197 protein-coding genes, 1 tRNA gene, 4 pseudogenes and 1 riboswitch (1 of these 203 running past the window's edge) are annotated in these 227,867 nt (G+C 61.0%); of the genes and pseudogenes, 117 read left to right on the top strand and 85 right to left on the bottom strand.

The features are described 5' to 3' along the window. Both AB5Y91_RS07205 and AB5Y91_RS07200 read left to right on the top strand, forming a co-directional pair. Window positions 1–889, top strand: partial view of a hypothetical protein gene (locus tag AB5Y91_RS07205; RefSeq protein ID WP_368169410.1) — the 3' portion only. Its footprint begins 758 nt before the window's first position; the window shows 889 of its 1,647 coding nt (coding positions 759–1,647); the start codon falls outside the window, past its left edge; it ends in the stop codon at window positions 887–889. Between the two features lie 116 nt (window positions 890–1,005). Then, window positions 1,006–2,208 (top strand): Bcr/CflA family multidrug efflux MFS transporter, encoded by a 1,203-nt coding sequence (locus AB5Y91_RS07200; RefSeq protein WP_368169409.1) that lies wholly within the window; start codon window positions 1,006–1,008, stop codon window positions 2,206–2,208. 81 nt (window positions 2,209–2,289) lie between these two features. Here AB5Y91_RS07200 and AB5Y91_RS07195 read toward each other — a convergent pair whose 3' ends face one another. The 4 genes and pseudogenes from AB5Y91_RS07195 to AB5Y91_RS07180 form a co-directional block, all read right to left on the bottom strand. After that, complete coding sequence (locus tag AB5Y91_RS07195; RefSeq protein ID WP_163137306.1) at window positions 2,290–2,856, bottom strand: pyridoxamine 5'-phosphate oxidase family protein; 567 nt, start codon at window positions 2,854–2,856, stop codon at window positions 2,290–2,292. 29 nt (window positions 2,857–2,885) lie between these two features. Next, window positions 2,886–4,313: a sodium:proton antiporter NhaD gene (nhaD, locus tag AB5Y91_RS07190; RefSeq protein ID WP_368169408.1), complete on the bottom strand. Its 1,428-nt coding sequence runs from the start codon at window positions 4,311–4,313 to the stop codon at window positions 2,886–2,888. A 129-nt stretch (window positions 4,314–4,442) separates the two neighbouring features. Further along, window positions 4,443–4,532, bottom strand: a pseudogene (locus tag AB5Y91_RS07185) (DUF4357 domain-containing protein); the annotation flags it as partial. A gap of 44 nt (window positions 4,533–4,576) precedes the next feature. Then, window positions 4,577–5,050: a DUF4357 domain-containing protein gene (locus tag AB5Y91_RS07180; RefSeq protein WP_025326602.1), complete on the bottom strand. Its 474-nt coding sequence runs from the start codon at window positions 5,048–5,050 to the stop codon at window positions 4,577–4,579. Window positions 5,051–5,202: 152 nt separating this feature from the next. Between AB5Y91_RS07180 and AB5Y91_RS07175 the strand changes: the two genes are divergently transcribed. From AB5Y91_RS07175 to AB5Y91_RS07150, 6 genes and pseudogenes are all read left to right on the top strand, one after another. Then, window positions 5,203–5,877 (top strand): ABC transporter ATP-binding protein, encoded by a 675-nt coding sequence (locus AB5Y91_RS07175; RefSeq protein WP_234677434.1) that lies wholly within the window; start codon window positions 5,203–5,205, stop codon window positions 5,875–5,877. 21 nt (window positions 5,878–5,898) lie between these two features. Then, on the top strand, window positions 5,899–8,322 hold the full coding sequence (locus AB5Y91_RS07170) for an FtsX-like permease family protein (RefSeq protein ID WP_368169407.1): 2,424 nt from the start codon (window positions 5,899–5,901) through the stop codon (window positions 8,320–8,322). A 23-nt stretch (window positions 8,323–8,345) separates the two neighbouring features. After that, entirely contained in the window at window positions 8,346–9,386 is a 1,041-nt protein-coding gene (locus AB5Y91_RS07165) for a lipocalin-like domain-containing protein (RefSeq protein ID WP_368169423.1), read from the top strand. Between the two features lie 495 nt (window positions 9,387–9,881). Then, window positions 9,882–10,583: a cold shock domain-containing protein gene (locus AB5Y91_RS07160; protein ID WP_368169406.1), complete on the top strand. Its 702-nt coding sequence runs from the start codon at window positions 9,882–9,884 to the stop codon at window positions 10,581–10,583. Between the two features lie 92 nt (window positions 10,584–10,675). Beyond that, window positions 10,676–11,220: pseudogene (locus AB5Y91_RS07155) on the top strand (lipocalin family protein); the annotation flags it as partial. Window positions 11,221–11,429: 209 nt separating this feature from the next. Next, window positions 11,430–12,248, top strand: a complete 819-nt coding sequence (locus AB5Y91_RS07150) for a DUF5677 domain-containing protein (RefSeq protein WP_368169405.1) — start codon at window positions 11,430–11,432, stop codon at window positions 12,246–12,248. A 135-nt stretch (window positions 12,249–12,383) separates the two neighbouring features. Here AB5Y91_RS07150 and AB5Y91_RS07145 read toward each other — a convergent pair whose 3' ends face one another. Continuing rightward, the gene (locus AB5Y91_RS07145; protein WP_368169404.1) at window positions 12,384–13,172 is read right to left on the bottom strand and encodes an alpha/beta fold hydrolase; all 789 of its coding nucleotides are present in this window, start codon (window positions 13,170–13,172) and stop codon (window positions 12,384–12,386) included. Window positions 13,173–13,281: 109 nt separating this feature from the next. Here AB5Y91_RS07145 and AB5Y91_RS07140 point away from each other — a divergent pair, with 109 nt between their 5' ends. Genes AB5Y91_RS07140 through AB5Y91_RS07130 form a run of 3 tightly spaced genes read left to right on the top strand, consistent with a single transcriptional unit; the run spans window position 13,282 to window position 14,542 of the window. Further along, a complete protein-coding gene (locus AB5Y91_RS07140) occupies window positions 13,282–13,653 on the top strand; it encodes an MmcQ/YjbR family DNA-binding protein (RefSeq protein ID WP_368169403.1) in 372 nt (123 codons plus the stop codon). Between the two features lie 5 nt (window positions 13,654–13,658). After that, entirely contained in the window at window positions 13,659–14,195 is a 537-nt protein-coding gene (locus AB5Y91_RS07135; protein WP_368169402.1) for a GNAT family N-acetyltransferase, read from the top strand. Between the two features lie 11 nt (window positions 14,196–14,206). Then, a complete protein-coding gene (locus AB5Y91_RS07130; RefSeq protein WP_139744343.1) occupies window positions 14,207–14,542 on the top strand; it encodes a DUF3802 family protein in 336 nt (111 codons plus the stop codon). 277 nt (window positions 14,543–14,819) lie between these two features. On the opposite strand, the gene msrA is transcribed toward AB5Y91_RS07130, so the two are convergent. Then, entirely contained in the window at window positions 14,820–15,452 is a 633-nt protein-coding gene (msrA, locus tag AB5Y91_RS07125) for a peptide-methionine (S)-S-oxide reductase MsrA (protein ID WP_025326594.1), read from the bottom strand. 252 nt (window positions 15,453–15,704) lie between these two features. Here msrA and argA point away from each other — a divergent pair, with 252 nt between their 5' ends. Both argA and lysC read left to right on the top strand, forming a co-directional pair. Next, window positions 15,705–17,033 carry an amino-acid N-acetyltransferase gene (gene argA / locus AB5Y91_RS07120; RefSeq protein ID WP_025326593.1) on the top strand — a complete coding sequence of 443 codons (1,329 nt, stop codon included), beginning with the start codon at window positions 15,705–15,707 and terminating at the stop codon, window positions 17,031–17,033. Between the two features lie 108 nt (window positions 17,034–17,141). Then, a riboswitch (Lysine riboswitch) is annotated at window positions 17,142–17,363 on the top strand. Window positions 17,364–17,449: 86 nt separating this feature from the next. Continuing rightward, entirely contained in the window at window positions 17,450–18,802 is a 1,353-nt protein-coding gene (gene lysC, locus AB5Y91_RS07115; protein ID WP_163137313.1) for a lysine-sensitive aspartokinase 3, read from the top strand. Window positions 18,803–18,938: 136 nt separating this feature from the next. Here lysC and AB5Y91_RS07110 read toward each other — a convergent pair whose 3' ends face one another. Continuing rightward, on the bottom strand, window positions 18,939–20,033 hold the full coding sequence (locus AB5Y91_RS07110) for a hypothetical protein (protein ID WP_368169401.1): 1,095 nt from the start codon (window positions 20,031–20,033) through the stop codon (window positions 18,939–18,941). 249 nt (window positions 20,034–20,282) lie between these two features. Between AB5Y91_RS07110 and AB5Y91_RS07105 the strand changes: the two genes are divergently transcribed. Next, the gene (locus AB5Y91_RS07105) at window positions 20,283–22,544 is read left to right on the top strand and encodes an LTA synthase family protein (RefSeq protein WP_368169400.1); all 2,262 of its coding nucleotides are present in this window, start codon (window positions 20,283–20,285) and stop codon (window positions 22,542–22,544) included. A gap of 61 nt (window positions 22,545–22,605) precedes the next feature. On the opposite strand, the gene AB5Y91_RS07100 is transcribed toward AB5Y91_RS07105, so the two are convergent. Together AB5Y91_RS07100 and AB5Y91_RS07095 are read right to left on the bottom strand one after the other, a co-directional pair. After that, a complete protein-coding gene (locus AB5Y91_RS07100; protein WP_368169399.1) occupies window positions 22,606–23,616 on the bottom strand; it encodes a S66 peptidase family protein in 1,011 nt (336 codons plus the stop codon). A gap of 324 nt (window positions 23,617–23,940) precedes the next feature. Then, entirely contained in the window at window positions 23,941–24,258 is a 318-nt protein-coding gene (locus tag AB5Y91_RS07095; protein WP_025326589.1) for a heavy metal-binding domain-containing protein, read from the bottom strand. A gap of 253 nt (window positions 24,259–24,511) precedes the next feature. On the opposite strand from AB5Y91_RS07095, the gene AB5Y91_RS07090 reads away from it, so the two are divergent. After that, entirely contained in the window at window positions 24,512–25,702 is a 1,191-nt protein-coding gene (locus AB5Y91_RS07090; protein ID WP_368169422.1) for an OmpP1/FadL family transporter, read from the top strand. 84 nt (window positions 25,703–25,786) lie between these two features. Here the strand turns inward: AB5Y91_RS07090 and AB5Y91_RS07085 are convergent, their stop codons facing one another. The 6 genes from AB5Y91_RS07085 to AB5Y91_RS07060 all read right to left on the bottom strand — a co-directional run bounded on the left by AB5Y91_RS07085 (window position 25,787) and on the right by AB5Y91_RS07060 (window position 32,822). Further along, complete coding sequence (locus AB5Y91_RS07085) at window positions 25,787–27,079, bottom strand: NAD(P)/FAD-dependent oxidoreductase (protein ID WP_025326588.1); 1,293 nt, start codon at window positions 27,077–27,079, stop codon at window positions 25,787–25,789. Window positions 27,080–27,153: 74 nt separating this feature from the next. Further along, the gene (ycfP, locus tag AB5Y91_RS07080) at window positions 27,154–27,693 is read right to left on the bottom strand and encodes an alpha/beta hydrolase YcfP (RefSeq protein ID WP_005331594.1); all 540 of its coding nucleotides are present in this window, start codon (window positions 27,691–27,693) and stop codon (window positions 27,154–27,156) included. A 188-nt stretch (window positions 27,694–27,881) separates the two neighbouring features. Beyond that, window positions 27,882–29,702, bottom strand: coding sequence for a M3 family oligoendopeptidase (locus AB5Y91_RS07075; protein ID WP_368169398.1), 1,821 nt, complete (start codon window positions 29,700–29,702; stop codon window positions 27,882–27,884). 114 nt (window positions 29,703–29,816) lie between these two features. Then, complete coding sequence (locus tag AB5Y91_RS07070; protein ID WP_106887110.1) at window positions 29,817–31,595, bottom strand: M3 family oligoendopeptidase; 1,779 nt, start codon at window positions 31,593–31,595, stop codon at window positions 29,817–29,819. Window positions 31,596–31,765: 170 nt separating this feature from the next. Further along, window positions 31,766–32,680 carry a DUF808 domain-containing protein gene (locus tag AB5Y91_RS07065; RefSeq protein ID WP_234567640.1) on the bottom strand — a complete coding sequence of 305 codons (915 nt, stop codon included), beginning with the start codon at window positions 32,678–32,680 and terminating at the stop codon, window positions 31,766–31,768. Window position 32,681: 1 nt separating this feature from the next. Further along, a complete protein-coding gene (locus AB5Y91_RS07060) occupies window positions 32,682–32,822 on the bottom strand; it encodes a hypothetical protein (protein ID WP_368169397.1) in 141 nt (46 codons plus the stop codon). 127 nt (window positions 32,823–32,949) lie between these two features. Here AB5Y91_RS07060 and AB5Y91_RS07055 point away from each other — a divergent pair, with 127 nt between their 5' ends. Beyond that, window positions 32,950–33,552 (top strand): DUF924 family protein, encoded by a 603-nt coding sequence (locus AB5Y91_RS07055; RefSeq protein WP_368169396.1) that lies wholly within the window; start codon window positions 32,950–32,952, stop codon window positions 33,550–33,552. 73 nt (window positions 33,553–33,625) lie between these two features. Here AB5Y91_RS07055 and secF read toward each other — a convergent pair whose 3' ends face one another. The 9 genes from secF to hinT all read right to left on the bottom strand — a co-directional run bounded on the left by secF (window position 33,626) and on the right by hinT (window position 41,763). Then, window positions 33,626–34,540, bottom strand: a complete 915-nt coding sequence (gene secF / locus AB5Y91_RS07050; RefSeq protein WP_290028601.1) for a protein translocase subunit SecF — start codon at window positions 34,538–34,540, stop codon at window positions 33,626–33,628. Window positions 34,541–34,649: 109 nt separating this feature from the next. Further along, window positions 34,650–36,452 carry a protein translocase subunit SecD gene (secD, locus tag AB5Y91_RS07045; protein WP_168234815.1) on the bottom strand — a complete coding sequence of 601 codons (1,803 nt, stop codon included), beginning with the start codon at window positions 36,450–36,452 and terminating at the stop codon, window positions 34,650–34,652. Window positions 36,453–36,598: 146 nt separating this feature from the next. Next, window positions 36,599–37,096, bottom strand: a complete 498-nt coding sequence (locus tag AB5Y91_RS07040) for a hypothetical protein (RefSeq protein WP_368169395.1) — start codon at window positions 37,094–37,096, stop codon at window positions 36,599–36,601. A 68-nt stretch (window positions 37,097–37,164) separates the two neighbouring features. Continuing rightward, window positions 37,165–38,025 carry a DUF6279 family lipoprotein gene (locus AB5Y91_RS07035; RefSeq protein WP_106887116.1) on the bottom strand — a complete coding sequence of 287 codons (861 nt, stop codon included), beginning with the start codon at window positions 38,023–38,025 and terminating at the stop codon, window positions 37,165–37,167. 51 nt (window positions 38,026–38,076) lie between these two features. Next, window positions 38,077–38,940, bottom strand: coding sequence for a phosphotransferase (locus AB5Y91_RS07030; RefSeq protein ID WP_205599402.1), 864 nt, complete (start codon window positions 38,938–38,940; stop codon window positions 38,077–38,079). Continuing rightward, window positions 38,930–39,526: a penicillin-binding protein activator LpoB gene (lpoB, locus tag AB5Y91_RS07025; RefSeq protein ID WP_139744338.1), complete on the bottom strand. Its 597-nt coding sequence runs from the start codon at window positions 39,524–39,526 to the stop codon at window positions 38,930–38,932. The genes AB5Y91_RS07030 and lpoB overlap by 11 nt, the downstream gene beginning before the upstream one ends. Further along, window positions 39,526–39,924, bottom strand: a complete 399-nt coding sequence (locus AB5Y91_RS07020; RefSeq protein ID WP_139744339.1) for a YcfL family protein — start codon at window positions 39,922–39,924, stop codon at window positions 39,526–39,528. Before AB5Y91_RS07020 ends, lpoB begins: the two co-directional genes overlap by 1 nt. Window positions 39,925–39,991: 67 nt before the next feature. Beyond that, window positions 39,992–41,413, bottom strand: a complete 1,422-nt coding sequence (locus AB5Y91_RS07015; RefSeq protein WP_289975265.1) for a COG3014 family protein — start codon at window positions 41,411–41,413, stop codon at window positions 39,992–39,994. Beyond that, a complete protein-coding gene (hinT, locus tag AB5Y91_RS07010; protein ID WP_025326574.1) occupies window positions 41,413–41,763 on the bottom strand; it encodes a purine nucleoside phosphoramidase in 351 nt (116 codons plus the stop codon). The genes AB5Y91_RS07015 and hinT overlap by 1 nt, the downstream gene beginning before the upstream one ends. Before the next feature lie 258 nt (window positions 41,764–42,021). Here hinT and AB5Y91_RS07005 point away from each other — a divergent pair, with 258 nt between their 5' ends. Next, window positions 42,022–44,034, top strand: a complete 2,013-nt coding sequence (locus tag AB5Y91_RS07005) for a methyl-accepting chemotaxis protein (RefSeq protein ID WP_368169394.1) — start codon at window positions 42,022–42,024, stop codon at window positions 44,032–44,034. Window positions 44,035–44,118: 84 nt separating this feature from the next. On the opposite strand, the gene AB5Y91_RS07000 is transcribed toward AB5Y91_RS07005, so the two are convergent. After that, a complete protein-coding gene (locus AB5Y91_RS07000) occupies window positions 44,119–44,994 on the bottom strand; it encodes a 6-pyruvoyl tetrahydropterin synthase family protein (RefSeq protein ID WP_368169393.1) in 876 nt (291 codons plus the stop codon). A 79-nt stretch (window positions 44,995–45,073) separates the two neighbouring features. On the opposite strand from AB5Y91_RS07000, the gene AB5Y91_RS06995 reads away from it, so the two are divergent. The 4 genes from AB5Y91_RS06995 to AB5Y91_RS06980 all read left to right on the top strand — a co-directional run bounded on the left by AB5Y91_RS06995 (window position 45,074) and on the right by AB5Y91_RS06980 (window position 48,769). After that, window positions 45,074–46,417 carry a dihydroorotase gene (locus AB5Y91_RS06995; protein ID WP_106887180.1) on the top strand — a complete coding sequence of 448 codons (1,344 nt, stop codon included), beginning with the start codon at window positions 45,074–45,076 and terminating at the stop codon, window positions 46,415–46,417. A gap of 215 nt (window positions 46,418–46,632) precedes the next feature. After that, window positions 46,633–46,709, top strand: a tRNA-Pro gene (locus AB5Y91_RS06990). 133 nt (window positions 46,710–46,842) lie between these two features. Further along, window positions 46,843–47,313, top strand: a complete 471-nt coding sequence (locus AB5Y91_RS06985) for a hypothetical protein (RefSeq protein WP_368169392.1) — start codon at window positions 46,843–46,845, stop codon at window positions 47,311–47,313. Window positions 47,314–47,515: 202 nt separating this feature from the next. Further along, entirely contained in the window at window positions 47,516–48,769 is a 1,254-nt protein-coding gene (locus AB5Y91_RS06980; protein WP_162520068.1) for a dicarboxylate/amino acid:cation symporter, read from the top strand. Window positions 48,770–48,824: 55 nt separating this feature from the next. Here the strand turns inward: AB5Y91_RS06980 and AB5Y91_RS06975 are convergent, their stop codons facing one another. After that, entirely contained in the window at window positions 48,825–49,271 is a 447-nt protein-coding gene (locus AB5Y91_RS06975) for an isoprenylcysteine carboxylmethyltransferase family protein (protein WP_168234806.1), read from the bottom strand. 176 nt (window positions 49,272–49,447) lie between these two features. Between AB5Y91_RS06975 and alr the strand changes: the two genes are divergently transcribed. Next, window positions 49,448–50,674 (top strand): alanine racemase, encoded by a 1,227-nt coding sequence (gene alr, locus AB5Y91_RS06970; RefSeq protein ID WP_368169391.1) that lies wholly within the window; start codon window positions 49,448–49,450, stop codon window positions 50,672–50,674. A gap of 52 nt (window positions 50,675–50,726) precedes the next feature. Here alr and AB5Y91_RS06965 read toward each other — a convergent pair whose 3' ends face one another. The 7 genes from AB5Y91_RS06965 to AB5Y91_RS06935 all read right to left on the bottom strand — a co-directional run bounded on the left by AB5Y91_RS06965 (window position 50,727) and on the right by AB5Y91_RS06935 (window position 58,559). Then, window positions 50,727–51,686 (bottom strand): TerC family protein, encoded by a 960-nt coding sequence (locus tag AB5Y91_RS06965; RefSeq protein ID WP_368169390.1) that lies wholly within the window; start codon window positions 51,684–51,686, stop codon window positions 50,727–50,729. 302 nt (window positions 51,687–51,988) lie between these two features. Beyond that, a complete protein-coding gene (gene oppF, locus AB5Y91_RS06960; protein ID WP_106887186.1) occupies window positions 51,989–52,984 on the bottom strand; it encodes a murein tripeptide/oligopeptide ABC transporter ATP binding protein OppF in 996 nt (331 codons plus the stop codon). Further along, window positions 52,985–53,965, bottom strand: coding sequence for an ABC transporter ATP-binding protein (locus AB5Y91_RS06955; RefSeq protein WP_368169389.1), 981 nt, complete (start codon window positions 53,963–53,965; stop codon window positions 52,985–52,987). A gap of 113 nt (window positions 53,966–54,078) precedes the next feature. Continuing rightward, complete coding sequence (oppC, locus tag AB5Y91_RS06950) at window positions 54,079–54,990, bottom strand: oligopeptide ABC transporter permease OppC (protein WP_111912458.1); 912 nt, start codon at window positions 54,988–54,990, stop codon at window positions 54,079–54,081. Window positions 54,991–55,004: 14 nt separating this feature from the next. Then, window positions 55,005–55,925, bottom strand: a complete 921-nt coding sequence (oppB, locus tag AB5Y91_RS06945) for an oligopeptide ABC transporter permease OppB (protein WP_106887190.1) — start codon at window positions 55,923–55,925, stop codon at window positions 55,005–55,007. Window positions 55,926–56,023: 98 nt separating this feature from the next. Continuing rightward, window positions 56,024–57,643: an ABC transporter substrate-binding protein gene (locus AB5Y91_RS06940; protein WP_163153830.1), complete on the bottom strand. Its 1,620-nt coding sequence runs from the start codon at window positions 57,641–57,643 to the stop codon at window positions 56,024–56,026. A gap of 280 nt (window positions 57,644–57,923) precedes the next feature. Then, window positions 57,924–58,559 (bottom strand): YchE family NAAT transporter, encoded by a 636-nt coding sequence (locus AB5Y91_RS06935; protein ID WP_162520114.1) that lies wholly within the window; start codon window positions 58,557–58,559, stop codon window positions 57,924–57,926. Between the two features lie 897 nt (window positions 58,560–59,456). Here AB5Y91_RS06935 and adhE point away from each other — a divergent pair. From adhE to AB5Y91_RS06910, 5 genes are all read left to right on the top strand, one after another. Next, a complete protein-coding gene (gene adhE / locus AB5Y91_RS06930; RefSeq protein WP_163153832.1) occupies window positions 59,457–62,132 on the top strand; it encodes a bifunctional acetaldehyde-CoA/alcohol dehydrogenase in 2,676 nt (891 codons plus the stop codon). 110 nt (window positions 62,133–62,242) lie between these two features. Continuing rightward, a complete protein-coding gene (locus tag AB5Y91_RS06925; RefSeq protein WP_368169388.1) occupies window positions 62,243–63,478 on the top strand; it encodes an HD-GYP domain-containing protein in 1,236 nt (411 codons plus the stop codon). A gap of 352 nt (window positions 63,479–63,830) precedes the next feature. Beyond that, a complete protein-coding gene (locus AB5Y91_RS06920; protein WP_368169387.1) occupies window positions 63,831–65,522 on the top strand; it encodes a LytS/YhcK type 5TM receptor domain-containing protein in 1,692 nt (563 codons plus the stop codon). Continuing rightward, a complete protein-coding gene (gene btsR / locus AB5Y91_RS06915; RefSeq protein WP_368169386.1) occupies window positions 65,519–66,223 on the top strand; it encodes a two-component system response regulator BtsR in 705 nt (234 codons plus the stop codon). Before AB5Y91_RS06920 ends, btsR begins: the two co-directional genes overlap by 4 nt. Before the next feature lie 142 nt (window positions 66,224–66,365). Beyond that, window positions 66,366–67,787, top strand: a complete 1,422-nt coding sequence (locus AB5Y91_RS06910; RefSeq protein WP_111912444.1) for a carbon starvation protein A — start codon at window positions 66,366–66,368, stop codon at window positions 67,785–67,787. 71 nt (window positions 67,788–67,858) lie between these two features. Here the strand turns inward: AB5Y91_RS06910 and AB5Y91_RS06905 are convergent, their stop codons facing one another. After that, window positions 67,859–69,469: a mechanosensitive ion channel family protein gene (locus AB5Y91_RS06905; RefSeq protein ID WP_368169385.1), complete on the bottom strand. Its 1,611-nt coding sequence runs from the start codon at window positions 69,467–69,469 to the stop codon at window positions 67,859–67,861. 243 nt (window positions 69,470–69,712) lie between these two features. Here AB5Y91_RS06905 and AB5Y91_RS06900 point away from each other — a divergent pair, with 243 nt between their 5' ends. The 5 genes from AB5Y91_RS06900 (at window position 69,713) to AB5Y91_RS06880 (ending at window position 75,092) form a co-directional block, all read left to right on the top strand. Continuing rightward, entirely contained in the window at window positions 69,713–70,045 is a 333-nt protein-coding gene (locus AB5Y91_RS06900; protein ID WP_106887198.1) for a DUF3302 domain-containing protein, read from the top strand. A gap of 10 nt (window positions 70,046–70,055) precedes the next feature. Continuing rightward, complete coding sequence (locus AB5Y91_RS06895) at window positions 70,056–71,093, top strand: HlyD family secretion protein (RefSeq protein WP_368169384.1); 1,038 nt, start codon at window positions 70,056–70,058, stop codon at window positions 71,091–71,093. A gap of 113 nt (window positions 71,094–71,206) precedes the next feature. Then, entirely contained in the window at window positions 71,207–72,967 is a 1,761-nt protein-coding gene (locus AB5Y91_RS06890) for a DEAD/DEAH box helicase (RefSeq protein ID WP_368169383.1), read from the top strand. Window positions 72,968–73,058: 91 nt separating this feature from the next. Beyond that, complete coding sequence (gene dacB, locus AB5Y91_RS06885; protein ID WP_368169382.1) at window positions 73,059–74,492, top strand: D-alanyl-D-alanine carboxypeptidase/D-alanyl-D-alanine-endopeptidase; 1,434 nt, start codon at window positions 73,059–73,061, stop codon at window positions 74,490–74,492. Window positions 74,493–74,834: 342 nt separating this feature from the next. Next, window positions 74,835–75,092: a GrxA family glutaredoxin gene (locus AB5Y91_RS06880; protein WP_010674029.1), complete on the top strand. Its 258-nt coding sequence runs from the start codon at window positions 74,835–74,837 to the stop codon at window positions 75,090–75,092. Window positions 75,093–75,152: 60 nt separating this feature from the next. Here AB5Y91_RS06880 and AB5Y91_RS06875 read toward each other — a convergent pair whose 3' ends face one another. Then, window positions 75,153–75,362: a DUF1653 domain-containing protein gene (locus AB5Y91_RS06875; protein ID WP_163153846.1), complete on the bottom strand. Its 210-nt coding sequence runs from the start codon at window positions 75,360–75,362 to the stop codon at window positions 75,153–75,155. Between the two features lie 359 nt (window positions 75,363–75,721). On the opposite strand from AB5Y91_RS06875, the gene AB5Y91_RS06870 reads away from it, so the two are divergent. Then, window positions 75,722–76,936 (top strand): pyridoxal phosphate-dependent aminotransferase, encoded by a 1,215-nt coding sequence (locus AB5Y91_RS06870; protein ID WP_106887201.1) that lies wholly within the window; start codon window positions 75,722–75,724, stop codon window positions 76,934–76,936. A gap of 66 nt (window positions 76,937–77,002) precedes the next feature. On the opposite strand, the gene AB5Y91_RS06865 is transcribed toward AB5Y91_RS06870, so the two are convergent. After that, window positions 77,003–78,478 (bottom strand): YfcC family protein, encoded by a 1,476-nt coding sequence (locus tag AB5Y91_RS06865; protein ID WP_368169381.1) that lies wholly within the window; start codon window positions 78,476–78,478, stop codon window positions 77,003–77,005. 161 nt (window positions 78,479–78,639) lie between these two features. Further along, a complete protein-coding gene (gene fabV / locus AB5Y91_RS06860; protein WP_106887202.1) occupies window positions 78,640–79,833 on the bottom strand; it encodes an enoyl-ACP reductase FabV in 1,194 nt (397 codons plus the stop codon). Window positions 79,834–80,132: 299 nt separating this feature from the next. Between fabV and AB5Y91_RS06855 the strand changes: the two genes are divergently transcribed. The 3 genes and pseudogenes from AB5Y91_RS06855 to AB5Y91_RS06845 all read left to right on the top strand — a co-directional run bounded on the left by AB5Y91_RS06855 (window position 80,133) and on the right by AB5Y91_RS06845 (window position 82,207). Next, window positions 80,133–80,588 (top strand): DUF4124 domain-containing protein, encoded by a 456-nt coding sequence (locus AB5Y91_RS06855; protein WP_368169380.1) that lies wholly within the window; start codon window positions 80,133–80,135, stop codon window positions 80,586–80,588. A gap of 305 nt (window positions 80,589–80,893) precedes the next feature. Next, window positions 80,894–81,667, top strand: a pseudogene (locus AB5Y91_RS06850) (PAS domain-containing protein); the annotation flags it as partial. A 6-nt stretch (window positions 81,668–81,673) separates the two neighbouring features. Continuing rightward, a complete protein-coding gene (locus tag AB5Y91_RS06845; RefSeq protein ID WP_262110552.1) occupies window positions 81,674–82,207 on the top strand; it encodes a methyl-accepting chemotaxis protein in 534 nt (177 codons plus the stop codon). A 79-nt stretch (window positions 82,208–82,286) separates the two neighbouring features. Here AB5Y91_RS06845 and AB5Y91_RS06840 read toward each other — a convergent pair whose 3' ends face one another. Both AB5Y91_RS06840 and AB5Y91_RS06835 read right to left on the bottom strand, forming a co-directional pair. Beyond that, window positions 82,287–82,484, bottom strand: a complete 198-nt coding sequence (locus tag AB5Y91_RS06840) for a hypothetical protein (RefSeq protein ID WP_368169379.1) — start codon at window positions 82,482–82,484, stop codon at window positions 82,287–82,289. A 61-nt stretch (window positions 82,485–82,545) separates the two neighbouring features. Then, the gene (locus AB5Y91_RS06835) at window positions 82,546–83,442 is read right to left on the bottom strand and encodes a DMT family transporter (RefSeq protein WP_368169378.1); all 897 of its coding nucleotides are present in this window, start codon (window positions 83,440–83,442) and stop codon (window positions 82,546–82,548) included. 111 nt (window positions 83,443–83,553) lie between these two features. On the opposite strand from AB5Y91_RS06835, the gene rsxA reads away from it, so the two are divergent. The 8 genes from rsxA to gloA all read left to right on the top strand — a co-directional run bounded on the left by rsxA (window position 83,554) and on the right by gloA (window position 90,599). After that, window positions 83,554–84,135, top strand: a complete 582-nt coding sequence (gene rsxA, locus AB5Y91_RS06830) for an electron transport complex subunit RsxA (RefSeq protein ID WP_106887207.1) — start codon at window positions 83,554–83,556, stop codon at window positions 84,133–84,135. A 4-nt stretch (window positions 84,136–84,139) separates the two neighbouring features. Then, window positions 84,140–84,706, top strand: coding sequence for an electron transport complex subunit RsxB (gene rsxB, locus AB5Y91_RS06825; protein ID WP_139744889.1), 567 nt, complete (start codon window positions 84,140–84,142; stop codon window positions 84,704–84,706). 14 nt (window positions 84,707–84,720) lie between these two features. Further along, a complete protein-coding gene (rsxC, locus tag AB5Y91_RS06820) occupies window positions 84,721–86,919 on the top strand; it encodes an electron transport complex subunit RsxC (protein ID WP_368169377.1) in 2,199 nt (732 codons plus the stop codon). Window positions 86,920–86,922: 3 nt separating this feature from the next. Next, a complete protein-coding gene (gene rsxD / locus AB5Y91_RS06815; RefSeq protein ID WP_205641489.1) occupies window positions 86,923–87,975 on the top strand; it encodes an electron transport complex subunit RsxD in 1,053 nt (350 codons plus the stop codon). Between the two features lie 34 nt (window positions 87,976–88,009). After that, window positions 88,010–88,642: an electron transport complex subunit RsxG gene (gene rsxG, locus AB5Y91_RS06810; protein ID WP_106887211.1), complete on the top strand. Its 633-nt coding sequence runs from the start codon at window positions 88,010–88,012 to the stop codon at window positions 88,640–88,642. 38 nt (window positions 88,643–88,680) lie between these two features. Continuing rightward, window positions 88,681–89,439, top strand: coding sequence for an electron transport complex subunit E (locus tag AB5Y91_RS06805; RefSeq protein WP_163134961.1), 759 nt, complete (start codon window positions 88,681–88,683; stop codon window positions 89,437–89,439). Between the two features lie 30 nt (window positions 89,440–89,469). Continuing rightward, window positions 89,470–90,111, top strand: a complete 642-nt coding sequence (gene nth, locus AB5Y91_RS06800) for an endonuclease III (protein WP_368169376.1) — start codon at window positions 89,470–89,472, stop codon at window positions 90,109–90,111. An 80-nt stretch (window positions 90,112–90,191) separates the two neighbouring features. Beyond that, a complete protein-coding gene (gene gloA / locus AB5Y91_RS06795) occupies window positions 90,192–90,599 on the top strand; it encodes a lactoylglutathione lyase (RefSeq protein WP_025326535.1) in 408 nt (135 codons plus the stop codon). A gap of 82 nt (window positions 90,600–90,681) precedes the next feature. Here gloA and AB5Y91_RS06790 read toward each other — a convergent pair whose 3' ends face one another. Beyond that, complete coding sequence (locus AB5Y91_RS06790; RefSeq protein ID WP_368169375.1) at window positions 90,682–92,313, bottom strand: methyl-accepting chemotaxis protein; 1,632 nt, start codon at window positions 92,311–92,313, stop codon at window positions 90,682–90,684. 336 nt (window positions 92,314–92,649) lie between these two features. On the opposite strand from AB5Y91_RS06790, the gene AB5Y91_RS06785 reads away from it, so the two are divergent. The 14 genes from AB5Y91_RS06785 to AB5Y91_RS06720 all read left to right on the top strand — a co-directional run bounded on the left by AB5Y91_RS06785 (window position 92,650) and on the right by AB5Y91_RS06720 (window position 105,473). After that, window positions 92,650–93,579 (top strand): ZIP family metal transporter, encoded by a 930-nt coding sequence (locus AB5Y91_RS06785; protein WP_368169374.1) that lies wholly within the window; start codon window positions 92,650–92,652, stop codon window positions 93,577–93,579. 207 nt (window positions 93,580–93,786) lie between these two features. Further along, complete coding sequence (locus AB5Y91_RS06780; protein ID WP_139744529.1) at window positions 93,787–94,545, top strand: ABC transporter substrate-binding protein; 759 nt, start codon at window positions 93,787–93,789, stop codon at window positions 94,543–94,545. Window positions 94,546–94,654: 109 nt separating this feature from the next. Next, window positions 94,655–95,347, top strand: a complete 693-nt coding sequence (mtnN, locus tag AB5Y91_RS06775) for a 5'-methylthioadenosine/S-adenosylhomocysteine nucleosidase (RefSeq protein ID WP_139744528.1) — start codon at window positions 94,655–94,657, stop codon at window positions 95,345–95,347. Window positions 95,348–95,373: 26 nt separating this feature from the next. Continuing rightward, the gene (locus AB5Y91_RS06770) at window positions 95,374–96,306 is read left to right on the top strand and encodes a cobalamin biosynthesis protein (protein WP_368169421.1); all 933 of its coding nucleotides are present in this window, start codon (window positions 95,374–95,376) and stop codon (window positions 96,304–96,306) included. Further along, window positions 96,299–97,138, top strand: coding sequence for a cobalamin-binding protein (locus AB5Y91_RS06765; RefSeq protein ID WP_368169373.1), 840 nt, complete (start codon window positions 96,299–96,301; stop codon window positions 97,136–97,138). Before AB5Y91_RS06770 ends, AB5Y91_RS06765 begins: the two co-directional genes overlap by 8 nt. Window positions 97,139–97,244: 106 nt before the next feature. Continuing rightward, window positions 97,245–98,249 (top strand): UDP-N-acetylglucosamine 4,6-dehydratase (inverting), encoded by a 1,005-nt coding sequence (pseB, locus tag AB5Y91_RS06760; protein ID WP_368169372.1) that lies wholly within the window; start codon window positions 97,245–97,247, stop codon window positions 98,247–98,249. Then, a complete protein-coding gene (gene pseC / locus AB5Y91_RS06755) occupies window positions 98,246–99,388 on the top strand; it encodes a UDP-4-amino-4,6-dideoxy-N-acetyl-beta-L-altrosamine transaminase (RefSeq protein ID WP_368169371.1) in 1,143 nt (380 codons plus the stop codon). The genes pseB and pseC overlap by 4 nt, the downstream gene beginning before the upstream one ends. Next, entirely contained in the window at window positions 99,379–100,224 is an 846-nt protein-coding gene (locus tag AB5Y91_RS06750) for an aldo/keto reductase (RefSeq protein ID WP_368169370.1), read from the top strand. Before pseC ends, AB5Y91_RS06750 begins: the two co-directional genes overlap by 10 nt. Then, window positions 100,221–100,976, top strand: coding sequence for an NTP transferase domain-containing protein (locus AB5Y91_RS06745; protein ID WP_368169369.1), 756 nt, complete (start codon window positions 100,221–100,223; stop codon window positions 100,974–100,976). The genes AB5Y91_RS06750 and AB5Y91_RS06745 overlap by 4 nt, the downstream gene beginning before the upstream one ends. Further along, a complete protein-coding gene (locus tag AB5Y91_RS06740; RefSeq protein WP_368169368.1) occupies window positions 100,973–102,262 on the top strand; it encodes an aminotransferase class III-fold pyridoxal phosphate-dependent enzyme in 1,290 nt (429 codons plus the stop codon). Before AB5Y91_RS06745 ends, AB5Y91_RS06740 begins: the two co-directional genes overlap by 4 nt. Beyond that, on the top strand, window positions 102,263–103,207 hold the full coding sequence (locus tag AB5Y91_RS06735) for a hypothetical protein (protein WP_368169367.1): 945 nt from the start codon (window positions 102,263–102,265) through the stop codon (window positions 103,205–103,207). Continuing rightward, window positions 103,189–103,752 (top strand): UDP-4-amino-4,6-dideoxy-N-acetyl-beta-L-altrosamine N-acetyltransferase, encoded by a 564-nt coding sequence (pseH, locus tag AB5Y91_RS06730; RefSeq protein WP_368169366.1) that lies wholly within the window; start codon window positions 103,189–103,191, stop codon window positions 103,750–103,752. Before AB5Y91_RS06735 ends, pseH begins: the two co-directional genes overlap by 19 nt. Beyond that, window positions 103,749–104,807: a pseudaminic acid synthase gene (pseI, locus tag AB5Y91_RS06725; protein ID WP_368169365.1), complete on the top strand. Its 1,059-nt coding sequence runs from the start codon at window positions 103,749–103,751 to the stop codon at window positions 104,805–104,807. Before pseH ends, pseI begins: the two co-directional genes overlap by 4 nt. After that, window positions 104,808–105,473, top strand: coding sequence for a trans-aconitate 2-methyltransferase (locus AB5Y91_RS06720; protein WP_368169364.1), 666 nt, complete (start codon window positions 104,808–104,810; stop codon window positions 105,471–105,473). It begins immediately after the preceding gene. A gap of 275 nt (window positions 105,474–105,748) precedes the next feature. Here the strand turns inward: AB5Y91_RS06720 and AB5Y91_RS06715 are convergent, their stop codons facing one another. From AB5Y91_RS06715 to AB5Y91_RS06680, 8 genes are all read right to left on the bottom strand, one after another. Next, a complete protein-coding gene (locus tag AB5Y91_RS06715) occupies window positions 105,749–107,842 on the bottom strand; it encodes a 6-hydroxymethylpterin diphosphokinase MptE-like protein (protein WP_368169363.1) in 2,094 nt (697 codons plus the stop codon). After that, entirely contained in the window at window positions 107,842–108,114 is a 273-nt protein-coding gene (locus AB5Y91_RS06710; protein ID WP_234568610.1) for a hypothetical protein, read from the bottom strand. Before AB5Y91_RS06710 ends, AB5Y91_RS06715 begins: the two co-directional genes overlap by 1 nt. A gap of 50 nt (window positions 108,115–108,164) precedes the next feature. After that, window positions 108,165–108,587, bottom strand: coding sequence for a flagellar export chaperone FliS (gene fliS, locus AB5Y91_RS06705; RefSeq protein ID WP_025326517.1), 423 nt, complete (start codon window positions 108,585–108,587; stop codon window positions 108,165–108,167). A 20-nt stretch (window positions 108,588–108,607) separates the two neighbouring features. Continuing rightward, window positions 108,608–110,002 carry a flagellar filament capping protein FliD gene (gene fliD, locus AB5Y91_RS06700; RefSeq protein WP_368169362.1) on the bottom strand — a complete coding sequence of 465 codons (1,395 nt, stop codon included), beginning with the start codon at window positions 110,000–110,002 and terminating at the stop codon, window positions 108,608–108,610. Between the two features lie 31 nt (window positions 110,003–110,033). Continuing rightward, complete coding sequence (locus AB5Y91_RS06695) at window positions 110,034–110,483, bottom strand: flagellar protein FlaG (RefSeq protein ID WP_368169361.1); 450 nt, start codon at window positions 110,481–110,483, stop codon at window positions 110,034–110,036. Between the two features lie 36 nt (window positions 110,484–110,519). After that, window positions 110,520–111,422, bottom strand: a complete 903-nt coding sequence (locus tag AB5Y91_RS06690; RefSeq protein WP_368169360.1) for a flagellin — start codon at window positions 111,420–111,422, stop codon at window positions 110,520–110,522. A 615-nt stretch (window positions 111,423–112,037) separates the two neighbouring features. Further along, window positions 112,038–112,943: a flagellin gene (locus AB5Y91_RS06685; RefSeq protein ID WP_368169359.1), complete on the bottom strand. Its 906-nt coding sequence runs from the start codon at window positions 112,941–112,943 to the stop codon at window positions 112,038–112,040. Between the two features lie 610 nt (window positions 112,944–113,553). Then, complete coding sequence (locus AB5Y91_RS06680; RefSeq protein WP_368169358.1) at window positions 113,554–114,423, bottom strand: flagellin; 870 nt, start codon at window positions 114,421–114,423, stop codon at window positions 113,554–113,556. Window positions 114,424–114,811: 388 nt separating this feature from the next. Between AB5Y91_RS06680 and AB5Y91_RS06675 the strand changes: the two genes are divergently transcribed. Then, complete coding sequence (locus AB5Y91_RS06675) at window positions 114,812–115,444, top strand: trimeric intracellular cation channel family protein (RefSeq protein WP_025326511.1); 633 nt, start codon at window positions 114,812–114,814, stop codon at window positions 115,442–115,444. A 101-nt stretch (window positions 115,445–115,545) separates the two neighbouring features. Beyond that, a complete protein-coding gene (locus AB5Y91_RS06670) occupies window positions 115,546–115,938 on the top strand; it encodes a hypothetical protein (RefSeq protein ID WP_005326432.1) in 393 nt (130 codons plus the stop codon). A gap of 73 nt (window positions 115,939–116,011) precedes the next feature. On the opposite strand, the gene thiI is transcribed toward AB5Y91_RS06670, so the two are convergent. Further along, entirely contained in the window at window positions 116,012–117,460 is a 1,449-nt protein-coding gene (gene thiI, locus AB5Y91_RS06665) for a tRNA uracil 4-sulfurtransferase ThiI (protein ID WP_042648533.1), read from the bottom strand. A 175-nt stretch (window positions 117,461–117,635) separates the two neighbouring features. Between thiI and AB5Y91_RS06660 the strand changes: the two genes are divergently transcribed. Next, a complete protein-coding gene (locus AB5Y91_RS06660; RefSeq protein WP_368169357.1) occupies window positions 117,636–118,595 on the top strand; it encodes a hypothetical protein in 960 nt (319 codons plus the stop codon). 70 nt (window positions 118,596–118,665) lie between these two features. On the opposite strand, the gene pbpC is transcribed toward AB5Y91_RS06660, so the two are convergent. After that, window positions 118,666–120,990 (bottom strand): penicillin-binding protein 1C, encoded by a 2,325-nt coding sequence (gene pbpC, locus AB5Y91_RS06655; protein ID WP_368169356.1) that lies wholly within the window; start codon window positions 120,988–120,990, stop codon window positions 118,666–118,668. Window positions 120,991–121,039: 49 nt separating this feature from the next. Beyond that, window positions 121,040–125,893 (bottom strand): alpha-2-macroglobulin, encoded by a 4,854-nt coding sequence (locus tag AB5Y91_RS06650; protein WP_368169355.1) that lies wholly within the window; start codon window positions 125,891–125,893, stop codon window positions 121,040–121,042. Between the two features lie 562 nt (window positions 125,894–126,455). Between AB5Y91_RS06650 and AB5Y91_RS06645 the strand changes: the two genes are divergently transcribed. From AB5Y91_RS06645 to AB5Y91_RS06625, 5 genes are read left to right on the top strand one after another with little or no spacing between them, the layout of a single operon-like run. Further along, the gene (locus AB5Y91_RS06645) at window positions 126,456–127,493 is read left to right on the top strand and encodes an AI-2E family transporter (protein ID WP_368169354.1); all 1,038 of its coding nucleotides are present in this window, start codon (window positions 126,456–126,458) and stop codon (window positions 127,491–127,493) included. Between the two features lie 4 nt (window positions 127,494–127,497). Then, window positions 127,498–129,015 (top strand): efflux transporter outer membrane subunit, encoded by a 1,518-nt coding sequence (locus AB5Y91_RS06640; protein WP_368169353.1) that lies wholly within the window; start codon window positions 127,498–127,500, stop codon window positions 129,013–129,015. Further along, window positions 129,008–130,102, top strand: coding sequence for an HlyD family secretion protein (locus AB5Y91_RS06635; RefSeq protein ID WP_111912798.1), 1,095 nt, complete (start codon window positions 129,008–129,010; stop codon window positions 130,100–130,102). The genes AB5Y91_RS06640 and AB5Y91_RS06635 overlap by 8 nt, the downstream gene beginning before the upstream one ends. An 8-nt stretch (window positions 130,103–130,110) precedes the next feature. Beyond that, the gene (locus AB5Y91_RS06630) at window positions 130,111–131,139 is read left to right on the top strand and encodes a DUF2955 domain-containing protein (protein WP_163134898.1); all 1,029 of its coding nucleotides are present in this window, start codon (window positions 130,111–130,113) and stop codon (window positions 131,137–131,139) included. Between the two features lies 1 nt (window position 131,140). Then, window positions 131,141–131,569, top strand: a complete 429-nt coding sequence (locus AB5Y91_RS06625; RefSeq protein ID WP_368169352.1) for an ion channel — start codon at window positions 131,141–131,143, stop codon at window positions 131,567–131,569. Window positions 131,570–131,662: 93 nt separating this feature from the next. Here the strand turns inward: AB5Y91_RS06625 and AB5Y91_RS06620 are convergent, their stop codons facing one another. Then, the gene (locus tag AB5Y91_RS06620) at window positions 131,663–133,351 is read right to left on the bottom strand and encodes an FAD-dependent oxidoreductase (RefSeq protein ID WP_368169351.1); all 1,689 of its coding nucleotides are present in this window, start codon (window positions 133,349–133,351) and stop codon (window positions 131,663–131,665) included. Between the two features lie 134 nt (window positions 133,352–133,485). On the opposite strand from AB5Y91_RS06620, the gene AB5Y91_RS06615 reads away from it, so the two are divergent. The 3 genes from AB5Y91_RS06615 (at window position 133,486) to AB5Y91_RS06605 (ending at window position 138,064) form a co-directional block, all read left to right on the top strand. Beyond that, a complete protein-coding gene (locus AB5Y91_RS06615) occupies window positions 133,486–136,425 on the top strand; it encodes an EAL domain-containing protein (protein WP_368169350.1) in 2,940 nt (979 codons plus the stop codon). Window positions 136,426–136,500: 75 nt separating this feature from the next. Continuing rightward, window positions 136,501–137,343: a pyruvate formate lyase 1-activating protein gene (gene pflA, locus AB5Y91_RS06610; protein ID WP_082030047.1), complete on the top strand. Its 843-nt coding sequence runs from the start codon at window positions 136,501–136,503 to the stop codon at window positions 137,341–137,343. Window positions 137,344–137,422: 79 nt separating this feature from the next. Continuing rightward, window positions 137,423–138,064: an energy-coupling factor ABC transporter permease gene (locus AB5Y91_RS06605; RefSeq protein ID WP_368169349.1), complete on the top strand. Its 642-nt coding sequence runs from the start codon at window positions 137,423–137,425 to the stop codon at window positions 138,062–138,064. A 79-nt stretch (window positions 138,065–138,143) separates the two neighbouring features. On the opposite strand, the gene AB5Y91_RS06600 is transcribed toward AB5Y91_RS06605, so the two are convergent. Next, window positions 138,144–138,668: an acyloxyacyl hydrolase gene (locus AB5Y91_RS06600; protein ID WP_368169348.1), complete on the bottom strand. Its 525-nt coding sequence runs from the start codon at window positions 138,666–138,668 to the stop codon at window positions 138,144–138,146. 818 nt (window positions 138,669–139,486) lie between these two features. Between AB5Y91_RS06600 and AB5Y91_RS06595 the strand changes: the two genes are divergently transcribed. From AB5Y91_RS06595 to AB5Y91_RS06540, 12 genes are all read left to right on the top strand, one after another. Further along, window positions 139,487–139,861 carry a hypothetical protein gene (locus AB5Y91_RS06595; RefSeq protein WP_106887241.1) on the top strand — a complete coding sequence of 125 codons (375 nt, stop codon included), beginning with the start codon at window positions 139,487–139,489 and terminating at the stop codon, window positions 139,859–139,861. A 24-nt stretch (window positions 139,862–139,885) separates the two neighbouring features. Next, window positions 139,886–141,655: a polysaccharide biosynthesis/export family protein gene (locus AB5Y91_RS06590; RefSeq protein WP_368169420.1), complete on the top strand. Its 1,770-nt coding sequence runs from the start codon at window positions 139,886–139,888 to the stop codon at window positions 141,653–141,655. A gap of 61 nt (window positions 141,656–141,716) precedes the next feature. Continuing rightward, on the top strand, window positions 141,717–142,517 hold the full coding sequence (locus AB5Y91_RS06585; RefSeq protein ID WP_368169347.1) for an ABC transporter permease: 801 nt from the start codon (window positions 141,717–141,719) through the stop codon (window positions 142,515–142,517). A 22-nt stretch (window positions 142,518–142,539) separates the two neighbouring features. Continuing rightward, entirely contained in the window at window positions 142,540–143,190 is a 651-nt protein-coding gene (locus tag AB5Y91_RS06580) for an ABC transporter ATP-binding protein (RefSeq protein WP_275058440.1), read from the top strand. 15 nt (window positions 143,191–143,205) lie between these two features. Then, window positions 143,206–144,408: a sugar transporter gene (locus AB5Y91_RS06575; RefSeq protein ID WP_368169346.1), complete on the top strand. Its 1,203-nt coding sequence runs from the start codon at window positions 143,206–143,208 to the stop codon at window positions 144,406–144,408. A 395-nt stretch (window positions 144,409–144,803) separates the two neighbouring features. Next, the gene (gene galU, locus AB5Y91_RS06570) at window positions 144,804–145,700 is read left to right on the top strand and encodes a UTP--glucose-1-phosphate uridylyltransferase GalU (protein ID WP_368169345.1); all 897 of its coding nucleotides are present in this window, start codon (window positions 144,804–144,806) and stop codon (window positions 145,698–145,700) included. A 32-nt stretch (window positions 145,701–145,732) separates the two neighbouring features. Beyond that, window positions 145,733–146,161, top strand: a complete 429-nt coding sequence (gene tagD, locus AB5Y91_RS06565) for a glycerol-3-phosphate cytidylyltransferase (protein WP_368169344.1) — start codon at window positions 145,733–145,735, stop codon at window positions 146,159–146,161. A 2-nt stretch (window positions 146,162–146,163) separates the two neighbouring features. After that, complete coding sequence (locus AB5Y91_RS06560; protein WP_368169343.1) at window positions 146,164–147,399, top strand: tetratricopeptide repeat protein; 1,236 nt, start codon at window positions 146,164–146,166, stop codon at window positions 147,397–147,399. A 19-nt stretch (window positions 147,400–147,418) separates the two neighbouring features. Further along, window positions 147,419–151,186 (top strand): CDP-glycerol glycerophosphotransferase family protein, encoded by a 3,768-nt coding sequence (locus tag AB5Y91_RS06555; RefSeq protein WP_368169342.1) that lies wholly within the window; start codon window positions 147,419–147,421, stop codon window positions 151,184–151,186. Then, window positions 151,183–152,208 (top strand): XcbB/CpsF family capsular polysaccharide biosynthesis protein, encoded by a 1,026-nt coding sequence (locus AB5Y91_RS06550; protein WP_368169341.1) that lies wholly within the window; start codon window positions 151,183–151,185, stop codon window positions 152,206–152,208. Before AB5Y91_RS06555 ends, AB5Y91_RS06550 begins: the two co-directional genes overlap by 4 nt. A 29-nt stretch (window positions 152,209–152,237) precedes the next feature. Next, the gene (locus tag AB5Y91_RS06545) at window positions 152,238–154,328 is read left to right on the top strand and encodes a capsular polysaccharide biosynthesis protein (RefSeq protein ID WP_368169340.1); all 2,091 of its coding nucleotides are present in this window, start codon (window positions 152,238–152,240) and stop codon (window positions 154,326–154,328) included. Window positions 154,329–154,335: 7 nt separating this feature from the next. Next, window positions 154,336–155,649, top strand: coding sequence for a capsule biosynthesis protein (locus AB5Y91_RS06540; protein WP_368169339.1), 1,314 nt, complete (start codon window positions 154,336–154,338; stop codon window positions 155,647–155,649). Between the two features lie 63 nt (window positions 155,650–155,712). Here AB5Y91_RS06540 and AB5Y91_RS06535 read toward each other — a convergent pair whose 3' ends face one another. The 4 genes from AB5Y91_RS06535 to AB5Y91_RS06520 all read right to left on the bottom strand — a co-directional run bounded on the left by AB5Y91_RS06535 (window position 155,713) and on the right by AB5Y91_RS06520 (window position 159,053). Beyond that, window positions 155,713–156,405, bottom strand: coding sequence for an ABC transporter permease (locus AB5Y91_RS06535; RefSeq protein WP_042649365.1), 693 nt, complete (start codon window positions 156,403–156,405; stop codon window positions 155,713–155,715). A 93-nt stretch (window positions 156,406–156,498) separates the two neighbouring features. Continuing rightward, entirely contained in the window at window positions 156,499–157,239 is a 741-nt protein-coding gene (locus tag AB5Y91_RS06530) for an ABC transporter permease (RefSeq protein WP_042649366.1), read from the bottom strand. Window positions 157,240–157,443: 204 nt separating this feature from the next. Continuing rightward, window positions 157,444–158,217, bottom strand: coding sequence for an ABC transporter substrate-binding protein (locus tag AB5Y91_RS06525; protein WP_042649367.1), 774 nt, complete (start codon window positions 158,215–158,217; stop codon window positions 157,444–157,446). A gap of 65 nt (window positions 158,218–158,282) precedes the next feature. After that, window positions 158,283–159,053, bottom strand: a complete 771-nt coding sequence (locus AB5Y91_RS06520) for an ABC transporter ATP-binding protein (protein ID WP_025326493.1) — start codon at window positions 159,051–159,053, stop codon at window positions 158,283–158,285. A 531-nt stretch (window positions 159,054–159,584) separates the two neighbouring features. Between AB5Y91_RS06520 and AB5Y91_RS06515 the strand changes: the two genes are divergently transcribed. Then, window positions 159,585–160,487 carry a lysine exporter LysO family protein gene (locus AB5Y91_RS06515; RefSeq protein WP_106887262.1) on the top strand — a complete coding sequence of 301 codons (903 nt, stop codon included), beginning with the start codon at window positions 159,585–159,587 and terminating at the stop codon, window positions 160,485–160,487. 77 nt (window positions 160,488–160,564) lie between these two features. Here the strand turns inward: AB5Y91_RS06515 and iadA are convergent, their stop codons facing one another. Both iadA and AB5Y91_RS06505 read right to left on the bottom strand, forming a co-directional pair. Further along, on the bottom strand, window positions 160,565–161,695 hold the full coding sequence (iadA, locus tag AB5Y91_RS06510; RefSeq protein ID WP_368169338.1) for a beta-aspartyl-peptidase: 1,131 nt from the start codon (window positions 161,693–161,695) through the stop codon (window positions 160,565–160,567). A 66-nt stretch (window positions 161,696–161,761) separates the two neighbouring features. Beyond that, window positions 161,762–162,544, bottom strand: a complete 783-nt coding sequence (locus AB5Y91_RS06505) for an ABC transporter substrate-binding protein (protein ID WP_368169337.1) — start codon at window positions 162,542–162,544, stop codon at window positions 161,762–161,764. A 438-nt stretch (window positions 162,545–162,982) separates the two neighbouring features. Here AB5Y91_RS06505 and AB5Y91_RS06500 point away from each other — a divergent pair, with 438 nt between their 5' ends. Further along, entirely contained in the window at window positions 162,983–163,603 is a 621-nt protein-coding gene (locus AB5Y91_RS06500; RefSeq protein WP_368169336.1) for an ACP phosphodiesterase, read from the top strand. A gap of 34 nt (window positions 163,604–163,637) precedes the next feature. On the opposite strand, the gene AB5Y91_RS06495 is transcribed toward AB5Y91_RS06500, so the two are convergent. After that, window positions 163,638–164,021, bottom strand: a complete 384-nt coding sequence (locus tag AB5Y91_RS06495; RefSeq protein WP_139746229.1) for a DUF2069 domain-containing protein — start codon at window positions 164,019–164,021, stop codon at window positions 163,638–163,640. Continuing rightward, entirely contained in the window at window positions 164,018–164,368 is a 351-nt protein-coding gene (gene arsC / locus AB5Y91_RS06490) for an arsenate reductase (glutaredoxin) (RefSeq protein ID WP_368169335.1), read from the bottom strand. The genes AB5Y91_RS06495 and arsC overlap by 4 nt, the downstream gene beginning before the upstream one ends. Before the next feature lie 58 nt (window positions 164,369–164,426). Between arsC and AB5Y91_RS06485 the strand changes: the two genes are divergently transcribed. After that, a complete protein-coding gene (locus AB5Y91_RS06485; protein ID WP_368169334.1) occupies window positions 164,427–164,921 on the top strand; it encodes a TlpA family protein disulfide reductase in 495 nt (164 codons plus the stop codon). A 69-nt stretch (window positions 164,922–164,990) separates the two neighbouring features. On the opposite strand, the gene AB5Y91_RS06480 is transcribed toward AB5Y91_RS06485, so the two are convergent. Next, complete coding sequence (locus tag AB5Y91_RS06480; protein ID WP_353852474.1) at window positions 164,991–166,445, bottom strand: M48 family metalloprotease; 1,455 nt, start codon at window positions 166,443–166,445, stop codon at window positions 164,991–164,993. Window positions 166,446–166,566: 121 nt separating this feature from the next. Here AB5Y91_RS06480 and AB5Y91_RS06475 point away from each other — a divergent pair, with 121 nt between their 5' ends. The 3 genes from AB5Y91_RS06475 (at window position 166,567) to AB5Y91_RS06465 (ending at window position 168,927) form a co-directional block, all read left to right on the top strand. Further along, the gene (locus AB5Y91_RS06475) at window positions 166,567–166,797 is read left to right on the top strand and encodes a sulfurtransferase TusA family protein (RefSeq protein ID WP_106887269.1); all 231 of its coding nucleotides are present in this window, start codon (window positions 166,567–166,569) and stop codon (window positions 166,795–166,797) included. Between the two features lie 65 nt (window positions 166,798–166,862). Next, entirely contained in the window at window positions 166,863–167,933 is a 1,071-nt protein-coding gene (locus tag AB5Y91_RS06470; RefSeq protein ID WP_106887270.1) for an AI-2E family transporter, read from the top strand. Between the two features lie 184 nt (window positions 167,934–168,117). Beyond that, window positions 168,118–168,927, top strand: a complete 810-nt coding sequence (locus AB5Y91_RS06465; protein WP_139746226.1) for a MipA/OmpV family protein — start codon at window positions 168,118–168,120, stop codon at window positions 168,925–168,927. Window positions 168,928–169,003: 76 nt separating this feature from the next. Here the strand turns inward: AB5Y91_RS06465 and AB5Y91_RS06460 are convergent, their stop codons facing one another. Continuing rightward, window positions 169,004–169,804, bottom strand: coding sequence for an alpha/beta fold hydrolase (locus AB5Y91_RS06460; protein ID WP_368169333.1), 801 nt, complete (start codon window positions 169,802–169,804; stop codon window positions 169,004–169,006). Window positions 169,805–169,985: 181 nt separating this feature from the next. On the opposite strand from AB5Y91_RS06460, the gene ppk2 reads away from it, so the two are divergent. Continuing rightward, complete coding sequence (gene ppk2, locus AB5Y91_RS06455) at window positions 169,986–170,795, top strand: polyphosphate kinase 2 (RefSeq protein WP_139750749.1); 810 nt, start codon at window positions 169,986–169,988, stop codon at window positions 170,793–170,795. 114 nt (window positions 170,796–170,909) lie between these two features. Here ppk2 and AB5Y91_RS06450 read toward each other — a convergent pair whose 3' ends face one another. The 5 genes from AB5Y91_RS06450 to yejK all read right to left on the bottom strand — a co-directional run bounded on the left by AB5Y91_RS06450 (window position 170,910) and on the right by yejK (window position 177,373). Continuing rightward, entirely contained in the window at window positions 170,910–172,046 is a 1,137-nt protein-coding gene (locus AB5Y91_RS06450) for an ABC transporter ATP-binding protein (protein ID WP_111912768.1), read from the bottom strand. Window positions 172,047–172,115: 69 nt separating this feature from the next. Next, a complete protein-coding gene (malG, locus tag AB5Y91_RS06445; protein WP_025326477.1) occupies window positions 172,116–173,006 on the bottom strand; it encodes a maltose ABC transporter permease MalG in 891 nt (296 codons plus the stop codon). A gap of 12 nt (window positions 173,007–173,018) precedes the next feature. Beyond that, window positions 173,019–174,674 (bottom strand): maltose ABC transporter permease MalF, encoded by a 1,656-nt coding sequence (malF, locus tag AB5Y91_RS06440; RefSeq protein ID WP_163157044.1) that lies wholly within the window; start codon window positions 174,672–174,674, stop codon window positions 173,019–173,021. 71 nt (window positions 174,675–174,745) lie between these two features. Then, the gene (malE, locus tag AB5Y91_RS06435) at window positions 174,746–175,927 is read right to left on the bottom strand and encodes a maltose/maltodextrin ABC transporter substrate-binding protein MalE (protein WP_106887277.1); all 1,182 of its coding nucleotides are present in this window, start codon (window positions 175,925–175,927) and stop codon (window positions 174,746–174,748) included. A gap of 396 nt (window positions 175,928–176,323) precedes the next feature. Next, window positions 176,324–177,373 carry a nucleoid-associated protein YejK gene (yejK, locus tag AB5Y91_RS06430; protein ID WP_162627363.1) on the bottom strand — a complete coding sequence of 350 codons (1,050 nt, stop codon included), beginning with the start codon at window positions 177,371–177,373 and terminating at the stop codon, window positions 176,324–176,326. Window positions 177,374–177,446: 73 nt separating this feature from the next. On the opposite strand from yejK, the gene AB5Y91_RS06425 reads away from it, so the two are divergent. The 10 genes from AB5Y91_RS06425 to hdfR all read left to right on the top strand — a co-directional run bounded on the left by AB5Y91_RS06425 (window position 177,447) and on the right by hdfR (window position 190,635). After that, window positions 177,447–177,674 carry a DUF1414 domain-containing protein gene (locus AB5Y91_RS06425; RefSeq protein WP_011705556.1) on the top strand — a complete coding sequence of 76 codons (228 nt, stop codon included), beginning with the start codon at window positions 177,447–177,449 and terminating at the stop codon, window positions 177,672–177,674. Window positions 177,675–177,717: 43 nt separating this feature from the next. Continuing rightward, window positions 177,718–179,565, top strand: a complete 1,848-nt coding sequence (locus tag AB5Y91_RS06420) for a DUF3413 domain-containing protein (RefSeq protein ID WP_106887279.1) — start codon at window positions 177,718–177,720, stop codon at window positions 179,563–179,565. Between the two features lie 260 nt (window positions 179,566–179,825). Continuing rightward, a complete protein-coding gene (locus AB5Y91_RS06415) occupies window positions 179,826–181,976 on the top strand; it encodes a TonB-dependent hemoglobin/transferrin/lactoferrin family receptor (RefSeq protein WP_368169332.1) in 2,151 nt (716 codons plus the stop codon). Then, on the top strand, window positions 181,976–184,015 hold the full coding sequence (locus AB5Y91_RS06410; protein WP_368169331.1) for a prolyl oligopeptidase family serine peptidase: 2,040 nt from the start codon (window positions 181,976–181,978) through the stop codon (window positions 184,013–184,015). Before AB5Y91_RS06415 ends, AB5Y91_RS06410 begins: the two co-directional genes overlap by 1 nt. Before the next feature lie 35 nt (window positions 184,016–184,050). Next, on the top strand, window positions 184,051–186,465 hold the full coding sequence (locus AB5Y91_RS06405) for a proprotein convertase P-domain-containing protein (RefSeq protein ID WP_368169330.1): 2,415 nt from the start codon (window positions 184,051–184,053) through the stop codon (window positions 186,463–186,465). 62 nt (window positions 186,466–186,527) lie between these two features. Then, a complete protein-coding gene (locus AB5Y91_RS06400; protein WP_368169419.1) occupies window positions 186,528–187,886 on the top strand; it encodes a DUF1566 domain-containing protein in 1,359 nt (452 codons plus the stop codon). Further along, window positions 187,883–188,440: a DUF1566 domain-containing protein gene (locus AB5Y91_RS06395; RefSeq protein ID WP_290028747.1), complete on the top strand. Its 558-nt coding sequence runs from the start codon at window positions 187,883–187,885 to the stop codon at window positions 188,438–188,440. Before AB5Y91_RS06400 ends, AB5Y91_RS06395 begins: the two co-directional genes overlap by 4 nt. Window positions 188,441–188,627: 187 nt before the next feature. After that, window positions 188,628–189,110, top strand: a complete 483-nt coding sequence (gene eco / locus AB5Y91_RS06390) for a serine protease inhibitor ecotin (RefSeq protein ID WP_368169329.1) — start codon at window positions 188,628–188,630, stop codon at window positions 189,108–189,110. A gap of 290 nt (window positions 189,111–189,400) precedes the next feature. After that, window positions 189,401–189,760 (top strand): DUF413 domain-containing protein, encoded by a 360-nt coding sequence (maoP, locus tag AB5Y91_RS06385; RefSeq protein ID WP_368169328.1) that lies wholly within the window; start codon window positions 189,401–189,403, stop codon window positions 189,758–189,760. Further along, the gene (hdfR, locus tag AB5Y91_RS06380) at window positions 189,760–190,635 is read left to right on the top strand and encodes an HTH-type transcriptional regulator HdfR (RefSeq protein WP_368169327.1); all 876 of its coding nucleotides are present in this window, start codon (window positions 189,760–189,762) and stop codon (window positions 190,633–190,635) included. The genes maoP and hdfR overlap by 1 nt, the downstream gene beginning before the upstream one ends. Before the next feature lie 66 nt (window positions 190,636–190,701). On the opposite strand, the gene tyrA is transcribed toward hdfR, so the two are convergent. From tyrA to glpT, 6 genes are all read right to left on the bottom strand, one after another. Further along, complete coding sequence (tyrA, locus tag AB5Y91_RS06375; RefSeq protein WP_368169326.1) at window positions 190,702–191,841, bottom strand: bifunctional chorismate mutase/prephenate dehydrogenase; 1,140 nt, start codon at window positions 191,839–191,841, stop codon at window positions 190,702–190,704. 118 nt (window positions 191,842–191,959) lie between these two features. After that, complete coding sequence (locus AB5Y91_RS06370; protein ID WP_111912616.1) at window positions 191,960–193,033, bottom strand: 3-deoxy-7-phosphoheptulonate synthase; 1,074 nt, start codon at window positions 193,031–193,033, stop codon at window positions 191,960–191,962. A 331-nt stretch (window positions 193,034–193,364) separates the two neighbouring features. Then, window positions 193,365–194,444: a glycerophosphodiester phosphodiesterase gene (glpQ, locus tag AB5Y91_RS06365; protein WP_368169325.1), complete on the bottom strand. Its 1,080-nt coding sequence runs from the start codon at window positions 194,442–194,444 to the stop codon at window positions 193,365–193,367. Between the two features lie 100 nt (window positions 194,445–194,544). After that, complete coding sequence (glpD, locus tag AB5Y91_RS06360; RefSeq protein ID WP_368169324.1) at window positions 194,545–196,032, bottom strand: glycerol-3-phosphate dehydrogenase; 1,488 nt, start codon at window positions 196,030–196,032, stop codon at window positions 194,545–194,547. A gap of 465 nt (window positions 196,033–196,497) precedes the next feature. Continuing rightward, a complete protein-coding gene (locus AB5Y91_RS06355) occupies window positions 196,498–197,256 on the bottom strand; it encodes a DeoR/GlpR family transcriptional regulator (protein ID WP_005328190.1) in 759 nt (252 codons plus the stop codon). Between the two features lie 100 nt (window positions 197,257–197,356). Next, a complete protein-coding gene (gene glpT, locus AB5Y91_RS06350; protein ID WP_368169323.1) occupies window positions 197,357–198,715 on the bottom strand; it encodes a glycerol-3-phosphate transporter in 1,359 nt (452 codons plus the stop codon). Window positions 198,716–199,203: 488 nt separating this feature from the next. Between glpT and AB5Y91_RS06345 the strand changes: the two genes are divergently transcribed. Then, a complete protein-coding gene (locus tag AB5Y91_RS06345) occupies window positions 199,204–200,052 on the top strand; it encodes an MIP/aquaporin family protein (RefSeq protein ID WP_005327692.1) in 849 nt (282 codons plus the stop codon). 29 nt (window positions 200,053–200,081) lie between these two features. After that, complete coding sequence (glpK, locus tag AB5Y91_RS06340) at window positions 200,082–201,584, top strand: glycerol kinase GlpK (protein WP_106887990.1); 1,503 nt, start codon at window positions 200,082–200,084, stop codon at window positions 201,582–201,584. A 198-nt stretch (window positions 201,585–201,782) separates the two neighbouring features. Here glpK and AB5Y91_RS06335 read toward each other — a convergent pair whose 3' ends face one another. After that, complete coding sequence (locus AB5Y91_RS06335) at window positions 201,783–202,685, bottom strand: LysR family transcriptional regulator (protein WP_106887291.1); 903 nt, start codon at window positions 202,683–202,685, stop codon at window positions 201,783–201,785. Between the two features lie 188 nt (window positions 202,686–202,873). On the opposite strand from AB5Y91_RS06335, the gene AB5Y91_RS06330 reads away from it, so the two are divergent. From AB5Y91_RS06330 to AB5Y91_RS06305, 6 genes are all read left to right on the top strand, one after another. Beyond that, entirely contained in the window at window positions 202,874–203,260 is a 387-nt protein-coding gene (locus tag AB5Y91_RS06330; RefSeq protein ID WP_368169322.1) for a DUF6404 family protein, read from the top strand. A gap of 26 nt (window positions 203,261–203,286) precedes the next feature. Then, window positions 203,287–203,643: a VOC family protein gene (locus tag AB5Y91_RS06325; protein WP_368169321.1), complete on the top strand. Its 357-nt coding sequence runs from the start codon at window positions 203,287–203,289 to the stop codon at window positions 203,641–203,643. A gap of 70 nt (window positions 203,644–203,713) precedes the next feature. Further along, window positions 203,714–203,914, top strand: a complete 201-nt coding sequence (locus AB5Y91_RS06320; protein ID WP_111912600.1) for a DUF1737 domain-containing protein — start codon at window positions 203,714–203,716, stop codon at window positions 203,912–203,914. Between the two features lie 117 nt (window positions 203,915–204,031). Continuing rightward, the gene (locus AB5Y91_RS06315; protein ID WP_368169320.1) at window positions 204,032–204,322 is read left to right on the top strand and encodes a putative quinol monooxygenase; all 291 of its coding nucleotides are present in this window, start codon (window positions 204,032–204,034) and stop codon (window positions 204,320–204,322) included. A gap of 89 nt (window positions 204,323–204,411) precedes the next feature. After that, window positions 204,412–205,215 (top strand): 2,5-didehydrogluconate reductase DkgB, encoded by an 804-nt coding sequence (dkgB, locus tag AB5Y91_RS06310; RefSeq protein WP_368169319.1) that lies wholly within the window; start codon window positions 204,412–204,414, stop codon window positions 205,213–205,215. A 477-nt stretch (window positions 205,216–205,692) separates the two neighbouring features. Then, on the top strand, window positions 205,693–206,865 hold the full coding sequence (locus AB5Y91_RS06305; RefSeq protein ID WP_368169318.1) for an MFS transporter: 1,173 nt from the start codon (window positions 205,693–205,695) through the stop codon (window positions 206,863–206,865). 62 nt (window positions 206,866–206,927) lie between these two features. On the opposite strand, the gene cydX is transcribed toward AB5Y91_RS06305, so the two are convergent. From cydX to AB5Y91_RS06290, 3 genes are read right to left on the bottom strand one after another with little or no spacing between them, the layout of a single operon-like run. After that, complete coding sequence (gene cydX / locus AB5Y91_RS06300) at window positions 206,928–207,041, bottom strand: cytochrome bd-I oxidase subunit CydX (RefSeq protein WP_025326454.1); 114 nt, start codon at window positions 207,039–207,041, stop codon at window positions 206,928–206,930. Between the two features lie 24 nt (window positions 207,042–207,065). Further along, window positions 207,066–208,193 (bottom strand): cytochrome d ubiquinol oxidase subunit II, encoded by a 1,128-nt coding sequence (gene cydB, locus AB5Y91_RS06295; protein WP_368169317.1) that lies wholly within the window; start codon window positions 208,191–208,193, stop codon window positions 207,066–207,068. Then, complete coding sequence (locus tag AB5Y91_RS06290; protein WP_368169316.1) at window positions 208,193–209,764, bottom strand: cytochrome ubiquinol oxidase subunit I; 1,572 nt, start codon at window positions 209,762–209,764, stop codon at window positions 208,193–208,195. Before AB5Y91_RS06290 ends, cydB begins: the two co-directional genes overlap by 1 nt. Window positions 209,765–209,884: 120 nt before the next feature. On the opposite strand from AB5Y91_RS06290, the gene AB5Y91_RS06285 reads away from it, so the two are divergent. Next, window positions 209,885–211,303, top strand: a complete 1,419-nt coding sequence (locus AB5Y91_RS06285) for a PLP-dependent aminotransferase family protein (RefSeq protein WP_234678333.1) — start codon at window positions 209,885–209,887, stop codon at window positions 211,301–211,303. Window positions 211,304–211,357: 54 nt separating this feature from the next. On the opposite strand, the gene AB5Y91_RS06280 is transcribed toward AB5Y91_RS06285, so the two are convergent. Both AB5Y91_RS06280 and AB5Y91_RS06275 read right to left on the bottom strand, forming a co-directional pair. Further along, on the bottom strand, window positions 211,358–211,816 hold the full coding sequence (locus AB5Y91_RS06280) for an N-acetyltransferase family protein (protein WP_368169315.1): 459 nt from the start codon (window positions 211,814–211,816) through the stop codon (window positions 211,358–211,360). A gap of 184 nt (window positions 211,817–212,000) precedes the next feature. After that, the gene (locus tag AB5Y91_RS06275) at window positions 212,001–212,654 is read right to left on the bottom strand and encodes a tellurite resistance TerB family protein (RefSeq protein ID WP_262109362.1); all 654 of its coding nucleotides are present in this window, start codon (window positions 212,652–212,654) and stop codon (window positions 212,001–212,003) included. A gap of 217 nt (window positions 212,655–212,871) precedes the next feature. Between AB5Y91_RS06275 and AB5Y91_RS06270 the strand changes: the two genes are divergently transcribed. The 4 genes from AB5Y91_RS06270 to AB5Y91_RS06255 all read left to right on the top strand — a co-directional run bounded on the left by AB5Y91_RS06270 (window position 212,872) and on the right by AB5Y91_RS06255 (window position 214,413). Beyond that, a complete protein-coding gene (locus AB5Y91_RS06270; RefSeq protein ID WP_368169314.1) occupies window positions 212,872–213,174 on the top strand; it encodes a hypothetical protein in 303 nt (100 codons plus the stop codon). Window positions 213,175–213,188: 14 nt separating this feature from the next. Continuing rightward, window positions 213,189–213,659, top strand: a complete 471-nt coding sequence (locus tag AB5Y91_RS06265; RefSeq protein WP_234567726.1) for an acyl-CoA thioesterase — start codon at window positions 213,189–213,191, stop codon at window positions 213,657–213,659. 87 nt (window positions 213,660–213,746) lie between these two features. Next, on the top strand, window positions 213,747–213,902 hold the full coding sequence (gene rsmS, locus AB5Y91_RS06260; protein ID WP_234691528.1) for a pleiotropic regulatory protein RsmS: 156 nt from the start codon (window positions 213,747–213,749) through the stop codon (window positions 213,900–213,902). Between the two features lie 49 nt (window positions 213,903–213,951). Continuing rightward, window positions 213,952–214,413: a GyrI-like domain-containing protein gene (locus tag AB5Y91_RS06255; protein ID WP_368169313.1), complete on the top strand. Its 462-nt coding sequence runs from the start codon at window positions 213,952–213,954 to the stop codon at window positions 214,411–214,413. A gap of 21 nt (window positions 214,414–214,434) precedes the next feature. Here AB5Y91_RS06255 and AB5Y91_RS06250 read toward each other — a convergent pair whose 3' ends face one another. Continuing rightward, on the bottom strand, window positions 214,435–215,277 hold the full coding sequence (locus AB5Y91_RS06250) for a LysR family transcriptional regulator (RefSeq protein ID WP_368169418.1): 843 nt from the start codon (window positions 215,275–215,277) through the stop codon (window positions 214,435–214,437). A gap of 123 nt (window positions 215,278–215,400) precedes the next feature. On the opposite strand from AB5Y91_RS06250, the gene AB5Y91_RS06245 reads away from it, so the two are divergent. Next, entirely contained in the window at window positions 215,401–215,904 is a 504-nt protein-coding gene (locus tag AB5Y91_RS06245; protein WP_368169312.1) for a nucleoside deaminase, read from the top strand. Next, window positions 215,897–217,135, top strand: a complete 1,239-nt coding sequence (locus tag AB5Y91_RS06240) for a cyanate transporter (RefSeq protein WP_368169311.1) — start codon at window positions 215,897–215,899, stop codon at window positions 217,133–217,135. The genes AB5Y91_RS06245 and AB5Y91_RS06240 overlap by 8 nt, the downstream gene beginning before the upstream one ends. A 43-nt stretch (window positions 217,136–217,178) precedes the next feature. On the opposite strand, the gene rluF is transcribed toward AB5Y91_RS06240, so the two are convergent. Next, a complete protein-coding gene (rluF, locus tag AB5Y91_RS06235; protein ID WP_283941569.1) occupies window positions 217,179–218,192 on the bottom strand; it encodes a 23S rRNA pseudouridine(2604) synthase RluF in 1,014 nt (337 codons plus the stop codon). 567 nt (window positions 218,193–218,759) lie between these two features. Between rluF and gdhA the strand changes: the two genes are divergently transcribed. Continuing rightward, window positions 218,760–220,103 (top strand): NADP-specific glutamate dehydrogenase, encoded by a 1,344-nt coding sequence (gdhA, locus tag AB5Y91_RS06230; protein ID WP_368169310.1) that lies wholly within the window; start codon window positions 218,760–218,762, stop codon window positions 220,101–220,103. A gap of 185 nt (window positions 220,104–220,288) precedes the next feature. Continuing rightward, the gene (locus tag AB5Y91_RS06225; protein ID WP_368169309.1) at window positions 220,289–220,504 is read left to right on the top strand and encodes a DUF3955 domain-containing protein; all 216 of its coding nucleotides are present in this window, start codon (window positions 220,289–220,291) and stop codon (window positions 220,502–220,504) included. Window positions 220,505–220,517: 13 nt separating this feature from the next. On the opposite strand, the gene AB5Y91_RS06220 is transcribed toward AB5Y91_RS06225, so the two are convergent. Both AB5Y91_RS06220 and AB5Y91_RS06215 read right to left on the bottom strand, forming a co-directional pair. Next, a complete protein-coding gene (locus AB5Y91_RS06220; RefSeq protein ID WP_368169308.1) occupies window positions 220,518–220,886 on the bottom strand; it encodes a VOC family protein in 369 nt (122 codons plus the stop codon). A gap of 115 nt (window positions 220,887–221,001) precedes the next feature. Continuing rightward, window positions 221,002–221,469: pseudogene (locus AB5Y91_RS06215) on the bottom strand (hypothetical protein). 152 nt (window positions 221,470–221,621) lie between these two features. Here AB5Y91_RS06215 and AB5Y91_RS06210 point away from each other — a divergent pair. Together AB5Y91_RS06210 and AB5Y91_RS06205 are read left to right on the top strand one after the other, a co-directional pair. Further along, on the top strand, window positions 221,622–224,768 hold the full coding sequence (locus AB5Y91_RS06210) for a DUF3427 domain-containing protein (RefSeq protein ID WP_368169307.1): 3,147 nt from the start codon (window positions 221,622–221,624) through the stop codon (window positions 224,766–224,768). A gap of 275 nt (window positions 224,769–225,043) precedes the next feature. Beyond that, window positions 225,044–226,705 (top strand): putative bifunctional diguanylate cyclase/phosphodiesterase, encoded by a 1,662-nt coding sequence (locus tag AB5Y91_RS06205; RefSeq protein ID WP_368169306.1) that lies wholly within the window; start codon window positions 225,044–225,046, stop codon window positions 226,703–226,705. 3 nt (window positions 226,706–226,708) lie between these two features. Here the strand turns inward: AB5Y91_RS06205 and AB5Y91_RS06200 are convergent. Next, a protein-coding gene (locus AB5Y91_RS06200; protein WP_088821966.1) for an IS3-like element ISAs22 family transposase occupies window positions 226,709–227,796 on the bottom strand; the annotation gives its coding sequence in 2 pieces (ribosomal slippage) (window positions 226,709–227,544 and window positions 227,544–227,796; 1,089 coding nt in all). Window positions 227,797–227,867: the final 71 nt, after the last annotated feature.

The following is a 227,867-nucleotide window of genomic DNA, read 5'->3' as shown; positions in this document are numbered from 1 at the left end:
GATGCGCGGCGGCATGTTCGACTTTCGGCGCAACTTCCTCGACCGCCTGCCTTCTGGCTGGGGGGACTGGCGCTTTCGCGGCCACCTGGCGTGGCAGAGCCTGCTGACCCTGGCCTTGCTGCTCATCGCCTGGGCCGCCGCCCGCGAGCCGCGCCACCCAGAGCTGCTGTGCTGGGGGGCGCTCGGGGTGGGGGCCTTCCTGATGATGCTGCCCCTGAGCCAGCCCCTCTGGAGCCTGCTGCCCCCCCTGCAACGGGTGCAGTTTCCCTGGCGGCTCAATCTCATCCTCACCCTGGCCACGGTTGCCGTGGTGGCCCTGGGCACCCCCACTCACCGCCCCTGGCAGTGGCTCTGTTGGGGAACACTCCTGCTGACCCTGATCACCACCCTCGCCTACGTCCGTCACGCCCCCCTCACCCAGGCCCCCACCCGGGAGGCCATGGCCCTCGAGTTCGACAGCAAGCGCAGCGCCCGGGAGTACAGGCCAAGGCAGGTACCGGGGGGCATGTTCGCCCCGACCCTGCTCGCCTGGAAGGATGAATTCCAGCCCCCGGTGAGCGCCGAGCCCCCGGGCGCCAGCTGGACAGTGCACCGCTGGCAGCCCAGGGCCCTGACCCTGGCAGTGACGGCGGCCGTGCCGACCCGGCTGGTCCTGCACCAGTATGATTACCCCGGCTGGCAGGCCTGGCTCGACGAGCGCCTGATGCTGACGGTGGGCGCCAATCCCCAGGGCCTGATGCAGCTCTGGGTGCCGGCGGGCAGCCACAGCCTCACCCTCAGGCTGACGGCGCGCTGGCCCGAGCGGGCAGGCAATATCCTCTCCTTGCTCGGGTGGCTGGGCTGGCTGCTGCTTCTGTGCCACCACAGGGCAAGGCGTCCGGGGCGCTGATCCCGCCGCAGATCTGACCTCAAGGGCCGGGGCAGGATAGACCTGCTCAAGCCTGCCAAAGCTGATAGACTCAACACTCGCCCCTTTTCCCGGCCCTGCCACGACTCGGATACCCTATGCCTCAAGCCACGCCCCTCTCTCCCCGCTTCCTGTTCATCCTGCTCGGCGCCCTGGCGGGCCTGACCCCGCTCGCGGTGGACATGTACCTGCCCGCCATTCCGGCCATAGCCCGGGATCTGGCCACCAGCATAGACGGGGCCCAGCTCACCATCAGCGCCTTCCTCGGCGGCTTCGCCATCGGTCAGCTGTTCTACGGGCCGCTCGCCGACAGCTTCGGCCGCAAGCCGGTGATCCTGGCGGGACTGACGATGTTCGCCGTGGCCTCTGTGGGTTGCGCAATGGCCGACTCCCTGCCGGAACTGCTGGCCTGGCGTATGCTGCAGGCCGCAGGGGGCGCGGCGGGATCCGTGGTGGTCAATGCCTTGCTGCGAGATTTGTTCGAGAAGGATGCGTTTTCGCGGGCCATGTCCTTCGTCATCCTGGTGATGACGCTGGCCCCCCTGGTGGCCCCGGTGGTGGGCGGCTACATCAGCGCCCACAGCGATTGGCGGGTGATCTTCTGGCTGCTGGTGGGGGTGAGCCTGCTCATCTGCGTGGTGATGCAGTGGAAGATCCAGGAGACCCTGAAACCCGAACACAGGCAGCCCCTCAAGCTCGGCCAGGTGCTGCGCAACTACTGGGGCGTGCTCTCCCACCGCGGCGCCATGGGCTATGTGCTGTGCGGCGCCCTGTCGAGCTCCGGCATGTTCGCCTTCCTGAGCGCCTCCCCTTATGTCTATATCGAGTATTTCAAGGTACCGACCGAGCACTACGGCTGGCTCTTTGGCCTCAACATCCTGCTGATGATGGTGGTCACCTTCGTCAACAGCCGCCTGGTGAAGGGGGTGGGCGCCGAGCGCATGCTGCAATACGGCCTGACTGTGCTGCCGCTGGCCGGGGCCCTGCTTATCTATAACGCCTGGAGCCAGAGCGGGGGCCTCTGGGGCATCGTCATCCCCGTGGTGCTCTTCGTCGGGCACATCAGCCTGGTGGGGGCCAACGCCATGACGGGCCTGATGGGCCACTTCCCCCAGTCGGCGGGCACCGCCTCGGCGCTCGCGGGCACACTGCGCTTTGGCATAGGCGCCGTGGTGGGCATTTTGGTCAACCTCAATCCCCCCGAGTCGCCGCTCCCCATGGCCATCGCCATCGCCGCCTGTGGCCTGGGCTCGGCGCTCAGCTACTGGTTGCTCACCGGCAAGCGTGCCAGGGTGGCCTGACGATCCCTTTGGCTCACTGCTTGCCGACACGAAAAAGCCCTGTCCACCGGACAGGGCTTTTTGCATCAGGGACGCGGCTCCTCAGGCGTCTGCCGGCAAGCCGCTGCGGGCCAGGATCTCGCTCTCCACGCCATCCAGGCTCAGCTGATTCTTCTTGCGCCAGTAGGCCTCTATGCCCTCCTTGCCCTGGCGGGCCGACCAGTTGGCGAGATCCTCCCTGTCCCCCTGGTAGTCAAACAGGGGCACCGACATGCCGCAGGAGGTCTGGACCCGTTCAATATCGAGCAGGAAGATCTGGCGGGCCGCCACGCTGGCCGGGAAGCGCGCCAGCGCAGTCTCCCAGTCCGGATCGCCCCGGTGCAGCACCCGCGCCTGACCATAGGCCCGCAGTATCATGGGCGCCCCCTCGAAGGCGCAAAACATCACCGTCATGCGCGGGTTCTGCAACACATGGGCCGCCGACTCGTTACCGCTGCCGGTCAGGTTGAGCCAGGCCAGGGTATGGGCATCGAGAATGCGCAACGAATCCCCGCCCTTGGGGGAGAGGTTGACCGTGCCCTCCCCCGCCGCCGTGCCGACAAAATAGATCTTCTGCGCCGCGATAAAGGCCACATGGCGCGGCGAGAGCGCCTCGAACAGTTGTCCCATAGTCCCTTCCCTTGCAATCTTCATGGTGCTCAGAACAGGGCGCTGTTGAGCCACAGATGCGCCCCTATGCTGACCATATAGCCAAGCAAAATGGCAGGCAACCACTTGAGATGGCCAACGAAGGTATACATGCCCCTGGCCTGCCCCATCAGAGCCACACCGGCGGCGGAGCCGATGGAGAGCAGGCTGCCCCCCACCCCCGTGGTCAGGGTCACCAGCAGCCACTGCCCGGTCGACATCTGCGGCTCCATCGACAACACGGCGAACATCACGGGGATGTTGTCGATGACGGAGGAGAGCAGGCCTATGACCACATTGGCCTGGGTCGGATCCCCCTGATAGAGGAGCTGGGACGCCAGCGCCAGATACCCCATGAAGCTGAGCCCGCCGACGCACATCACCACCCCGTAGAAGAAGAGCAGGGTGTCCCACTCGGCCTTGGCAATCTTGTTGAACACGTCGAACGGCACTATGGAGCCGAGGCGCAGCAGCCGCGCCTCGTCACCGGTGCGCTCATAGAGGGCGCGCTCCCGCGCCAGGACGCCAGGCTGGGTCTTGCGCAGGTAGAAGCCGAAAAATTGCAGATAGCCCAGTCCCGTCATCATGCCGAGCACCGGGGGCAGTTGCAGGAAGTGATGGCAGGCGACGGCCGTCCCTATGGTGAGAAGGAAGAGCAGCACTATGGTGGCGGCCCCGCGCCTGAGCGTCACCTCCTCGTCCAGCACCCTGGGGACATGGCGCGGCACCATCAGGCTCATCAGGAGGGCCGGGATCAGGAAGTTGAGCAGGGCGGGGATGAAGAGCGCGAAGAACTGGCCGAAGGGCACCTTGCCCGCCTGCCACACCATCAGGGTGGTGATGTCGCCGAAGGGGCTGAAGGCGCCGCCGGCATTGGCCGCCACGACGATGTTGATGCAGGCCAGGTTGATGAAGCGGCGATCCTCGTTGGCCACATTGAGCACCACTGTGCACATCAGGAGCGCAGTGGTGAGGTTGTCCACCACGGGGGAGATGAAGAAGGCCAGGAACCCGGTGAGCCAGAACAGGGTGCGCAGGCTGAGCCCGGCCCGCACCAGGCGGGCGCGCAGGGCGGCAAACAGCAGCCGGTCCTCCATGGCGTTGATGTAGGTCATGGCCACCAGCAGGAACAGCATCAGCTCCCCGTATTCCAGCAGGTTCTGCCTAAACCCCTCGTGGGCCAGCGGGCTCAGCCCCGCGTCCGCATAGACGACGCCAATGGCTATCCAGATGATGCCGGCGGCGATCAGCACCGGCTTGGATTTTCGCAGCTTCAGGTACTCTTCGGCCATCACCAGGAGGTAGGCGAGCACGAAGATGACGAGGGCAAAGAGGCCGACGCCGCTGTGGGTCAGGGCAAGGGGGCCGCCCTCGGCCAGGGCTGGACCGCAAAACAGGCAGAGCCCGGACAAGGGGGTAAGGCGTGAAGAACCAGACATGAGTGCGCGTCTCTTGAGAAATGTCTGGCATTGAGGCTAGCAGCGGACAGGGAAGTCACCCTCATCCCTATCCGCAGGATCGAGCCGCCCGCCTCGGCCGGGCAGGCGGCGTGGCTCACTCAGGGGGTATCAGGGGGATTTTTTGCCAAAGCCGGACTGCTTGAGGGTGTAGCCGGCGCTATTTTGCCAGGCATCCAGCCCGCTTCTGTTGTTGCCCGCCGCCCGCCTCGGCCGGGCAGGCGGCATGGCTGTCTCAGGGGACATCAGGGGGATTTTTTGCCAAAACCGGATTGCTTGAGGGTGTAGCCGGCACTGTTTTGCCAGGCATCCAGTCCGCTTCTGTTGTTGCCCGCCACCAGACTGGCGGCCAAGCTCGGGCTATTGAACAGCTGATCGGCGCTGAACACGAAGCCCCCCTCGGCTCGGGGCACAAGCACCCCCTTGGCCAGCAGCTCCTGGCGCAGCTCGATCACCGCCTCGCGCAAGGAGGCGGCATCCTCGCCGTTGGCGGTGGAGCCCGCCTGCACCATGAAGCCGGGGTTCTGCCGCTTGCCCACCGGATAGCCATGGGCCTCAGCCCCCTTGCCATTGAAGTGGTAGAGCTCGCGCTCGCCAGGCTTGTTGTCGGAGAGCGCCTTTTGCAGGGTCATCAGCTCGTTGTAGATATCGATGGGGACCACGGCAGCCTGCTTGGCCCCCTTGCTGTCGACGATAAAACTGACTTGCTTGTGTAACATCCTTGCTCATCCTGTGACCCATGGAAGCCCCTATTCTAACCACCTCTGGCAAGCGGGATCCAGCAAGGATCCTCATCCCTTTTGCAGGCGCGATCACTAACTGGCATAGTGACTGACATTGTGAAAGCCATTGGCTATCAACCGGTTATCCCATGCTGAATCTGCGCAACCTCGGTAAACACTTCGCCAACGGCGGTGAAACGCTCCCCCTGTTTGCCGGGCTGGATCTCAAGCTCAACCCCGGCGAAACCTGTCTGCTGCTGGGACAGAGCGGCTGTGGCAAGTCCACTCTGCTCAACCTCATCGCCGGTCTCATCCCCCCGGATGAGGGGGAGATCTGGCTGGGAGAGACCCGGCTCGACACCCAGTCACCGGACGAGCGGGCCCGCTTGCGCGGCCGGCATTTTGGTATCGTCTATCAGGACTTCAACCTGCTGCCGACCCTCACTGTGCTGGAGAACCTCTGCCTGCCGCTCGAGATAAACCACCTGCCCCGCGACATGGCGCGCCTCGATGCCCTGCTCGAACGCCTGGGGATGAGCCACAAGCGCCACGCCTGGCCGGAGCAGCTCTCCGGCGGCCAGCGCCAGCGGGTGGCCCTGGCCCGGGCCCTGGTTCATCAGCCGAAGTGGCTGCTCGCTGACGAGCCCACCGGCAGCCTCGATGAGCACAACGCCGAGCAGGTGATGGGGCTGATGATGGCGGCGGTGCGCGATACCGGCGCAGGCCTCTTGCTAGTGAGCCACAACCCCGGCTATGGCGCCCTGGCGGATCGGGTGCTGCGCCTGGAAGGGGGGCAGTTGCTCGAGGCCAGACCCCATGGGTGACAGCCGCCGCAGGGATGCATCATGCTGCCGCTGAAGGCGCTGCTGCGCCTCTATCGCGCCCACCCCTGGCTGCTGCTGATGAGCCTGGCCGGGCTCATGCTGGGGGTCACCCTGGTGGTGGCCATCGAGCTCTTGAACCACAGCGCCCGCACCAATTTCGTCGCCGCCCGCAGCCAGCTCGCGGGGGAAGCGAACTACCGCCTGGCCCCGAGCGGCGGCCTGGATGAGGGGCTCTACGTTCGGCTGGTGCGAAGCCAGCCGGATCTTGACGCCATGCCCCAGTTGCACGCCTGGCTCAAGGACCCGCAGGGGCGCAGTTTCCAGCTGCTGGGGATGGATCTCTTCAACCCGGGCCCCCTGCGCCGACTCTTTGGTGAGCAGCCGGGGCGCGAACCCGACTTCACCCTGAGCCGCGCCGACAGCGTCTGGCTCTCGGCCCCCGAGGCCAAACGCCTCAGCTGGTCGCCGGGGCAGTCGCGGAGCTTTATGTTGGGCGGCGGTGAGGCGGACAGCGCCCGCACGTTGACCCTCACTCTCGCGGGTACCTTCGAGCCGGGCGCCGTCCCCATGGAGCGGCTGCTGGTCACCGACATAGGCCTGGCCCAACCCCTGCTTGGCAAGGCAGGAAGGCTGGATCGCATCGTCTTCAAGTTAAGCGACGAAGAGGCCAATGCCTTGCAAAGGGCGCTGCAAACCTATTACCCCCATCAGCCGCTCTGGCTCGAGCCCATCAGCCCGGCCCTCGATGCCAGCCAGCTCGGGGATGCCCTGGCCCTCAACCTCAGTGCCCTCTCCCTGCTCGCCATGGCGGTGGGATTGTTTCTGGTGTTCAACGCCCAGCGCTTCGTGCAGAGCGTGCGCCGCCCCCAGCTCGCCCAGCTCATCATCCTGGGGATGCCGCCAAGCCGGGTACTCCGCTATCTGGCCCTGGAGCTGCTCATCCTCGCCACCATAGGCACCCTGCTCGGGCTGCTGCTCGGCAGCCTCTTGGCGCTGACCCTCATGGGGCAGCTCACCCAGGCGCTGGCAGACCTTTATGGCCCCAACCCCATCGATCTGCTGCGCCTCTCCCCGACCAGCCTCATCAAGGCGCTGCTGATAGGCCTGGCTGGCACCCTTGCCGCCAACCTCCCCGGCTGGTGGCAGTTGCTGCGCCAATCCCCTCTTGCACTGCGGGAGGGGAGCAGCCGCCCGCCGGTTTATCCCTGGCGCAGACGTCTGCTCGCCATCGCCATACTGCTGCTCTGCGCCCTCTGCCTCTTGTTGCCGCAGACCGGCCTGGGGGGCGCCCTCTTCGTGGCCGGGGGCTGGCTGCTCGCCATGGCCCTCGCCCTGCCCGATGCCCTGCGCGCCCTGCTGGGGCGGCTGCGCGGGCACGGCCCCCTCAGCGTCCGGATCGGGGTGGCCGAGACCCAATACCATCTGGATCGCACCGCCATCGCCGTGATGGCGCTGCAACTTGCCATAGCCGCGGCCATCGGCATCGGGGTCATGGTGTCGAGCTTTCGCTCGAGCGTGGAGATCTGGCTCGGCCAGCGTCTGGCCGCCGACCTCTATGTCAGCGCCCCCAAGGGGGTGGCAGGCAGCAGAGGCCAGCTGAGCGAGCAGACCCTGACCGCCATACTCGCCGAGCCGGAAGTGAACGCCGCCTCCCGCCGCGCCGTGCACCCCGCCCGCTGGCAGGGGCAGCCCATCGAGTGGGCGCAGATGGACTTTATCCCCGAGCTCAAGGCCGCCTACCCGCTGCTGGCCGGGCGCTGGCCCGCCACCTCCTACGAGGTGCTGGCGAGCGAGCCGCTCACTGTGCGCCTCGGAGTCAAAGTGGGTCAGACCCTCGAAGTAACGAGCGAAGGGGGGCCAAGGGCCCTCACCGTCACCGGCGTCTATCAGGATTACGGCAGCGACAAGGGGCAGATACTGCACGCCTTCGAAGGGGGCGCGGTGCAATCCCTCGCCCTCTTCAGCACGGACCCCGAGGGCCTAAGCGATCGGCTGCGTGCCCGTTTTGGCGAGCGGATAAACCTGCTGCCCGCCCCCGCCATCCACGCCGCGGCGCTTAAGGTGTTCGATCAGACCTTTGTGGTGACCGAGCTGCTGAAATTGCTGATCCTCGGCATCGCCTTCGTCGGCATCGGCTCCGCCTTTATGGTGTTGGGGCTGGCCCGCCGTGGCGAGTTGCAAACCCTGCAGAGCCTGGGGATAGGCCCCCGCCACTGCCGCCGCCTGCTGGTGTGGCAGGGGGCGGGACTGGGGCTGCTCACGGCGCTGCTGGCCCTGCCGGTGGGCTATGGCCTCGCCTGGGTGCTGATTGAGGTGGTCAACCCCCGCGCCTTTGGCTGGCGCCTCGCCTTCGAGGCCGCCCCCTTGCACGCCGTCACGGCGCTCCTGCTCGCCCCCCTGTGCGGGGCGCTCGCCTCCTGGTACGCCGCAAGGAGAGTCGTATGAAATTGAGTTGGAAGTGGCCGCTGATGATTGCCTGCATCCTGTATGGCGCTACGGTCGGTGCCAGCGACCTGGGCACCCTGCTCGGGGGCGGCAGCGATCAGTTCAGGAAGGCCGAGCCGGGCCAGCCCATCCGCCTGCCCGCCGATCACGGCGCCCACCCGGACTACAGATCCGAGTGGTGGTATCTTACCGGCAACCTGAAAGACGAGCAGGGGCGCGACTACGGCATCCAGTGGACCCTCTTTCGGCAAGGTGTCGAGCAGCAGATCACATCGGACAACCCCTGGCTCAGCCCCCAGCTCTGGCTGGCCCAGTTCGCCATCACGGATCTCGCCCGTGGCAGCCACCGCCAGGATGAGCGCACCAGCCGCCAGGGGCCCGGGCTCGCCGGGGCCAGCGGCGGCGAATATTGGCTCAAAGAGTGGCGGCTGGCCTCTCAAGGCGATGCGCTCTTTCCCGCCACCTTGAAGGTGCAGAGCAAGATGGGTGAGCTGAACCTCAGGGTGAGTGCCGCCAAGCCTGTGGTGCTGCAAGGCAAAGCGGGTTACAGCGAGAAGAGCCCCGGCAACGCCTCCTTCTACTACTCCTACCCGCGCCTGACACTTAGCGGCACTTTGACCCTGGAGGGGGAGACCCGCAATGTCACGGGCCAGGGGTGGTTTGATCACGAGTGGAGCAGCTCGGTACTGGCCCAGTGGCAATCGGGCTGGGACTGGTTCTCCCTGCAACTCATTGATGGCCGCGAGCTGATGCTGTTTCGCCTTCGCACCAAAGCGGGCCGCCCCGAGCCTGAAAACCGCTACGGCATACTGATCGAGCGGGACGGCAGCAGCCGGGTGCTCGCCCCCGAATCCATCGTCCTCACCCCCGGTAAAACCTGGCGCGGCCCCAAGGGCCAAGACTACCCCGTCGAGTGGCAGCTTAAGGCCGCCGATCTGAACCTCGTTATCAAGGCGCGCCAACCCAATCAGGCCATGACCGGCCGCTTTGACTACTGGGAAGGCGCTGTGACTGTGGAAGGAGATTCCCAAGGGCTGGGCTATCTGGAGATGACGGGGTATTAAGCCTAGGGCCTGCTCTATTTCTCTGCATAATGCCTTGTTTAAGCTGTCTGCTCTCCCCGATTTCTGATCCCCATCAAAAATGCGCTTAAATTCCCCGCCCTAGAAAACGTTTCGCTCAACAACTGGATACGCACTTGGTACCCTACTCATCCGGCCCTCACAGCCCCAAAGGCAATCAGGGAGCGACTATGGTGTATCTCTCCTCAATTTGGTCAACTGCAGCACAACGGACTCTGTGATCCGTGCGGTAGCTATGTAGTTTGCTGAGAAAAGGAATCAGGAATGGATATCTGTGAACCCTATTGATGGATAATGAGGAAAGGTTCCATGTATTCATGGCGTGGATCCGTGGGATCGCTTGGGCATTTAAATATCAGTCGTATGTTCTATTCCTCAGTAATATTTATGAATATACTTGGAATAGAAATACCTTACTATATGGAAACTTCCACATAATAAATTATTAAACAATCACTTAATACTTATGGGGGTTCAATGAAAGGTAAAATTACTCAATGGAATGACGACAAAGGTTTTGGCTTTATTATACCTGACGATAGATCAGAAAAGATCTTCTTTCATATCTCCACTGTAAATCCAAGAAGCAGACGACCAAAAATTAATGATGATGTATGGTTTGAAGCTACAGTAGATAGTCAGCAACGCATGAGAGCCACTGTGGTTTACTATGAAGGATTGACGCTTCTCCCTATCAAATCGCGCGCCAAACAAAACTCTCACATTAAGAGCCAATCAAGTGATAAGAAAATCATCCTTGAACCAGTCAGAAAAACGCTTCTGGATTATTTATTGCTGATCATTGCTATCGTTTCTTTAGCTCTAGCCGGTTTCAATTACTTTAAAACGAACGATGTAACAATATCGGTACTAATTGCATTGCCTACAGCCTTTTTTCTTGCTCTTTTTAATCGTTCCAAAACACCTTCAAGTAAGTTGTTTACCTGTTCTCGTTGCCGTTGTAATGTTCCATTTGATAATAGAACTATACGCGCATGGAACATGGGCACACTAAAACTCTACTGTTCAAATTGCCATGCTGAATGGTTGCGTAATCGAGAAACCACAAATCATAACCCCTACTCATCATCAAGCAGAGGCAGTGGTTGCCTTGGCACTCTAGCAATATTGATAGCCATTCCTGTGGGTCTATTATCTATTGCAAATTGGCTTAGTTAATCATCAATTAACAAAAACTTGGTGTGTGTCAGCTATGCAACCCCACAAATAAAAGTTCGTTGAAAACCTAGGACTACCATCGTTCTGAACACAATCTCAGGGTTAACACCGCCAAGCCTGTGGTGCTGCTGGGTAAAAATGGTTACAGCGAGAAGAGTCCAGGCAACTCCTCCTTCTACTACTCCTACCCGCGCCTGACGCTAAGTGGCACCTTGACCCTGGAGGGGGAGACCCGCACTGTCACGGGCCAGGGCTGGTTCGATCACGAGTGGATCAGCTCGGTATTGGCCCAGTGGCAATCGGGCTGGGACTGGTTCTCCCTGCAACTTGCCGATGGCCGCGAGCTGATGCTGTTTCGCCTGCGCACCAAGGAAGGTCGTCCCGAACCGGAGAACCGCTACGGCATCCTGATTGAGCGGGACGGCAGCAGCCGGGTGCTAAGCCCTGATCAAATCCGCCTCACCCCGGGCAAGACTATCCCGTCGAGTGGCAGCTGGAAGCCGCCGATATGCAGCTAACCATCCGTGCCCGCCAGCCCAATCAGGCCATGACCGGCAGCTTCGATTACTGGGAAGGCGCTGTGACTGTGGAAGGAGATTCCCAAGGGCTGGGCTATCTGGAGATGACGGGGTATTGAGACCTTGAAATCAGATCGGCTTCAAAAGATCATTCAAATTCCATTCGTTGAGTGAGTTTTCACTCAGCATTTAGGTGGTTGCTTGATACCATATCTAGATGGACCCTTTGTTGCCTTTGCACATATGATTTCTATCATCGGCTTGTTAGACCAAGAAAATTTCCACAAACGTCCACTCCTTGACCAAACATTAGATCTGTGAAATAAGAATGACGACCATAAGCACCCATGCTGGCTCAAAAATTTTGGCCCTATTTTTAGATAGCCAAATAAAGCTACTCGTAGATAACGTAAGCACTATAAATCAGTGTAACCAGCCACGTATCTCACACCTCTATGCGATCTATTCTGCAATTATCGAAGACGCAATTTCAATACGGTTGTTGTGTGATAACTCCCGAACTAACCAGGCCTATATTATCTCGAGAGCTCTAATAGAACGGGTCACAAATTTCTGTTTTCTTCAACTCTGCACGGACACTACATTTTCAGATTATCTTGATTACTCCCTGAACAAAGCAGGTCGAAGTCTAGATCAATCTATTGAAGCCAATGGACAGGTTAAAGCACGACTTACGCTCAACGGTGGAGATTTTGAACTCCCACCAAAAATCCGCGCTGCAATCGCAAAATTCACAAGTGAACGAGGAAGAGAAAAGACACGTTGGACAAATGTTTCCCTCCCGGAAAGAGCTGCTGTAATCGAAGCAACGTTAGGTAATACCGGATTATTTATGAGCCTGCTGGCAATTTATGCTAATGCATCAGAAGCATTGCACGGGACCATTTATGGCGCAATTTTTCACTTAAGTACCTATGAGATCAAGCCACCCCACGACCAAGTGAGTTTAGACTGCTATTTTCACCAAACGCTCTCAACCTTGTACTTAATGGCGGGTGCTAGCATAGACACATTGTTTAACCTTTTAGCATCACTCCACGATGAAACCTTCAATGCAGTAGCTAAGGAATCTAAAAATGCTTTCAAGGAGGCTGCAATTGCAACTGGGCTTGCAGTTGGTTCATAGATTCGATTACGCTCCGCTAATCAAAACCTACTCGAAATGCTCCAAACCGACGTTCATTGGGATGAAAATAATATTTCCGTGTTGGGTTTCGCTCCGCTCAACCCAACCTACGCCAAACCTTATCGATTAAATGGCTTATATCGCAGCCGTCTGGTTGGATATAAACGCCAACGACTGTCTATTAAAGTGCTCCGGCTGCTCCACATTGCAGACATGGCCGCAGTTTTCGATGATGGCGAGCTGGCTGTAGGGGTCGCGGGCGACCTGCTCGCGTACCGGGGCGATAAACATATGATCCTCCTCCCCCATCACATAGAGGGTCGGGATAGGCAGGGCGCGCTCCTTGAAGTAGCGCATCAGGGGGTTCACCTCGGTGGCGAGGCGGAACCAGCGTTTGAACTCCTTCTGGCAGAGTTTGCGGGCCTCGCGCACGAAGAGGTTGCGGGATTCCTGATGGTGCTGGCGCGGCATGATGATGAAGGCGAACAAGCGGTAGAGCCACATGTAGGGCAGTATGTGCTGGCCGACCCGGCCGAGCTGCACCAGCACCCGGGAGCGGATGTCGAGGCGCAGTATGGCGCCGCCGAGCACCATGCTCTTGACCCGCTCCGGGCAAAGCTCGGCCAGGTGGCGAATGAGGATGGTGCCAAGGGAGATGCCGACAAAATGGGCGCGGGGAATGCGCAGGTGATCGAGCAGGCGCAAGATGTCCTCGGTCACGGCCCTGAAGCTGTAGTGGCCCTTCACAACCTGCTGCAACTGGTTGGATTGGCCGTGGCCGCGAAGATCCAGCAGCAGCACGTTGAAGTGCTCCCGGTAGGCGCGCAGTTGCTTGAACCAGATGGAGGAGCTGCCGCCTGCTCCGTGCACGAACACCACCCAATCCCGCTCGGGGCCAAGCTCAAAGGTCTTGTGGTACAACATCTTATGGGCTCCCGGGGGGGTTGGGGGATATACTCGGCGGGCATATTAACAGAAGGGGCGCCCCGCTGAATATGCTGCCACCCATCATCGGACCAGCATGGAGTCCTGTATGAGCCTTGCATCGTTACGTGAATTTCTGCTAAGCCAGCCCGGCGCCACCGAGGATACCCCCTTTGGCCCAGAGATCCTGGTCTATCGCATCGCCGGCAAGATGTTCGCCCTGGTGGACTGGCAGGCAGAGCCGCTGACCATAAACCTCAAATGCGAACCCGAACTCGCCCTGCTGCTGCGAGAGATACACCCCGAAGTCAAACCCGGCTGGCACATGAACAAGCAGCACTGGAATACGGTGACCCTGAGCGAGAATCTGGACGCCGAGCTCTGGCAGGGCTGGATTGAACACTCCTACCAGCGCGTGATGGCGGGCTTGCCCAAAGCCAAGCGGCCACAGGCGCCGACCTTATCAGCAAAGGCAGGATAACAGCCATGCCGCAGACACAAAACACCGCGCCCGCCCGGATCATCCCCCTTAGGGAGCAGCACATCCCCGCCCTGCTCACCCTGTTCGAGCAGTCGGTTCGCCGCCTGGGCCCGGAGCACTACAGCCCGGAGCAGGTGGAGCAATGGGCCCAGGGCGCCCGTCATCCGGGTCTCGCCAGCCAGTTGCGCGAGCACCACGGCTGGGTCATGGAGCAGGAGGGGATGCCCCTTGGCTTTGTCACCCTGAGCGATGACGGCCACCTCAGCCTGCTCTATGTGAGCGCGGATCATCAGCGCCAGGGGCTCGGCGGCCTGCTGCTGGAGCGGGCCTTGCAGGCGGCCAGCCAGCTGGGCCTGCACAGCCTGACCACAGAGGCCAGCGCCTTCAGCCTAGCGCTCTTTCTGCGCCACGGTTTCGAGCAGGCCGGATTGGAAACCGTGGAGCGCGGCGGGGTCAGTTTTGTCCGCCATCGCCTCTACTGCCGCTTGCCAAGCCAGGGCCAGCCACTAAAATACCCACCATTTCCCCAAAGCAATGAATGAAGGCAGCCATCATGGTGGTAGAGAGCGACGGTTATATTGCGCTTATCGAGTATCTGGTAGAGAGTCTGGGCCTGTTCGAGAGCCAGCAGCAGGGCACGGGCTCCCAGACCATTGAGGATCTGGTGAGCAACCGGGTGGCAGACAACCTCATGGCCATCTGCGAGCAGAACCCCCAGCTCGACCCCAAGGTGCGTTTCATGATCATGCAGGAGGCCGACGCCGTGGTGGCCGATCTGGAGGAGGTGCTCTCCGCCGTCTGGCTGCGGGCGCCCACCCCGGCCCAGCACGCCTTCCTCGATGAGTTCATCAGCCTCATCAAGAACCTGTTCGACAGCACCATCGGCTAGTCCCCTCCCCCGCGGCCGCATGGCCCGCAAAGATCCGCAATGAAAAGGGCCGCCTCAAAGGGCAGCCCTGCTTGCTATCACTTCCGATTCATCGCGCTTGTCAGTTGAATGAATATCGAGGCAAGAAATGTGTCTGGTCTTGGCTGCCGTCCATGGTAGCTACCCTGATTAGTCTGCCGAGGTTCGGTTAAGTTCCCGGTCATGACGCTTTTTTTAATATTTCTTTCAAAAAAACGAAACAGGGGCCTAATGGCCCCTGTTTTATCCAGGCTGCGCCTCAGCGATTCAGGCTGGGCGGCAGGCAGACGCCAATGCCCCCCAGGCCGCAATAGCCTTCCGGGTTCTTCTCCAGATATTGCTGATGGTAATCCTCGGCGTAGTAGAAGGGCGCCAGCGGCAGGATCCGGGTGGTGATGGCACGGGCATCGCCGCTCGCCATCATCGCCTGCTGATAGGCCGCCAGGCTCTGCTGGGCGATGGCCTCCTGGGTTTCATCCCCGTAGAAGATCACCGAGCGGTACTGGGTGCCGATGTCGCCGCCCTGGCGCATGCCCTGGGCCGGATCGTGCTGCTCCCAGAACAGCTTGAGCAGATCGCCATAGCTGATGACCTTGGGGTCAAACACCACCTGCACCGTCTCCGCATGACCGGTCAGGCCGCTGCACACCTCCTTGTAGGTGGGGTTCGGCGTCAGGCCTCCCTGATAACCGGCGGCGGTGGAATAGACGCCGGGCTGCTGCCAGAACAGGCGCTCCACGCCCCAGAAACAGCCCATGCCAAACCAGGCCAGCTCCATCCCCTCGGGCCAGGGGCCCTGGGTCGGGTGGCCGTTGACGGCATGCTGCTGGCCGATCGCCAGCGCTTCCCGTCGTCCCGGCAGGGCCTCTGCCGGTGAAATAATCTGCTCCATATGCCCTGTCCTTGAATAAAATCCCGCACGAGGCGGCTGACGAAAAGGAACCCCGAAGATAACAGGTTATGAGCCCGGATCAACCAAGGCGGCCCCTTCAACAGGCTGACCGCCGCCCGGCTCGCCCAGGCGCAGGGCGTCTGCGGCTGGTCAAAATGGCGGCACAAAACAGCAAAACCAATATTTAGTCTTGATTTGTGAATTTATTTTCATATATTGAGCAAATTGCTGCTTTTTTATGGAACGAAACACGTGCGTGAACGCGAACCCAGCCTGGTCCATGCCTTTCGGCAATCCACCCCCTATGTCAACGTACACCGGGGTGCCACCTTCGTGCTGATGATGGGCGGGGAAGCCATCTGTCACCCCAACTTTGCCAACATAGTGAGCGACATCGCCCTGCTGCAGACGCTCGGCATTCGCCTGGTGCTGGTGTTCGGCTCGCGTCCGCAAAACGACGAGGCGCTGGCCCGTGCCGGCATCGAGGCCCAGTACCACAGACGGATCCGGGTCACCGACGATCAGAGCTTCGCCATCATCAAGCAGGTGTGCGGCGGCCTGCAATACGACATCACGGCCCAGCTCTCCATGGGGCTGGCCAACACCCCCATGCAGGGGGCGCGCATCAGCGTGGTGAGCGGCAACTTCGTCACCGCCCAGCCGCTCGGGGTGGAAGATGGCATCGATTACTGCCACAGCGGCCGGGTGCGGCGCATCGATGTGGAGGGGATCACCCGCCAGCTGGATCAGCATGGCCTGGTGCTCATCTCCCCCATCGGCTGCTCGGTCACCGGCGAGAGCTTCAACCTGAGCTCGGAAGAGGTGGCGCGCCGGGTGGCGGTGGATCTGAAAGCCGACAAGCTCATCTGCTTCAGCAGCACCCAGGGGGTGATGAACAGGCAGGGCGTGGCCATCTCGGAGCTCTTCCCCGAGCAGGCCGAAGAGCTGCTGGTGGAGCTGGAGCAGGCGGGTGAGGAGATGTCCGGCACCGCCCGCTACCTGCGTGCGGCCATCGCCTCCTGCCGCGGCGGCGTGCCGCGCTCCCACCTGGTGAGCTATCAGGATGACGGCGCCATGCTGCAGGAGCTGTTCAGCCGCGAGGGGCTCGGCACCCAGATAGTGCGCGAGAGCGCCGAGCGGGCGCGGGCCGCCACCATCGAAGACATCGGCGGCATCCTGGACCTCATCCGGCCGCTGGAGGAGGAAGGCATACTGGTACGCCGCTCCCGCGAGCAGCTGGAGATGGAGATAGACAAGTTCACCATCATAGAGCGCGACGGCCTCATCATCGGCTGCGCGGCGCTCTACTGCTTCATGGAAGAAGCCATGGCCGAGATGGCCTGCGTCGCCATCCACCCCGAGTACCGCAACTCCAACCGGGGAGATCAGCTGGTGGCCAAGGTGGCCGAGCGGGCCAAGCGGCTCGGCATCCGCCGCTTGTTCGTGCTCACTACCCGCTCCATCCACTGGTTCCGGGAACGGGGCTTCGATCCCCTGGAAGTGGAAGATCTGCCGGTGGCGCGCCAGCGCCTCTACAACTGGCAGCGTCGCTCCAAGGTTTTGTCCAAGACGATTTCGTAACTGATTGATCTTGTGCCTGGTTGTTGCCAATTGTGTACTTTTTTACAAACTCGATTGACAGTGCAATCCAGTGCAGGGTATTTCTACATGCACGCCACCTTCCAAGGTGGCACCAGAAGAGGAGCGCTGCCCAGGCAGCCCAAGGGAGGACACCAGAGTCCGGTGAACTTGGGTCAGGGGGAGCAGCGCCGAGACGAGTGAGGCAACTGGATACCTCAACGTCGGCTGCGGGGGCTGAATCCCCCGGGTTGTCATCGGTCGTGTGCATCCCACAGGCATCCAGCAGGATCCTTGTGGGATGGGCACCGCGGATGGAGTGCTTCTGGCCGGGATCCTTACGTTTTCCTGCCATTTTCTGCCTCCTCCTCTCTTTTGCCCGATGAAACCGGATTTTCACCTTGAGACAGGAGTATGCAATGAGCCCGATCAACGTCGCCAAGTTTGGCGGAACCAGTGTCGCCGATGCCGCGGCCATGAACCATTGCGCCGACGTGGTGCTGGCCAATCCGGCGACCCGGGTGGTGGTTCTGAGCGCCAGCGCCGGTGTCACCAACCTGCTGGTGAGCCTGGCCCAGGGTGAACTGGACGAAGCCGGGCAGGATGCCCAGCTCGACAAGTTGACCGGGATCCAGCAAGCCATACTGACGGCGCTCGGCAACCCGGGCGAAGTGAGCGCTCTCATTCACGCCCAGCTCGGCGACATTCGCACCATGGCCCGCCAGGCCTGCCAGCACACGGATGCCGAGCTGGCAGACCGCCTCATCGCCTGCGGCGAGCTGATGTCCACCCGCCTCTTCACCGAGCTGCTGCACCAGCGGGGCATCAAGGCCCAGTGGCAGGACGCGCGCCAGCTGCTGCGCACCGACAGCCGCTTTGGCAAGGCGACCGTGGATCTCGCCGCCACCCGCACCCTCTGCCAAGCCACGCTGGGCCCGCTGCTGGGTGACAGCCTGGTCATCACCCAGGGCTTCATCGGCGCCGACGCCGATGGCCGCACCACCACCCTCGGCCGGGGCGGCTCCGACTACAGCGCGGCCCTGCTCGCCGAGGCGCTGGACGCAGGCAGCATAGAGATCTGGACCGACGTGCCCGGCATCTACACCACGGATCCGCGTCTGGTCACCCGGGCCCGCCCCATCCCCGAGATCAGCTTCGTGGAGGCGGCCGAGATGGCCACCTTCGGCGCCAAGGTGCTGCACCCGGCCACCCTGCAACCCGCCCTGCGCCAGGACATTCCGGTGTTCGTCGGCTCCGCCAGGGATCCCGCCGCCGGTGGCACCTGGATCCGCGCCAGCACCGAGACCAGCCCGCTGTTTCGCGCCGTGGCCCTGCGCCGCCAGCAGGTGCTGGTCACCCTACACAGCCTCAACATGTTCCACGCCTACGGCTTTTTGGCAGAGGTGTTCGGCATCCTGGCCCGTCACCGCATCTCGGTGGATCTCATCACCACCTCGGAGGTGAGCGTCTCCCTGACCCTGGATCACACTGGCAGCCAGAGCAACGGCGAGCCCATCCTGGGCGACAAGGTGCTGGCGGAGCTCGGCCAGCTGTGCAAGGTGGAGGTGGAGACCGACTTCGCGCTGGTGGCCCTGATTGGCAACCGCATGAGCGAGGCCGCCGGGGTGGGCAGCCGGGTGTTCGACGCCATTCGCGAGCACAACATCCGGATGATCTGCTACGGCGCCAGCGCCCACAACCTCTGCTTCCTGGTGAAAGAGAGCGAGGCGGGCAACATAGTCAACCGCCTCCACCAGGAGCTGCTCGACTGAGCCTGACGAGCCCTGGTCAGGCCCTTCTCCCCCTGGGGCAGAAGGGTCTGGTATCGGGGGAAGGCCATGGCGCCAGAAGCTATACCAACGAAGAGGGGCGCCCATGCGCCCCTCTTGTCACTCTGTCATCCCCATGTCAGCGCGCAGGCTGGCTGGTCCGGGTCGGTAACAGGTTGGCCCGGATCTGCTCGCGCAGCCCCCCCAGCCGTTGCAACAGCGCCGCCTGACCGAGCCCGGCCTCATCAAACCCCAGGTTATCGGCCAGCGCCGGGAAGTGCTCCCGCACCGCCTGCTCCAGCCAGTCGAGGCGGCGCAGGGTCATGGGGCCGCAGCTCTTGCCGCTGAGATCGTCCAGAATGTCGAGCCGGTGGCTGCGATACATGTCGCGCCACCAGTTGGCGGCGAGCGCCTGCTCGCTTGCCAGCGCCGCACTCCACTCCCCCACCAGCCCCTGCATCCGGGCCAGCACGGGGGCGCTGGCCCCCTCCCGTGACAGATATTGCAACTCCCCCTTCGCCCAGGCGAGACAGAGCTCGCGCCAGTGGCGAAACAGCGGCAGGGGATCTGCCTCCTCCAGCCAGAGCCCGGACAGGGTGCGGGTCTCCAGCCGCTCAGCCACATGAAATGCCGGATCGGTGAGACCGTTGGAGTTGAACTCGTGCAGGGGATCGAAGGGCCACATGTAGCCAAAGTCGAACACCGAGATCTGCTGGCCGTCGTCGAGCAGATTGCCGGGGCTCGGATCCCAGTCAAACCAGCCCCAGCGGGCCAGCTCGGCCTCCACCGCCAGCATCTGCGCCAGGTTGCGCTCATTGAGCCTGCGCACCGGATCTCCCCTCAGCCAGGGGGAGACCAGCACCCCGGCGCGGGCCGAGCCGAAGCTGGTGCAAACCACGTTGGAGAGTATGGTGGGGTGCAATTCCCGCAGGCTCTCTATCTCCCGGCGCCGCTCCAGCTCGGTGAGAAAGGCGGTCTTGCCGTCGACGTTGGCCACCAGGGAGTCTGGCCGGCAGCGCTTCAGGCACCAGTGATGGCCCTCCACCTTGAGGTGGAACACCTCGGCGGTGAGCCCCTGACCATAGACCTTGACGACGTCCGGGTGATCCTCGGTCAGCCTTGTCAACTGGGCCAGGGGCAGGGGACAGTCTCGCTCACGCCCGATCCGGATCTCATCCCTGTTCTCCAGCATCTGGAGCAATCTTGCCTGACGTGCCGCAACCTTGGGATTCATACATGTACCTCCAACCGTTACTGAGAGACTAAACAGCGCCCCCCTCCCAGACCAGCGGCAAAGGCCCATGATGACGCTTTCATCACAGAATGAGTGCCCCTGCCGGATCGGGATCACAATTTGCACGCACAAGCCGTCACCCAATATTCATCCCGTCGTCATTAAATTGACTTCAAGGAACAAGCCCCTCACCATCGGGTCAAAATAGATGCAGCGTTGCTGCCCTGCCCGCTCCAAGGATGAGCCCCTATGAATGCCCCCGTCTGTGATCGCCCCCCCTCTTCCTCCCAGTCTCTGACCGGGTGGTTGTTCGGTCTGCTGATCGCCCTGCTGTTGCTGACTCTCGCCCTGCCGCTGCTCAATCCCGTCGGCTGGCTCGGGAAGGCACAGCCGCTGATCCTGGGGCCCGCCGATCAGCCCATCGCCACCCTCAGCCGCCACAGCCTGCTCTACAAGAGCGACAGTCGCGGCCTCTATCTGGTGGTGCGCAGCCAGTGGCAACTGCTCAAGCCGCTGCAGGCGGGGGACAAGGTGCGGGTGGAGCTGCTCAACGACAAGGGCATGCGCATCGATCAGCTGAGCCAGGCGGTGGAGAAGCGCCAGAAGTGTCGCCAGGAGCGCTGCACCCTGGATCTCAACAGCGCCCTGCGCGCCCCCGACGACGCCCTGGACAGCCGCTATCAGCTGCGGATCGGCCTGCTGCTGGCGGACAGACCCGAGAGCGCCGAATACAGCCAGATCCTGCAGACCCTGCCGGAGCGCGGCTTCAACCTGACCTATCTGATGACCAGCCTGCTGCTGGTGCTGCTGGTGAGCGCCGCCGTGCTCAGGGCCCTGCTGCCGCGGCTGCGCCGCAGCTACCGCTCCCGGGTGCTGGGCAGCCTGCTGCTCGGCAACCTCACCTTCGTGCTGCTGCACGGCTTCGTGGTGTTCAAGCTGGGGGAGTTTCTGCTCTGGTCGGGTTTCAGGCCCGAGCACTACTACCTCGCCTGGGGCAGCATGGTGCTGGGCTGGAGCCTCTGCGCCCTGGCGGGCTTCAACCTCTATATGGGGCTGGTCTTCACGGCGCTTTCGGGCATAGGCCTCTTGGCGAACTTCATGAAGATAGCCATCTACGGGGTGCCCCTTGGGGGGGACGATCTCGGCAACCTGATGGCCCTGCTGCACATACTGCTCGATCAGCACCCCGTGTTGCCGGTGCTGGCCGTGCTGGGGCTCTTGTTCCTGTGCTGGCGCTTCGCCCTGTCGCGCTGGATCCTGCGCACGGCCGCAGCTACCGCCGCCTTCTTCGCCCTGTGCGTATTCGCCACCCAGACCGGCAACAAGCTGCTCGGGGCCAACATCCGCTACGTGGACAGGGCGGTCAACTACCACAGGGACATCATCCGCGCCGGTCCCGGCCTCTACCTGTTCAACCTGGTGGACGAGATGCTGCAAAGCGGCAACATCTTCCGCTACCCCTTGCAGATCAACGAGCGCACCCCCGAGCTCAGCCAGCCAGCCCCGGGCCAGCCGCCCCGCTTCGATCTGGTGATAGTGCTGCAATATGAGTCGCTCTGGCTCGACTGGCAGGGCAAGATCTGCGCCCCCGCTCCCACCCTCTCCCTGCCCGCCGATGTGGCCCAGTGGCACAAGACCATCCACTCCCCCACCACAGGGGGCATGACGGTGCTGGCGGAGTTCGAGATGAACACCGGCCTGCCGGTGGGCCTGCTCAAGCAGGGGGTGGTGCCCTACTACTACCTCTCGGATCAGGTGCCCGGCCTTGCCAGGAGCGCCAGGCAGAACGGCTACCAGACCCTGTTCGCCCACCCCTATGTGGAGAAGTTCTGGGGCCGCGCCAAGGCGATCCCGGCCCTCGGCTACGAAGAGCGCTGGTTCGACACCCGCTTCACCACGCTTGAACACAAGGGGCTCTACATCTCGGACGATGCCCTCATCGATCACCTGCTCAGACGCAGCGAGCAGGATGACAAGCCGCTGTTCGCCTACGCGGTCACCATGCAGGGGCACGGCCCCTTCGACGGGGATCGCTATCGGGCCCAGCAGATCGACAGGGCCTGCCCGGATCAGAGCCCGGCGGACAGGCAGTTGCTCAACACCTACTACACAGGGGTGGTGGACGCCATGGCCTCCCTGGAGCGGCTGCTCAAGACGCTCGATCGCTCCGGCAAGCGCTACCTGGTGGTGGCCTTCGGGGATCACCAGCCCTTCCTGATGTCGGCGGGCAAGAACATCCATGGCGCCAAGCCGCCCCGGGATGCCCCCTACCAGATCCCCATGATGGCCTTCACCCGCAACGATGGCGCCATCACGCTCGAGCGCCAGTTCGCCCCGGTGCGCCAGCTCTACCAGATGGGGCAGGCCACCCGAGCGCTGCTGGCAGGGGATCTCACCCCCATAGAGGACAAGCCCGTGCTCCATCCGGTGCTGGGGGAGGAGAAGGGCTTCGACCCCTCCCCCCTGGTGCCGCAGATCCGCGCCAGCTTCCGGGCCGATGCCCTGCCCTGATCCTGCCCGATAGCAACAACAAAGAGGCCGCAACTGCGGCCTCTTTGCATTTCTCTGGCGACTAACGGAGCCAGGGCTCGCACAGGGTAAGGGTCTGCCTGTCGAGATCCAGTTCGGCCTCTATGCCGAGCGGCACCGTCAGCATGGGGTGAGTGTGGGCGCAGTCGAACTCCGCCAGTATGGGGAAGCCGGGCTCCCCCACCACCTCCAGCAGGATATCGAGGGGCTGCTTGCCGCTGCCCTCATCGTCGAAACGTTCATGCTTACCGAGGATGAGCGCGCCTATGCGGTCGAACACCCCGCACAGCTTGAGGTGGGCAAAGGCCCGCTCCACCGTCTGGGCAGATTTGAGACTGTCTTCCAGCAGCAGAATATCCCCCTGCTTGATCTGCGGCATAAAGGGGGAGCCCCAGATCCCCGCCAGGGTGTTGAGGTTGCCGCCCATCAGCCGTCCCCGCACCCGGCCGCTGCCCACCGAGACAAGCCGGTTAGGCTGGCACAACTTGGCCCGGCTCTGGTTTTCCCAATCCAGCCGCTCGTCGGTCCAGTGGGTTGGGGTCGGCAGGGTATGAGGTGCGCTGGCCTCCCTCGCCAGACAGATCTGGCGAAAGCCCGCCAGGGTCTCGTCCACCAGCGGCGGGAGCTCGCCAAAGGAGGCCACCAGTGCCGGGCCATAGAAGGTAACCAGGCCGGTCTGGGCGTGGATGCCGAGCAGCAGGGCCGTCACATCCGAATAGCCGACGATGATCTTGGGATCCTCTCTCAGCCCCTCGTAGTCCACATAGGGCAACAGGGAGTTTGAGTTGCTGCCGCCAATCACCGACATGATACAGCGCACCTCCGGATCCCGGATGAGGGCATTGAGCTCGGCGGCCCGCGCCGCTATGGAGCCGGAGCGCCAGTGATCCCGCGCCCCGGTCAGGCTGCCCGCCTTGAGCCTGAAACCTTGCCCTTCCAAAAACGCCCTGGCACGCTCGAACCGCCGGGGAGCCCAGGCGGTGGCCGCGCTGGAGGGAGAGAAGAAGCCTATGGTATCGCCGGGTTTGAGCCCGGCGGGCTTGCGCAGTGCCATGGATGACAGTCGCTCCTGAGAGTCTGGGGGCCGGGATCCCCATGATCCGGCATAAGGCTCCATCCTAATCCAGGTGTTTTCTTCCCAACAAGGGCTGACTGGCACTGGGCAGGCCGTTCTTTGTTTGGAGAAATCAAACGACATAACCAAGTCGGATAGAAAAAGTAAACAATATTCCCGGCTCAGGGCCTCCCCCTCATCCCCGGCCCTTCTCCCGCAAGGGGAGAAGGGGGAATCGCCCCCCATACCATAGGGGTGCCGCGCCCAATAAAAAAGCCGACCTCGGGGTCGGCTTGCTGCAGGCGGCCAGGGGGCAAAGGCGAGCTAGATCACCACGGCGGTGCCGCTGATGCTGACCATCAGCATGCTGCCGTTCTGGCCCACCACCTCGTAGTCGATGTCGATGCCGACCACGGCGTTGGCACCCAGGGCCTGGGCACGCTCCTTGAGCTCCTCGAAGGCGATCTCCCGGGCCCGGGCCAGCTCCTTTTCGTAGGCGCCGGAGCGGCCACCTATGATGTCGCGGATGCCGGCGAACAGGTCCTTGAAGATGTTGGCACCCAGGATGGCTTCACCCACGACTATGCCGCGGTATTCACGAATGGCCTTGCCTTCCAGGGTGGGGGTGGTTGAGAGGATCATGAGGTCTCCTGTGGGTTCAATAGGGTGCGCTGGGCACCGTTGCCGCCATGGTAGCAAGGCGAAGACCAAAGCATAACCCCGCCTTGCCGGGGACAGCAGGAGACGCCGCGCCCCCGGAGCTAACAAGTGATTGATTCAGCATCCAAAGTGCCATCTATACTGCCTGTGTCGCGGATCATTCCCCCCTTTTACAGATGCATATGGCACTTGCCGGAGGGGGCCGATCCTCAGGATTGATGGGAGAGGGACCTTGATGAAACGAACGCTGCTGCTGTTGCCACTGGCCACCTTGCTGAGCGCCCCCACCGAGGGCGCCGGCCTCTATCTGTACGAAACCGGTACCAATGATCTCGGGCTCGCCTCCGCCGGCATGGCCGCCAGGGCCCAGGATGCCACTGTGCAGCTGGTGAATCCCGCTGGCCTGAGCCACCTGAATGGGCGCCACCTGACCCTGGGCGGGCAACTGCTCTACGGGGATGTGCCCTACGATCTGGACGATCCCGCCGAGGGAGATGTCGATACCGTCATCGGCTGGTTCCCCGCGGCCTCCGCCTACTACAGCCAGCAACTCGATGAGCGCTGGTCGGCGGGCCTGGCGCTCTATGGCAACTTCGGGCTGGGACTGGATTTTGGCGACTGGGCCGGCAAGCAGCTCATCGAGGAGGCCACCCTGATCGGCCTCACCCTGCAGCCATCCATTGCCTACCGCGTCGACGAGCACTGGTCGCTCGGGGCCGGGGTCGGCATCAACTACGGCCTGTTCGCCCTCACCCGGGAGGGCAGTGGCGGGGAGCAGAAGCAGGATGACAGTGACTGGGCCCTCAATGCCAAGCTGGGGCTGCTCTATGAGTGGAACCCGGGAAGCCGCGTCGGGCTGGGCTATGCCAGCGAGGTGACCTATCACTTCGACATAGGCCGCGACATCACCTTCTCGCGCCCCAATCTGCCAGGGATCAGCGCCACCATCCCCCTCTCCGGCATGGTCAACAGCCCCCAGCAGTTGATGGTGAGCGCCTTTCACGCCTTCGCCCACGACTGGGCCATCATGGGCAATCTGGGCTGGCAGGACTGGAGCCGCTACAACGACAACCAGGTCGCCGTCTTTGACCGCACCTCCTCAGAGAAGGGGATCTATCAGGACAGCTACCACCTGGCGGTCGGGCTCCAGCACGATCTGACGCCGCAGTGGACCCTCAATGGCGGCGTGGCCTACGACAGCAGTGCCTATCGGGATCAGAGCCACACCTCCCTGACGGTGCCGAGCGGCAGTGCGCTGCGCCTCGGCACAGGAGTTATCTATGCGTTCAACGCCCAGGAGACCCTGGGGGCCGGTTTTGAGTACATACACATGGAGAGCGCCAGCGTCGATGAAAGATCCCTCTCAGGTCACTATCCCACCCCGGCGCTCTACTTCTTCGCCGTGAACTACGGCAAGCGCTTCTAGGCAGCCCCCTCTTGGACCATAAAAAAAGGAGAGGCCTGGCCTCTCCTTGTCGTTTGTCTTGTGCTTGCCACTCAAGGCACAGGCTTAGTGCAGCTTCATGCTCGGGCGCAGCACCCGGTTGATGCGGCCCACCAGCATGATGAGGCCGGTCTTGATGTAGCCGTGCAGGGCGACCTGGTGCATCCGGTACAGGGAGATGTAGACGATGCGGGCGATGTAACCTTCCACCATCATGGAGCCGCGCATCAGGTTGCCCATCAGGCTGCCCACTGTGGAGAAGCGGCTGAGGGACACCAGGGAGCCGTGGTCGTGGTAGAGGTAGGGCTTCATCTCGCCGCCGTTCATCTTGGCCAGGATGTTCTTGAACGCCTGGGTCGCCATCTGGTGGGCGGACTGGGCGCGGGGCGGCACGAACTTGCCGTCCGGCTGCGGGCAGGCGGCGCAGTCGCCGATGACGAAGATGTTCTCGTCACGGGTGGTCTGCAGGGTCTCTTTGACCACCAGCTGGTTGATGCGGTTGGTCTCGAGGCCGGCGATCTCCTTCATGAAGTCCGGTGCCTTGATGCCAGCAGCCCACACCATGAGGTCTGCTTCAATCAGCTCACCATCCTTGGTGTGCAGCCCATCGGCAGTGGCTTCGGTGATCATGGTGGCGGTGCGCACGTCCACGCCGAGCTTCACCAGTTCCTGGTGGGCGGAGCCGCTGATGCGCTCAGGCAGCGCCGGCAGTATGCGGGGGCCCGCCTCCACCAGCGTCACCTTGAGGCTGTCGGTGGTGAGGTTCTTGAAGCCGTAGGCATAGAGCTGCTCCACCGCGTTGTAGAGCTCGGCGGAAAGCTCGACGCCGGTGGCGCCGCCACCCACGATGGCGATCTTCACCTTGTCACCGGGCTTGTATTCGGTGGCGAACTGCAGGAAGCGGTTCATCATGCTGTTGTAGAAGCGGTGCGCCTGGGAGGGGCTGTCCAGGAAGATGCAGTGATCCTTGATGCCCTTGGTGTTGAAGTCGTTGGACACAGAACCTATGGCCATCACCAGCACGTCGTAAGCCAGTTCCCGCTCGTTGACCACCAGGGCGCCGCTCTCGTCGTGGATAGGCGCCAGCACTATGCGTTTCTCGTCGCGCTTGATGTCGGTCAGGCTGCCGAGCTGGAATTCGAAGCCATGGTTCTTGGCGTGGGACTGGTAGCTCAGGGCGTCGATGCCCGCGTCCATGGAGCCGGTGGCCACTTCGTGCAGCAGGGGCTTCCACAGGTGGGTGCGGTTGCGATCCACCAGGGTGATCCTGGCCTTGTTCTTCTTGCCCAGCTTGCGGCCCAGGCTGGTCGCGAGCTCGAGACCGCCGGCGCCACCGCCTACAACGACAATATTCATCATGATGATTTTCCTTGGTTCCTCAAAACGAAAGGGAGCCATTGGCTCCCTAAAACGAAATCGGTTGACGTGATGGCTCAGGCTTCTTTGAAGGCCTTCATCCGTTGCAGATGGTGCGAGATGTTCTTGAACTTATGGGTCTCGCGCTCATCCCATACGATGTCGTAATAGTTCTTCAATTCACGTTCAGTGTCCCGATTATCGCGGATTTCATCCTGAACGGAAAGGATGCACAGGCAGTTTCCTGAATTTTTATTACGAAATTCGGTTACACACTTGGTGCCGATGTCCTCGTACTCTTCCGGCCTGTCGATCTTGCCCTGCATGTTCTCTTCCGGGTGCAGGTTGGGGTTGAAGACCACCTGTTTGATGCCGCACAGAAAACCGATCCGCTCGCTCCAGTAGCCGCCGAGCCCGACTCCGCAGATGAGGGGCTTGGGGTCTGTGCTCATGTCGAGCTGCTTCTTCACCTCCTTGAGCAGGTGGCTCATGTCGTGGCGGGGGTGAACCGTGCTGTAGTGCACGAAGCGCACATCATCATCGATAAACTGCAACTGCAGCACTTTCTCATGATTGCCGGGGCTGGTGGCATCAAAGCCATGCAGATAGATGATCATGGATAAGACCTCAAGAACTGTGTCGGTTCTATCGAAACTACCCCAGCGAACGGCCGAGGCGCCACCAAAACATCGCACTTTCTTGCTTTGGATCACGCCCCCCGCCGCTGGAAAATCCTTTTCCCACCCCCTTTGGGCGCATTCGGCAGGGGAAAAGGGGCGCCAGGCCCCTGACGCGGCGCCCGGCCTCAGCTCTGGGTCTGCTCGAAGCGATCCACCGCCGCCGCCACCAGGGCCAGGCTCCCCTGCCAGAAGGCCGCCTCGCGGATATCCTGCCCCAGGTGTTTCGCCACCAGATCCTCGGCGCTCATGCGGCCAGTGTCTCGCAGCAGGGCGCGATAGGCCTCGGCCACGTTCGCCTCCCCTGCCCCCTTGCGGCTCATCAGCTGCTGATAGACCCCGAGGCTGAACAGGTAGCCAAAGAGGTAGGGGTAGTTGTAGAAACCGAACCCCGCGATGGAGAAGTGCGCCTTGGCGGCCCAGAACATGGGGTGATAGCGGCCAAGGCTCTCTTCATACCAGCGCCCCCAGGCCTCGTCGGTGAGCGCCTTGAGCCGGGCAGATGACACATAGCCCTGCTCGCGCTCGGCTACCAGGGCCTGCTCGAAGTCAAAGCGGGCCGGGATGTTGACCAGGAAGGTGGCGGCGCCGTCGGCTTCTGCCCAGGCGATGGCCTGGCGCTCCTCGGCGCTTCGGGCCTGCTCGAACAGGGCGCTGCGCACCAGCGTCTCGGCGAAGATGGAGGCGGTCTCGGCCAGCGTCATGGGGTAGCTGCGCTGGCTCATGGGCAAGTCCCGGATCAGCCAGTTGTGCCAGGCGTGCCCCAGCTCGTGGGCGAGGGTGATGACGTTGTCCATGGTGCCGGCATAGGTGATAAAGACCCGCGGCTCCACCGGATCGGCAAACTTGGTGCAGTAGGCCCCGGTGCGCCGGTTCGGGGTGGGGGCCGCATCAATCCAGCCGCGCTCGGCCATCATGCGGGCGAACGCCCCCATCTCGGGATCGAAACCGGCAAAGGCCAGGGCGATGATCTCGATCGCCTCCTCGAACGGTATGCTGCGGTGGCTGCTCGCCGGGGGCGGCGCGAACAGATCCTCAGGCCCCAGCTCCTCGATGCCGAGCCGCCGGGCCATCAGCCCCAGGGCCCGCTGGCCCAGACCCCGGGCGTTATACGTCTCGGCCATGAGCGTATCCAGGGTCGCCCGCTCGATGTGGCTCTGGTGGCAGGAGAGATCCAGGGCATCCAGGGTCCGCACCCTGCCGCGCTGGCGAGCCAGTTCCAGGCGCCAGCCGTTGAGGGCGTTGAGGATGGCGGCCACCGTCTCCTGCTCCCCCTCCCAGCCGGCGCTGATGGCGTCGAAGGCCTCTTTGCGCTGCGCCCGATCCGGGCTGGAGAGCAGATTACTCGCCTCTGCCAGCCCCCGCTCCTGGCCGGCTACCTGCACCCGGATCTTGCCCACCAGATCGTTGTAGAGGTTGCCCCAGGCGTGCAGGCCGTCGGTGCCAAGGCCGATGACCAGCTGCTCCGCCTCCACCGGCAGCCGTTGATCCTGCAAGCGGCGCTCGTGGCGCAGTCGGTACTCCTCCTCCCCGAGGAGGGGATCCTGCATCAGCGGCCCGAACTCGGCCTCGGGCAGCCCCAGCATCAGATCTTCGATGGGCGCCAGCGTCTTGAACAGGTCCGCATTGAGGGCCCGGGCCCGGGAGGCCAGCTGCTTGGCCAGGGGATCCCGGGCATCCTGGCTCCCCGTGCAGGCCGCCAGCACGGCGATGTTCCAACCGATCTCGCGGATACGCCGGGCCCGCAGCCGCACCTCCCGTAAGCCATCCCGCAAGCCATCCTGCAGGGTGGCGCCCTGATCAGGCAGCGGGCCCAGGCCGTCGATAAAGACCGCCAGCTCGGCGAGGCTGGCGCGGGCCAGGCTCATGTCCGCTTCCAGTACGCTGCTGTCGAGGGAGGGGTAGATGTGCTGATTTTGCCACTGCTGTGGGTAGACTCGTTGTTGCATCGAACGCTCATTGTCAGAGACGGGTCCGGCCCGTCGTGAAACAGGGGTGGCCCCAGGGCCACGAACAGGAATACCAAGGCTGGCGGCAACACCAGCCGGATCAAACACGGGTGACTACACCAGCCGCTCGAGGCGCACCACAGCGTCCTCGACATAGTGCAGGCTCTCTTGCCAGAAGGCGGGCTCGCGAATGTCGACCCCCAGGTGCTTCTCCACCAGGCTCTCGGCGCTCATGCGGCCGGTGTCGGCGAGCAGCGCCCGATAGGCCGGCACGAAGTCGGCACCGACCCGCTCCTTCTGGGCATAGAGTCCCAGGCTGAACAGGTAGCCAAACAGATAGGGGTAGTTATAGAACCCGAGATCGGCGATGGAGAAGTGGCCCTTGCTGGCCCAGAACAGCTCGTCATATTCGCTGAGGCTGTCACCATACCACTGCTGCTTCGCGGATTTCATCATGGCCCTCAGCTGGCCCGCCCCCAGATACCCTTCGGCCCGGCCTGCCACCAGCGCCCGCTCGAAGTGGAAGCGGGAGGGAACGTCGAGCAGCAGGCTCGCGACCCGCTCCCCGTCCATCCAGGCGATGGCCAGGCGCTGTTCGCGGGTCTGCGCACGGGCGAGCAGGGCCTCCCGCACCAGGGTCTCGGCAAACAGGGAGGCGGTCTCGGCCAGCGTCTTGGGGTAGTCGCGCTGCGCCAGTGGCGCGTCCCGCAACAGCCAGCTGTGCCAGGCGTGGCCGAGCTCGTGGGCCAGGGTGATGACGTTGTCCATGGTGCCCTCGAAGGTGAGGAAGACCCGGGGCTCGGCGGGGTCGGCATACTCGGTGCAATAGGCGCCGCTGCGCCTGTTGTCGCTCGGCGCGGCATCTATCCAGCCCCGATCCGCCATCATGCGGGCGAAGTCCCCCATCTCGGGATCGAAGGCGGCGAAGGCATCGGCCACCAGCGTCAGCGCCTGTCCGAAACCAACGCTGGCCTGCGCCCCATAAGGCGCCGGGGCATAGAGATCCCAGGGGGCGAAATCCGTTATCCCCTGGGCACAGGCCATGGCTCGCAGGGCCCGCCTGCCGAGCGCCTTGTGGGCCTCGGCCTGCGTCATCAGGGTCTCCAGGGTGGCGCGCTCCAGGTGCCCCTGATGACAGGAGAGATCCAGAGCATCGAGCCGCCGCCCCTTGCCGCGCTGGGCCGCCAGCTCGTTGCGCCAGCCGTTGATGGCGTTGAGGATGGCGGCCACCGTCTCCTGCTCCCCGGCCCAGGCGGCCTGAATGCCGTGCCAGGCGCTGGCGCGCCGCGCCCTGTCCGGGTGGGCGAGCAAGTTGTCCGCCTGGGCCAGCCCCATGGGCTCCCCCGCAACCACTGGCCTGAGCCTGGCCACCAGGCTGTCGTAGAGATCCCCCCAGGCTTGCAGGCCGTCCACCGCCAATCCCTCGATCAACTGCTCGCTCTCGAGGGAGAGGGCCTGATCCTGCAACCGGCGATCGTGGCGAATGAGGTAGGCCAGCTCGAACAGCTCGGGATCCTGCAGCAGGGCCCGCACCTGATCCTCGGGGGCATTCAGCCAGAACAGGGCCACCGGCTTGACGAGCTGGGCCAGCCTCGCCTGCAACTGCTGGCCACGGGATAGCAGCACCCGGGCGGCCTCGTCGCGGCCGTTGCGGCTAAGCCTGTTGTAGGCGAAGGTCTGGCTGTTCCAAGCTTGGGCTTTCACGGCATTGGCCTGGCGGCGAATGGCCCTAAGCAGGTGGCGCAAGGCATTGATGTCCCGGGTCTCTGGCAGGCTTGCCAGCAGGTTGGCGATCTCGGTCAGGGCCTCTGCGGCGCGCTGGAAGTCGGCGTCGATGGCTGGGCAATCGGGGGCGGCATAGATGTGATCATCCTGCCAAAGGGTGTTGGTCATAACTGTCCTTGTCTGTTTGCGTCCATGTGGGCGCCCCGCCTCTGTGGGCAGTGGCCGCCAAATAGTACGAAGGGGGCCAGCCCTTGCCTAGCCCCCATTCTGGTCAACAAACAGCAGATCCGGCCTGCGACGCCCCCTGTCGGCAGGGGACGATTCCTGAGCGGCCGCTATTATTTCGCGGGGGTCAACTTGCCCACCAGGGTCATGGCCAGCACCAGCACCAGGCCGGCCACCACCCCCACCAGGGCGCTCAGCAGGGTCGGCGTCACCGCGGCCAGCACGGCCCCCCCGGCCAGGGGCGCCAGACTGGCGGCCACCCCCTCAATGAGGTGATGGGCAAAGGGCCAGCCGTGGACCAAAATGCCGCCCCCCACCATGAACATGGCGATGGTGCCGACCAGGGCCAGCAGGTGCATCAGCCGGGGCGCCGTTACCAGGAGCCCCCGCCCCACTGCCCGGCGCAGGACGCTGGCATCGGGTTTTTGCAGCAGGTGCAGGCCTATGTCGTCGAGCTTGACGATCAGCCCCACCAGGCCGTAGACCCCCACCGTCATCAGCAGGGCTATGCCCGCCACCACGGCGATCTGCAGGCCCAGGCTCGAGCCCTGCACTGTGCCGAGGGCGATGACGATGATTTCGGCGGAGAGGATGAAGTCGGTGCGAATGGCCCCCTTTATCTTCTGCTGCTCGAAGGCTTCCAGATCGTCCGGGATCGCCTGCGCTGACGAGGCCGTCTCGCCGCTGTCGTGGGGCAGGAACTTGTGGGCCAGCTTCTCGGCCCCCTCGAAGCAGAGGTAGGCGCCCCCCAGCATCAGCAAGGGGGTGATGAGCCAGGGGATCAGGGCGCTGATGGCGATGGCGGCGGGCACCAGGATCAGCTTGTTGCGAAACGAGCCCTTGGCCACCTTCCACACCACAGGCAGCTCCCGCTCGGCCCGCACCCCGGAGACCTGCTCCGCATTGAGGGCGAGATCGTCCCCCAGCACACCGGCGGTCTTCTTGGCCGCCATCTTGGTCATCAGGGCCACGTCATCGAGCACGCTGGCAATATCGTCGAGCAGAGCCAACAAACTGGTTCCGGCCATATCAAACATTCCTTATATCAGTGGGAAACATCGCCCCAGGCAGCACGGCGCTCTTCCTGGTCACCGCCTTGGTCATCAGGGCCAGGTCACCCGGCACGCTGGCAATATCGCCCGGCAGGGCCAACAAACTGGTTCCGGCCATCGGAGGGGGTTCCTTGTTTCAGGCAAAAGATGGCACAGTGTAACGAGAAGCCGCCCTTTCGGCAGCCCCCCATGACAGGGTCAATCGGCCTTGTTTCACCTCAAGGCCCCAGGCCCAAGGAGTTCCCATGCAACCCTGGCAACCTCTGCTCGATTTCTGGTTTGGCGACGACTCAGGCGACGCCCCCCGCGCCGCCCGGCAAGCCCCCCTCTGGTGGGGCAAGAGCAGCGAGACGGACGCGCTGCTGGCGCACCGCTTTGGCGAGCTGGCACAGGCCGCCGCAGAGGGGGAGCTCGCCCACTGGGCCGAGGTGCCGGTGGGCAGGCTGGCGCTGATCCTGCTGCTGGACCAGTTGCCGCGCAACATCCATCGCGCCTCACCCGCGGCCTTTGCCCAGGATGCCAGGGCCCGGGATCTCTGCCTCAGGGGCCTGTCCCTTGGCGCGGACAAGGCCCTCTCCCCGCTGGCGCGGGTCTTCTTCTACCTGCCGCTGGAACATGCGGAGTCCCGGGAGCAGCAGGCCAGAAGCGTGGCCCTGTTCGAAGCACTGGCGGCCGAGCAGGCGGACGGCCCTGCCCGGGAGACCTTCGAGGGATTCGCCGACTTCGCCCGCCGCCATCAGGTGATCATCCAGCGCTTTGGCCGCTTCCCCCACCGCAACGCCATCCTGGGGCGCACCAGCACCCCGGAGGAGGCCGAATTTTTGCAGCAACCGGGCTCCGGCTTCTGAGCAGCTCCGCCAAAGGCGCATAAAAAAACGGGCCCAGTGGGGCCCGTTTTGCATGCAAAGGGTGACAAGGGGCTCAGGCCGCCTCGGCCAGCTCCTCCTCTTTCTTCTGGTAGGCCTGGGGGGAGAGCCCCAGCAGCTCCTGCACGGTGGAAGCCACAGTGATGGAGGAGATGGTGCCCACCAGGATGCCGGCGAACAGGGTGAAGGAGAAGCCGAACAGGGCGTCCCCCCCGAACAGCAGCAGGGCCCCCACGGTGAACAATGTGGTGCCCGAGGTGATCATGGTGCGACTGAAGGTGGCCTTGATGGCCACATCGGAACACTCATGGATCCCCATCTGGGTGCGCGAGCCGAGCAGGTCCCGCAGCCGGTCCGAGATGACGATGCTGTCGTTGAGCGAGTAGCCGATCACCGCCATCAGGCCGGCGATGACGTTGAGGTCGAACTCGATATTGAACAGCGCCAGCAGCCCCAGGGCCACCAAACCGTCGTGCAGCACAGAGACCAGGATGCCGATGGCCTGGCGCCACTCGAAGCGCACCGCGAGATAGGCGGAGATGGCCAGCGACGCCACCAGCACCGCCAGCATCCCCTGCTGGAACAGCTCGGCGCCCACCTGGGGGCCCACTATGGTGGTACGCAGCAGCTCCACCGGCAGGGCGAGTTGCTGCCCCAGCATGGTCGCCAGATCTTCCGCCGCCCAGGGCAGCTCGTGGGGAGGCAGCTTGATGAGCCACTCGCCGGGCACGCCGGCGCCGTGCAGCTCCACAGCTCCGGCCAGGGGGGCGCTCAGCAGTGCGTTGAGTTCGTGGGCCTCCTTCAGGGTCTGGATGCGAAACTCCAGCAGTATGCCGCCGGTGAAGTCGAGCCCAAGGGAGAGCCCGTTGATGGCGAGCACGGCTATGCTCGCCACCGTCAGCAGCACCGAGGCCCACATCCCGATGTAACGCCAGCGGGTCAGGCCCATGGCAATGATCATTCTCAGCATTCTTCTTCCCTCGACAGCAGATGGCTTGGGCTTCCCAACCGGAAGCAAGTGGCGCCGAGCTCGCTCGGACGCGCGGTGCTATGACGCAGGCAATGGGGGTCAGTCATGGTCATACCCTCAGCAGCTTGGCGCGGCTGTTGCCCCACAGGGGGTTGATGATGGCGCGGGTGCCCCAGATGCCGGTCACCATGCTGGAGATGAGCCCCAGGATCAGGGTGATGGAGAAGCCCTGCAGCGGCCCTGAGCCGATGGCGTAGAGCACCACGGCGCAGATGAGCGTCGTGATGTTGGCATCGAAGATGGTGCGAAACGCCGAGCGATAGCCAAAATCGATGGCATTGGCCAACGAGCCCCCCTCCCTCAGCCTGTCCTTGATCCGCTCGAAGATGAGCACATGGGTGTCCACCGCCATGCCCACCGTCAGCACCAGACCGGCGATCCCGGGCAGGGTCAGCACGGCGCCGGGCAGCACCGCCAGCATCCCCACCTGCATCAGCAGGTTGCCGATGAGCGCCGTGATGGCGACCCAGCCGAACTTGCGATACCAGGCCATCATGAACAGCATCATCCCCGCCATGCCGAACGCCAGGGCGGTGAAGCCCGCCTCTATGTTCTGCAGCCCCAGGGTCGGGCCGATTGAGCGCTCCTCCAGGATCTTCAGCGGCGCGGTGAGGGCGCCGGCCCGCAGCAGCATGGCGAGCTCTTGCGCCTCCGGCAGGCTGCCAATCCCTGTGATGCGGAACTGGTTGCCAAGGGCGGTCTGTATGGTGGCGACGTTGATCACCTCGCTTCTGGCCCGCAACTTGCCCTCGGCGTTGGTCTTGTACTCGGTGAAGACGGTGGCCATGGGCTTGCCCACGTGCTGGCGGCTGAACTGGTTCATCTTGCTGCCACCCAGGGTGTCGAGCACTATGTTGACCTGGGGCTGACCCATCTCCCCCATGTTGGCGCGGGCATCGACTATGTGCTCGCCGCTCAGCACCGGCTTGCGGGCCAGACCGACCGCCTGGCCGTTGCGATCCGCCATGAAGAAGCGGCTGTCGGCCTTGGCCTCGTAGAAGGCCAGGGATGCGGTGGCGCCTATCACCTCTTTCGCCTGCTTGGGGTTGTGCACCCCGGGCAGCTCGATGCGGATGCCGTCCTGACCCTGACGCTGGACCGAGGCCTCGACTATGCCGAGCTCGTTGATCCGTTTCTTGAGGATCGACAGGTTCTGGGTCACGGCGTTGTTCACCAGCAGGGTGCGCTCTGCGTCGCTCAGCACCAGCTTGAGCTCATTGCCGGAGCGGGAGAGCTTCCACTGATCCTGACGGGTGCCGGCGCTCTCCTTGATGATAGTGAGCCAGCCCTCCTGCCCGTCGACGTCCGGCAGGGTGACGGCCAGGGCCCCCTGGGCGGTGCGCATCACGCTGGCGCCGCGCAGGTTGGCCTCACGGAAGCGGGTGCGCAGGGTATCCACCAGGTTCTTGGTCTGGTTGTCGATGACAAAGTCCACATCGACCCCGATCAGCAGCTGGGAGCCGCCGCGCAAGTCCAGCCCGAGCTTGATGGGATCGGCGCCGAGCTGGCTTATCCAGGTCGGGGCATTGGAGTGAAACTCCAGGGTGAGGGCCGCACTGTCCACCCCCTGCTGCTCCAGCAACTGCTTGGCCCGCTGCTGCTCGGCCTGGGTGGCAAACACCAGCTCGATCCGCTCCTTCTGCTCGATCTGCTTCTGGGGCGCTATCTGGTGCTCCTGCAGCAGGCGCTGCTGCGCCCCGCTCAGGCGGGTCTGGCCATGGAGGCCCAGGGAGGGCTGCTCACCGAAGAAGGTGGGCAGGGAATAGAAGGTGAAGGTGACCAGCATCAGCAGCAGCAGGGCGTACTGCCACGGGCTCATGCGGTTCAGTATGGTATGACTCTTTTTTCTCATGAAATCGGCCTCTGTCAGGCGATGGCAAGGGCGACGCCGGGTCGCACCGTGCAAAAAAATGAAACAAGACAGCCTAGCCGTTCACTAAAAGTGAACAGCAACAGAGAGAAGATGAGGCAACAGCAGGCAGACTGACCCCATCGGGGTCAGGCGAGGAAGCTCTGGGAGAAGCGGTATTGCAGGTGCCGGCGCTGCAGGCGGCGCAGGTGGATGCTGGCGAAGTGATCGCGAAAGCTCGTCCTCGGGTAGAAGAGGGCGGCGTAGAGCAGCAGGCCGCACAACAGCAGCAGTATGGCCTGCTGGGCCCAGCTCATGACCAGCTCGTAGACCACGCTGCCGGGTTGATGATCCCGGCTCAGGGAGTGCTCGAGGCGCAGCAGGTGGCTCTGGTGGGAGCCGACGAACTTGACGACACCGTCGTCGCTGTCGCTGGCGCCATGGTTCATCTGGGCGCCGTCGGCGGGATCCGCGGCCTCCCCCATCAGCTGGGCGGCATGCTGGGAAGCGGGTACCTTGAGCCCCTCCACCGAAACGGTAGAGAGCAACAGAGTGAGCGCGATGAGCAGGGTCATCGCCGCCAGTTTCACTTTGTCCAGCAGGCTCAAAAAGTTAATTCCCGAATAATAGAAAGGGCAAACTACCATAGCCCCCCCACAAGGACAAGGGCGGCAGGCCATGACGCCTGCCGCCCTTGCGGTGCTGAACGCGGCCGTCAGCGGCTGCGGGTCATGGCTTCGAAGTCCTCGGCATAGTCCTTGAGCAGGGTGTAGAGGTGGGCGCGTTGGGAGAGATCCATCGACTGGCTGAGGGCGCTCAGCCACTGTATGGTGCGCTGGCGTGACTGGTCTGTGTACCCGGTGAAGCGGCCATCCATCAGGCCGTCCCCCTGTTGCAGCAACCGGGTCAGCTCCTTGCCAAAGTCCGGGTCCTGGCGCTGCTTCATCAGTCGCTCCAGCTCCTTGGTCCAGGCCTCCTGGAACTCGAGCCAGGGGGGCATCATCTCGTATTGCCACTCGGCCCACTGGGCAATGAGCGGCTCCTGGGCCGGCTTCACCTTGCCAATCCAGAACACCAGCCGCTCGCTCATCTTCTCCCTGAACTCCTTGAGCATCTGCGCCTTGGGCTCGGTGGCGAAATCATGCTTGCGCTCCTGCTGGCGTTTCACTCTATCGGTCATGAAGCGCGCCACCTGGGCATCGGTCAGGGTACTGGCGAGACGCACGGTGCGGGGAATGGCGTTCTCCAGGGTGCGGGTCAGGCTGGCCTGGGTGCGGTCCAGGTGCAGGGTGACCTGGGCCGGGGTCATGGGGCTGGCCACCGCCCTCGCCAGGGCATCGAGATCCCGGGCATAGATGGGCAGCTCGTGTTGGCGATGCCAGGCCATCAGCCCCTTCACCTCCTTGTCCAGCAGGGTCTTCTGGCTGCGGTCCAGGGAGAAGTAGTCGTCCAGTTGCCAGACGATGGCCGAGTCGAGCCAGTAGTAGATCACCCGGGTCGCGCAGCCGGTCAGCAGCAGGCAGAGCAGCAGCAGGCTCCAGCTGCGGGGTTGACGCCATGAGAATCTGGTCACCATGCATGCCTCCAAGTCGTAGAAAATAAGCGTCGCGCTGGCCCTTGCCCGGACTCACTCCAGGCGCTGGCGGTTCGTGTCGATGAGGGCCTGATAGTCGGGCCCGGGTTGTTGCTCCGCCATCAGCAGCGCCCACAGCAGGCCGATGTAATCGACCCAGGGCAGGAAGGCATCGGTCTGGAATCCCTTGCCATTGAGCAGCTTATGAGCGCCTCCCCTGCCTTCAAGATAGCAGCTCTCCAACTGGCACCGCAGCTCTTCGCTCCAGCCATGGGTGCGCTGTATGCTGGCCAGCTCGAAGCCGGGATGACCGGCAGCGCCATACTCCCAGTCGATGACCCAGGGCCTGTGGCCCAACAAGTTAGCCGGATTGAGATCATGATGGCAAGGGAGCCAGCAGTCGTCCGGCTCGTGGCTCGCGAGCAGGGCCCGCTCCAGCGCCGGCAACCAGGGGGGCACCTGGGCCAGGCGTTCACGATAGCCGGCGCTGTGGGCCCGCACCGCCATCACCACGGCGGGCAGCGCCAGTCGGTGCAGTCGTCTCAGCACCTCGGCCAGCAAGGGAGGTTGGGTCGCCAGGGGCGGCGGGGAGACGGCCCAGTTCGGCTCGTCGCACCAGTCCAGCAGCATCAGGCCGGTGGCGGGATCGCCGTGATGACAGGGCAAGGCCAGCCCCTGCCCCACTGCCCCCTGATAGAGCTGCCACTCGGTGGCGCGGTCGATGCCGAGCCGCACCGGATCCGGGTGGCCGCGCCGCAGGAAGCCACTCTGCCCCGAGGGCAGACGCAGCCGGTAGTTGCCGTTGGTCAGGCCGCTCGCCAGTGGCTCAAGGCGCCCCTGGTGCCAGGGGGCCGGCAGGCTGGCCAGCAGGCTCAGCTCCGCCAGATCCCCCTTCTGCCGGGTCGCCTCACCAGCCAAAGGTGGAGGTCTTCGCCTGCTTGCGGATCTCTTTCTGATCGGCCCACAGCAGCTCGCCATTCTCCAGATCCATCAGGTTCATGGTCATCTGGTAGTAGACGTCCTTCACCTTGCCATTGTCCTTGACGATGCTGGCCAGGTTGCCATAGACCATGTAGCGGGCGCCGGTCTGCTTGCCCAGGCGCACCATGGAGGCGGGATCCACCATTCCGCTGCTCTGCTGGTACTCGAGCTGCTGCTTGACCGCGCTCACCTTGCTCATGTCGACGAAGCGGAACTTGCCGGCGCGCAGCAGCTTGGTGCGGATGGTGTCCGTGATGGCCTCGGTGTCGATGTGCTCCGAGGTCTTGTTGCGGATGGAGTCCATGAACATCACGGGACGGCCCCCTGCGGTGATCTCGCCTGTGACCGGTGAGGCCAGCATGGAGTCCGCCATCTTGTCGGCGATGGCCTGCAAGTCGGAGGAGCCGTAATCCACCGTCACCGTCTCTGTCTCGGTGGGATCGCCATAGCTGACTGTGGTGCTGGAGCAGCCGCCGAGCAGCAGGGCCGAGGTCAGGATCAGCAGGGCATGGTTCATTCTCATCAGTTCGATTCCTCAATCACTTCGCGTACGTAAATCCGGTAGCCCCGGGCTGCCGGACTCGGCGCCAGGGCGGACAGGGTGCGGGTCTGGTAGCCGTGCAGCTTGATGGGGGTCCAGCCGCGGCCATCGCTGGCCACCTCCTGCCCGGCCTCATCATACCAATAGAACAGGTATTGCAACTTGTTGTCGCCGCGCTGGGTGCTGGCGGCGGCCACGTTGACCTGCAGCAGGCCGTTTTGCTGGCGGCGGCTGAGTTCGGTCAGGGTGACGTTGACGTTCTGGTGCTGCTCCGCCACCGCCGCCGCCCCGGCCGCGCCATAGAGCGCCACGCCGGAGGTATTGGTGGCGCACCCCGCCAGCAGCAGTACCAGCCCGAGGGCCAAGCCATGTGCTTTCATCTTGTTCTCCTTGCCGGTGGCCGAGAGGCCGAACCGGTCAGTCTGTGATCCTTGCCCAAAGGGGCACTCATAGGGGCATCACCCGGGTGCTCAGGCCCGCGCCGAGGCGCTGCACCCAGACTAGGGTGGTGCGCCCGGCATGCACTGTGAGGGGGAGTGTGCGCATGGCGCTGCCCGCCCCCAGCTGGAGTTGCACCTCCCCGGCCGGGACCATTCCCTGCCAGCTCGATGCCTCGGCGGGCAGGGTCAGCCAGCTGCGGGTATCGGCCCGCTCAGAGAGGGTATTGAAGATGCCCACCAGGATATTGCCCACATCGCCCCCCTCCTTGGCGGCGCTGCGGCGCAACTGCTCCTTGGCCACCAGCCGCAGGGCCTGACGGGTCAGCATGCCCGGCAGCCGCTCCTGCAGATCCTTGGCCGCCAGCGATTCGAGTCGCACCAGCGAGCTGGTCCGCCCGGCCTGTTTGCCCACCGACACCATCAGCGGGCCTGTGTCGCTGGCCCTGTTGTCGTAATAGGGTACCGCCACGGTAAAGGTACGAAAATCGCCGCTGGAGGTGGAGATGGGCAGCGGCAGGAAGATCTCCCGCCGCGCCGGGATCAGGCCATCTTCAAACAGCACCACCAGCTGGCCCTGATCCTTGGCCGGTGGCGGCGCCTTGCGGCCCACCTTCTTCTCGGTCTCCTTGAGCTCGTCCGCGGAGCCGCGAAGCCGGGCCAGGCGCAGCAGGGCATCCTGCAGGCTCTGGTTGTCCGGCGCTATCTGGTAGCCCCGCTGATAGTCCACCCAGGCGTCGTTGAGATCCCCGGCCGCCTCATAGAGCACGCCGGAGAAATAGAAGGTGTAGGCGTTCTGGAAACCGTTTTTCACCTGGCCTATCAGGCGATCGAGCTCGGGTGCCCCGCGCGACATCAGCTGGCGCATCTCCCCATCTGCTTCTGATTCTTCGCTCTTTTCCTTCGCCTTGCGCACCTCGTCGGCCCGCGCCTTGAGCGCCCGCTCCTGCACCTGATTGGCGCGGCGCACCTCCACCAGGGCCCCTTCGGCATCCCCCCGTTGCAGGTAGTTCAGCGCCAGATAGTGGTGCAGCATGGTGCGCTCGTAGTCCGGCGTCCGGTAGGCCATGGTCTGATCGTTGGTGAGCAGGCTGCCCGCCTGAGCCAGCCCCTGACTCAGCCGGTACCGGGCCTGGTTCTCTTCCCAGGCAAGCCGGCTGTCGGCGGCGGCAAAGCCCTGCTTGCTGATCGCATCCTGACCCGCCAGCCAGGCGATGCGCCCTTTCTCAAGCTGATCCAGCACATAGGTGTCGTCCCCCGGGGTCGATTCCCGCACCTTCGGCAGGGCCTCGGCGGCATGACCCAGCAGCAGCTGGTTGCGCAGGGGCACCATCTGATCGGAATAGGAGACGAAGAGATCTTGCCAGCGGGAGGCGCAGCCCCCCAGCAGCAGACCGGCCAACAGCAGGCCGGTCAATGAGGCGGGACGCATCACAGGCTGAGCAGGGGTCCCAGCGGCTGGCCACCCACCAGGTGCAGGTGGATGTGGTAGACCTCCTGTCCGCCATGGCGGTTGCAGTTCATGATGAGGCGGTAGCCGTCCTCGGCGATCCCGGCATCTGCCGCCAGCTTGCGGGCCACGGTGAACATGCGGCCGAGGGCCAGCTCGTGATCCGCTTCCACGTCGTTGACCGTGGGGATCAGCACATTGGGCACTATCAGTATGTGGGTCTTGGCCTTGGGCTGGATGTCGCGGAAGGCGGTCACCAGATCGTCTTGATAAAGGATGTCGGCGGGGATCTCCTTGCGGATGATTTTGCTGAAAATGGTTTCTTGCGCCATGGGTAACTCCTTTATATGAAAAAGAAAATTCAATGCAAAACTCAAGCGACTCCCAAAAATGTCGCCACAGCCCGCCAAGTGTGACACAAGCCGACATTTGACACAGCCGTTGTCCCAATCACTTCAGTTATTGTGAAGAATACCGATAGTGAGGATGACGTCCCGAGTACCCCAGCGGCATTCCCCGTGGGGGCATGCAGGGTACCAAAGGGACGGGGTACTCAGGCAAGGGACTTTTGCATAGACAGCGGGACAATAATGAAACAAACAATGTCAGACCTCTCGATCTTACAGAGAGTCTATCTGGGCTTTGCCATCCTGGTCGCCGTCATGGTCGCCAGCGCGGTACTGACCTTTCGCGGCCAGAGCGAACTCAACGATGCCCTGGACCAGGTAACACAAGAGTCCATGCCGCTGGTGATCGCCAGCAGCCAGACCCAGATAAGCCTGCTCAGCGCCAACAAGTGGCTCACCGACGTGCTGACCGAGCAGGATCCCAAGCAACTGCCGGCGGAAGTGGCCGAGCTGCAGCAGGCCAAGGATCAGGTCGACAAGATGCTGACGACCCTCAGGCAGCAGGTGGCGACGCACCCCGAATTGCAGGGGGAGATGACGGCCCTCGGCAAGCTGGTGGCTGACTACCTGCAGCTGACCCAGACCCTGCCCACCGAGCACGAAGCCCTGCTCACCCGGCTGCACAAGGTCAACCAGGCCAAGGGCCAGTTCCAGGTCAGCCTGCCCCAGTTCAAGAAGAACCTCGGCGACATGATGGTCACCGTCGACGACAGCTTCATCAAGATGCTCTCCGAGACCCTGACCACCAAGCTCTCCGCCATCGAGCTCTCCACCATGGATGCCCTCAACCAGAGCATCCCCGCCCCCATAGAAGCGGCGCTCAAGCGCAACAAGATGCAGATCGAGGGCTTCAACAGCACCATCAAGGATCTGCAAGGGGAGCTCAAGGAGTTCGACAACAACATGGGCCACTACGTCCATGGCTTCGTGCGCGACACCACCGCCACTGAAGGGGTGCTCGCCCAGTACCTGGCGCTGATGAAGCAGCAGCAGACCATGCGCGAGCAGAGCAAGCAGGCGAGCCAGCTCATCGTCAGCATCCAGAACAAGCTGGAGGGGATCACCGCCCAGAGCCAGCAGCTGATGAACGCCAGCATCAAGGCCTCCGATCGGGTGCAGACCCAGAGCACCCTGACCCAGGGGATCAGCATAGTCATCGCCATCTTCGTCGCCATACTGGTGGCCTTTACCCTCGGCAAGGCCATACGCCGCCCCCTGAAAGAGCTGCTGCGGGTACTGACCGAGGTGACCCAGGGTGACATGACCCAGCGGGTCGGCTTCAAGAGCCAGAACGAGTTCGGCCAGCTCGGCAGCCAGATCAACCTGCTGATCCAGCAGATGGGAGACGTGCTCAGGCAGCTCTCCCAGGCCTCGACCCAGCTCAACAGCGCCGCCCACGACAACCGCCACACCACCGAATCGGTGCGGGCGGATCTGGAGAAACAGCGTCAGGAGACCGCCTCGGTCGCCGCCGCCATGACCCAGATGGAGGCCTCGGTGCGGGAGGTGGCCCAGGCCGCCAACCAGACCCTGGAGCGGGTGCAGGACGTGGAGAAGGCCTCCGAGATGGGCCGCAAGGTGATGGCAGGCAACATCACCACCACCCATCAGCTGGCGGGCAAGCTGCAGCAGACCGGTGCGGTCATCGCCGATGTGAGCGCCATGAGCGGCCAGATTGGCAATATCCTCGACGTCATCCGCGGCATCGCCGAGCAGACCAACCTGCTGGCCCTCAACGCCGCCATCGAGGCGGCCCGGGCCGGCGAGCAGGGCCGTGGCTTTGCGGTGGTGGCGGACGAGGTGCGCAACCTGGCCGGCCGCACCGCCCAGTCCACCAGCGAGATCCAGACCATGATAGAGAACCTGCAGCAGGGGGTCGCCCGGGCGGTCAACGTGATGCAGGAGTGCTCCCGCGAGATGGACAGCTGCGTGGATCAGAGCTCCCAGGCGAACAACGCCATGGAGGAGGTGCAGGGCATAGTGGTGCTCATCAGCGACATGTCGAGCCAGATAGCCTCCGCCGCCGAGCAGCAGCAGGCCACCAGCGCCGACATCGCCACCAACCTCAACCGCATCTCGGACATCTCGGATCTCAACTATCAGGGCATAGCGCGGGTCGCCGAGACCAGCCAGCAGCTCGACAGCCTGGCCGAGCAGCAGGAGGGGCTGGTACAGCGCTTCCGGCTCAGCGCCTGATGAGGCCGTCTGTTTTTCCATTGCCCTGAAACGACGAGGCCCCGCAGATGCGGGGCCTCGTTTTAATTGCGGCTTGCAAGGAGATCAGGCGTAGGCGATGGCGCCCTTGCCGACCCCTTCATAGGCGACAATCTTGACGAACTTGTCCCCCACCTGCTTCTTCACTTCGCGGGCGATATAGTGGGCCAGCAGTTCTATGGTGGTGTCGGTGTCTATCATCTCCACCTCGGCGGCCGGCATGGCGAGCTGGAACAGCCCCTGGGGCGCTGTGTACTTGAAGCCCAGGTGATGCTCTCCCAGCTCGGCCTTGGCCAGCTCGCTCAACGCCAGCTCTGAGAGGGCCACCTTGTCCTCCAGGGTGCCGAGATAGATGTCGGCCCAGCGCTCGGCCCAGTTCAGCTCCAGCTCCTCGTTGCGCGCCCCGTCCACCTCTATCTCGACCGGAGAGCGATGGCCGTGGGCGATGCGCTGGCAGTTGCCGTCATGCTTCTTCAGGCCATGGCTGTAGTGGTAGAAGGCGCCCTCGATCTGCTCCTGACGCAGGGTCAGGGAGAGATCCTTGATGTTGCCAGGCAAGCGCTTGGCCAGCACCGCCAGCAGATAGCGGGTCACCGACTCCTTGTCCACCTGGGGGGCGGGAATGAAGGCAAACGCCTGGGCCGGGCAGCGCAGGTGGATGGAGCGACCCGGGCGCAGCAGATCCACTGTGCACTCGTCGTCGTCCAGGGGGTGGATGTGCACCAGGGCGCTCTCGGTCGGCACCAGCAGCTTGTGATCCACCTCTTCATCGATGATCGACTTGATAAGCTTCTTCACCCGACCAAAGTCCAGCAGCATGCTCATCTCGTTGAGCTCGCCGCTCATCTCGATGTCCACCAGCCAACTCTCCCCCACCATGCCGCGACGCTCGCACAGATAGCTGGAATCGATCACAGTCAAATCTCTAACAAATAACTTCATCACTCAGGCCTTGCTACAGAGAAAGTGCAGTTTGCGATATTATGACCCCGGATTATCGGCAAAGGAACTGGAACCCCCCATGAACAAATTGCTTATCAAGAATGCCACCCTGGTCAACGAAGGCCGCATCTATGCTTCCGACGTCTTGATCGAGGGTGAGCGGATCGCCCGCATCGCCCCGGACATCAGCGCCCCCGATGCCGTGGTGATCGATGCCGCAGGCCGTCACCTCATCCCCGGGATGATCGATGATCAGGTCCATTTCCGGGAACCTGGCCTGACCCACAAGGGGACAATCGCCAGTGAATCCCGGGCCGCCGTCGCCGGTGGCACCACCAGTTTCATGGAAATGCCCAACGTCAATCCCCAGACCACCACAATCGACGCCCTCGAAGCCAAATACCAGATAGCCGCCAACTCCGCCGCCGCCAACTACAGCTTCTACCTGGGTGCCACCAACGACAATCTGGAAGAGATCAAGAAGCTGGATCCCAAGCAGTCCTGCGGCATCAAGATCTTCATGGGGGCCTCCACCGGCAACATGCTGGTGGACAACCAGGAGACACTGGCGGCCATCTTCCGCGAGAGCCCGGTGATGATAGTGACCCACTGCGAAGACACGCCGTCTATCAAGGTGCTGGAAGACGAGGCCCGCGCCAAGTGGGGCGAGGATGTGCCCATGCGCGAGCACGGCCGCATCCGCAGCGCCGACGCCTGCTACAAATCCTCCAGCATGGCGGTGGGGCTGGCGAAGCAGTACGGTGCCAAGCTGCACGTGCTGCACCTGACCACGGCCAAGGAGCTGTCGCTCTTCACCGCCACCCCGGATCTGAAGGATCTCAAGGACAAGAACATCACCGCCGAGGTGTGCGTCCATCATCTGTTCTTCAACGAGGCGGACTACGACACCCTGGGCAGCCAGATCAAGTGCAACCCGGCGGTGAAGAGCGCCGCCGACCAGCACGCCCTGCTGGATGCGGTGCGCAACGACGTGCTCGACATCATCGCCACCGACCACGCCCCCCACACCTGGGAAGAGAAGCAGAACAGCTACTTCAAGGCGCCGTCCGGCGTGCCCCTGGTGCAGCACTCCCTGCAGGCGCTGCTGGAGCTCTACCACAACGGCGTCTTCTCGCTGGAGACTATCGTCAAGAAGACCTCCCACGCGGTGGCCGAGCGCTTCCAGGTGCAGGATCGCGGCTACATCCGCGAGGGCTACTTCGCCGACCTGGTGCTGCTGGATCTCGGCAAGCCCTATGTGGTCAACGACAGCAACCTGCTCTACCTGTGCGGCTGGTCGCCCTTCAACGGCTACCGCTTCCAGAGCACCATAGAGATGACTTTGGTCAACGGCCAGATCGCCTGGCAGAACGGTCAGGTCACCGATCAGGTATTGGGCAAGCGACTCACCTTCAACCGCTGATCTCTGCTTGAAAGCGTTACGCCAAACGGCCGCCCACCAGGGCGGCCGTTTCTCATGCAAGACGGCGGCAAGGTGCTGACAAAATGCGCGACTGGTCGCACTTTGATCCGAAGTTGCTCGCAAAGCAGGCAAACGATCTCGGCGCGGGATTTCCCTTGTTGACAGGGTCGGGGCATCTCCATAAACTCCCTCCCCGTCAGCCGAGCTGACTCCGTCGGTGTGTAGCGCAGCCAGGTAGCGCATCTGCATGGGGTGTAGAGGGTCGGAGGTTCGAATCCTCTCACACCGACCAAATTCCCCGAGAAAGGCCTTGTCAAACGACAAGGCCTTTTCTTTTTGTCTCTCCGCGGCAACGCACTGGCAGGCGATTGTCTCATGGGCGCCGTTGTGCTGTAGTGACCTCCTCTCAGCCAAGGGCCAGTTCCATGTCACCAAGCACCCCCCTCTTGTTCGTCCTCGCCCTGTGCGGCTCGCTGCTGCTCGGCGGCTGCGCCACCGCCTATGACAGCGAAAAGTCCTTCTGGAACGGCCAGACAGGCTTCTCCCAGACCCAGCTCGGGGCGACCCGCTGGCAGCTGGAGTTTGTGGGCAACGATCTGGTGGACAGGGAGACGGCCCGCAAGTACGTGCTCAAGCGAGCGGGAGAGATGGCGCTGGCGCAGGGGTATGCCTGGGTGCAGGTGCAGTCGCTGACCCTGTCGCGGGATGCCGTCAGGGTGACCCCGAGCCGCCCCCAGTTCGGCTTCGATGAGTACGAACCCGACACCTTCATGGACGAGATGCAGGTAGAGCACCGCACCTCGGCACTGCTGATCTTCTCCCTCGGGAGAGCCCCATTGGACGACCAGAGCCTGGAAGCCATTTATCTGGCAAAGATGAAAACAAACAGTGATTAATATAATTAATTTACAAGATATACATCACATACAACTAATTGCAACATAAAGTTCTGATATAAGTCGCTGGATTTCCCCTCCATGATTAGGCATGCTGCCAGCATACCGGCTGTCAGGATTCCATGGCCCGGATCACAAAAACGGACTTAGGTGGCACCAAACCCACCTGCACAGGCACTGCACATATCGAGACTGTCCCCCCATGAAAATGAACAAATTGACCGTTGCCATCCTCATTGCGATGTTGCTTGGCATTTTTACCGGGCAAGGCTATCGCCTGTTTGCCCCGGCCCAGGCCGCCACCTTTGCCAGTGACATCACCATACTGACCGACATCTTCCTGCGTCTCATCAAGATGATCATCGCCCCCCTGGTGTTCACTACCCTGGTGGTCGGCATCGCCAAGATGGGCGACACCCGCACCGTGGGACGCATCGGCGCCAAGACCCTGGGCTGGTTCATGCTGGCCTCCCTGATGTCATTGACCCTGGGGCTGGTGATGGTGCACCTGATGCAGCCAGGGGTCGGCCTCTCCCTCTCCCTGCCCGATGACGGCGCCAGCTCAGGGGTGGCCGCCACCGCCATCTCCCTCAAGGACTTCGTGACCCACGCCATTCCGAAAAGCGTGATCGAGGCCATGGCCACCAACGAGATCCTGCAGATAGTGGTGTTCTCCCTCTTCTTCGGGCTGGCCGCCGCCGCCCTGGGGGATGCCGCCAAACCCGTGGTCAAGCTGATGGCAAGCAGCGCCGAGATCATGCTGAAGGTGACCGGCTACGTGATGAACTTCGCCCCCTTCGCGGTGTTCGGCGCCATCGCCGCCATGGTCGCCAAGGAAGGGCTCGGCATCCTCGCCACCTATGGCACCTTCATGGCCCAGTTCTACCTGGCCCTGGCCTGCCTCTGGCTGCTGCTCATCGCCATGGGCAGCCTCTTCATCCGTCGCCGCATCCTGACCCTGCTGGCCATGATCCGCGAGCCCATACTGCTCGCCTTCTCCACCGCCAGCTCCGAGGCCGCCTATCCCAAGACCCTGGACAGGCTGGAGAAGTTCGGCTGTGACAAGCGCATCGCCAGCTTCGTGCTGCCCATGGGCTACTCCTTCAACCTGGACGGCTCCATGATGTACTGCACCTTCGCGGTGATGTTCATCGCCCAGGCCTATGGCATAGAGCTCAGCATGGCACAGCAGATCACCATGCTGCTGCTGCTGATGGTCACCTCCAAGGGGATGGCCGGGGTACCGCGCGCCTCCCTGGTGGTGATCGCCGCCACCCTGAACCAGTTCCAGATCCCGGAGGCCGGCATACTGCTGCTGCTCGGCATAGACCACTTCCTCGACATGGGTCGCTCCGCCACCAACGTGCTGGGCAACGCCATCGCAGCCAGCGTGGTGGCCAAGACCGAAGACAGCCTGGGAGAGACCCAGCCCGAGGGCGAACTCGCCAAGGCTTGAGTCAAGGACACCCAGCAAAAGGCCCGCAACTGCGGGCCTTTTTTTCGTTTGGCGGTCAGCACCAGCGCCTCACCCGCCGGCAGTACTGCACATAGCTGATGCCGAAGCGGGCACGCAGGGCACGCTCCTCCGGCAAGATCTGAAAGCGGGTGAGCCAGCCCAGCAACAACAGCGGCCCGAGCCAGACCCAGGGGCCCCCGAGATAGCAGGCCAACGCCAGCAACCAGCAGAGCAGCCCCAGGTACATGGGGTTGCGGCTGATGCGATAGACCCCCCGGGTCACCAGCACCCGGCTCTGCTGCAAGCGGATTGGATGGACGCTGGTACGCTCCCGGCGAAAGTGCAGCAGCGCCCCGCCCCCCAGCACGGCCCCTACCAGCAGCAACGCCGTGCCCAGCACCAGCAAAACCCCACTCCCCCTCTCCTCCCCCCGTCCCAGCCACATGGCAAGGGCGAGCAGGACAAAGAGCAACAAGGGCGGAATACGCAGCTCAAGACGCATATTTTCTTCCTGCAACAAGTGCCACAAATGACGCCATTGCGATACACTCGCAGCGTCGGTATCTGGGTAAAAAGTGAAACATATCATTAGCATAGCAACATGCTGACCCAGCCATGCCGCGGCCCGCATCTGACAGGGGCCCATCCTCAACGAAACAATAAAAAAGGAACCATCCCATGCACAAGAAAACACTGCTCGCAACCCTGGTCTTCGGGTTGCTCGCCGGCCAGGCCGTCGCCGCCCCCTATCTGCCCCTGGCCAGCGACACCCGCAACGGTCAGGAGCAGACCGCCGCCAACGCCTGGCTGGAGGTGGATTTGACCGCCTTCGAGCACAACATCCAGACCCTCAAGGATCGTCTCGGCGACAAGGGCCCGCAGATCTGCGCCATCATGAAGGCCGACGCCTACGGTCACGGCATCGATCTGCTGGTCCCCTCCGTGGTCAAGGCGGGCATTCCCTGCATCGGCATCGCCAGCAATGAAGAGGCCCGCGTGGCCCGCGAGAAGGGCTTCGAGGGCCGCCTGATGCGGGTCCGTGCCGCCACCCCGGCCGAAGTGGAGCAGGCCCTGCCCTACAAGCTGGAAGAGCTGGTGGGCAGCCTGGAGAGCGCCAAGGGGATCGCCGACATCGCCCAGCGCCACCATACCACCATTCCGGTGCACATAGGTCTGAACTCCGCCGGCATGAGCCGCAACGGCATCGATCTTCGCCAGGCAAACGCCAAGGAAGATGCCCTGGCCATGGTCAAGCTCAAGGGGATCACCCCGGTCGGCATCATGACCCACTTCCCGGTGGAAGAAAAAGAGGACGTCAAGCTGGGGCTGGCCCAGTTCAAGCTGGACTACCAGTGGCTGATCGACGCGGGCAAGCTGGATCGCAGCAAGCTCACCATACACGCCGCCAACTCCTTCGCCACCCTGGAAGTGCCGGACGCCTACTTTGACATGGTGCGCCCGGGCGGCATCATCTACGGTGACACCATCCCCTCCTACACCGAATACAAGAAGGTGATGGCGTTCAAGACCCAGGTCGCCTCGGTGAACCACTACCCGGCGGGCAACACCGTCGGCTATGACCGCACCTTCACCCTCAAGCGTGACTCCCTGCTCGCCAACCTGCCGCTCGGTTACTCCGACGGATACCGCCGTGCGCTGAGCAACAAGGCCTATGTGCTGATCCAGGGCCAGAAGGTGCCCGTGGTGGGCAAGACCTCCATGAATACCATCATGGTGGACGTGACCGACCTCAAAGGGGTGAAACCCGGTGATGAAGTGGTGCTGTTCGGCCGTCAGGGTGAGGCCGAGGTGAAGCAGGCGGATCTGGAGGAGTACAACGGCGCCCTGCTGGCGGACATGTACACCATCTGGGGTTACACCAACCCCAAGAAGATCAAGCGCTAAGCACAGATCTGAAATGAAAAAGGGCTCCCGAGGGAGCCCTTCTTGTGGTTACTTACACCGTCTTCTGGTCGGTCACTTTCTTGCGGGTTACCCAGAGGCTGAGCCCCATGGAAGCCAGCAGTATCAGCGCAACTACACCAAGCGCGATGCCGGTCGGTATCTTGAAGATGTCGAGCAGCAGCATCTTGACCCCGATGAACATCAGGATCAGCGCCAGACCGTATTTCAGCAGGGCGAAGCGTTCGGCGACGCCGGCCAGCAGGAAGTACATGGCGCGCAGGCCCATGATGGCGAAGATGTTGGAGGTCAGCACTATGAAGGGATCCGTGGTCACCGCGAAGATGGCCGGGATGCTGTCCACCGCGAAGATGAGATCGCTCACCTCCACCAGCACCAGAATGAGCAGCAGCGGGGTGGCATAGCGCACACCGTCACGCCAGACGAAGAAGTTCTCCCCCTCCAGGGTCTCGGTCACCTTGAAGCGGCGACGCATCCAGCCCAGCAACGGGTTGTTGGCCAAGTCCGGCTCCTTGTCGGCGGCCCACAGCATCTTGACCCCGGTCAGCAGCAGGAAGGCGCCAAACAGGTAGAGGATCCAGTGGAACTGCTCGATGAGCCAGCTGCCCGCGAACACCATGCCGGCGCGCATGACGATGGCACCCAGTACCCCGTAGAGCAGCACCCGGCGCTGCAGCTCGGCCGGAATGGCGAAGTAGCCAAACAGCATCAGCCAGACGAAGACGTTGTCCACCGCCAGCGCCTTCTCGATGAGGTAGCCGGTGAGGAACTCCAGCCCCTTCTCGTTGGCGATCTCACGCCCGGCACTGTGATCCAGCCAGAGCCAGATGGTCAGGTTGAACAGCAGGGCCACGCTGACCCAGACCAGAGACCAGATCCCCGCCTCTTTGAGGGACACCTTGTGCGCCTTGCCGCCGCCGACAAAGCGGATGTCAATCCACAACAGGACCAGCACTATGCTGAAGAAACCGGTCCACATCCACCATTCACCCATTTTTCACTTCTCCCAAAACGACAAAACCCACGACCGAGAGGCGTGGGTTTGCGTTTGGAGCAGATACACCTTGCCTCTCGGCAAGGTCTCACTTACAGCCAATGTTCATCGACTGCCCGGCTGCCGGGTGCACTGCAGGATATGGGTGCACCGTAATGACGACAAACCGGCGAGAAGTTACTCCCCTTGTGCGGCGGATAGTAACAGCCTCCAAAGGTGGCGCCAAGGGGCATCTTCACCGCGGATGGAAATATAACGGGGCACCACCTGGGTGCCCCGCATGCTCGTTCACGCCCTCGCCCTCAGAGCGGATCCACCTTGAGGCAGGAGACGGCGTGATCGAAGTTCCCCTCCAGCATGGGGCGGGTCTTGGCGCACTCAGGACCCGCCACCGGGCAACGGGTACGGAACACGCAGCCGGACGGCGGATTCATCGGCGACGGCAGGTCCCCCTCCAGGATCTGGATGACCTTGCTGCGCTCCAGATCCGGATCCGGAATGGGCACCGCCGACATCAGCGCCTTGGTGTAGGGATGCAGGGGATTGGCGAAGATCTCCTGACGGGTCCCGAGCTCAACCGCGTTGCCCAGATACATCACCAGCACCCGATCCGAGATGTGTTTGACCACGGACAAGTCGTGGGCGATGAAGATGAGGGAGAGCCCCATCTCCTTTTGCAGGGACTTGAGCAGGTTGACCACCTGGGCCTGGATAGAGACATCCAGCGCCGAGACAGGCTCGTCACAGATGATCATCTTGGGCTCCAGGATCAGCGCCCGGGCGATGCCGATGCGCTGGCACTGGCCGCCGGAGAACTCGTGGGGGTAGCGGTTTACCAGGTTGGGCAAAAGCCCCACCTTGGTCATCATGGCCCGCACCTTCTCCTTCACCTGATCCCTTGAGAGATTGGGATAGAAGGTGACCAGGGGCTCGGCGATGATGTCGCCTATGGTCATGCGCGGGTTCAAGGAGGCCAGCGGGTCCTGGAAGATCATCTGGATCTCCTTGCGCTTCTCCCGCAGCGCCCCCTGCTCGAGCTTGGTCAGATCCTGGCCCAGCCACACCACCTTGCCGTCGGTGGCCGGCACCAGGCCTATCAGAGCCCGGGCGAAGGTGGACTTGCCACAGCCGGACTCCCCCACTACGCCCAGGGTCTCCCCCTCGTAGAGGCGCAGGGTGACGCCATCCACCGCCTTCAGGGCGGAGGGCTTGGCCCAGGGCCAGGCCTTGTCACTCTTGATGCTGAAGTGAACCTTGAGGTCAGATACTTCCAGCAGCAGTTTCTTGTCAGTACCCATTTAGTTTGCCCCCTTGATCATGGCATCCGATACCCAATGGCAGGCCCGTGTCCGTCCGTCGCCGAAGGGGGTCAGGACTGGAGATTGCTGGCCGCAAATCTCGTGCGCCCGGTGGCAACGCTCCTGGAAGGGGCAGCCAGTGGGCAGACGCAGCAGGTTGGGCGGATTGCCCGGTATGGTGGGCAGCACTTCCCCTTCGGTATCGAGACGGGGAATGGCGCGCAGCAAGCCTTCGGTATAGGGGTGGCTCGGGCGATAGAAGATGTCGTTGACCCGGCCGTACTCCATGGTGCGACCGGCATACATCACCAGCACCTTGTCACAGATGCCCGCCACCACGCCAAGATCGTGGGTGATCATGACGATGGCGGTGTTGAACTCCCGCTTGAGCTCGTTCATCAGGGTCATGATCTGGGCCTGCACCGTCACGTCCAGCGCCGTGGTCGGCTCGTCGGCGATGAGCAGTTGCGGCCGGCACAGGAGCGCCATGGCGATCATCACCCGCTGGCGCATGCCACCGGAGAACTCGTGGGGGTACATGTTCATCCGCTTGCGCGACTCGGGGATCTTCACCGCGTCCAGCATGCGCACCGACTCCTCGAACGCCGCCGCCTTGCTCACTCCCTTGTGCAGCATCAGCACTTCCATCAGCTGATCCTTCACCTTCATATAAGGGTTCAGGGAGGTCATGGGGTCCTGGAAGATCATGGCGATCTTCTCGGAGCGGATCTTGTTGAGCTTGTGCTCCGGCAGATTCAGGATCTCGTCCCCCTGAAACTTGGCCGAGCCGGTAATGATGCCGTTCTTGGCGAGCAGCCCCATGATGGCAAAGGCAGTCTGAGACTTGCCTGAGCCTGACTCACCGACGATTCCCAGGGTCTCGCCGGCAGAGAGGGAGAAGTTGAGGTCGTTGACCGCCACCACATTGCCATCCGGGGTCTTGAACTCGACCCGCAGATCTTTCACATCCAGTAACTTCATATCAAAACTCCTTATCGATCTCTCGTGATGCTTTCCTGCCCATCCGGATGACGCCGCGCGTTCAGCGGATGGGTCTTATGGCGCCGTTGGCGTCTTATCGATCCGTTGGCGTCTTACCGATCCTTTGGATCGAGGGCATCACGCAGACCATCCCCGAGGAAGTTGAAGCAGAACAGGGTCACCACCATGAAACCGGCGGGGAACAGGAGTTGCCAGATGGCCACTTCCATCGACTTGGAGCCTTCATCCAGCAGGGCACCCCAGCTGGTCATGGGCTCTTGCACACCCAGCCCCAGGAAGCTCAGGAAGGATTCGAACATGATCATGCCCGGCACCAGCAGGGTGGCGTAGACCGCCACTATGCCGAGCACGTTGGGGACTATGTGACGGGTGATGATCTTCCACTTGGAGACGCCACAGACGTGGGCCGCCTCGATGAACTCCTTGCTCTTGAGGCTCAGGGTCTGGCCTCGCACTATCCGCGCCATGTCGAGCCAGCTCACCGCGCCTATGGCGAGGAAGATGAGGGCCAGGTTGCGACCGAAGAAGGTCACCAGCATGATGACGAAGAACATGAAGGGGAAGGCGTTGAGGATCTCCAGTACCCGCATCATCAGGCTGTCGACGCGACCGCCGATGAAGCCGGAGGCGGCGCCATACAGGGTGCCTATGATGACGGCCACCACGGCCCCCATGATGCCGACCATGAGCGAGATGCGGCCGCCGAGCAGGGTGCGCACGAAGAGATCGCGCCCCAGGCTGTCGGTGCCGAACCAGTGACCCGTCTCCATGTCAGGGGCGGCCTGCATGGCGCCCCAGTCAGGATCGTCGAAGGTGTATTGGGACAGATGCGGTCCGACGATCACCGCCAGACCGATTATGGTCAGGATGATGAGGCTGGTCAGGGCCGCCTTGTTGCGCAGGAAACGGCGACGGGCATCCTTCCACAGGGAGCGTCCTTCCACCACTTCCACTTGCTGGGCGAACGCCTCGACGGCTTCGCGCTTTTCAGTTGTGACTACCATGATGTACTCCCGGCTTAGTAACGGATCTTGGGATCGATGACGGCATAGAGAATATCGACCACGGCGTTAAAGGTGATGGTCAGGGCGCCGACCAAAATGGTCAGACCGAGCACCATGGAGTAATCACGGTTGAGGGCACCGTTGACGAACAGCTGGCCAATCCCCGGCAGACCGAAGATGGTCTCGATCACCACTGAACCCGTGATGATGCCGACAAAGGCCGGGCCCAGATAGGAGACCACAGGCAGCATGGCCGGACGCAGCGCGTGCCTCAGGATGATATGGCGCAGCGGCAGCCCCTTGGCACGGGCGGTACGGATGAAGTTGGAGTTCATGGTCTCAATCATGCTGCCACGCATGATGCGGGAGATAGCGGAGATGTAGTACATCATCATGCCGAACACCGGCAGCACCATGAACTGCACCCCGCCCCCCTGCCAGCCTCCCGCCGGGAACCAGCCCAGATAGATACTGAAGAAGAGCACCAGCAAGGGCGCCAGCACGAAGCCGGGTATCACCACCCCGGCCATGGCCGACGACATCAGCAGATAGTCGATGAAGGTGTTCTGTTTCAAGGCCGCAATGGTGCCGAAGGTGACTCCCAGCAAGACGGCAAGGACGAAAGCCGCGCTCCCTATCTTGGCGGAAACAGGCAGCGCCTGGCTCACCAGATCATTGACGGTGAAGTCCTTGTACTTGAAAGAGGGCCCCAGATCTCCCTGGACCAGGTTGCCCAGATAGGTGAGGTATTGCACGCCTATGGGCTTGTCCAGGCCGTACTTGGCCTCGATGTTGGCAAGCACTTCCGGCGGCAGGGCGCGTTCGCTGGTAAAGGGGTTACCCGGTGCGAAACGCATCATGAAGAAGGAGACGGTGATCAAGACCAGTAGAGTCGGGATCGCTTCCAGTAGACGTTTAAGGATGAATTTCAACATAGACATTTCCTGTCCTGTACTGCTTCCAAAGGGTCGCGGTTTTAATACTAAGGCCCGCCGTCTGGCGGGCCTGCTTGTTATGCGACTTGTTTCTTTACTCAGTGAGCAATGATGTACATGTCTTTGCTGTAGAGGTTGTCCAGCGGGTTGGCCGGGTAGCCGCCCACATAGGGCTTGACCATGCGCGAGGTCACGTACTGATAGATGGGGGCGATCGGCATGTCCTTAGCCAGGATATCTTCGGCCTGGACATAGAGCTTGTTGCGCGCATCCGCATCCACCTGGTTGCGCGACTCGCTCATCAGCTTGTCAAAGGCGGTATTGGAGTACTTGCCGTCGTTGTTGCCGTGGGTGGTCTGCATCAGATCCAGCATGGAGGAGGCTTCGTTGTAGTCCGCAATCCAGCCGGCGCGACCCACGTCGAAGTTACCCTGCTTCTTGGTTTCCAGGTAGGTCTTCCACTCCTGGTTAACCAGGCTCACCTGCACCCCCAGCTTCTTCCACATGGAGGCAACGGCCACGGCCACCTTCTTGTGGTTGTCGTCTGTGTTGTAGAGCAGCTCGAACTTGAGCGGCTTGCCCGGGCCGTAACCGGCTTCGGTCAGCAGCTCTTTCGCCTTGGCATCACGCTCGGCCTGGGTCAGCTTGGACCAGGCAGGGGCCACCGGCTTGAAACCGTCCACGAAGTCAGGAACCAGGGTGTAACCCGGGGTCTCGCCCTTGCCCATCACCTTGTCGGCGATCACGTTGCGATCGATGGCGTAGGAGAGCGCGGTACGCACCCGCACGTCGTCAAACGGCTTGTGCTTGAAGTTGTACTGGTAGTAGTAGGTGCCCACATAGCCGCTGACCTGCACCTCGTTCGGGTGCTCCTTCTTCATCTGCTTGAAGCGCTCGATGGGCATGTTGTAGGTGAGATCGACTTCACCGGCCAGGTAGCGGTTCAGCTCGGCGTTGGTGGACTGGATGGGCAGGTAGGTGACCTTCTCGATCACTGTCTTGGCGTTGTTCCAGTAATTGGGGTTGCGCTCGACGTCGACGCGCTCGTTGACCACCCAATCCTTCAGCACATAGGCGCCGTTAGAAACCATGTTGCCGGGCTGGGTCCACTTGTCACCAAACTTCTCGACCACTTTCTTTGGCACCGGGTAGGTGGTGGTGTGGGAGAGCATGCTGACGAAGTAAGGCACCGCCTTCTCCAGCTGGACTTCGAAGGTGTAGTCGTCGCTGGCTTTCACACCCAGGGTGTCGGCCGGTTTTTTGCCACCGATGATGTCGGTCGCATTCGTGATGGTCGGGATCTCCATGTACCAGGAGTAAGGAGAAGCCGTCTTGGGATCCACCGCGCGCTGGAAGGCGAAGACGAAATCATGGGCGGTGACCGGATCCCCGTTGGACCACTTGGCATCTTTGCGCAGGTGGAACACGAAGTGTTTGTTGTCCTTGGTTTCCCAGGACTCGGCGACGCCGGGCAGGGTTTCACCCTTGGGACCTGAGGTGACGAGACCCTCGAACAGGTCACGCAGAATATTGGATTCAACCGTTCCTTCGGTCTTGTGCGGATCCAGGGTGGCTGGCTCGGAGCCATTGCCTTTCACCAGGGTCTGCTCGGGGGCGAGCTTGGTGCCGGCGGGGACGTCGGCGGCGTGGGCCAGGGTGGCGCCACCAAAGAGTGCGGTCAATAAAAGGGTATTAATAATTGTTTTTCTATGAGTCATTTCCATACTCCAACAAGAACATTCCATGCATTTGTCCATTCACGAGATAAAAATCCCGCTGCCCGCATAATTCCCTGACAATTCTGATAATGCAATAGATATCATCAGGTAGGGACGGCTTTGGCGGTCAAAAAAACAGCTTTAAACCATTTATTCAGCATTTAAATATCGCGTAATGGGTGTTTTTCATACAAAGCCGCTCGATTCTAGGAAATGACTAACAAAAAAGAAACAATAAAAAGCCGGTCACGAGGACCGGCTCCGACAAAACAGACCTGAATCACATCAATCCGGGAAAGACTCCCTTGATCCCTGCCACCATGATCTCGATACCAAGAGACATCATGATGAGACCCATTATACGGGTCACCACGTTGATGCCGGTATTGCCCATCAGCTTGAACAGCAGGGGAGCGGCACGGAAGATGAGCCAGGAGCAGTAGGCAAAGGCCATCACCACCACGAACATGCCCATCAGCTCGGTCAGGGTCTTCTGGCTGGCATAGACGATGGAGGATGAGATGGCCCCGGGGCCAGCCATCAGGGGCAGTGCCAGCGGCACCACGGCGATGGATTCGCGAGCGGCCAGTTCACCCTTCTCCTGCTTGTTGTGCTTCACCTCCCCCAGCTTGCCCTGCAACATGGACCAGGCGATCAGGGTGATGAGCGAGCCGCCGGCAATGCGAAACGACGCCAGCGAGATGCCGAAACCGTCGAGGATCAGCTGCCCCATGGTCATGGAGACCATGAGGATAATCATCACGGCAATGTGGGCCGTGGTGTTGGTCTTCCTGCGCTCATCCGGTTGCATGTGGCCCGTCAGGCTCACAAAGACCGGCAACAGACCCAGCGGGTTGATGATCGCAAACAGGCCGACGAAAAATTTCAGGTATAAAGAGAAGTCAATTGCTGCCATAAGCGCCATCCAGAACCAATTCGGGCCACCGAGGGCCATCCCCGTCAAACTGCGCGTAAATTTACACCATGATATTTCCCTTCTCCAATCAAATAATCTCACCCTTTCCGGGGCTTTTCAGTTAGTTCCTCTAATGAATCGACAAAAATCAACATATCGAGTTGTTAAGCGTTATGGCGACCATTTAACACGCCAGCAAAGTATGGTGGCGTTTTATATCGAAACGCCCAGCCATCACCCTATTTCCCTTCAATAAAGTGTCATTTTCATGGATTGATCTGAAGGCCCCCAGGGGATAACCCCTATTCACCCCCCACGGCTCGCCCCAGGCTGGCACCCTATCTTCATCCTGATGTGCCCGGGGCAACCATGGCGCAAGCAGCGCACCCACAAAGGCGTCGTTATGGGATTTGCCGCACAGCCATCCACAGTCCGGCGCAAAGGCCCTGCACTGGATGAAAACAACCACCATTTTTTCCAACAGAAATGAAACGCCTGCCTCTCTTCGGGGCGAGAGGCTGTCAAGGGCCGCCGCCAGGCAGGACCTCTGCGCCCTCATTGCCAGCGGCGAAATAGCGGGAGGATAAGAGGCAAGGGTTTGACACCAGGAGAAAAAGTGGCTGTTCACCTCGTGTTCATCCCCCCGGCGCTCTACTCTACAAATGCGTAACATCTGGCCGGTCGGGATGGTGAAACAAAATTTCTTTTGTTCTTTTGTTACATATGATCCAGATCAATCTTTTCTGACACATCCCGGCTCTATAATCGAGCCAGAAAACAATTTAGTAAGGCATGTAAATACCCCGTTATGGTGATTCTCTCCTTGACAGGGCGGCTATAATTGCCGGGCATTGCCAAGGTCTTACTAAACAGTTTTCAAATCATCAGGAGATAAACATGGCAGTAACCAATTTGGCTGAACTGGATGCACTGGTTGCCCGCGTCAAAGAAGCCCAGCGTGAATTCGCCAGCTTCTCGCAAGAGCAGGTAGACAAGATCTTCCGCGCCGCCGCACTGGCCGCCAGCAACGCCCGTATCCCCCTGGCCCAGATGGCAGTGGCTGAGTCCGGCATGGGTATCATCGAAGACAAGGTCATCAAAAACCACTTCGCCTCCGAATACATCTATAACGCTTACAAAGACGAGAAGACCTGCGGCATCCTGAGCCAGGACGACGAGATGGGCACCATCACCATCGCCGAGCCGGTAGGCATCATCTGCGGCATAGTGCCGACCACCAACCCGACATCCACTGCTATCTTCAAGGCCCTCATCTCCCTGAAGACCCGCAACGCCATCATCTTCTCCCCGCACCCCCGCGCCAAGAACTCCACCAATACCGCTGCCAAGCTGGTACTGGATGCAGCCATCGCCGCCGGAGCCCCGAAGAACATCATCGGCTGGATTGACCAACCGTCAGTCGAGCTGTCCAACGCGCTGATGAAGCACGATGACATCAACCTGATCCTGGCCACCGGTGGCCCGGGCATGGTGAAAGCCGCCTACTCCTCAGGCAAGCCCGCCATCGGCGTGGGTGCCGGCAACGTGCCCATCGTCATCGACGAGACTGCCGATGTGAAGCGCGCCGTCGCCTCCATCCTGATGTCCAAGACCTTCGACAACGGCGTGGTCTGTGCGTCCGAGCAAGCCGTCATCGTGGTTGACTCCATCTACAACCAGGTGAAAGAGCGTTTCGCGACTCACGCCGGCTACATCCTCTCCAAGGACGAAGCCGACAAGGTGCGTAAAGTGCTGCTGATCAACGGCGCCCTGAACGCCGACATCGTGGGCCAGCCCGCCACCAAGATCGCCGCCATGGCCGGTGTGACAGTGCCTGCCACCACCAAGATCCTGATCGGTGAAGGTCTGGAGCTTTGTGCAGAGGACGAGTTCGCTCACGAGAAGCTCTCCCCGACTCTGGGTATGTTCCGCGCCAAGAACTTCGAAGAAGCGGTCGAAATGGCCTGCGACATGGTCAACATCGGTGGTATCGGCCACACCTCCGGCCTCTACACCGACCAGGATCGCAACGCCGACCGCATCAAGTACTTCGGCGACAAGATGAAGACTGCCCGTATCCTGATCAACACCCCCTCCACCCAGGGCGGTATCGGTGACCTGTACAACTTCGCTCTCGCCCCGTCCCTGACCCTGGGTTGCGGCTCCTGGAGTGGTAACTCCATCTCCGAGAACGTCGGTCCCAAGCACCTGATCAACAAGAAGACAGTCGCAAAACGGGCAGAAAATATGCTGTGGCACAAACTTCCGAAATCCATCTACTTCCGTCGTGGTTCCCTGCCGATCGCCCTGGGCGACCTGGAAGGCAAGAAGCGCGCCATGGTGGTCACCGACCGTTTCCTGTTCAACAACGGCTATGCCGATGAAGTGGTTCGTCTGCTCAAGAAGCTGAACATGGAAGTGGAAATCTTCTACGAAGTGGAAGCCGACCCCACCCTGTCCGTGGTACGCAAGGGCGCCGAGATGGCGAACTCCTTCAAGCCGGACGTGATCGTCGCCCTGGGCGGTGGTTCACCCATGGATGCCGCCAAGATCATGTGGGTCATGTACGAGCACCCGGACACCGCGTTCGAAGATCTGGCCATGCGCTTCATGGACATCCGCAAGCGTATCTACAAGTTCCCGAAAATGGGCGTGAAGGCCGAACTGGTCTGTATCACCACCACTTCCGGTACAGGTTCTGAAGTCACTCCGTTTGCGGTCGTAACCGACGACGCCACCGGCATGAAGTACCCGCTGGCCGACTACGAGCTGACCCCGAACATGGCCATCGTCGATGCCAACCTGGTCATGGGTATGCCCAAGTCCCTGTGTGCCTTCGGCGGTATCGATGCAGTAACCCACGCCATGGAAGCCTATGTCTCCGTGCTGGCCAACGAATACTCCGACGGTCAGGCGCTGCAAGCCCTGAAACTGCTCAAAGAGTATCTGCCGTCCAGCTACCAGAACGGTGCCAACGACCCGGTTGCCCGTGAGAAGGTGCACAACGCCGCCACCATCGCCGGTATCGCGTTCGCCAACGCCTTCCTGGGTGTGTGCCACTCCATGGCCCACAAGCTGGGTGCCGAGTTCCACATCCCGCACGGCCTGGCCAATGCCCTGCTGATCAGCAACGTCATCCGCTACAACGCGAACGACAACCCGACCAAGCAGACCGCGTTCTCCCAGTACGACCGTCCGCAGGCTCGTCGTCGCTACGCCGAAGTGGCCGACCACCTGGGTCTGACTGCCGCCGGTGACCGCACCGCGGCCAAGATCGAGAAGCTGCTGACCTGGCTGGACGAGCTGAAAGCGACTCTGGGCATCCCGGCCTCCATCCGTGAAGCCGGCGTGAACGAGACCGACTTCCTGGCCAAGGTTGACCAGCTGGCCCTGGAAGCCTTCGATGACCAGTGCACCGGCGCCAACCCGCGCTACCCGCTGATCACCGAGCTCAAAGCCATACTGATGGACACCTACTACGGCCGTCCCTTCACCGAGGAAGCTCAGGTAGCGACCAAGGTTGAGGCCAAAGTCGACGCCAAGGTAGACAGCAAGAAAAAATCCAAAGCCTGATAACCGGCCAGGATGACAAGAGCCCGCGCACATGCGCGGGCTTTTTTGTTTGTCTATCTGTTTAATTTTGCTAGCTTGTTGATAGGCAAATTCGACAGAAGAGTGAGTCTATGGCGCTGATCCAGGCCTCCATCGAACAATTGAGAGTCGGCCACTACATCCATCTCCCCACGGGATGGACCAGCCACCCTTTCATGTTCAATGCCTTCAAGATCCGCGACCAGCAGCAGCTCGACATTCTCCGCCACCTCGAACTCACCCTGCTGATGGTGGATCCCGACAAGAGCGATCTCCCCGTCGAGCCCCTGCTGCGGGCCGAGCCGGCACCTTCACCCGATCTCGGGGCGACGCAAGATGCCTCCGCCCTCCCGACTGAACCCGCGTTCGACGAAAAGGCCTTTCGCCGCTCCCTTCGCACCGCCGACAAGGCATTCGGCCAATCTCTGTCAGATCTTCGCGACGCCCTCGGCGCCCTCAATCTCAAGCCCGACGAGGGGCTGGCCAACACCGCCCAGATGGTGCGCACCGTCGCTACCCGCCTCTCCGACCACCAGGGCCCACTGGGCTTGCACCTCATCCGCAGCCAGCACACTGACATCCTGCTGCAACACAGCCTGAGCGTGGCCTTCATCGCCATGCTGATGGCAAGGGAGCTGGGCATGAGCCCCATCGAGATCGAGGAGGCGGGGCTGGCTGGCCTGCTGCACGATATCGGCGAGCTCAGGATCCCGAGCCAGATCACCCAGAAGCGGGGAGAGCTCAACAAGGCGGAGCTCAACTTTCTCAACATGCATCCCCAGTACGGGCTGGAGATGCTCAACCAGCTGCAGGCCTTCGAGCCCAGGATCCGCGAGGTTGCCCACCTCCATCACGAGCGGCTGGACGGCAGCGGTTTTCCCCTTGGCATCCAGGGGGACAGGATACCTCCCCTCGCCCGCCTCATCGGCCTGGTGGACCATTACGACGAGCTGCTGCACCCGCGCAGCGGCCTCCACCCGGCGGGACCGAGCCAGGCCATCGGCCAGCTCTACAAGTTGTCCCAGAAGAAATTCGATCAAGATCTGGTCAGATTGTTGATAAAGGTGCTGGGGGTCTATCCGCCCGGATCCCTGGTGCGCCTCGACGATGACTCGGTGGCGCTGGTGCTCTCGACCGAGCCCAGCATGCCCCTCAAACCCAAGGTGCAACCCTATATCAAGGGGCAGCGCCCGGAAGCCGTGGCCATGATGGATCTGCGGGAAGATGGGCGAAGCATCATAGCCACCCTCAGGCAGGAGGAGCTGGATGAGGGACAACGGCCATTTTTCAACCTGGGCCGACGCGTCTGCTACTATTTCGCCTTCTGAGTTATCCCCAGAAGCTGGGGATAACTCATTGGACAAACCTGAATAATTGCTCGAGCCCCCTCAAAATCGTCCGCCATTGGAGCTGGATAAAAAACGCCCAGCCGAAGGCCGGGCGGAGCATGCCACCTCCGTGTGGCGCACCCAGTGGGCACATTCATGCTCCATCCAGCAATATCAAGCGCCGCTCGGTTACACAAATATCAATTTAACGTGCTGATTTTATATGGTTTTATTTTTTCATTCTGGCAAACTGCCCCCGCCATGGGGCCGCGTCCTGCATCAAGACGAGATCTTGCTCACAGTTCGCCCTGGTGGTGTTCGGGCCCGGGATACATCTTGAGGAAGGTTTTTTATGCAATTAGTCCTCTCCCTGCTCCAGCAGATGAGTGTCAGCCTGGTCATTGCCTACCTCTTCTCCAAGAGCCCCCTGCTGCGCCCCCTGGCCAACTACTCGGTCAGGCTGCCGCACAAGATACTGATATACGTCATCTTCTCCTGCTTCTGCATACTGGGCACCTATGTGGGGCTGGACATAGACGACGCCATCGCCAATACCCGCGCCGTCGGCGCCGTGCTGGGGGGGCTGCTGGGAGGTCCCCTGGTGGGCTTTCTGGTGGGACTGACCGGGGGGCTGCACCGCTATACCCTGGGCGGCTTTACCGATCTCGCCTGCGCCATCTCCACCACCTGCGAGGGGTTGCTGGGGGGCCTGGTGCACTTGCGGCTGATGCGAACGAACCGGGTGGATGCCCTGTTCAATCCCCGGATTGCCTTTTTCACCACCCTCTACGCCGAGATCCTGCAGATGGTCATCATACTGCTGGTCGCCACGCCGTCCGAGCAGGCCCTGCAGCTGGTGCGCACCATAGCCACCCCCATGATCCTCGCCAACTCCTGCGGGGCGGCGCTCTTCATCAGCATGATCCGCGACCAGCAACGTATGTACGAGAAGTTCTCCCGGGTCTTCTCCGCCAAGGCGCTCACCATAGCCAACCGCACCGTCGGCATTATGACCCAGGGCTTCACCCCTGAGGCGAGCCGCAAGATAGCCCATATAGTGCAGGAGGAGACAGGGGTCGGCGCCGTCGCCATCACTGACACCGACAAGATCCTCGCCTTCATCGGCACCGGGGAGGATCACCACAAACCGGGCACCCCCATCACCTCCGCCATCACCCTGCAGGCCATAGCCCAGAACAAGGTGCTGTTTGCCGATGGCAACCGCCGTCCCTATCGTTGCAGCATCTCCCCCCATTGCCAACTTGGCTCAGTGCTGGTGATCCCGCTGCAAGGGGATCAGGGGGTGATAGGCACCATCAAGCTCTATGAACCCAAGAAGCGGCTCTTCCTCAAGATCAACCACACCCTGGGGGAAGGAATAGCCAACCTGCTGTCACAGCAGCTGCTGAGCGGGCGGCTGGAGCAGCAGCAGCGATTGCTGGTGCAGTCCGAGCTCAAGCTGGTGCAAGCGCAGATCAATCCCCATTTTCTGTTCAACACCCTCAATACCATCAGTGCCATCACCCGGCGCGACCCCGAGCGGGCACGCCAGCTGCTGCTGCACCTCTCCCTGTTCTTTCGCAAGAACCTCAAGCGCCAGAGCGGCTTGACCACGCTGCGGGAGGAGCAGGAGCACTGCCAGTCCTATCTGGAGATAGAGCAGGCCCGCTTTGGCGAGCGCCTGACCGTCATCAACGAGATACCGCCGCACCTGGCCGACATGCAACTGCCGAGCTTCACCCTGCAGCCCCTCATCGAGAATGCCATCAAGCACGGGATCTGCTCCCTGCTGGAGCAGGGGCGGATCCGGCTCTTCGCCGAGGAGGGGCCAGAGGGTGTCACCCTCTGCGTGGAGGACAATGCCGGAGCCTGGCAGCCGGGTCCCCAGGGGGACGGCCTTGGCATGAGCATTGTGGACAGGCGGCTCAAGAGTGCCTTCGGCGAGCGCTTTGGCATCCAGGTGCAGTGTGAGCCGGAGCAGTGGACCCGGGTCTCTTTCACCCTGCCCAGACAGCCGGATTCCCCTTCCAAGGAGATGACATGATCCGCACCCTGATAGTCGACGACGAACCCTATGCCCGCGAGGAGCTGGCCGAGTTGCTCGGCAGCGACCCCGACATCGAGATCATCGGCTCGGCCGCCAATGCCATAGAGGCGCTCTCCCTCATTGCGCGGCTCAAGCCGGAGGTGGTGTTTCTCGACATCCAGATGCCCAAGCTCAGCGGCATGGAGCTGGTGGCCATGCTGGATCCCCTGCCCCGCATCGTCTTTGTCACGGCGTTTGATGACTACGCCATCCAGGCCTTCGAGGAGAATGCCTTCGACTACCTGCTCAAACCGGTGGAACCCGCCCGGCTGGCGAAGACGCTGGCGCGCCTCAAGCAGGATCTCAGCCCCCAGCCGGTGGCGGCGCTTTCACCGGCCATTCGCCACATCCCCGGCTATCTGCACAACCGGGTGCGGCTGCTTCCCGTCGAGCTGGTGGAGTATGCCTTCTCGGATCTCGGCGGGGTGCACGTCGCCAGCCAGGGGGAGCTGTTTCACACCCAGCTCACCTTGAAGTCCCTGGAGGAGAAGACACCGCTGCTGCGCTGCCACCGCCAGTACCTGGTAGCCCCGGGCGCCATCTTCGAGATCCAGTTGCTGGAAAACCAGCTGGCCCAGATAGTCACCCCGAGCGGCGCTCGGGTGCCGGTCAGCCGACGTTATCTCAAGGAGCTCAAAGACGAGCTGGGGCTGGAATGAGGGCGCCCGCTGTGCGCCGGATCACAATGGGCGACCGCTCGGGTCGCCATGTCGCCGCTCACCATCATTTACCTGCCGTTAACAGAAGCCCCCACCTAGACTGACCGAGCACACCATAAAATAACAATGCTGGAGCGTAACAATGATCTGGTTCTTCCTCTGTGTCGGTCTGCTGGTCGCGGGCTACTTCATCTACGGCAAATTTGTCGAGCGCATATTCGGTCCCAAACCCGAGCTGGCCACCCCCGCCATCACCATGGCCGACGGCGTGGACTATGTCCCCATGTCGGACAAGAAGGTCTACCTGGTTCAACTGCTCAACATCGCCGGCGTCGGCCCCATCTTCGGCCCCATACTCGGTGCCCTCTACGGCCCGGTCGCCATGCTCTGGATAGTGTTCGGCTGCATCTTCGCCGGCGCGGTTCACGACTACTTCTCCGGCATGCTGTCGGTGCGCGCCAAGGGCGCCTCGGTGCCGACCGTGGTCGGCGAGCACCTCGGCACCGCCGCCAAGCACTTCATGAACCTGTTCGCCGTGGTGCTCTTGATGCTGGTGGGCGTGGTCTTCGTGCTGAGCCCGGCGGGCCTGCTCGCCAACCTCACCTCCACCGACCTGGTCTACTGGATAGTGGCGATCTTTGCCTACTACATCCTCGCCACCATAGTCCCCATCGACAAGATCATCGGCCGCTTCTATCCCATCTTCGGCGCCCTGCTGGTGTTCATGTCGGTCGGCCTCATCATAGGCCTCATCGTCTCCGGCAAAGGCTTCTACAACACAGGGATGGATTTCTCCAACCTGCACCCGACCGAGCTGCCGCTCTGGCCGCTCTTGTTCATCACCATCGCCTGTGGCGCGGTATCGGGCTTCCACGCCACCCAGTCACCGCTGATGGCGCGCTGCATGCAAAACGAGAAGTCAGGCCGATTCATCTTCTACGGCGCCATGATAGGGGAAGGGATCATCGCCCTCATCTGGTGCACCCTGGGTCTCTCCTTCTACGACAGCACCGAAGCGCTCAACGCCACCATGGCGAGCGGCGGCCCGGCGGCCGTGGTACACGAGGTCTCCACCAGCCTGCTCGGCACGGTGGGCGGCATCCTGGCCATCCTGGGCGTAGTGATCCTGCCCATCACCTCCGGTGACACCGCGTTTCGCAGCGCCCGCCTCATAGTGGCGGACTTCCTGAAGATGACCCAGAAGCCGCTGGTCAAGCGCCTGCTCATCGCCATCCCCATGTTCATCCTCGGTTTCATCATCTCCAAGGCCGAGTTCGGGGTGATCTGGCGCTACTTCGGCTGGGCCAACCAGACCACAGCCGTCATCATGCTGTGGGCCGCCGCCGCCTACCTCATCAAGGAGGGCAAGCTGCACTGGATCTGCACCATACCCGCCATCTTCATGACAGCCGTGGTCATCACCTACCTGGCCAACGCCCCCATCGGCTTCGGGCTGGCGATGAACGTCTCCACCATCATAGGTCTGGTGAGTACCGCCCTCATCACCCTGGCCTTCCTGGTGAAGTTCAGACCCTCGCAGCTGAGGGAAGCCAAGGAGAGCTGAGTTCAGAGACTGCGTTTTCCCCATGACAAGAGGCCCGGCATTGCTGCCGGGCCTCTTCATTTTCCAGGGGTTCACTCCTTGGCGGGCGTCCCGGGCGCCTCGGCGGGCGCCTGATACCAGTGCTCCCTGGCCACCAGCACCGCCTGCTCCGGCTGGGCGATGAAGTTGGGGGACATGATCTGCACCCCGAACTCGTTGAACACATCCTGGATGTGGCCATGAAGCTCGGTCTTGACCACGGCGGGGAGCAAGTCCGCCTTCATCCGTACCTGCAACTCGTATTCCACATACCAGTCCTGCAGATTGAGCTGACGCACCAGGGGCGACTCGGACTGATTGAGCATGGTGCAGCGCCGGGCCGCCAGCTCCAGCATGGCATGCACCTGACGCCAGGGCGCATCGTAGCCGATCGTCACCTTGGTCAGCAGTGCGACCCCCTTCTCCCCCGCCAGCCGTGTCAGGTTCACCACCTTGCCCCCCACCACCACGGCATTGGGCAGGGTCACCTCGTGATCCTGGCGTGTCACCAGCTTGGTGGAGAGGGCATTGAGCTCGCTCACCATCCCCTCCACCTCGCCAATCTGCACCAGATCGCCGGGCCGCAGGGCGCGGGAGTAGATGAGCACCAGGCCGCTCATGGCATGGTTCATGATGCCCGCCGACCCCAGGGTCACCATGAGGCCGAAGAAGACGCTGATCCCCTTGAAGGCGTCGGAGTCGGCACCGGGCAGATAGGGGTAGGCCACGGTCAGGGCAAACAGCCAGATCACCACCGAGAGCAGCCGCCGGGTCGCGCCTATGGTCTCGGCATGCAGCCCCTGCACGCGAAACTGCCCCCGCTCGATGCGATCGAAGAGAATGGCCAGCATCCGGATGAAGAAGCGGGTGATGATGACGATCAGCATCACTGTCACCAGGCCCGGCATGGCCGCAATCATACCCTCCAGCATGTCGCCGCACAGGGCAAACAGGGAGTCTCCCAGCCGCTCGCTCCAGGCCCGGGTCTGGGGGAAGAGACCAAGCACATAGGTGAGCCAGCCATAGGTGAGCATGAAGATCAACAACAGGGTCAGCAGGCCGAGCAGGCGGATCTCCACGTTGCCCGCTACCTGGCGCCACTGATGGGGGATCAATCCCTTCTGTAGCAGGAGGCGATTAGCGAGCCACTTCCTGACCCGTCTATGACCCCATTGCAGAGACCAGATGAGGCCGAAGAAGATCAGGCTGGACAAGAGCGCCAAGCCGCCAGCCTTGACCAGATAGGGGGTGGAGTGCAACTCGAGGTACTTGAGCCGCACCTTGTCGAGCCGCTGGCGGACACGCTCGCTCGCCTGATCCAGCGTCAGCTCGTCGAGGGCTTCCAGATCCCCCTCCACCAGCACCAGGATCCGCTTGCCGTTGACCAGGAACTCCCGACTGTCCTGCCCGAAGCGCCTGGCGCTCACCAGGGTCACCGGCTGTTCAAGATCGGAGGCCTGCATCTGCTTGAGCCGCTCCTGCACCAGCCGGACCCTGCCCGCCCCGTCCAGAGTGCCAAACTTGGCCTGGAGCATGACGATGGGTTCATGGAGCAGCACCAGGGTCTGCGCCTTCTCCTGCACGGTCGGCTCCAGCCGGGGTTCGGCGGCCCATGCTGCCGTGACCTGGGCTAGCATGAGCAGCAGCCCCAACCAGAGGTTCATTGTGTATCGCCTTTCCATCGCGCACCTTTTTTTGTTACGAGACATACGAATCTCTTTCATGCTTGATTTTATAGAAAGAAATCAATGATGCCTGATAAATAGCCAACCGGTTAACCGAGCCTGTACTGATGACCCAACTCCCTGCTCGCCCCCTTGCGCTCTGCTAATATGCTGTCATCATGAGCCGATTATTGTGAATGCCAGGCTCCGGGTATGGCCTCGCGACTTTGATGGGAGAAACCGATGGTACTTGACTACATTGCCCTGGGAATATTGGTGTTCGTTGTCTTGATCATGTTCTATGGAGTCATCGTCATCCACGACATTCCGTATGAAATCGCCAAGCATCGCAATCACCCGCACCAGGATGCCATTCATGTGGCCGGCTGGGTCAGCCTGTTCACCCTGCACGTGCTCTGGCCTTTCCTCTGGATCTGGGCCACGCTCTATCGCCCTGATCGCGGCTGGGGGTTCAGTCAGCGTCTTGAAAAAGACGAAGGCGAAATCACCGCACTCAAGCAAGAGCTTGCCGCCCTGCAGGCCCGTATGACCACGCTCGAACAGACTGAAAAATAGGTAACCCTCCATGGATTTGCTACTTATTCTCACCTATACGGCCATCTGTGTAGGGATTTTCAAGATCTTCAAGATCCCGCTCAACAAGTGGACTGTACCGACCGCCGTGCTTGGTGGCGTCTTTATCATAGGGGCCCTCATCACCCTGATGAACTACAACCACCCCTATGCCCAGACGGCCCGGGATTACTACGTCTCCACCCCCGTCGTTCCCCTGGTGAAGGGACGAGTGACCGAGGTCCCCGTCAAGCCCAACCAGGCCGTGAAGCAAGGCGACGTGCTGTTCAAGATAGATCCGGTGCGCTTCGAGCAGAAGGTCAACAGCCTGGCCGCCCGTCTTGACGCCAGCAAGGAAAACCTCAAATCCATCAGCGCCAGACTCCGCTCTGCGATGCTTGACCGGGATCGGGCGAAAGAGCTGATGCGCCGTGGTATCGGCAAGCAGCGCGATCTGGATGTGACACAGGCCAACGTCGATGACATCACGGCGCAGATAGATCAACAGAAAGCGGCTATCGAAGATCTGCAGGCCCAACTGGGTGAAGCACAGTACAACCTGGAGCAGACTGTGGTCTATGCCCCCTCGGATGGCTATGTGCTGCAAATGGCCCTGCGCCCCGGCATGGTGGCCACTCCCTACCTGTATCGCCCCGTGATGACCTTCGTTCACAAGGACGAGAACTTCTATGTGGGCTGGTTCTGGCAGAACAGCATGCAACGCCTCAAGGCGGGTGACGAAGCGGAAGTGGTCATCGATGGCGCCCCAGGCCGCATCTTCAAGGGCAAGGTCGAGGCCATCATCCCGGCCATAGCGTCCGGCAACGTGCAAGCCAACGCCCCCTTGGTGGATCAGAGCTCGGCGCAGCAACCGGGTCGCCTGCCGGTGCTCATCCGCATCACGGATCCAGACTGGGCCCAGTATCAGGTGATCGCGGGCTCCAGCGGTCAGGCCGCCATCTACACCGACCACATGCACCATGTGGCCATCATGCGCAAGATCCTGCTGCGCATGGGCAGCTGGCTCAACTACCTGTTCCCCTTCCACTAAGTACCTTGGTGGTACCTGCGGGCCGGCATCATGCCGGCCCGCTGTTTTTGTGGCCCCAAGATCCCTATAATGGCGCCATCCTGCGCCGCACCATGCTCACACGCCACGCCCCCATGTTCGTTCTCAGACCCTATCAAACCGACGCCGTCAACGCCGTGATCAGCCACTTTCGCAAGCACCCGGATCCCGCCGTGGTAGTGCTGCCCACTGGGGCGGGCAAGAGTTTGGTGATCGCCGAGCTGGCCCGCAAGGCCCGTGGCCGGGTGCTGGTGCTGGCCCATGTCAAGGAGCTGGTGGAGCAGAACCACGCCAAGTACGAGGCCTGGGGGCTCAAGGCCGACATCTTCGCCGCCGGATTGGCCCGCAAGGAGGCGAGCGCCCAGGTGGTGTTCGGCTCGGTGCAGTCGGTGGCCCGCAACCTGACCGCGTTTGATGGGGCGTTCTCCCTGCTCATCATCGACGAGTGCCACAGAGTCTCGCTCGATGACGACAGCCAGTACCATCAGGTGATCGAGCATCTCAAGGGGACCAATCCGGCCCTCAAGATCCTGGGGCTCACCGCCACCCCGTACCGGATGGGGCTGGGCTGGATCTACCGGCGCCACTACCACGGCATGGTGAAGAGCCACGGCGAGCGGCTCTTTGGCGACTGCGTGTTCGAGTTGCCCCTGCGCTTCATGGTCAAAAACGGCTACCTGACGCCACCGCGCATGATAGATGCCCCCATAGTCCACTACGACTTCAGCAAGCTGGTACCCAGGGAAAACGGCCTCTTCAGCGAGGCGGATCTCAACGGCGAGCTCAAGCGCCAGCAGCGGGTCACCCCCCATATCCTGAGTCAGGTGCTGGAGTATGCCGCCGAGCGGCAAGGGGTGATGATCTTCGCCGCCACCGTCGAGCACGCCCGGGAAATTCAGGGGCTGCTGCTCGCCAAATCCCAGACGGCGGCCCTCGTCACCGGCGAAACCCCGGGGCCGGAGCGCGATGCCCTGATCCATGCCTTCAAGGAGCGGGAGATCAAGTTTCTGGTCAACGTGGCGGTGCTCACCACCGGCTTCGATGCCCCCCATGTGGATCTCATCGTGATGCTGCGCCCCACCGAGTCGGTGTCGCTCTATCAGCAGATCGTCGGCAGGGGCCTGCGCCTCTCGCCGGGCAAGACCGATTGTCTGGTGCTCGACTACGCCGGCAACAACTTCAACCTGTTTGCCCCCGAGGTGGGAGAGCCCAGACCCCACGCCGGCACAGAGCCGGTACAGGTTCCCTGCCCCGCCTGCGGCTTTGCCAACACCTTCTGGGGCAAGACAGACGAGGAGGGCAAGGTGGTCGAGCACTACGGCCGCCGCTGCCAGGGGCTGTTTGAAGATGACGAGGGCCAGCGCGAGGAGTGCGACTACCGCTTTCGCGCCAAGATCTGTCCCGCCTGCGGCGCCGAAAACGACATCGCCGCCCGCCGCTGCCAAAGCTGCGACCAGTTGCTGGTGGATCCGGATGACAAGCTCAAGGAAGCCCTCAATCTCAAGGACTGCATGGTCATTCGCTGCGCGGGGCTGACCCTCACCGCAGGGCGCGGCAAACAGGGGGAGCGGCTGGAGGTGACCTACCACGATGAGGACGGTCTCACCCTGACGGAGTACTTCGCCTTTCACACCAGCGGTGCGCGGCGCTTGTTTCAACAACGCTTTGTGCGTCATCATTGGCCCGCCCCGGGCCTGGAGCCCGAATTCACCACTCTGGCGAGCGTGCTGGCTGCGCAAAGCCAGTTCCGTCACCCGGATTTCGTCATCGCACGCAAGTCGGGACGCTTCTGGCAGGTGAAGGAGAAAATTTTTGATTATGAAGGGCGGTACCGCACTGCCAACGCCTTTGCCTAGCCAGCCGTCTGGCGGGCAAATGACAGTCACCAGGTTTGATTATCAGGGGCGCATCGCACTGCCGGCGCCCTTCGTTCAGTTAGAGGATCTTATGCAGCGGTTGTTGATTGGTTTTTGTGCTCTCTTTTCCCTGGTGGCCCAGGCCACCCCGCTGACCCCGCCCAAAGGGGGCCAGTACGCCGTCATAGTCCAGGGCAACAGCGGGGTGGAATTTGCCCGTCACGCCGACGACATGATAGCCCCCGCCTCCACCATGAAGGTGCTGACCGCCCTGGCCGCCCGCCTCGAGCTCGGCGCCGACTTCCGTTTCGCCACCGACATTCAGGCCCAGGCTGGCGCCAAACAGGGCAACACCATCAATGGCGACATCTGGATCAACTTCGTCGGTGACCCCACACTGTCGCGGATGGATCTGGTGGCCCTGTTCAAGCAGCTCGGGGTCACCCGCATTCAGGGCAATGTCTACGTCAACACCGGCGCCTACAACGGCTATGAGCGCGGCAACGGCTGGTCCTGGGGGGATCAGACCCTCTGCTTCGCAGCTCCCGTCTCCGCCGTCATCATCGACAAGAACTGCGCCTACGGCACCATCACAGCCACCCAGATTGGCAGGCCTGCGGTGGGCAACGTCGCCACCGGCGTCCCCATCGGCATAGGTGCCGACAACGTGGAGGTGATGAGCTATGGCGACATGGCGCGTCAGTTCTGCGCCCTGGAAGTGGACATGGCCAAGGGCAACTTCTACGAACTCAAGGGCTGCATCACCCCGAACAAGGAGCCGCAGGGCCTGCGCTTTGCCATCCACGACGTGGAAGCCTGGGGCTGGGACAACATCCGCTGGGCCATGAACCGCGCCGGGATCAGTCACGACGGCCTGCTGCGGGTCACCCATCAGGCTCCGGTGAGCGCCGATACCCTGGCCACCCACTACTCGGTCTCCCTGCCGGTGATGCTCTCCAAGATGCTGAAGAAATCCGACAACCTCTACGCCGACACCTTCCTCAAAACCGTGGGTCGTCACTACTACAACAAGCCGGGCAGCTATCGCAGCGGCACCATGGCGGTGCGCGCCATCCTGACCAAGCACGGCATAGATCTGGGCAACGCCACCCTGGCCGACGGCTCCGGCCTCTCCGCTCACAACCTCATCAGCGCACGCCAGATGCTGTCGGTGCTGAACTTCATCCAGAAGAACGACGCCGAGCTCGACTTCATCAAGCTGCTGCCGAGTTCCCAGGTGGACGGCACCCTGGCCTGGCGACGCAGCGTCACCGCCCCCATGATGAAGAACAAGGTGCACGCCAAGACGGGCACCATCACCGGCACCTCCAACCTGGCCGGCTTTATCGACACCGCCGGTGGCCAGCGCAAGGCCTTCGTGATGTTCCAGCGCGGCCTCTCCCAGGATCCGGCGACCCACGAGCGCTACCGCGCCAGCAAGGCCGCCTGGCCCTGGACGGTGTTCGAGAAGGGGGTGCTGGAGAGCATCTATCAGCAGCAACCCATCCAGATTGCCGAGCAATAAGGCAGGTTGGAGTGTAGTGGAGCGGAACGCATCGCTCAGCAGCAACGAATCAGATTGCCGAACAGTAAGGCAGGCTTGAGTGGCGCGGAACGCATCGCTCGGCAGCCACGAGTCCAGAGTGCCGAGATTGCCGAGTTATCGGGCTGGAATAGTTCGCCGCCGCCAATCCAGAATCCCGCGCTAGGTGCCGACCTCTGTGTCGGCACCTATCCGAGGGGCAATCGAGCACGGCGAATGCGCGTATCGGTATTTTCAGCTTTGACTGGCCCAAAGCCGAGGCTATGCTGTCGCCAGCCTCGTCTCAATGGCCTTCTTCAACGGCTTGTTTAACGGAGAGAAAAGATGTTTGTAGAAATTTTTGGTCGCCCGGGTTGCCCCTATTGCGTTCGTGCCAAACAGATTGCCGAGCAGCTGACCGAGGAGCGCGATGACTTCGAATTCCGCTATGTGGATATCAACGTCGCCGGGCTCACCAAGGACGATCTGGCCGCCAAGGCGGGCAAGCCCGTCACCACAGTGCCGCAGATCTTCCTGGACGAGCAGCACATCGGTGGCTGCACCGATTTCGAGGCCTATGCCAGAGCCAATCTGGGCCTGTAAGACAGTTTTCCCAATGTAAAAGGCGCCTCAGGCGCCTTTTTTGATCTTGTTCTACCTGGTTCACTCCACCGGCGTGAAGCGGCTCACCACCTGCCCCTGATGCTCAATCCACTCCATGAACATGGCGACCGGGCGGGCATAGACCTGTGCATCCTGCTCGGATTGGTAGACAACCAGCTGTTCCTGGGTTTCGGTGTGCAGGGCCAGGGCGAGCACTTGATAGTAACCCCCCTTGAAGTGGCGGTAGCGACCGGTTGCGGGTGCGTGCATGAAGATCCTCGATGACAGGATGAAAGGACGCCCTGAGCTGCGCGTGCCCTTGGCCGGCAGCAGGGGTGGGAGCAGATTTTTACCCCAGCCAATCGTGCCAGATGGGATGGATAATTCAATACACTCTTGCTGCTTTATGAACCTCCCCCTCATCTTTCACTAGTCTCTCGCGAGAGAGGCAAACGATCCTGCTGAATTTAACAGACTGGCAACCCTGTTTCAGGGGTAAATATCAGGGATTTATTCCATAAATTAGATTGTTCTAGCATTCAATTCTGTGAAGAATAGGGGTAGAGAAATTTGATACTAAAAAAAGCTTTTCTGCCAACGCGCCCCCAGGGGAAGGAATCACGCTCACCATGTTCACTATCGACAAGTCGCACAAGCTCGACGATGTCTGCTATGACATTCGCGGCCCGGTGCATAAAGAGGCCCGCCGTCTCGAGGACGAAGGCCACCGCATCATCAAGCTCAACATCGGCAACCCGGCCCCGTTCGGTTTCGATGCGCCTGAAGAGATCATCAAGGATGTGATCCTCAACATGCCCCAGAGCCAGGGCTACTGCGACTCCAAGGGGCTCTTCTCGGCCCGCAAGGCGGTGATGCAGTACTACCAGCAAAAGGGGATGCGCAAGGTCGACATCGACGACATCTACATCGGCAATGGCGCCAGCGAGCTCATCGTGATGGCCATGCAGGCGCTGCTCAACAACGGCGACGAGATGCTGGTGCCCTCCCCCGACTACCCGCTCTGGACCGCCGCCGTCACCCTCTCCGGTGGCCATGCGGTGCACTACCGCTGCGACGAAGGGGCTGACTGGCATCCGGATCTGGACGACATCCGCGCCCGCATCACCCCGCGCACCCGCGGCCTGGTGCTGATCAACCCCAACAACCCGACCGGCGCCGTCTACGGCAGCGAATTCCAGCTGGAACTGATCGAGATCGCCCGCCAGCACAATCTCATCATTTTCGCCGACGAGATCTACGACAAGATCCTCTACGACGACATCTCCCACACCAGCGTCTGCACCCAGTGTGACGATGTGATGGTGGTGACCTTCAACGGCCTCTCCAAGGCCTACCGCGCCTGCGGCTTCCGCCAGGGCTGGATGGTCATCACCGGGCCCAAGGGCCGTGCCAGGGGCTACATCGAAGGGCTGGAGATGCTGGCCTCCATGCGGCTCTGTGCCAACGTGCCCATGCAGCACGCCATCCAGACCGCCCTGGGTGGCTACCAGAGCATCAACGAGCTGATCCTGCCGGGCGGCCGCCTGCGCCGCCAGCGGGACAAGGCGTGGGAGCTATTGAACGAGATCCCCGGCGTCTCCTGCGTCAAGCCAAAGGGGGCGCTTTACATGTTCCCGCGCCTCGACCCCAAGGTGTACGACATTCGCGACGACCAGAAGATGGTGTTCGATCTGCTGCAGCAAGAGAAGCTCTTGCTGGTGCAGGGCACCGGCTTCAACTGGCCGGCACCGGATCACTTCCGGTTGGTGTTCCTGCCCCGGGAGGAGGAGCTAGAAGAGGCCATAGGCCGCCTCGCCCGCTTCCTCAAGGGCTACAAGCAGTAAGCAAGGCTCATGAAAAAGGCTCCCTCGGGAGCCTTTTTGCTGTCTGTCGTTTTCTCATCCGTGCCATCAGCCGTGGAGCAGGGTACCGGCCACCAGCACCGCCATGGTGATGAGGGCCACGCCGATGATGAAGGGCAGCACCCAGCGCACGAAGCGATCGTAGGGGATCCTGGCGAGCGCCAGACCCGCCACCAGATGGGCGGCGGTGGGAGCGAACAGGTTGATCCAGCCGGAAGCGGACTGATAGGCGGTGATCACCAGATCCCGGGAGATGCCGGAGAAGTCCGCCAGTGGCCCCATCAGCGGCATGGAGACGGTCGCCAGCCCCGAGGTGGAGGGAATAAAAAAGCTAAGAATGATGTGCACCAGATAGGCCATCAGGATGAAGACCGACGAGGAGAGTCCGGTCACCAGTCCTTCGGCCCAGTGCAATATGGTGTCTATGATGACACCCTGCTCCATCACCACATAGATGCCGCGCGCCACCGCCACCACCAGCGCCACCCCGATGAGATCCCGAGCCCCGTTCAGGAAGGTCGCCACATAGTTGGATTCGGGCATCCGGTTGATGATCGCAATCAGGATGGAGGCGCTGAAGAACAGGGTGGAGAGCTCGTCGAACCACCAGCCAAAGGTGGGCAGCAGATCTATCCCCAGATCCGACCAGGGCACCACCGCATAGATCATCAGCAGGAAGGTGCCGAAGAACACCAGCATGGTGAGCTTCTGCTTGCCGCTGAAGGCGAGGTTGCTGCTCTTCATCTGGGAAAATTCGTCGTCATAGGCGATGTCGGCCAGCACCGAGCGGGATTTGTCCTGCTGCACCTGCTTGGCGTAACGCATCACAAACCAGGAGGCGAAGATCACCAGCAGCAGCCACTGGATGACCCTCAGCCCAATCCCCTCGCCGATGGGAATACCGGCAAAACCGGAGGCGATGCCGGTGGCAAAGGGGTTGACGGTGGAGGCGAGCACCCCGACCCCGGAGCCGAGCAGTATGATCCCCGCCGCCACCATGCGATCGAAGCCCGCCGCCATCATGACCGGCACTATGAGCGCCCAGAAGGCCACCGTCTCCTCCGCCATGCCGAAGGTGGATCCACCGAGGGCAAAGAGAGCGATCAGCACGGGGATAAGCAGTCGCTCGCGCCCGGCAAAGGCGCGCACTATGGCTCCCACCCCGGCATCGAGCGCCCCGCTCTGCATGGTCACCGCCAGGAAGCCGCCGATGATGAGCACAAAAAGCGCCACGTCGGCCGCCTTGTGAAAGCCCTGGATCGGGGCCTTGAGCACCTCGAACACCCCCTGGGGCCGGGAAGGCAGCTCGGTATAGCTGCCAGGCACCGGCAGCAGCCGCTCATCGCCGCTGTAGTCGGCCACGGCCGCCGCCGCCACCGGCTGCTGGGTCTTGGCGGTCACATAGTTGTACTTGCCCGCCGGCAGCACCCAGGTGAGGGCCGCCATCAGGGCGATGATGATGAAAAGCAGGGTATAGACAGTGGGGAGTTGGCGCTTCTTGGGCGCCTCATGCGAAGTGGTCATGGCTTCCCTTCCTCGGCAATGCCGTCAATGTTCCGATCAGCGCAAGCCTAGCGGGTTTGATAGTGAAAAAAGGTGATCGCGGATAATAAACCTGCGGCAACAGCTTGAATGAGCGGCAAAAAAACAGGGCCCCGCAGGGCCCTGTAGTCACGCTGTCAGGCTCAGAGCTCGACCACGTCGAAGGTCACATCCGGATTCACATCCGCATCGTAATCCACCTCGTCCAGACCGAAACCGAACAGGCGCAGGAACTCCTGCTTGTAGCCGGCGTAGTCGGTGAGCTCAGAGAGGTTCTCGGTGGTGATGGAGGGCCAGAGATCGCGGCAGGTCTGCTGTACGTCTTCACGCAGCTCCCAGTCATCCATGCGGATGCGGGCCTGCTCGTCCAGCGCCATGTCGGAAGCGTAGAGACGGGTGCGCAGCATGCGATCCACCTGCTCCATGCAGCCTTCGTGGATGCCCTTCTCCTTCATGATCTTGAAGGCCATGGAGATATAGAGCGGCATCACCGGAATGGCAGAGGAAGCCTGGGTCACCACGGATTTGAGCACGGCCACGTGGGCGGTGCCGCCCTTGGCAGCCAGATCGCCACGGATGGCGGTGGCGGCGCGGTCCAGATCTTCCTTGGCGCGGCCCAGGGTGCCATGCCAGTAGATGGGCCAGGTCAGATCGGTGCCTATGTAGGAGTAAGCCACGGACTTGGCGCCGTCGGCCAGCACGCCCGCATCACGCAGGGCTCCCATCCACAGCTCCCAGTCCTGACCGCCCATCACGGTGATGGTGCTCTGGATCTCTTCCTCGTTCGCCGGCTCGACGGTGGCGGTGATGATCTGATCCTTGTTGGTGTCGATGGCGGTGGAGGTGTAGACCTCGCCGATGGGTTTGAGGGCAGAGCGCACCACTTCGCCGGTGTCCGGCATCTTGCGCACCGGGGAGGCCAGGGAGTAGACCACCAGATCGATTTGACCCAGATCCTGCTTGATGAGCTCGATCACCTTGGCGCGGCACTCGTGGGAGAAGGCATCGCCGTTGACGCTCTTGGCGTAGAGACCGGCCTCTTTGGCGGCCTTGTCGAAGGCGGCGGAGTTGTACCAGCCGGCGGAGCCCGTCTTGGTCTCGGAGCTCGGCTTTTCGAAGAAGACGCCAATGGTGGCGGCGCCGCTACCGAAGGCAGTGGCAATCCGGGAGGCCAGACCATAACCGGTGGAGGCGCCGATCACCAGTACCTTCTTGGGACCATTCTCGATGGTGCCCTTGGCCTGGGTGTAAGCAATCTGGCGACGAACATTGGCTTCACAACCGACCGGGTGGGTGGTGGTGCAAATAAAGCCGCGAACCTTGGGTTTGATAATCATGTTGGGTCTCGACACCGTTAAATGAATGAAATCGGGGCATAAGATACCTCATTGTGGCCCGTTATGGTGCTCTGATGTGTTGAACTGCGGGGAAAACCGGCCAAGATCCCACCGTTTGTCACCTCAATCCACACCCCATATGCCGATCGCCAGATCCCGTCGGGGGCACGAGGGAGCCCGGACGAGTGGCGACACGACAGGGGAAATGGCCGGATCCATACTGGCGGCGTCGATAGTGGCTGATTGTCTGGTCAGGGCCTCTGTACTACTGTGCAAAGAGAGGATTCAAGGAGGAGTCTATGTCACCCGTGCTGATTATCACGCTTGGCTGTCTGGTTGCCGTCACAGCCCCGGTCGCCCGTGCCGATGTCTATCAATGTACCCGCAACGGCCAGGTCACCTTCAGCGACATTCCCTGCAGCAGTGACGCCAAGCCGCTGCCACTCAATATCTACACCCCCTCCCCCGAGGAGGTAGAGAGGGCCACCAGACAGACCCGGGAGATCGAAGAGAACCTGGCCAGCGGCCAGAAGCAGCGCCAGATAGACGCACTTCGCGCCGAGATGGAGACAAAGAAACAGCAGATGAGCCGTGAAATTGCCGGTGACAACAACGAACAGAGGGCGACGACGACAGAGACAAGCGATCTCGAGGGCAGAATACGCTCTCCCGGGGTGCAGAGAGTGACCCGCCAATACCAGAACGAGATGGAGGCGCTGAACAAGAAGATAAACACCCTCCAGCAGTCAAAATAATCCCCCCCCTGCCCTGTGCACAGGCCCGTTTTTCACCGGATGGGCTCACTGCCCGCACAGTGACACCAAAAGGTAACACAATCGTCAGTGCCAACAGGGTCACCCTCATGCCACTATCAGGTCTGGCTGTTCGCCAATATCCGGCCAGGAGTAATCTTCGTTAGAAACCTGATTGAGGGAGAAAAATTCATCAGGATTGAAATTAAATATTCAAAAAGTTGATTCGGAGTCGATGAAGCTTCATCAGGCAGCAATGCTATTGTTAATTCACTCATATTACTGTCGGTCTGTCATTCAAGGGTCTCATGGAGGAGCTCCGTATGTTCTGGAATCACAAAGCAAGCAAGGAAGCGAGTGAACAGGTGGCGAAGATGGCGGAGCTGGGTGCTTTCGAGCAGGCCATCCAGTCCCAGGTGCCTTTCATCCTGTTTACCCCGGCAGGCATGGTCACCTTCGTCAACGACCTCTTCCTGAAGATCGTGGGCTTTCAACGTGAGGAGGTAATTGGCAAGCACCACAGTGCGCTCTGCTTCCCGGAGGACGTCAAGACCCGTGATTACGAGAGCCTGTGGCAGGATCTGCGCGGCGGCATCTCCCGCAACGGCCGCTTCATCCGCCAGTCGAAGTCGGGCAAGGCTATCTGGCTGGAGGCTACCTATTTCCCCATCATGATCGATGGCAAGGTGGCACGCGTCGCCAAGGTTGCCTCGGACGTGACCCAGCAGCAGTCCTCCCTGGAGCGCACCCAGGCCCTGCTGGCGGCGCTCGACAAGTCGCTGGCGGTGATCGATTTCCAGCCCGACGGCACCGTCATCACCGCCAACCAGAACTTCCTCCACTGCTTCGGCTACCGGCTGGAGGAGGTGATCGGCAAACACCACCGCCAGTTCTGCGATCCGGAGTTCTATCAGAAAAACCCCAACTTCTGGCGCGATCTCGGCTCGGGGGACATCAAGTCCGGGCTCTTCATGCGCCTTGGCCACCGCGGGGAGAAGATCTGGCTGGAGGCGACCTACAACCCCATCTTCAACCACGAGGGAAAGGTGGTCAAAATCATCAAGCTGGCGAGCGACATCACTGAGCGGGTGGAAAAATCCATCTCCACCCGGGAGGCGGCCCAGAAGGCCTGCGCCATCGCCAGCGAAACCGTCGCCAGTGCCGCCAAGGGGCGCGAGGTGATCGACAAGGTGCTGGAGACCTCCTCCCACATCAACACCTCGGTCAACGAGGTGAGCAAACAGATAGATCTGCTCAATCAGCAATCCAAGAGCATAGAGTCCATCATCTCCACCATCAGCGGCATCGCGGATCAGACCAACCTGCTGGCACTCAATGCCGCCATAGAGGCGGCCAGGGCCGGCGAGCAGGGCCGGGGGTTTGCGGTGGTCGCCGACGAGGTGAGGCAGCTGGCAGCCAGAACCTCGACCTCCACCAACGAGATAGTCTCCGTCATCAAGCACAACTCCGACATCACCTCCAAGATCACCCAGACCGTCTCAGTCGTCTCAGGCAAGGCGGTGGCGGGGCAGGATCAGGCCAACATCATCGCCGACGTCATCAAGGAGATCATCGAAGACGCCAACTCCGTCTCGGACACCGTCAAGAGCCTCTCCATTTGAAGCCGGAGTGCGCCATCAAATAACAACGCGGGGCTAGACCCCGCGTTGTTATTTGTCATCCAAGAGGCTTGAAGAGGCGTCAATCCTCCCCCTGCAGATAGCGCCTCGCCTCCTCGTCCGCCTGACCCAGGGCCAGCTCCCACAACTCGGCGATGCACAGCCCCTCCTCCCCCACCGCGGCTTCCTCCAGGGCCTCCAGGGCCCTGGCATCGGCCAGGGTAAAAGGCTGGTGGCTCAGCAAGGTCTTGGCCTCGGCCAGCAACTTCATATCGCTCATGGTGTGGCTCCTTCATGGCCAGCATAGGTCCCTGTCCAGACTGTAGCCGATCGGGGGGAAGTCAACTCTGGGCGGCGGCGCTGCGCACCCGGTGTTTGCCCCCGGGCAACTGACCAACCCCGATGCCGGCCAGCACGGCGGCGCAGGCAACCCATTGCAAGGCGCCCAGCGTCTCCCCCAGCAGCAGATAGGCGAGCAGCAGGGTAAAGACAGGGATGAGGTTCACATAGGCGGCCGCCAGGGTCACCTTTACCTGAGTCACCGACCAGTTGTAGAGCAGGTAAGCGCCGAGCGTCACGAAGGCGCCGAGAAAGAGGATGACCCCCATGTCCTGCCAGTCCCAGGTGATGGGCCAGGGTTCGCTGAAGGCAAATGGGGCGAAGAAGAGGGTGCCGACGAAGGCCTGCAGGGCGGTCAGGGTCATGACGCCGTAGCGGCTGGAGAGCTTCTTGAACACCACTGAGTAGGTGGCGGCGCAGAGCATGGCCCCCATCTCGAGACTGTTGCCGAGCAGAGCGTTGGGGGCAAACTCATCCGCCCCCTCGGCCAGCCCCAGCAGGGCGATGCCGCAGATGGCGATGGCAAAACCCAGCAGCTGGCGGCGGCTCACCCGCTCCCTCAGCAGCACGAAAGCCACCAGGGCCACCATCAGGGGCAGCAACGCACAGACCATGCCCGCCTGCCCGGCACTGGTGTAGCGCAGGGCGTTGACCTCCAGCAGGAAATAGAGACAGGGCTCCAGGGCGCCCATCAGGGCCAGCCAGCGCCAATCCCCCTTCTGGTAGCTGAACCGGCCAAGCTGGCGGTAGCAAAGCAGCCAGCAGCAGGAGGCCACCAACATCCGCATGAAGAGCACCTGGCCGAAGGACCAGACCTCCAGCACATGTTTGAGGGCGATGAAGGAGCTGGACCAGAGCAGCATGGCCAGGGTGAGGGTCAGTATGGGTAGCGGGCGCACAATGCCTCCATGAATTGGGCCCCCGAATAATAACCATACGGCCTTGCGGTTGTCTAAAGGCACCTAACATCAGATAATACCGCCGCCTTCACACCGGAAAACCCATCGTCAATGACTGAGTACCTGCTTTTACTGGTCAGTACCGTGCTGATCAACAACTTCGTGCTGGTGAAGTTTCTCGGCCTCTGCCCCTTCATGGGCGTCTCTGGCAAGCTGGAAACCGCCATCGGCATGGGACTGGCCACCACCTTCGTGATGACGCTCGCCAGCGCCTGCTCCTATCTGATGGAGCACTATATCCTGATTCCGCTGGACATCGCCTACCTGCGCACCCTGGGCTTCATCCTGGTGATCGCCGTGGTGGTGCAGTTCACCGAGATGGTGATCCGCAAGAGCAGCCCGACCCTCTATCGCCTGCTCGGCATCTTCCTGCCCCTCATCACCACCAACTGTGCCGTGCTGGGCGTCGCGCTGCTGAGCATCAACGAGCGCCACAACTTCATCCAGAGCATCATCTACGGCTTCGGGGCTGCCTGCGGTTTCTCGCTGGTGCTGATCCTGTTTGCCGCCATGCGTGAGCGTCTGGTGGCCGCCGACGTGCCCACCCCCTTTCGCGGCGTCTCCATCGCCATGGTCACCGCCGGCCTGATGTCGCTGGCCTTCATGGGCTTTACCGGCCTCATCAAGATATAGCGCTATGACTCACATACTCTTTGCCATTCTGGTGCTGGCCCTGCTGGCCCTCTCCTTCGGCATCATTCTGGGCTATGCCGCCGTCAAGTTTCATGTGCAGGCCGACCCCATAGTCGACCAGCTCGATGCCCTGCTGCCCCAGACCCAGTGCGGCCAGTGCGGCTACCCGGGCTGCAAGCCCTACGCCGAGGCGCTGGCCAACGGTGATCAGATCAACAAGTGCGTGCCCGGTGGCGATGCCACCATGCGCAAGATAGCGGATCTGATGGGGGTCGAGCCCCAGCCGCTGGACGGTGGCGACGAAGCAGCCGCCCCCGTCAAGAAGGTCGCCTTCATTCACGAGGACATGTGCATTGGTTGCACCAAGTGCATCCAGGCCTGCCCGGTCGATGCCATCCTGGGCGCCACCAAGGCGATGCACACCGTCATCGCGGCCGAGTGCACGGGGTGCGATCTCTGCGTCGACCCCTGCCCGACCGACTGTATCGAGATGATCCCGGTGCCGACCACGGTCGACAACTGGAAATGGGATCTGGCCAAGGTCGCCATTCCGGTCAAGATAGTGGAATAAACAGCGGAGTAACCATGCAGCATCTGCTAGAACGCATCAAAGCCGGCACCCTCTGGGATTTTCACGGTGGCATTCATCCTCCCGAGAACAAGCACCAGTCCAGCCTGACCCCCGTCGTGGACGCGGGTCTGCCCCCCCAGCTCATCATACCGGTGCGCCAGCACGCGGGTCCGGCCGGCGAACTGCTGGTACGGGTGGGCGACAGGGTCAAGAAGGGTCAACCCCTGACCCGTCACGACAAGGGGCGCATAGTGCCGGTGCACGCCTCCACCTCGGGCACCATCACCGCCATTGAGCAGCACACGGTGGCGCACCCCTCGGGCCTGGACGATCTCTGCGTCATCCTGACCCCTGACGGGGAAGATGCCTGGTGCGAACGCCAGGCCCAACCCGACTACTGGAATCTGGAGCGGGGCGAACTGCTCGAGCGCATCCAGCAGGCGGGGATCGCGGGGCTCGGCGGCGCCGTCTTCCCGACCCACAGCAAGCTCGATGGCCGCGGCCAGCTCACCGAGATCCTGATCGTCAACGGCCTGGAGTGCGAACCCTACATCACCACAGATGATCGCCTGATGCAGGAGTATGCCGACGAGATCATGGACGGCATACGGGTGCTCAAGCACCTGCTCAAGCCCAAGCTGACCCTGATAGGGGTGGAAGACAACAAACCGGCGGCCATCGACGCCCTGACCCGCCATGCCACAGACCCGGATGTGCTGGTCAAGTCGGTGCCGACCAAGTACCCCTCAGGCGGTGCCAAGCAGACCATAGAGCTGCTCACCGGACGCCAGGTACCCAAGGGGGGCCGGGCGGTCGACATGGGCATCATGGTGCTCAACGTCGCCACCGTCTTTGCCATCAAGCGCGCCATCATAGACGGCGAGCCGCTCATCTCGCGCATCGTCACCCTCACAGGGGATGCCTTCAAGCAGCCGGGCAATGCCTGGGTGCGCCTCGGCACGCCGGTGCGCTGGCTGCTGCAACGCTTCGAGCTGCAGCCGGAGGCGGATCAGCGGGTCATCATGGGGGGCCCCATGATGGGCTTCACCCTGCCCCATGCCATGGTGCCCGTGGTCAAGGCCACCAACTGCCTGCTCTCCCCCACCCGCGCCGAGCTGCCGCCCCCCGGCCCCGAACAGGCCTGCATCCGTTGCAGTGCCTGTGCCGATGCCTGCCCCGCCAACCTGCTGCCCCAGGAGCTCTACTGGTACAGCCGGGTCAAGGAGTATGACAAGGCCGAGAAGCTCAACCTGTTTGACTGCATAGAGTGCGGGGCCTGCGCCTGGGTCTGCCCGAGCGAGATCCCCCTGGTGCAGTACTACAAGATTGCCAAGGATGACATCCGCGAAGTCCGTGCCGAGGCCGAAAAGGCGGAGCGCGCCAAGCAGCGCTTCGAGGCCAAGCAGGCCCGCTTCGAGCGGGACAAGGCCGCGCGGGAGGCTCGCCACGCCGAGGCCGCAGCCCAGCGTCGCCAGGCCATGGCCGCGGCAGGGGGGGATGATCCCGTCGCCGCCGCCCTGGCTCGTCTCAAGGCCAAGCAGGAGGCCGCCAGCGCAGAAACCCAGCCGGACAACGCCGCCATGATGGCCGCCCGCGAGGCGCGCAAGCAGGAGGCGCTGGCGCGCCGCGCCGCCAAGGCGGCCGAGGCCGCACAGCCGGATGATGCCGGCACTGCTGTCGTTGCCGAGACCGATCCCAAGAAGGCGGCCATTGCCGCCGCCCTGGCTCGCGCCAAGGCCAAGAAGGCTGCCCAGGCTGCCGGTGATGAGACCAGCAACACAGCAGCCGCTCCGGGCGAGCCGGTGGCTGAGCCCGCTGCCGAGTCCGATCCCAAGAAGGCAGCCATCGCCGCCGCCATAGCACGCGCCAAGGCCAAGAAGGCTGCCCAGACTGCCGGTGACGAGATCACAAGCGACTCGCCTACCGCCCCGAGCGAGCCGGTGGCTGAGCCCGCCCCCGAGGTCGACCCCAAGAAGGCGGCAATCGCCGCCGCCATCGCACGCGCCAAGGCCAAGAAAGCGGCCCAGACTGCCGGTGACGAGATCACAAGCGACTCACCCGCCGCCCCGAGCAAGCCGGTGGCTGAGCCCGCTGCCGAGATCGATCCCAAGAAGGCAGCCATCGCCGCCGCCATCGCACGTGCCAAGGCCAAGAAGCTGGCGGCCGACGCCGCGGCGAACACCTCTTCCCCTTCGACCGACAAGAGCCACTGATCCATGTTCAATCTCGCGAGTGCGCCCTTCGCCCATAACCGCAAGCAGACCCAGACCCTGATGCTGCTGGTGATCCTGGCCTGTCTGCCCGGCTTCCTGGCCCAGACCTGGTTCTTCGGCTGGGGAACCCTGATCCAGACCCTGCTGGCCCTGGTGACGGCGCTGGGCTGCGAGGCCCTGGTCCTGCGCCTGCGTGGCCGCCCCGTCAAACCGGCCCTGCTGGACGGCAGCGCGGCCCTCACCGCCGTGCTGATCGGCCTCTCCCTGCCCCCCTTGCTGCCCTGGTGGATGCTGGTACTCGGCACCGCCTTTGCCATCATCATCGCCAAGCACCTCTATGGCGGGCTCGGCCAGAACCTGTTCAACCCGGCCATGGTGGCCTATGTGCTGCTGCTGGTCTCCTTCCCGGTCCAGATGACCAGCTGGCTGCCCCCCTCCAGCATCGCCGCCTACGGGGTCGACTTTGGGGACGCCGTCTCGGTGATCTTCACCGGCTTCAGCCTGGACGGTTACAGCCTGGCGCAACTCAAGCAGGGGGTGGATGGCCTGACCATGGCCACCCCCCTCGACACCCTGAAGACGGGCCTGACCCAGGGGCTCACCGCCAGCGAGGTGATGACTCATGCGGTGTTCGAGGGCTGGGGCGGGATTGGCTGGAGCTGGGTCAACCTGTGCTACCTGCTGGGTGGCCTCTTCCTGTTGCAGCAAAAAGTGATCAACTGGCGCATTCCCACCGCCGTGCTGGGGGCTCTGCTGCTCTGTGCCACCCTGGGCTATCTGGCCACGCCGGACGCCACCGCCACCCCCATGCTGCACCTGTTCAGCGGCGCCACCATGCTGGGGGCCTTCTTCATCGCCACCGATCCGGTGAGCGCGAGCACCACGGCCAGGGGTCGCCTCATCTACGGCGTGCTGATCGGCGTGCTGGTCTACCTCATCCGCCGCTTCGGCGGCTACCCGGACGCCTTCGCCTTTGCCGTGTTGCTGGCCAACCTCTGCGTGCCGCTGATAGACAGCCTGACTCGTCCCAAGGTCTATGGGGATCGCCGCAAATGATCATGGCGCACATCTCACTCTCAGGAACCTTCCCATGTTAAAGAGCATGCGCAAAAACGGCGTCACCCTGGCCCTGTTCGCCCTGGCCTGCACCGCCATGGTGGTGCTGACCAACGAGCTGACCCGGGATCGCATCGCCCACCAGCAACAGCTGGAGAAGCTGCGCACCCTGGAAGCCCTGCTGCCGGCGGGGAGCTATGACAACGATCTGGTGGCCAGCTGCCGACTTGTCACCAGCCGCGAGTACCTGGGCAGCGATCAGCCCATGCCGCTCTATACTGCGACCCTCAAGGGGGAGCACACCGGCTATGCGCTGGAAACCGTGGCCCCCGACGGCTACAGTGGTGCCATTCGCATGGTGGTCGGCACAGATGCCAAGGGGGCCATCAGCGCGGTACGGGTGCTGGCCCACAAGGAAACCCCGGGTCTTGGGGACAAGATAGAGTTGAAGAAATCGAGCTGGATAGAGAGCTTCGTCGGCAAGTTCCTCACCAGGGAGAACGCGGCCAGCTGGGCGGTGAAGAAGGATGGCGGCGAATTTGACGCCTTCACCGGCGCCACCATCACCCCCCGCGCCGTGGTCAAGGCGGTGAAGAACCTGCTGCTGCTGCAACAGGAGCACCCCGAGCTGCTGCAAGAGGCCCCCTCCTGTGACGCCACCCCCTAACACCGGAGCCCCATATGGCACATACAACGGAACACGCAATGGAACAAGTTGATGTGATTGACGGCCAGAGCCCGGCCGATGAGGGCAACAGCCGCCGCGAAGAGCTCAAGGAGCTGATGCTGCAGGGGCTGTGGAAGAACAACCCCTCCCTGGTGCAGGTGCTGGGGCTCTGCCCGACCCTGGCGGTCTCCTCCACCTTCACCAATGCCCTGGGGCTGGGGCTGGCGACCATGGTGGTGCTGATAAGCTCCAACCTGGCCATCTCCCTGGTGCGCAACTGGGTGCCCAAGGACATTCGCATCCCGGTCTACGTGATGATCATCGCGGCCCTGGTGACTAGCGTGCAGCTGTTGATGAACGCCTACACCTATGGCCTCTATCAGGCGCTCGGCATCTTCATCGCCCTCATCGTCACCAACTGCGTCATCATAGGCCGGGCCGAGGCCTATGCCTCCAAGAACCCGCCCCTGCTGGCGGCCATCGACGGCTTCATGATGGGACTGGGCTTCACCCTGGTGCTGCTGGTGCTGGGGGGGCTTAGGGAGATCATCGGCATGGGCACCCTGTTCGACGGCGCCGATCTGCTGCTGGGGGACTGGGCCAAGTCCCTGCGCATCGAGCTGTTCCATGCCGATGCCAGCCTGCTGCTGGCCATTTTGCCGCCGGGGGGCTTCATCGGCCTGGGCCTGCTCATCGCCGGCAAGAATGCCATCAACGACTGGATGGGCCGCAAACAGCGTGCCGACAAGGCACACTGCAGCCTGCCCGCAGCCGGTGCCCGCGCCACCCAGCTCTGAGGGCTGGCACCAAGACAGACATGAGACTCGATGAATAACCAAAAACGCAGAGAGATACTGGAGCGGTTGCGGAAGAACAACCCGCATCCCACCACTGAGCTCAACTTCACCACGCCGTTCGAGCTGCTGATCGCCGTGCTGCTGTCGGCCCAGGCGACCGATGTCAGCGTCAACAAGGCCACCGACAAGCTCTATCCGGTGGCCAATACCCCAGCCGCCATGCTGGCTCTCGGGGTGGACGGCGTGAAGGAGTACATCAAGACCATAGGCCTGTTCAACACCAAGGCCGAGAACGTCATCAAGACCTGCGCCATCTTGCTGGAGCGCCACGGCGGCGAGGTACCGGAGGACCGCGAGGCACTGGAAGCCCTGCCCGGGGTCGGTCGCAAGACCGCCAACGTGGTGCTCAACACGGCGTTTGGCTGGCCCACCATAGCCGTCGATACCCATATCTTCCGGGTGTCGAATCGCACCGGTTTCGCGGTGGGCAAGAACGTGGATCAGGTCGAAGAGAAGCTGCTGAAAGTGGTGCCCGCCGAGTTCAAGCTGGATGTGCACCACTGGCTCATCCTGCACGGGCGCTACACCTGCCTGGCGCGCAAGCCACGCTGTGGCTCCTGTATCATCGAAGACCTGTGCGAGTACAAAGAAAAGGTCTACCCGGAGAGCTGATCGACCTCCTTTCCGTTCACTGCCTGACCTCAAGACCTAGATTGAAAGCAGTACCAATCACCAACCCGGAGAATTGAGCAATGAGAATTCTGCATACCATGCTGCGCGTCGGCGACCTGCAACGCTCCATCGACTTCTACACCCGCGTGCTGGGCATGACACTGCTGCGCAAGAGCGAGAACAGCGAATACAAGTACACCCTGGCCTTCGTCGGCTACGGTGACGAGAAGGACGAGGCCGTCATCGAGCTCACCTACAACTGGGGCGTGAGCGAGTACGAGCTGGGCTCTGCCTACGGCCACATCGCCCTGGAAGCGGACGACATCTATGGCACCTGCGACGCCCTGCGCGCCGCCGGCGCCAAGATCACCCGCGAGCCGGGCCCGGTCAAGGGTGGCACCACCGTCATCGCCTTCGTGGAAGATCCGGACGGTTACAAGATTGAGCTGATCGCCAAGAAAGACACAGGAACCGGCCTCGGCGTCTGAGCCAGACCGGCACCCTGGTGGTGACATAGCAAACGGGGCCCTGGGGCCCCGTTTTTGTTGGTACTCTGCCAGCCGTCCTGCATCAGGCGAGGCGGAAGCGGCCTATGGTCTGGCGCAGGCTCGCCGCCAGCTGACTCAGCTCCAGACAGGCGCGGGCGGTGTGATCGGCGCCGGTCGCCACCTCGTTGGAGGACTCATTGATCCGCTCCACGTTGCGGCCCAACTCGTCGGAGACCGCATCCTGCTCACCGCAGGCGCTGGCGATCTGGATCGCCATGTCGGCAATCTGGCCGACCGCCTCCTCGATCTGCTGGATCCCCGAGCTGGTCTGCTCGCTCTGACTCACGCACTGGCGGATCATCTCGCAGCTCTGGCTGGTCACCGCCTTCGCCTGGTTGGCGCGGGCCTGCAGGGTTTCGATGATGGCGACTATCTCGCCGGTCGAGGCCTGGGTGCGGCCCGCCAGGGTGCGCACCTCATCGGCCACCACCGCAAAGCCGCGGCCCTGCTCGCCGGCGCGGGCCGCCTCTATGGCGGCATTGAGCGCCAGCAGGTTGGTCTGATCGGCGATGCCGCGAATGACGTCCACCACCAGGTTGATCTGGGCCGATTCCCGCTCCAGCTCCGCCACCAGGGTGCCCGCCTGCTCCATCTCCTCGGCAACCCGGGTGATGGCCACCAGGGCGCCCTGCACATCCTGATTGCCGCGACGGGCCAGGGCATTGGCCGAGCTGGCGGATTCCGAGGCGACCTCGGTGTTGCCCGCCACATCGGCCACCGTCGCCTTCATCTGGGCCATGGCGGTTGCCACCAGGGAGATCTCCTGCTGCTGGCTCTGGATCCCCTGGGCCGACTGCTCGGAGACGGCGCTCACCTCCTCGATGGCGGCCCCCAGCTGGGTCACGGCGGCGACCACCTCCTCGATGAGAGCGCGCAGGTTGTCCTGCATCTTGAGGGAGGCACTGGCCAACATGCCCAGTTCATCCTGCCCTATGTGCTGGCGATCCAGCCTGTGGGTCAAGTTCCCCTGTGCTATGGCGTTGGCCTGGGCGACCACGGCCTGCAGCGGCAGGCAGATCTGGCGCGTGAGGAACCAGGTCATCACCCCCATGAACAGCAGCAGGGCGCCGATGCTCACAGTGGCGAAGGTCGTCACCATGTTGACGCTGCCAAGCAGGCTGCCGCGGTTCTCCTGCACGAAGCCGAGGTTCACCTCCACCAGGGCGTTGACCCCTTGCTCCAGCTCGGTGTAGCTCCCGTTGGATTGGAACAGCGCGTCCCTGGCCTGCTCCTTGAGCCCCTGCACCAGCAGGCTGTCGACCCGGTTGACCGCGCTCAGGTAGTGCAGCCACTGCTGCTTGGCCCGGTTGAACACCTGGCGCTCGTGCTCGGCCCCGACGGTGGCCTCATAGGTGCTCAGGGCGCGCTCCACCTTGGCCACGCTCTCCTGGATGCGGCCGCGACGGGCCTGCTGATCGGCGGCGTCCTCGACCATCAGCAGGGCAAACTGGGCGCGGCGCACATAGGAGACGTCGTAGAGCAGGGTTTCCACCGAGATCACGCTCGGCAGGGTGGAATCGGTGAAGTTGAGCACCCGATCCCTTACTCCGCGCAGTTCGCTGGCGAGAAAAAGACCGAATATCACGTTGATGGCGGCGATAACCGCAAAGACCACGGCAATCTTCTTGCCGATGGAGAGGTTCTTGTAAGACATGTTGGCTGGTGATCCTCGACTGCTGATAAGCAGCTGCACAGTGGCGATCACATCCGTGTAAGCGGTGACCCGAGACTCCTGACGGGAAAATGAAACAATGCGAACGAGCGGGGAAGCGCGTTCGCAGGGGCGCACCCTATCACAGCTGCCGCCCTCGCTCATCCCTCTCGTGTTGCACAGGGCCATGTCGTTTGGCATGGGCCCGGGATACAAGAGCGACCGGATGACCACAAACTTGAGCCGATTGCCCCAATCGCCCCGCCATCATGGACAAACGGGAGGCCAGGTTATGTAATGGCCCTCTCGTCTCTCCCAACCACAGTCCCCCGAGGCCCCATGGATAACGCGTCGACCCTCAGCCCCCCTTGGTCAGTCCAACTGCGCGAGCAGATACAGGAGCGCCCCCTCATCGCCCTGGGACTGCTGCTCGCCCTGGCCGCCGTCCTGCTGCTCCTGTTGCAGAGCCTCATCATGCTGGCGGCCGGTGACATCAGCCCCGGGGTGCGTTATGGCCTCATCGGCGGCGTCGCGGGGTTTGCCGCCACGGCGCTCGGCGCCCTGCCCGCCCTGTTCCTGCGATCTGTCCCCCAGCGGGTGGAAGACGCCATGCTGGGCTTTGCCGCCGGCATGATGCTGGCGGCCAGCGCCTTCTCCCTGCTGCTGCCTGGGCTGGAGGCGGCCGAGGGGATCACCGGGGACGGCTTTCTCGCCGCCGCCGTGGTGGTGGCCGGCATGACCCTGGGGGTCTTGCTGATGCTGGGGCTGGATCAGTTCACCCCCCACGAGCACGACAAGACGGGCCCCTGCGGTCCCGGCCACGAGAGCTGCTCCCGGGTCTGGCTGTTCGTCTTTGCCATCGCCCTGCACAACCTGCCGGAAGGCATGGCCATCGGGGTCAGCTTCTCCCAGGGGGACATGGCAGTGGGGCTACCGCTCACCACCGCCATCGCCCTGCAGGACATCCCCGAGGGACTGGCGGTGGCGCTCGCCATGTCCGCCGCCGGCTTTCGTCCCTCGTTCGCCGTGCTGGTGGCCATCGGCAGCGGCCTGCTGGAACCGCTCGGCGCCCTGCTCGGGGTCGGGCTCGCCAGCGGCATGGCCATCGCCTACCCCATAGGTCTGGGGCTCGCGGCCGGTGCCATGTTGTTCGTGGTCTCCCACGAGGTGATCCCCGAAACCCACCGCAACGGTCACCAGACCCATGCCACCCTGGGCCTGATGGCCGGCTTTGCCCTGATGATGACGCTGGATACGGCCTTGGGTTGATATGGGCGCGAGAGGCCTGGGCTGGATGCAAGCCGCCTTTTTCCACTCAGTGATCCCCGGACCTGATGGCGAGATTTGCCTTGATGATGACGCAAGATACGGCCCTGGGTTGATAACACGCTGATAAATAGCCTAATGTCTAGTTCCTTGCGTTCCTGATCCGGCTGATGATGGGTGCGCGTCGCCCCTATCGAGACCCTGTATGAGATGATCGTCCGGATGGCTCTGCTGCTTTGCCTGCTTGCCCCAGCCAGTGGGGCCGTCGCTGCCACCGAGGTTTACCACACGGCGGCGCAAGCCGATTCGGCCCCCAAGTACCTGACCCTGGCGGGAGGGAAGACAGGGGGGATCTGCGTCGATCTGTTCCGGCGGATGGAGGCGCGGGAGCCGGCCCTGCGCATCGCGGGAGATCAGAGCACCCTGCCCCTCAAGCGCCTGGAGAAGAAGGTGCGGCACGGCCAGCTGGATTTCATCTGCGGCGTGGGGGACAGCCCGGAGCGGCGCAGCCAGTTTGTCTACCTGCAACCCGCCATCTTCACGGTGCGCTACCACCTGGCGGTACGCAGCGACGATCCTGTCGAGATCCACCGCTGGGAGGACGTCAGGGCACTCGGTCAGCAGGGGATCATCCTCATCAATCACGGCAGCGGCGCCATCGCACGGCTCCAGGCCATCGGCGGCCTCATCATCGACAGCGGCGGGATAGGCAGCAAGGCCAACTACGACAAGCTGCTGATGAAGCGGGGGCGCTTTGTCTACTACCGCTCCCCGGGGTTTGAATCCGATCTGCGCGAGCACGGGCTGGGGGAGCGGATCCGCATTCTCCCCACAGTGATGGAAGAGACCCCCTTCTACATACTGTTCCACCGCCGCACTACCCCGGAGCGGCTGGCGCTCTTTGCCAACACCTTGCAGCAGCTGGCCTCGAGCGGCGAGCTGGCCGCCCTGGTCGATCACTACCACTGACGCAGGAGATGCCCCGGCAGCACCACAGGAATGCTCGGCGCCACCGCCAAGTTTTGTTATCATCCCCGCCAACTTTTCCGGCCCAGCGGCCACAGAGACGAGGTAGATGATGAAAGTAGGTATTATCGGCGCCATGGAGCAGGAAGTTGCCCTGCTGCGCAGCCAGCTGAGTGAACCCACCACCCTGCAACTGGGCGGCTGCGAGTTCTATCAGGGCCGTCTGGCCGGTAAAGAGGTGATCCTGACCCGCTCCGGCATCGGCAAGGTTGCCGCCAGCGTCGCCACCAGCCTGCTGCTGGAGAAATTTGCCCCCGACTGCGTCATCAACACCGGCTCCGCCGGCGGCTTCGCCCAGGATCTGCACATCGGAGACGTGGTCATCGCCAGCGAGATGCGTTTCCACGACGTGGACGTGACCGCCTTCGGTTACGAGATGGGCCAGATGGCCCAGCAGCCCGCCGCCTTCCCCTGCGATGACAAGCTCATCGCCCTGGCCCAGTCCTGCATCGCCGAGCAAGGCAAGCATCAGACCAAGGTCGGCCTCATCTGCACCGGTGATCAGTTTATGTGCAAGCCGGACGCCATCGCCAAAGCCCGGGCCGACTTCCCGCAGATGCTGGCAGTCGAGATGGAAGGGGCCGCCATCGGCCAGGTATGCCACATGTTCAAGGTGCCCTATCTGGTGGTGCGCGCCATGTCCGACATCGCCGGCAAGGAGCAGGTGGAATCCTTCGATGCCTTCATCGAGGTGGCGGGTCAACACTCCGCCGAGGTGATCATGGCGCTGCTCGGCAAGCTGTGATCGACACCATCCCCTGGGACGCCCTGATGACCGCCCTCGCCTCGACGACGGCGGCCATCATGGTGGGTGCCGCCCTGCTCGAGGCCCTGCTGCCCTGGCCCGCCCGTTTCAGGCCCGGCGCCACAGTGCCGCTGCTGACCCGCCTCGGCCACAAGGTGTATCGCCCGGACGGTTCCCCCTGTCAGCAACGCCAGGCGGGGCTGCTGGCCCTGCTGGTGGTCTGGGTGCCCTGCGCCGCCGGCCTCTGGGCGGTGCGCAACCTCTCCCTCTCCGAGCCCCTGTTCGACCTGCTGTTCCTGCTGCTGATGCTGGAATCACGCCCCCTGCGGGAGCTCGCCCAGGCGAGCCGCGCCCTGGCAACCCAGGAGACGCTGGTGGTGGCGAGGTTGCAGGCCGGGAGCTGGCTCAGGCGAGAGACGAGCGCCCTGTCGGTGATGGGATTGAACAAGGCGGTGAGCGAGACCTGCGTGCTGCGCCTGGTCGGCCAGTGGGCCGGCCCCCTGCTGGGCTTTGCCCTGGCCGGGGTGCAAGGGGCCCTGCTCTGGCGCCTCGCCCAGCTGATGAATCAGGCCTGGAGCCCGAAACAGGCGGAGTTCGTCCACTTCGGCCGCGCCGCCAGTGCGCTCTATCAGGGGCTCTGCGCCCCCGCCATACTGCTGCTGGCGCTCCCCCTCGCACTGACCCGGTTGCGCCAGCTTGGGAGCAAGCTGCGCCTTGCCCTGCGCTGGCCCTATCCGGCCATGGGCGGCCTGCTCAGCCTGCTGGCACAGAGCACGGGCTGCCGCCTCGGGGGCCCCCGCTACTACCAGGGCCAGCTGGTGCGCCTCCCGGTATTTGACGAAGGTGCCGAACCCGATGCCACCCTGCCCCGGCGCCTGCTCCATCGCCTGCTGCTGATCGGCTGGGGCTGGCTCGGGCTCTCGCTGCTCCTGACTCTGATGGCACTGACTCATGGCTGACCACTTTCCCCTTCGCGTCCTGTGCCTGTTGCTGTGCCTGCTCGGCTGGCCCCTGTCCGGTGCGGCAGCCACCCCGCAGCGCATCATCAGCCTCACCCCCCACCTGACCGAGCTGCTGTACGACATAGGGGCCGGAGATCGCATAGTCGCAACCGACGATGCCTCCGATTTCCCCCCCGAGGTGGCGCCCCTCCCGCGGGTCGCCAACTACCGCAGCATCAACCTGGAGGCACTGCTGGCCCAGAAGCCGGATCTGGTGGTGGCCTGGCGTTCGGCCCAGTCCCGCATGCTGGCTCCCGTCGAGAAGCTCGGCATCCCCGTCTTCTACTCGGAGCCCACCGACTTTGCCTCCCTGGCCACAGAGATGCGCAGCCTGGGGCGCCTGCTCGGCACCCGGCAGAAGGCCGACCAGCAGGCCGACGCCTATCTGGCCAGGCTGGACGCGCTGAAACAGCGTTACGGCAAGCCCAAGCCGGTCTCGGTCTTCTATCAGCTCTGGTATCCGCCGCTGACCAGCGTCAATGACTCGACCTGGCCGGGCCGCGCCATCAGGCTCTGCGGTGGCCGCAATATCATGGCGGATGCCAGCTCCCCCTACCCCCAGGTCGGGCTGGAGCAGGTGATCAAGGCCAACCCCGGGCTCATCCTGGCCGGCAGCCGGGATCCTGCCGTGCTGGCCCACTGGCGTCAGTGGTCCATGCTGGATGCCGTCAAGCAGCAGCGGCTCGTCCTCATCAACCCCGATGAGCTGCACCGCTTCACCCCGCGGGCCCTCAATGCGGTGGAGCAGCTGTGTGAGGCCATCGCCCGCAGCAAGCCGCCATCGGACTGAGGCCCAGGCTTCACATCGGGCGAGCCCTCCGATGGCTCGCCACAAGATATGGCATAAAATATGCTTTCTATCCTGACAGATACTCACTCCATAACGGGACTATGACATGTTCAACGGAAAAACGATCCTGATCACCGGGGGTACCGGCTCCTTTGGCAAGAAGTTCATCGAGGCTGTCCTCTCCCTGTACACGCCGAGCCGTTTGATCGTCTATTCCCGTGATGAACTCAAGCAATTCGAGATGCAGCAGCGCTTCAACCATCCCTGCATGCGCTACTTCATCGGCGATGTACGCGATGCCGAGCGGCTCAACATGGCCATGCACGGCGTGGACTTCGTGGTCCATGCCGCCGCCCTCAAGCAGGTGCCGGCCGCCGAGTACAACCCCATGGAGTGCATCAAGACCAACGTCGGGGGCGCCGAAAACGTCATCAAGGCGGCGCTCAACAACGGGGTCGAGAAGGTGATAGCCCTCTCCACCGACAAGGCCGCCAACCCGGTCAACCTCTATGGCGCCACCAAGCTCTGCTCAGACAAGCTGTTCGTGGCCGCCAATAATATGGCGGGCAAGCATCCGACCATCTTCTCAGTGGTGCGTTACGGCAACGTGGTGGGATCCCGCGGCTCTGTGGTGCCTTTCTTCGACCGCCTGATCAAGGAGGGGGCCAGCCGCCTGCCCATCACCCATGGGGAGATGACTCGCTTCTGGCTCACCCTGCAACAGGGGGTGGAGTTCGTGCTGACCAACTTCGCCCGCATGAAGGGGGGGGAAGTGTTCGTTCCCAAGATCCCGTCCGTGCGCATCACGGATCTGGCCAGCGCCATGGCCCCCGAGCTGCCCCAGGAGATCATCGGCATACGCCCGGGCGAGAAGCTGCACGAGGTGATGTGCCCGGCCGATGACTCCTACCATACCTATGAGTTCAATGACTATTACGTCATCGCCCCCAGCATCACCTTCACGAGTCGCAACAATGACTTCGCGATCAATGCCCTGGGGGAGCAGGCGACCCTGGTCGAGCCCGGCTTCGAATACAATTCCCTCAATAATCGCCATTTCCTGTCGATAGAGGAATTGAAAACGATGAACCAGCAGGTGCTAGCCGAATGATCCCCTATGGACGCCAATCCATCACAGATGAAGATATCGATGCCGTCGTTGCCGTTCTGAAGTCGGACTATCTAACACAAGGTCAGATGGTCCCCGCCTTTGAACAGGGACTGGCCGACTACTGCCAAGCCCCCCATGTGATCGCCTGCAGCAACGGCACCACTGCCCTGCATCTCGCCTGCGCCACGCTGGAACTGGGCGCGGACGACTGGGTCTGGGTCTCGGCCGTCAGCTTCGTCGCCTCCGCCAACTGTGCCCGCTACTGCGGCGCCCAGGTGGATTTCGTCGACGTGGAGCCCGAGACCGGCAACCTCTGCGTGGCGGCGCTGCGCGAAAAGCTACAAGGCGTCCAGGGCAGCCCTCGCCAGCCCAGGGCCCTTGTCGCCGTGCATCTGGCGGGCCAGCCCTGCGATCTCGCCGAGATTGGCGCCCTGTGCCGGCAATATGGCGTTCACCTCATCGAGGATGCCTGCCATGCCCTGGGAGCCAGCTATCAGGGGGACCCCATCGGCAGCTGTGCCCACAGCGACATGACCGTCTTCAGCTTCCATCCCGTGAAACCCATCACCACGGGGGAAGGTGGCGCAGTGACCACACGCAGTGCCGAACTGGCGGCCAAGCTCCGCCTCTATCGCAGCCATGGCATCACCCGGGACCCCGAGCAACTGAGCGCTCCCACTCCGGGTGGCTGGTACTACGAGCAGCAAGTGCTCGGCTTCAACTACCGCCTGACCGACATCCAGGCAGCGCTGGGCTCAAGCCAGCTCCGCCGCCTGCCCCTGTTTATCGACCTTCGCCAGCAGCTGGCAGCCCGTTACGACGCCCTGCTGGCCAGATTGCCGGTGCAGCCCCTGCGTCAAATGGATGACCGCAGCAACGGCTACCACCTCTATGTGATCCGGGTCGCCGACCGGGATCGGGTGTTTGCACAGCTGAGGGAGGCTGGCATCGGTGTCAACGTCCACTACATGCCCATTCCAGCCCAGCCCTATTACCGTGGTCTGGGCCATGATCCCGCCGATTATCCCGGCGCCCAGGCCTACTACCGACAAGCCATCAGCCTTCCCCTGTTCCCGGCCCTCTCATCAGCCGAGCAGGACAAGGTCGTCGAGGCCCTGGAGCGGGTACTATGCGCCTAGCCTTGGGGACTGTGCAGTTCGGGCTCGCCTATGGCATCAGCAATAGCGCGGGCGAGGTAGCGGATGACGAACTCGACACCATACTGGCCCTGGCGCGCAAGCTGGGCGTGGATACCCTGGACACGGCTCAGGCCTATGGCAAGGCAGAGGCGAGGCTCGGGATGCACAGCACCAACGACTTTCAGCTCATCACCAAGCTGGCACCGGGCATCGACGCCAAAGACGTAGACTCCTATGTGGAGTCCAGCCTGCAACGATTGGGACGCCCCAGGCTGGATGGCTTGCTGCTGCATCGCAGCCAGGATGCCAGCCCTGCCCTGTTCGAGGCGTTGGCGACTCTGCAGCAAGAGGGCAAGGTGGGCAAGACAGGGGTCTCCGTCTACGCCCCCGAGGAGCTGGCACTGTGGCTGGAGCAGGGTTACCCCCTGGAGCTGGTGCAATTGCCTGCCAACCTGCTCGATCAGCGTTTTTTACGCTCGGGCTGGCTCGACCGATTGCAGGACTTGGGGTGTGAAATCCATGTTCGCTCCCTCTTCCTGCAAGGCCTCTTGTTGATGCAGCCGGACCTGCGTCCCGACCATTTTCACCCCTTCAGCGAACAGTTGGCGCGGCTGGATGGGTGGCAGCCCCACAGCTCCCCCCTCCACAAGGCGCTCTCCCTGATCCCGGCCCTGCCCCAAGTGAGCCTCTTCGTGGTAGGGGTCTGTCATGCCCATGAGCTGGCGGCGATCGCGTCGGCCTATGCACATCTGCATCTGTGCCATGACAACGAGCTGGCTGCCCTCGCCTGTGACGAGCCGGCCCTCATCAATCCAGCCTTGTGGAGAACATCATGATCCTCGGTATCCTGCAGGCCAGAGCCGGCTCCAGCCGGCTGCCGGGCAAGGTGCTCAAGCCCCTGCTAGGCGCCCCCATGCTCGCCCGCCAGATTGAACGGCTCAAGCGCTCGGCCAGACTGGATCAGCTGGTGGTCGCCACCAGTGACCAGGCCGACGATCTCGCCATAGCGGCGCTCTGCGCAGAGCTGGATGTTCCCTGTTTTCGCGGCCCCCTGGACGACGTGCTGCAACGCTTTCATCTTGCGGCGCAACCCTTTGGCCCCAGCCAGATTGTCAGGCTCACCGGCGACTGCCCCCTCGCGGATCCCGTCCTCATCGACGAGCTCATCGAGCTTCATCTGACCGGCGGCTACGACTACAGCAGCAACTGCTGGGACCCCAGCTACCCGGACGGACTGGATGCGGAGATCCTGAGCGCCGCCACCCTAGACCTGCTGGCCGAACGCGCGCACACCCCGGCCGAGCGCGAGCATGTGACCTACTACATCCGCCAGCATGCGGATCGGTTCAAGATAGGGACACTGAGCCGCACCCCCAGCCTGGCCCACCTGCGCTGGACAGTGGACGAGCCCGCCGACTTCGAGCTGGTCGAGCAAATCTACCGCCGGCTCTATCCGGTCAAGCCCGCCTTCACCACAGAAGACATCCTCGCCCTGCTGGCGCGGGAGCCGCAACTGGCGACCCTGAACACCCAACACCAGCGCAATGAAGGGCTGGCAACCTCACTGGCCAAGGAGAAGCATTCATGACCTCACGTTATCAGCATTCACTGGCGCTCTCTGCCCGTGCCGAGCAGAGTATTCCTCTGGGCTCCCAGACCTTCTCCAAGAGCCGCCTCTGCTTCCCCCATGGCGCCGCCCCGCTCTTTATCGAGCGCGGCCAGGGCGCCAGGGTGTGGGACGTGGATGGCAACGACTATCTGGACTTTGCCAGCGGTCTGCTGGCCATCAGCCTGGGTTACTGTGACCCGGATGTGAACCAGGCCGTGCTGGAGCAACTCAATCTGGGCTCCATCTTCTCCCTTCCCCATCGGCTGGAAACCGAGGTTGCCGAACAGCTGATCGAGCTGATTCCCTGTGCCGAGATGGTGCGCTTTGGCAAGAACGGCACCGATGCCACCTCCGCCTGCATCCGCCTCTCCCGCGCCGTTACCGGTCGGGAGCGGGTCGCCGTCTGCGGCTACCACGGCTGGCAGGACTGGTACATCGGCTCCACCACTCGCCACCTGGGGGTGCCCGAATGCGTACGCGAACTGACCCATCGCTTCGACTACAACGATCTGGGCTCCCTCAAGGCCCAGCTGGAGGCCCATCCCGGCGAATTTGCCGCCGTGATCCTGGAACCCATGAACGTCGCCTGGCCCACCCCTGAGTTCCTGCCCGGCCTGCGCCAGCTGTGTAACCAGCACGGCGCCCTGCTCATCTTCGATGAGACCATCACCGGCTTTCGCTTCCACCTCGGCGGTGCCCAGACCCTGTTCGGCGTCACGCCGGATCTGGCCGCCTTTGGCAAGGGCATGGCCAACGGTTTCCCCATCTCAGCCGTGGTAGGCCGCCGCCAGTACATGGGCCGCATGGAGGATATCTTCTTCTCCGGCACCTTTGGCGGCGATGCCATCGCCCTGGCGGCAGCCAACGCCGTCATCAAGAAGATGCGCCGGCTCGACGTGCCAGCACGACTGGCCGAGCGGGGCCAGCAACTGCTCGATGGGCTCAACGCACTGCTGCAACAAATAAACGCCCCGAGCTGGCTGCAAAGCGCCGGTCACCCGAGCTGGAGCTTCCTGCTGATCGGCGATTCGGCCAACCACTCCAGCTGGCTGCTGAAAAGCTACTTCATCCAGGAGCTGTGCAAGCGGGGCATTCTCAGCCTCGGCAGCCACAACCTCAACCTCGCCCACAGCGAGCAGGACGTTCACACCCTGTTGAGCGTCTATGCCGAGGTGCTGCCAGCGCTTATCCGTCTGGATGCCGACAAGGCCATTCACCAATCTCTGGATGGCGAGCCGATCCAGCCGGTGTTCAAGGTGCGCTGAGTGCTGCCCCTGTGGATTTTCAGCGAAGGGGACAAGGGGCGGGGTCTGGGTCACCTCAGTCGCTGCAGCGCCTATGCCGCCGCCTGGCGGCAACAGGGCGGCACTGTCCACTGGGTGGTCGAGGGCGATGAGCTGGCCGGCGCCATGCTCAAGGAGGAGTCCGTTCGCTGGGGCAACTGGCAGCAAGAGCCCATCTCCCCGCAGCAGGCGGTCGCCATTGTCGACTCTTATTCGGCTAGCCTGACGACACTGCAGAGCATAGCGGCGGGGTTTGTGCGGGTGATTTACCTCGATGACACCGAGCGCCTGGACTATCCAGAGGGGATGGTGATCCATGCCAGCCCCGGAATCCCAGGCAACAAGTGCGGTGCCGCCATATGGCAGTGGGGACCGGGCTGGCAACCCCTGCGCCCTCCGTTCTGGTCCGTTCCCGCCCGAACCCGGATTCCCGAGCGCATCGAGCGCATCCTGATCATCATGGGGGGAACCGACGTGCGCGACCTGACTCCCGGGTTGGTCACCTGGCTACGCCAGCACTGTCCCGAGGTGGAGCTGGACGTCGTCATCCGGGAACACGATCCGCGACTGTCGGGATGCAGGCAACATTACCGCCTCGATGCCAGCCAGATGGCCGCTCTCATGTGTCGCTGCGATCTGGCCATCAGCAGTGCCGGACAGGTGACCTATGAGCTGGCGCGCTGCGGTCTGCCGGGCCTGCTCATCGGCGTTGTCGACAACCAGGCCAGCCAGCTGGCTGGCTGGTGCGGGCCGGACGCCTTCCTCCCGGGCGGCTGGTGGCATGATGCCGGCTTGCTCTCGCGGCTGGAACAAGGGCTGGCAAGACTGGCAGCACCGGACGAACGCTCCAGACGAGCACACAGGCTGCAAGCGCTGATGGCAGGAAACGGCACCCTGGAGGCCCTCTCATGGCTCAGCCAGAGATAGATCTGCAGCGCCGCTTCGAGCTGGCCGATGTCACCCTCATCCCTTTTTCCATGCTGGACGAGCAGCAGTTAGTGGCGGTCTGGCAGATGCGCAACCATCCGGAGATTGCAGGCTGGATGAACACTGGGGGTGACATCAGCCTGGAGGCGCATCGCGCCTTCATGGCACGTCAACACCAGGAAACCCGCAACCTGAACTATCTCTGCCAGGACCCTCAAGGGATCCTGGGGGTACTCTCCCTGCACCGGCTGGACTGGCACAATCGCCTGGCCTGGCTCGGGATCTATCGCAATCCCTGGCGCAGCGAGAAACGGCTTGGCGCGCGCCTGCTGACCGCCGTCAACCGGCTCGCCTTCGACGTCGCCCATCTGCACACCCTCAAGCTGGAGGTCGCGGCGGACAATGAAAGAGCCATTCAAGCCTATCTGAGAGCAGGCTTTCGCCATGAAGGCGCCTGGCGGGAGGCGGTCTATCGCCCCCAAACAACAAACCATGTCGATCTCGTGCTGATGGGGATCACCGAACAGGAGTGGACACATTCATGACCCAAGCCAAGGCGAGCGCCATCAATCCGGATCGCTGCTTCATCATCGCCGAACTGTCTGCCAACCATGGCCACTCCCTGGAGACGGCGCTGGCGACGGTACGCGCGGCCAAGGCATGTGGTGCCGATGCCATCAAGATCCAGACCTACACGGCCGACACCATCACCCTGGATTGCGACAATGAGTATTTCCAGATCAATCAGGGCACCATCTGGGATGGCACCACGCTCTACAAGCTCTATCAGGAGGCCTATACCCCCTGGGAGTGGCATGCCGCCATCCAGGCCGAGGCGCAGAAAGAGGGGCTGCTCTTCTTCTCCACCCCCTTTGATGTGACCGCGGTCGATTTTCTGGAAGACCTCGATGTCCCCCTCTACAAGATCGCCTCGTTTGAAATCACCGACATTCCCCTGATCGAATACACAGCCAGCAAGGGCAAGCCGATGATCATCTCGACCGGCATCGCGACCCTGGCCGATATCGATGCCGCCGTGCAGGCCTGCCGCCGCATGGGCAATCAGGATATTACCCTGCTCAAGTGCACCTCCTCCTACCCCGCCCCGGTGGAGGAGGCCAACCTGCTCACCATTCCCAATATGCGACAGACATTCGGGGTGAAGGTAGGATTGTCCGACCATACCCTGGGAGAGGCCGTGGCCATGGCCGCCACGGCGCTGGGGGCTCGCGTGATTGAAAAACACTTTATTCTGGATCGCGCCCTGGGTGGGCCGGACGCCTCCTTCTCCATGACACCGAACGAGTTCTGCCATATGGTCGACGGGATCAGGCAGGTTGAAGCAGCCCTGGGGGAGGTCTGCTACAGCCTCAATGACAAGGCGATGGCAAACCGGCACTTCTCCCGCTCACTCTTCGTCTGTGAGCCGATGAAAGCCGGAGAGGTCTTTACCTCCCGCAATGTCCGCTCCGTCCGACCTGCGGATGGATTACCCCCGGTTCACCTCCCCTCCCTGCTGGGTCGCCGTGCAAGCCAGGATATTCAGGCTGGCACACCGCTGGCATGGCCATTGATTGCCCAAGTTGCCGAGGAGCAGTAGATGCAACAGAAAAACGTCTTCATGGCCCGGGAAGGGAACGAGTGGTACGAGCGCAACAAGGCCGCCATCCTCGAGAAATCTCTGGCGAGTGACCCCATCTTCAAGGCGCTGGAATACCTGGGCAGCAAACCTGCCAGGATCCTGGAGATAGGCTGTGCCAACGGCTGGCGGCTGGCGCAGCTGGCCGAGCACTACGACGCCCGTTGCTATGGGGTGGATCCGTCCGCCAGCGCCATCCAAGATGGGCTCTCCCGCTATCCAGGGTTGCAGCTCACTGTGGGAACAGCCGACAGCCTGCCCGAAATAGAACCGGTCGATCTCATCATCTTCGGCTTCTGCCTCTATCTGTGCGATCCCCAGGATCTGTTCAGGATTGCCGCCGGCAGTGATGCCCTGCTGACGGATCGGGGCCTCATGACCATACTGGATTTCAACCCCCCGGCCGGCCACTATCGCAACGACTATCAGCATCACGCCAATCTCTTCAGCTACAAGATGAATTACGGAGAGTTGTTTGGCTGGCACCCGGGCTACCATCGCCTGTTTGAACACGTGCAGCATCACGACGGTGGCGCCGAACTTGAGCCGGATGCGCTGATCTCGGTGCAGATCCTGCGAAAAGATGTACGCCTGCTCGCGGCACAGAATCCTTATCCCAAGGGATAAAAAAACACCGGCCCAAGGGCCTAATGCAAGTCAGTTAAGCGAATTTGAGTCCCAACCCGCGTGGTATAAGAGCTAAAAAGCGAGGGAGGCATGATGCCTCCCTCTTACTATTGAATGCCAGTCAGGGGAAGGGTTTCAGTCATATTGACCCTCTAACCTTGGAACAACTCTGAATATTCAAATTAACGAACATTCAGTCAAAAAGGTGTTTGACTGTTCGCTATTATCCCCTTGGAACTGTGCTTTTTGTCTAAAAAAGGTTATAGACAGAGTATCTAACTTTTCTTTCTAAACAGAGCCATCAGTTCATTGTCATTCATATCTACACTGTCGAGCGCCTTGGGATACATGTCTCTGACTTTCGCCAAGAACTCCAGCCAGAGTTCGATGGCCGGCTTCATCAGCACCAGCGTCTCTTCCTCCCCCTCGAAGGAGTAGAGAATGGAGCTCAGCAGGGTAAATACATAGTTCATCGAACCTATCATGACTTGTGCAATATGCTGCTGTCGTGTAGCAGAAATCTGGGCAAGATAGCCAAAGTTGCGCAGCATCAGCTGATTTATCTCATTGCGAGATGTGAAGTCTTGTTGCCATTCGGCCACCATCTTGTCGATGAAGATATTAAAGAACTCGATATCCAGCAACGACTCGACATCCTGCTTTGACAAGGAAATTGGTGCACACAAGGCAACTATTTCCCCGAGCAGAGCGGATTTTTCAACCGGGATAGAGAGGTTTATCTCGGCACTGGGCAGGGCCCTCGCCTTCTCTATCTTGGCGCCATCGCTGCAATTGAAACAGCGTACATCTTCGTTGGTGGCCAGTACTTGCTCCATCACCCGCCGCGAGGTATCAAACATGGCATTGCTGATCACCATGCCGCCAAAATTCCCTTCCCGTTGCCACAAACTATCGCCATACATCATCTCGCCCAGCGCCCCCGCACTCTCCTCGTTGTTATAGTACGAGCTGAGTTTGGAATGATGGTGCCCCTTGTGCTTGTAGCCGTTATCCAGACCGAACAGATACAGGTTTTTAAAGCCAAGGTGGATGGGGGCACTGACACCTATATTGCCCACCAGGGGGTTCACCCCACCGAGGGCGGCGCAGGCGTTCAAATGGGGAAAGTAATTATGGTAGATCGCCGCCCCGGGCTCGCTGAGTTTGAATGCAAGCACTGATTGATTGAATAGCGAAGCACAATCGGGGTGAATGACATCCGTACTCAAGAACAGGACATCGCGCAGGTAATCAGGATCATTCAAGTTGACCAGGAAGTCATAGACTATCTTGGTCCGCTCCGTTTCAACGTGAATGTCCGGCTTGATGCCGACCTTGTGCAAGGCTGAAATGGCGCTGCCACAGGAGATAATTAGGGCCTTGTCTTTGTTTTTCTCGATGACAGCAATGGCATCATCCAGCGAGGGGCCATTGGCAATAATAAAGACAGGTGTCCGAGAATAACCAGCGGGGACCTTTCCTCCCTTTTTCAAAAAGGGCACAGCACGCTCGATATTATTGATGGTGTGAGACAGGGCGATCAGATTGTCATCGAAGAAGCCCCACCCCATGACCAGCAGATAATATTCCTGCTGCACCTTCTCTATCAGCTTTCTTATCCTCTCGTTCTGATAACCCCACATGATGAAAGCGTTGGCGATCAGGAAAGAGCCGCGGCTGTGAATGGCCGAAGCAAAATCCTTGACAATGGTTTCTTCATCCTGCCCCAGCAAAATATGCAGCCCCAGATTCTCCTGATGCAGATAAGTCAGCAATGGCGCCCAGTCGAAGCAGAACAAGGAGGCGTAGAAGAGATCCAGGTCCGGCTCAAACAGGAAGAGAGTACCGATCTTGCATCTTTCATAGAGATAACCGAGGTGATACCCCAGACCCACCCCGAAGATAAGGGCACTCGGTACCTCATGGGGCACCTGGCCGAGCATTTTTTCCCGCGTAGAAATGTCGTCAAGATAGGCATTGAGCCTGTTGAGATAATCGACATGCACGAAACCTATCGCATTAGCCTCCTGGCTGAAGGAGAACCTGGACAAGCCCCCCTTCTCCATGAACTCCTTCACCAGCGTCTCACAGATGAGATAAGGTTCGGCGCCGTACACGGCGACATCATCGTCGAGCCAGGTCAGATTGGGTTGACCGTTTTCATTGCAGAAGAACTTGAACGGACGGGCAGGCTGATAGCCCTCATACATGTCGGCGATATGGGGAATATATTGGCGAAACGCGGCCATATTTTGTGCAAAGCGAAGGGGCAACGCCACCTTCATGGCAGCTTCCTGCTCCGCTTGCTGCTGAAGTCGCAGTGCATCCTGTTCCGCTTTTATCAGGGTTGCATCAATATTGACTGGCATCAGAACTCCTTGCTGTTTGCACGATACGCTTGCCCGGCCCTGCTGGCTTTCCCAACGTGAGTCAGCTGTTCGAAGATGGCGTGATGATGGCTGGCTGCCAGGGCTTTCGTGCTCTCTTCTTGAATGGACAGTTCGCCAGCCAGTGCCGCAACAGCCTGTTGTTGTTCAGGGTCATCTTGAGCAAACTGCACCAGACGACCTATCAACGCCAGCCGCTCATCCATGCAGAGCAGGGCCTCATCATATTGCTGCTGCTGCAATAGTGCGTCCATCAAGCGGGTATTTTCCCGCAGTGCGTCATCGAGCTCGGTGAGAGTGGCTCTCACAGCTCACCCAGCTGCTGTCTCATCTGAAAACCTTGCTGTTTTTCAGCTTCAGGCAATTGATCCCAACCGGATTTGATGGTCAGCATCAGTCCCATGACCTCGTCGAGGGGGGCAATGTCCCGTGCCAGACTGGCATCCCAGATACGTTCGTCCATATAGGCGTAAAGCCCATACAGGTCTTCTGCCATGGCGCCCTGACTCATATCCAGCGCATCCTGCAAACCATGCAGTAATCCCTGCGCCTTGGAGATGGCAACCGATTTGGCTTCCATGTCCTGGCGTTCGATGGCGCCCTTGGCTTGTGCCAGGCGTTCCAGGCAACCCTGCATCATCAATTGAATGACACGGTGAGGATCCGCCGTGGCCAGATCGGCTGCGAGGTTGCCCGCGGTATAGGCTTTGATATTGCGCTTGTACATATTTCAATACTCTCGATCTATCAAGATTTCTGATAATTCGTCTGCAGGCTGGACAATGCAGAGGCCGAGTTGTTCATCTTGACCAGCAAGGCATCCAGGCTGCCATATTGGGCACGCAGTGAGGCTTCATATTTTGCCAATTGTGCACTGGCCGTTGCGGTTTTCTGGGTAAGCGCACGTAAGTCCGAGTTCAAGACATCTTCTCGTTGTGCCAGCATGCCACCGCTCTTGGTATATTCTTTCAAGCCGGTATTCAAGGTGCCCGCCAGGCCCTTCTCTCCACCAAACAGCGCCACAACCTGATCGAAGTTCTTGTCGACGGCTTCGCCAAACTTCGTCTTGTCAAGGGACAGCTTGCCCTTGTTGTCCATCTTGATACCGACCTCGAAGATGGTGGAGTAGGTACCGCTGTTCTGGGAAGGGCTGACCAGCAGATTGCTCATGAATGATTCGATGGCTCTTGTGGTTGAGTCACCGGCCAGGGCGCCGCCATCGTCCTGCTTCACACCACCCACGAAGGTGTTGCGTTTGCCCAGGGTATTCATCTTGTCTTGCAGGGTGTTGTAACCATCCACGAACTGCTGGACAAGCTCCTGGATAGAGGTCTTGTCGGTCGTGATATCGACCTTGTTTGCCTTGAGATCCCCCGCACTGTCTTTATCCGACACGCGCAGCACAGTCACCTTGAGGTCCTGGATAGAGTCATCAAAGGTATTGGTGTCGCTCTTGAGGACGTTGCCATCCACGGAAATCTCAGCACTGCTGGCAGCCCGGGTCTGGTTCATGACACCGCCCCCCGACTCGAAGATGGCGAGCTCCGCTGTATCCCCGGTGATGGTCAGGTCCTTGCCATCGCCCGAGATGCCGGAATCGATCACCAGCTTGGCCTTGCCATCCGCCGTGTTGACTATGTTGGCGCTGAGGCCGAAGTTGTCGCCATTGCTGTTGATGCTCTTGCGAATGTCTTGCAGGGTATCGCCCGCTTTCACATCCACCTTGAACGTCTTGTCGCCGGCCTTGAAGGTCAGTTGCCCATCCTGGGTGACCAGGGAGGTGGTGGAACTATCGAAAATGCCTTCCTGACGACTCGTTTCCGCCAACTTATTGACGATGATGTTGTATTGCCCATTTGAGGCGCCAGACTTGCTCTCCACCTTCAGTATGGGGTCGTCTTTGCTCTGGGTAATGTTGATGGCGCGTTTGTTGAAAGCACCGGAGGCACTCAGCTTGTCGAGGATGTCGGTGAAGGCAGAGATGGAGGATTTCAGCTGACCTATGCCAGACAAGGTGATCTGGGTACTGTTTTGTTTGGTGACGATCGGTTGTTGCAACTGGGCTTTTTTCGCTGCCACACTCGCCGATATCACACTTTCAAGATCGAGCCCGGATCCCGCCCCCGCAGAGGTAATTGCCATACATCCTCCTGTCTATCGACTTAAAATTGGGTCACACCTGACCATCGAACAGCAGCCCGGAGAGACCGGAGCCATTGCCATTCGCCTGATCCATGGATTGCAACCTCTTGCTTATCAAGAGCATTTCCTCGCTCGGGATCTGACGGATAACCTGCTTGGTCTCCGCATCTATTACCTTGATCACCGGCTGGTCAAATTCGGGGACCAGACTGAAATTGATGGTCCATCCCTTCAACTTGCTCAAATCGTCCAATCTTTCTTGCAATTCCTGGGCCTGTTTTTCCATATAGGCCTTGTCCATACGCGGCTCTGACACCTTGGCCTGTGCCTGTGATGTCTTGGCTGTCGGCTCGACACTTGTCTGTTCGGCCAGTTCCTCTCCGCTGGATGTGGGTGGAGAAACAGCCATGGCGGCCTGGGGGCCGCCATGTTGAGTCAGCGTCGAAGTAACAGAAGGCATGGCTATCGATTCATTGGCCATCTGCTGCTCCTCATATCAATTGACGGTTGAACCGACTTAGCCCAGCAGCGACAGCGCCGACTGCGGACGCTGGTTGGCCTGGGCCAGTATGCTGGACGCGGCCTGTTGCAGAATGTTCTGCTTGGTCATGTTGGCAGTTTCGGTCGCAAAGTCCGCATCACGGATACGAGAGCGCGCTGCGCTGACGTTTTCCGAGATATTGGTCTGGTTGCGAATGGTCGAATCCAGCCGGTTTTGTACCGCACCCAGTTCGGCACGCTTGCCATCAACTACGGTCAGCATGGAGTCAACCGCAGCAAGAACATTCTGAGCATTGGTCTGAGTGCTGATACTGATGCCACCGGCTGCAGCCCCGTTTGTAAAAATCAGTGTTACTGCTAGAGCCCCTCCACTCGCCCCCATAATAGTGGTATTTGCTGCTGCCGCAATTCCAGAAATGCTGAAACCTGCGGACTGATTCAAACTAAAACCAATGGTCTGGTTGGCATCCGCACCCACCTGGAAACTACCGCTGTAGTTGCCATCCAGCAGCTTGGTGCCGGCAAAAGTAGTGTCTTGGGAAATACGGTTAATCTCGGAGCCCAGCTGATCCACTTCCTTCTGCAAGGCCTCCCGATCCTTGGCGGAGTTGGAGCCGTTGGCAGACTGCTGAGCCAGGGTACGCATGCGCTGCAGCATGCCGGTCACTTCGTCCATGGCCCCTTCTGCGGTCTGCGCCAGGGAGATGCCGTCGTTGGCGTTGCGGTTGCCCTGATCCAGGCCATTGATCTGAGAGGTCAGACGGTTGGAGATCTGCAGACCGGCCGCGTCGTCCTTGGCGCTGTTGATACGCAGACCGGATGCCAGGCGCGTGTATGAGGTATCCAACGACTTGGTGGTGTTCATCAAGTTACGCTGGGCGTTCAATGATGAAGTGTTGGTATTGATAAACATGGCCATAAAAGATTTCTCCTGATGAACAAGAAACTGCGGGCTCTGTTTGCATCTATGCAGCCAGGATCCCACCGTTCAGATGGACAGATTGAACGGTCTGTTCCATCTGGCGGGTCCCTTGTTTGAACGGACATTGGACCCGCAGTTGCGCAAATGCTGGTTTTCCGAACACCCCACAATTTGCTTCACCCTTTGTAGCGGCAGTCCCATCAGAAGCTTTAGGACATTTATTGCCGCTCTCATCAACAAAGAGGCAAATGCCTTCCGCTCAGAGGCTGATGGCTGTTAATCAGGCTATTGGTCGCTCTCGTCCAGAGCAGGCGGCTTCTGTTCATATTGGACTCAGGCCAGAAAGTTCAACTGGCATAGTTTATGCTGGATACTTCTCGCCGCCACTTTTCTGGCGCCAATAAAAAGGCCGACAGATAGTCGGCCATTGAAGAGTTTATGCTCAGGAGAACCTCCTCGAGAGTGGCAGAGTGAACGACTGCACAACACTCGAGGAGATACACCAACAAGATAATCTCTCTTTCGATAGGACAAGGCGTAAATCCGAACACCCCATTGTTCCATCTTTTCTTACCAGGGCGGCCTGAACAACCGCCCTGTTCTTTTTGCTGATTAGCCCAGCAGTGACAGGGCAGACTGCGGACGCTGGTTGGCCTGGGCCAGGATGCTGGAAGCCGCCTGTTGCAGGATGTTCTGCTTGGTCATGTTGGCGGTCTCAGTCGCAAAATCTGCATCACGGATACGGGAGCGGGCGGCACTGACGTTTTCCGAGATATTGGCCTGGTTGCGGATGGTCGAATCCAACCGGTTTTGTACCGCACCCAGCTCGGCACGTTTGCCATCCACCACACCCAGCATGGAGTCAACGGCTGCCAGCACGTTTTGGGCGTTGCTCTGACTGCTGATGCTGATACCACCTGGGGTTGAGCCACTGGTAAAGATGGTTGAAACCGCGGCGACGATAGAGCCAGCAGGACCACTGGTAAAATTGGATGCAGCCGTCGCAATTCCTGAAATGCTGAAGCCGCCAGCCTGACTCAAACTAAAACCTATGGTCTGGTTGGCATCGGCCCCCACCTGGAAGGTTCCGCCATAATTGCCATCCAGCAGCTTGGTACCCGCGAAGGTGGTATCGGTAGAGATACGGTTGATTTCAGACCCCAGCTGATCCACTTCCTTCTGCAGGGCTTCGCGATCCTTGGCGGAGTTGGAACCGTTAGCAGATTGCTGGGCCAGGGTACGCATACGCTGCAGCATACCGGTCACTTCATCCATGGCCCCTTCTGCGGTCTGCGCCAGGGAGATGCCGTCGTTGGCGTTGCGGTTGCCCTGATCCAGGCCGTTGACCTGAGAGGTCAGACGGTTGGAGATCTGCAGACCGGCCGCATCGTCCTTGGCGCTGTTGATGCGCAGGCCGGAGGCCAGGCGCGTGTATGAGGTATCCAACGACTTGGTGGTGTTCATCAAGTTACGCTGAGCGTTCAATGATGAAGTGTTGGTATTGATAAACATGGCCATAAAAGATTTCTCCTGATGAACAAGAAACTGCGGGCTCTGCTTGCGTCAGTGCAGCCAGGGTCCCACCGTTCAGATGGACAGATTGAACGGTCTGTGCCATCTGGCGGGTCCCCTGTTTGAACAGACACAGGACCCGCAGTTGCGCAAATGTTGGTTTTCCGAACACCCCCTCGATTTGCTTCACTCTCTGTAACGGCAGTCCCATCAGAAGCTTTAAGCAATTTATTCAACCTCCCCACGCAAAAAACGGGCAACAGCCCTGTTCCAGGCGACGTGGCCGCAAAGCCCTGTCGTCACGAGATACTCCGACGCGACTCATGGATGTCTGCACAATAAAAATTGGCATGTTTTATGCTGAAGTTTATGTGTCGCCAGTTTATCGGCGCCCATAAAAAAGGCCGACAATGTCGGCCAAAGAAGAGCTTACGCTCAGGAGAACAACCTCGAGGGTGACAGAGTGAACGATCTGCGCAACACTCGAGGGGTAATACCAATAAGAGAAACTCTCTTTCGATAGGACAAGGCGTAAATCCGAACACCCCATTGTTCCATCTTGCTTACCAGGGCGGCCTGAACAACCGCCCTTTTCTTTTTCTTGCAATCAGTCAGCTTAGCCTTGCAGCAGGGAGAGCGCAGACTGCGGACGCTGGTTAGCCTGGGCCAGAATGCTGGAGGCAGCCTGTTGCAAGATATTCTGCTTGGTCATGTTGGCTGTTTCGGTGGCGAAGTCTGCATCACGGATGCGGGAACGAGCGGCCGAGACGTTTTCCGAGATATTGGACTGGTTGCGAATGGTCGAATCTAACCGGTTCTGCACCGCACCCAGCTCGGCACGCTTTCCATCCACGATTTCCAGCATAGCATCCACAGCTCCCAGCACGCTCTGAGCATTGCTCTGACTGCTGATACTAATACCTCCGGCTGTTGAGCCACTGACAAAAACCGTGGTTACAGATGCTGCTGTCGCAATACCAGAAATACTGAACCCCCCACCCTGAGTCAGGCTGAAGCTGATGGTCTGGTTGGCATCCGCACCGACCTGGAAGGTGCCGCTAAAGGAGCCATCCAACAGCTTGGTGCCCGCGAAAGTGGTCGCGCTGGAGATACGGTTGACCTCGGCCCCCAGTTGATCCACCTCTTTTTGCAGGGCTTCACGATCCTTGGCGGAGTTGGAGCCGTTGGCAGATTGTTGGGCCAGGGTACGCATACGCTGCAGCATGCCGGTCACTTCGTCCATGGCGCCTTCAGCTGTCTGCGCCAGGGAGATGCCGTCGTTGGCGTTGCGGTTGCCTTGATCCAGGCCGTTGACCTGGGAGGTCAGACGGTTGGAGATCTGCAGACCCGCCGCATCGTCCTTGGCGCTGTTGATGCGCAGGCCGGAGGCCAGACGAGTGTAGGAGGTATCCAGAGATTTGGTGCTGTTCATCATGTTACGCTGAGCGTTGAGCGATGAAACGTTGGTATTGATATACAGACTCATAATTTTTCTCCTAAGCTATTAAATTTTATCTTTAATTCACTCAGGCTTTATTTTGTTTTGTGCCTGATATGTTTAGTTAACGGCGCTGTTTGGTAAGACTTTAATTTCTTTTTTCTGCCTTCTTGGCAGTAATCGCCGCCTAACCTATATATCGGCCTCTATTTCCCAGCCTTGAGAAAAAAATCAGAATTTTTGCCACTGCGCCCCAACCGACACAAAGATTGGTGGCCAGCGCCCATGCCAGCCGGGTCTGTGCTGCCAGCCACCCGCCCTCCCCTGCCCCCAGAAACCCGCCCTGGCTCCCACTTTTGCATACCGGCATTGCTCACACGCGCCCCTTGCCCCTAAAATCGCCGCCCCATCATTTATTGGACGTGAGTTGTTCTCCATGCAGACACTGGTTGAGCAGATTGTTTACATCAGCGACATGTTTGGTACTGCGGTATTCGCGTTTTCGGGGGTATTGGTGGCAGGGCGCCTCAGAATGGACGGCTTCGGCGTCATGGTGCTGGCAGCGGTGACCGCCATCGGCGGTGGCACCATACGTGACATGATCCTGGGCGCCACCCCGGTATTCTGGGTACGCGACCCACTCTACATCTGGGTCGTCATCGCCACGGCCCTCATCGGCATGTGGATGGTCAAGTTGCCCCGCCGCATGCCCTGGTATGTGCTGCCGGTGGCGGACGCCTTCGGGTTGGCGCTCTTTACCGTGATTGGCGCCCAGAAGGCGCTCAACTTCGGCACCTCTGGGCTGATTGCTGTGCTCATGGGCACCATGACGGGGGTGGCTGGTGGCATGATCCGGGACGTGCTGGCCCGGGAAGTGCCCATGGTGCTGCAAAAGGAGATCTATGCCACCGCCTGCATCCTGGGGGGCATCCTCTATACCCTGGCGCTGGAGGTCAACATGGACAGGGTCACCGCCATGCTCATCTGCATGACGGCCGTTTTTGGCCTGCGCGTTGCCGCCATCTACTGGCACCTCTCCCTGCCGACCTTTTCGTTGCAGCGCAACTGAGCCGGGTCTGGGTGGGCGAGATCCCACCCTTGCAGGGGCAAGATTGAACCAAGCCCGCTTTTCTGTTGTCATAGAGTGGTCGTTTCAAGCCGGATTACCTCATGCAAAAACTTGGGCTCATTACCACGCTGATTCTGATGATGGTGGCAGCGGCTCATGCGGGGGCACAGGCCCTGTTCGGGCGCCTGGCATCCACCCCGGTGCAGCAGTTCAACCAGCAGATCCGTCAGGCGAGCAGCAGTCAGCAGGGCTGGGTCAACGACTATCGCGAAGTGGCTCGCCGCTTCGTGGGTCATGAAGACGTGCCCACCCGCATCCATGCCCAGCAGCTGGACAACGATCTGGTGCTCTCGGTGGCCCTCGATGGCCAGAAGAGCGACATGCTCTACATCCTGACCCTGTTTCGCAGCAACAACCTGTGGCAGATGCGTCAGGCCGAGATGGGCTGGCGCTGCCAGGGCCAGGAGACCTTTACCCCAGTCCCCTGCCCCTGATCATCACCGAAGATGTGAAATAAAAAAATCCGGCACCTTGGCCGGATTTTTTTATGGGCGCATGCACACGCTATCAGGGGCGGTACACCTTGACGTTGTCAAAGCCCTGCTCTTTCAGATAGAGCGCCTGCAACTTGCTCATCACGCCGCGATCGCAATAGAGCAGGTAGGTCTGCTCCTTGGGCAGATCGCCAAAGGCAGTCGCCAACTTGAAGAAGGGGATGTGCAGAACGTCGCGCCCTTCCACCACCAGCGGCTTCTCGTCGCGCTCATCACTGGAGCGGATGTCCAGGATGACTTCATTGGCGGCCAGCACCTGGGTGGTCTCCACCTCCTGCACCTGGGCGGCAGTCTCTTCGCCGATGCGGCGAATGTCGAGATAGCGGGCCTCGCTCACCACCTTGTCCAGGATGGCGAAGTCGAAGTTGGCCTCTTCCGCCTCGATGTTGGACAGCACTGCCTTGATGGTGGGCTTCTTGGAGATGACGCCGCAATACTCCGGCATGGTCTCTGCAAACTCCAGGGTACCGATGCGACGGGCTTCGCTGATGATGTCCGGCTTGTCCCAGGTGATGAGGGGGCGCAGGATCACCTTGTCGGTCACCCGATCGATCACGTTCAAGTTGGTGAGAGTCTGGCTGGAAACCTGGCCCACACACTCGCCGGTCACCAGGGCCTGGATCTGGAAGGTTTCCGCCACCTGGCCGGCGGCGCGCATCATCATCCGCTTGAGCACTACGCCCATCTGGCCGTTGTCGATCTTCTCGAGGATCTCGGCCACCACGGGCTCAAAGTCGATGGCGGTGAAACGCACCTTGTGGGAGGCGCCGAACTTGCTCCACAGGTAATAGGCGACCTGCTTGACCCCGATCTCGTGGGCAGCGCCACCGAGGTTGAAGAAGCAGTAGTGCACACGGCAGCCGCGCTTGATGAACTGGTAAGAGGCCACGCCGGAGTCGAAGCCGCCGGAGAGCAGGCTCAGCACGTCCTCCTGGGTCGCCATGGGGAAGCCGCCCATGCCGTGGTGGACGGCACTGATGATGTAGAGCTCGTCGTTTTCCACTTCAAGATTCACCTGGATATCCGGCTTCTTGAGGCGCACACCGGCGGTTTCGCAATGCTGGTTGAGGCCGCCACCCACATAGCGCTCCAGCTCCAGGGAGCTGAAGTCGTGCTTGCCGACGCGACGGGCACGCACGCAGAAGGTCTTGCCTTTCAGGCGATCGCCCCAGACGGCGCGGGTCTGCTCGAAGATGTCGTGCAGATCGGTAAAGTTGCTCAGCTTCACTTCGAGGAAATACTGGATGCCAGGGATACAGGCCAGGGTCTCGAGATACTGGGCGTGGAACTGATCGTTGCGGGAGCTCACTACCAGCTTGTCCCAGTCCATCCGCACGCGGGCATCTTCGTCAAAGCGGCGCAACACGTTACGGATGTTGCCCTGCAGCATCTTGGTGAAACGCTGACGCACTGACTTGCTCTTGATGGTGATTTCGGGGAACAGCTTGATAATGAACTTCATGGTGTTGACTCGGGTGGCCTTGATTTAAGGGCGCGAATTATATCAGAAGTTTGGCGCCAGCGCCTACTGGCCAGGTGACGGCAGATTTTCCCACACAATGTTTGCCGCAAGGCGGCAATCTTGCGTATATTCCCGAGCCTGCGCCTTGGCCACCGGCTTGAACACTGACGATCCGATGAAGACCTATATCTACTACCCCGGCATGGAAGTACGGGATGAACTCTGGCTCAAGTTTGCTCTGATCTATCTGGAGCGGCTAGCCTTCGTCTTCACCGTCAGCGAGAAGAGCGGCCTCACCGCCCTGCTCGATACCCTGCGCCAGCAGAGCGATCTGCTGGCCGAGCGGCCGGCACCAACCTTCTTTGCCGCCATCACCCCCCAAATCGAAAATCAGATTACCGGCCTTATCGCCCCCGATTTCGTCCGCCACAAGGTGTTTGGCAACAAGGAGCTGATCGCTCGCTGGCGCCAGCGTGCCAACCACGACTGCTTCTGCCCCGCCCAGCCGGGTCTGGAGCGGCTGCACGGTTTTTGCCTGACACACGGCTTTGCGACCCAGGACGAGGGGGGGATCAGAATGGCGCGACGCTTCGCCAACCTGCTCTCCATGCGCCTCGCCCGTGAGTGGGCGCTCGCCAATGAGGGGGCCCTCATCACGGATCACGACTACCTGGACAGGCTGCTGCACCTGCTCGAATCCCGCTACCACAACCGGGGTGGCCAGGATTGCTTCCACCTCGAAATCCCGCTGCAAGTGCCCACTCACCTCGCCGAGATCTCCTTCGATGAGCTGGTTGCCCTGCGCGGGCGCAGCGGTTTTCGCCAGCAGCTGGCAGCCTTCCACCAGGCTCTGGATGCCCTGCTCGCCATGCTGGGCAGCGGCTACGCCGACCCTGCCGTACTGGCCCGCTTCGAGCAAGCGCAGCAGGGGCTCAACCAGCTGCTGGGCCCGGAGACCCGAAGCCTGCCACTCACTACCCTTGTCAGCTGCTCATTGCCCGCCATGGCGATGATCCACAGGCTCAAGGAGAGTCACCCCGACAGCAACCTTGTCTTCCATCCCATCAAGAAGAGCCACTTTCACCAGCGCAAGAGTCAGCACTTCTTCACCCGGCTGGGTCAGGTCAAACCCTGAACCAGCGCCAGCACAGGGGCTGCCGTCAAGATATTGTCGCCCTGAACGAGGCTCCTCTGACCCTCCTGCCTCAGGAGGGGTTCTCCAGCCGAAACTCGATGCGATCGCTGTTGCCCGCCTCGTCCACCACCACCAGCTGGTAGCGCCCCGCCTCGCTCAGCACCTGATCCCCGTCCCAGCGCAGCCGTTGGCCGTTGAGAAACCAGTGCGGCTTGCCCACGCCCCCCAGCACCCTGGGTTGCAGGCGGTAGCGCTGACTGCGAATGAGGTTGCCCTCCCCCAGGGCCAGGATGCGAATGGGAGCCTGCAGATCGGCGCTTCGCCCCTCCCCCGCACACTGGCTTGCCAGCAGCGCCTGGCGGCGCTCGCCGGGTGTGCGCCAGGGTTCCAGCGAGAGCGGCCAGAGCGCCCGAACGCCTGACTGAGCCGCATCCTGGCAGCGGGCCAGGGTCGGCTTGCCTTCGGCAGTGAGCGCAACCTGGCGCAGGGGCGAGGGCCAATCCATGGGATCCGGCAGGGTCGGCGGATCCCGCGCCTCCAGCAGCCAGGCGCTCTGGCGTTGCAGGCAGGCCTCAGGCAGGGTCGCACTTGACTTGCGCCCCAGAGGCCAGCAGATCTCGGCCTCGCTCACCGTATTGGGTTGCGCCGGCAAAGGACTGTTGTCCGAGAGCCGCGAGTAAACGGAAAGCAGCAACGGCACAGCCGCGCTCTGGCCATAAAAACCCGGCAAGGGGGTACCGTCGGGACGCCCCAGCCAGACCCCTATGGTCCAGCGGCCGGAGACCCCCATGGCCCAGCTGTCCCGATAGCCGTAGCTGGTGCCCGTCTTCCAGGCGAGCCGGTTGACCCGACCGGTCGCCTCGCTGGCGAAGGGTTGATCCGCCCGCCCCTGGGCACTCAATACCTGCCAGATGATCCAGGCGGCCCCCGGGCTCAGCAAGGGGCGGGGCACCGCCTGCTGCCCCGCCAGCCAGACCGGCATCGCCACCTGCCCCTGCCGGGTGAGGGCGCTGTAGAGCGCCACCAGCTGCTCGAGCCGAATACCCGCCGCCCCCAGCGCAATGGCCGGGTTGGGCTTGTCCGAGAGCGCCAGCCGCACCCCGGCGTTGTCGAGGCGGCTGACCAGCTTGCCGGCCCCAAACGCCTCCAGCACCTGCACCGCCGGCACGTTGAGGGATTGCTGCAGCGCCTGGGTGAGGGTCACAGGCCCCTGAAAGGCACCGGTAAAATTGGCGGGTCTATAGTCGGAACCCAATCTCGGGGCATCGGAGAGCAGGGAGGCCGAGTGCACCAGCCCCTCGTCCAGGGCCAGACCGTAAATGAAAGGCTTGAGGGTGGAGCCGGGGGAGCGGATCGCCTGCACCATGTCGAGGTAGCCGTGGCGGCGCAGATTGCCATACTCGGCACTGCCCACGTAAGCGCGCACCGCCATGGTTCTGTTGTCCACCAGGAGCAAGGCGGCCGAGGTCTGCTCGGGGAAGCGGCGGATATAGCTCGCCACCCGGGCCTCCAGCCAGCGCTGCAGATCCCCGTCTATGGTGGTGTGCACCAGGGCCCCCGGCTGGCTGCCAGCCGCCAGCCGGGCAAACAGCGGCGCCTCCATAGGCGTGAAGTGACCGCGGGCCAGCACAGGCTCGATACGCCCCTCCTGCCACACCTGCTCGGGCCAGGCGCCCTGCGCCACCAGCCGCTGCATCACCTTGTCGCGAGCGGCGCGGGCACGCTCGGGGTGCCTGTCAGGCCGGTAACGGCTGGGGGCCTGGGGCAGCACAGCCAGCAGCGCCGCCTCGGCATGGGTCAGCTTGGCCGCGCTCTTGCCCAGATAGGCGAAACTCGCCGCCTGCACCCCCTCCAGATTGCCGCCAAAGGGGGCCCGGTTGAGGTAGACGGTGAGCAGAGTGCGCTTGTCGTAGTGCCACTCCAGTTGCAGCGCCCGCGCCATCTGGCGCAGCTTGCCGGGCACGCTCCTGTGGTAAGGCTCGATGAGGCGGGCCACCTGCATGGTGAGGGTCGAGCCCCCAGAGACGGCCCGCCCGTAGCGCAGCCACTGACTGATGCCGCGTACCATGGCCACCGGGTTGACCCCGGGATGGCGCCAGAAATAGCGATCCTCGTAGCCCAGCAACGCCTCTATATAGCGAGGGGAGACCTGCTCCAGGGTCACGGGGTAGCGCCACACGCCGCTGGTGTCGGCGAAGGCGCGCAGCGGCCGACCCTTCATATCGAGCACCACCCGCGCGTAGGCGGGATCCAGCGGCGGCGGCGGGAAGAGGCGATCCAGCGCCAGCAGCGACAGGAGCAGGGCAACAGCCCCCAACACCGAGAAACGCAGCCAGCGCGGCAGACGGCCCAACCAGACGAGGCAGACACGGCCACTGCGGCTAAGCCTCAGCAAACTGCGCCGCCAGAGGGTAAGCGGGCGAACCCGCTCGAGGGAGGAAAGATTACTCAGAGATGCTCACCTCGTGAATATCCTCCCCCAGGGCCCTGAGCTCAGGCCGGTACATGTCCTCCACCTGGGTCGGCGGCACCTGATAACGACCCGGCGTCACCGCCCGCATCAGGTAGACCAGCTGCTGGTTGCCCCCCGCACTCAGATCCAGCGCCGCCGTGTAGCGATCGTCACGAAACTCCTGATGCTTGAGGTAGTCGTTCCACTCACTCTGCCACGCCGGTTTCCCCTCAATCGAAAGCTCTTCCAGCTTGATGCTGTTGCCAAGGGCCGGATTCTCCAGCTCGAAACCGGCCGGCAGCATCTCCACCAGCAGGGCATCGGGCACCGCCGATTCGCTACTCACATTGAGCCGCACCACCACCAGATCGCCGACCCTTACCTTGGCCGGATCAAGCTGCTTGCCGTCACCGTTGAACCAGCTGCGGGTGACGCTCATGCCCTGGCTGACACGCGCGGGCGCCTGTTCGGGGTAGCCAATCAGTGTTCGCTGCACATAGAGCGAGCCCTTGCCCTCGTTGGTAACGGCGCTGGCTGTCAGCGCCTCCGGGGCGCCGAGCTGCACACTGGCCTCGCCGGCAAAGGGGCGCTCGCCATCGGTAGATACCAACCTGGCCTGCCAGTCGGCGGCGGGATCGACTTGCGCCAGCCGCAGCAGGGCGAGGCGCTCCTGGGTGCTGAGCCACTGGCGATGGGCCAGGGTATCGGCCACCTTGGCGCTCAGCGCTGGCCAGTGCTCCTCGGCCAGCTTGTGCTGACGAAGCAAGGAGAGCTCGAGGGCCTGGTCACGCAGGGGAGAGCCGTAATCCCCCAGATAATCCTCACCGCGCTCGGTCGCCTGCGCCCGGGCAAGGGCCTTGGCGGCGTTCTGTTCATCCCCCATGGCCGAGAGCGCCAGCGAGAGGTGGAGCAGCGGCAAACCGGAGCGGGCGTGATCGGCCTGCTGCTCCCAGATGAGGCGCAGGGTGGCGAGCGGCGCCTTACCCACCCGTGCCAGCACATAGGCGCTGTAGGCCTGATAGGCCAGCCGGCTATGCTCGGGGGCACTGCTCCAGCGCTCCCCGTACTGGCTGTCGGTCAGATAACTCTGCAGCCGGTTCAACGCCTGACTCAGCATGGCCTCCGGCACGGCATCCCCCGCCTCCTTGCGGGCCAGCAGATAGTCGGCGGCATAGGCGGTGAGCCACGGCTCCTCGTCGGAGCGCCCATCCCAGAGGCCAAAACCGCCGCTCGGCAGTTGCAGCCGCTGCAAGCGTTGCAGCAGGGCGCGCTGCAGATCCGCCTCGCTCACCGGCTTGCTCCCCTCTGCAGGTTTGGCCCAGGCGGCACGCTCATCCGCCGTGGTCAGCAAGTAAGGCCAGGCGCGCGACAGGGTCTGCTCCAGGCAGGCATAGGGGTAATCGGCCAGCGCCAGCCACTGGGCGGCCGGATCCCAGGGGGGCGTGCCGGAGAGGCTGAGCAGCCCCTGCAGGTTGGTGCTATCCAGCCCGGCCAGCTCGCCCGGTGCAAAGCTCATCTGCTGACCCGGGGCCAGCATCTGGTAGCGCTGGCGAGTCTCGGCAGGCCAGGGGGAGCGCAGCGGCAGCGACCAGTCGCGGCTGATGGCAAAGCCCTTGCCGCTCGCCGCCAACTGCAGGCTTGCCACGCCGCTGGCGCCTGTCACTGTGAGCGGCAGGGTCAGCCACTGCTCCTCGCCGTTTTTAAGGGAAAGGATGCTGGGCAGCTCGCCGTTTGCCTTGAGCCCGCCATTGAGGGTCCATTCAAGCGAAAGATTCTGATCTTCGCCGCTCATGTTACGCAACTGCACCAGGGCCCGGGTCTGATCCCCGCGAGCGCCAAAGCGTGGCCAGCCAATTTCGGCCACCAGGGGCGCCACCACCTTGACGGCGCGCTCGGCCTCCCCCACCTGCTGCTCGTTCCAGGCCAGTGCCATCAGCGCCAGCTCGCCGTTGAAGTTGGGCAGATCCAGCGGTATCACCGCCTTGCCCTGCTCGTCGAAACTCACCTCGCCACTCCAGAGCGCAGCGACCTCGACCCGGCTCTCCAGTGCGCCCCCCTTCTTCAGGGCCGGGGCATCACCGCCGTAGTTGAGACGAGCCAGCTTGCCGTCCTGGGGCGGGATCACCTGACCGTAGTTGTCGAACAAGTCTTGTGCGAAGCGCTTGCGACCGAAGAAGATCTCGAACGGGTCGAGTGGCTTGTAGTCGCTGATGTTGAGCACGCCCCTGTCCACCGCCGCCAGCACCACCCGCCCCTGACTGTTGGGGGTGGAGGTAGCGGTCACTTCGAGCCGGGTGAGCGGCACGGCTTTATCAGGCGCGCTCAGGGTGAGCGGCAGGCGGCGAGCCTCTCTGTCCAGCGTCAGCGGCACCAGGCCGACCGAACGCAGGCTTTGAATGCCCTTGCTGCTCACCGGCTTTGACTCGCTGTCGGGGGCGGCGATCTGCGCCGAAATATGCAGATCATGACGTTGCCACTCGGGGCTGATGGGGATCGCGAACTCGCCACGCCCTTCCCCCTGCCCGGCGCCTTCGGCGTTCAGTTCGATGCGCTGCCACCAGCGCAGGCCGTCGCCATCTTCCACCAGCAGCAACCCCTTGCCCGCACGGGGAGCGACCAGGGTTACTTTCGCCTTGTCTCCGGCCTGATAGGCGCGCTTGTCGAGGGTGATGGCAATCTTGTCGGGCCGCGCCTGCTCGCCACCGCCGCCCCAGGCGTAGCTGCCGATCTCGAACCGCAGGCTGGATTGATGGCCCTGGCTGTTCTCCACCTCGAGGCGATACCAGCCGGCCGCAAGCGGCAGGCTGAGGGCGGTCGGCCCCTTGCCGTCCAGCTGCAGTGTCTGCTCCTGCTCCAGATAGGGCTGGCTGTTGAACTCGTACTTCCACCCCTCGCCGTCGGCGTAGTGCCAGTAGTAGTCGCGGTACTCGTTGACCAGGCGCACCTTCACCTCGCCCGCCACTGGCTGGCCCTGGTCGTCGAGGTTGAGGATCTGGAAGGGCAGCGGTTTGCCCCCCTCTACCCGCTCTGCCACGAAATCGGCCCTGAGGGCGGGCCACTGGCTGCCGGCGGGCCAGCCGTACTGGGTGCGGCTGCGATTGACGGCGCGGCCACCGGGCTCGGAGAGCGACACCCGGTAGGCCACCTCCAGCGGTCCGAGGCCGCGCACGCCATCCAGCTCATCCGCCAGCGAAAAAGTCCCCTGCCCCTGTTCGTTCAAGGTGATATTGAGGGGCTCCGGCTCTTTGGCCTGCTCGGCGAGCAGCACGTCCCCTAAGGTAAACTCCTGCCACTGGGTGAAGGGCATGGTGGCGCGGCTTATCTTCACCTCCGCCTTCGCCTTGGTACTGCTCGCCGGGGCACCATAGAGGTAGTCCCCCTGCAGCGGCAGGGTGAGGGCGGCTTCCGGGCTCTGCAATTCCCCATCCGGCCCCTTGCCGAGCTGCAGTTTCAGCCGCTCGGGCAGGAACTCCTCCACCAGGAAGGGCCACTCGAAGCGGCTGCCCGCCGATGTCTTGAGGGTGATGGTCCAGCGTCCCAGGGGCGCATCCTGCGGCAGGCGCAGGCCGTAGTGGGCGGCGCCCAGGGGGTCAGGCAGCAGCCGTTTCTGCTCCAGCAGCTGACCGTCCGGCTGCTTCACCTCCAGCTCCACCGCCATGCCGGGCAACAGCTGGCCATCCTGCCCCTTGAGCAGGATCTCGCTGTCGAGCCGCTCGCCGGGGCGGTAGAGATCTCGCCCGCTGAACAGATAAAGCTGCTGGGCCTGCCAGGGCTGGGTGCCCAGATCGAAGGTGGAGAGATCAAGCGCCGCGCCATCGAGGCGCAGTACCGCCAGATGCTTGCCCTGCTCGGCCAGCAGCAGGCGGGCCCCCTGCACCTGCTCGAAACGCCGGTGACCGCGCGGATCTGTCTGCTGCACCTGCAGCCGGTTGCCCTTCTCGTCGAGCAGGGAGAGTTGCACCTTCTTGAGGGGGTCGGCGGTTGCCAGGGAGCTGACGAACACCTCCAGTCGATCCCGGTAGCGGCGGGCACTGAGCCCCATGTCGCTCACCGCGAAATAGGTGGTCTCCTTGCGCCAGTCGTAGTTGCCAAGGGGCGACATCACCGCAAAATAGACCCCGGCCTCGGCCAGTTGCGGCTCCTTCACATTGATGAGGTGGGTCTCGCGCCGGTTGGCATCGAGCGCCAGGGCATAGCGGCCGCTGAACACCCGCTTGGCACGCTGGGTGACCTGCTCCAGATCCCAGTTGCCCATGCCGGCGCCGGGGCGATACTCGGCCAGGAAGCGCGGCAGATACTCGGCATCGATCCGGAAGAAGTCGATGTTGACCTCGTCCACGTTGACCGCGCTGATGGGCAGGCGCAGCTCCTCGCGCAGGGGCAATACCATGCCGCTGGAGGTAAAGGAGGCCCCCGCCTCCAGCGGTCGGGTCTTGAGGGTCCAGCGCTGGGGAGATGGGCCCAGCCCCGCCTTGAGACTCACCTCATAGCTCTTGTCGGGCTGGACATTCGGGAAATAGAGGGTGCGGCCATCTTCGGCCAGGATCCACTCCCCCTGCACCTGCTTGCCCCCCTCGCTGACCGAAAGCCAGCTCTGCCAGTTCGCCTTGGGCGTCAGGGGGCCGGAGAAGACCAGTGCCAGCGCCGGGGCATCCCGATACTGGCGGGCATTGGCCTGCACCACAGAACTTGGCGCTCCCGCCTCCTGCTGCGCCCCGGTTGAGGGAGATGCGGGCGCCGGGGTGTCCGGGCCGCAGCCTGCCAGCAGCAGAGCCCCCACCCCCGCCAATAGCGAAGCCAGTAAGCGAGGGACGCGAGACACAGGAGAGGGCTTGAGGAGACGCATAGGTTTGATCCCGGGTTGAGTCGCCGCCAGCGCAGCGCAGGAGCCAATAGGATAAAACGTCGCCCCCATTAACACAAAGCTCAGTGCGGCGGACACATCATCCACGGCATTCCGTTACTGACAGCAGAAATAGCTATTAATGAGCCAGTAAATAATATTTCCCATTCGAAACTCTTTTTTAGGCAGTTATTTTATACAGGTAAACTCCTCCCCGTTTTCTGAACCCAAGCTAGACTGGGGGCAACAGTTCCCTTGTGTGGTATAGGAATACTCTTTATTCTCTGGCACCGCTGAAGTTGTAGAAGCAATCAGCCTAATATCAAGCAGTTAAATATTTTTTAAACATTGAGTTCCTGTGCCATAAATTAAATGCAGGCAAGGTCAGAGTGCCCCCCACACGCTGAACTCAGTGTTCTTTATCACTACACACCCTATGCCTGCTGGCCCGACACCTGTGTTGGGCCAGCATGGTTGTGTGCTCATCCCCCGTCGGAGTCATACCAGAATGGAAAATAATGATCTGTCCATAGTCGAAAAAAGGTTGGTTGCCAGATTCCTGGATATGTTCATCAAGTTTGGCCTTATCCTGGCACTGGGCTCTTTCTGCTTCACCGTGTTCTCCCCCTTCATGAACATGATGTTGTGGGCCCTGATCCTGGCCGTCACCCTCTATCCCCTCCACCAGCGCTTTGCCGCGCGCCTGGGCGGGAAACAGGGCAAGGCCTCTACCCTGCTGGTCTTGCTGGGGGTGTTGCTCATCGTGGCCCCTACCGTTGTCATGGTCAGCTCCCTGGGTGACAGCGTCAGCTCCCTGGTCGACAAGGTGAACAACAACACCCTGGTGATCCCGGCGCCCTCCGCCGACATCGCCGACATCCCCCTGGTGGGCGCCAAGCTCCATGCCGTCTGGCTGAAGGCCTCGGTGGATCTGCCCAGCCTCATCGTCAGCTACAAACCGCAGCTCGGGGATCTGGCCAAGAAGGTCGTCGGCATCCTGACCAGCATGGGGGGGGGCTTGCTCGGCTTCGTCTTCTCCTTCATCGTGGCCGGCATCATGATGGCCTGGGGCGCACCGGGAGCTGCGAGCGCCGATCGCATCGCCATGCGCATCACGGACGAACGCAAGGGGCTGGCGCTGACCAAGCTGTGCACCAGCACCATACGTGCCGTCGCTCAAGGGGTCATCGGGGTCGCCTTTATCCAGGCGCTGCTGGCGGGCATCGTCATGATGCTGGCAGGGATCCCGGCCGTCGGCATCTTCTTCGTCCTGGCGCTGATCCTCGGCATCGCCCAGGTGCCAGTGATCCTGGTGACGGCTCCCGCCATCGCCTACATGTGGAGCACGGGTGATCACGGCACCCTGGTGAACATCATCTACAGCGTCCTGCTGATAGTCGCCGGCATGGCCGACAACGTCCTCAAACCGCTGCTGCTGGGTCGCGGTGTCGATGCTCCCATGCCGGTGGTGCTGCTGGGCGCCCTTGGCGGCATGGCTGCCAGTGGCATCCTCGGCATGTTCATCGGCGCCACCCTGCTCTCCATCGGCTATCGCATCTTCATGGCCTGGGTCAACGAAGGTCTGGCTTCTGCGGATAAATAACTCCATGGCCGTCCAACGTCACACCATGCGCCCCCTGTTCACGGGGGGCGCGTGCCTGTTATTGAGTGCCTGCACAGTGCTAGGCCCCGACTATCAGGCTCCCAGAGTCGAAGAGATGGCCAGCTGGCACAGCGCCAGCGAGGGTCAGCAGGCGAGCGCAACCGCCGACTATCGCCAATGGTGGAACCGGCTAAACGATCCCGTGCTGAGTGCCCTGGTCGAGGAAGCGCTGCGAAAGAATCCGGACGTGCGGATCGCCGGCTTGCGGATCCTCGAGGCCCAGGCCCAGCTCGGCATCGCCGAGAGCCTGCTCGGCCCCCAGGCCACCGTGGGCACGGGCGAGCTGCTGCAAGCCGGACAGACCCGTAACGGCCACAGCAGCGCCGGCAGCAGCTATGGCGCCGGGTTCAATCTCGGCTGGGAACTCGACTTCTGGGGCAAGTTCGAACGCGGCATCGAAGCGGCGGATGCCAACTACTTCGCCACCCTGGCCCAGTATGATGACATCCAGGTGCTGATGGCCGCCCAGGTGGCCCAGCTCTATGTGAGCATCCGCACCCTGGAAGCCAGACTCCACATCGCACGGGAGAATGCCCGCATCCAGCGGCGCAGCCTGGAGATCACCGAACGGCTGTTCAAGAGCGGCAACAGCGCCGAGCTGGACGTGCAGCAGGCCAAGACCCAGTACCTGGGCACCCTGTCCGGCATTCCGCAACTCGAGACCAGCCTGCGCCAGAGCCAGAATGCCCTCTCGACCCTGATTGCCAGACCCCCGGGCCCCCTGCCCGAGATGGGCACCAACACCGGCAAGATCCCCCAGGGTGAGCTGGCCCTGGTCACCGAGATGCCGGCCGATCTGCTGCGCCGGCGTCCCGACGTGCGGGTCGCGGAGCGGCAACTGGCCGCCCAGTCGGCCCTGATCGGCGTGGCCGAGAGCGAGCTCTACCCGTCCATCACCCTGCTCGGCACCCTGGGGGTCAACGCCACCAATGGGGAGAGCGGCACCTTCTCCTGGGCCGTCGGCCCCTCGCTCAGCTGGAACCTGCTCGATCAGGGACGGCTCGGCAACCAGATCCTGGTGCAGGACGCCCGCTTCCAGCAGCTGCACGAACGCTATCGCGACAGCGTGTTCAAGGCGGCCCGCGAGGTGGATGACGCGGCCGTGGCCTACGCCAACGGCCAGGACGAGATCGCCCTACTGACCCAGACCGGCGAGGCCGCCCGTCGCTCCCTCGAGATCGCCAACACCCAGTATCGCGAGGGGATGGCGGACTTCCAGCGGGTCCTCGACTCCCAGCGCGCCCTGTTCAACCAGCAGGAGCGCCTAGTCAACAGCCGTGGCGCCCGGATGCGCGACCTTATCACGCTCTACAAGGCACTGGGTGGCGGTTGGGAACAGGGGCGTGAACGCCCCCTGGTGACCCCCGAGGTGGAGGCCCAGCTGCGCACGCGCGCCGACTGGGCTCCCCTGCTCGACGCAACCCACTCCCCCATGACACAGAAGGCAAGCTCCCATGACTGACAGCACTGCATCTCCCGGCCAGGCCAGCCGCCGCGCCACCCTAGGGCTGCTGGCTGCAATCCTCCTCCTGCTCATCTGGTATCTGCTGGCGGACAGGCTGACCCCATACAGCTCCCAGGCCCGGGTGCAGGCCTTCGTGGTCCCCGTCGCCGCCGAGGTGTCGGGCCAGATCAAGCGGGTCTATGTCCACGACAATCAGGACGTGGACGCAGGCTCCCCCCTGTTCGAGATAGACCCCGAGCCCTATGACATCGCCCTGGCCAAGGCCAACTCCGACTACCAGACGGTCTTGAGTGGCGTCAAGGCGAACACCGAAGGGGTCAAGGCGGCCGAGGCCTCCCTGATGGCCATGCGCGCCGCCTATGACAACGCGGCCAAGGATGCGGAGCGCCAGGAGCGGCTCTATCGCGAGGATCCGGGTGCCATCTCGGTGCGTCGCCTCGAGGTGGCCCAAGCCACCCGCGAGACGGCCAGGAGCCAGGTGGCGGCAGCTGAAGCCGACGTCCGCCGCGCCATCGAAGCCGCCGGGGCGAGCGGCGATGACAACTCCCAGCTGCTCAGCGCCCGCTCGGCTGTCCACAAGGCGCAGCTGGATCGCCAGAACACCCGAGTGGTGGCGCCGGGTCGCGGCCTCATCACGGATCTCAGTACGGATGCCGGCCAGTTCATCGGGGCCGGCGCACCGGCCATGACACTGATCGCCATCCATGACGTCTGGGTATCGGCGGATCTGACGGAGAACAATCTGGGCAACGTCCGGCCAGGGGACAAGGTCACCATCTTGCTCGACAGCTTGCCCGGACAGCTGTTCAAGGGGGAGATCCGCAGCGTCGGCTACGGGGTGGGCGATGGCAAGAGCCAGCCCGCCGGTGCCCTGCCCACGGTGGACAACAACCGCGACTGGCTGCGTCAGGCACAGCGTTTCCCGGTCAAAATCGCCTTCCAGAGTGATGACTTTCCGCCAGTCGAGGCGCTGCGGGTCGGCGGCCAGGCCGATGTGCTGGTCTACACCGGCGAGAGCGGGGTGATGCACTTCCTGGGGGCGCTCTATATCCGGCTGATGAGCCTCTTCTCCTTCCTCTATTGAGGCGCCATATGCATAACGCCGACAGGGCTGTACTGCGCATTGGCACGGGCATCGGGCTCGCGGCGGGGATCTGTTACGGATTGGCCCTGCCCATGCCCCACCTCGGCGTCATCATGGCCTGGGTGGTGCTGTGCCGCCCCGGGGAGGCGCTCGGCCTGAAGAAGGGGCTGGCAGGGGGACTCCTGCTGCTGGGGATCATGGCCGCCGGGGTGCTGCTGGTCCCCCTGCTGACCCACTATGCCCTGGCGGCCGTGCTGCTCATCGGCCTGCTGCTCTACCTGCTGATGCAGCAGTCGATGGCCGGCAAGGGGGCCGCCGCCATGCTGCTCATCATGGCCATTACGGTGATCCCGGTGGCCGGGCTCATCGAGCAGTCCCTTGCCATCGCCATCGCCCAGATGATGGGGCTGGGGATCCTGATAGGTACCCTGGTCAACCGCATGGCTCACGCGCTCTTCCCTCCCCTGCCGGTGGCGGGAGCGGCGGCAAGGCCCGTGCCATTGCCCCCCGAACATCCCAAACGGCTGGCGCTGCGCGCCGTCGCCATAGTGCTGCCGGTGTGGCTGCTGGCCCTCGGCAACCCGGCGTTCTACATTCCGGCGGTGATGAAGACGGTGGCGCTGGCCCAGCAGAGCACCTCCCTCAACGCCAGACAGGCGGGCCAGGAGCTGGTGCTCTCGACCCTGATGGGCGCCCTGCTGGCCTGCGCACTCTGGCTGGGGCTCAGCCTCTGGCCCTCGCTCTTGATGCTGGTGCTGATGCTGGCCCTGATGACCCTCTGGCTGGCGCGACGTCTGATCCGGCTGGTGGCGAGCCGCTGCTCGCCGTCGTTCTGGAGCAACGCCTGGATCACGGCGCTCATCCTGTTTGGCCCGGCCATAGAGGACAGCGCCACCGGCAAGGATGTGTGGTTGGCGGCCGCCATGCGTTGTGGCCTCTATCTGGTGGTGGCCGGCTATGGCTGGCTGTGTATCTTGCTGCTCGAGCAGTGGTGGCCGGTCGGCCGCCCACTGGCAGAAGCCAAGTTAGGAGACTGACATGTTTCTCATATTTATGGTCGGCATCCCGGTGATCCTGATCAACATGCTGTTGCAATCCCTGGTATCCGTCTGGTGCATCCGCTTCTACATCAAGCGGTTCGGCAAGCGCGAGGGGGTGCTGGCCGGCATGCTGGCGCTGTTTGGCATCATCACCCTGATGATGCTGGGCAACCTGGCCCAGATCGGCGTCTGGGGCGGGCTCTTCCTGTGGCTCGGGGAGTTCGACACCCTGCAGGAGGCCGTCTACCACTCCGGGGTCAACTTCGCCACCCTGGGCTATGGCGACATCGTCATGAGCCCGCAGTGGAAGCTGCTCGGCCCCCTCGAGGCGGTCAACGGCGCCCTGATGATAGGCCTCTCCGGCGCCTCCATGCTGGCGGTCTTGCAGCACCACATTCGCAAGCAGCTCAATGACGGCGCCCCCTGATCGGGCTGTGCTCATGGTGTAAAAATGGGCCACTCCATGGAGTGGCCCATTTTCATGCAAAGCAGTCAATTGGGCCATTTCGGCCGGGCAGGCCTATTCGGCGATGGCCAGTTGCCAGGTCTTGAAGCCACCGGAGAGGTTCTTCACCTTGAAGCCGTGCTGGCTCAGCAGGCGACAGGCCACATGGCCGCGCAGGCCCACCTGACAGCTGATGAGCAGCTCTTTATCCTTGGGCAGCTCATCGAGACGACCGCGCAGCTCGTCGAGGGGAATATGCAGGGCCCCCGGTATGCGCCCCAGCTTGTCGAGCTCGGGGGCGTTGCGCACATCCACCACCAGCTGGTGCGGGTTGCGGGCCTGTACCTCGGCCGCGTGGCAGAGGATGGTATCCCCCTTCAAGTGGTTGCTCGCCACGAAGCCCGCCATGTTGATCGCATCCTTGGCCGAGCCGAACGCCGGCGCATAGGTGAGCTCCAGATCCTGCAAGTCAAAGACGGTGAGCCCGGCACGCTGGGCCACCGCCAGCACGTCTATGCGCTTGTCGACCCCATCCTTGCCGATGGCCTGGGCGCCATAAATCTTGCCATCGGGAGCAAACAGCAGCTTGAGGCTGACCGGGTGGGCACCGGGGTAGTAACCGGCGTGGCTGCCCGGGTGGACATAAACCTTCTCGAACGGCAGACCCAGTTGCACCAGTCGCTTCTCGTTCAGCCCCGTGCTCGCCACCGCCAGATCGAACAGCTTGCAGATGGCGGTGCCCTGGGTCTTCTTGTAGGTTTCCGCACGGCCCAGCATGTTGTCGGCGGCGATGCGTCCCTGCCGGTTGGCAGGACCCGCCAGCGGGATCAGCACAGATTCGCCGGTGACGAAATCGGTCTCCTCCACCGCATCCCCCACTGCAAAGATGAAGGGATCCGAGGTATGCATGCCGGCATCGACCTTGATGCCGCCGCGCGGCCCCAATTCCAGCCCCGCCTTGGCGGCGAGCAGGGTTTCGGGCTTGACGCCGATAGCGAGGATCAGCATACCGGTGTCGAGATGGGTGCCGTCATTGAGGGTCAGACGCAGGCCGCCGCTGTTGGCGGTGGGCACGGCTGCCGTCTTCTCGGCGGGCAGATCCAGACTCTCGATGGCTGATAGACCGGTGCGCAGACGCAGATCGATCCCCTCTTCCCGGATGCGGGCATGGAGCATGTTGGCCATCTCCTTGTCCACCGGCGCCATCACCTGATCGGCCAGCTCCAGCAGGGTGACATCCAGCTTGCGCTGATGCAGCGCCTCCATCATCTCCAGCCCGATAAATCCCCCGCCCACCACGGTGACATGGCGCGGATTGTCGTGGCGCAGGGCCGCCAGAATGCGATCCATGTCGGGGATGTTGCGCAGGGTGTGCACGCCCGGGCTGTCGATGCCGGGGAAGGGAGGACGGATAGGCGCCGCCCCCGGGCTCAGCAGCAGCACATCGTAGGGCTCGCGCCGCTCCTCGCCGGTTTGCAGGTTGCGCACCAGCAGACTCTTGCTCGCCTTGTCTATCTCGATCACCTCGTGGAAGACCCGCACATCGACGTTGAAACGGCGCTTGAAGCTCTGGGGCGTCTGCAGCAGCAAGGCATCCCGATTGGGGATATCCCCTCCGATGTGATAGGGCAGACCGCAGTTGGCGAAGCTGACAAACTCGCCCCGCTCGAACATCACTATCTCAGCCTCTTCGCTCAAACGACGGGCGCGGGCCGCCGCCGACGCGCCCCCGGCGACACCACCCACAATCAGGATCCGTTTCATCTACAAGACTCCACTCAACGAGAAATTGACATTAAATTAGAGCAATCTAATTTAGGTTTCAATGAAATTTTGTTTGCCGCGGATTTGCAGTATTCTTGCCCTCCGACAATTGCTCAACAGGATAGTGTCAGTTCATGTCGTCTACCGCGCTCAGTCATCTCCCGACAGCCAGCCAGGCCCCCCTGTTCTTTCGCCTGGATACCCGTAGTCAACGGCTGGTCGCCCTGACCGATGTGATGCAGACCCCGCTCCACTGGCTCGATGAGCCCCGCAGCGCCTGGCCGGCCCAGTTGCCGGATGCCCTGCGCCAGCCCATAGAGCAGCGGCTCGCCAGCGGCAAGGGGGGCAAGCTGCTGCTGCGCTTTGCCGCCCAGCAGTGGCATATCTCCCTCTCCCATGAGCAGGACGCCTTCTGGCTCATCTGCCTGCAGACCCAACCCCAGGAGAGTGCGGCCAGCTTGTCGCTGCAACTGCCGCGCCTGAGCCAGATGGCCAGCCAGCAGCAGTATGCCCCCATGCTGGAGAGCCTCAGGGAGTGCCTGGGGGCCGATCGCCTGATCCTCTGGCACTACCAGGCCAATGGCCCCCTCGGCAGCGAGCAGCTGACCCCTGTCTTCACCCTGAATGCGGATTCTGTCGGTGCCATTCGCGGTGACAGTCGCTACATCCGGGCCTTGCGTACCCGGGGTGCCCTGAGCTTCTCGGAGGCCGCCCACCAACCCATGCTGAGCCAGCACTATTATCTGGCCAATGCCAATGTCAGCTCCCGCCTGGACGGCGCCCTGCTGGAGCAGGAGAAGCTCATCGGCGTGCTCAGCCTCGAATACGCCGAGACGACCCTGATAGGCGAAGAGACGCTGCAGCTGGTGCGCCACTGCGCCCAGTTGCTGGGCCACTGGCAGCCCGAACTCGAGGTGGCCGAGGCCTCCCCCTTCACCCTGCCAAGCGGGCTCAGTTGCAAGACCGGCAATGAGTATTGCCGCGCCCTGGTGCGCTGGGCCATGACGGCGAGCGGCGCCCGCATCGGCTGGCTCGGAGAGTTTCAGCTGCGTGGCCAGGATCTCTGGCTCATTCCCCGCTGCGTACTGGAAGGAGAGACCTTCTCCGCGGTCAAGCCCATGCGGATGGAGATAGGCCCGGGCCGGGAGATCTTCCAGCACGGCCAGAGCCTCTATGTGGAAGACCTGCCCCTGCGCTATCCCCAGGCCACCCAGCTGCTGGCCCTCAACGCCAAGGCCTACATCGGCATTCCCCTCCAGGGCCAGGGCGGCGTCCCCCTGGGTCAGATCACCCTGCTGCTCGACGGGCCGCTGGCCGACCCCATTCCCCTGCTCGATGCCCTCTACGAGCAGCGTGAGCGTGCCGCCATCGAACTGCAGCGCCTCGCCAACGACGATGCCCTGCGCCTGGCCGAAGTGGCCTTCAACACCCACGACGGTCTGCTGGTGATGGATCACGGCGGCATCATCCTCAAGGTCAACAACTCCTTCAGCCGCATCACAGGGTTCGGGGATGACGAGATGCTCGGTCAGCATATCGAGGCCCTGAGGCCCACCTACTATGGCGACAGCCTCAAGCAGGAGGTCATTGCCGCCGTCGATAAGCAGGGATACTGGCTCGGCGAGGAGCAGTGCCTGCACAAGGAAGGCCATCTCTTCCCGGTGCGACTGATGGTGAGCGGCGTCAAGGATGAGGAGGACGAGATCAGCCACTTCGTCTGCAGCTTCCACGACATCACCCAGGAGAGGGAGGCGGCCCGCCACATAGAGCGGCTCGCCTATTACGACGATCTGTGCGACCTCTACAACAGGCGCAGCCTGAACGACATCATGCAGCGCACCCTGCAAAGCCCGAACGGGCAATGGGGGGCATTGCTGCTGCTGGATCTCGACAACTTCAAGTCGATCAACGACTCCCTCGGCCACGCCTGCGGCGATCTGCTGCTCCAGGCCGTGGTGGTGCGGCTCAAGTCCCTGCCCCAGGAGAACCTGGTGCTGGCCCGCACCTCGGGAGACGAGTTCGCCCTGCTGTTCACGGCGCTGGGCCAGGGCTATGTCACCGCCAAGATACTGGCGGAGCACTTCGCCCGCGAGCTGATGAGCATTTTCCGGCTCCCCTTCGACATCGGCGATCACAAGCTGCACTGCAGCGCCTCCGTGGGGATCAGCCTGTTCAGCGACGATGACAAGGATCACCTGATCCTGATGCAGCAGGCCGATACCGCCGTCCACATGGCCAAACGGGCCGGCCAGGGCAACCACATCTTCTTCAGCGAGGCCATGGCGGAGAAGGAGAAGAGCAAGCTCTCCCTCAACAACCAGCTGCGCGATGCCCTGCGCAACAACGAGCTGGTGCTGCACTATCAACCCCAGTACAGGGTCGACAACGGCAGTCTCTCCGGCGTGGAGGCCCTGCTGCGCTGGCAGAAGATGGACGGCACCATGATCCCCCCCGGGGATTTCATTCCCATCGCCGAAGAGACCACCCTGATCCAGGAGATAGGCTACTGGGTGATGAAGACCGCCTGCGCCCAGTACAGCTTCTGGCTCAACAACGGCCTCGCCATCCCCCATCTGTCGGTCAACGTCAGCGCCCGCCAGTTCCACACCGCCGGCTTCGTGCAGCAGGTGGAGTACGTGCTGCGCGATACCGGGGTTCCGCCGTCGCGCCTGCTGCTGGAGGTCACCGAGTCCGTGGTGCTGGAGAACCGGCTGGACAGCATCGCCAAGATCCGCCAGCTCAAGGGGCTGGGCATCCTCATCTCCATCGATGACTTCGGTACCGGGTACTCTTCTCTCGCCTATTTGCGCGATCTGCCCGCCGATGAGGTCAAACTGGATAGGAGCTTCATCCAGACGCTGGTACACAGCGAGCAGGACAAGGCCATCGTCAAGGCCATCCTGGATCTCGCCAAGGTGTTTCGCTTCACGGTGACCGCCGAAGGGGTGGAGGACGAGGAGCAGCTGGCCGTGCTCAAGGCCCTGGGATGCCAGCACTACCAAGGCTTCCTGACCAGCCGCCCGCTCCCCGTCAAGGCACTGGAGAGTCTGCTGGGTGCCACCCCGGCAGGCTAAACTGGTAGGATTTATAGGGCTTTATGTCATAAAATAACGACCGCTCGAACCCTGTCCGAACAATTGGAGTCGTCTATGTCAGTCATTAACCGGATCCCTGCCGTTGAAACCAGCGGCCCTGCCGATCAGGGCACTCAGCGGATCCCTGCCGCCACCGTTAGCGACACCAGCAATCCCGACATCATTGGCCGGATCCATTCCGTCGAGACCTGCGGCACAGTCGACGGCCCCGGCATCCGCTTCATCGTGTTCATGCAGGGCTGCCTGATGCGCTGCAAGTATTGCCACAACCGGGACACCTGGGACACCCAGGGCGGCCGCGAGGTCACTGTGCCCGAGTTGATGCAAGATCTCACCAGCTACCGCCACTTCATGAATGCCTCCGGCGGCGGCGTCACCGCCTCCGGTGGGGAAGCCATGCTGCAGCAAGAGTTCATCGCCGAGCTGTTTGCCGCCTGCCAGGCGCAAGGGATCCACACCTGCCTGGATACCAACGGCTTCGTGCGTCACTACGACGAGCTGCTCGATCGGGTGCTCGACAACACCGATCTGGTGCTGCTCGACATCAAGCAGATCAACGACGAGAAGCACATCCCCCTCACCCATGTCAGCAACAAGTACACCCTGGAGTTTGCCCGCTACCTGGCGTCCCGCGGCCAGACCATGTGGATCCGCTACGTGGTGGTGCCCACCTGGTCCGACGATGACGAGAGCGCCGAGGGGCTCGGCCAGTTCATCGCAGAGCTGGGGGAGTGCGTCGAGAAGGTGGAGCTGCTGCCCTACCACGAACTCGGCAAGCACAAGTGGGACGTGCTGGGAGACACTTACGATCTGACCGGGATCAAGCCCCCCAGCAAGGAGACCATGGACAGGGTCCAGGCCATCCTCGGCAAGTACCACCCCAACGTGAAGTATTGAGACAGGGGGCCGCCCGGTACAGGGCGGCCTCTTTTTATTGCGCCCCTGGCCTTGCAGCGCCGGCACAAGAGGAGAGGTCATGAGTGAAGGACAAGTCGCCGCCCTCCTGCTCTGGCTGGTGCTGCTCGCCTTCAGCCTGAACGCCTCCCTGCTGCGCACCCTCCACGCCAACCCCCTCTATCAGCACCTCTGCCTGGGGAGCGCCATCGTCCTGGTGCCGCTCTGGACCTTGCGGGCAGGCCTCCACGAGGGGCTGGAGATCCACTTTCTCGGCCTCACCAGCCTGACCCTGCTGCTGGGCTGGCGCCTCGCCCTGCTGGCCCCCTGCCTCACCCTGCTGATCCTCGGGGCCTTTGGTGTCATCAACCTGGCGGAGTTCGGCTGGCAGGCGCTCATCGGTGTCGCGCTGCCGGTGGCCACCAGCTGGCTGCTGTTTCTGGCAAGCTGGGCCTGGTTGCCCCGCCACCTCTTCGTCTACCTGTTCGTGGCCGCCTTTCTTGGGGGGGCGCTCAGCATCTCGGTCAAGATCCTCGCCAGCGCCCTGCTGATGGGGATGAGCGGCACCTACCCCTGGCACACCATCGGTGCCGACTACCTCTCCATCTGGCCGCTGCTGCTCTTCCCCGAGGCCCTGCTCAACGGCATGGCCATGACACTGCTCGCCGTCTATCGACCCCACTGGGTCAACACCTTCTTCGACAGGGAATATCTGGGGCGCTGAACCAGGTATGATGGTCGTACCGGCCCCATGCCACGGGTATCCTGAACGTCGAACACCGCTCAGAAGATCTGATGAAAATCTAGAATCTGTACTCGATGTGGAGTGTATGGCTGTCCAGTGATGGGTTGTGCTCATACATATGTCCATTGGACATATGTTCATACTGGTACCCCAACAGCAAGTTCCGATTGAAGACATACCCCAACCCCAATCCTGTTGATAGCTGGACAGGGCCACCATAGTCCTTGAAACCATTCCCCTTGTGCCCGAACTCATGTTTGCTCAGCCACAGTACCTCAACCGGCATCCATACCACCCATTGGCCCCACAGGCATTCAGCACGCCCTCCAGCACCCAACCGGGCCCCGGATTCATGGCCAACATCCAGCACGCCACCACGCACCCCCAGACCAAACTGACAACCCGATTCACCCCATTGCCAGAACATATGGTGGAACTTGATGTCAGCAGTATAAATATCGAGCTTCTCGTTTTCGGCAGGTGTTCCTAGCTGCACAGCCACGACTTCGTCATTGGCAATGGCTGTCGTGCTCATGCTCAGCAAGAGCAATAATCTGGCTATCGAGTGAAGATTGGCGTCCATGCCCCCTCCTGCATCCTGATGTCCCCGCTTTGTCAAGCGTCAAACAGGTACACATCAGGCATAGTCAGTGAGGGAAAGAGCTGTCAACTCAACACCAAAAACTAAAAATGCATAAGTTTTCGAAGAAATAGTCTACAAAATTAGCAGTTGAGCGTTATGTTCAAGGGGATAACACTAATGACCTACACTATGTAAGCCTTAATAACGTTCCCTGCCACACCAACCACATCATTACTTCTGATGCAACAAAAATATCCATCATCAAATGGATATCTCAAACATTCCTTATTTAAGAGCTTTCTAAATTGACAACTTCTGCGCTAAAAATACTCATCAGACCTGTTTCAATCATTACTGCAAACATGAAAATATAGTTACATAACAATAGATTAAATCACTCTGGCGCTACCAGTTACACGACTAATATGTATTGACTCATTCGCAACCCACAGGTAATATGCGCCCGGAATAAAATTAAACATGACGAGCGTGTCGAAATAACGCAATATATGTGAGCTCGGCTCCAGCACGACTGGAAAGCTATTCAAACAGGGCTGTTGATGACAGTCCGCCTTATGTTTTTAATTTTATTTCAAGCCTCAATTTGACCCCCCCCTAGGCCGGAGCAATGTCACTTCCGTGCGGTAGCTTTTCTCTTTTTTTACTTTTGAGATAATGTACTTCCATGTACAGTTTCGGTACAGCACGACCAAGGTAGGACATGAGGCAAGTATTATCGCAAGACGAACACCGCCGATAACACAAAATTAACGCATTATTTACATTTCAAGTTTTGACTCCATGGACAATATTGACACATGAACTACGCAACCCGGTTTCTGGCGATATCGCTAGCCATGTCTATCGCTGGCTGCGCATATGAGCCAAAGCAGGTCGAAGCCTCCCGTCCCCTCGTCAATCCATCATCGACCACAGCACAACAAGCCATGCCAGCAAATCTGCAACAGGCGCTCAATACCCAACCTCAAGGGGCTGCACTCAGCACAAACGGCGTTACCTTCACCCTGGGTCAACGCTATGTGTCGGCCATGGGACGTGAGTGCGTTGACCTGCTGTTCAACAACATGCAAGGCCACTCGCAAAGAAGTGTCGCATGCAAGAGTGAAGAAATGTGGTACCTGATACCTCAATTGGATCAGGCTTCTGTCAGCAGCCTTCTTGCTGAACAATAAAACTCGAAGGTATCTGTTTTGAAAATGAACGTTCGTCATCTGAGTACCCTCCTGTTTCTCATCAGTGCCTCCTGCACCACCATGGCGGCTAGTGCACCGGACCAGGCCCAGGCAAATGGGGCATCATTTGGCTATAACCTGTCGGGTAATTCAGGGGATAACAATCGGCCCCAACTTGGCGGCCAGTCATCGCTGAGTGGTCAAGCCAGCACAAGTTCAACAACCGGCAGTTTTGCGCAACAAAATCGGCAAGGCATGTTGCTGCCAGGTGAGGCAGATGTGCGGAAATTACTGCCACAGGCCGAAGCCGGACTCCCTCCCCCCTACGGCGCCAACCTCTTTGCAGGTGGATATGAAACCGAACGCAGTGATGGCTTGAATGACAATTACCTGATAGCACCAGGTGACAAGCTGAATATCTGGATCTGGGGCGCCGTCAATTTCTCCAATGTGGTAACAGTCGACAATCAGGGCAATATTTTCATCCCTGATGTTGGCCCCATCAATGTCAAGAATGTTCCTGCCAGCCAAATCAATAATCTGGTAACCAGCAAGATTGGTGATGTATTCACCAACAACGTCAACATTTACGTCAATTTGCTGACGACAACACCAGTGAGTGTATTCGTGACAGGGCCGGTGATCCGCCCAGGCCAATATGCCGGACAATCGTCTGACAGCGTGCTCTATTTCCTCAAGCGGGCGGGTGGCATCGATTCAGAGCGTGGCAGCTACCGTCAAATCAAGGTCTTGCGCCAAAACCAGGTCCTCCAGCAGATCGACCTGTATGAATTCATGCAGAAAGGCAAAATGCCCAAGCTTTCCCTGAAGGATCAGGATGTGATCCTGGTGGAACCCCAGGGGCCGATGATCAATGTGGCTGGCAAGGTTCGCAATCCATTCCGCTTCGAATTAAAGCAGCGTAATACACTGGGTTCGGAACTGGTCAATTATGCCCTGCCCCTCGCCAAGGTGAGTCATGTCGGAGTAATTGGTGATCGTGCAAACGGTCCCTTCTCTATTTATCTGCCTTACAAAGATTTTGCTCAGGTCCAACTCAAGGACGGCGACAAGGTGCTGTTTAACGATGACATGCATGCACAAGTTTACGATGTGCAGGTCACCGGCAGTTATATGGGACCCTCTTACTTCACCGTCCGCAAAGAGACCAAACTGCACGATCTGCTCAACCACATTCCGATCAATCCGGATCTGGCCGATTACCAATCCATCTATCTGATGCGAAAGAGCGTGGCCATCCGGCAAAAAGAGATGCTGGATGAGTCGCTCAACCGCCTGGAGCGCAGCGTATTCACCGCGCCGGCCAGTTCGGATGGTGAGGCAACCATCCGTGCCAAAGAGGCCGAGCTGGTCATGCAGTTTGTGGACAAGGCTCGCAAGATTCAGCCTCTGGGCAAGGTGGTAGTCGCCGACAAGGGCATCATCGCCAACATTCAGTTGGAGCAAGGCGACCAGATTGTGATCCCGAACAAGACGGATCTCATTCAGGTTGGCGGTGAAGTGCTGATGCCGCAGGCAGTAGTCTACAACCCCAATGCCAACCTCGATGACTATGTTGCCTGGGCTGGCGGGTTTACCGAGCGAGCCAATGATCAGCGCATCGCCGTCGTGCATGCCAACGGGTTGGTGGAGTTCAAGGGCCAGGGGAATGTTCAACCCGGGGATCAGATCATGGTATTGCCCAAGGTTGACAGCAAAACCATGCAGTCTGTCAAAGACATCACCCAGATCATCTATCAGATCGCCGTGGCGGCAAACGTAGCCATCAACTAAACCGCCCACCGAACAATGCAGACTCGTCAATCGGCGAGTCTGCCATACGGTAAACGACTCAATGCATAAACCCATTCTCAATCAAACACCTCGAACGCCCCTGCAGGTGCTGCGCGATGTGACGTTTGGTTTGCTTATCCGAGAACTGAAGACCCGTTTTGGCAGTTACCGGCTGGGCTATGCCTGGGCCTTGATCGATCCCTTACTGATGATCAGCGCCTTCAGCCTGATTTTCGGGCTGCGCGGCCACAGTGGGTTCGGGGGGGCGCCGGCACCACTCTTTATAACTGCCGGCTATTTGCCCTTTCTCTTTTTCAAGAATGTCGTGAGCAAGCTGCAATCCGCGGTCAGCGCCAATATGGGGCTGTTCTGCTACCGGCAGGTGACCCCATTTTCTACCTTTGTTGCCCGCTTCATGCTCGAGACCATGATTGGCATGATGGTGGGTATCATCCTGGTACTGGGGCTGCTCTGGTTCGGGTTCGATGCCATTCCGGCGGATCCCTTGCAGGTGATCCTCATCTATTTGCTGTTGATGGTGTTCTCCTTTTCCCTCGGTATCGTCTTCTGCGTTATCTGCACGCTATTTCAGGAGGCAGACAAGTTCCTCGGTCTGCTGATGATGCCGCTGATGTTTATCTCTTGTGTGATGTATCCCCTGATCAGCATCCCAGTCCAGTATCAACACTGGTTTTTATGGAACCCGCTGGTGCATGCCCTCGAGCTGATCCGAAGTGGCTGGATCGCCGGTTACAGCAGTCCCAATGTCAGCGCGGCCTATCTGTCAGGCGTGACCCTGCTGCTGCTGACTTTTGCCATGAGCTGCTATCGTCTGAGCCATCGCCGGCTGATCGCCAGTTGATCGCCAATGAGTGCGGAATAACATGATCATTCTCGACAATGTATCCAAGTACTACCCCACCAAGTTCGGCCGCAACTATGTGCTGCGGGATGTGAGCATCACACTGCCGCAGGATCGCAACATCGGTATTCTGGGGGTCAACGGTGCGGGCAAATCCACCCTGCTTCGCCTGCTGGGCGGTATGGATACACCCAATCAGGGCAAGGTAACGCGCCATTGTCGCGTCTCCTGGCCGCTGGCCCTCAGTGGCGGATTTCAAGGGAGCATGACAGGGCGGGAGAACACCCGCTTCGTCTGTCGTATCCACGGTGTACGCGATACCCAAGAGGTGGAGGAGTGGGTCAAGGAGTTTTCCGAAATAGGAAAGCACTTCGAGCTGCCAATAAAAACCTACTCCAGCGGCATGAAATCCAAGTTCTCCTTTGCCGTCAGTATGGCTTTTGACTTTGATATCTATCTGACCGATGAGATCACTTCGGTGGGGGATGCTCGTTTCAAACAAAAATGCATTGATACCTTCAATCAAAAGCGCGAGACCGCGAGCCTTATCATGGTGTCCCACGACATGAAAAACCTGCGCCAGCAGTGCGACATGGGGATATTGCTGCGCAACAGTACACTGGAAATCTTCGACAATATCGATGACGCCATCCGCATTTATCAGAATCTCTAACAAGCTGCATTCACCATGACCCAACCTATCCGTTCCGAAAGACCATCCCGCTTCGCACGCAAACTGCGCAAGCTCGGCAATGAGCCCAAGCGTTTCTTTATCGACTCCAGCGGCTTTCAGATTGCCCACCGCTCCTGGCAGCAGAGCCTCAAGCTCGGCAGTTTTCTCTGGGTCGTCGCCTGTTTTACCATTGCGGCTCTCTATCTGGGGGTCATCGCCTCTGACCGTTACGTGAGCCGGGCGGAGATCATCATCAAGCAGGCTGACCAGATCAAGATGCTGCCCGATGCCCTCTCGATGCTGGGTATTGGCGGCAGCAATCATCAGGATGCCCTATTGATCCAGGATTATCTGAACTCCTGGGACCTGCTGGCAAAACTCGACAAGGAGCTTGACCTCAAGTCCCATTACCAGAACGATCAGGCAGACTATTTCTCCCGCCTGCCACAGGATGTCAGCCGGGAAGATTTTATCGAATATTATCGTAACCACCTGATGTTACGTTTTGATGAACTGTCGGGCGTGCTCACCATCGAGTTGCAGGCATTTGATCCCGAATATGGCCAGCGGGTAGTGGGCCTGATGCTCAAGGAGTCCGAGCGCTTTATCAACAAGCTGGGGCATCAAGTGGCGCTGGATCAACTGGCCTTTGTCGAGAAAGAGGTCGATCGCGCCTATCGACGGTTGCAGGATGAGAAGGCCAAGGTGCTGGCGTTTCAAAACAGCCATCAACTTATCAGCCCGGAATCCACCAGTAGCGCCCGTCTCGGGGTAGTCAGCCAGATCGAGGCCGAGCTGGTAAACCAGCAGGCGCAGCTCAAACAACTGCGCAGCTATATGAGAGAGAACGCCCCCGCCGTCATCTCGGTGCAGAGCCGCGTCGATGCCCTGACCCGGCAACTGGAGCAGGAGCGTGCCAAGCTCACCGGTCTCGATAAAGATGCCATGAACGAGATCAACGCCGGTTATCTGGATGTACAGACCCAGGCCACTCTGGCAGCGGATCTCTATAAGACGGGCCTCATCAGCCTGGAGCAGACCAGGGTCGAGGCATACCGCAAGCTCAAACACCTGCTGGTTATCAGTCAACCGAGCCTGGCACAGGATGCGGAATACCCTCGCCGTCTCTACAACTTGGCTACCGTCGGTGTATTGTTGTTCCTCTTCTATGGCTTGATAGTGATGGGTCTCGCAACCCTCCGCGAGCACCAAGACTGACCGATATATGACGTTGAATTATCTGGCTCAGGCACATGAGGATCTCATGTGCCCTATCTCACTTGATGGGCCAAGGCTCTGCCAATCTGCCGACGGTTTAGCCAGAAGCCAGTCACACTTGTATCCGGCACTCTTCTTGATATGACCACCTTTAGCTAGTTCGAGAGGTACAACCATAAAAATAAAGAGATCACCTTCGAGTCGAGTAGCTCACTATTAATTCAATCTCGGCATCCAACTTCTTTAATTGTCCAGGGTTATTTTAAAACGAAGTGAAACTGACTTTTGAGAGGACATCAAAAATCATAATTTCAATTTCTACAAGGTAAGACAGAGGAACTATTTCATATTTATAGTCCCACCTGCTCTATGCCATATAATAATCAATATAAACAATGCTAAGGGATAAAATGAAAGCTGTAATTCCAGTCGCGGGGTTGGGTACCCGCATGCTACCTGCTACAAAAGCCATTCCAAAGGAAATGCTGCCTATTGTAGATAAACCCTTGATTCAGTATGTGGTCAATGAATGTATCGCTGCCGGTATCAAGGAAATAATTCTGGTCACACACTCGTCGAAAAATGCCATAGAAAACCACTTCGACAAGTCATTTGAGCTGGAAGCGACATTGGAAAGTCGTGTAAAACGCCAGCTTCTCGAAGAAATTCAGACTATATGCCCCAAAGATGTAACCATTATGCATGTCCGCCAAGGGGAAGCAAAAGGGTTGGGCCATGCAGTGCTTTCAGCTTATCCCCTTGTTGGTCACAACCCTTTCGTTGTAGTACTACCCGATGTCATCATCGATGATGCCGCGAGTGATCTTAAAAAGGATAATCTCGCCAAAATGGTTCGTAATTATAACGAATCAGGGCATTCCCAAGTCATGGTCGAACCTGTAGCGGCACAGGATGTATCCAAATACGGTATTGTTGATTGCCGCTCCATTGATGTGATCGCTGGCGAATCTGCCACTATTTTCAATGTAGTTGAGAAACCAGAGCAAGATGAGGCGCCCTCAAACCTCGCCATTGTAGGGCGCTACGTATTGACTCCGGAGATATGGCCACATCTGCGTATGACCAAACCGGGTGCAGGAGATGAAATTCAGCTAACAGATGCCATCTCAGAGTTGCTCAAAGGTGGTGAAGTCGATGCCTTCTGTATGCAGGGGAAATCTCATGACTGTGGTGATAAGCTTGGTTATATGAAAGCCTTTGTTGAGTACGGACTTCGGCATAGTAGTTTAAAAAATAGCTTCAATGAGTATTTAAGAACAATTAAACTTTAATTTATAATGATTGGACTGAAGAAGGGATAAAAATGAGAACGGTTATAACATATGGAACATTCGATCTTTTTCATGTTGGTCACCTTAATATATTAAAAAGGGCTCGAGCCATGGGTGATAGACTTATCGTTGCGTTATCTACCGATGAGTTTAACCTTGAAATGAAAAACAAAGTAACTGCAATTCCATATAAAGATCGGAAGAAAATTCTAGAGCACCTAACATGTGTTGACCTCGTTATCCCTGAAGTAAACTGGGAACAAAAAGTCACTGATGTACAAAAATACAACGTTGACATCTTCGTGATGGGACATGATTGGGAGGGCAAGTTTGATTTCCTGACTGAGCATTGCGATGTTTGTTATTTGCCGAGGACGGACAATATCTCGTCTACAATGATAAAGAAACATATCTCTTCTGGGCGTACTGGGCAGCTTATTGCAGCCACCATGAATATGTAACAATGAACCAAATAAGACTCCTTGTTAAGAGGTCATGGAGAGAGTCTCGAGAGCTCAACAAAATAGCCAATATGCCATTGGCTATTTTGTTTTCTCATCTGGTAGAGTCCGGAAAAGGGTCAACGCTAATATACTTAGACACTCTTATACCGGCACCAAGACTCCCCACTATAGCCTCATATTACTTTGCTCATGCCTATTATCTTCACGGCAAGTATGACCAAGCAAAAGATCACCTTGCACGAGTCCTAATTAAGCATCCATATCATGCAGATGCCACATATTTACAGTGCAGTATTGATGATATTGAAGGTAGGAAAGATAATGCCTGGGAAAAACTAACCTTATTAGCTAGAAATAACCGAAGATTGAAAACTTGGCTAGTAATGGCAAATCTTGTGGAAGATGAGCATGAGTTTTCTCTTTTGTATCGTGCATGGCAAGATGCGATAACATCAAGACGTGTTGAACGCTTTCATCTTGATGTCAGTAGCTATATTGCAACAGGGGCACTACGGGCAGGCCTCTACGACATAGCGATAAATATTTGGGAGGAATTGATAGAGCAAATCACAAGCAATGAATCAATACCAAGAAATGCTCCGGCACCCAATTCATTTTCGCGAGGAAAAGCTGAGAGAGCACTCCTAGATATTAAAATGCTATTAGACAGTCACCGTATCGAGTTTTTCTTGGTCAGTGGCACTCTACTTGGCTGCATTAGAGAAGGGCGTATACTCCTACATGATAAGGATGCAGATATCGGCGTATGGAGTGACAATGAGAGTAATACACTCTTAACATTACTTAGAACATCCGGCCTCTTCTATCTCCAAGCCTCACGATCTCAGCATGTCATTCGTGTTAAGCATGTTAACGGTACCGCGATCGATGTTTTCATTCACTATCGCGAACCTAATGACTATTGGCACGGAGGCGTAAAACTCAAGTGGAGCAATACCCCCTTTAAGCTGACTAGCTATCCCTTCCTTGGGACGCACTTTAATATACCTGATGACTATGACCTTTACTTGACAGAAAATTATGGTGAATGGCGCATCCCTAGAGAAAAATTTGACTCATCAACAGATACAACCAATGCATCTATCATGAATCAAAAGGAATTAGCCGTCAGCATCTATAGAAAGCTTGCAGATTCTTATATAAAAAAATCAGAGACAACCGTTGCTAGTTGTCTAGCAACTTTATCAAAGTTAAAGTCCACTACTGTACAGTAATTTTAAGCACGAGAAAAAAATGATACATATACTCCCATTGATAAAATCAAAGTACTTCCATTATAAAAAAGACTGGGAAAATGCAGCAAATGAACTGGAAAAGGTACTACCATCACTTCTCACAATAAATAGGTGGCACTATCAGCTAGGGTTTTATTATAGCAAGCTAAAGCGATGGCAGGATGCAGAAAAACATCTTCAAATTGCCACAAGAGATAAAAATGGATCAAAAAGATGGTTTTATCGACATGCAATTGCTCTTGAGAATATAGACAACAAGTCTAAAGCTAAAGAAATTTTTAAAATAATTACCGAAAGAAATGGTGTAGATGCGAAAAAACACTATGAGTCAGGGGTGTTATTGTTAGGTTTTTCTCGTTTTTCAGCCGCTGAGGATTCTTTTAGATTAGCAATTGAACTTGATGATAGAAAACCAATTTACTTTAGCCAGCTTGCATTATCTTTAAATAAGCAATCTAAGTGGTGGCAAGAGGCTGAGGCATTAGAAAAAGCTCTATTAATTCATAAAAATGATAGTGATTTATTATATCGTCTCGGTGTAGTTCTAGAAAAGCTGGAAGATTACAAACGTGCAATAGACGTTTTCTCTGAAGCCGCAAAGCTCAAACCAAATAATTCAGACATTTATTATCTCCTAGGGTATTGCCAAGAAAGATTAGGTCTAGCTGATTTAGCCAGAGAAAGTTACAGTATGGCAATCAATCACGATAATACGCTCAATGCTAAGCGTTTTGGTATCGGTGCTTTCCATAGGAAAAGAGGGCTGTGGACTGAGGCTGCGCTTGCATTCACTGAGAAGAGCAAGTTGAACCATTCAGATGCAGACCTCATCTATAACACTGGTTTAGCATATGACAGATGTTATGACTGGAAGACTGCTGAAAGATTTTATAAGGCAGCCCTCCAGTTCAAACCTGGCCATTCTAATTGGAACTATCGCCTTGGTTTTGTTTTAGAAAGACAAAACAAGTGGAAGGAGGCCGCAACCAAATATGAGGTGGCCACACGATCAAGCGTCAAGCATAACACGCATTATTTTTATCGCCTTGGCTATTGTTTAACAAAAAGCAAGCAACTGGATAAAGCTTGCCTAGCGTTTCTAATGATGAGAATCAATCGAGATGGCCATACGAGTAAATTAAATTACAAGCTATTTTCATCAAATCCGTGGACTGCAGAAGAGCTTTATCAGAGAGCCTTGGAAATGGATGCGGCTGGAAATAGCTTATCAGCCATAAATTATTATCGGCTAGCCACTAAGAAGAATAATGGCTACTCTAGCGAGTATTACTATCATCTTGGATATGCTTACTTTAAATCCGGTGACTACAAGAATGCTGTAAATGCATTTTTGGAAACTCGTATTCTTTCAAAGTCGTATGGTGTAGAGCTTAATGACTTTGATAAAAACAATTCAACTAAGAAAAAAAATAGCTATCTAGAGTACTTCGAGAGACTTGAAGTAATTGACAACGTTGTTCTTTTTGAAAGTTTTCATGGTGCATCCGTTAGTTGTAATCCTTTTGCATTGTATAAACACATGCTAAGTAGGCCTGAGTTTAAAAGTTTCACATACATTTGGGTGCTAAAAACAGGTGTAAAAATACCAGAGTCAATCAGAAGAAAAAGCAACGTAATTGTGATTCAGAGAGAGTCGGATGCATATTTAAGATATCTATCCAGCGCCAAGTATCTAATCAATAATGTAACATTCCCTGAGTATTTCATTAGAAAAGAGAAGCAAGTATATTTAAATACTTGGCATGGTACTCCGATTAAATTCCTTGGTAAAGATATTAAAGACTCATTTTTATCACACCACAATGTAACAAGGAACTTGCTGCAAGCAACTCATGTCATATCTCAGAATGATTATACAAATGATATCCTCATGAATCGCTACGATGCAGCAAAACTATCTACTGCGATTGTCGCAGCGACAGGTTATCCTAGAATAGATATAACCATGAATCAGTCCAGCGATGAGATTACAAAACTGAGACAAAGGCTTAAAGTAAAAAATGATGAAAAAATTATCCTATATGCGCCTACATGGCGAGGTGAGCATGGAAAAGCAAGATTCGATACCACAAGGCTTATCGATGATTTAAAAATAATGTCATCCTTGGGCCATAAAGTGCTATTTCGTGGTCATCATATGATTGAGAACTTGCTCTCTGGACTTTCACTTCCTGTACAAATAGTCCCTCAAGATATTGACACCAATCAACTTTTGGCGAGCGTAGACTTGCTTATCACTGACTACTCCAGTATAGCATTTGACTTTCTTCCCCTTAAAAGACCTATTATCTATTATGCCTATGATCTAGACGAATATCTTGAAGAGCGTGGGTTATACTTTTCCTTAGAGGAAATGCCTGGGCATGTCTGTTACATAAAGAGTAATCTCTATGACACGATCCAAACGTCTCTAAAAACCACAATAAATGATGATGATATAAGAAAACTGAATTATTTTTGCCCCCATGAAGACGGTAAAGCTAGTGCACGAGTTATCGACATGCTTTTCTTCGGGAAAAGATTAGATAAAATAGTAGATGAACATGAAAGAAAAAAGAATATTCTAATTTATGCAGGACCATTCCTTCCTAATGGTATCGCAACATCTACCAATAACCTTCTTCAGCATATTGACCATTCAAAATACAATGTATCTCTAGCTGTTGATGTGAATAGTATTAATGGCTTCCCTGACAGATTAGAAGAGATATCAAAAGTTCCTGATAATGTTTCAATTATAGGTTACAAAGGCTCTCCTAATATGAATTTAGAGGAATCCTGGATCCTTACAAAATTCGACAGTACAAAAACATTCCAATCTCAAGAAATGGAAAAAATTTATCTGAATGCATTTTACAGAGATTTTAGAAGAGCTTTCGGCTTCAAGCCGTTTGATGCGATTGTCAACTTTGAAGGGTATAATAAGAAATGGGTTAGCCTATTCGCGTCAATACCAGATAATATTGCTAAAAAGAAGGTCATATATCAGCATAACGATATGCTTTCTGAGTTCCAATCTAAATACCCATATTTGAAATGTAACTTCTCGTTATATAATAAGTACGACTCGATAATATCTGTGTCAGAGGCAACAAGAGACTTAAATAGAGACAACTTAAGTGAACTGTTTGATATAAATAAAGATAAATTTACCTTTGCAGATAATGTTCAAAATCCAGACTATGTTCTTAAATCATTAGATGCTGATTTTGATGACTCGATGATCTTCGATGATGATGTTTATACTTTCATCACCATGGGAAGAATGTCGCCAGAGAAAGACCATATAAAACTAATTACCGCATTTAATGAGGTTCATAAATACAATTTAAAAACTCAGCTAATTATTTTGGGTGATGGTCCACTTAGATCAGAAATAACATCTTTAGTAAAAAAACTCGGGTTAAACAATGCTGTTCATCTACTTGGGCGTAAAAGTAACCCATTCCCCTATATGAAGCGCTCTAATTGTTTTGTTCTTTCATCAAATCACGAAGGCCAGCCAATGGTTCTTTTCGAAGCAATGATATTAAAACTACCTATTGTTGCCACAAACATTGTTGGTAATCGTGGTGTTCTTCAAGGAAGAACTGGTATTTTAGTTGATAATAATGTGCAAGGGCTTGTTGATGGAATGATTGCTAGCCTTGATGATAAAGTAGAGAAAAATCATTTTGATCATGAGCATTATCAAATGAATGCAATCTCTATGTTTTACAATCAGATTGAGGCTAGAAATAAATGAGCTCTTCCGTATTGAATATAATGCATGACATTGAACTGAATGTTCTCAGACACCACCTAAGTAACAAGTCAATTAAGTACATTCATATCAACCATAATGGGGTTGGTGAAGCAGATAAAAATATTATTGAATTATCAAGAAAGCATAAGCATATAAGAACTATTCTTGTAGAGATCACAAACCATGGCTTTATGACATATGTTTTACGTGGTGGTGTATCATCTTTAGTTCACCTTTCTTCCATTAAATACTTATGGAATCCAGTCAAAGAAAAAGAATACACCATAGATATTAATGATATTGTCTATCAGTATGAGGATGCAGAGCAGCAATTTGATAAAAAACTAGTAGTCATGTTTTACCCAATGGCGCCGAATCCTAACATATCAAGTTTGAGCCGTTATTTTCCAAATAACTTTCCTACTTTAAAAAAGCACTTGGGTAAAAACGTTGCAATATTAAGAGTCGCAGATATAGGCGCAATTACAGGTGCATTCTATCTAAATACTATCGCTTTACCTAAAAATGAGTTCAACATTCAGAGCCTAATTTTTAAAATAATGGAGGATAGGGGTATAGATAAGAACAATGTTATTTTTTATGGCACATCTAAAGGAGGGAGCGGTGCGTTATATCATGGATTGTTAGGTGGTTTTCCTGTTGTATCTGTCGACCCGATCGTCAATGATGAACACTATATTTTAAACCATGGGGATTTACATTTAGTCAATGGGGTTTTTGAAAAGGAAAAGAAAGACGTGTTTTATTCTATCCGAGATGGAGTGAATAAGGAAAACATTCCACCTATAACTATAATTACATCTCACAATTCAGAGCAATATTCATACATAATGAATTTTATTAATCCACTTAAAAATAAAGCCACCATTTATAACAACATAAACCCCATGATCAGAACACATACTGAAGTGGCGCCAAATAGTATTCATATAATCTTGAATGCAATTAACTCATTTTGTCTCATGACCCCATCAGCACCGGGTGAAAGAAACGTAATGTAATTCCTCCTGTAGTTATAAGTGAATTTAGCATGCATATTTATACAGGTTCATCAGGAATATTAGCGAAAGCGGATTTAATTGAGGCAGTATTCAAGGGCTATATCGTAGGTTTTTATAAAAAAAGTAAAAGTCATACCTTTATCACTAGTGATGTTTTTGTCGGCTGGGGCCAAAAGGCCAATGCCCGTCAGATCAAGCAGCAGGCGCAGGCATTAGGCCTGCCCTATTGGCAACTGGAAGATGGCTTTATCGGCTATATCGGCCATCCGGCCAAGGGCGGCAAGGCGGTGTCCCTTATCGCCGATCCGGTCGGTATCTATTACGATGCACGCCAGCCCAGCCAGCTTGAACAGTTGATTGCCACCCCCTGTGACGCCGCCATGCTGGCGCGGGCCGAGTTGCTTGTCCATGAGCTGGTACGCCTTGGGGTCACCAAATACAACTGCTATGCCGGGCGACCCGCCTCTCTCTCGTCTTCGTCGACCAGCCTGACGGCGAAGGATGTCGCTGGGTTGCCTGTGGCGCTGGCCCAGCGCCTGCAGCAAGATGGCAGGCCCTGTGTCTTGCTGGTGGATCAGGTGGCCGGGGATCTCTCCATTCCCGGCGCCCTGGCAAGCGAGGCGGACTTTATCGCCATGGTGGAGGCTGCAAAGCGCAATCATCCCGATGCCCGCCTCTTGCTTCGCACCCACCCGGACACCCGCTTTGGCAAGAAGAGTGGCGTGCTGGCCAGACTGAAACTGAGCGATGTAGAGATCGTTGCCGACCATTGTCATCCCCACGCCCTGCTCAACCTGGTGGACGCCGTTTACACAGTGTCATCCCAGCTTGGCTTCGAAGGACTGCTGCTCGGCAAATCGGTGTATTGCTTCGGCATGCCGTTTTATGCCGGTTGGGGTCTGACCCAGGACAGCAAACAGTGTGAACGCCGCAACGTTCAGGTGTCACTGGCCCAGCTAGTGGCGGCGGCGCTGATCTGCTATCCCCGCTATCTGGATCCCGTGCTTGGCCAGCGCTGCGAGGTGGAAGAGGTGCTGGCCATCATCGCCCGCCAGCAGAAGCCGGCTCCGCGCTGGCGCAGGCTCTATCTGGTGGGGTTCTCCTTGTGGAAACGTGCCTTTATGCAGGCCTTCTGCCAGCCCCTGGCTGAGGAACTCTGTTTTGTGCGCAAGCCGCCAAAACGGCTGACCGGGGATGAACAGGTGTTGGTATGGGGCAGTCGTTACCCCGAGCTCACCTCGGCCATTCGAGTAGAAGATGGCTTTATTCGCTCCCGCGGGCTTGGCTCCAACCTGTGTCGTCCCTCTTCCCTGTCGCTGGATCCGGTCGGGATCTATTTCGACAGCCGCAGCCCCAGCGGGCTCGAGCAACTGCTCAATTATCAGGAGCTGACCCAGTCACAGCTCGACCGGGGCGAGCAACTGCTCACCCTGCTGCGCGAAAACAAGGTGAGCAAATACAATGTCGGTGCCCCGGAGCACTTCACGCCTCCCGCCGATGGCCGCCCTCTGGCGCTGGTGGTGGGCCAGGTGGATGGGGATGCCTCCATCCTGACCGGCAGCCCGACCATTCGCAGCAACGAGCAGTTGCTGTGGGCGGTGCGCGCCGCCAAGCCAGAGGCGCACATTCTCTACAAGCCCCACCCGGATGTGGTGGCGGGCAATCGGGCCGGGGCGATTTCTGCGGCCTGCCTGGCGGAGTGCGTGGACAGCCAGGTGCTGGATATCGGCCTGACCAGCCTCTATCCCCACGTGGACGAGCTGCATACCATGACTTCCCTGAGCGGCTTCGAGGCGCTGGTGCAAGGGGTCAAGGTAACGACTTGGGGCCAGCCCTTCTACAGCGGCTGGGGGCTGACCACTGATGCCCATCCCCCGGCCCGGCGCCAGCGCTCGCTCCCCCTGGCGGCGCTGGTTTACCTGACGCTGGTCGCCTATCCGCTCTATATCGATTGGCAGAGCGGACTCTGGATAAGTCCGGAGCAGTTGATCCGCCAACTGGCCACGCAAGGTCAATCATCCGGCCGCAAGTCGAGCCGCTGGCAACGTTGGCAGACCAAACTGAGTTATCTGGTACAGACCCTGCTGCAACGCCCCTCCCTTCCCCAGTTGATGAGATAAGTCGTACATGAAGATTTTGCTGCTGCAAGGACCGCTGGGCCCCTTCTTTCAGACCCTCAGCCAGGCGCTTTCCGACGCCGGCCACGAGGTCTACAAGATCCATTTCAACGGGGGGGATGAGTGCTGGCGCTGCGTGGGCCATAGCGAACGCTTCACCGGCAAGCCGGATACCTGGAACACCTTCTTTCGCCGCTTCATCAAGCACCATGGCATCGACAGCCTCATCTGTTACGGTGATTGCCGTTACTACCATCAGCAGGCCATCCGTATCTGCAAGCTGAAAAAAATCAGCGTCTGGGCCATGGAGGAGGGTTACCTGCGTCCCGACTTCGTGACCCTGGAGCAAGGGGGCGTCAATGCCTTCAGCCCCCTCTATGCCAAGCGTGACTCGCTGGCCGAGATGAAGTGGCCAGCGCCTTATGAGGCGAAGCTGAAGGTAGGCAAGACCTTCGCCTGCCGGGCCTGGTATGCCAGCCGCTACCACATCAACAAGAACCTGTTGCACTGGCGCTACCCCCATTTCGTCAATCACAGGCCCTGGAGCCTCTATCAAGAGGCCAGGGGCTGGGTGGCTGGGGGCCTGGTGAAGTGGCAGCACAGATGGAGCGATCGCTCCCTGCTCAAGGCTCTGCCCCGGTACAAAGGGCATATCTTCTTCGTGCCGCTGCAGGTCAGCGAAGACTTTCAGATCCGGGAACACTCGGACTTGAGCGGCGTGGAGGAGATGATCGCCCAGGTGATCAACTCCTTCGCCGAGCACGCCCGCCGTGAGGATGTGCTGCTGTTCAAGCACCATCCCATGGATCGGGGCTATGTCAGTTATCAGGCCCAGATCAACCGACTGATCACGCTGCTCGGGCTAGAAGGGCGGGTGTTCTATGGCTATGAATTGCCACTGCCCACCCTCTATCCGCTACTCAAGGGGGTCATCACCATCAACAGCACGGTGGGCCTCTCCGCCCTGCTGCACCAGGTGCCGACCTTCTGCATGGGGCGGGCCCTCTACGACCTGCCAGGGCTCACCACCCGGGGTACGCTGGCGAAGTTCTGGCACAAGCAGAGCCCGGTTTGCAGCGAGACCTTCGAGCGGATGCGCCAGTCATTGCTGCATCTGACTCAGCTCAATGCCAGCTTCTACCGTCATCTGGACATAGGTGCCATGGCCGTGGTGGAGAAGATCCAGCAACACAATGTGCAGGCCCTCTCTGCCCAGAAGAGTCAACGCTCGGCAACACCTTCCGGCGTTGTCGGAGCCTTGGCCATCCTGAGCGCATTTTGCCTCCTGACCGAAGAGATAGTCACACCCGTGACCATGCTCTAAGCCATACCGAGCATAAGAAAGCCCGCGACTGCGGGCTTTTTTGTCTCTGGCTTTTGCATCAGGTCATACGCTGCGGGGGCGCAGGTGGGCGTGCCAGCGGGCCTCCCACTTCTTGAACAGCCAGACGATGGCGAAGGTGAGCAGCATGTAGAGCAGGCCTGCTGTCAGGAAGGCCTCGAACGGGCTGTAGTAGCGGGAGTTGATGATCCGCGCCGCACCTGTCAGGTCGACTATGGTGATGATGCCCGCCACCGCCGAGCCCTGCAGCATGAAGATCACCTCGTTGCTGTAGGCGGGCAGCGCACGGCGAAACGAGTTGGGCAGTATGATGCGGGTGAGGGTCTGCCAGCGGCTCATGCCAAAGGCATTGGCCGCCTCAATCTGCCCCTTTGGCATGTTCAGCACGGCGCCGCGCACTATCTCGGCGGTGTAGGCGCCGGTGTTGAGGGTGAACGCCAGCAGGGCGCAGAACCAGGCCTCTGAGAAGAGCACCCAGGCGGGGCCGTTCTTGAGCCACTCCCACTGGGCGGCGCCGTAGTAGATGATGAACAGCTGCACCAGCAGCGGGGTGCCGCGGAAGAAGTAGATATATGCCCAGATCGGCCCCTTGATCAGCCAGTTGCGGCTGTTGCGCAAAATGCCCATGGGCACCGCCAGCATGAGGCCGAGCATGAGGGAGGCCGCCACCAGCCAGATGGTGGTGTAGAAGCCCTCCCAGTAGGTGGGCCACTCCTTGAGAATGATGGAGAAATCCATGGCTTACCTCGTCTTGATCGTGATGTAGATACGCTCGGCACTGACACCGCGACTATCACAGTAAACGAATGACTGCATTGAATACGGCATGGCTTACCTCGTCTTGATGGCGTAGTGACGTTCGGCCCACTTGAGCGCCGAGGTCGAGACCGCGGTGAAGATCAGGAAGATCAACGCCACCGCCATGTAGAAGGTAAACGGCTGCTGGGTCGAGCCCGCCGCCAGGGACGCCTTTCGCACCATGTCATCGAGCCCGATGATGGAGACCAGGGCCGTGGTTTTCAGCAGTACCAGCCAGTTGTTGCCAAAGCCCGGCAGGGCGTGGCGCATCATCTGGGGGAAGAGGATCCGTACAAACACCTGGGTCGCCCGCATGCCAAAGGCGCGGGCGGCTTCCAGCTCTCCCTTGTCCACCGCCAGGATGGCGCCGCGGAAGGTCTCGGTCATGTAGGCGCCGAAGATGAAGCCTATGGTGGCGACCCCGGCCGCAAAGGGGCTGATGTCGATGTAATCCGGCAGCAGGGAGACCCACTCCTGGTTCGGATTGCTCTCCAGCAGGTAGTTGTTGTAGGCCTCGTTGACCCAGGTACAGATCCCGTTGATCAGCACCTGGCCGCCGAAGAACAGCAGCATCATCAGCACCAGATCAGGGATGCCGCGAATGACGGTGGTGTAGGCGGTCGCGATGCCGCGCGCCCACTTGTAGGGGGAGAGCTTGGCGAGCGCCCCCAGCATGCCGAGCACCAGCGCCAGCAGCAGGGAGGCCAGTGCCACCTCCAGGGTGACCCAGGCCCCCTCCAGCAGGGAGGCTTCGTATCCTTTCAAATCAAACATATGCGGCTCCATTGCAACGCATTGAGCGGGCTTGCCCGTCCCAATATCCTTTCAAACCAAACACATGCAGCTCCATTGCAACTAAGCGGGCCCATCGCTCCCTTGCGAGAGACAACGGGCCCGATGACTACAGACTAGGGTCAACCTGTCGTGATGATTCGCCGCAATCCCTTCGGCGGCTACCCGGGGTAGCGCGCCTGGGGGTTACTCGCCGTAAACGTCGAAGTCGAAGTACTTGTCGTTGATTTCCTTGTACTTGCCGTTGGCGCGCAGGGCCAGGATGGCGGCATTGAATTTCTCTTTCAGATCCTTGTCAGCCTTGCGTACCGCTATGCCGGCGCCCTCGCCAAACCACTTGGGATCGGTCAGTTTCGGGCCGACGAATTCGAAGGCATCGCCACCCTCTTTCTTTAGCAGACCGTCGCTGATGGCGGCGGAGTCGGCCATCACATAGTCAACCCGGCCGGATTTCAGATCGAGATAGGCTTCGTCTGCGGTGCCGTAGCGCTTGATGGTGGCGTTGGGGAAGTTGTCGGTGATGTAGGTGTCCATGGAGGTGGCGCGCTGCACGGCTATGGTCTTGCCATCCATGAAGGCCTTGTCGAGCTGCACCTCTGTGCCTTTCTTGGCGGCGAAGCGGGCCGGAATGTGCTGGTACTTCTGGGTGAAGTCCACCTTCTTCTTGCGCTCTTCGGTGATGTCCATGGTGGCGATGATGGCGTCATACTTGCGTGACAGCAGCGCCGGAATGATGCCATCCCAGTCCTGCTTGACCAGGGTGCACTTCACCTTCATTTCTTCACACAGGGCGTTGGCGATGTCGATATCAAAGCCTTTCACCTCGCCGCTCGGCTCGGTCCAGGAGAAGGGAGGATAGGCACCCTCAACCCCGATCCGTACCTCTTTCCACTCCTTGGCCATCAGGCTACCGGAACACAGGGCCGTCATCACGGCAGTCGCCAGCATCAGCTTGTTCATGTATCTCTCCTTGATAAACACGTCGATCGTTGAAAACGCAGAATATTGAAAATACCGCTCCCCCATCAATAGATGGAAGAGATGAATTGTTTGAATCGCTCCGACTTGGGATGAGCGAAGATCTCCTTGGGATTACCCTCCTCCTCCACCCGCCCCTGGTGCAGGAACATCACCTTGTTGGAGACGTCACGGGCGAACGACATCTCGTGGGTGACCACCAGCATGGTGCGCCCCTCTTCGGCCAGCTCGCGCATCAGGCCGAGTACCTCGCCCACCAGCTCGGGATCGAGCGCCGAAGTGGGCTCGTCGAACAGCATCACCTCGGGCTCGACCGCGAGAGCACGGGCGATGGCGGCCCGCTGCTGCTGGCCGCCGGAGAGGTGGCCGGGGTAGTAGTCGCGCCGCTCCCACAGGCCCACCCGGTTGAGCAGTTGCTCCGCCTTGGCGATGGCCTCGGCACGGGGCACCTTGAGCACCTGGATGGGGACTTCGATGATGTTCTGCATTATGGTCATGTGCGACCAGAGGTTGAAGCTTTGAAACACCATGGCCAGACGGCTGCGAATGCGCTCCACCTGACGCATGTCCTCGGGCAGGCGTTCACCGGCCCGATTGCTCTTCATGCGGATCAGCTCGCCATGGAGTGAGACCGTGCCGGAAGAGGGGGTTTCCAGCAGATTGATACAGCGTAGAAAGGTCGACTTCCCCGAACCCGAGGAGCCGATCAGGGAGATAACATCCCCCTTGCGGGCCGTCATATCGATGCCCTTGAGCACTTCGTGGGTGCCAAAATACTTGTGCAGTTCACGAACTTCCAGTGCGGCAACGTCGCTCATCCATTACAACCTTGTCTGTCCCTAGACGCCGCTACGGCGTGACTCCACCATCGCAGATTTAACAAAAAGTTAACCGATGGCAACCTTCAGCGAAAATATCATTCAGGTAGTTAAAAAACAATACAGAACCGAGGTATTTAGTGGTTTATCTGTATTTTTATTGGCCTTGGCGGTATTTTTCAGCACTTTGTCTGCATAAAATCCGCTTTGCGCCATCTCTGGGATACCGCCTTTTTATACCCGGAACGCACCAGTAGCAAGAAGATTCAGCCATTTCAGTCAGAAGCCATTCAGAGTCACTTTATTCACCCCGCCTCGGCCGAACAAAACGCACTTTTTTCGAAATGGAATTGATTTTATTGGCGATGACGACCCGAGACCAGAGGGCTCAGGGAAGGCGGCCTCGCCATGCAAAAGTAACAAACCGATAAAAAAAGGGTCGAATGAAGCATACAAACTCATGGATTTATGACTCTTGGCCAATAAGTAGTGGTAATGTGTCGTTTTCCCAGTTTTGTGACCGAGGCCCCAATGTTGCTGAATGTGTTGCTGATCCTGCTGCCGCTGGTGATTGGCTATCTTGTCCCCCTCTCCTCCACCCGGCTCATCAAGCTGATCAATCAGTCGCTGGGCAAGATGGTCTATCTCATCCTGTTCCTGATGGGGCTGGGGCTGGCCTATGTGGAGAACCTCGGCAGCAACCTGGCGGTGATCTTCAAGGTGGCCGGGGTGATGCTGGCCGCCATCACCGCCTGCAACCTGCTGGCACTCTGGTGGCTGGACAGACGCAGCCCCCCCACCCATGAGGCGAGCGACGCCAAGATGCCGAGCAAGCTGCATCTGTTGTGGGAGTCCCTCCAGCTCTGCTTCGTGGTGCTCGGCGGCGTGCTGCTGGGGCTGCTGGTGGACTTGCGCGCCCTGCCCATCGACAAGTGGAGCGAGTGGGCCCTGATGCTGTTGCTGCTGCTCATCGGCATCCAGATGCGCAACTCCGGCATGCGGCTGCGCCAGATCCTGCTCAACCCCTGGGGCATGAAGATAGCCGCCACCGTCATCCTCAGCAGCTGGCTCGGCAGCCTGCTGGCGGCCCAGTTGCTGGGGATGCCCTCGAGCCACGCCCTGGCGCTCGCCTCCAGCTTCGGCTGGTATTCGCTGTCGGGCATACTGGTGGCCGACAAGCTGGGGCCCGTGCTCGGCTCCGCCGCCTTCATCAACGATCTGGGACGCGAGCTCATCGCCATCCTCATCATTCCGGTGCTGATGCGTCGCCACCCCTCCGCCGCCATCGGCTATGGCGGCGCCACCGCGCTCGACTTCACCCTGCCGGTCATCCAGAAATCCGGCGGCATCCAGGTGGTGCCGGTGGCCATCGTCTCGGGCTTTATCCTGAGCCTGCTCGGTCCCATCCTGATCCTGGGCTTCCTCGCTATCTGAGCCTGGATAAACCACCCAGGCGAAAAAAAGCCCGGCAGCAGTGCCGGGCTTGTTGTTGGTTCAGGGGCGCGCCATCTCTAGGTTCGCCACTGGCCGCCGCTCATCACCCTCTCGATGGTGAGGTGCTCCGGCGCTATCAGCAGCAGATCTGCATCCTGCCCCACCCCTATCACCCCCTTGCCAGCCAGCCCCAGGGCTCGCGCCGGATTGGCCGTGACCACCCCCAGGGCGACCTCGAGCGACACCCCGAGGGCGCAGGCACGAACGCACTCCTGCCACAGGCTGGCAATCTGGCCGCAGCGCATCTCCACAAGGCGCCCCTCACCGTCAAATCGCGGCAGGCTGGCGTTGGCATCCGAGCTGAAGCTGATGCGATCGGCGGGCACGCCGGCCGCCAGCAGCGCCACCAGCGCCTCTGCCGCCAGTTGCTCGCCATCGTCCAGCAGCTCGGGGAAGCTCGAGGTGGTGAGATCGATCCAGCCCCCCGCCCGGCCCCAGTCGATGGCCTCGGCAAAGAGCCAGGGGTTGCGGTTGCAGTGGGTGGGATAGAGCTGGCGCAGGGGGATGTCGGTGCCATCGCGCAGGGCCCGCAGCGGCGCCAGGGCCCCGCGGCCATCCCCGACGTGGAAGAAGCTGACCCCGCTCTTGCCCGCGAGCAGCCCGGCCACCCGCGCCTCGCTCACCAGCCGTGCCAGCTCGTCATGAGTCGGCGCACTGGATCTGTGATCGCTGATGGCCAGCTCCCCCACCCCCAGCACCTCGGGGATCAGCATGATGTCCGACTCCACCCTGCCGGTGAGGGTCTTGACCGGCAGGTGATAGGAGCCGGTATACATGTAAGCGCTCACCCCGGCGGCGCGAAACTCGCGCACCTTGCCGAGCACCTGGGTCGGGGTGCGGGTCAGGCTGTCGGTGCCGAGCGCCGCCACCAGGGTGGTGACCCCGGCCTTGAGGGCCTCCCCCGCCGCGAGTTCAGGAGTACGGAAGGCAAAGCCCCCCTCCCCACCGCCCCCCGTGATGTGGGCCAGGGGATCCACCAGCCCGGGCACCAGATAACGGCCACGGCCGTCGACGCGCACCAGCGGCCAGTCAGGGGGGACTGTCAGCCCCTTGCCCAGCCAGGCGATGCGGCCGTCGGCCACCAGCAGATCCTGCTGGCCGAGCGGGGCCGGGCTATGAATTTCCGCACCCTCGATCAGGGTCAACATGGGCATCTCCTTGTTTCATCACCGCTTGCTGCGAAAAAAGAGAGGGAGCAAGCTCCCTCCCCCCCATCAACCACCATAAATATCGTACTTGAAGTACTTCTGGTTGATCTCCTGATACTTGCCATTGGCCCGCAGGGCCTTGATCGCCTCGTCCAGCTTGGCCTTGAGATCCTGATCGCCCTTGCGTATCGCAATTCCCATGCCGTCACCAAACCACTGGCGATCGGTCAGGGCCGGCCCCACATACTCGAACTTGTCCCCGCCCGCCTTGCTGAGCAGCCCCTGATCGATGGCCGAGGCGTCGGCCAGCAAGGCCAGCACCCGGCCCGCCTTCAGATCGAGATAGGCCTCGTCGGCATTGCCGTAACGCACTATGGTGACGTCGGAGCCAAAGTTATCCGTCAGGTACTTGTCGTGGGTGGTGGCGCGCTGCACACCTATGCGCTTGCCTGCCATCCCCGCCGGGGTCAGCTCCAGCGTTGTGCCCTTGACCGCCACGAAGCGGTTGGGGATATGGGCATATTTTGCGGTGAAATCCACCTTCTTGCGCCGCTCATCGGTGATCGACATGGCGGCGATGATCCCGTCGTATTTGCGCGACAGCAGGGCCGGGATCATGCCGTCCCAGTCCTGCGCCACCAGCTCGCACTTGACGGCCATCTGCTGGCACAGGGCATTGGCGAGATCGATGTCAAAGCCCTTGATCTCCCCCGACGCATCGGTCCAGGAGAAGGGAGGATAGGCGCCCTCCACACCGAAGCGCACGGTTTTCCACTCCTTGGCCATGACGGGGGTGGTGAGCAGGCAGGCAGCAAAGAGGGCTGACAGGGTCAGTTTGGTATTCATCATGAGTACTCCATTACATAGAAAGCGCACAGGCGCGGTCAAGGCATCGCAAGCCTGGGCAAGCGATGGCCAACAAACGGCAAAACGCGGATGAGCGAGATCACGCCCCATGGGTATCAATGATCGACAGGTATCAATGATCGACAGGTATCAATGATCGGTGGGCGTCAATAAGCTGCTCCGGGGCCTCGATCTATTCGTCGAACCACTCGGAGAGGTAGAAAGGCTTGAAGTAGAAGGCCAGAAAGAAACCTCTGGCTTTGCGCATCATGATGGTTTGTCGCGTCCTGTGACAAAGATGAAAGCCACCTTAGCACGCCCCAAATTTGCCCTGCAAGAGGGGCTTGCAGGGCCATCGAAAAATCCTGACCATGGCCAACAGAACCAGGATCCTCTAGGCTCTGAGCACCTTGTCATCGACCTGCCAACGACCCTGAACCCATGAACTACCTGGCGCATCTCCATCTGGCAGCCCACACCCGAAGCTCCCTCACCGGCAACCTGCTGGGGGACTTCGTCAAGGGGCCCCTGCCCACTGGCCTCGCGGCCCATTTCGATGAGGGGATCTGGCTGCACCGCAAGATAGATGCCTTCACCGATGCCCACCCCGAGCACAGGGCGGCGGTCGCCTGCTTCGAGGCACCCTGGCGCCGCTTTGGCGGCATCCTGGTGGACATGCTCTACGACCACTGGCTGAGCCACCACTGGCAGCAATTCAGTCCGGATCCCCTGCCCCGCTTCCTGCAGCAGAGCTATGGCCAGCTGCTGGCGGATCACGCCCGCCTGCCGGAGGGGCTGCCCATGGCCCTCAAGAGGATGGCCGAGCAGGACTGGATCGCCTCCTACGGGCGCCGGGAGGGACTGGGTCAGGCCCTCAACGGCATAGGCCGGCGCCTGCGTCGTCCCCTGCTGCTGGGGGAGGCGCTCCATACCCTGGATGAGGGCCGCTGGCGCGACTGTGAGCTGGGGTTTCTGCGCTTCTATCCCGAGGTGATGCGCTTTAGTGAGGGGCAACTCACCCACTACCGCGCGGGCCAGGGCGAGGCAGGATCAGGACAATGAAAAACGCCCCGAGCGGGGCGTTGAGAGGGCGGTATTACTGCACTTCATCCTTTTTCTTGCGGATGCTGAGGCCAAGCTCACGGCCGCGCTGGCGGGCGTAATAGATGGTGCCGATGAAGGCCAGGGTGGTGAACACCAACTCCACCACCGCCAGCCACCGCTCCCCTTCATCCGTGGTGATGAGCGTCAGGGCGTGGAGGAAGTAGGGCATCAGCACGAAGTTGCCCCAGGCGTGGGTATAGGGGTTGCCCTGCACTATGCCCTTCAGGGGGAACAGCAGCGGCACAGTCCAGATCACCGGCAGCAACCAGGGGTTGAGATCCGGGTGGGGCGATAGCCACAGATGCCAGAGGATGACCCAGGCCAGCAGGCCGAAGAAGCCGACCAGGGTCAGCAGACGGGCGAAGCGGGTGCTCACTTGAGGATCTCCAGCACCAGCTCGGGCGGGCGGCCGATACGGGCCTGACCATTCTTGATGACAATGGGGCGCTCGATGAGCTTGGGATGCTGGTGCATGGCACGAATGAGGGCATCGCCCTGCACATCGGCCAATCCCAGCTCCTTGTAGAGATCTTCCTTGGTGCGCATCAGCTGGCGCGGATCGGCAAAGCCCAGCTGGGTCAGCAGGGTGCGGATATCATCCTCGCTCGGCGCCTGTTCCAGATAGAGCACCACCTCGGGGGCTACCCCGTGCTGTTCCAGCAAGGCCAGGGTTTCACGGCTCTTGGAGCAGCGCGGGTTGTGATAGATTTGGGTCTCGCTCATGGTAACTCCCTGATATTGCAAGATGGGACAACAAATGGCGCTATTGTAGGGGAAACGGATGGGCAGGGTAAGCGGGAGGGCTGTGGAAATGAAACGAATATGTTGGCTGATTGTGGCCACCCTGCTGGGCGCCTGCACGCCGGCCCCCCAGTTCATCGACGGGGCGGGCAAAAAACTCAGCCTTAGCGCCCTGACGGGCAAGCCGCTGCTGGTCAACTACTTCGCCCCCTGGTGCGCCCCCTGCCTGCGGGAGATGCCCCTGCTCGCGGCGCTGTACCGGGAGGGACAGATAGGGGTGATCGCCATCAACTATGATCCCGCCTCCCCCGGCGAGCTGGCCGAGCTGGCCCGTCGCCATCAGATAGCCGTGCCCCTGATGGTCCCCTTCGATGAGGCCAGCCTCCCCTTCCCAAGGCCTGGCGCACTGCCCACCAGCTACCTGCTCGATGACAAGGGGCAGTTGCAAAAGACCCTGGTGGGGGAGCTCGATGAGCACAAACTCGCCACCCTCCGGGCCTGGGCCGCCACACAAGCTTCCTCGGCACGGCCCTGATGGCCCCATGACGACACGGGGTGCACCATCTCTGGTGCACCCCGTTGCATGCAGGCGTGGTCAGCCGGACTAGCCCTTCAGGCTGTCCAGATCCTTCTTCGCCCGCTCCAGCTGGGTGATGCGCGCCTCTATGCGGGCCAGGGTCAGCTTGTCGCTGGTGGTGCCACGGGCCACGATCAGCTCGTCGATGGCCGCCTGGTAGTCACCGCGCAGGGAGAGGGTCTCCGCCCGCGCCATGTGCAAGTCCGTCATCCTTCCCGCCTTGCGATAGGCATCCGACAGCAGGCTCCAGGCCAGGCTGTTCTCGTCGTGCTCCCGGGCATAAGGATCCAGGATGGCGATGGACTTCTTGTAGTTGCCCGCCTCCAGATAGGCGTTGCCGAGGTTGACCACCACCACCTCGTTGTCCGGCATCCGGGTGCGGAAGCGCTCCAGCCGGGCGATGGCCTGGGCGCTGCGCCCCTTGGCGAGATCGATGTCGGTCAGGGCATCCACCACGAAGAGATCTTCCGGATGGCGGGCGGCCAGACTCTGCATCAGGGTATCGGCCTCGTCGGTGCGCTTGAGCTGCAGCAGGGCCAGCGCCTTGCCATAGGTGGCAGCGTCTTTGAGGGGGTAGTCCCCCTTCTGCAGGCGGCTGTCGAAGTAGGTGAGCAGCGCCTGGGGGCTCTCGGTGCCATAGCGCACCTGGATGCGCACCTTGGCCAGCCAGAAGTCGAGGCTGGGGGGCAAGGCACGGCGGCCATAGCTGTTGGCGCGGGCGCGGGCTTCGCTGATCCGGGTCTCCGGCAGGGGGTGAGTCAGCAGCATCTCGGGCGGCTTGCTGGCGTAGCGGTACTCCGCCGCCAGTTTCTGGAAGAAGCTGGCCATGCCCATGGGATCGAAGCCGGCGTCATAGAGCGTCTTCATGCCGATGCGGTCCGCTTCGTACTCGTTGTCACGGGTATAGTTGATGGCCGACTGCATGGAGAGCCCGAGGGTGGTCTGCAGCGCGGCTATACCTGCGGTGGGGTTGATCACCGCCAGCGCAATGGAGCCCACCAGACCGGCCAGGGTCATGGCCGAGCTGCTCGCCTGCGCCTCCATGTAACGGGCTATGTGGCGCTGGGTCACGTGGGTGATTTCGTGAGCCAGCACCGAGGCCAGCTCGCTCTCGTTGTCGGCGTAGAGGAAGAGGCCGGTGTGCACCTTGACCCGCCCGCCGAGGAAGGCGGCAGCGTTGATGCTGGGATCATTGATGAGGAAGAAGGTAAAGGGGAAACGCACCCCGTCGGCATTGGTGAGCAGGCGCTGACCCAGATCGTCTATGTATTCGCTCAGCACGGGATCATCGATGATGGGCAAGCCCGCCCGGGCAAACCGCATGAAGGCATTGCCATAGCGCACTTCCTGCTCGATGGGCAGGGCGGCAACCCCGGCGGTGCCGATGTCGGGCAGCTGGTTGTTCGCCTGAGCCTGAAAGGTCGCGCTCATCAGGGATATCAGCAGGGGAAGCGATGCCATCAAGGGGGAAAAACGGGCCACAGTGTTTCTATCTCCATCAGAAGGGGCTCGGGCAGAATACCCTTGCCCATCAAGGCCCACAAGCGTTGTTTCATACTGGTATCACGGCCATAATGACCACCACGCACGCGATGGAATCCTCATGGAACAGCTCGACCTGACCCCCTGGCGTTGTCCCGAGCCGCTGATCCGGCTCAAGCTCTGGTTGCGCCAGGCAAGACCCGGCCAATCCCTGCACCTCATCCTGGGGGATGCCGGCTCCCGGCAGGACATTCCGGCCTACCTGCAACGCCTGGGCCACAGCGTCCGTCCCCTGGAGGAGTCCGCCGCCCGCCTCTCCCTGCTGCTCGTGGTCGGGAGCCGGCCATCATGATGTCGCCAGGCCCCGGGCTGCCCCTTTCCATCCTGATGACACGGTAAAAAACCAAGGAAGCCTCGATGTTAGATGTATTGAAGCGCTGGTATCAGACCCGTTTTTCCGACCCCGATGCCGTTGCCCTGTTCCTGCTGCTGGTGTTCTGCTTCGCCGTGCTCTGGCTGTTCGGCGATCTGCTGGCCCCCCTGCTGGTGGCCGTGGTGATGGCCTATCTGCTGGAGTGGCCGGTCAGCCGCCTGCAACGCACCGGGCTCTCCCGCCCCCTGGCCACCAGCCTGGTGCTGCTGCTGTTTCTCTCTGTGACCACCATGATGCTGCTGGGGCTCATCCCCACACTGGTGAGCCAGGGGGTCAACCTCGCCAAGGAGGCGCCCTCCATGCTGGCCCATGCCCAGGACGCGGTGCGCACCCTGCCGGAAAAATACCCCGAGATAGTCGACGTCAGCCTGGTCGAAACCATCATAGACAACATTCGTCAGCGCATTCTGGCCGGGGGGGAGCAGCTGGTGAGCGCTTCCCTCAGCTCCCTCATCAACGTGGTGGCCATCCTCATCTACGCCATCCTGGTGCCCCTGATGGTGTTCTTCATGCTCAAGGACAAGCAGGTGCTGATGGGCGGCCTGCGCCGCTTCCTGCCCCGCAATCGCACCCTGGTCAACCGGGTCTGGGTGGAGATGAACGATCAGATCATCAACTACATCCGCGGCAAGGTGATCGAGATCCTCATCGTCGGGGTGGCGACCTACATCCCCTTCGCCCTGATGGGGCTGCGCTACTCGGTGCTGCTGGCGGTGGCGGTCGGCTTCTCCGTGCTCATCCCCTACATAGGGGCGGTGGCGGTGACTGTGCCCGTCGCCATGGTGGCCCTGTTCCAGTGGGGGCTGACCCCGGACTTCGCCTGGCTGATGGTAGCCTATCTGGTCATTCAGGCGCTGGACGGCAACCTGCTGGTGCCCCTGCTCTTCTCCGAGGCGGTCAACCTGCACCCTGTGGCCATCATCATCGCCGTGCTGGTGTTTGGCGGGCTCTGGGGATTCTGGGGAGTCTTCTTCGCCATTCCCCTGGCGACCCTGGTAAAAGCTGTGCTCAACGCCTGGCCCAAGCGGGACGAGACGCCCCGCCCTACCCCCTGATGAGAAGAGAGGCTTTCGCCTCTCTTTTTTATCACCGCGAACCCATCGACCACGGACTCGGTTCCCGCCTGAATCCAGCTTCAGCACAACGACGCTATCGACTTGAATTTAAAATAAAAACAGGCTTCACTGACAAGGCCATCGGCAGTATGCTCTGCCAGCCCCGACTCTGAAGGATCAGTCCATGTCCCCTGTTCGCCCCCTGCACAGCGCCGCGCTTGGCGCGCTCCTGACCCTGCTGTTCGCGACCCCGGCCCGGGCCGAGGTCGATCTCGGCTCCCTCGATATCTTCGTGCAGGACAGCCCCACCAGCCCGGTACCCAAGGGACTGGTGCTGGGTGGCGCCGTCATCGGTGGCGATGCCCGCTATCAGGGCCAGGATGACACAGCCCTCGCAATACCGGGTTTCATCTACTTCGGCGAGCAGTTCATGTTCCTCGGGGACAGGGCCCGCTACTACTTTCACAAGGATGACAGTTTCGCCGCCTACGGTTACGGCAGGATGCGCTTTGGCAACCTGGATCCCGACGATGCCCCCGAGCTGGCTGGCATGGAGGAGCGCAAGTGGGAGCTGGAAGGGGGCATAGGCGCCAGCCTCATCACCCCCTATGCCCTGCTCAGCACCCGCCTCAGCACGGACGTGACCGGGCGCAGCAACGGCCAGGAGCTGCTGCTGTGGGCCGACTTCCCCATATTGCGGGACAGGCTGCTCATCATGCCCGGCATGGGGATGATGATCCGCAGCGACAAGATGGCGAACTACTACTTTGGCGGCGTCTCGGGGGGCGAGGCCACGGGGCTGCGCCCAGAATGGGACACGGGCACCACCCTCTCACCCATGGCGGCCATCATCACCAGCTACCGTTTCAGCCCCCACTGGATCGGCATGTTTGCCGCCAACTACGAGCTCTACGACGACGACATCGCGGACAGCCCCATAGTCCAGCACAAGGGGGAGCTCTACGCCGGCTTCGCCGTGGGTTACATCTGGTAACCCCACCGCCAACCAGCAAGAAGGGAGCCCATGGCTCCCTTCTTGCTTGATGTGACTGGCGCGCGGCAAGGGGCCATCACAGGGTGGCCAGAAACTCGGCCAGGGTCCGGTTGACGAACTCGGGGTTCTCCAGGGTCGAGATGTGGCCCGCGGCCGGGATCTCCTTGAAGGGGCAGGCCAGCGCCTCCGCCATCAGATAGCCCTCCAGCACAGGGCGCGCCTTGTCCTCGCAGCCGGTCATCACCAGGCTCGGCACTTTCATCTCTTCGAGCCACTCGATGCGATCCTCCCGGGTCACGAAGCTGCGCCCCACCGCCACCAGGCTCGCCACCTGATCCGCTGGCCAGCTGGCGAGGCGTGCCTTGAAGCCGCTCATCAGGGCGGGATCCGGCTCATGGGCAAAGAAGAGCGGTGCCACCTGATCGATGACGGGGGCCGGCAGACTGCCAAGCTGCTCTATCATGGCCAGCATGCCGAGGTAGCGCTCACAGGGGATCTGGGGCTCCCAGCCAACGAAGGTGTCCATCAGCACCACACCCTTGAGCCGCGCCGGGGCCATCCTGACCAGCTCCACGCCCCACATGCCGCCAATGGAGAGCCCCACCAGCACGCACTCCTCTATGTCGAGGGCATCGAGCAGGGCCAGGTGATCCCGGGCCAGGGTTTCAAGGGAGCAAGGGCCTTCCGGCAAAGAGTCGGAATCCCCGTGGCCCCAGAGCTCGGGCACTATGCAGCGATAGCTACTCTTGAGCGCCTCGACTTGCGGTGCCCACATGGCACTGTCCCACAGGTAGCTGTGGCCAAAGAGCAGCACAGGGCCCTGCCCCTCGTCCAGATAGGCCATGCGGCGGCCCGCTATCTCCATAAAATGCTTCATGTTATCTCCTGTTGCCAGCTGCCGATGATGAGACGGCAGTGCAAATCGCCATAAAGGGCTTGATGTTTTTGCTATTGCCAGCGGCTGATGAGGCGGCAGTGTAACACGCCGGCCTTGGCAGTGGCGCCTCCCTGGTGCAAGCTGGGGTGACGCACAGAAAGGACTCAAACAGGAGAAGATCATGCCGAAGGAAAAGAGCAAGAAACGCCCGCGCCTGGACAAAAAGACCTATGAACACCACCTCACTCACCTGCAGGAGGAGCTGGTCAAGCTGCAGGAGTGGGTCAAGCAGGAGGGGCTAAAGGTGGTGGTGCTGTTCGAGGGGCGCGATGCCGCCGGCAAGGGGGGCGTCATCAAGGCGATCACCGAGCCCCTCAACCCCCGGGTCTGCCGGGTCACCGCCCTGCCCGCCCCCTCGGACCGGGAGCGCACCCAATGGTACTTCCAGCGCTATGCCGCCCACCTCCCGTCGGCAGGCGAGATGGTGCTGTTCGATCGCTCCTGGTACAACAGGGCCGGGGTGGAGCGGGTGATGGGCTTTTGCACCGACGCCGAATACCGCGAGTTTCTGCGTGCCTGCCCCGAGTTCGAGCGGATGCTGACTCGCTCTGGCATCACCCTCATCAAGTACTGGTTCTCGGTCAGTGATGAAGAGCAGGAGAAGCGCTTCAAGGAGCGCATCAACACCCCCATCAAGCGCTGGAAATTCAGCCCCATGGACTTGCAGTCCCGTTCCCGCTGGGTGGAGTACTCCCGCGCCAAGGATGACATGTTCACCTACACGGATACCGAGGACAGCCCCTGGTTCGTGGTCGATGCCGACGACAAGCGCCGCGCCCGCCTCAACTGCATCGCCCACCTGCTCGGCAAGGTGCCCTACGAGGCTATCCACTACGAGCCCATCAAGCTGCCCCCCATCAAGACCGAGGGCTATGAGCGCCCGCCCCTGGCCAGCCAGACCTTCGTACCCGACATCACCGCCGAGCTCTAAGCCTTCACCCCGTCACCCCGCCCGCCCGGTTTCCCACAGGGCAGGCAATAAAAAGCCGGTCATTCGACCGGCAAAAAGGCATTGAATACTATGGAAACCTGCACTGCAACACCATCAGGTGCGGATATATCTGGCGGTACGGGGGAACGCCTGCTCCTTGACATCGAACAGGTAGCAGGCCTCGGCCGGAATGCCGACGCTGTACTCCTGACCCGTGGCCACGTCCACGTCTGAGCTGGCCTTGACGGTAAAGTCGTGGCCATCCACGTCCATGTAGACGAAGGACTCGGCCCCCAGGTGCTCTGCCACCTGGACTATGCCGCTCACCTTGCTGTCGGCGTGGGCGTGATCCAGCGGCACCAGGTGCTCGGGACGAATGCCCAGCTCCACCTTGTCACCGACAGCGCCGCTGCGGGCATCGACCCGGGCACGCACTGTGTCGCCGGAAGTCAGCTTGACCACGCACTCCTGCTCGCCTATCTCCAGCAGCTCCCCCGCCAGGAAGTTCATCTTGGGTGAGCCGATGAAGCCCGCCACGAACTTGTTGTCCGGGTTGTGGTAGAGCTCGAGCGGCGTGCCGAACTGCTCCAGGTTGGTGGTCGCCTCGCCCTTGAGCGGGCTCAGCACCACGATGCGGTTGGCCAGGGTCATGGCCTCCACCTGATCGTGGGTCACGTAGATGATGGTGGAGTTGAGCTCCTTGTGCAGCTTGGCGATCTCGATGCGCATCTTGACCCGCAGGGCGGCATCCAGGTTGGACAAGGGTTCGTCAAACAGGAACACCTGGGGTTGCTGCACTATGGAGCGACCTATGGCCACCCGCTGGCGCTGACCGCCGGAGAGCGCCTTGGGCTTTCTGTCCAGCAGGGGTTCGAGACCCAGGATCTCGGCGGCACGCATCACCCGCTTGTGGATGTTCTCCTTGTCCATCTTCTTGAGCTTGAGGCCGAAGGCCATGTTCTCGTAGATGTTCATGTGCGGGTAGAGAGCATAGGACTGGAACACCATGCCGACGTTGCGCTCCACCGGCGGCACGTCGTTCATGTAACGACCGCCTATGGTCAGCTCACCGCTGGTGATGTCCTCCAGCCCTGCGATCATCCGCAGCAGGGTGGACTTGCCACAACCGGACGGGCCGACGAAGACGATGAACTCCCCTTCCTTGATAGCCAGGTTGATGTTGCGCAGCGTGTCCTTGTGGACAGCCGGATCGTAGTTTTTGCGAACGTTGTTGAGTACTACTTCAGCCATGACGAGCTCCGCTCTGAAATCTGTGCAAATCGTGATAGTCGGGGGAGCACTCCCCCGGCCATTAAAACCTTAACCTTTCACACCGCCCGCAGTGAGACCACCCACCAGCCAGCGCTGTGCCATGAGGAACACCACTGTGATGGGCAGGCCGGACAGCACGGCGGCTGCGGCGAAGTCACCCCACAGATAGTTCTGCGGATAGAGGTATTGCTGGGCACCGACCGCCAGGGTCAGGTTGTTCACATCCTGCAGCAGGATGGAGGCCACGGGCACCTCGGTGATGGAACCGATGAAGGCCAGAATGAAGACCACCGCCAGTATGGGCACCGACAGGGGCAGCAGGATCAACCTGAATGCCTGCCAGGGGGTCGCCCCATCGATGGCCGCCGCCTCTTCCAGGGAAGAGTCTATGGTCTCGAAGTAGCCCTTGATGGTCCAGACATGCAGCGCTATGCCGCCCATGTAGGCCAGGATCAGGCCACCGTGGGTGTTCAGACCCAGCCAGGGGATGTAGTCGCCAATCTTGTTGAACAGCGCATAGATGGCCACCAGTGCAAGCACCGCCGGGAACATCTGGAAGATCAGCATCCCCTGCAATATGGTCTGCTTGCCACGGAACCGCAGACGGGCAAACGCATAGGCACAGGTGGTGGAGAGCACCACTATCATCAGGGCCGTGATGCCCGCGATCTTGATGGAGTTCCACAGCCAGGTCAGCACAGGGAACGGCGGTGGCGTTATGCTGCCATCGGCGTTGGTGATGGACATGCCAAGCGCCAGCTTCCAGTGATCCAGGGTCGGGTTGGAGGGGATTATCTCCCCCACCGAGAAGTTGCCGTTACGGAACGAGATGGCGATAACCATGATCACCGGGAAGATGATCAGCGCCAGGAAGCCCCACATGACCAGGTGGGTTGCCCACACCCGGTATTTCACTGATTTGGGTTGTACGATAGCCATTGAGAAGCCTCCTTACAGCTTGTCCGCTTTGGACAATTTCAGGTTGAGCAGTGCAAGCGCGCCGACGATCAGGAAGATGGCGGTGGCGATGGCACTGGCCAGACCGTAGTCCTGACCACCCGAGCCCTGGAACGCGATCCGGTAGGTGTAGTTCACCAGCAGATCCGTGGTCCCGGCCGGGGTACTGGCCCCTATGATGTCCGGCGCCCCGTTGGTCAACAACTGGATAAGCACGAAGTTGTTGAAGTTGAAGGCAAAGGATGCAATCAACAGGGGGGTCAGCGGCTTCATCAGGAGCGGCACTGTGATCTTGAAGAAGTTCTGTACCGGACCCGCACCGTCCATGGCAGACGCCTCATAGAGATCTTCCGGGATGGCCTTGAGCAGCCCCATGCAGAGGATCATCATGTAGGGGTAGCCGAGCCAGGTGTTGACGATGAGGATCATCACCTTGGCCAGGAAGGGGGTGGTGTACCAGTCCGGCTTGATGCCGAACGCCGCTTCCAGGAACAGGTTGATCTCGCCGAAGTTCTGGTTGAACAAGCCCTTGAACACCAGGATGGAGATGAACGCCGGTATCGCATAGGGCAGGATCAGCATGACCCGGTAGAAACCGCGCCCCCTGAGCTGCTCCCACTGCACCAGACAGGCCATCACCATGCCGATAGCCAGGGTGAAGGCCACGGAGCAGGCGGAGAAGATCACCGTCCAGACGAAGATCTGCATGAAGGGACCCTGGATGCCCGGGTCTGTCATGATGCGGACGAAGTTCTTCCAGCCCACGCTCACCACGAAGCCAGGGGCCATGCCCTTGCCGACGAAGTGACCGTCAGTATCTATGTACTGATAGAAGCCGGTGTCCGGGTTCGGCAGCATCAGCTCGCCGTTCTGGTTGTCCCGCAGCAGGTTGCCGTCCTTGATAACGACACCGGACTGCTTGAGCACGGCCCCGTCAACCAGCTGGGTATACAGCGGCTTTTGCGCCGCAAACTTGCGCAGGCTGCTCAGGGTCAGGTGGATGTTGCCATCCGGCAGTACCAGATCCAGGGCACTCAGGTGAGTGCGGTGATCGACGATGGCACGTATGGGTGCCGCCTGGTCGAGCGCTTCCCCGTTCAGGGGTTGCAGCTGAACAACCTGTGGCTCGTCACGGACCCGTCCTTCACGGACGGCCAGGGTACGCGCCTTGTTGTTCAGCAGGGTAAGGGGTTGACTGATAAAGGATTGGTCGTCCTGTTGCAGCAGCAGCTGAAACTGATTGTTCTCACCACCCAGGAGGGTGAAATCGAATTCACCGCCAGTCACCTTATAGATTTTTTTCAGATGGAAATCCCGTGCCTGCTCGAGAGAGAGCAGGTTGGCACCCGAGTAGTTGGTGAAGGCGATGCCGATCGTGTAGGCAAGAGGGAAGATGATAAAAACAACCATGCCTGCCACACCGGGGAAGATATAGCGGTGGGCATAGGTCTTCTTGTTCATGAAGACATAGAGACCGACAGAAACGACCACCAGATCGAGCAGGGCAAACACCCACTCGCCGCTGGCATACATCATCACGGCCGCATAACCATTAAGCACTGCAATCAGTGCCGCCATGGTCCACTTCAGCCAGACGTACTTGTCTTTCTTCGGACCGGCATAGGATTCGATAGAAGGTACAACTTCCATGCCAATTAACCTTTATTGCGCCAAGAGAGATTGGAGAGAGTGGGAGGCCCGAAGGCCTCCCTGGTGCTAGCTTACTGGACGATGCGCTTGGCAGCGGTATCCAGGGCTTCGTCAACGCTCTGACGGCCAGAGGTGACGTTCTTGAGGGCTGTTTCGAAGGAAGACCAGAAACGGCTCATCTCAGGCACGGACGGCATCGGCTCGCCATTCTGGGCGTTCTGCATGGTCGCCTTGATGTTGGCATCGGATTCCAGCGTCTTCTGGAAGGACTTCAGTGCCACGGCGCCCAGCGGCTTGTCGGCGTTCACCGGTGCCAGACCGGCGTCGGTCAGCAGGTAGTTTTCCAGGAACTCGATGGCCAGATCCTTGTTCGGGCTGGCGGCGTTGATGGTGGCACCCAGTACGCCAACGAAGGCTTTGGCCGGCTTGCCGTTCAGGGTCGGCAGCGGCGCTACGCCGTACTTGATGCCGCTCTTGTCCAGGTTGCTCCAGGCCCAGGGACCGTTGATCATCATGGCCACTTCGCCCTTGTTGAACTTGGCATCCATGACACCGTAGTCGATGCCCTTCTCCAGGTGACCGGACTTGATCATCTCGGAGATGTAGCCCACACCGGCCTTGGCGCCTGCGTTGTTCACGCCGGTGTCTTTCACGTCATAACCGGTAGCGGTCTTCTTGAAGGCATAACCACCGTTGGCAGCCACCAGGGGGTAGCTGAAGTAGGGGGTGTCATAGGCCCACATGATGGCGCGCTTGCCACTCTTCTTCAGCTCTTCGTCGATCTTGGCGATCTCTTCGAAGGTCTTGGGCGGGTTGGGCAACAGATCCTTGTTGTAAATCAGGCTGACGGCTTCGACCGCGACCGGGTAGCCATAGGTCTTGCCATCGACTGCCATGGCATCCCAGGCGAACTGCTCGAACTTGGCCTTGGTGGCGGCGTTCGGCGTCACTGGCACCAGCAGACCGGCCTTGACCCACTCACCGTAACGGTCGTGAGCCCAGAAGAAGATGTCCGGGCCGTTGCCGGTGGCGGCGGCTTGCTGGAACTTCACTTCTACCTGGTCCGGGTGCGCGACGGTCACCTTGATGCCGGTCTCGGCTTCAAACTTCTTGCCTACTTCGGCCAGGCCGTTGTAGCCCTTGTCACCGTTGATCCAGATGGTCAGCTGGCCTTCGTCAATCGCAGCAGTGGCTGAACAAGCCACACCCAGGGTAGCCAGACCGATCAGGGATGACAGCAATTTCTTTTTCATGAGCCTTTCCTTGTATTAGTTCCGCGCTGTAAGAGCATTGTGTGCGAGATGAATATTATCCCAAGCCTGCAACGCCTCACATGACACGCCTCGCATTTTTGAAATGCAATTACGTATTTTCTTCCAGAAAGTTATGAAAACATTTTCTTATTTCAGCGACTTATCGGGATTTATCGTCATATTTTTGGCCTTGCATGGAAATTTAATTACCAAAAAGAAATAAATTTACACCATTGAAAGGGGTTTCACCCCATTGAAAACCCTTTCAACTCCATTATTTTGTTTAATGTGTTAACAAAAGTACCAAGCCGGATTCCAGGTTCATCTCCCCCTTAAATAAAAAGGCACCGGAGCGAACTCCGGTGCCTTTTTGCCAGAAATGGTGACTGGATCACATTATGACTGACGCAACAGCTGATCCTTGAGGTTGGGCGGCACGCCACGTATGGTCAGGGTGTCCGTCTGGGGATCGTAGAAGACCCGGCTGTTCAGCAATTTCTGCTCGAAGCTGAGGGTCAGGCCGCCACCCGAGCCGACAAACTTGGTCAGGCCGCGCAGGGTGGAGCGATCGGCCGGGAAGCGATCTTCCAGCTCGTATTCCTGGCCGATGAAGCTGTAAAAATCGAGATCGCCATCGCCAGGCAATTCCGCCGACAGCTCCTTGATTTCGATCTCTTCACCAGCGCTCGCCTGCTCGGTGCAATATTTGAAGACCTGCTTCTTGTAATCATTGCGCTCGGCGGGTTCGAGCTGGCGGCTGTCGCAGTAATCGTCCACCGCCTGCAGCAAGCCTTTATTTTGTACCTTGGCATCCATGCCCTCGCGGGCACCCAGCAAGTCCATGAAAAAGTCCCCCAGCTTGCGACCGACCCGCCCCTTGCTGAAGGTGATATAACGGCGAGAATCAGGCTGGGTTTTCCATTCGGTCAGATCGATGCGGGCCACCAGGTTGAGTTTGCCGATATCCAGATAATGGATGTGACGCAGGTCCAGTGCCTCGCTGACGGTGACGCTCTCCTTGCCCTCCAGCAGGGCAATCATCAGATAATCGACCCCGACATAGTTGTATTTGGCAATCAGCAGCACGCCCTGCTCGTCCAGGGCGTGCTCCACCAGCTGCTTGACCAGCATCTGGGTCAGGGTGATAGAGAAAGGGACGAATTCGGTCTGCTCGCCAAGCAGCTGTTCGAGGGCGATGCGAAAGGCCGGAGACGGCTGCTTGGGAGCCTCTTCACCTTCTGCCAGCTCGGCGACGGCGGCTTCCGGGTCGGCAAAGAAACCGAAGCCCTTGCCACCCTTGCCGTTGTAGATGCGATGCAGTTCTGCCATCAGCCCTTGCACCGCCTCATCGGCAGGCAGAGTCTGACTGCGGGTATCGGCGTGCGGCTGACCGTCATTGCCGGCGCGCAGGGAGTGAAGAATGATCTTGTCGATATCGAGACTCATGTCACAAAGCCATAGTGTTAGCCGAAAGGGTGAAGTATTATAAGGCGCTTTGAACCGAGATGAACCCAAGATTATGCCCATCGTATCAAAGTACAATAACGAGCAGTTTGACGCCCTGATGAACGACCTGATCACCGCCCTGGAGAAACACAAGGCGCCGGTGGATCTCAGTCTCATGGTGCTTGGCAACCTGACCACCAACATCATCAACGGTATGGCCCCGGCCCAGCGTCAGGCGATCACCGAGAAGTACATCCAGGCGCTCACCGCCTCGGTGGATCATCGCCACGATGCTCACTGAGTTTCTTCGCATTCTTTGATGTTTTTCAAGCAGATGGATCATTATGGTCGAAACCGGCAACCCCTATCGTGATAACGTCTCTCGCCTGATCACCTGGGGGCATTGGTTCTCCTTCTTCAACATCATCCTGGCCATGCTGATCGCGACCCGCTATCTGGGTTCCATCAGCTGGCCATCGACCACGCTCGGGGTCACCTATCTCATCATCAGCTGGATAGGTCATTTCTCGTTCCTGAGCTTCGTCACCTATCTGCTGACCGTCTTCCCCTTGAGCTTCGTGCTGCCCAGGGAGAAGCCCCTGCGCTTCATTTCGGCCATCATCGCCACCCTGGCGCAGGTGCTGCTGCTCATCGATACCCAGGTCTTCCAGCTGTTCAAGTTCCACTTGAATGGTCAGGTGTGGCAACTGCTGCTGGATCAGGCCCAGACCGAAGAGGGCTCTATCTGGAGCATCATCTTCGTCGCCGTGCCCACCATCTTCCTGCTGCAATTGCTGCTGTCGGCCTATGTGTGGCGCAAGATCAACAAGCGCAAGCGTCGCCAGTACGGCAATCAGGTGGGGCTGGCCCTGCTGGTCTGCTTCATGCTGACTCACCTGGTCAACAGCTGGGCCGATGCGACCCTGTATCAGCCCATCACCATGCAGCGCGCCAACTTCCCGCTCTCCTATCCCATGACAGCCCGAAGCTTCCTGGCCAAGCATGGCTGGCTCGATCTCGAGCAGTATGAGAAGAAGGCCGAGAACCAGGGCAGCGCCGAGCATCGCCTGCTCTATCCCCTGCGCCCCCTCAGCGTGAGCGCGCCGAGCGAGCACAAGAACCTGCTGGTGGTGGTGGTCGACTCCCTGCGGGCCGACATGCTCAACAACATCAACATGCCCAATCTGCAGCGCTATGCGGATCAGCACCTCAACTACAGACGCCACATGAGTGGCGGCAACGATGACGCCATGGGGATGTTCGGCCTCTTCTACGGGCTGCCCGGCCACTACTATGGCGACATCCGTGCCGACAAGCGCCCGCCGGTGCTGTTCGACGAGATGCTGCGCCAGGACTACCAGTTCGGCCTGTTCGGTGCGCTGGAAGACGCCAAGCAATATCAGCAGAGCCTGCTCGCCGGCCTGCGCAAGCAGGTGTTTGTCTCCCGCCAGAGTGATGACACTCGCCTCATCGGCGACTGGCAGCAGTGGCTTGGCACCCGCACCGCGGACAGACCTTGGTTCTCTCTGGTCTATCTCTCGAGCCCGGGCGATTATCAGGTGCCCGCCAGCCTCAAGGGCCCCTTCCAGCCCGAGCTGACCCGGTTCAACCCGGCCACCGCCTATAGACCCGAGAACCTGCAAAAGCTGGAGAATCGCTACAAGAACTCGGTGTTCTACACCGATCAATTGCTGGAGCAGATGCTCTCCCGGCTGCAGCAGCAGGGACTGAGCGAGCAGACCATAGTCGTCATCACCTCCAATCACGGCCAGGAGTTCAACGAAACCCAGAGCAACAGCTGGGGCTATGGCAGCAACTACTCTCCCTATCAGGTGCAGGTTCCTTTGGTGCTCGCCTGGCCCGGTGTCGAGAGCCAGCCACAGGAGCAGGCAAGCAGCCACCTGGATCTGGTGCCGACCCTGATGAAGGGCATGCTGGGGGTACGCAACCCCCCTCGCGACTACAGCACGGGGCGCAGCCTGTTTGACACCAGCCCGCGCAACTGGCTGCTGGCCGGCGATCAGAATGACTTTGCCATCTATCAGGACAACACCATCACCCAGTTCAACAAGCAGGGTGACTTCGAGCTGCTGGATCGCAATACCTATCGCCCCATCAAGCACGGCACCCCGGACATGGGCGCCATGATCCAGGTGATGAACGAACTCAACCGCTTCTATCGCACCCCCTAGGTGCTCTGATGGATCCAATCGGCCCGCCTTCTCGGCGGGCTTTTTATTGTCTCGAGATCCAGTCGGGACGCCCTCTTCCCCTCCACCGGCCAGTGCCATTCGCAAACGTATGCCCTGCAACTACTGATTCATCTCTCAAAAAACCTCAGTCCGATCAAGATCATAAAACAAAGATGATAATGATTATCAATCGTTGATGCGGAGGGATTCATCTGCAATAATCCGCGCCCTTCAGGCTTAAATAAAAATCATTATCAACAATGAAAACACTGCTTCACTACTGGCCCATGCTGCTGTCCGGTACAGCCCTGGCCGCCAGCGATCCCGCCGGGACAGATCCCGAACCCAGGGCCCACGAGACCATAGTGGTCAAGGGGCAGCGCATCGAGCAGAAGCTCTCCGATGTCTCCGGCTCCATCACAGTCATCACGGAAGAAGAGCTGGATCGCCAGGTCGCCACCGAACTCACCGACGTGTTCAAGAACGAACCCGGGGTCTCGGTGACCGGCTCCGCCGGTCGGCCGCAAAACATCATCATCCGTGGCATGGGCGGCAACCGGGTGCTCATCATCAAGGATGGGGTGCGGGTCAGCGACGGCTTCGGCGCCGATGACCTCAACGACAAGGTGGGCCGCTTCAGTTTCGATCTCGATGACGTCAAGCAGATCGAGGTCGCCAAGGGGGCCGGCTCCTCCCTGCATGGCTCCGACGCCATCGGCGGCACCATAGTCATCTCCACCAAGCAGCCGGAGGACTACCTGCAGGGGCAGGATGCCTATCTCGGCAGCAAGGTGTTGCAGGACGGCAGCAGCGACAAGCAGAAGCTGAGCGCCACCGGCGCCGCCCGGGTGCTGGATAGCGAGCACCTGCTGCGGGTCTCCGGCTGGCAGGGGCACGAGACCGCCAACTATGACGAGAGCCGCATCCCGGCGGATCTGGACGGCCTCAGCGCCTCCACCAGCTCCCGCTTCCCGTTAAGCGATCACCACCTGCTGCGCCTCGAGCTCGACTACTTCGAGGACAATGCGCAGCGGGATCAGGGACCGCGCGAAGTACCCCAGCCCGACGGCAAGTGGCAGGTGCGCCAATACCACGAGCAGGGCAGCCAGCGCACCCAGGGGGGCAAACTTGGCTGGGAGGCGAGCGATCTCGGCAGCCTGCTGGCGGATCAGTTCACCTGGAGCCTCTATGGCAACCACTCCAAGAACAGCGCCAACAAGCGCAGCCTGCTGCAAAACGACCTGCTGAGCGGCTATCCCCGCTACCGCAGCGAGCGAGAGCTCTCCACCTTCACCGAAGACCGCGTCGGCAGCGAGCTGGACGTGCGCCGGGATCTCGTCACCGGCGACCTTGCCCACAAGCTGAGCTACGGCGTCGAGCTGGAGCGTACCCGCCACGAGCGGCCGGTGGAGAAGCTGAGCCTGGAGGCGGGCGTGCCCCAGCCCAGCCAGTCCGAGCCCTTCAGCAGTGCCCGCACCGACCGGGCAGGGGTCTGGCTCGGCGACGTGGCCACCCTGGGCCGGTGGCAATTCACCCCCACCTTGCGCATGGATCACCAGTGGCTGCGCCCGCAAGATGGCAATCAGGGCGAAAACCACAGCTGGCATCTCTCCCCGAGCCTGGCCACCAGCTACCGCGTCAACGAGCAGTGGCGCAGCTGGCTCAGCTATGCCAACGGTTTTCGGGCCCCCTCCTACGACAAGGTGTACGGCAACATCCCCCACTACTTCGCCCTGCCGCCGTTCCAGATCATCGCCAACACGGATCTGAAGGAGGAGACCAGCCACAGCTTCGAGTGGGGTTTGAGTGGCGAGGGGGAGAGCTGGAGCATCAAGCCGGCCCTCTTCTACAACCGTTACTACAACTTCATCGACTGGCGCGAGGTGGGGCTGCGCCTGAGCGATGGCGTCATACTGCGCCAGTACCGCAACGTGGCCAAGGCCGAGACCTGGGGGGCGGAAATCGCCGCCAGCTACTGGCTGACCCAGGAGTGGGAGCTGGCCACCAAGCTCGGCTGGGTCGACGGGCAAGACAGCCAGGGCGAGGCGCTGCGCACCCTCACCCCTCTCGAGTGCAACACCCGCCTGAGCTACCAGACCCATGACTGGAGCCTGGGGGTGCAGGCGGACTACGCCGCCGCCATGGACAGGGTGCCCAGCTGCGGCAACAGCCTGACCAAGCGCCAGGATGCCTGCCTCACCAGCGCGGGCTGGTTCAGCCTCGCCATGACGGCGGACTGGCTGATCACCGATGCACTCAAGGTCAACCTCAAGCTCGATAACCTGTTCGACACCCGCTACACCCGCTATCAGGATGTGGCCGGGCTGGAAACCGGTACCGATGCCGGACTCTTCACCCAGAGCGGCCGCACCTTCAGTGCCAGCCTGCGCTACACCTTCGTGGGGATCTGATGCACAGCCTGCTTCTACTGGCCAGCCTGCTGGCCACCCCGGCCCCTGCCGCCCCGCTTCCTGAGGCAACCCAGGAGGCCGCGCCCCTTATCCCCGAGCGCCCACAGCTGATGAAGGGGGAGATAGCCCGCCTCGATCCCTATGGCGGCTGGCGTGACGACAGTCGCCGCTCCCCCGAGCTGCTAACGCTGCTGCGCGAGCAGAACCGCTGGACCGAACAGCAGCTCGCCGGCCAGCAGCCGCTTGCGAAGACACTGCAAGCCGAGTGGCAGGCCCGGGAGCGGGGCGAGCCCCTGCCAGAGGAGTGGCTGACCGAGGCCGGCAGCCAGTGGCGCATGGCGGCGGACGGCAGCCTGTGGCAGCGCAGCGACGCAGGCTCGGCCCCCCGCCAGCGGCTGGCCCCTCGTCAGCCCGATCAGGGTTACTACGAGGTTGCCGCCTGGGCCCTGCACCCGGATGGCCGCCTGCTGGCCCTGGCCGAAGACCACCGAGGGGACAGGGACTACCGCATCACCTTGCTGGATCTGGCGAGCGGCGAGACGCTCGCCTCTTTGCCACACCGCGCCAGCGATCTGCTCTGGAGCCTGGATGGCAAGACCCTCTATACGGTCGCCAACGAGCGCCACACCCTGCGCCCCTGGCAACTGTGGGCCTGGCAGGCAGGCAAGGAGGCGCTGGTGCACCAGGAGGCCGATCCCGCCTGGCTGCTCAGCCTCTATCGCACCACGGACAAGCGTCACCTCATCTTGCAGAGCAACAACCACGACAGCTCGGAGCAATACCTGCTGGATGAGGGCGGTCCTACCCTGCTCAAGCCCCGTGAGCGCGGGCTCGAGTACTACCTGGATACCCAGGGGGACAGGGTGCTTGTCAAGAGCAACCGGGACGGGGCCATGGGTCTTTATCAGGCGCCCAGCCTGGCTCAGGTAGCGAGCGGGCCCTGGCAACCCCTCTGGTCAGGCGAGGGCCGTGAGCTCGAGAAGTGGCGCCTGTTTGCCCACCACACCGTGCTGCAATACCGCAAGGCCGGGGACGACTGGCTCAATGTGCTGGATGCAGGCGGCAAGCTGACCCACAGCCTGGCGCTCACCGAAGGGGCCGGCACGGCCTGGATCCAGGGTGCCCATGATCCCGCCAGCCAGCAGATCCTGATCCGCCGCCAGGGCATGGCCGAGGCGCCGCACCAGCGCTGGCTGGATCTGGCCTCCGGCACCTGGAGCCAGGGGCAGGCTGCCTCCTCCTCTCCCTACCGGAGCGAGCGGCGCTGGGTGGTCGGCCGGGACGGCGTCCGGGTGCCGGTCTCCCTGGTGTGGCGCAAGGGCATTCAGGCACCCAAGGCACTGCTGCTCTACGGCTATGGCGCCTACGGCACCCCCATGCGCCCCTACTACCAGCCCCAGGTGCTGAGCCTGCTGGATCGCGGCTTCGTCTACGCCATCGCCCATGTGCGCGGCGGCGGTCTGCTGGGAGAGACGTGGTACAAGGAGGGTCGCGGCCAGCAGAAGCAACACAGCGTGGACGATTTCCTGGCGGTGGCAGAGAGCCTGGCCCGGGATCCCGCCATCGATCCCGCCCGGCTGTTCGCCATGGGCGGCAGCGCCGGCGGTCTCTTGGTAGCGGCGGCCCTCAATCAGGCGCCGACCCGCTTCGCCGGGGCCGTGCTGCAGGTGCCCTTCGTCGACCTGATCGGCACCATGCAGGATCCCGAACTGCCCCTCACCCGCCAGGAGTACGGGGAGTGGGGCAATCCGGCCATCCCGGCCGACTATGCGGCCATGCGCCGCCTGAGCCCCTACGACAACCTGCACGCGGCCCCCTACCCGCCCCTCTATGTGACGGCCGGGCTGCACGACAGCCAGGTGCCCTACTGGGAGCCCCTCAAGTGGCTGGCCCGCCTGCGGGCCCACAGCTCAGGGGCCGGACCCTATCTGCTGCACACCGAACTCGAGGGGGGCCACCTGGCCAATCCCCGCACGGCCGAGCTGCGCGCGGCCCGGGAGTATGCCTTCCTGCTCTCCCTGGCGGGGGTCCGTCACTGATGTCCGCATTCACCTTTTCTGTTTTGGAGTCACCCATGAAACCCTCCTCCCTGGCCCTCTGGCTGGCGGCAACCCTGCTCTCCCAGCCCCTGCTGGCGGCCGAGCTGCAGTTTGTCGATGAAGAACCCCTGACCACCACGCCCCAGGCCTGGCTGGAGCAGCGCCTGGGCGTCACGCTCGCCCCCGACTACGACAGGGCCAGCCTGCTCGGCCACCATTACAGCTTCCGCATGCTGGTCAACGGCCTGCCGGTGGCCACCACCCAGGCCGCCGTCAGCATAGACAGCGCCGGCAGACCCTGGCGCCTCTATCACAATCTGCGCCCCCTGCAGAGCGCAGCGCCCGGCTGCGATGCCAGCACCAGCCTGGATCCCCTGCTGGACCAGCTGCGCGCCGACGGCAGCCAGATAGCACCGCTGGGACAGGTCGAAGCCTGGTACTGGCGTGACGGCGACACCCTGGTGCCGGCCCTGCGCCAGCGGGTGAGCGAGCACAAGGCGGGCAATGCCAAGGCCAGCCGAGTCCAGCTGTTTGCCAGTTGCGACGGCGATCGCGAACTTGGCCGCTGGGGGGATCAGGCAAGCACCCAGGCGGTGCGCACCCCAGAGGCGGGGGATCAGCGCGTCCTGGCACGGGTGTTCGATCCCGATCCCCGCACCCAGCTGCAAGACGCCAGCCTGATCTGGCATGAGGCCCTGGTGCTGGCGGATGCCGCCTATCAGGACAAGGTGGAACTGCCGGTCAGCCTGCTGGGCACTGACTATGTGCTGAGCGGCCCCCATGCTCGAGTGGTGGATGCCATCGAGCCCACTACTGCCCCCTACGGGGCAGACAACCAGCAGGCCTTTCGCCTGACCCGGGACGATCCGGGCTTTGCCGACATCAACGCCTACTACCACCTGGACTTGGCCCAGCGCCACCTCAAGGCGCTCGGCTTCACCGACCTCATCCCCGGCGCCCTCGACATCGACACGGACGCAGGCTATCAGGACAACTCTCTCTACGATCCGTTCGAGCGCAGGCTGGAGCTGGGTCGCAGCGGTGTCCCCGATGCCGAGGATCCCATGGTCATCTGGCACGAGTTCGGCCACGGCGTGCAGCACCACATAGTGCCGGATCTCGGGGAAGAGGGTGACTGGGGCGCCATCGGCGAGGGCTTCGGCGACTTCCTGGCCGCCAGCCATCGCCAGCGCAGCGAGGCGGGCCGCCAGTTCGAGCCCGCCATTGTGTTCAACTGGGATGCCCGTTTCACCGACCGCGCCCCGCGCCAGCTGGACGATGCTCGGGCCCGCTACCACCCGGACTACAACTACCCGGCTCACCGCACCATCAACGGCAGCAATGGGGATCAGCTGTGGGGCACCCAGCTGTTCCAGGCCCTGCTGGCGTCGGTGGCCGAGCACGGGGAAGGGGTGAGGGACGAGTTCGATCGCGTCATCATCGAATCCCACTTCGGGCTGGGCCCCGCCATCCGCATGCCGCAGCTGGCCCGCATCACGGTGGACACGGCGGCCCGGCTCTACCCGGCGCGCTCCTATGCCCGACTGCTGGAGCAGGCCTTCCGCCAGCACGGCCTGTTGCAGGCGCCCGTCAACGTCGCCCTGGCCGAGGGCAGCGCCCTTGTGCTGGATCAGCGCCAGTCGGTGCAGCTGAACCTGAGCAACCCCGGCAGCGCCCCGGTGACCCTCAACGCCCTGACCCTGTCCCTGCCCGCCGGCTTGCAGGCCGATCCCCTGGCCTGGTCAGCGACCACACTGGCGGCCGGCGCCAGCACCATCGCCACCCTGCGGCTGCTGGCCACCAGCCCGCTGGCCTGTGGCGACGAGGTGAGCCTGCCGGTGAGCCTCGCCATGAGCGGCACCAGCCCGACCGAGCGTCAGTGGCAGCAGTCGCTGACCCTGCCCATAGGCACCCCCGTCATCAGCCGGGCCAACGGCCAGCCGCTGGCCCTCAAGGATGCCCAGAGCGAGGAGGTGCGCGGCATCAGCGAAACCAGCCTGGTGCTGGAAAAAAGCGACGCCCGGGTGAGCGATCGCCTGCAACTGAACCTGGACTTGCAGCACCAGGCCCTGGATGAGCTGGAGATCTGGCTCAACTCCCCCTCAGGTACCCGCATCCAGATCTGGGACAAGGGGTACAGCCCGTTGCCACGGCTCAAAGGGGTCTTCCCCACCGAGCTGCTACCCCTGCAACCCTTCACTCCCCTGGTGGGAGAGCCGCTGGCCGGTCGCTGGACCCTGGAAGTGGTGGACAGCAAGCCGGGCAAGCAGGGGCGCATCAACGGCTGGAGCATCAGCCAACGCATCGGCGCCCAGTGTGGTGAGCCCATCGCCCCGCCGGATGACGGCATCATCCACTTCAACACCGCGGACAGCAGCGGGGGCGGCACTGTCAACCTGCTCTGGCTGCTGCCGCTGGCGCTCTGGCGCCGCCTCTGCCGTCGCGACTGATCCATCCCTATAAAAGCAAAGAGGGGCCAAGGCCCCTCCAAGGACAAGAAATGAAGATGAGAATGACCCCGCTAGCCTGCCTGCTGGCCCCCCTGCTCAGCGCCTGTGGTGGTGGCGAGTCCGATGAGGCGCCCCTGACGCCCCCCAACTACCGTCTGACGGTCAACCTGCCTGCGGCGGGCACCCTGTGCGTCAACCTGAACCAGAACGACAGTTGCGAGCTCGGCGAGCCCGTGGTCAGTGGCGAGACCGGCGCCCGTCAGCTGAGCGCCAGCGCCCCCGGCCTGCTCACCAGCCCCTTGCTGTTCATCCCCCGGGATCCGGGCGTCCTGACCCTGACCCACCCGGCGGCGCGCCTGGACGATCAGCGCCTCACCCCCACCCCCTTGAGCACGCTGTTGCAGACCCGGGTCGCGGACGGGATCCCGCCGGCCCAGGCCCTGCCCGAGCTGCTGCTCGCCCTGGCGCCCCTGCAACCGGGCCAGGGACTCTCGGCCCTGGCGCTACTGGAAGAGTTCAACAGGGCACTGGAAGCGCTCACCCTGGCGACGCGGGATGACGCCGCCAGCTTGCCCACTCTCGCCGCCAGCGATCGCCAGCGCCAGATCTGGCAGGGGCTGGTCACCCTGCTGCCCGAGCTCGCCCAGCACTTTGCCGCCAGCCCCGAGCTCCTGAGCCAGCAGACCCGGCTCGCCGCCGTGCTGCAGCAACAACAACCCCGGGCCCTGGTGACCGCCAGCGGCGTCACCACCTACACGGACGGGGTGGATTACCTGCTGACCCAGGAGCCTGCGGATCACCCGGGCCAGGAGGCGAGCCTGGGCCAGGCGCCCCTGCGCTATCGCAAGCTGGACGGCAAGGGGCAGCCCCTGGCGGACAATGCCCCCGACTGGGAGTGCGTGGAGGATCTCAATACCGGCCTCATCTGGGAGAAGAAGCTCGATGATGCCGACAGTCCGCGGGATCTGCACAGGGTCTTCGCCTGGGAGTTTGGCAACTATAACCCCAGTCAGGCGGAGCTGGATTATGCCTGCCCCCAGGGGGAGGCCATCTGCTCCACCGAGCAGTATCGTCAATGGCTCAATGCGCAGCAGCTGTGCGGCATAGGGCACTGGCGTCTGCCCACGGCCCTGGAGCTCGGCAGTCTACAACACTACGGCTCCCTCGCCCGCCAGGATGGCCAGCTGGTCAGCCTGGATGTGCGCTACTTCCCCGACGTCGGTCCCTCCAGCGGCGACTTCGATGGCAGCTACTGGACCCAGACCCTGACCCCGTCCCGGCGCCTCGAGAGCGTCCCCATCGCCGTCATCAGCCCTCAGTTCCTGGGGGAGGATGCGGGCACCGATTACCCCTATGGCGTCCAGAACGAAAATGAAATCAATGCCATACAACTGCGCCTTGTGGCCGAGGTAACCCGATGAACAAGTATCTTCTGACCCTGCTGCTCACCCTGTGCAGCCCGCTGGCACTGGCCATCGCCATCTGCGACGACACCATGCCGCGCACCAGCCCAAGCTCCCGCTTCCTGGATCGCGGCAACGGCACAGTCACCGACAGAGCCTCAGGCCTCACCTGGATGCGCTGCCAGCTCGGTCAACGCTGGCAGAATGGAAGCTGCAGCGGCGAGCCGACCCGGCTCTACTGGCAGCAGGCCCTGCTGACCGCAGAGCGGATCCGCACCGAGCCGAGCCATGCCCTCCACGGCTTCGGCGGCCACACCGATTGGCGCCTGCCCACCATCAAGGAGCTCACCAGCATACTGGAGTCCGCCTGCTACAAACCCGCCCTCAACGAAACCCTCTTCCCCCGCGCCATGGCCGGGGACGGCAAGGAGGTGAACGACGGCTATGTCTACCTCTGGTCCTCGACCCCGGTACCCGCCAGCAAGGGCATCGCCTATCTGGACATCACCAGTGGCGCCGTCGGCATGCGGGCCCCAGGTTCCTGGGCAAAGCAGGTGCTGCTGGTAAGGTGAGCCGTCCGGGCGGGGCACCCCCTGCCCGGTTTACTCCCGAATGGCCTTTTTGTGGTGGAAGGCGTCAAAAAAGCATCAAATTACGTCACCCTGTGCCGGTTCAGGCAGGTTTTGCGCGCCGGAGCGCTGGCGTGAAACGGGCAGAGCGGTTAGTCTAGCGGCGTTGAACCAATCCCATGAGGTACAGATGAAAACCGTATTGCGTTTTAGCCTGCTGGGCGCCTTGTTACTGGGCGGCCATGCCTTCGCCGCCGAACCGAAAAAATTTGATATCAGCATGTTCCCTGCCGCCGAAGTGAACCAGGAACGTGTGGTGATCCGCCTGCCGGAAGTCGAAAACGAAGCCGACATGATGGTCGAGCTGCAAGTGGGCAAGAAGATGCTGGTGGACTGCAACCTGCCCCGCTTCGCCGGCAACCTGGAACAGCACAGCGTCAAGGGCTGGGGCTACAACTACCTGACTCTGGGCCAGATCTCGGGTCCCGTCAGCACCCTGATGGCCTGTCCGGATGGCCAGAAGAAAGAGAGCTTCGTCCAGATCTATGGTCAGGGCTTCTTCGTGAACTACAACTCCAAGCTGCCGTTCGTCATCTATGTGCCGCAGGAGTATGAAGTGCGCTACCGTCTGTGGCGTGCCGACAACCTGGCCCAGCCAGCCATGATTGAATGAGTGTCCAACGCTCAGGTTCAGCCAATTCATGAACACATAAAGGCGCCACATGGCGCCTTTGTTTTATTGTTTTCCCCCCGCCGAGAGCGGGCGCAGCTGTACAAAACCTGACATAACTCCACTATTTTTCAGGCTTTTTGTGCTGCAGACCGCAAAATTCTCCCCCAGGATGAGACAAAGACTGTTCGATAAAAGATATTTATTAAAATAGTAAGAAAATTGATTTTGCACTCTGCGACGGCCTGATGATACTTGCCCGCAAAGGTCAAACTAACCAGAACAAGAGCACTATGAGCTTCGAATCAGACAAGCGTTTCAACGACTTCAAACATTTTCCCCGTGGCCTGCGTCGCAGTGGCGAATTCACCGTGGCCGAAGCGGACAGTCTGGAAAAATATGGCACTGTGATGCTGGCGCTCTATCAGGGCAACCTGGCCCCACGCGATGACGTAGAAACTGCCTTCATCGAGCAGGTCAAGTCTGGCGCAGCCGGCAGCAACCCCCACGCCAAGGTATGGTTCAAGTACCTGAAGGTGATTGGTCCCAAGCGGGTGCACCGTCTGTGCACAGTCGCGGGTGGCGCCAATGAGGACACGGGCGGCAGCTTTGAAGGTGGCGGCGGTGGTGGCAGCGACGAGTCCATCGATTAATGGATACCGAGCTGCTTCGGACCTTCATCGAGGTCAGCAAGACCCGGCACTTTGGCCGGGCCGCCGAGAATCTCTACCTGACCCAGTCGGCGGTGAGCTTTCGGATCCGCCAGCTCGAGCAACAACTCGGGGTCAGCCTGTTTGCCCGCCATCGCAACAACATCCGTCTGACCGCCTCGGGTGAGCGTCTGCTGCCCTATGCAGACGCCATCTTGCACACGCTAGGCCGCGCCAAGCAGGACGTGGCCCTCTCCCCCGGTTTCAGCCAGCAGCTCGCCATAGGCGCGCCCGCTGTGTTCTGGGAGCTCGACTTCAATGACTGGCTCAACCACGTCTATGCGCTGGCCCCCGGCCTCGCAGTGCGGCTCGAGACAGCCTCCCGCGAGCACCTGTGCCGCCAGTTGCTGGAGCGTTCCCTCGATCTCGCCCTGCTCTCAGAGCCGACCAAGATAGACGAGATAGCCCTGCACCCCATAGGCGAGCTGGTATTCGAGCTGGTGAGCCGGGAGTCTGCCGCCAATGCCGACAGCCTGATGCAGATGCCCCATATTCACCTCGACTGGGGCACCAGCTTCGAGCCGCCCTCGAGCCGGTTGCAGAGCCTGCAGAAGACCCCTGTGCTGCATTCGAGCTCAGCCAGCATGGCGCTGCAGTTCGTGCTTGCCAATGGGGGCGCCGCCTATCTGCCACGGCGCATGGTGAGCCCCTTCCTGGAGCAGGGACAACTGCACCTGGTGGAAGGGGGGCAGGCGCTGAGCCGCCCGCTCTACCTCGCCTATCTGGAGAAGTCCGATCGCCGGGAGCTGATCGATCAGCTGCTCACCCTGCCGCTGGGTTGGGATGGCGCCGATCTGCGGCTGCCATCCGCCGAGTAGCCGGGCTTCAGCCTGACCAACATGAAAAAAGGGGCCATGAGGCCCCTTTGTTATGGATGCGTGCCATCAGTCGTGGTGACGGCGGTCGTTGGCCTGGGCCAGCAGGGTGCGGCTCTCCCGCAGGAACTCGTCGGCATGCTCGCCGAAGAAGCCGGAAACTTGCGAGAAGGCGTCGATAAATCCTGCTCTGTCCCCCCGCTCCAGCAGCCCCAGCGCTTCGCCAAAGTTCTGGTAGTAGCGGCGGATCATCGCGAGGTTCTGCGGTGACGACAATATGATGTCGGCATAGAGGTGGGGATCCTGGGCAAACAGCCGCCCCACCATGGCGAGCTCCAGCCGGTAGATGGGGGAACTCAGGGCCAGCAGACGGTCGATGTTGGCCTGCTCCCGGGAGAGGTGCCAGCCGTAGGCGAAGGTGGCGAAGTGGCGCAGCGCCTGAATCAGGGTCATGGCCTCGTCGTGGGCCTTGGCTTCCACCTGCTGCAGCCGCGCGCCCCAGATGGTCATCTGATCCAGCAGCCACTGGCTGGCGGCAGGGTCACGGCCCTGACAGCAGACGATCACCTGCTTGGCAAGGCTCGCCACGTCCGGCCCGAACATGGGGTGCAGCCCCAGAACCGGCCCCTGGTGCACCGCCAGCATATGCTCGAGCGGCGCCGCCTTCACGCTGGTGACGTCCACCAGCAGGCAATCCGCAGGCAGCTTGCCGAGTCGGTCGATGATCTGGCAGGTGATGTCGATGGGCACCGCCACCATCACCAGACCCGCATCGGCGAGGATCTCGTCAGAGCGCGGCCAGTCCCCCTGCTCCAGGCTCTCGACCCGGTAGCCGGAGAGGCCGAACATCTGGCCGAACAAGCGGCCAAGTTGACCCTGGCCGCCGATGATGACCACCTTGCCAAGATCCGGCTTCATGCACTTGAAGTGGTTCTCTTTTTCGCTGGCCGACTCGAGGATGTAGGACTCGCGCATCACCCGGCGCAACACATCTTCGATGAGATCGCCGGGCACCCCCAGCAGTTCGGCCTCGGCGCGGCGGCGTGCCAGCATGCTCGCCTCCCTGTCCGGCGCATAGATGGGCAGGCCGTGGCGGCTCTTCACTTCACCCACTTCCCCCACCAGGGCCAGACGGGCGGCCAGCAGATCGATCAGCTGCCTGTCCACCACATCTATCTTGTCCCTGAGGGCATTCAACTCTTCAGCCATATCCAGTCCCTGCCGGCGCCGCTGGCGGCGGCGCCCTGTGATTCAAGAGGCAACAAGGTATCACTGCGTGGGCAGTGATACCTCTATGGTTCAATCAGTTACGACAAGATACCACGACTTACAGCGCGGTTCTGCTCTTGAGCGGCGCCGCCAGCTGGCTGTGGCAGCGGGCCAGCAGGGTTGCCGTGGTCTCCCAGTCGATGCAGGCATCGGTGATGGAGACGCCGTAGCGCATCTGCTCCTTGGGCTGCTCGCTGGACTGGTTGCCCTCGAACAGATTGGATTCGAGCATCACCCCTATGACGGAGCGGTTGCCCTCCTGGATCTGGTGGATGACGTTGTCCGCCACCTTGGGCTGCAAACGGTGATCCTTGCTGGAGTTGCCGTGGCTGCAATCCACCACCAGACCGGGCAGCAGGCCCGCCTTTTCCAGCGCCTCTTCCGCCAGCGACACATTGACCGAATCGTAGTTCGGGTGCTTGCCACCGCGCAGGATCACGTGGCCATCCGGGTTGCCCTGGGTCTGCAGCAGCGCGACCTGACCTTGCTGGTTGATCCCCATGAAGGCGTGGGGGCTGGAGGCCGCCTGCAGGGCATTGATGGCGGTCCCCAGGTTGCCGTCGGTACCGTTCTTGAAGCCGACCGGCATGGAGAGGCCGGACGCCATCTCCCTGTGGGTCTGGGATTCTGTAGTACGGGCGCCTATGGCCGACCAGGAGAAGAGCTCCGCCAGGTATTGAGGGCTGATGGGATCGAGGGCCTCGGTCGCGAGCGGCAATTCCAGCTCCGCCAGCCAGCAGAGCAGCTCGCGGGCGCGGTGCAGCCCCAGCTCAACGTCGAAGGTGCCGTCGAGATTGGGGTCATTGATAAAGCCCTTCCAGCCGACAGTGGTGCGTGGCTTCTCAAAGTAGACCCGCATGACAATGTAGAGAGAGTCCTGGTAGGCATCATGCAGCGCTTTGAGTCTGGTTGCGTACTCTTTGGCGGCGTCCATGTCGTGAATGGAGCAGGGTCCACAGATCACCAGCAGGCGGTGATCCCGACGGTGGATGATGTCGGCTATGGTATTGCGGGCCCCTTGCACGAATGCCAGCGCCTTGTCGGAGATGGGTAACTTCTCCTTGAGCTGGGCAGGCGTGATCATCACTTGTTCGGACTGGATATGGATGTTGTTCAGGGGGTCTCTTTGCATTTTCTCATTCTCTCTACTGTATTTAAGCCAATTGCGCCAAGGTGTATTAATTTGTTTACACAAGTCAGCGCTTTGTTACGCAACCGCCCTCACCTTACCAAGGAAAAACAAACAATCAAGTGAAACTAGCGGTTTACTGCATCAACAGATGGATTAATGACCACTATTGTGACCAAAGCAGCCAGAAAGTAGCGTGCAAAAGCCCCTCTGCACCACGTAAATCGTAAACAAATAATTACACCCTACACCTCATCACTCCCGGGGCTGGCCTGCCGCCATAAAAAAGCGGGGCACCTGGCCCCGCTTGCGTTCCCGTGTTGCTCTTCTTTTATTATTTGCCGTGGGCCTTGATGACCTCCACCGCCTTGTCCGGGAAGTCGCTGAACACCCCATCCACATCCGCCTGATAGAGGAAGATGTTGAGCAAGTCGGTGAAGTCTTTGGCATAGGCCGGGATCTGCCCCTGATCCTGGCGGAAGGTATAAGGGTGCACCTTGAGACCGGCGGCGTGGGCCTCCTTGACCATGGTGGTGAACACCGGCTTGCCGAGCGTGCCCGGCTCGGTGACTATCATCGGCTTCCAGGGGCCTATGCCGTCGGCGTAGCCGGCTATGGTCTTCATGGCCCCCGGCTTGAACATCCAGTCATAGTCGTAGGGGGTCGCCTTGCCCTTGATGTCGTAGACCATGGTCTCATTCCAGTCGGTCTCGGCCATCAGCTGCACCAGCTTCAAGTCCATGCCCAGCGCCGGCATCAGCTCGCCGTTGATGCGCTTGAGCTCATCCACATCGAAGCTCTGCAGATAGACCTTGTCGTCCTTGCCGGTGTAGCCGTACTCCTTGAGCACGGTAAGCACGGCTTTAGAAATGTCCTTGCCCTCGTGGCGGAACAGCCAGGGGGCCTTGATCTCCGGGTAGATACCGATGTTGTTGCCGGTGCTCTTGTTGAGCCCCTGGATCATTTCGATCTCTTCCTGGAAGGTGTGGATCTTGAAGTCGGACTTCCACAACGGGAACCGGGCCGGATAGACGGGCACCTGCTTGCCCTCCACCAGCTGGAAGGGCTCCGTCATGCGCAGGGAGCGCACCTCGGCCAGGGTGAAGTCCACCACGTAGTAGCGACCGTCCGCACGGGCGCGACCGGGGAAGCGCGTCGCCACGTCCGTGATGCCATCGAGGAAGTGATCGTGCATCACCACCAGCTGGTCATCCCTGGTCATCACCAGGTCCTGCTCCAGGTAGTCGGCCCCCATGCCATAAGCCAAGGCTTTGGACTCGAGCGTGTGCTCGGGCAGATAGCCGGAGGCGCCACGGTGGGCGATCACTATCTTGCCGTCATCGGCGGCCAGGGCGGGCAATGCGAGGGCAACCCCGAGGCCAAGGGCCACCAGGGAGAGGTGAGGTTGTTTCATAAAAACGGCTCTTTGTTATTGTTTATTGGATGTAGGTAGTTGTTATAGCAGAGGTTTATTGCAGTTAAATGGCGGGCGGCCAGGGCCGCCCGCCTTGTCATCAGCTTGCCTTGGGCAGGGCGTGATGGTGTTGCTCCAGCCAGGCGTGCAGTTGCTGCTGTTCGGCATCACAGAGGCGCAGCCCCAGCTTGCTGCGGCGCCACAGTATGTCTTCCATCGAATGGGCCCACTCGCGGCTGATCAGATAGCGCACTTCCGACTCGTACAGCCCGGCACCAAAGTGTTGGCCGCGCTCCTCGTGCAACCAGAGACGGGCATGACTGCCATAGGCCTCGGCGATGCGGCGGGCGCTGCGCTCATCCAGCCAGTCGAATTCGAGCAGGTAGGCGCGGGCCAGCTCTGTGGTGGAGCAGTCGAACTCGCCACCGGGCAGACGGCTGCTGGCTGTCCAGTCATCCCCCATCTGGCTGAACCAGGGCTTGAGCTTGTTGCAGGCGGCCTGGGCCAGCTTGCGATAGGTGGTGAGCTTGCCGCCAAACACCGACAAGAGCGGCGCCCCGTCGGATTCACCGGAGAGCTCGAGGGTGTAGTCGCGGGTCACCGCCTGGGGGGAGTCGGACTCGTCATCGCAGAGCGGCCGCACCCCGGCATAGGTCCAGATGACCTCGGAGGGCACAATCTGGCGGGTGAAGTGGGCGTTGACCACCTTGCACAGGTAATTGATCTCGGCCTCGCTGATCTTCGCCTCCCGCGGGCTGCCATGGTGCTCCACGTCCGTGGTGCCGATGAGGGAGTAGTCCTGCTGATAGGGGATGACGAAGACGATGCGGTTGTCCTCGTTTTGCAGGATATAGGCCTCTTCGCGCTCATGGATGCGCGGCACTATGATGTGGCTGCCCTTGATGAGGCGGATGCCACGCGGAGATTTCTCGTGCAGGCTCTCGTCATAGAAGGTCTTGACCCAGGGCCCGGCCGCATTGACCAGGCCACGGCAGGTGACGGTGAACTGCTCGCCCCCTTCCCGCTCCAGGGTCAGGGTCCAGTGTTTGGATCCGCGCACCGCCTTGACGCAGCGGGTGCGGGTCTGCACCTCGGCGCCCTTGTCCCGGGCCATCATGGCGTTGAGCACCACCAGGCGGGCGTCATCGACCCAGGCGTCCGAGTACTCGAAGCCCTTGTTGATGCCGTTCTTGAGGCCATCTTGCGGCAGGAAGCGCAGACCGCAGCTGCCCTTGAGCTTGTCGCGCTTGGCCAGGTTGTCATAGAGGAAGAGGCCGGCACGGATCATCCAGGCCGGGCGCAGGTGCGGGCGGTGCGGCAGGCGAAAGCGCATGGGACGGGCGATGTGTGGCGCCATGCCGAGCAGCACCTCCCGCTCCGCCAGCGCCTCTTTCACCAGCCTGAATTCGTAATGTTCGAGATAGCGCAAGCCACCGTGGATCAGCTTGCTGGAGTTGGACGAGGTGGCCGAGGCGAGATCCTGCGCCTCGAACAGCGCCACCTTCAGCCCCCGCCCCGCCGCATCCGCCGCAATGCCGACCCCGTTGATGCCGCCGCCGACGACGACCAGATCATAATGTTCGCTCATGTTCACCTACTTTCTTATTTTGTGTTCGCCATGCCGGCAATGTTTGATTTCGCTCATATTAGAACATGAAAAAATGATAAACGAACATTTTATGAGGGAAATGTGATCGCGATTGTTCTGACAATGCTAAAAATGCTGCCGATCGGTGACAAGATGCCGCCCCGGCCCTTGCCATGGCCCCTGCTGCCAGGGCGAATCTGCCGCAGCGGATGCGGGCGCGGCTGCTCGAGGCCGACAGGGCCCGACTCTGAGAGGGCCACCAGCACAGAGACACACCACGCAGGACGAGGATAGAGTCGTTGTTTTTAGCTCAAGCCTCGCAGCGACCAGCAGAGTGCGGCGCCACAGGGACAAAGGGGAAAGGTAGCAGGAGCAAGGCGGCCGCCATGGGGAAAGGCCCGAACAGACGGCGACAAGAAAGCGGCCGCCCGGTGGCGGCCTGATGCTAATACGGCGTGGGGAGACTCAGCAGATGTGGCAGGCTATCTGATGCTGGGACATCAGTCGCATCAACTTCTCCGGCGGCTCCTGATCCGTGAACAGGGCGTGGATCTGGTTGAGGTTGCCGAGGTTGACCATGGCATTGCGGCCGAACTTGGTGTGGTCGGCGGCCAGAAACACCTGGCGGGAGTGGGCTATGATGGCCTGGGCTATCTTCACCTCGTGGTAGTCGAAATCGAGCAATGAGCCGTCGTTGTCGATGCCGGAGATGCCGATGACGCCATAGTCCATGCGGAACTGGCCGATGAAGTCACGGGTCGCCTCCCCGACGATGCCGCCATCCCGGTTGCGGATCTCGCCACCGGCGATGATGACGGTGAAGTCATCCTTGGCGGTGAGAATGCTGGCGACGTTGAGGTTGTTGGTAACCACACGCAGCTCCCGGTGATCCAGCAGGGCGCGGGCGATGGCTTCTGTGGTGGTGCCGATGTCGATGAAGAGCGACGAGCCGTCCGGAATGTTGGCGGCCACCTCGCGAGCGATACGCTCCTTCTCCTTGAGCTGCATCACCTTGCGGGCGCTGTAGGCGGTATTGACGGTACTCGAATGCAGGGAGGCCCCGCCGTGATGGCGCCTTATCTTGTTCTGCTCGGCGAGATCGTTCAGATCCCGGCGAATGGTCTGGGGGCTGACGTCAAAATGGGTCACCAGATCGTCGGTCGAGACAAAGCCCTGCCTTGTCAGGACGTCCAGGATCTCCAGATGTCGTTGGGTTTGCTTCACGCTTGCACTCCGCTTGAGAGACGAAAAAAGGCCCCGGCATTGCGGGGCCTTTGGCAGTGTACCCTATCCCTTTTCGGACTGATAAGGGCAGGATCACGTTTTATGCCTTGTCGGCAGCGGCCTTCTTGGCAGCGACGGCGATGTTCTCGTGCTTGAGGGTCATTGCCAGCAGTATGATGGAGAGCACGCAAGATGCGGTCAGCACCATGAAGCCGCCGTCCCAGCCGAAGTGGTCGACTGTGTAGCCCAGCATGGCGTTGGCCGCCACGGCGCCACCCAGATAACCGAACAGCCCGGTGAAGCCCGCCGCTGTACCGGCCGCCTTCTTCGGCGCCAGCTCCAGCGCATAGAGACCGATCAGCATGACGGGGCCATAGATCAGGAAGCCGATGGCGACCAGTGCCAGCATGTCGACGGTGGGGTTGCCCGCCGGGTTGAGCCAGTAGACCAGCACAGCCAGGGTCACCAGCACCATGAAGAGGATGCCGGCCGGGGCGCGGCGGCCCTGGAACATCTTGTCAGAAATCCAGCCGCACAGCAGGGTGCCCGGAATACCGGCCCACTCGTACAGGAAATAGGCCCAGGAGGAGTGATCCACGCTGAAGTCTTTGGCTTCTTTCAGGTAGGTCGGCGCCCAGTCCAGCACACCGTAACGAATGAGGTAGACGAAGGCGTTGGCAATGGCGATGTACCACAAGAGCTTGTTGTGCAGCACGTACTTGACGAAGATCTCCTTGGCGGAAAACTCCTGCTCGTGACTCTCGTTGTAATCCTTCGGGTAGTCGTCCTTGTACTCCTCGATGGGGGGCAGACCCACGGATTGCGGGGTATCACGCATCACGAAGAAGGCGATCACCGCAATGGCGGCAGCAGCAGCAGCCGGTACATAGAAGGCACTGCGCCAGTCATTGAACCAGCCCATGCCGAGGATGAACAGCGGACCTATCATGCCGCCGCCCACGTTGTGGGCCACGTTCCAGACCGCGACCACTTCGCCCCGCTCCTTCTGTGACCACCAGTGCACCATGGTGCGACCGCAGGGCGGCCAGCCCATGCCCTGAACCCAGCCGTTGAGGAACAGCAGCACGAACATGATGGCGATGCTGGAGGTGGCCCAGTGCACTGTCCCCATCATGAACATGATGCCGGCCGAGAGCAGCAGGCCGGCGGAGAGGAAGTAGCGCGCATTGGAGCGATCCGACACGTTCCCCATCAGGAATTTGGAGAGACCGTAGGCAATGGAGACGCCGGACAGGGCCAGGCCCAGATCACCGCGGGAGAAGCCCTGCTCGATGAGGTAGGGCATCGCCAGACTGAAGTTCTTGCGCACCAGATAGTAGCCGGCATAACCGAAGAAGATCCCGAAAAACACCTGCCAGCGCATGCGTTTGTAGAAGGGATCCACCTTGTCGGCCGGTAGCCGCTCTATGTGGGGTGCAGGCCTGAAGAGACTAAGCATGTTCTGCTTCCTTATTGTTGTTATGGGCGGTTGAGGGTGCCCCGATCATGCCTGCGACCAGATGAGTCCTTATTCGCAAGCGAGCCTATTGTGCTCATTTGTGAACATTCAATCTGTGATGAAGGCTAAATTATTGCAGTTTTATTACAAAAAATGTCACCTGGTGAGTGATCGCTCATCGGCCGCCAGCCCTTGCAGGGCAAGGAATTCAGATACCCACTAAGGAGTATTAACACCGCTAACAGTTGCTTTTCGTCACATTTTCTTAGCAATGAATGGGATCTTGTCCACATTTCCGGTGGCGGGGGTCTGGTGAATTGGCACAGAAGGTTTATTTTCTCTCTCGTCCAAGAACGAGCGTAAACGAGCATAACGTTTGCGTCAGCTCAAATAACAAGAAGAAACGTTTTCGGACGCAAAAAATGGGAATGCAAGATAACGAAACGGAACATCAAACCTACTCTGGGTGGATATAAGGAATAACAACTATGAGCATACAAAGACCCAATACCCTGCTCGGCGAGTGCCTCGCCGAGTTTATCGGCACCGGCCTGCTGATCTTCTTCGGCGTCGGTTGCGTGGCCGCCCTGGTGCTGGCTGGCGCCAACTTCGGGCAATGGGAAATCTCCATTACCTGGGGCCTGGGGGTCGCCATCGCCATCTACGTGACCGGCGGCATCTCTGGCGCCCACCTGAACCCGGCGGTGACCCTGGCGCTGATGACCTTCTGCGGCTTCGACAAGCGCAAGGTGGTGCCCTTCATCATCGCCCAGATAGCGGGTGCCTTCGCCTCCGCCGCCCTGGTCTACTTCCTCTATGGCAACCTCTTCACCCAGTGGGAACTGACCCACAACGTGGTGCGCGGCAGCGTAGAGAGCCTCGGCACCGCCGGCATCTTCTCCACCTACCCCAATGCCCTGCTCTCCAACATGCAGGCATTCGCGGTCGAGCTGGTGATCACCGCCGTCCTGATGCTGGGCATCATGGCGCTGGGTGACAACAACAACGGCGCCCCCAAAGGCTTCGCCGCCGCCCTGCTGATCGGCATACTGATCGCGGTGATCGGCGCCTCCCTCGGCCCCTTGACCGGCTTTGCCATGAACCCGGCCCGTGACTTTGGTCCCAAACTGTTCGCCTTCTTTGCAGGCTGGGGCGATGTGGCCCTGACCGGCGGTCGCGACAACCCCTACTTCTGGGTTCCCATCCTCGGCCCCATAGTCGGCGCCCAGCTGGGTACCGCTCTGTATGTGAAAGTGCTGGCTCCCTGCGTCCCGGGCAACCGTGTCGTGACCGAAGAAGCCGCCAAGCTGTCCAATAAAGAAGAGGCCGCCGCCTAAGAGCGGTCCCCCCAAACGTGGAGAACATCATGTCTGCTGAAAAGAAATTTGTCGTCGCGCTGGATCAAGGTACCACCTCCTCCCGTGCCATAGTGTTCGATCAGGACGCCAACATAGTCGCGACCTCACAGCGCGAATTCACCCAGCACTACCCCAAGGCGGGCTGGGTCGAGCACGACCCCATGGAGATCTGGGCGACCCAGTCCTCCGTCTTCACCGAGGTGCTGGCCAAGAGCGGCCTGCACAGCGAGCAGATCGCCGCCATCGGCATCACCAACCAGCGTGAAACCACCGTTGTGTGGGAAAAGGCCACCGGCAAGCCCATCTACAACGCCATCGTCTGGCAGTGCCGCCGCACCGCGGCCATCTGTGAAGAGCTCAAGGCCCGCGGCCTAGAAGAGTACGTGCGGGAAAACACCGGCCTGGTGCTGGACGCCTACTTCTCCGGCACCAAGGTGAAGTGGATCCTGGACAACGTGGAAGGGGCCCGCGAGAAGGCGATGAACGGCGAGCTGCTGTTCGGCACCATAGACACCTGGCTGGTGTGGAAGATGACCAACGGCGAAGTGCACGTCACCGACCCGACCAACGCGTCGCGCACCATGCTCTACAACATCCGCGATCTGAAGTGGGACGAGCGGATGTTGGACGAGCTGGGCATCCCCGCCTCCATGCTGCCGGAGGTCAAACCCTCCTCCGAAGTCTATGGCTACACCACCCGTGGCGGCGGCTCCCGCATCCCCATCGCCGGCATCGCCGGTGACCAGCAGTCTGCCCTGTTCGGCCAGCTCTGCTTCGAGAAGGGGATGGCCAAGAACACCTATGGCACCGGCTGCTTCCTGCTGATGAACACCGGCACAGAGCCTGTTCGCTCCAGCAACGGCCTGCTGACCACGGTCGCCATCGGCCCGAAAGGGGAAGTGAACTACGCGCTGGAAGGGGCTGTCTTTATGGGCGGCGCCACCATCCAGTGGCTGCGTGACGAGCTCAAGATCATCCACGATGCCCGCGACACCGACTACTTCGCGAGCAAGGTGGGGGACACCAACGGCGTCTACCTGGTGCCGGCCTTCGTGGGCCTGGGCGCCCCCTACTGGGATCCCTATGCTCGCGGCACCATGGTCGGCCTGACCCGTGGCGCCAACCGCAACCACATCATCCGCGCCGCGCTGGAATCCATCGCCTACCAGAGCCGCGACGTGCTGGATGCCATGCAGCAGGACTCCGGCATCAAGCTGGCAGCGCTCAAGGTTGACGGTGGCGCCGTCGCCAACGACTTCCTGATGCAGTTCCAGGCCGACATGATGCACACCCCTGTGGTGCGTCCGACCCGCATCGAGACCACCGCCATGGGCGCCGCCTTCCTGGCAGGCCTCGCCGTCGGCTTCTGGAAGAGTTCCGACGAGCTGGAAGACAAGTTCAGCGTGGACAGGGAGTTCATCCCCCAGATGGACAAAGCCGATCGCGCCAAGCGTTACAGCGGCTGGCAGAAGGCGGTCGAACGCTCACGCCGCTGGGCCGAAGAGGATTAATCGGGCAACCCATGCATCCTTGAGATGAAAACGAACGAGGCCGACAGCGATGTCGGCCTCTTTTTATTGACGAGCGCGGGTGTTCTGACCGCACCTGACCCCAGCCCTCCCTTGCCAAGGGGTGGGAGAAAATGACCCCTCCCCCTCCCCCTAGTGGAGGGGGAGACCGGGAGGGGGTTGGCACTGTCGGCATGCCCTCTACAACGCCTCGGCGCCGAGCTGCTCTTTGAGGAAGTCGAGCCAGACCCGCAGCCGGATATCCCGCTGGGCATCGGAGTAGAAGACCGCATGAATGGGGCGCGAGGCGCCGCTGTTGCTGCGGGCCAGCACCTCCACCAGGGCGCCGCTCGCCCTGTCCTCTCCCGTCATGAAGTCCGACAGGCAGACGATCCCCTGCCCTCCCAGCGCCAGCTGGCGCAGGGTCTCGCCGCTGCTGGCCCTCAGGGTCGGGGTGATGGCGAACCTGTCCCCCTGCTCCGTGCTGAGCAGGGGCCAGTGGTTGAGGTGATCGGGGTGCAAAAAGCCGAGCAGCTCGTGGCCAGCCAGCAAGTCAGCTGGCTGGCGCGGGGTGCCGCGCGCCTTCAGATAGTCGGGGGACGCGAGCAGCCGCAGCTTGGATCGCCCGAGGGGCAGGGCGCGCAGGGAGGAGTCCGTCAGCTCGCCGATGCGAATGGCCATGTCCACCCGCCGCTCCATCAGGTTGATGAAGCCCTCGGAGCTGTGCAGTTGCAGCTCTATGCCGGGGTAGCGGCGGCGGAACTCGCCAATGATGGGCACCAGCCGGTGCAGGATAAAGGGGGTGGCGGCGTCGACCCTCAGAATCCCTTCGGGTTGTTCCCGGCGCATCAGCAGATGGCTCTCCGCCTCGCTCATCTCGGTCAGCACCTTCACCGCTCGCTGATAGAACCAGCTCCCCTCCTCGGTCAGGCTGACCCGCCGGGTGGTGCGGTTGAGCAGCACCGTGGCGAGCTTCTCCTCGAGCCGCTTGATGCCGCGGCTCACCACTGAGTTGTCCATGCCGAGGTTCTCCGCCGCCTGGCGAAAACTGCCCGCCTCCACCACGGCCACAAACAGGGTCAGTTCATCGGAATGGGTCTTCATTGTTGTCATCCTGGCAAGAGTCATGGGGCTTTATAGGCGCAATGGCCCTGGGTTGGCAAGGCAGGCATCACCAGAGACGGATCTTGCCGTCCGCATAACGTGAGCAACCGCCTGTTTTGCTCCCGGTCTTGTGGTTACAATGCCGAAAATTGGCATCGTATGGCGCCATACATCACAGGGACGACCTCATGACATTCGAAAACAGGCTGGCCGCCGCCCATAGAGAGCTGGCCGACAAGGGCGTCCAGGAGCTCAACTACAACCCGCCACTGTTCAGAGTGTTGCGCAGATTGGGCCTGCGGCTCAGACCGCCCCACCATGAACGCTTTCTGGTCAACCTGCTTGCCTTTGGTCTGCCGACAGGAGCCATCTGGGGGATGTTGATGTGGTACCTCGGCTGGCAAGATGAGGTGAGTCCGGCATTAGCCCTGCGCCAGAGCCTGCTGTTCGGCATAGGGGTCGGTCTGCTGATGGCGATCTTCTTGCTGGTGCGCTGCAAGCAGCTCAAGCTGACCCCCTGGGACGCCTTGCCGCACTCCACGATCCGCACGCAAAAACGCTGGCAACTGAAATAACCACCGACATCGACAAGGAGACCCTTATGACCAAGGCCCATGAAAAACTGAACTATGTGGAGTTTGCAGCTAGGGATCTCGCCGCCACCAAGGCCTTCTTCGCCGCCGCCTTTGGCTGGCAGTTCGCCGACTACGGCCCCGACTACTGCGCCTTCGAAGGGGAAGGGCTGGATGGCGGCTTCTATCGCGCTGATCTCAGCAACCAAAGCGCACAGGGCGGGGCTCTCCTGGTGTTCTACAGCGCCGACATAGAGGCAACCCAGGCCAAGGTGAGCCAGCATGGCGGCACCATAGTGCGCCCCCTGTTCGACTTCCCCGGTGGCCGCCGCTTCCACTTTGTCGAACCCAGCGGCAATGAGTTTGCGGTCTGGTCAGAGGGATAACCCTCAGCGCAGCAGACATGTTATTTCAGCGAATTATTTTGACTTTTAATTTTAAATCAAGGCATTACCCATGAAGCTCTATCGATTTATTACTGGCCCTGATGATAAAGATTTTTGCATGCGGATCTCTGAATTGATGAACAAGGGCTGGGAGCTTCACCATGGCCCGACACTGACCTTCAATGGAAATACTTGCATCGCAGGACAAGCCTTAACTAAAGAAGTCGCTGGCGAAGAATTCGCAATGCCCATAGATCTAACGAAATACTAATGTGTGGGTTCCCCCTCCCTATTGCTGTTCTTTCCTCAATAGTGTTTTGCGACTGCTGCCCTGTATCCCCCAGTCTGCCGGGGGCATACTGACCGTCGTTTTAGCAAGGAGGTTCAGATGCCATCCCCCCTGATTGTGATTGCCGAGCTCGAGGCCGAGCCTGAATTCGCCGCCGAGTGCCGAGCCGCCCTGACGCCGCTCGTCAACGCCAGCCGGCAAGAGCCCGGGTGCCTTGGCTACCGGCTGCATCAGAGCCTGGAGAGCCCCCACGGCTGGATGATCCACGAGGAGTGGGAGAGCGATGCGGCGCTCAAGGCCCACCAGCAGCAGCCCCATTTTCTCGCCTTCGTGGCCAACACCCGGGGCTGGTTTGCCAGCACCAGTGTTCGCCACTATCAACTAGCCTGAATCCCGCTGGGGCCTGTCCCCTGCCCGCCCTGGATGCGGGGATGGGCCGACAAAATATTGAGCGTAGAAACAATAACTTGAGGAATATGATGATGAAGATGCCCAACCTGGGTCTTGGTACCTTTCGCCTGAAAGATCAGCCCCTGCGCGACTCCCTGCTGCAGGGTCTGGATCTCGGCTATCGCCACATAGATACCGCCCAGATCTATGACAACGAGGCCGAAGTGGGCCAGCTGATGAGCGAAAGTGGCGTCCCCCGCCAGGATATCTACCTGACCACCAAGGTGTGGATCAGCGAGTTTGGCCCGGGCAAGGTGATCCCGAGCCTGGAGCTGAGCCTGGAGAAACTGCGCACCGACTATCTGGATCTGGCGCTTATTCACTGGCCCTCCCCCAAGGATGAGGTGCCGATGGCGGTCTATCTGGAGCAGCTGGCCGAGGCCAAGGCCCGGGGCTTGACCCGGGAGATCGGGGTCTCCAACTTCACGGTCGCCCAGCTTAAAGAAGCCATTGCTATCCTGGGGCCGGGTGCCATCGCCCACCAGCAGGTGGAGATCCATCCCCTGCTGCAAAACCGCAAGGTGGTGGAGTTCTGCCAGGATAACGGCATCGCCATCACCGCCTATATGCCGCTCGCCTATGGCAAGGTGCTGAGCGAGCCGCTGCTGATGGAGATAGGCAAGCGCCACGGCGTCTCGGCGGCCCAGGTGTCACTGGCCTGGCTGCTGGCCCAGGGCATGACGGTGATCCCGAGCTCCACCAAGCGGGAGAATCTCGCCGCCAACCTGGCCGCCCTCAAGGTGCAACTCAGCTCCGAGGAGATGGCACAGATTGCCACCCTGGAGCGAGGGGAGCGCTGCGCCAACCCGGACTTCGCCCCGAATTGGGATTAAACGGGAGAGGACGCATTGTATCTATCGCTGCGGCGGCGGATACCGGCAACCCTCACTAGCCAATTGCAACCACTAGCTATCCCCTCTCCCTGCGGGAGAGGGTTAGGGTGAGGGGCAAGCTACCTCCCCCTCATCCCCAACCCTTCTCCCGCAAGGGGAGAAGGGAGCAAATAACGCTCTAATGACATTCTTGAACACCAGCGGGAGGCCCAGTGCCTCCCGCTTTTTTTGTCTCCAATACCGCGCGCAGCAGCCCCCTTCCCTTGCCCCTTTCCTCTTTATTCCCAGCTCGGTCTGTACGCTTTGCTTCTACGCGCTTTGCCTCCGCAGCCTCGGGCACTCCCACTACCCCATTCCACGGCTCCATTGCTGCTGATTTGGCAAAAGTAATTTGACGTTACCGTCATTTTTGCCAACAAAGCTCATCGGCATACTGGCGCCATTCTCCCGTCGGGAGCCACTATCCAAGGAGTTGTTATGCCACTGGCGTTATTTGCCCTCACCCTGAGTGCCTTTGCGATCGGCACCACCGAATTTGTAATAGTGGGGCTGATCCCCACCATAGCCGAGCAGCTCAATGTCTCTCTGCCCTCCGCGGGCCTGCTGGTCAGCCTCTATGCCCTGGGCGTAGCCATAGGCGCGCCAGTGCTGACGGCGCTCACCGGCAAGCTGCCGCGCAAGTGGCTGCTGGTGGGGTTGATGGCGCTCTTCACCGCCGGCAACCTGCTGGCCTGGCAGGCCCCCGGCTACGAGAGCCTGATCGTCGCCCGCGTGCTGACCGGTCTGGCCCACGGGGTCTTCTTCTCGGTGGGCTCCACCATAGCCACGGGTCTGGTGGCCAGGGAGAAGGCGGCGAGCGCCATCGCCATCATGTTCAGCGGCCTCACAGTCGCCCTGGTCACCGGCGTGCCGCTCGGCACCTGGATTGGTCAGCAGTTCGGCTGGCGCGAGACCTTCCTGGTGGTGAGCGCACTCGGGGTCATCGCCATGGTCGGCAGCCTGCTGCTGATCCCGAGCAACCTGCCCAAGGGAACAGCCTCCACCATTCGCGAGCAGCTCGCCGTGCTGACCCACAAGCCGCTGCTGATGGTCTACGCCAAGACGGCCCTGGGTTACGGTGGCGCCTTCACTGCTTTCACCTTCCTCGCCCCCATCTTGCAGCAGGTGAGCGGTTTCGGTGCCAATGCGGTGAGCCTGATCCTGCTGGTATACGGGGTGTCGGTGGCGGTCGGCAACATCTGGGGCGGCAAGCTGGCGGACAAGATGGGCCCGCTGCCCGCGCTGAAGCTGATGTTTGGCGGCCTGGCACTCATCCTGCTGATGCTCACCTTCACCGCGCCGCATCCGGTGCTGGCGGTGCTGACCGTGCTGGTGTGGGGCGCCTTTGCCTTTGGCAACGTGCCGGGCCTGCAGGTGCTGGTGGTGAAACAGGCCGAGCGCCATACCCCGAACGCCGTGGACGTGGCCTCCGGCCTCAACATCGCCGCCTTCAACGTCGGCATCGCTCTGGGCTCTGTCGTTGGCGGTTTTGTGGTGGAGCACCTGGGGTTGATGCACACACCCTGGATCGGGGCCCTCATAGTGCTGCTGGCCTATGGCCTCACCCATGCAAGCGAGAAGCGCGAAGCCAGACTGGCGCTGGCCCTCTGAGCGCTGGCAGATAAAAAAAGGCCGACACCCAGTGTCGGCCTTTCTCATTTTCAGGGGCGGGATCAAGGCTCCTTGAGATCCTCGTCCGCCGCCCAGCGCGCCTCCAGCCAGAGCAGATTGACCAGGCCGCACAGCAGCGCAAACCCCAACCCCAGTATCCAGGTGAAATACCACATATCGAAGACTCCTCAATTCCGGTGTTAGTAGAGGCTATGGCCCTGCTGGCGCACCTGCTCGGTACTCATCTTGCCCCGCGCCACCCAGTAGACCCAGAGGGTGTAACCCAGGTTGATGGGCATCAGCACCGCGACTATCCCCAGCATGATGAGCAGGGTGCCCTCGCTGGAGGTGCCGTCCCACAGGGTCAGGCTGCTCGACGGATCCAGGGACGAGGGCAGCACGAAGGGGAAGAGCGCTATGGCCACGGTCAGCATCATGGCGGCGCAGGCACCACCGCTGGCAAGGATCGCCAGCCGCGCCAGGCCAAGGTGGCTTGCCAGCGTGCTCAAGAGCGGCAACAGGAGGCCGAGGGCAGGCACAGCCCAGAGCACCGGGTGCGCCACGAAGTTGCCAAGCCAGCCATCCGGCGCCGTCGTCACCTGCTTCATCAGCGGCGTGAGGGCGCTGTTGAGATCCCCAATCTCGGCTATCCGGTAACCGCGCATCTGGCTGAGCCAGAGGCCACCGAGGGCAAACAGGGCGCTCGCCAGGGGGCCGAGCCAGAGGCTTTGGCGGGCGCAGCGCTCGGCTATCACCCCTTGGGTCTTGCACTGCAGGAAGCTGGCGCCGTGCAGCATCAGCAGAGCCAGCGCCGTACCCATGCAGGTCAACAGCAGCGGCCAGTTGAAATCGAAGGCGCCGTAGTGGATGCGAAGGGCCGAATCGAAGCGAAACGGCAAGCCTTGCAACAGGAAGCCGATGGTTGCGCCAAACACCAGGGTCGGCAGCAGGGCACCCGTCACCAGGGCCCTGTCCCACCAGCGGCGCCAGAGCGGGTCCGGCAGCTTGCTGCGATAGTCAAAACCGACCGGGCGCAGGAAGAGGCCAAACAGCAGGAACATGAAGGGCACATAGAGGGCCGAGAAGGCGGCGGCATAGACCAGGGGCCAGGCGGCGAACAGGGTGCCGGCACCGGCGATGAGCCACACCTGGTTGCCCTCCCACACGGGCCCCACGCTGTTGAGCAGCACCCGCCGCTCCTCATCGCTCTTGGCCACCACGGGGAGCAGCAGGCCGACCCCGAGATCGAAGCCGTCCATCACCACGAAGCCGACGAGCAGGAAGAGCACCAGCCCCCACCAGACGAGTTTCAGGGTTTCGTAATCCATCAGACAAGACTCCCGTTTTGCAACACTTCACCTTGATAACGACCCGTCTGCAGGCTGGCGGGCCCTTTGCGGATCACATGACGCAACAAGAACAGCTCCACCACCAGCAGGCTGCTGTAGATGAGGAAGATGGCGATGAGGCTGAACCAGAGTTGGCCCGGTTGCAGCAAGGAGACCGACGCCGACACCGGCAGCACGTCGCTGATGGTCCAGGGCTGGCGGCCGAACTCGGCCACGAACCAGCCCGCCTCTATGGCAATCCAGGGCAGGGGTATGCTCCAGAACAGGGCCTTGAGCAGACGCGGGGATTGCACCAGCCTGCCCCGGCACAGTTGCAGGAAGGCGGCACCAAAGAGCAGCAGCAACACCACCCCTATGCCCACCATCAGCCTGAAGCTCCAGAACAGCGGCGCCACCTGGGGGATGGAGTCCTCCACCGCCTTGGCAATGGCCCCTTCGTCTGCCTTGCCAATCTCCTTGGCGTAGGGGGTCAGCAGCAGGCCGTAGCCGAGATCGGCGCGGTGGCGCTCGAAGGTGGCGCGGGCCTCGGCGTTGCTATCATCCGCTCGCAGGGCTTCCAGGGCCTCGTGAGCCAGCATGCCGCTGCGAATGCGCACCTCATGCTGCGCCTTCAGATCTTTAAGGCCGGTCACCTGCTCATCCAGGGAGCGGGTGGCTATGATGCCCATCAGGTAGGGGATCTTGATGGCCGCGTGAGTGGTTTCGGCACTCTGATCCGGCAGGCCGAACAGGGTGAAGGAGGCAGGGGCGGGTTCGGTCTCCCACTCCGCCTCTATGGCGGCGAGCTTGACCTTCTGCACCTCCCCGGAGCGGTAGCCCGACTCGTCCCCCAGTACTATGACCGAGAGGATGGCGGCCAGGCCAAAGCCGGAGGCGATGGCAAAGGATCGCAGGGCGAAGCGCACCTCCATGCGGCGCAGCAGATACCAGCTGCTCACCCCCATCACGAACAGGGAGGCCGCCACATAGCCCGCCGCCACTGCGTGGACGAACTTGACCTGGGCCACCGGGTTGAGCAGCACCGCCGCCACGTCCACCAGCTCCATGCGCATCGTCATGGGGTTGAACTCGGCGCCGACCGGGTTCTGCATCCAGCCGTTGGCGATGAGGATCCAGAGGGCAGAGAGGTTGGAGCCGAGCGCCACCAGCGCCGTCACCAGCAGGTGCTGGCCCCGGGAGAGCTTGTCCCAGCCGAAGAAGAAGAGACCGACCAGGGTGGATTCCAGGAAGAAGGCCATCAGCCCCTCCACCGCCAGCGGGGTGCCGAAGATGTCGCCGACGTAGTGGGAGTAGTAAGCCCAGTTGGTCCCGAACTGGAACTCCAGGGTGATCCCCGTAGTGACCCCCATGACGAAGTTGATGCCAAACAGCTTGCCCCAGAAGCGGGTGATGTCCTTGTAGATCACCTTGCCGGTCATCACGTAGGCGGACTCGGCGATCACCAGGATCCAGGACAGCCCCAGGGTGAGGGGCACAAACAGAAAGTGGAACATCGCCGTCGCGCCGAACTGTATTCGGGAGAGGCTGACCACATCATCCAGGCTTATCATGCATGACTCTCTATGTTGCATTTAACAGACAGGTTTTCGCCCGTTAAGTACAACACGCCCTATGACACCTATAACAGATGCAGTTATAGTGAAATCCACCTATAACAGTTAGGACACACCATGTCCCGTTACGGTCAGCTGGCTGCCTTGTTGCAACAGCAGATAGAGAGCGGCCTCTGGCAGCCGGGGGAGCGCATCCCCTCCATCCGCCAGAGCTGCAAGACCCACGGCCTCAGCCCCATGACGGTGCTGCAGGCCTACCAGTTGCTCGAGAGCCGCGGCCTTATCCTGGCCAGGCCCCAGTCCGGTTACTACGTCAAGGCCGCCACCTCCCCGCTGCAGGCGAGCGCCGCCCAGCAGGCCCACTACAGCGGCTCGGTGGACATCAACGATCTGGTGTTCGAGGTGTTGCAGGCGAGCAAGTCCCGGGAGCTGGTGCCGCTGGGGCTCGCGGTGGCGGATCCCGCCCTCTTCCCCCATCCCCAGCTAGGCCGGGCACTGGCGAGCTGCATGCGCCGCCTCGACCCCTTCAGCACGGTCGCAGATCTGCCCCCCGGCAACGAGGCGCTGCGCCGCGCCATCGCCCAGCGTTACGCCAGCGACGGCCTGGCGGTGGATCCCCAGGAGATCATCATCACCACAGGGGCCATGGAGGCCCTCTCCCTCAGCCTGCAGGTGTTGACCGAACCCGGAGACTGGGTGGTGGTGGAGTCCCCCACCTTCTACGGCGCCCTGCAGGCCATAGAGCGCTTGCAGCTCAAGGTGGTGGAAATACCTGTGATCCCCGGGGTGGGCATAGATCTCGCCCTGCTCACCGAGGCCCTGGCCCAGCGCCCCATCAAGGCGTGCTGGCTGATGGGCAACGTCCAGCACCCCCTGGGCCACACCATGCCGGATGGGCACAAGCAGGGGCTGATGGCGCTGCTCAACGCCCATGAGGTGCCCCTGGTGGAGGACGACGTCTACGCCGAGCTCTACTTTGGCCGCGAGCGCCCCAGTCCCATCAAACGCTGGGACGCCCGGGGCGACAGCCTGCTGTGCGGCTCCTGGACCAAGTGCCTGGCGCCGGGCTTTCGGGTCGGCTGGGTGGTGGCGGGACCCCATGCCGAGCGCATCCAGCGGCTGCAACTGATGTCCACCCTCTCCACCAATGTGCCGAGCCAGCTGGCGCTCGCCGACATGCTGCGCCAGGGCGGGGTGGATGCCCACTTTCGCCGCCTGCGCCACACCCTGGCCCAGCGCCAGCAGCAGATGCGGGCGGCCCTGCTGCGCCTCTTCCAGGACGAGGTGCGCATCTCGACCCCGAATGGCGGCTACTTCCTCTGGCTGACATTCGACGAGCGCCTCGACAGCCGGGCACTCTACGCCCAGGCGCTGGCCAGCGGTTTCTCACTGGCCCCCGGGGCCCTGTTCTCGAGTCAGGGCCAGCACAACCACTGCCTGCGCCTCAACAGCGCCCATCCCTGGAGCCCGGCGCTGGAGGCCGCCCTCACCCGGCTGGCGGCCCTGGTCCACCAGCAGCTCGCGCCCCATCAATAGACCACCAACAACAAGGCCCCATGACGGGGCCTTGTTTATTCACCGGACGTCGGGCTATCTGGCGTAAGTCTCTGACTGGCGCTTGAAGCCAAGAGACTCGTAGAGCGACCTGGCCCTGTCATTGAATGACATGACTTCCAGCTTGAGCTGGCTGGCATCATGGGCCTTGGCCCAGTCATCACAATGGGCGATCAGCTCCTTGCCGATGCCACGGGATCTGTGGTGCTCATCCACCACCACTGTCGTGATGCGGCAGACGGGCAGCTTGGTAAGAAACGGAATGCTGTCATTGATGTCGATCCGGGCGCTCAAAAACCCCACCACCAATTCCTCCTCCACGGCGACACAAAACAACCGCCCCTCCCGTTGGATGGCGTCCAGCAGAAATGCCCGCTGCTGCGAAGAGGGAGGGCAGAACACCTCGGGAGCCTGCTCGAAGTGGATCTGCCCTATCTGCCGATCCAGTTCGACGATGGCATCGAGATCCTGCTCGGTTGCCTTGCGTATTTCCAATGGGTGCTCCTTGCCTGTGGCTGATGACCTCACCCCAGTGGCCTGGGGAAAAACCCATCATAGGAGGTGTCGGCACCAAGGTGAAGCGCCGAATGTATCCCCTTATGGCAGAAGTTCACGCGGATGACACCAACAACAAGGCCCCATGACGGGGCCTTGTGGACAATCTTATGGCTGCCTGGGCTCAACCCGGCGCGCCCAGCTGGGCCACCTGGCGCTCTATGCTGGCTTTCAGGTTGTCATCGAGTTTGAGGGCACGGGCCAGCTCATCGAGATAGCCGCGCTCCATGAAGTGATCCACCTCGACCGCGAGCAGGGAGGCGAGATAGACCTCGGTGGCCTGCTCCATGTCGGTCACTTCCCGGGCCAGGGCTTGCGGGTCCAGCGGGCGGGCCAGCTCGGCATCAATCCAGCGGGCGGCATCGGGTTGGCCCTGCTCGGTCAGGTACTGCTGGATCTTCTGACGCTCGTTGCCGTCGATGTGGCCGTCGGCCCGGGCCGCCGCCACCATGGCGCGCACCAGCAAGCTGGCGCGGGCATCCAGTTCGGCGCCCGCCAGCTCGTTGAGGGGATGGGGCGTGCCAGCCGCTGGCGCACTCTGGTTTTGCTGCCAGTCCTGATAGAGCTTGTAGGCCAGCCCGCCGAGGGCGGCCGCCCCGCCCACCGCCGCCACCTTGGTGCCGTACTTGCGCATCTTCTTGTTGCCAAGCAGCAGCGCCATGGCCCCGGCGGCCAGCCCCCCCTGGGCCATGCCCTTCATCTGGGCCTTGCGCGTGTCACCGCCATCGTTGAGCCAGCCCTTGCCAGCTCCCATCAATTGCTCCAGCATCTGTTTCATGGGGCCTCCTCATTTGCATGAGCTGCCATGCTGGGCCGCCGCCGCTGAACTCAAGGTGAATGGATGTCCCTGCCCCGTCTGTCGCAGCCGACCCTGCTCGTGGCCGGGATCATCTGGTTGGATGAGTCCTGGTCGCTGCGATTGTTATTGTCATCACTGGCCATTTCGGGGGCATAGCCCTGGGCATGGCGAGGCGCCCTTCGCAAGGAGACAACCCATGATGAAGCTGGTCATACTGCTGCTCGGTGGCACCCTCTCGGGCGGCCTGCTCGCCATAGAACAGGCTCGGGACACCCATCAGGCCGGGCTGGACAGAGCCTGTGCCAACGCCCGGCAACAACAGACGATACAAGAGAGGCAGCAGCGCATCGATGCCTGCGTCAGGGCCGGGGGCAAGACGACCCGCTGCCAGCAGGAGTACGCCAGCCTCGGCCAGCGCACCGGCAATGAACGCCCCTATGTGTCATCCCTGCCTCCCTGCCAGCAGGCCGAGGCCTACCGCAAGAGTGACCGGCAATGAACCGAGGAGACGATATGACCCCACCCCACGAGCTGACCCTGCAATTTCTCGCCGAACCCGCCGACGTCAACTTCGGCGGCAAGGTCCATGGCGGCATGGTGATGAAGTGGATCGATCAGGCCGGCTACGCCTGCGCCGCCGGCTGGTGTGGCGGCTATGCCGTCACCGTCTATGTGGGGGGCATCCGTTTTTTGCGTCCCATCCAGATAGGCCAGCTGGTGGAGGTGCACGCCAAGGTGATCCACACGGGCACCACCAGCATGCACCTGGCGGTGGATGTCTACAGCCGCCACCCCACTGACCCTGCGCGCCACAAGACCACCCACTGCATCATCATCTTCGTGGCCATGGACGAGCACGGCAAGCCGAGCCCGGTGCCCCAGTGGCAGCCGGTGAGCGAGCAGGATCTGAGCTTGCAGCAGTACGCCAGGAAACTGATGGCCCTGCGCGAAGAGCTCGACAAGGAGATGCGTCAGCACATGTGAAGCCCTTCAAGCCCCGGACACCCGGGGCGTGTCTTCACCGCCCGGGGCGCTATAATGGCGCCCACTCTGCCCCCATGAGAAATCAAGATGTCACTGGAAAATGCCCCCCCCGAGGTCAAACTCGCGGTGGATCTGATAGAACTGCTGGAAACCAACCAGATTGCCCCGGATCTCGCCCTGGCGGCGCTCGCCATCGTCCGCCAGGACTATGAGCGCAAGCTCGAGGAAGGCCGGGCGCACTGACGCTTTGCTCTCGACACTGTCCCTTCACCCTTCCAACCCAGGAGGCACCATGTCAGACCCCGTTCGCTTCGAAACCGGCAAGGCCATGCTGCTTGGCGGCCTGCGCCGCCATCACAGCTTCCAGCACGGCGACTTCGGTGGCCAGTGGCGTGACTTCAGCGCCCTTGGCCCCCTGCCGGGTCAGCTGGGGGAGCACGCCTACGGTGTCATCTGCGCCGCCACCGAGTGCGAATATATGTGCGCGGTGGAAGTAGCCGCCCTGGAGGTGCTGCCCCCCGGGATCGGCCGGATGCGGATCACTCCCCAGACCTACGCCGTCTTCCTGCACCGGGGCCATGTCGATGCCCTGCCCCAAACCTGGCAGGCCGCCCTCGACTGGCTGGCTCGGTCCAGCTGGGAATCCGCCAACAAGCCGGATTTTGAGCGCTACGGCGACGCCTTTGACCCGGATAGCGGCAGCGGCGAGGTGGAAGTCTGGCTCGCCGTGGTGCCCAGACAAGCCCTGGCCTGAGGCCTCGGGCCTGGCTTGTACCTACCTGGGCCCCATCACCTCGTCACAGAGCGCGATCAGGGCCTCGCACAGCCGGCTGAGGGGCTCACTGTCCCCCGCCCCCAGGTGCAGGGCCAGCTCCACCGAGCGCACCGCCGGCCAATCCACCAGCGCCACCTGATCGGGCTGCTGCAATCGGGCGGGCAGCAGGCTCACCCCTATGCCCGCGCTCACCGCCCCCTGCAGGCTGGCGAGGCTGGCACTCACGTAGGCGATGCGCCAGGGGATCCCCCTGGCATCCAGGGCCTCGGTGATCTGGCGCCGATAGAGGCCTTCGCTCGGAAACACCACCAGGGGAACAGGCTCCCGCTCGCAGGCAGGCCAGCCGCGGCTGTCGACCCAGGCCAGCGGCTCGCGCCAACGGGCGATGGGCTCCCCCTGCCCCCGCCCCTGCTTGATCAGCGCCAGATCCAGCTCCCCCCCTTCGAAGGCCTGCCACAGGACGTGGCTAAGACCGCTTTGCACCTCCAGCCTCACCTCGGGGTATTGCCGGGCGAAAGCCGCCAGCACCGCCGTCATGGCGCCGGCGGCGAAATCCTCGGGCACCCCGAGACGCAGGGGTTGACTGGCCTCGCTCACCCGCTCCCCCGCCCGGGCCAGCAGCCCCAGAATGCGGCGCGCCAGCCCCAGCAGTGTTTCCCCCTGGGCCGTGGTCACCACCTGGCGGCCGGATCTGTCGAGCAGCGGACAACCGAGCTGCTGCTCGAGGCGGCGCATCTGCTGGCTGATGGTGGACTGGGTCAGGTGCATCCGCTCGCCGGCACGGGTGAAACTGCCGGTCTCGACGATGGCGACAAAGCTCTGCAGCAGGTGGGGATCCAGCAAGGGTCGCTCCATGGGGGAATTCTCCATTTATAAAATCACTGAAAGTCATTTTATCATTTAATTTCCAAATGACTTGCGGGCCCGTTAGGCTGCCGTCACCCCCTCTTTTCCCAGGATGATCCCATGCCACAGCCTCCCCAGTCCGGTGCCCGCCCAGTGAACTCCCTCAGTGCCGTCTCGGCCCCCAGCCATCAGGCATGGCTGGAGCAGACCCTGCAGCTGGCCCTGACCCACCGCCAGCAAGGGGGCCGCCCCTTCGCAGCCCTCTTGGTGCGAGACAACCAGCTGGTGGCGAGCGCCGTCAACCGTATGCTGGAAGCGGGGGATCCCAGCCGTCACGCCGAGCTGGAGGCGCTGCGGGAGGGGAGCCGCAAGGGCCCGCTTGCGGGTGCCATCGTCTATGCCAGCGGCCACCCCTGCCCCATGTGCCTCTGCGCCCTGGTGATGAACGGCATCAGCGCCGTCTACTACGCCTTCGACAATGCCGACGCCGCCCCCTTCGGCTTTGACAGCACATCGAGCTATGACAAGCTGCGCCTGCCCCTCAACCCGCCGCCCCTGCCCCTCATCAAGTTGCCAAGCTCCATACCGGCCGCCGCCCTCTACGGCCCCCAGTCCCATGGTTAAGCGCCCGCTCCCCTCCGGCAGCGGCGCCCTGCTGGTGCTGGTGGTGCTGATTGGCATCAACCTGCGCCCCTTCCTCACCGCCATAGGCCCACTGGCGGGGGAGATAGATGCCCAACTGGCGCTCGGGATGGACAGGCTGGCCTGGGTCACCCTGCTGCCACTGTTGCTGATCGGGGTCGGCGTGCTGCTTACCCCGTCCCTGCTCGACAAGACCGGGCCGCGCCCCTTGCTCGGCACGGCCCTGTTGCTGCTGATGCTGGGCAGCGCCCTGCGCTTCGATCTCGCGAGCGGCACCCTGCTTATCGCCAGCGCTGCCCTGTGCGGGCTGGGGTCGGCCCTGGTTCAGGGAGTGCTGCCCGGCCTCATCAAGCGCGCCTTCGCGGGCAAGGTGCCTCTGGTGATGGGGATCTTCTCCGCCTGCATGATGGGGGGCGGGGCGCTCGGTGCCGTGCTCACCCCCAAGGTCGCCGTGCACCTCGACTGGTCCCGGGCGCTGGCCCTGTGGAGCCTGCCGGTGCTGCTGGCCCTGGTCTGGCTCGGCTGGCGGGTGCGCCTGCCCGCCGCCGCGCCACACGCCACCGAGTCAGGGGAGCAGCGGCTGATCGCGCTGCCCCGCGCCTGGCTGCTGATCGCCTGCTTTGGCATCATCAACAGCGGCTACGGCATCGTCGTGGCCTGGCTGGCCCCCGCCTACCTGGCGCTGGGGTGGAGCCCCCAGCAGGGGGGCGAACTGGTGGCCTGGCTGGCCCTGGCCCAGACCGTGAGCGGCCTGGGTCTGCCGCTGCTGGCGGCGCGCAAGTTGGACAGGCGCCCCTGGATGGGGCTCGCCATTGTGATGCAGGTGGCGGGCTTTGGCGGCCTCTGGCTCGCCCCAGAAGTCGCCCCCATCCTCTGGTGCCTGCTGTGCGGCGCCGGACTTGGCGGCAGCTTCTCCCTCATCATGGTGATTGCGCTGGATCACCTGCCAGACCCCAGGCGCGCCGGCAGCCTCAGCGCCCTGATGCAGGGGTTTGGCTTCATCCTGGCGGCCACGGGCCCCTGGGTGGCGGCGCGCCTGCATCACTTGAGCGGCGACTTTGCCAGCGCCTGGCAGTGGCAGTTGGGGGGGCTGGCGCTGATGAGCCTGCTGGTACTGCGTCTGGATCCGCGCCACTACGCCCGCGTGATGCGACAGCCTGCGGCTCCTGTCAGCCAACGGGGCCAGACGGCACAAAGCAATACACCGGCCTAGGGCCGGTGTATTGAGCAAGTTGAAAAGCGAGTGACGGGGCGCCTTAGCGCCCCTTCTTCTGCCGTCCACCCTGGTTGGTGCGCGGTTTGCCCGCAGTGGCCGGCTTGCCCCCCTTGGCCGGGGCCCCCTTGCCAGCGGCGCCTTTAGCAGCTACTCCCTTGCCCACGCCGCCCTTGCCTGCGGGGCTCTTCTTCTCGAAGGCCTCCGGGCCCGGCACATTGGGGCGCCCGCCAATCTCGTGATCGTCGTCGCGGCGCGGCTTCTTCCCCTGGGCCGGTTTGGTGGTTTGCGCCGCCGGGGTCTTGGGTTTCTCCCCCTTGGCCGGTTTCACCTCGGAGGAGGAATCTTCAATGAGCTTGAACAGCTCGATCAGCTCGTCGTCGGTGAGATCGCGCCACTCCCCCACCGGCAACCCCTTGAGGCTGACGTTCATGATGCGGATGCGCTCGAGCTTGGTTACCTCGAAGCCGAAGTGTTCGCACATGCGGCGGATCTGGCGGTTCAGCCCCTGCACCAGCGTGATACGAAACACGAAGGGGGCTTCTCGCTTCACCTTGCACTTCTTGGTGACGGCGCCGAGGATGGGCACCCCGGCTCCCATGCCCCGGATAAACTCGTCGGTCACCGGCTTGTCCACGGTCACCAGGTACTCTTTCTCGTGATCGTTGCCCGCCCGCAGGATCTTGTTCACCAGATCCCCGTGGTTGGTGAGGAAGATGAGGCCCTGGGAGTCCTTGTCGAGGCGCCCTATGGGGAAGATGCGGGTGCTGTGGTTGACGAAGTCGACGATGTTGTCCTTCTCCCCCGCCTCCGTGGTGGAGACGATGCCCACCGGCTTGTTCAGCACGATGAAGACCAGGCTGTCCGCCTCCCGCGCCTCTATCACCTGACCGTTGACCTTGACCAGATCCCCGGCAAACACCTGATCGCCGATCCCGGCCCGCTTGCCGTTGATGTAGACATGGCCCTGCTCGATGAAGCGATCGGCCTCGCGACGGGAGCAGATGCCGCTCTCGCTGATGTATTTGTTCAGGCGCATGGATTCATCGGCCAGCATGGGTCACCTGCCAGATAGTGGAGTTCAAAAGAAGTGTCGGCTCAATCAGCCAGGTCATGGTCGGGTTAGTCTGCATACATGTCCATCTACAAAAAGAATCAACAAAAAGAATCTACAAAAAGCGCCTGCAATCAATCTCTTCAAAAGGGCAAGGCCGCCCTTTCCTCAAAAAAACGCCGCTACAGTAGCATATTGCGCCATCCCTTGCCCCGCCCCGTGCACCGGATCCTGCCATCCGCCCCACCTTACCCCTGCTCCCGCCCTCCTCTCCCCAGCCCAACCTGTAGCGACAAGCCAGCGGTCGCAGAGAGCGTCGAAGGATACCCATAGAGAGGGATGAACTAAAACTTGCTATTTATTGACTAAAAATGCATAAAAAGATTTTCGTCAGCGCGAATTATTACGTTTGTGTCGGCCATGTAGCGGCGTAACCGCCATCATTGTCGGCAATTACCGCCACGAAACAAATTTTTATCCGTATTCACTTTCAATGTCGAATATAAAGCGGGTGCGGCGCCGACCCTTCTCTGGCAAGAGGCCAATTTCCCTTTATTACAGGAGTTACAGATGAGTCATTCCCTCTCTCAGGAGGCATTCCTGGCCCAGGTGGCCAGCCGCAACCCCCACCAACCCGAGTTCATCCAGGCGGTGAGTGAGGTCGTCGCCTCCATCTGGCCCTATGTGGCGCGTCACCCCCGCTACCTGCAACACGGCCTGCTGGAGCGGCTGGTGGAGCCCGAGCGCCTCGTGCAGTTTCGGGTGAGCTGGGTGGATGACCAGGGTCAGGTACAGGTGAACCGTGGCTACCGCATCCAGCACAACAGCGCCATCGGTCCCTTCAAGGGGGGCATGCGCTTCCACCCCTCGGTGGATCTCTCGGTGCTGAAATTCCTCGCCTTCGAGCAGACCTTCAAGAATGCCCTCACCACCCTGCCCATGGGTGGCGGCAAGGGGGGCAGCGACTTCGATCCCAAGGGCAAGAGCGAGGGAGAGGTGATGCGCTTCTGCCAGGCGCTGATGCTGGAGCTCTATCGCCACCTCGGGGCCAACACCGACGTGCCGGCCGGTGACATCGGGGTGGGCGGGCGCGAGGTGAGCTACATGGCGGGCATGATGAAGAAGCTCACCAACAGCGCCGAGTGCGTCTTCACCGGCAAGGGGCTCTCCTTTGGCGGCAGCCTGATCCGCCCGGAAGCCACCGGCTACGGCTTGCTCTATTTTGTCGAGGCCATGCTGGCCCACCGTGGCCAGTCCCTGGCCGGCATGCGAGTCTCGGTGTCGGGCTCGGGCAACGTCGCCCAATACGCCATCGAGAAGGCGATGGCGCTGGGCGCCTGTGTCATCAGCGCCTCCGACTCCGGTGGCACAGTCTACGATCCCGACGGCTTCACCCCCGAGAAGCTGGCCCGCCTGATGGCGCTTAAAAACGAGCAGCGCAAGCGGGTGGCGGATTACGCCCATGAGCTGGGGCTGGAGTTCTTCACCGGTCGCACCCCCTGGCACCTGCAAGCGGACGTCGCCCTGCCCTGCGCCACCCAGAACGAGCTGGATGCAGAGGATGCCGCAGCCTTGGTCGCCAATGGGGTGCAACTGGTGGCCGAGGGGGCCAACATGCCCTCCAGCGCCGCCGCCATCAAGGTATTCCACGAGGCGCGGGTGCTGTTTGCCCCGGGCAAGGCCGCCAACGCCGGTGGGGTCGCCACCTCGGGCCTGGAGATGAGCCAGAATGCCCAACGCCTCTCCTGGACCCGGGAAGAGGTGGATGCCCGCCTCAAGGGGATAATGACCAGCATCCACGCCACCTGTGTCCGTTATGGTCAGGATTATGGCCATGTGAACTACGAAAGCGGCGCCAACATCGCCGGCTTCGTCAAGGTGGCCGACGCCATGCTGGCGCAAGGGGTCTGCTAGTCACGCCACTCCCCGAAACGCCCCCAAAAGCAACAGGGCAGCCCATGGCTGCCCTGTTGTGTTAGATGTATCGCTGTCGCTTTAATCTGGGCGATCGCAGGTTGCATGCCCGGCGCCACTTCACGCTCGCTTCATCCAGCCATGACACCCTCACCCCTCTTCCATACGCGAACGAGGACAACGAGATGACAACGACCATAGGCGCCCTGCTGATCCTGGCCGGGCTCGGCTGCTTTGTGGCCTTCAACCTGCTTGGCACCACAGTGGATACACAGGGATTCTTGCACGAGCCCTTTGCCCTGCTGCCCCTGGGCTATCTGCTGCTCTTCACCGGCATGGTGCTCAGCTTGCTCCCTCTACTGCGCAGGGCCCTCGCCAAAGGCGAGGAAAACCGGCCCTGATGCGTCAGGGGACTCAGCGATAGCGGCTTATCTCGACGAGGTTCTGATCCGGATCCAGGCAATAGACAGATTCGATGGGGCCGCAGGCGCCGCTCTTCGTCACGGGCCCCTCCACTATCTCGACCCCCTGGCTCTCGAGCTGGGCCATCACCTGATCCAGGGGCCAGCGAGTGATGAGGCAGAGATCCCCCGAACCTACCTGTGCCCGGTTGCGCGGCTCCTCCCCCGGCAGTTGCAGATTGATCTTCTGGTTGCCAAAGCGCAGGGCCCGGCGCCCGGCCCCGAAGGTGATGGGCTCCATCTTGAAGGCGCGGCTGTAAAACGCTACCGCCCGCTCGATGTCGCTCACCGTCAATACCAGATGGTCGATATGGCTGATCATGCATGCTCCCTGTGGTGGTGATCCCCACCCCATCATAACCAGTCCCCTTGGCAGAGACTGTGCCTTGGCGCACATCCATTATCCCTAAGCATTTCTTTTATCAGGGAAATACGCCTTATCGCACGGCGGAACAGGCCTTGTCGCGCTGGGCAAGCAGGGCTTCGTCCTCGCTCTCCATGGCCGCCAGAATGGCCTGATTGCAGGCCCGCTCCGCGAGCTTCGCCGGGCTCTGCTTGGCATCGGCGATCTCCGCAATCATGGGGCGATAGCCGATGGCGGCCGAGCCGTACATGGTGCGGTACTTAGGGAGCTGTCAGCTACTGTCATCCTGGCGCGATAACTCATCGCACAGCTTGCCAAACAGCGCCCTTGCCTTGAGCGTATACTGGCTAAAGCGCCGTACATCCTGCTCATAGGGACGGCAGACGCTGTTCTGTTTGATCTGCCAGAGCTGATAAGAGAAGGGGACTTGCTCCCCCTCATACTGCACCACCAGCGCCTTGACCTCGGTGCCATAGATATCCGTCACCTGCTGCTGCACCAAATTGAGATAAGCCGAAAAAAGGTAAGAAACCGGATCCATCACCACCTCCCTGTGGTTGGCTTTGCTGCTCTGCACCGCTAAAATCCTGATGGATTTTCAAACGAGTAACAGGCGACAACAGCTTACTGATTTAGTTACGAAAAATGATACTCTTCCCACCATCCTCATGTACAAGCTCAAGGTCAATAGTGATGCAACAATGCGGCATTTATGAACAGCTCATTACTCAACTGCTGGCATCCCGACTCGACCGAGATCGCTTTTACGTAGGAGAGCGCCAGCTTGACCCCTCCGAAGCTGCCGTCTGGTTATCTCGATTTCTTAGCCGCATTTTGGAATATGCGGTGGGCTCGGTAGCCGCTGGGGATGATCAACTACAACGGCAGATTGAACTGGCCAATCAATTACTACTCTGGTTGAAAGATCACATTCAAGACCCTGGCTTTGTTGAAGAAAACCTGATTAGCAGCCAAGGCAACATCCTCACCGCCCTCTATGCACTGGATAACCCCCTCTCCGCCAATTTAAAGCAATATGCTGAAGATATTTTTCCTCTGACTGGGCTGACCCAAAGTGAGTTGTTTTGCGGCAGCAATGCGGGCTTGTCGATGGAATCAGAGATTAAACGGGAAATATTATCTGCAGATAGCATCTGCTGGCTGGTCTCGTTTATCAAATGGGCAGGCATTCGTATTTTCCGCCATGAGCTGGAAGAATTTACCCGTAGTGGCCGCAAGTTAAAAGTCATCACCACCTCTTATATGGGGGCCACTGATGCCAAAGCAGTAGAGTTTTTAGCCAACCTACCTAATACCGAAGTCAAACTCAGCTATAACACTCAACGTGAGCGCTTGCATGCCAAGAGCTATCTCTTTTATCGCGAGACCGGCTTTCATACTGGTTATATAGGTTCCTCTAACCTCTCCCATTCAGCCCTCACCAGTGGATTAGAGTGGAACCTTAAAATCACCTCGCAAGAGATCCCCCATATCATCGAGAAATCCCTCAGTACCTTTGAAACCTATTGGGAATCCGATGATTTTGAGCTGTTTGATGGCAAGCTCGAAAGCCGAACAAAATTACAGCATGCTCTACAAGAAGCCCGTAGCGACGGTGACAAGCACAATCCTGCCCACTTCTTTGATATCACACCATTTCCTCATCAGCAGGAGATCCTTGAGCAACTGGCAATGGAGCGTTCTCTGCATCAACGCTTTCGTAACTTGATCGTGGCGGCAACCGGTACAGGCAAAACGCTGATCTCAGCCTTTGATTTTTCTCGTTTTCTGAACATAAAACCCGATGCCAAGTTGCTGTTTGTCGCCCATAAAGAGGAGATCTTGCGCCAGGCACAGGCGGCTTACCGAGGAGTACTTAAACAGTCTCACTTTGGCGAGTTGATGGTCGGCGGTGTGACACCAAACCACTACAAGCAACTCTTTGCTTCAGTGCAGTCCTTGAATAATCAACTACCGAACTTGCGTCTTAGCCCTGATTACTTCGATTACATCGTTATCGATGAGGTTCACCATATTGCGGCGGCCAGTTATCGTGGCTTGCTCGCCGCCTTTTCCCCTCACATTCTCTTGGGATTGACAGCCACTCCTGAGCGCCACGATTGCGGTGATATTCTCGCCGACTTTTGTGGCGTGATCGCAGCCGAAATCCGCCTACCAGAAGCCATTAATCGTCGTCATCTCTGTCCATTCCAATATTTTGGCATCGACGATGATACAGATTTACGCCAAGTCCCTTGGAAAAATGGCCGCTATGACATCACCGAGCTCACCAATATCTACACCCACAATCAGCAGCGGGTGCAGAAAATAGTCCAGAGCCTCGATGAGATCGTCACCGATATTACCAAGGTCAAAGCACTGGCATTTTGCGTGAGCCGTGACCATGCCGACTTTATGTGTAAGGCCTTTTTACTCAAGGGCATCAAGGCGGACATTCTCACCAGCGATAACCGCGACGAGCGGCATAGCAAACAACAAGATTTGCGCACCGGGGTTATCAACATTCTCTGCGTAGTGGACATTTTCAACGAAGGTGTCGATATTCCGGAAGTCGATACCTTGCTGTTTTTAAGACCAACGGAAAGCCTAACCATTTTCTTACAGCAATTAGGGCGTGGCCTGCGACTGGCAAACGATAAAGAGTGCTGCACAGTGCTGGACTTTGTCGGCAATGCCCGTGCGGAATATGACTTTGCCCAAAAATTCCGAGCACTGGTTGGCAAAACCAATAAGGCGATTAGCCACGAAATCAAGCAGGGCTTCCCTCATGCCCCCTTGCGTTGTCGCATCGAGCTATCGAAGCAGACCCAAGAGTTGATACTGAATAATATCCGCCAAGCCACCCTTAATACGGCACGGTTGATTGGTCTGATCCGCCGTTTCTCACAGGATTGTGATTTACCGCTGACCCTGGCGAACTTTTTGAACTTTTACCCTCACATCACTCTTGAGGAGGTCTACAAACGCGGCAACTGGAGCGCATTGGTCAAGCAAGCACACAACCACACAGTTTCTGAGTTCACCGACGATAAGCTACACACCCTCTACACCCGTGCCATTAACACCCGCTTGCTCGGCTGTGATGCGCTCCATTACTTGCAATTTCTGCAAGAGCTGGCCGCAGGACACTTTGCCCCCCCTTCTGAACAAGATGAGCGCATGGCCTTGATGTGCCATTACGACTTCTGGCAACAGAGCGGTCCCAAGGCGGGTTTCGCCACCCTGGCGCAGAGCCTTAAGCGGCTCGAACACCCGGAGCTCAGGGCTGAACTGTCAGACCTATTACCCCTGTTGATCAATCGGGTTCAACACGAGCAGTTAGCAATGCCCCACCTTCCCGATAATCCGCTACGGCTACATGCCCGTTATGCCAGAGAGCAGGTGTTAGTTGGTTTTGGTGCCACCAATTTCGAACAGCAACCGTCAGCTCGTGAAGGGGTGTTCGTGATTGCAGAGCAGAATATTGAGCTGCTGTTTGTGACCCTAAACAAAACGGAGAAACACTTCTCCCCCACCACGCGCTACCACGATTACGCCATCAGCGAGTCGCTTTTCCATTGGCAGAGTCAAAACAGCGCTCGCCCCGATCGTGGCAAGGGTTTGAGTTACATCGAACAAAAGGAGAAGGGGAAGCGCCTGTTTTTGTTCGTCCGTGAGCAGAATAGCGATGAGTTTGGACGAACCCTCGGCTTCGTGAATTTTGGTGAAGTGGAGTACGTCTCCCACAGCGGCAGCCAACCGATGAACATTAAATGGCGCCTGATGACACCAATGCCTCCCTTCATGTGGAAAGAGGTCGCCAAGCTGGCGGTGGGCTAGCGAGTGTCACTGAGCGGGAACGTCACATTCATCATGCCCCTGCTTTTCAAGCGGGAAAATTTGGAACCCGCCTTGGGACAAGGGGCGGGAGGGCATTGCCATCAAGGGGTAAATTCAGTGTTTTTACTCTGATCCTGGGCCCATTTTGGTGCGTATAGCTGGCCGGTTTGGGGCACCTCTGGTGTACAATCTCCAGCCCGATTTTCCTCCCCAGCCCGGCCATGGCTCAGGCCGTTATCCATCCCAGAGTGAATCAAGTGACCGCGACCCACCCCATGCTCGACAGTTATTACAGCCAGGATCTGGTGTTTTTCTCCATCCTGGTGGCGGTGCTCGCCTCTTACACGGCGCTGAATATGACGAGCCGGGTAAGCCAGAGCCGGGGACGGGCCGCCGCCCTCTGGCTCGCGGGGGGCGCCTTCGCCATGGGGCTTGGCATCTGGTCCATGCACTTCATCGGTATGCTCGCCTTCAACCTGCCCATAGCGCTGGGCTACGATCTGACCCTCACCGGCCTCTCTCTGGTGGCGGCCATCGGCTCCTCGGCCTTCGCGCTCTGGCTGGTGAGCCGCCCCGAGCTACCCTGGCGCCAGATCGCGGGGGGCGCCCTGCTGATGGGGGCAGGCATCGCCGCCATGCACTACATCGGCATGACGGCCATGAAGATAGAGCCTGGTATTCACTACCACAGCGGGCTCTTCGTCCTCTCCATCCTGATTGCCGTGCTCGCCTCCGGCGCCGCGCTCTGGATTGCGTTTCGCCTGCGAAACAGCACACCGCGCGCCTTCTTTTGCAAGGCCCTCGCCTCCCTGGTCATGGGGGCCGCCATCATCGGCATGCACTACACCGGCATGGCGGCGGCCCAGTTCCCTGAGGGGAGCCTGTGCGGCGCCCTCTACACCGGCCTCAATACCCAGTGGCTCGCGACCGTCATCATCATAGTGACCCTGGCGGTGTTCGCCATCGCCCTGGTCCTCTCCCTGCTGGATGCCCACGCCGCCCGCCTCTCGACCTCCTTGCACCTGGCCCACGACGAGCTGCTCAAGCTGGCGCTCCATGACAGCCTGACCCGGCTGCCGAACCGGCTGCTGTTTGCCGACCGGCTGGAGCAGCGCATCCAGGAGTGCCAGCACCATCAGCGCAGCTTCTCCCTGCTGTTTCTCGATCTCGACGGCTTCAAGATCATCAACGATGCCCACGGTCACCACACCGGGGATCTGCTGCTGGCCGAGGTGGCGACACGGATCACCGGGCTGCTCGGCGCCAGCGACACCGCCTCGCGCTTTGGCGGCGACGAGTTCGTGCTGGCCCTGGCGCCGGGGGATATCACCCAGACCACGGCCTTCGCCGAGCGGCTGCTGGCGACTCTGGCCCAGCCCTATCCCTGGGAGCATCACAGCCTGCACATCACCGCCAGCATCGGCATCGCCGTCTATCCCCAGGATGGCACCAGCCTGCACGAGCTGACCCTCAACGCCGATGCCGCCATGTACTACGCCAAGCAGCGGGGGCGCAACGACTACTACTACTTCGACAGCGCCATGAATGCCAACGCCCACCAGCAGTTCTTGCTGCAAAAGGAGCTGCGCCATGCCCTGGAGCGGGGGCAGCTGGCCCTGCACTATCAGCCCAAGTACGGTGCCCACAGTGGCGAAGTGGTCGGCGCCGAGGCGCTGCTGCGCTGGCAGCACCCGCACCATGGCGCCATCTCCCCGGCGAGCTTCCTGCCCCTGGCGGAGAAGACCCGGCTCATCATCCCCATCGGCAACTGGGTACTGGATGAGGCCTGCCGTCAGATGAGCCGCTGGCGGGAGGCGGGTCATCACGACTGGAGCGTGGCGGTGAACCTCTCCACCATACAGCTGGCCAGCCCCGGCTTGCTGGAGGTGGTGGAGGCCGCCGGTAATCCCCCCATTTTTTGGAGCACTCAAAAGTAGAGGTCATGCGGCCTGTGCCAAGCGCTGTTTCGGCGTGTAGCCGCCCAGCGCCATATTGGGCCGCTCATGGTTATAAACCCACAGCCAGTTCGTGGCAAATTCCTGTAACTCATTCAGTGACTCAAACAGGTAATGGCCCAACCAGTCGTAACGCACAGTGCGGTTAAATCGCTCTATGTAGGCATTCTGCTGCGGGTTGCCTGGCTGGATATACCTCAGCGCAATCCTCTTCTGCTGCGCCCATTGCTTGAGCTCTTCGCTGATGTATTCCGGACCATTATCACAGCGGATAGCGGCTGGTTTGCCCCGCCACTCGATGACCTGCTCCAGCACCCGTTTGACTCGCGAGGCAGGCAAGGAAAAATCCACCTCGATGCACAGTGCTTCGCGATTGAAGTCATCGATCACATTAAACAACCGCACCGAACGACCATCGCTGAGCTGGTCATGCATAAAGTCCATCGACCAACAGTGATTCGGTTGGTCAGGGACTGCCAACGGCTCCGGCTTGGCCCGCACTAGCCGCTTCTTGGGTTTTATCCGCAGATTGAGCTCTAGCGCCCGATAGATCCGGTAGACCCGCTTGTGGTTCCAGCCAAAGCCTTTGACGTTACGCAGGTACAGGAAGCACAGTCCGAAACCCCAGTTGCGCTGGTTGGCGGTGAGGCGCAGCAGCCAGTCGGCAATCTCCTGGTTTTCATCAGCCAGCACGGGCTGATAACGGTAGCAACCCTCGCTCACCTTGAACACCTGGCAAGCCAGACGGATAGAAATGGCGTAATGAGCCACAGCCTTGGTCGCCATCTCCCTGCGGGCAGATGGCGTCACCACTTTTTTGCCATCGCCTCGGAGATGATCTCAGCCTTTAGGCGCTCCTCGGCATACATCTTCTTAAGGCGACGATTTTCCTCTTCCAGCTCTTTGAGGCGCGCCATGAGAGAGGCATCCATGCCACCGAATTTGGAGCGCCACTTGTAGAAGGTGGCGGAGCTGATGCCATGCTCACGGCAGAGCTCAGGGACGGGTGAACCAGACTCGGCCTGCTTGAGGATGGCGATGATCTGTGCATCGCTAAAGCGTGATGTTTTCATGTAGAACCTCCTGCGTTCAAGATACGAGAAAATTCTACTTATGAGCACCTCAGTTTTTCGGGGGGATTACC

It is taken from the genome of Aeromonas sp. R4-3 (assembly GCF_040908275.1).
GTDB classification, from domain to species: Bacteria; Pseudomonadota; Gammaproteobacteria; order Enterobacterales; family Aeromonadaceae; genus Aeromonas; species Aeromonas rivipollensis.
The sequence above is the reverse complement of the archived record's forward strand: the minus strand, read 5'-3'. Positions and strand labels throughout refer to the sequence as shown.

Excerpts from the sequence above, each read along its gene's own strand:
- AB5Y91_RS07005 (WP_368169394.1), top strand. The coding sequence starts at position 42,022 with ATGAAACAAACAATGTCAGACCTCTCGATCTTACAGAGAGTCTATCTG.
- AB5Y91_RS06995 (WP_106887180.1), top strand. The coding sequence starts at position 45,074 with ATGAACAAATTGCTTATCAAGAATGCCACCCTGGTCAACGAAGGCCGC.
- AB5Y91_RS06505 (WP_368169337.1), bottom strand. The coding sequence starts at position 162,544 with ATGATGAATACCAAACTGACCCTGTCAGCCCTCTTTGCTGCCTGCCTG.
- AB5Y91_RS06640 (WP_368169353.1), top strand. The coding sequence starts at position 127,498 with ATGGCCGTCCAACGTCACACCATGCGCCCCCTGTTCACGGGGGGCGCG.
- AB5Y91_RS06580 (WP_275058440.1), top strand. The coding sequence starts at position 142,540 with ATGATCATTCTCGACAATGTATCCAAGTACTACCCCACCAAGTTCGGC.
- AB5Y91_RS07145 (WP_368169404.1), bottom strand. The coding sequence starts at position 13,172 with ATGTTGTACCACAAGACCTTTGAGCTTGGCCCCGAGCGGGATTGGGTG.
- AB5Y91_RS06980 (WP_162520068.1), top strand. The coding sequence starts at position 47,516 with ATGAAAATGAACAAATTGACCGTTGCCATCCTCATTGCGATGTTGCTT.
- btsR (WP_368169386.1), top strand. The coding sequence starts at position 65,519 with ATGATCCGCACCCTGATAGTCGACGACGAACCCTATGCCCGCGAGGAG.
- AB5Y91_RS07035 (WP_106887116.1), bottom strand. The coding sequence starts at position 38,025 with ATGGTGACCAGATTCTCATGGCGTCAACCCCGCAGCTGGAGCCTGCTG.
- AB5Y91_RS06450 (WP_111912768.1), bottom strand. The coding sequence starts at position 172,046 with ATGGCTGAAGTAGTACTCAACAACGTTCGCAAAAACTACGATCCGGCT.
- AB5Y91_RS06545 (WP_368169340.1), top strand. The coding sequence starts at position 152,238 with ATGCATATTTATACAGGTTCATCAGGAATATTAGCGAAAGCGGATTTA.
- malG (WP_025326477.1), bottom strand. The coding sequence starts at position 173,006 with ATGGCTATCGTACAACCCAAATCAGTGAAATACCGGGTGTGGGCAACC.
- fliD (WP_368169362.1), bottom strand. The coding sequence starts at position 110,002 with ATGGCAATTACCTCTGCGGGGGCGGGATCCGGGCTCGATCTTGAAAGT.
- AB5Y91_RS06345 (WP_005327692.1), top strand. The coding sequence starts at position 199,204 with ATGAGCATACAAAGACCCAATACCCTGCTCGGCGAGTGCCTCGCCGAG.
- AB5Y91_RS06870 (WP_106887201.1), top strand. The coding sequence starts at position 75,722 with ATGTTCACTATCGACAAGTCGCACAAGCTCGACGATGTCTGCTATGAC.
- AB5Y91_RS07105 (WP_368169400.1), top strand. The coding sequence starts at position 20,283 with ATGAATGCCCCCGTCTGTGATCGCCCCCCCTCTTCCTCCCAGTCTCTG.
- AB5Y91_RS06590 (WP_368169420.1), top strand. The coding sequence starts at position 139,886 with ATGAACGTTCGTCATCTGAGTACCCTCCTGTTTCTCATCAGTGCCTCC.
- AB5Y91_RS06410 (WP_368169331.1), top strand. The coding sequence starts at position 181,976 with ATGCACAGCCTGCTTCTACTGGCCAGCCTGCTGGCCACCCCGGCCCCT.
- AB5Y91_RS07160 (WP_368169406.1), top strand. The coding sequence starts at position 9,882 with ATGAAAGGTAAAATTACTCAATGGAATGACGACAAAGGTTTTGGCTTT.
- AB5Y91_RS06560 (WP_368169343.1), top strand. The coding sequence starts at position 146,164 with ATGAACCAAATAAGACTCCTTGTTAAGAGGTCATGGAGAGAGTCTCGA.
- AB5Y91_RS07180 (WP_025326602.1), bottom strand. The coding sequence starts at position 5,050 with ATGTTACACAAGCAAGTCAGTTTTATCGTCGACAGCAAGGGGGCCAAG.
- AB5Y91_RS06660 (WP_368169357.1), top strand. The coding sequence starts at position 117,636 with ATGAAGACCTATATCTACTACCCCGGCATGGAAGTACGGGATGAACTC.
- AB5Y91_RS07130 (WP_139744343.1), top strand. The coding sequence starts at position 14,207 with ATGGTGGTAGAGAGCGACGGTTATATTGCGCTTATCGAGTATCTGGTA.
- AB5Y91_RS06975 (WP_168234806.1), bottom strand. The coding sequence starts at position 49,271 with ATGCGTCTTGAGCTGCGTATTCCGCCCTTGTTGCTCTTTGTCCTGCTC.
- AB5Y91_RS07015 (WP_289975265.1), bottom strand. The coding sequence starts at position 41,413 with ATGCGTCCCGCCTCATTGACCGGCCTGCTGTTGGCCGGTCTGCTGCTG.
- AB5Y91_RS06210 (WP_368169307.1), top strand. The coding sequence starts at position 221,622 with ATGCAACAATGCGGCATTTATGAACAGCTCATTACTCAACTGCTGGCA.
- AB5Y91_RS06600 (WP_368169348.1), bottom strand. The coding sequence starts at position 138,668 with ATGGACGCCAATCTTCACTCGATAGCCAGATTATTGCTCTTGCTGAGC.
- AB5Y91_RS07060 (WP_368169397.1), bottom strand. The coding sequence starts at position 32,822 with ATGGCCGGAACCAGTTTGTTGGCCCTGCCGGGCGATATTGCCAGCGTG.
- AB5Y91_RS06500 (WP_368169336.1), top strand. The coding sequence starts at position 162,983 with ATGAACTACCTGGCGCATCTCCATCTGGCAGCCCACACCCGAAGCTCC.
- AB5Y91_RS06485 (WP_368169334.1), top strand. The coding sequence starts at position 164,427 with ATGGGCAGGGTAAGCGGGAGGGCTGTGGAAATGAAACGAATATGTTGG.
- AB5Y91_RS06905 (WP_368169385.1), bottom strand. The coding sequence starts at position 69,469 with ATGAACCTCTGGTTGGGGCTGCTGCTCATGCTAGCCCAGGTCACGGCA.
- AB5Y91_RS07165 (WP_368169423.1), top strand. The coding sequence starts at position 8,346 with ATGATTGCCTGCATCCTGTATGGCGCTACGGTCGGTGCCAGCGACCTG.
- fliS (WP_025326517.1), bottom strand. The coding sequence starts at position 108,587 with ATGTACAAGCGCAATATCAAAGCCTATACCGCGGGCAACCTCGCAGCC.
- AB5Y91_RS06695 (WP_368169361.1), bottom strand. The coding sequence starts at position 110,483 with ATGGCCAATGAATCGATAGCCATGCCTTCTGTTACTTCGACGCTGACT.
- AB5Y91_RS06745 (WP_368169369.1), top strand. The coding sequence starts at position 100,221 with ATGATCCTCGGTATCCTGCAGGCCAGAGCCGGCTCCAGCCGGCTGCCG.
- AB5Y91_RS06925 (WP_368169388.1), top strand. The coding sequence starts at position 62,243 with ATGGCGCTGATCCAGGCCTCCATCGAACAATTGAGAGTCGGCCACTAC.
- adhE (WP_163153832.1), top strand. The coding sequence starts at position 59,457 with ATGGCAGTAACCAATTTGGCTGAACTGGATGCACTGGTTGCCCGCGTC.
- AB5Y91_RS06685 (WP_368169359.1), bottom strand. The coding sequence starts at position 112,943 with ATGGCCATGTTTATCAATACCAACACTTCATCATTGAACGCTCAGCGT.
- AB5Y91_RS07135 (WP_368169402.1), top strand. The coding sequence starts at position 13,659 with ATGCCGCAGACACAAAACACCGCGCCCGCCCGGATCATCCCCCTTAGG.
- pseH (WP_368169366.1), top strand. The coding sequence starts at position 103,189 with ATGGCTCAGCCAGAGATAGATCTGCAGCGCCGCTTCGAGCTGGCCGAT.
- AB5Y91_RS07020 (WP_139744339.1), bottom strand. The coding sequence starts at position 39,924 with ATGAAAGCACATGGCTTGGCCCTCGGGCTGGTACTGCTGCTGGCGGGG.
- AB5Y91_RS06650 (WP_368169355.1), bottom strand. The coding sequence starts at position 125,893 with ATGCGTCTCCTCAAGCCCTCTCCTGTGTCTCGCGTCCCTCGCTTACTG.
- AB5Y91_RS06780 (WP_139744529.1), top strand. The coding sequence starts at position 93,787 with ATGATCGTCCGGATGGCTCTGCTGCTTTGCCTGCTTGCCCCAGCCAGT.
- AB5Y91_RS07150 (WP_368169405.1), top strand. The coding sequence starts at position 11,430 with ATGACGACCATAAGCACCCATGCTGGCTCAAAAATTTTGGCCCTATTT.
- fabV (WP_106887202.1), bottom strand. The coding sequence starts at position 79,833 with ATGATTATCAAACCCAAGGTTCGCGGCTTTATTTGCACCACCACCCAC.
- dacB (WP_368169382.1), top strand. The coding sequence starts at position 73,059 with ATGCAGCGGTTGTTGATTGGTTTTTGTGCTCTCTTTTCCCTGGTGGCC.
- AB5Y91_RS06715 (WP_368169363.1), bottom strand. The coding sequence starts at position 107,842 with ATGCCAGTCAATATTGATGCAACCCTGATAAAAGCGGAACAGGATGCA.
- AB5Y91_RS06625 (WP_368169352.1), top strand. The coding sequence starts at position 131,141 with ATGTTTCTCATATTTATGGTCGGCATCCCGGTGATCCTGATCAACATG.
- alr (WP_368169391.1), top strand. The coding sequence starts at position 49,448 with ATGCACAAGAAAACACTGCTCGCAACCCTGGTCTTCGGGTTGCTCGCC.
- AB5Y91_RS06785 (WP_368169374.1), top strand. The coding sequence starts at position 92,650 with ATGGATAACGCGTCGACCCTCAGCCCCCCTTGGTCAGTCCAACTGCGC.
- rluF (WP_283941569.1), bottom strand. The coding sequence starts at position 218,192 with ATGCTGGCCGATGAATCCATGCGCCTGAACAAATACATCAGCGAGAGC.
- pseB (WP_368169372.1), top strand. The coding sequence starts at position 97,245 with ATGTTCAACGGAAAAACGATCCTGATCACCGGGGGTACCGGCTCCTTT.
- rsxC (WP_368169377.1), top strand. The coding sequence starts at position 84,721 with ATGCAGCATCTGCTAGAACGCATCAAAGCCGGCACCCTCTGGGATTTT.
- AB5Y91_RS06770 (WP_368169421.1), top strand. The coding sequence starts at position 95,374 with ATGACCGCCCTCGCCTCGACGACGGCGGCCATCATGGTGGGTGCCGCC.
- glpD (WP_368169324.1), bottom strand. The coding sequence starts at position 196,032 with ATGAGCGAACATTATGATCTGGTCGTCGTCGGCGGCGGCATCAACGGG.
- pseC (WP_368169371.1), top strand. The coding sequence starts at position 98,246 with ATGATCCCCTATGGACGCCAATCCATCACAGATGAAGATATCGATGCC.
- AB5Y91_RS06605 (WP_368169349.1), top strand. The coding sequence starts at position 137,423 with ATGAGTGAAGGACAAGTCGCCGCCCTCCTGCTCTGGCTGGTGCTGCTC.
- AB5Y91_RS06750 (WP_368169370.1), top strand. The coding sequence starts at position 99,379 with ATGCGCCTAGCCTTGGGGACTGTGCAGTTCGGGCTCGCCTATGGCATC.
- msrA (WP_025326594.1), bottom strand. The coding sequence starts at position 15,452 with ATGGAGCAGATTATTTCACCGGCAGAGGCCCTGCCGGGACGACGGGAA.
- AB5Y91_RS06420 (WP_106887279.1), top strand. The coding sequence starts at position 177,718 with ATGGTCGAAACCGGCAACCCCTATCGTGATAACGTCTCTCGCCTGATC.
- AB5Y91_RS06330 (WP_368169322.1), top strand. The coding sequence starts at position 202,874 with ATGACATTCGAAAACAGGCTGGCCGCCGCCCATAGAGAGCTGGCCGAC.
- oppC (WP_111912458.1), bottom strand. The coding sequence starts at position 54,990 with ATGGTAGTCACAACTGAAAAGCGCGAAGCCGTCGAGGCGTTCGCCCAG.
- hdfR (WP_368169327.1), top strand. The coding sequence starts at position 189,760 with ATGGATACCGAGCTGCTTCGGACCTTCATCGAGGTCAGCAAGACCCGG.
- AB5Y91_RS06940 (WP_163153830.1), bottom strand. The coding sequence starts at position 57,643 with ATGACTCATAGAAAAACAATTATTAATACCCTTTTATTGACCGCACTC.
- AB5Y91_RS06740 (WP_368169368.1), top strand. The coding sequence starts at position 100,973 with ATGACCTCACGTTATCAGCATTCACTGGCGCTCTCTGCCCGTGCCGAG.
- AB5Y91_RS06875 (WP_163153846.1), bottom strand. The coding sequence starts at position 75,362 with ATGCACGCACCCGCAACCGGTCGCTACCGCCACTTCAAGGGGGGTTAC.
- lpoB (WP_139744338.1), bottom strand. The coding sequence starts at position 39,526 with ATGAGAATGAACCATGCCCTGCTGATCCTGACCTCGGCCCTGCTGCTC.
- AB5Y91_RS06765 (WP_368169373.1), top strand. The coding sequence starts at position 96,299 with ATGGCTGACCACTTTCCCCTTCGCGTCCTGTGCCTGTTGCTGTGCCTG.
- AB5Y91_RS06585 (WP_368169347.1), top strand. The coding sequence starts at position 141,717 with ATGCATAAACCCATTCTCAATCAAACACCTCGAACGCCCCTGCAGGTG.
- hinT (WP_025326574.1), bottom strand. The coding sequence starts at position 41,763 with ATGGCGCAAGAAACCATTTTCAGCAAAATCATCCGCAAGGAGATCCCC.
- AB5Y91_RS06675 (WP_025326511.1), top strand. The coding sequence starts at position 114,812 with ATGCAGACACTGGTTGAGCAGATTGTTTACATCAGCGACATGTTTGGT.
- maoP (WP_368169328.1), top strand. The coding sequence starts at position 189,401 with ATGAGCTTCGAATCAGACAAGCGTTTCAACGACTTCAAACATTTTCCC.
- AB5Y91_RS06400 (WP_368169419.1), top strand. The coding sequence starts at position 186,528 with ATGACCCCGCTAGCCTGCCTGCTGGCCCCCCTGCTCAGCGCCTGTGGT.
- AB5Y91_RS06475 (WP_106887269.1), top strand. The coding sequence starts at position 166,567 with ATGGAACAGCTCGACCTGACCCCCTGGCGTTGTCCCGAGCCGCTGATC.
- secF (WP_290028601.1), bottom strand. The coding sequence starts at position 34,540 with ATGCTGAGAATGATCATTGCCATGGGCCTGACCCGCTGGCGTTACATC.
- AB5Y91_RS06855 (WP_368169380.1), top strand. The coding sequence starts at position 80,133 with ATGTCACCCGTGCTGATTATCACGCTTGGCTGTCTGGTTGCCGTCACA.
- AB5Y91_RS07095 (WP_025326589.1), bottom strand. The coding sequence starts at position 24,258 with ATGATCCTCTCAACCACCCCCACCCTGGAAGGCAAGGCCATTCGTGAA.
- glpK (WP_106887990.1), top strand. The coding sequence starts at position 200,082 with ATGTCTGCTGAAAAGAAATTTGTCGTCGCGCTGGATCAAGGTACCACC.
- pflA (WP_082030047.1), top strand. The coding sequence starts at position 136,501 with ATGTCAGTCATTAACCGGATCCCTGCCGTTGAAACCAGCGGCCCTGCC.
- AB5Y91_RS07070 (WP_106887110.1), bottom strand. The coding sequence starts at position 31,595 with ATGACCAACACCCTTTGGCAGGATGATCACATCTATGCCGCCCCCGAT.
- AB5Y91_RS06615 (WP_368169350.1), top strand. The coding sequence starts at position 133,486 with ATGTCGTCTACCGCGCTCAGTCATCTCCCGACAGCCAGCCAGGCCCCC.
- AB5Y91_RS07140 (WP_368169403.1), top strand. The coding sequence starts at position 13,282 with ATGAGCCTTGCATCGTTACGTGAATTTCTGCTAAGCCAGCCCGGCGCC.
- AB5Y91_RS06225 (WP_368169309.1), top strand. The coding sequence starts at position 220,289 with ATGACAACGACCATAGGCGCCCTGCTGATCCTGGCCGGGCTCGGCTGC.
- rsxG (WP_106887211.1), top strand. The coding sequence starts at position 88,010 with ATGTTAAAGAGCATGCGCAAAAACGGCGTCACCCTGGCCCTGTTCGCC.
- dkgB (WP_368169319.1), top strand. The coding sequence starts at position 204,412 with ATGATGAAGATGCCCAACCTGGGTCTTGGTACCTTTCGCCTGAAAGAT.
- AB5Y91_RS07110 (WP_368169401.1), bottom strand. The coding sequence starts at position 20,033 with ATGAATCCCAAGGTTGCGGCACGTCAGGCAAGATTGCTCCAGATGCTG.
- arsC (WP_368169335.1), bottom strand. The coding sequence starts at position 164,368 with ATGAGCGAGACCCAAATCTATCACAACCCGCGCTGCTCCAAGAGCCGT.
- AB5Y91_RS06635 (WP_111912798.1), top strand. The coding sequence starts at position 129,008 with ATGACTGACAGCACTGCATCTCCCGGCCAGGCCAGCCGCCGCGCCACC.
- AB5Y91_RS06255 (WP_368169313.1), top strand. The coding sequence starts at position 213,952 with ATGTCAGACCCCGTTCGCTTCGAAACCGGCAAGGCCATGCTGCTTGGC.
- AB5Y91_RS07055 (WP_368169396.1), top strand. The coding sequence starts at position 32,950 with ATGCAACCCTGGCAACCTCTGCTCGATTTCTGGTTTGGCGACGACTCA.
- AB5Y91_RS06240 (WP_368169311.1), top strand. The coding sequence starts at position 215,897 with ATGGTTAAGCGCCCGCTCCCCTCCGGCAGCGGCGCCCTGCTGGTGCTG.
- galU (WP_368169345.1), top strand. The coding sequence starts at position 144,804 with ATGCTAAGGGATAAAATGAAAGCTGTAATTCCAGTCGCGGGGTTGGGT.
- AB5Y91_RS06890 (WP_368169383.1), top strand. The coding sequence starts at position 71,207 with ATGTTCGTTCTCAGACCCTATCAAACCGACGCCGTCAACGCCGTGATC.
- rsxB (WP_139744889.1), top strand. The coding sequence starts at position 84,140 with ATGACTCACATACTCTTTGCCATTCTGGTGCTGGCCCTGCTGGCCCTC.
- AB5Y91_RS06710 (WP_234568610.1), bottom strand. The coding sequence starts at position 108,114 with ATGGACGCACTATTGCAGCAGCAGCAATATGATGAGGCCCTGCTCTGC.
- AB5Y91_RS07200 (WP_368169409.1), top strand. The coding sequence starts at position 1,006 with ATGCCTCAAGCCACGCCCCTCTCTCCCCGCTTCCTGTTCATCCTGCTC.
- AB5Y91_RS07100 (WP_368169399.1), bottom strand. The coding sequence starts at position 23,616 with ATGGCACTGCGCAAGCCCGCCGGGCTCAAACCCGGCGATACCATAGGC.
- eco (WP_368169329.1), top strand. The coding sequence starts at position 188,628 with ATGAAAACCGTATTGCGTTTTAGCCTGCTGGGCGCCTTGTTACTGGGC.
- AB5Y91_RS06900 (WP_106887198.1), top strand. The coding sequence starts at position 69,713 with ATGGTACTTGACTACATTGCCCTGGGAATATTGGTGTTCGTTGTCTTG.
- AB5Y91_RS06985 (WP_368169392.1), top strand. The coding sequence starts at position 46,843 with ATGTCACCAAGCACCCCCCTCTTGTTCGTCCTCGCCCTGTGCGGCTCG.
- AB5Y91_RS06935 (WP_162520114.1), bottom strand. The coding sequence starts at position 58,559 with ATGGCAGCAATTGACTTCTCTTTATACCTGAAATTTTTCGTCGGCCTG.
- AB5Y91_RS06575 (WP_368169346.1), top strand. The coding sequence starts at position 143,206 with ATGACCCAACCTATCCGTTCCGAAAGACCATCCCGCTTCGCACGCAAA.
- AB5Y91_RS06535 (WP_042649365.1), bottom strand. The coding sequence starts at position 156,405 with ATGGATTTCTCCATCATTCTCAAGGAGTGGCCCACCTACTGGGAGGGC.
- AB5Y91_RS06220 (WP_368169308.1), bottom strand. The coding sequence starts at position 220,886 with ATGATCAGCCATATCGACCATCTGGTATTGACGGTGAGCGACATCGAG.
- AB5Y91_RS07040 (WP_368169395.1), bottom strand. The coding sequence starts at position 37,096 with ATGGTAGTTTGCCCTTTCTATTATTCGGGAATTAACTTTTTGAGCCTG.
- rsxD (WP_205641489.1), top strand. The coding sequence starts at position 86,923 with ATGTTCAATCTCGCGAGTGCGCCCTTCGCCCATAACCGCAAGCAGACC.
- gdhA (WP_368169310.1), top strand. The coding sequence starts at position 218,760 with ATGAGTCATTCCCTCTCTCAGGAGGCATTCCTGGCCCAGGTGGCCAGC.
- AB5Y91_RS07195 (WP_163137306.1), bottom strand. The coding sequence starts at position 2,856 with ATGGGACAACTGTTCGAGGCGCTCTCGCCGCGCCATGTGGCCTTTATC.
- AB5Y91_RS06690 (WP_368169360.1), bottom strand. The coding sequence starts at position 111,422 with ATGGCCATGTTTATCAATACCAACACTTCATCATTGAACGCCCAGCGT.
- AB5Y91_RS06370 (WP_111912616.1), bottom strand. The coding sequence starts at position 193,033 with ATGCAAAGAGACCCCCTGAACAACATCCATATCCAGTCCGAACAAGTG.
- AB5Y91_RS06540 (WP_368169339.1), top strand. The coding sequence starts at position 154,336 with ATGAAGATTTTGCTGCTGCAAGGACCGCTGGGCCCCTTCTTTCAGACC.
- AB5Y91_RS06415 (WP_368169332.1), top strand. The coding sequence starts at position 179,826 with ATGAAAACACTGCTTCACTACTGGCCCATGCTGCTGTCCGGTACAGCC.
- yejK (WP_162627363.1), bottom strand. The coding sequence starts at position 177,373 with ATGAGTCTCGATATCGACAAGATCATTCTTCACTCCCTGCGCGCCGGC.
- ppk2 (WP_139750749.1), top strand. The coding sequence starts at position 169,986 with ATGCCGAAGGAAAAGAGCAAGAAACGCCCGCGCCTGGACAAAAAGACC.
- AB5Y91_RS07065 (WP_234567640.1), bottom strand. The coding sequence starts at position 32,680 with ATGGCCGGAACCAGTTTGTTGGCTCTGCTCGACGATATTGCCAGCGTG.
- AB5Y91_RS06865 (WP_368169381.1), bottom strand. The coding sequence starts at position 78,478 with ATGACCACTTCGCATGAGGCGCCCAAGAAGCGCCAACTCCCCACTGTC.
- AB5Y91_RS06595 (WP_106887241.1), top strand. The coding sequence starts at position 139,487 with ATGAACTACGCAACCCGGTTTCTGGCGATATCGCTAGCCATGTCTATC.
- AB5Y91_RS06790 (WP_368169375.1), bottom strand. The coding sequence starts at position 92,313 with ATGTCTTACAAGAACCTCTCCATCGGCAAGAAGATTGCCGTGGTCTTT.
- AB5Y91_RS06920 (WP_368169387.1), top strand. The coding sequence starts at position 63,831 with ATGCAATTAGTCCTCTCCCTGCTCCAGCAGATGAGTGTCAGCCTGGTC.
- AB5Y91_RS06670 (WP_005326432.1), top strand. The coding sequence starts at position 115,546 with ATGCAAAAACTTGGGCTCATTACCACGCTGATTCTGATGATGGTGGCA.
- AB5Y91_RS06405 (WP_368169330.1), top strand. The coding sequence starts at position 184,051 with ATGAAACCCTCCTCCCTGGCCCTCTGGCTGGCGGCAACCCTGCTCTCC.
- lysC (WP_163137313.1), top strand. The coding sequence starts at position 17,450 with ATGAGCCCGATCAACGTCGCCAAGTTTGGCGGAACCAGTGTCGCCGAT.
- tagD (WP_368169344.1), top strand. The coding sequence starts at position 145,733 with ATGAGAACGGTTATAACATATGGAACATTCGATCTTTTTCATGTTGGT.
- mtnN (WP_139744528.1), top strand. The coding sequence starts at position 94,655 with ATGAAAGTAGGTATTATCGGCGCCATGGAGCAGGAAGTTGCCCTGCTG.
- ycfP (WP_005331594.1), bottom strand. The coding sequence starts at position 27,693 with ATGATCATCTATCTGCATGGCTTTGATGCCACCAGCCCCGGCAATCAT.
- iadA (WP_368169338.1), bottom strand. The coding sequence starts at position 161,695 with ATGTTGACCCTGATCGAGGGTGCGGAAATTCATAGCCCGGCCCCGCTC.
- AB5Y91_RS06335 (WP_106887291.1), bottom strand. The coding sequence starts at position 202,685 with ATGAAGACCCATTCCGATGAACTGACCCTGTTTGTGGCCGTGGTGGAG.
- glpT (WP_368169323.1), bottom strand. The coding sequence starts at position 198,715 with ATGCTTAGTCTCTTCAGGCCTGCACCCCACATAGAGCGGCTACCGGCC.
- AB5Y91_RS06285 (WP_234678333.1), top strand. The coding sequence starts at position 209,885 with ATGTCCCGTTACGGTCAGCTGGCTGCCTTGTTGCAACAGCAGATAGAG.
- AB5Y91_RS06320 (WP_111912600.1), top strand. The coding sequence starts at position 203,714 with ATGAAGCTCTATCGATTTATTACTGGCCCTGATGATAAAGATTTTTGC.
- AB5Y91_RS06325 (WP_368169321.1), top strand. The coding sequence starts at position 203,287 with ATGACCAAGGCCCATGAAAAACTGAACTATGTGGAGTTTGCAGCTAGG.
- glpQ (WP_368169325.1), bottom strand. The coding sequence starts at position 194,444 with ATGAAACAACCTCACCTCTCCCTGGTGGCCCTTGGCCTCGGGGTTGCC.
- AB5Y91_RS06630 (WP_163134898.1), top strand. The coding sequence starts at position 130,111 with ATGCATAACGCCGACAGGGCTGTACTGCGCATTGGCACGGGCATCGGG.
- malF (WP_163157044.1), bottom strand. The coding sequence starts at position 174,674 with ATGGAAGTTGTACCTTCTATCGAATCCTATGCCGGTCCGAAGAAAGAC.
- AB5Y91_RS06645 (WP_368169354.1), top strand. The coding sequence starts at position 126,456 with ATGTTCATCAAGTTTGGCCTTATCCTGGCACTGGGCTCTTTCTGCTTC.
- rsmS (WP_234691528.1), top strand. The coding sequence starts at position 213,747 with ATGTCACTGGAAAATGCCCCCCCCGAGGTCAAACTCGCGGTGGATCTG.
- AB5Y91_RS06530 (WP_042649366.1), bottom strand. The coding sequence starts at position 157,239 with ATGTTTGATTTGAAAGGATACGAAGCCTCCCTGCTGGAGGGGGCCTGG.
- AB5Y91_RS06840 (WP_368169379.1), bottom strand. The coding sequence starts at position 82,484 with ATGAGCGATATGAAGTTGCTGGCCGAGGCCAAGACCTTGCTGAGCCAC.
- AB5Y91_RS06460 (WP_368169333.1), bottom strand. The coding sequence starts at position 169,804 with ATGAAGCATTTTATGGAGATAGCGGGCCGCCGCATGGCCTATCTGGAC.
- AB5Y91_RS06805 (WP_163134961.1), top strand. The coding sequence starts at position 88,681 with ATGGAACAAGTTGATGTGATTGACGGCCAGAGCCCGGCCGATGAGGGC.
- AB5Y91_RS06515 (WP_106887262.1), top strand. The coding sequence starts at position 159,585 with ATGTTGCTGAATGTGTTGCTGATCCTGCTGCCGCTGGTGATTGGCTAT.
- AB5Y91_RS06520 (WP_025326493.1), bottom strand. The coding sequence starts at position 159,053 with ATGAGCGACGTTGCCGCACTGGAAGTTCGTGAACTGCACAAGTATTTT.
- AB5Y91_RS06680 (WP_368169358.1), bottom strand. The coding sequence starts at position 114,423 with ATGAGTCTGTATATCAATACCAACGTTTCATCGCTCAACGCTCAGCGT.
- AB5Y91_RS07090 (WP_368169422.1), top strand. The coding sequence starts at position 24,512 with ATGAAACGAACGCTGCTGCTGTTGCCACTGGCCACCTTGCTGAGCGCC.
- AB5Y91_RS06550 (WP_368169341.1), top strand. The coding sequence starts at position 151,183 with ATGAGCTCTTCCGTATTGAATATAATGCATGACATTGAACTGAATGTT.
- AB5Y91_RS06955 (WP_368169389.1), bottom strand. The coding sequence starts at position 53,965 with ATGAAGTTACTGGATGTGAAAGATCTGCGGGTCGAGTTCAAGACCCCG.
- AB5Y91_RS07075 (WP_368169398.1), bottom strand. The coding sequence starts at position 29,702 with ATGCAACAACGAGTCTACCCACAGCAGTGGCAAAATCAGCACATCTAC.
- AB5Y91_RS06620 (WP_368169351.1), bottom strand. The coding sequence starts at position 133,351 with ATGAAACGGATCCTGATTGTGGGTGGTGTCGCCGGGGGCGCGTCGGCG.
- AB5Y91_RS06465 (WP_139746226.1), top strand. The coding sequence starts at position 168,118 with ATGTCCCCTGTTCGCCCCCTGCACAGCGCCGCGCTTGGCGCGCTCCTG.
- AB5Y91_RS06425 (WP_011705556.1), top strand. The coding sequence starts at position 177,447 with ATGCCCATCGTATCAAAGTACAATAACGAGCAGTTTGACGCCCTGATG.
- AB5Y91_RS06880 (WP_010674029.1), top strand. The coding sequence starts at position 74,835 with ATGTTTGTAGAAATTTTTGGTCGCCCGGGTTGCCCCTATTGCGTTCGT.
- AB5Y91_RS06275 (WP_262109362.1), bottom strand. The coding sequence starts at position 212,654 with ATGAAACAGATGCTGGAGCAATTGATGGGAGCTGGCAAGGGCTGGCTC.
- AB5Y91_RS06265 (WP_234567726.1), top strand. The coding sequence starts at position 213,189 with ATGACCCCACCCCACGAGCTGACCCTGCAATTTCTCGCCGAACCCGCC.
- nhaD (WP_368169408.1), bottom strand. The coding sequence starts at position 4,313 with ATGTCTGGTTCTTCACGCCTTACCCCCTTGTCCGGGCTCTGCCTGTTT.
- AB5Y91_RS07000 (WP_368169393.1), bottom strand. The coding sequence starts at position 44,994 with ATGAAGTTATTTGTTAGAGATTTGACTGTGATCGATTCCAGCTATCTG.
- AB5Y91_RS06315 (WP_368169320.1), top strand. The coding sequence starts at position 204,032 with ATGCCATCCCCCCTGATTGTGATTGCCGAGCTCGAGGCCGAGCCTGAA.
- secD (WP_168234815.1), bottom strand. The coding sequence starts at position 36,452 with ATGAGAAAAAAGAGTCATACCATACTGAACCGCATGAGCCCGTGGCAG.
- AB5Y91_RS06245 (WP_368169312.1), top strand. The coding sequence starts at position 215,401 with ATGCCACAGCCTCCCCAGTCCGGTGCCCGCCCAGTGAACTCCCTCAGT.
- AB5Y91_RS06305 (WP_368169318.1), top strand. The coding sequence starts at position 205,693 with ATGCCACTGGCGTTATTTGCCCTCACCCTGAGTGCCTTTGCGATCGGC.
- gloA (WP_025326535.1), top strand. The coding sequence starts at position 90,192 with ATGAGAATTCTGCATACCATGCTGCGCGTCGGCGACCTGCAACGCTCC.
- pseI (WP_368169365.1), top strand. The coding sequence starts at position 103,749 with ATGACCCAAGCCAAGGCGAGCGCCATCAATCCGGATCGCTGCTTCATC.
- AB5Y91_RS07170 (WP_368169407.1), top strand. The coding sequence starts at position 5,899 with ATGCTGCCGCTGAAGGCGCTGCTGCGCCTCTATCGCGCCCACCCCTGG.
- AB5Y91_RS06965 (WP_368169390.1), bottom strand. The coding sequence starts at position 51,686 with ATGGGTGAATGGTGGATGTGGACCGGTTTCTTCAGCATAGTGCTGGTC.
- malE (WP_106887277.1), bottom strand. The coding sequence starts at position 175,927 with ATGAAAAAGAAATTGCTGTCATCCCTGATCGGTCTGGCTACCCTGGGT.
- AB5Y91_RS06895 (WP_368169384.1), top strand. The coding sequence starts at position 70,056 with ATGGATTTGCTACTTATTCTCACCTATACGGCCATCTGTGTAGGGATT.
- AB5Y91_RS06555 (WP_368169342.1), top strand. The coding sequence starts at position 147,419 with ATGATACATATACTCCCATTGATAAAATCAAAGTACTTCCATTATAAA.
- cydB (WP_368169317.1), bottom strand. The coding sequence starts at position 208,193 with ATGGATTACGAAACCCTGAAACTCGTCTGGTGGGGGCTGGTGCTCTTC.
- thiI (WP_042648533.1), bottom strand. The coding sequence starts at position 117,460 with ATGAAGTTCATTATCAAGCTGTTCCCCGAAATCACCATCAAGAGCAAG.
- AB5Y91_RS06395 (WP_290028747.1), top strand. The coding sequence starts at position 187,883 with ATGAACAAGTATCTTCTGACCCTGCTGCTCACCCTGTGCAGCCCGCTG.
- AB5Y91_RS06720 (WP_368169364.1), top strand. The coding sequence starts at position 104,808 with ATGCAACAGAAAAACGTCTTCATGGCCCGGGAAGGGAACGAGTGGTAC.
- oppB (WP_106887190.1), bottom strand. The coding sequence starts at position 55,925 with ATGTTGAAATTCATCCTTAAACGTCTACTGGAAGCGATCCCGACTCTA.
- rsxA (WP_106887207.1), top strand. The coding sequence starts at position 83,554 with ATGACTGAGTACCTGCTTTTACTGGTCAGTACCGTGCTGATCAACAAC.
- AB5Y91_RS06270 (WP_368169314.1), top strand. The coding sequence starts at position 212,872 with ATGATGAAGCTGGTCATACTGCTGCTCGGTGGCACCCTCTCGGGCGGC.
- nth (WP_368169376.1), top strand. The coding sequence starts at position 89,470 with ATGAATAACCAAAAACGCAGAGAGATACTGGAGCGGTTGCGGAAGAAC.
- AB5Y91_RS07085 (WP_025326588.1), bottom strand. The coding sequence starts at position 27,079 with ATGATGAATATTGTCGTTGTAGGCGGTGGCGCCGGCGGTCTCGAGCTC.
- AB5Y91_RS06910 (WP_111912444.1), top strand. The coding sequence starts at position 66,366 with ATGATCTGGTTCTTCCTCTGTGTCGGTCTGCTGGTCGCGGGCTACTTC.
- AB5Y91_RS06290 (WP_368169316.1), bottom strand. The coding sequence starts at position 209,764 with ATGATAAGCCTGGATGATGTGGTCAGCCTCTCCCGAATACAGTTCGGC.
- AB5Y91_RS06470 (WP_106887270.1), top strand. The coding sequence starts at position 166,863 with ATGTTAGATGTATTGAAGCGCTGGTATCAGACCCGTTTTTCCGACCCC.
- AB5Y91_RS06525 (WP_042649367.1), bottom strand. The coding sequence starts at position 158,217 with ATGAACAAGCTGATGCTGGCGACTGCCGTGATGACGGCCCTGTGTTCC.
- AB5Y91_RS07175 (WP_234677434.1), top strand. The coding sequence starts at position 5,203 with ATGCTGAATCTGCGCAACCTCGGTAAACACTTCGCCAACGGCGGTGAA.
- tyrA (WP_368169326.1), bottom strand. The coding sequence starts at position 191,841 with ATGGCTGAAGAGTTGAATGCCCTCAGGGACAAGATAGATGTGGTGGAC.
- AB5Y91_RS06205 (WP_368169306.1), top strand. The coding sequence starts at position 225,044 with ATGCTCGACAGTTATTACAGCCAGGATCTGGTGTTTTTCTCCATCCTG.
- oppF (WP_106887186.1), bottom strand. The coding sequence starts at position 52,984 with ATGGGTACTGACAAGAAACTGCTGCTGGAAGTATCTGACCTCAAGGTT.
- cydX (WP_025326454.1), bottom strand. The coding sequence starts at position 207,041 with ATGTGGTATTTCACCTGGATACTGGGGTTGGGGTTTGCGCTGCTGTGC.